Origin of the sequence: Streptomyces sp. NPDC003720, assembly GCF_042875075.1 — a bacterium.
Lineage (GTDB): Bacteria > Actinomycetota > Actinomycetes > Streptomycetales > Streptomycetaceae > Streptomyces.
This window is the reverse complement of record NZ_JBIANZ010000013.1, coordinates 1-217,420: the sequence shown is the minus strand read 5'-3', so window position 1 is coordinate 217,420 and position 217,420 is coordinate 1. Positions and strand designations below refer to the sequence as shown.

The 217,420-nt window shown below is 71.6% G+C and carries 148 protein-coding genes and 4 pseudogenes; 70 read left to right on the top strand and 82 right to left on the bottom strand.

Annotated elements, in window-relative coordinates:
- Positions 1 to 446: 446 nt before the first annotated feature.
- Positions 447 to 638, bottom strand: coding sequence for a hypothetical protein (locus ACFYU0_RS31775; RefSeq protein WP_389305651.1), 192 nt, complete (start codon positions 636 to 638; stop codon positions 447 to 449).
- Positions 639 to 966: 328 nt separating this feature from the next.
- Between ACFYU0_RS31775 and ACFYU0_RS31770 the strand changes: the two genes are divergently transcribed.
- The 4 genes from ACFYU0_RS31770 (at position 967) to ACFYU0_RS31755 (ending at position 4,628) form a co-directional block, all read left to right on the top strand.
- A complete protein-coding gene (locus ACFYU0_RS31770; protein ID WP_389305649.1) occupies positions 967 to 3,504 on the top strand; it encodes a Helicase associated domain protein in 2,538 nt (845 codons plus the stop codon).
- Between the two features lie 275 nt (positions 3,505 to 3,779).
- Complete coding sequence (locus ACFYU0_RS31765) at positions 3,780 to 4,100, top strand: helix-turn-helix domain-containing protein (protein WP_389305647.1); 321 nt, start codon at positions 3,780 to 3,782, stop codon at positions 4,098 to 4,100.
- Positions 4,097 to 4,393, top strand: coding sequence for a hypothetical protein (locus tag ACFYU0_RS31760; protein ID WP_389305661.1), 297 nt, complete (start codon positions 4,097 to 4,099; stop codon positions 4,391 to 4,393). The genes ACFYU0_RS31765 and ACFYU0_RS31760 overlap by 4 nt, the downstream gene beginning before the upstream one ends.
- On the top strand, positions 4,362 to 4,628 hold the full coding sequence (locus ACFYU0_RS31755) for a GNAT family N-acetyltransferase (RefSeq protein WP_389305659.1): 267 nt from the start codon (positions 4,362 to 4,364) through the stop codon (positions 4,626 to 4,628). Before ACFYU0_RS31760 ends, ACFYU0_RS31755 begins: the two co-directional genes overlap by 32 nt.
- A gap of 1,235 nt (positions 4,629 to 5,863) precedes the next feature.
- Here ACFYU0_RS31755 and atzF read toward each other — a convergent pair.
- From atzF to ACFYU0_RS31735, 4 genes are read right to left on the bottom strand one after another with little or no spacing between them, the layout of a single operon-like run.
- Entirely contained in the window at positions 5,864 to 7,537 is a 1,674-nt protein-coding gene (gene atzF, locus ACFYU0_RS31750) for an allophanate hydrolase (RefSeq protein WP_389305645.1), read from the bottom strand.
- A complete protein-coding gene (gene uca, locus ACFYU0_RS31745; RefSeq protein WP_389305643.1) occupies positions 7,534 to 11,121 on the bottom strand; it encodes an urea carboxylase in 3,588 nt (1,195 codons plus the stop codon). Before uca ends, atzF begins: the two co-directional genes overlap by 4 nt.
- A gap of 5 nt (positions 11,122 to 11,126) precedes the next feature.
- On the bottom strand, positions 11,127 to 11,765 hold the full coding sequence (locus ACFYU0_RS31740) for an urea amidolyase associated protein UAAP2 (RefSeq protein WP_389305641.1): 639 nt from the start codon (positions 11,763 to 11,765) through the stop codon (positions 11,127 to 11,129).
- On the bottom strand, positions 11,762 to 12,523 hold the full coding sequence (locus ACFYU0_RS31735) for an urea amidolyase associated protein UAAP1 (protein WP_389305639.1): 762 nt from the start codon (positions 12,521 to 12,523) through the stop codon (positions 11,762 to 11,764). The genes ACFYU0_RS31740 and ACFYU0_RS31735 overlap by 4 nt, the downstream gene beginning before the upstream one ends.
- Before the next feature lie 238 nt (positions 12,524 to 12,761).
- Here ACFYU0_RS31735 and ACFYU0_RS31730 point away from each other — a divergent pair, with 238 nt between their 5' ends.
- Positions 12,762 to 13,448, top strand: coding sequence for a TetR/AcrR family transcriptional regulator (locus tag ACFYU0_RS31730; RefSeq protein ID WP_389305637.1), 687 nt, complete (start codon positions 12,762 to 12,764; stop codon positions 13,446 to 13,448).
- 25 nt (positions 13,449 to 13,473) lie between these two features.
- Here the strand turns inward: ACFYU0_RS31730 and ACFYU0_RS31725 are convergent, their stop codons facing one another.
- On the bottom strand, positions 13,474 to 15,042 hold the full coding sequence (locus ACFYU0_RS31725) for an amino acid permease (RefSeq protein ID WP_389305635.1): 1,569 nt from the start codon (positions 15,040 to 15,042) through the stop codon (positions 13,474 to 13,476).
- Between the two features lie 1,191 nt (positions 15,043 to 16,233).
- Between ACFYU0_RS31725 and ACFYU0_RS31720 the strand changes: the two genes are divergently transcribed.
- The 4 genes from ACFYU0_RS31720 (at position 16,234) to ACFYU0_RS31705 (ending at position 19,159) form a co-directional block, all read left to right on the top strand.
- Complete coding sequence (locus ACFYU0_RS31720) at positions 16,234 to 16,803, top strand: DUF4232 domain-containing protein (RefSeq protein WP_389305633.1); 570 nt, start codon at positions 16,234 to 16,236, stop codon at positions 16,801 to 16,803.
- A gap of 228 nt (positions 16,804 to 17,031) precedes the next feature.
- Positions 17,032 to 18,072: a permease gene (locus ACFYU0_RS31715; protein WP_389305631.1), complete on the top strand. Its 1,041-nt coding sequence runs from the start codon at positions 17,032 to 17,034 to the stop codon at positions 18,070 to 18,072.
- Complete coding sequence (locus ACFYU0_RS31710; RefSeq protein WP_389305629.1) at positions 18,069 to 18,809, top strand: TIGR03943 family putative permease subunit; 741 nt, start codon at positions 18,069 to 18,071, stop codon at positions 18,807 to 18,809. Before ACFYU0_RS31715 ends, ACFYU0_RS31710 begins: the two co-directional genes overlap by 4 nt.
- 254 nt (positions 18,810 to 19,063) lie before the next feature.
- Positions 19,064 to 19,159: a helicase associated domain-containing protein gene (locus ACFYU0_RS31705; RefSeq protein ID WP_389305657.1), complete on the top strand. Its 96-nt coding sequence runs from the start codon at positions 19,064 to 19,066 to the stop codon at positions 19,157 to 19,159.
- Between the two features lie 226 nt (positions 19,160 to 19,385).
- On the opposite strand, the gene ACFYU0_RS31700 is transcribed toward ACFYU0_RS31705, so the two are convergent.
- Positions 19,386 to 19,850, bottom strand: a complete 465-nt coding sequence (locus tag ACFYU0_RS31700) for a hypothetical protein (protein WP_351672235.1) — start codon at positions 19,848 to 19,850, stop codon at positions 19,386 to 19,388.
- 343 nt (positions 19,851 to 20,193) lie between these two features.
- Positions 20,194 to 22,161: an acyl-CoA dehydrogenase gene (locus ACFYU0_RS31695; protein WP_389305627.1), complete on the bottom strand. Its 1,968-nt coding sequence runs from the start codon at positions 22,159 to 22,161 to the stop codon at positions 20,194 to 20,196.
- A gap of 409 nt (positions 22,162 to 22,570) precedes the next feature.
- Between ACFYU0_RS31695 and ACFYU0_RS31690 the strand changes: the two genes are divergently transcribed.
- The 3 genes from ACFYU0_RS31690 (at position 22,571) to ACFYU0_RS31680 (ending at position 25,854) form a co-directional block, all read left to right on the top strand.
- Positions 22,571 to 23,434 (top strand): hypothetical protein, encoded by an 864-nt coding sequence (locus tag ACFYU0_RS31690; protein WP_351672231.1) that lies wholly within the window; start codon positions 22,571 to 22,573, stop codon positions 23,432 to 23,434.
- Between the two features lie 228 nt (positions 23,435 to 23,662).
- Positions 23,663 to 24,166 carry a contact-dependent growth inhibition system immunity protein gene (locus ACFYU0_RS31685; RefSeq protein WP_389305624.1) on the top strand — a complete coding sequence of 168 codons (504 nt, stop codon included), beginning with the start codon at positions 23,663 to 23,665 and terminating at the stop codon, positions 24,164 to 24,166.
- 410 nt (positions 24,167 to 24,576) lie between these two features.
- Positions 24,577 to 25,854 (top strand): hypothetical protein, encoded by a 1,278-nt coding sequence (locus ACFYU0_RS31680; protein WP_389305622.1) that lies wholly within the window; start codon positions 24,577 to 24,579, stop codon positions 25,852 to 25,854.
- Between the two features lie 581 nt (positions 25,855 to 26,435).
- Here the strand turns inward: ACFYU0_RS31680 and ACFYU0_RS31675 are convergent.
- Positions 26,436 to 27,293 (bottom strand): calcium-binding protein, encoded by an 858-nt coding sequence (locus ACFYU0_RS31675; RefSeq protein ID WP_389305620.1) that lies wholly within the window; start codon positions 27,291 to 27,293, stop codon positions 26,436 to 26,438.
- A 274-nt stretch (positions 27,294 to 27,567) separates the two neighbouring features.
- Here ACFYU0_RS31675 and ACFYU0_RS31670 point away from each other — a divergent pair, with 274 nt between their 5' ends.
- Positions 27,568 to 28,338: an aminoglycoside adenylyltransferase family protein gene (locus tag ACFYU0_RS31670; protein WP_389305618.1), complete on the top strand. Its 771-nt coding sequence runs from the start codon at positions 27,568 to 27,570 to the stop codon at positions 28,336 to 28,338.
- 185 nt (positions 28,339 to 28,523) lie between these two features.
- Complete coding sequence (locus ACFYU0_RS31665) at positions 28,524 to 28,835, top strand: hypothetical protein (RefSeq protein ID WP_351672222.1); 312 nt, start codon at positions 28,524 to 28,526, stop codon at positions 28,833 to 28,835.
- A gap of 198 nt (positions 28,836 to 29,033) precedes the next feature.
- Here the strand turns inward: ACFYU0_RS31665 and ACFYU0_RS31660 are convergent, their stop codons facing one another.
- Together ACFYU0_RS31660 and ACFYU0_RS31655 are read right to left on the bottom strand one after the other, a co-directional pair.
- Positions 29,034 to 29,519, bottom strand: coding sequence for a DUF427 domain-containing protein (locus ACFYU0_RS31660; protein ID WP_389305616.1), 486 nt, complete (start codon positions 29,517 to 29,519; stop codon positions 29,034 to 29,036).
- Between the two features lie 303 nt (positions 29,520 to 29,822).
- Complete coding sequence (locus ACFYU0_RS31655; protein ID WP_389305614.1) at positions 29,823 to 31,784, bottom strand: lamin tail domain-containing protein; 1,962 nt, start codon at positions 31,782 to 31,784, stop codon at positions 29,823 to 29,825.
- A gap of 190 nt (positions 31,785 to 31,974) precedes the next feature.
- On the opposite strand from ACFYU0_RS31655, the gene ACFYU0_RS31650 reads away from it, so the two are divergent.
- The gene (locus ACFYU0_RS31650; RefSeq protein WP_389305612.1) at positions 31,975 to 32,574 is read left to right on the top strand and encodes a cation transporter; all 600 of its coding nucleotides are present in this window, start codon (positions 31,975 to 31,977) and stop codon (positions 32,572 to 32,574) included.
- A gap of 204 nt (positions 32,575 to 32,778) precedes the next feature.
- Here the strand turns inward: ACFYU0_RS31650 and ACFYU0_RS31645 are convergent, their stop codons facing one another.
- Positions 32,779 to 33,276: a GNAT family N-acetyltransferase gene (locus tag ACFYU0_RS31645; protein ID WP_351672214.1), complete on the bottom strand. Its 498-nt coding sequence runs from the start codon at positions 33,274 to 33,276 to the stop codon at positions 32,779 to 32,781.
- 189 nt (positions 33,277 to 33,465) lie between these two features.
- Here ACFYU0_RS31645 and ACFYU0_RS31640 point away from each other — a divergent pair, with 189 nt between their 5' ends.
- On the top strand, positions 33,466 to 33,627 hold the full coding sequence (locus ACFYU0_RS31640) for a hypothetical protein (protein ID WP_351672212.1): 162 nt from the start codon (positions 33,466 to 33,468) through the stop codon (positions 33,625 to 33,627).
- A gap of 107 nt (positions 33,628 to 33,734) precedes the next feature.
- On the opposite strand, the gene ACFYU0_RS31635 is transcribed toward ACFYU0_RS31640, so the two are convergent.
- Complete coding sequence (locus ACFYU0_RS31635; protein WP_351672210.1) at positions 33,735 to 34,136, bottom strand: TraR/DksA C4-type zinc finger protein; 402 nt, start codon at positions 34,134 to 34,136, stop codon at positions 33,735 to 33,737.
- Between the two features lie 190 nt (positions 34,137 to 34,326).
- Here ACFYU0_RS31635 and ACFYU0_RS31630 point away from each other — a divergent pair, with 190 nt between their 5' ends.
- On the top strand, positions 34,327 to 34,620 hold the full coding sequence (locus ACFYU0_RS31630; protein ID WP_389305609.1) for a hypothetical protein: 294 nt from the start codon (positions 34,327 to 34,329) through the stop codon (positions 34,618 to 34,620).
- 322 nt (positions 34,621 to 34,942) lie between these two features.
- Entirely contained in the window at positions 34,943 to 35,629 is a 687-nt protein-coding gene (locus ACFYU0_RS31625) for an alpha/beta fold hydrolase (protein ID WP_389305607.1), read from the top strand.
- Between the two features lie 300 nt (positions 35,630 to 35,929).
- On the opposite strand, the gene ACFYU0_RS31620 is transcribed toward ACFYU0_RS31625, so the two are convergent.
- From ACFYU0_RS31620 to ACFYU0_RS31605, 4 genes are all read right to left on the bottom strand, one after another.
- Positions 35,930 to 36,841 (bottom strand): DJ-1/PfpI family protein, encoded by a 912-nt coding sequence (locus ACFYU0_RS31620; RefSeq protein WP_351672205.1) that lies wholly within the window; start codon positions 36,839 to 36,841, stop codon positions 35,930 to 35,932.
- Entirely contained in the window at positions 36,838 to 37,377 is a 540-nt protein-coding gene (locus ACFYU0_RS31615; protein ID WP_351672203.1) for an isochorismatase family protein, read from the bottom strand. The genes ACFYU0_RS31620 and ACFYU0_RS31615 overlap by 4 nt, the downstream gene beginning before the upstream one ends.
- 207 nt (positions 37,378 to 37,584) lie before the next feature.
- Complete coding sequence (locus ACFYU0_RS31610; RefSeq protein ID WP_389305604.1) at positions 37,585 to 38,595, bottom strand: hypothetical protein; 1,011 nt, start codon at positions 38,593 to 38,595, stop codon at positions 37,585 to 37,587.
- Between the two features lie 86 nt (positions 38,596 to 38,681).
- Positions 38,682 to 39,269 (bottom strand): SMI1/KNR4 family protein, encoded by a 588-nt coding sequence (locus tag ACFYU0_RS31605; protein WP_389305602.1) that lies wholly within the window; start codon positions 39,267 to 39,269, stop codon positions 38,682 to 38,684.
- A 495-nt stretch (positions 39,270 to 39,764) separates the two neighbouring features.
- Between ACFYU0_RS31605 and ACFYU0_RS31600 the strand changes: the two genes are divergently transcribed.
- Positions 39,765 to 40,337 carry a GNAT family N-acetyltransferase gene (locus ACFYU0_RS31600; RefSeq protein WP_389305600.1) on the top strand — a complete coding sequence of 191 codons (573 nt, stop codon included), beginning with the start codon at positions 39,765 to 39,767 and terminating at the stop codon, positions 40,335 to 40,337.
- A 196-nt stretch (positions 40,338 to 40,533) separates the two neighbouring features.
- On the opposite strand, the gene ACFYU0_RS31595 is transcribed toward ACFYU0_RS31600, so the two are convergent.
- The gene (locus ACFYU0_RS31595) at positions 40,534 to 40,929 is read right to left on the bottom strand and encodes a VOC family protein (RefSeq protein ID WP_389305598.1); all 396 of its coding nucleotides are present in this window, start codon (positions 40,927 to 40,929) and stop codon (positions 40,534 to 40,536) included.
- Between the two features lie 253 nt (positions 40,930 to 41,182).
- Positions 41,183 to 41,515 carry a hypothetical protein gene (locus tag ACFYU0_RS31590; RefSeq protein WP_389305596.1) on the bottom strand — a complete coding sequence of 111 codons (333 nt, stop codon included), beginning with the start codon at positions 41,513 to 41,515 and terminating at the stop codon, positions 41,183 to 41,185.
- A 1,082-nt stretch (positions 41,516 to 42,597) separates the two neighbouring features.
- On the opposite strand from ACFYU0_RS31590, the gene ACFYU0_RS31585 reads away from it, so the two are divergent.
- From ACFYU0_RS31585 to ACFYU0_RS31570, 4 genes are all read left to right on the top strand, one after another.
- On the top strand, positions 42,598 to 42,810 hold the full coding sequence (locus tag ACFYU0_RS31585; protein WP_351672193.1) for a hypothetical protein: 213 nt from the start codon (positions 42,598 to 42,600) through the stop codon (positions 42,808 to 42,810).
- A gap of 346 nt (positions 42,811 to 43,156) precedes the next feature.
- A complete protein-coding gene (locus ACFYU0_RS31580; RefSeq protein WP_351672191.1) occupies positions 43,157 to 43,414 on the top strand; it encodes a helix-turn-helix domain-containing protein in 258 nt (85 codons plus the stop codon).
- 8 nt (positions 43,415 to 43,422) lie between these two features.
- Positions 43,423 to 44,190 (top strand): IS3 family transposase, encoded by a 768-nt coding sequence (locus ACFYU0_RS31575; protein ID WP_389305593.1) that lies wholly within the window; start codon positions 43,423 to 43,425, stop codon positions 44,188 to 44,190.
- A gap of 10 nt (positions 44,191 to 44,200) precedes the next feature.
- Positions 44,201 to 44,488 carry a hypothetical protein gene (locus tag ACFYU0_RS31570; RefSeq protein ID WP_389305591.1) on the top strand — a complete coding sequence of 96 codons (288 nt, stop codon included), beginning with the start codon at positions 44,201 to 44,203 and terminating at the stop codon, positions 44,486 to 44,488.
- 133 nt (positions 44,489 to 44,621) lie between these two features.
- On the opposite strand, the gene ACFYU0_RS31565 is transcribed toward ACFYU0_RS31570, so the two are convergent.
- The 5 genes from ACFYU0_RS31565 to ACFYU0_RS31545 all read right to left on the bottom strand — a co-directional run bounded on the left by ACFYU0_RS31565 (position 44,622) and on the right by ACFYU0_RS31545 (position 49,893).
- Positions 44,622 to 44,972, bottom strand: coding sequence for a helix-turn-helix transcriptional regulator (locus tag ACFYU0_RS31565; protein ID WP_351672186.1), 351 nt, complete (start codon positions 44,970 to 44,972; stop codon positions 44,622 to 44,624).
- A 630-nt stretch (positions 44,973 to 45,602) separates the two neighbouring features.
- Positions 45,603 to 46,175 (bottom strand): dihydrofolate reductase family protein, encoded by a 573-nt coding sequence (locus ACFYU0_RS31560; protein WP_389305588.1) that lies wholly within the window; start codon positions 46,173 to 46,175, stop codon positions 45,603 to 45,605.
- A gap of 854 nt (positions 46,176 to 47,029) precedes the next feature.
- Complete coding sequence (locus ACFYU0_RS31555; protein WP_389305586.1) at positions 47,030 to 48,577, bottom strand: BN159_2729 family protein; 1,548 nt, start codon at positions 48,575 to 48,577, stop codon at positions 47,030 to 47,032.
- Positions 48,574 to 49,173: a sigma-70 family RNA polymerase sigma factor gene (locus tag ACFYU0_RS31550; protein WP_351672178.1), complete on the bottom strand. Its 600-nt coding sequence runs from the start codon at positions 49,171 to 49,173 to the stop codon at positions 48,574 to 48,576. The genes ACFYU0_RS31555 and ACFYU0_RS31550 overlap by 4 nt, the downstream gene beginning before the upstream one ends.
- A gap of 414 nt (positions 49,174 to 49,587) precedes the next feature.
- Positions 49,588 to 49,893 carry a helix-turn-helix transcriptional regulator gene (locus ACFYU0_RS31545; RefSeq protein ID WP_351672176.1) on the bottom strand — a complete coding sequence of 102 codons (306 nt, stop codon included), beginning with the start codon at positions 49,891 to 49,893 and terminating at the stop codon, positions 49,588 to 49,590.
- Between the two features lie 220 nt (positions 49,894 to 50,113).
- Between ACFYU0_RS31545 and ACFYU0_RS31540 the strand changes: the two genes are divergently transcribed.
- From ACFYU0_RS31540 to ACFYU0_RS31530, 3 genes are all read left to right on the top strand, one after another.
- Positions 50,114 to 50,617: a transcriptional regulator gene (locus ACFYU0_RS31540; RefSeq protein WP_389305583.1), complete on the top strand. Its 504-nt coding sequence runs from the start codon at positions 50,114 to 50,116 to the stop codon at positions 50,615 to 50,617.
- A 1,396-nt stretch (positions 50,618 to 52,013) separates the two neighbouring features.
- Positions 52,014 to 52,253, top strand: a complete 240-nt coding sequence (locus ACFYU0_RS31535; protein ID WP_389305581.1) for a hypothetical protein — start codon at positions 52,014 to 52,016, stop codon at positions 52,251 to 52,253.
- A gap of 1,230 nt (positions 52,254 to 53,483) precedes the next feature.
- The gene (locus ACFYU0_RS31530; RefSeq protein ID WP_389305579.1) at positions 53,484 to 54,047 is read left to right on the top strand and encodes a dihydrofolate reductase family protein; all 564 of its coding nucleotides are present in this window, start codon (positions 53,484 to 53,486) and stop codon (positions 54,045 to 54,047) included.
- A 650-nt stretch (positions 54,048 to 54,697) separates the two neighbouring features.
- Here ACFYU0_RS31530 and ACFYU0_RS31525 read toward each other — a convergent pair.
- Positions 54,698 to 54,883, bottom strand: a complete 186-nt coding sequence (locus ACFYU0_RS31525; protein ID WP_389305655.1) for a DUF4839 domain-containing protein — start codon at positions 54,881 to 54,883, stop codon at positions 54,698 to 54,700.
- A gap of 354 nt (positions 54,884 to 55,237) precedes the next feature.
- On the opposite strand from ACFYU0_RS31525, the gene ACFYU0_RS31520 reads away from it, so the two are divergent.
- Complete coding sequence (locus tag ACFYU0_RS31520) at positions 55,238 to 55,450, top strand: hypothetical protein (RefSeq protein WP_351668424.1); 213 nt, start codon at positions 55,238 to 55,240, stop codon at positions 55,448 to 55,450.
- A 398-nt stretch (positions 55,451 to 55,848) separates the two neighbouring features.
- On the opposite strand, the gene ACFYU0_RS31515 is transcribed toward ACFYU0_RS31520, so the two are convergent.
- Together ACFYU0_RS31515 and ACFYU0_RS31510 are read right to left on the bottom strand one after the other, a co-directional pair.
- Positions 55,849 to 56,379, bottom strand: coding sequence for a GNAT family N-acetyltransferase (locus ACFYU0_RS31515; RefSeq protein WP_389305576.1), 531 nt, complete (start codon positions 56,377 to 56,379; stop codon positions 55,849 to 55,851).
- Between the two features lie 191 nt (positions 56,380 to 56,570).
- Positions 56,571 to 57,299: a TetR/AcrR family transcriptional regulator gene (locus ACFYU0_RS31510; protein ID WP_351668428.1), complete on the bottom strand. Its 729-nt coding sequence runs from the start codon at positions 57,297 to 57,299 to the stop codon at positions 56,571 to 56,573.
- A gap of 87 nt (positions 57,300 to 57,386) precedes the next feature.
- Between ACFYU0_RS31510 and ACFYU0_RS31505 the strand changes: the two genes are divergently transcribed.
- Positions 57,387 to 58,247, top strand: a complete 861-nt coding sequence (locus tag ACFYU0_RS31505) for an SDR family oxidoreductase (RefSeq protein WP_351668430.1) — start codon at positions 57,387 to 57,389, stop codon at positions 58,245 to 58,247.
- Positions 58,248 to 58,468: 221 nt separating this feature from the next.
- On the opposite strand, the gene ACFYU0_RS31500 is transcribed toward ACFYU0_RS31505, so the two are convergent.
- Positions 58,469 to 59,407 carry a hypothetical protein gene (locus ACFYU0_RS31500; RefSeq protein WP_389305573.1) on the bottom strand — a complete coding sequence of 313 codons (939 nt, stop codon included), beginning with the start codon at positions 59,405 to 59,407 and terminating at the stop codon, positions 58,469 to 58,471.
- A gap of 217 nt (positions 59,408 to 59,624) precedes the next feature.
- On the opposite strand from ACFYU0_RS31500, the gene ACFYU0_RS31495 reads away from it, so the two are divergent.
- The 5 genes from ACFYU0_RS31495 (at position 59,625) to ACFYU0_RS31475 (ending at position 64,040) form a co-directional block, all read left to right on the top strand.
- Complete coding sequence (locus ACFYU0_RS31495; protein ID WP_351668434.1) at positions 59,625 to 60,623, top strand: winged helix-turn-helix domain-containing protein; 999 nt, start codon at positions 59,625 to 59,627, stop codon at positions 60,621 to 60,623.
- A 253-nt stretch (positions 60,624 to 60,876) separates the two neighbouring features.
- The gene (locus ACFYU0_RS31490) at positions 60,877 to 61,512 is read left to right on the top strand and encodes a hypothetical protein (RefSeq protein WP_351668436.1); all 636 of its coding nucleotides are present in this window, start codon (positions 60,877 to 60,879) and stop codon (positions 61,510 to 61,512) included.
- 73 nt (positions 61,513 to 61,585) lie between these two features.
- On the top strand, positions 61,586 to 62,026 hold the full coding sequence (locus ACFYU0_RS31485; protein WP_389305571.1) for a hypothetical protein: 441 nt from the start codon (positions 61,586 to 61,588) through the stop codon (positions 62,024 to 62,026).
- 695 nt (positions 62,027 to 62,721) lie between these two features.
- Positions 62,722 to 63,165, top strand: coding sequence for a hypothetical protein (locus ACFYU0_RS31480; protein WP_389305569.1), 444 nt, complete (start codon positions 62,722 to 62,724; stop codon positions 63,163 to 63,165).
- Between the two features lie 215 nt (positions 63,166 to 63,380).
- Positions 63,381 to 64,040: an MSMEG_1061 family FMN-dependent PPOX-type flavoprotein gene (locus tag ACFYU0_RS31475; protein WP_389305567.1), complete on the top strand. Its 660-nt coding sequence runs from the start codon at positions 63,381 to 63,383 to the stop codon at positions 64,038 to 64,040.
- Between the two features lie 271 nt (positions 64,041 to 64,311).
- Here the strand turns inward: ACFYU0_RS31475 and ACFYU0_RS31470 are convergent.
- Positions 64,312 to 64,514, bottom strand: a pseudogene (locus tag ACFYU0_RS31470) (alcohol dehydrogenase catalytic domain-containing protein); the annotation flags it as partial.
- 69 nt (positions 64,515 to 64,583) lie between these two features.
- Between ACFYU0_RS31470 and istA the strand changes: the two are divergent.
- Both istA and istB read left to right on the top strand, forming a co-directional pair.
- A pseudogene (gene istA, locus ACFYU0_RS31465) lies at positions 64,584 to 65,829 on the top strand (IS21 family transposase).
- 113 nt (positions 65,830 to 65,942) lie between these two features.
- A complete protein-coding gene (gene istB / locus ACFYU0_RS31460; protein WP_389305653.1) occupies positions 65,943 to 66,644 on the top strand; it encodes an IS21-like element helper ATPase IstB in 702 nt (233 codons plus the stop codon).
- Positions 66,645 to 66,648: 4 nt separating this feature from the next.
- On the opposite strand, the gene ACFYU0_RS31455 is transcribed toward istB, so the two are convergent.
- From ACFYU0_RS31455 to ACFYU0_RS31445, 3 genes are all read right to left on the bottom strand, one after another.
- On the bottom strand, positions 66,649 to 67,086 hold the full coding sequence (locus tag ACFYU0_RS31455) for a hypothetical protein (protein WP_389305565.1): 438 nt from the start codon (positions 67,084 to 67,086) through the stop codon (positions 66,649 to 66,651).
- A gap of 663 nt (positions 67,087 to 67,749) precedes the next feature.
- Positions 67,750 to 68,409 carry a formylglycine-generating enzyme family protein gene (locus tag ACFYU0_RS31450; RefSeq protein WP_389305564.1) on the bottom strand — a complete coding sequence of 220 codons (660 nt, stop codon included), beginning with the start codon at positions 68,407 to 68,409 and terminating at the stop codon, positions 67,750 to 67,752.
- Positions 68,410 to 69,168: 759 nt separating this feature from the next.
- The gene (locus ACFYU0_RS31445; protein WP_389305562.1) at positions 69,169 to 69,855 is read right to left on the bottom strand and encodes an SDR family oxidoreductase; all 687 of its coding nucleotides are present in this window, start codon (positions 69,853 to 69,855) and stop codon (positions 69,169 to 69,171) included.
- 121 nt (positions 69,856 to 69,976) lie between these two features.
- Here ACFYU0_RS31445 and ACFYU0_RS31440 point away from each other — a divergent pair, with 121 nt between their 5' ends.
- Positions 69,977 to 70,537, top strand: a complete 561-nt coding sequence (locus ACFYU0_RS31440; RefSeq protein ID WP_389305560.1) for a TetR/AcrR family transcriptional regulator — start codon at positions 69,977 to 69,979, stop codon at positions 70,535 to 70,537.
- 545 nt (positions 70,538 to 71,082) lie between these two features.
- Here ACFYU0_RS31440 and ACFYU0_RS31435 read toward each other — a convergent pair.
- Both ACFYU0_RS31435 and ACFYU0_RS31430 read right to left on the bottom strand, forming a co-directional pair.
- A complete protein-coding gene (locus ACFYU0_RS31435; protein ID WP_351668447.1) occupies positions 71,083 to 71,808 on the bottom strand; it encodes a peptidylprolyl isomerase in 726 nt (241 codons plus the stop codon).
- Between the two features lie 291 nt (positions 71,809 to 72,099).
- Positions 72,100 to 73,269 carry a hypothetical protein gene (locus ACFYU0_RS31430; RefSeq protein ID WP_389305558.1) on the bottom strand — a complete coding sequence of 390 codons (1,170 nt, stop codon included), beginning with the start codon at positions 73,267 to 73,269 and terminating at the stop codon, positions 72,100 to 72,102.
- A gap of 194 nt (positions 73,270 to 73,463) precedes the next feature.
- Between ACFYU0_RS31430 and ACFYU0_RS31425 the strand changes: the two genes are divergently transcribed.
- On the top strand, positions 73,464 to 74,183 hold the full coding sequence (locus ACFYU0_RS31425) for a YoaK family protein (RefSeq protein WP_389305556.1): 720 nt from the start codon (positions 73,464 to 73,466) through the stop codon (positions 74,181 to 74,183).
- A 166-nt stretch (positions 74,184 to 74,349) separates the two neighbouring features.
- Positions 74,350 to 74,589, top strand: a complete 240-nt coding sequence (locus ACFYU0_RS31420) for a hypothetical protein (protein WP_389305554.1) — start codon at positions 74,350 to 74,352, stop codon at positions 74,587 to 74,589.
- A 282-nt stretch (positions 74,590 to 74,871) separates the two neighbouring features.
- Here the strand turns inward: ACFYU0_RS31420 and ACFYU0_RS31415 are convergent, their stop codons facing one another.
- Complete coding sequence (locus ACFYU0_RS31415; protein ID WP_389305552.1) at positions 74,872 to 76,584, bottom strand: MFS transporter; 1,713 nt, start codon at positions 76,582 to 76,584, stop codon at positions 74,872 to 74,874.
- Between the two features lie 246 nt (positions 76,585 to 76,830).
- Here ACFYU0_RS31415 and ACFYU0_RS31410 point away from each other — a divergent pair, with 246 nt between their 5' ends.
- From ACFYU0_RS31410 to ACFYU0_RS31395, 4 genes and pseudogenes are all read left to right on the top strand, one after another.
- Positions 76,831 to 77,622, top strand: coding sequence for a TetR/AcrR family transcriptional regulator (locus ACFYU0_RS31410; protein WP_389305550.1), 792 nt, complete (start codon positions 76,831 to 76,833; stop codon positions 77,620 to 77,622).
- A gap of 139 nt (positions 77,623 to 77,761) precedes the next feature.
- Positions 77,762 to 77,893: pseudogene (locus ACFYU0_RS31405) on the top strand (DUF397 domain-containing protein); the annotation flags it as partial.
- Between the two features lie 65 nt (positions 77,894 to 77,958).
- Entirely contained in the window at positions 77,959 to 79,449 is a 1,491-nt protein-coding gene (locus ACFYU0_RS31400; RefSeq protein ID WP_389305548.1) for an alpha/beta hydrolase, read from the top strand.
- Positions 79,450 to 79,728: 279 nt separating this feature from the next.
- Positions 79,729 to 80,238, top strand: coding sequence for a hypothetical protein (locus ACFYU0_RS31395; protein ID WP_351668576.1), 510 nt, complete (start codon positions 79,729 to 79,731; stop codon positions 80,236 to 80,238).
- A gap of 125 nt (positions 80,239 to 80,363) precedes the next feature.
- Here ACFYU0_RS31395 and ACFYU0_RS31390 read toward each other — a convergent pair whose 3' ends face one another.
- Together ACFYU0_RS31390 and ACFYU0_RS31385 are read right to left on the bottom strand one after the other, a co-directional pair.
- Entirely contained in the window at positions 80,364 to 81,917 is a 1,554-nt protein-coding gene (locus ACFYU0_RS31390; protein ID WP_389305546.1) for an alpha/beta hydrolase, read from the bottom strand.
- A 741-nt stretch (positions 81,918 to 82,658) separates the two neighbouring features.
- Positions 82,659 to 83,792, bottom strand: a complete 1,134-nt coding sequence (locus tag ACFYU0_RS31385; RefSeq protein WP_389305544.1) for an FAD-dependent oxidoreductase — start codon at positions 83,790 to 83,792, stop codon at positions 82,659 to 82,661.
- Between the two features lie 54 nt (positions 83,793 to 83,846).
- Here ACFYU0_RS31385 and ACFYU0_RS31380 point away from each other — a divergent pair, with 54 nt between their 5' ends.
- A complete protein-coding gene (locus tag ACFYU0_RS31380; protein WP_389305542.1) occupies positions 83,847 to 84,539 on the top strand; it encodes a TetR/AcrR family transcriptional regulator in 693 nt (230 codons plus the stop codon).
- 578 nt (positions 84,540 to 85,117) lie between these two features.
- On the opposite strand, the gene ACFYU0_RS31375 is transcribed toward ACFYU0_RS31380, so the two are convergent.
- The 3 genes from ACFYU0_RS31375 to ACFYU0_RS31365 form a co-directional block, all read right to left on the bottom strand.
- Positions 85,118 to 85,444, bottom strand: a complete 327-nt coding sequence (locus tag ACFYU0_RS31375) for a hypothetical protein (RefSeq protein WP_389305539.1) — start codon at positions 85,442 to 85,444, stop codon at positions 85,118 to 85,120.
- Positions 85,445 to 85,972: 528 nt separating this feature from the next.
- Complete coding sequence (locus tag ACFYU0_RS31370) at positions 85,973 to 86,686, bottom strand: SDR family NAD(P)-dependent oxidoreductase (RefSeq protein ID WP_389305537.1); 714 nt, start codon at positions 86,684 to 86,686, stop codon at positions 85,973 to 85,975.
- 802 nt (positions 86,687 to 87,488) lie between these two features.
- A complete protein-coding gene (locus ACFYU0_RS31365) occupies positions 87,489 to 88,145 on the bottom strand; it encodes a hypothetical protein (RefSeq protein WP_389305535.1) in 657 nt (218 codons plus the stop codon).
- 167 nt (positions 88,146 to 88,312) lie between these two features.
- Between ACFYU0_RS31365 and ACFYU0_RS31360 the strand changes: the two genes are divergently transcribed.
- Together ACFYU0_RS31360 and ACFYU0_RS31355 are read left to right on the top strand one after the other, a co-directional pair.
- Positions 88,313 to 89,680, top strand: a complete 1,368-nt coding sequence (locus ACFYU0_RS31360) for a cell filamentation protein Fic (RefSeq protein ID WP_389305533.1) — start codon at positions 88,313 to 88,315, stop codon at positions 89,678 to 89,680.
- A gap of 304 nt (positions 89,681 to 89,984) precedes the next feature.
- The gene (locus tag ACFYU0_RS31355) at positions 89,985 to 90,674 is read left to right on the top strand and encodes an SDR family oxidoreductase (RefSeq protein ID WP_389305531.1); all 690 of its coding nucleotides are present in this window, start codon (positions 89,985 to 89,987) and stop codon (positions 90,672 to 90,674) included.
- Positions 90,675 to 91,181: 507 nt separating this feature from the next.
- On the opposite strand, the gene ACFYU0_RS31350 is transcribed toward ACFYU0_RS31355, so the two are convergent.
- Together ACFYU0_RS31350 and ACFYU0_RS31345 are read right to left on the bottom strand one after the other, a co-directional pair.
- Positions 91,182 to 91,484, bottom strand: coding sequence for a hypothetical protein (locus ACFYU0_RS31350; RefSeq protein WP_389305529.1), 303 nt, complete (start codon positions 91,482 to 91,484; stop codon positions 91,182 to 91,184).
- A gap of 417 nt (positions 91,485 to 91,901) precedes the next feature.
- Positions 91,902 to 92,624 carry an SMI1/KNR4 family protein gene (locus tag ACFYU0_RS31345; RefSeq protein WP_389305527.1) on the bottom strand — a complete coding sequence of 241 codons (723 nt, stop codon included), beginning with the start codon at positions 92,622 to 92,624 and terminating at the stop codon, positions 91,902 to 91,904.
- Between the two features lie 343 nt (positions 92,625 to 92,967).
- On the opposite strand from ACFYU0_RS31345, the gene ACFYU0_RS31340 reads away from it, so the two are divergent.
- The gene (locus ACFYU0_RS31340) at positions 92,968 to 94,245 is read left to right on the top strand and encodes a hypothetical protein (protein WP_389305525.1); all 1,278 of its coding nucleotides are present in this window, start codon (positions 92,968 to 92,970) and stop codon (positions 94,243 to 94,245) included.
- Positions 94,246 to 95,098: 853 nt separating this feature from the next.
- On the top strand, positions 95,099 to 95,812 hold the full coding sequence (locus tag ACFYU0_RS31335) for a VOC family protein (RefSeq protein WP_389305523.1): 714 nt from the start codon (positions 95,099 to 95,101) through the stop codon (positions 95,810 to 95,812).
- A gap of 85 nt (positions 95,813 to 95,897) precedes the next feature.
- Here ACFYU0_RS31335 and ACFYU0_RS31330 read toward each other — a convergent pair whose 3' ends face one another.
- Both ACFYU0_RS31330 and ACFYU0_RS31325 read right to left on the bottom strand, forming a co-directional pair.
- The gene (locus ACFYU0_RS31330) at positions 95,898 to 96,605 is read right to left on the bottom strand and encodes a hypothetical protein (protein WP_389305521.1); all 708 of its coding nucleotides are present in this window, start codon (positions 96,603 to 96,605) and stop codon (positions 95,898 to 95,900) included.
- The gene (locus tag ACFYU0_RS31325; RefSeq protein WP_389305519.1) at positions 96,602 to 97,147 is read right to left on the bottom strand and encodes a SigE family RNA polymerase sigma factor; all 546 of its coding nucleotides are present in this window, start codon (positions 97,145 to 97,147) and stop codon (positions 96,602 to 96,604) included. Before ACFYU0_RS31325 ends, ACFYU0_RS31330 begins: the two co-directional genes overlap by 4 nt.
- 571 nt (positions 97,148 to 97,718) lie before the next feature.
- Between ACFYU0_RS31325 and ACFYU0_RS31320 the strand changes: the two genes are divergently transcribed.
- A complete protein-coding gene (locus tag ACFYU0_RS31320) occupies positions 97,719 to 98,780 on the top strand; it encodes a hypothetical protein (protein WP_389305517.1) in 1,062 nt (353 codons plus the stop codon).
- Positions 98,781 to 98,892: 112 nt separating this feature from the next.
- Positions 98,893 to 99,375 (top strand): hypothetical protein, encoded by a 483-nt coding sequence (locus tag ACFYU0_RS31315; protein ID WP_389305515.1) that lies wholly within the window; start codon positions 98,893 to 98,895, stop codon positions 99,373 to 99,375.
- Positions 99,376 to 99,429: 54 nt separating this feature from the next.
- Here the strand turns inward: ACFYU0_RS31315 and ACFYU0_RS31310 are convergent, their stop codons facing one another.
- On the bottom strand, positions 99,430 to 100,893 hold the full coding sequence (locus ACFYU0_RS31310) for an amidase (RefSeq protein ID WP_389305513.1): 1,464 nt from the start codon (positions 100,891 to 100,893) through the stop codon (positions 99,430 to 99,432).
- Between the two features lie 89 nt (positions 100,894 to 100,982).
- On the opposite strand from ACFYU0_RS31310, the gene ACFYU0_RS31305 reads away from it, so the two are divergent.
- Positions 100,983 to 101,618 (top strand): TetR/AcrR family transcriptional regulator, encoded by a 636-nt coding sequence (locus ACFYU0_RS31305; RefSeq protein WP_389305511.1) that lies wholly within the window; start codon positions 100,983 to 100,985, stop codon positions 101,616 to 101,618.
- Positions 101,619 to 101,700: 82 nt separating this feature from the next.
- On the opposite strand, the gene ACFYU0_RS31300 is transcribed toward ACFYU0_RS31305, so the two are convergent.
- Complete coding sequence (locus ACFYU0_RS31300) at positions 101,701 to 102,303, bottom strand: hypothetical protein (protein ID WP_389305509.1); 603 nt, start codon at positions 102,301 to 102,303, stop codon at positions 101,701 to 101,703.
- A gap of 146 nt (positions 102,304 to 102,449) precedes the next feature.
- Between ACFYU0_RS31300 and ACFYU0_RS31295 the strand changes: the two genes are divergently transcribed.
- Complete coding sequence (locus ACFYU0_RS31295; RefSeq protein ID WP_389305507.1) at positions 102,450 to 102,788, top strand: DUF4190 domain-containing protein; 339 nt, start codon at positions 102,450 to 102,452, stop codon at positions 102,786 to 102,788.
- Between the two features lie 294 nt (positions 102,789 to 103,082).
- On the opposite strand, the gene ACFYU0_RS31290 is transcribed toward ACFYU0_RS31295, so the two are convergent.
- Complete coding sequence (locus ACFYU0_RS31290; protein WP_389305505.1) at positions 103,083 to 104,165, bottom strand: hypothetical protein; 1,083 nt, start codon at positions 104,163 to 104,165, stop codon at positions 103,083 to 103,085.
- A 249-nt stretch (positions 104,166 to 104,414) separates the two neighbouring features.
- On the opposite strand from ACFYU0_RS31290, the gene ACFYU0_RS31285 reads away from it, so the two are divergent.
- Positions 104,415 to 104,657, top strand: coding sequence for a hypothetical protein (locus tag ACFYU0_RS31285; RefSeq protein WP_389305503.1), 243 nt, complete (start codon positions 104,415 to 104,417; stop codon positions 104,655 to 104,657).
- 332 nt (positions 104,658 to 104,989) lie between these two features.
- Here the strand turns inward: ACFYU0_RS31285 and ACFYU0_RS31280 are convergent, their stop codons facing one another.
- Positions 104,990 to 105,601 (bottom strand): VOC family protein, encoded by a 612-nt coding sequence (locus ACFYU0_RS31280; RefSeq protein WP_389305501.1) that lies wholly within the window; start codon positions 105,599 to 105,601, stop codon positions 104,990 to 104,992.
- Between the two features lie 78 nt (positions 105,602 to 105,679).
- Positions 105,680 to 106,372: an SDR family oxidoreductase gene (locus tag ACFYU0_RS31275; protein ID WP_389305499.1), complete on the bottom strand. Its 693-nt coding sequence runs from the start codon at positions 106,370 to 106,372 to the stop codon at positions 105,680 to 105,682.
- A 525-nt stretch (positions 106,373 to 106,897) separates the two neighbouring features.
- On the opposite strand from ACFYU0_RS31275, the gene ACFYU0_RS31270 reads away from it, so the two are divergent.
- Complete coding sequence (locus tag ACFYU0_RS31270; RefSeq protein WP_389305497.1) at positions 106,898 to 108,115, top strand: PP2C family protein-serine/threonine phosphatase; 1,218 nt, start codon at positions 106,898 to 106,900, stop codon at positions 108,113 to 108,115.
- Positions 108,116 to 108,262: 147 nt separating this feature from the next.
- Here ACFYU0_RS31270 and ACFYU0_RS31265 read toward each other — a convergent pair whose 3' ends face one another.
- The gene (locus tag ACFYU0_RS31265) at positions 108,263 to 109,480 is read right to left on the bottom strand and encodes an ANTAR domain-containing protein (RefSeq protein ID WP_389305495.1); all 1,218 of its coding nucleotides are present in this window, start codon (positions 109,478 to 109,480) and stop codon (positions 108,263 to 108,265) included.
- A gap of 204 nt (positions 109,481 to 109,684) precedes the next feature.
- Positions 109,685 to 110,542 (bottom strand): alpha/beta fold hydrolase, encoded by an 858-nt coding sequence (locus tag ACFYU0_RS31260; protein ID WP_389305493.1) that lies wholly within the window; start codon positions 110,540 to 110,542, stop codon positions 109,685 to 109,687.
- 108 nt (positions 110,543 to 110,650) lie between these two features.
- On the opposite strand from ACFYU0_RS31260, the gene ACFYU0_RS31255 reads away from it, so the two are divergent.
- Complete coding sequence (locus ACFYU0_RS31255; protein WP_351668486.1) at positions 110,651 to 111,196, top strand: TetR/AcrR family transcriptional regulator; 546 nt, start codon at positions 110,651 to 110,653, stop codon at positions 111,194 to 111,196.
- 730 nt (positions 111,197 to 111,926) lie between these two features.
- Positions 111,927 to 112,283, top strand: coding sequence for a PRC-barrel domain containing protein (locus tag ACFYU0_RS31250; protein ID WP_351668490.1), 357 nt, complete (start codon positions 111,927 to 111,929; stop codon positions 112,281 to 112,283).
- Between the two features lie 392 nt (positions 112,284 to 112,675).
- On the opposite strand, the gene ACFYU0_RS31245 is transcribed toward ACFYU0_RS31250, so the two are convergent.
- Complete coding sequence (locus ACFYU0_RS31245) at positions 112,676 to 115,144, bottom strand: hypothetical protein (RefSeq protein ID WP_389305491.1); 2,469 nt, start codon at positions 115,142 to 115,144, stop codon at positions 112,676 to 112,678.
- Positions 115,145 to 115,312: 168 nt separating this feature from the next.
- On the bottom strand, positions 115,313 to 116,038 hold the full coding sequence (locus ACFYU0_RS31240) for a DUF6333 family protein (protein ID WP_389305489.1): 726 nt from the start codon (positions 116,036 to 116,038) through the stop codon (positions 115,313 to 115,315).
- A gap of 468 nt (positions 116,039 to 116,506) precedes the next feature.
- Between ACFYU0_RS31240 and ACFYU0_RS31235 the strand changes: the two genes are divergently transcribed.
- Positions 116,507 to 118,363: a YncE family protein gene (locus ACFYU0_RS31235; protein ID WP_389305487.1), complete on the top strand. Its 1,857-nt coding sequence runs from the start codon at positions 116,507 to 116,509 to the stop codon at positions 118,361 to 118,363.
- 192 nt (positions 118,364 to 118,555) lie between these two features.
- On the top strand, positions 118,556 to 118,729 hold the full coding sequence (locus ACFYU0_RS31230) for a hypothetical protein (RefSeq protein WP_389305485.1): 174 nt from the start codon (positions 118,556 to 118,558) through the stop codon (positions 118,727 to 118,729).
- A gap of 9 nt (positions 118,730 to 118,738) precedes the next feature.
- On the opposite strand, the gene ACFYU0_RS31225 is transcribed toward ACFYU0_RS31230, so the two are convergent.
- Both ACFYU0_RS31225 and ACFYU0_RS31220 read right to left on the bottom strand, forming a co-directional pair.
- Positions 118,739 to 119,092 carry a carboxymuconolactone decarboxylase gene (locus tag ACFYU0_RS31225; RefSeq protein ID WP_389305483.1) on the bottom strand — a complete coding sequence of 118 codons (354 nt, stop codon included), beginning with the start codon at positions 119,090 to 119,092 and terminating at the stop codon, positions 118,739 to 118,741.
- A 624-nt stretch (positions 119,093 to 119,716) separates the two neighbouring features.
- Positions 119,717 to 121,792: a glycosyltransferase family 4 protein gene (locus tag ACFYU0_RS31220; protein ID WP_389305481.1), complete on the bottom strand. Its 2,076-nt coding sequence runs from the start codon at positions 121,790 to 121,792 to the stop codon at positions 119,717 to 119,719.
- Positions 121,793 to 122,000: 208 nt separating this feature from the next.
- On the opposite strand from ACFYU0_RS31220, the gene ACFYU0_RS31215 reads away from it, so the two are divergent.
- Positions 122,001 to 123,338 carry a nucleotide disphospho-sugar-binding domain-containing protein gene (locus ACFYU0_RS31215; RefSeq protein ID WP_389305479.1) on the top strand — a complete coding sequence of 446 codons (1,338 nt, stop codon included), beginning with the start codon at positions 122,001 to 122,003 and terminating at the stop codon, positions 123,336 to 123,338.
- A 104-nt stretch (positions 123,339 to 123,442) separates the two neighbouring features.
- Here ACFYU0_RS31215 and ACFYU0_RS31210 read toward each other — a convergent pair whose 3' ends face one another.
- Entirely contained in the window at positions 123,443 to 123,979 is a 537-nt protein-coding gene (locus tag ACFYU0_RS31210) for a hypothetical protein (protein WP_389305477.1), read from the bottom strand.
- Positions 123,980 to 124,130: 151 nt separating this feature from the next.
- On the opposite strand from ACFYU0_RS31210, the gene ACFYU0_RS31205 reads away from it, so the two are divergent.
- Positions 124,131 to 125,303, top strand: a complete 1,173-nt coding sequence (locus ACFYU0_RS31205; protein WP_389305475.1) for a sensor histidine kinase — start codon at positions 124,131 to 124,133, stop codon at positions 125,301 to 125,303.
- Positions 125,300 to 125,941 carry a response regulator gene (locus ACFYU0_RS31200; RefSeq protein ID WP_389305473.1) on the top strand — a complete coding sequence of 214 codons (642 nt, stop codon included), beginning with the start codon at positions 125,300 to 125,302 and terminating at the stop codon, positions 125,939 to 125,941. The genes ACFYU0_RS31205 and ACFYU0_RS31200 overlap by 4 nt, the downstream gene beginning before the upstream one ends.
- A 148-nt stretch (positions 125,942 to 126,089) precedes the next feature.
- Here ACFYU0_RS31200 and ACFYU0_RS31195 read toward each other — a convergent pair whose 3' ends face one another.
- From ACFYU0_RS31195 to ACFYU0_RS31185, 3 genes are all read right to left on the bottom strand, one after another.
- Entirely contained in the window at positions 126,090 to 127,544 is a 1,455-nt protein-coding gene (locus tag ACFYU0_RS31195; protein ID WP_389305472.1) for an RNB domain-containing ribonuclease, read from the bottom strand.
- A 547-nt stretch (positions 127,545 to 128,091) separates the two neighbouring features.
- On the bottom strand, positions 128,092 to 130,404 hold the full coding sequence (locus ACFYU0_RS31190) for an FdhF/YdeP family oxidoreductase (RefSeq protein ID WP_389305471.1): 2,313 nt from the start codon (positions 130,402 to 130,404) through the stop codon (positions 128,092 to 128,094).
- A 36-nt stretch (positions 130,405 to 130,440) separates the two neighbouring features.
- Positions 130,441 to 131,061: an SRPBCC family protein gene (locus tag ACFYU0_RS31185; RefSeq protein WP_351668582.1), complete on the bottom strand. Its 621-nt coding sequence runs from the start codon at positions 131,059 to 131,061 to the stop codon at positions 130,441 to 130,443.
- A 355-nt stretch (positions 131,062 to 131,416) separates the two neighbouring features.
- Here ACFYU0_RS31185 and ACFYU0_RS31180 point away from each other — a divergent pair, with 355 nt between their 5' ends.
- Positions 131,417 to 131,602 carry a hypothetical protein gene (locus ACFYU0_RS31180; protein ID WP_389305469.1) on the top strand — a complete coding sequence of 62 codons (186 nt, stop codon included), beginning with the start codon at positions 131,417 to 131,419 and terminating at the stop codon, positions 131,600 to 131,602.
- Between the two features lie 205 nt (positions 131,603 to 131,807).
- Here the strand turns inward: ACFYU0_RS31180 and ACFYU0_RS31175 are convergent, their stop codons facing one another.
- From ACFYU0_RS31175 to ACFYU0_RS31160, 4 genes are all read right to left on the bottom strand, one after another.
- Positions 131,808 to 132,401, bottom strand: coding sequence for a GNAT family N-acetyltransferase (locus ACFYU0_RS31175; protein WP_389305467.1), 594 nt, complete (start codon positions 132,399 to 132,401; stop codon positions 131,808 to 131,810).
- 125 nt (positions 132,402 to 132,526) lie between these two features.
- The gene (locus ACFYU0_RS31170) at positions 132,527 to 133,003 is read right to left on the bottom strand and encodes a hypothetical protein (RefSeq protein ID WP_389305465.1); all 477 of its coding nucleotides are present in this window, start codon (positions 133,001 to 133,003) and stop codon (positions 132,527 to 132,529) included.
- 286 nt (positions 133,004 to 133,289) lie between these two features.
- The gene (gene mscL / locus ACFYU0_RS31165; RefSeq protein WP_351668522.1) at positions 133,290 to 133,733 is read right to left on the bottom strand and encodes a large conductance mechanosensitive channel protein MscL; all 444 of its coding nucleotides are present in this window, start codon (positions 133,731 to 133,733) and stop codon (positions 133,290 to 133,292) included.
- A gap of 147 nt (positions 133,734 to 133,880) precedes the next feature.
- The gene (locus ACFYU0_RS31160) at positions 133,881 to 134,396 is read right to left on the bottom strand and encodes a GNAT family N-acetyltransferase (RefSeq protein WP_389305463.1); all 516 of its coding nucleotides are present in this window, start codon (positions 134,394 to 134,396) and stop codon (positions 133,881 to 133,883) included.
- A gap of 449 nt (positions 134,397 to 134,845) precedes the next feature.
- Between ACFYU0_RS31160 and ACFYU0_RS31155 the strand changes: the two genes are divergently transcribed.
- Together ACFYU0_RS31155 and ACFYU0_RS31150 are read left to right on the top strand one after the other, a co-directional pair.
- A complete protein-coding gene (locus ACFYU0_RS31155; RefSeq protein ID WP_389305461.1) occupies positions 134,846 to 135,073 on the top strand; it encodes a hypothetical protein in 228 nt (75 codons plus the stop codon).
- Between the two features lie 324 nt (positions 135,074 to 135,397).
- Positions 135,398 to 136,039 carry a carbonic anhydrase gene (locus tag ACFYU0_RS31150; protein ID WP_351668526.1) on the top strand — a complete coding sequence of 214 codons (642 nt, stop codon included), beginning with the start codon at positions 135,398 to 135,400 and terminating at the stop codon, positions 136,037 to 136,039.
- Between the two features lie 318 nt (positions 136,040 to 136,357).
- Here the strand turns inward: ACFYU0_RS31150 and ACFYU0_RS31145 are convergent, their stop codons facing one another.
- From ACFYU0_RS31145 to ACFYU0_RS31120, 6 genes are all read right to left on the bottom strand, one after another.
- Positions 136,358 to 137,038 (bottom strand): class I SAM-dependent methyltransferase, encoded by a 681-nt coding sequence (locus tag ACFYU0_RS31145; protein ID WP_351668528.1) that lies wholly within the window; start codon positions 137,036 to 137,038, stop codon positions 136,358 to 136,360.
- A 509-nt stretch (positions 137,039 to 137,547) separates the two neighbouring features.
- Positions 137,548 to 139,983: an aminopeptidase N gene (pepN, locus tag ACFYU0_RS31140; RefSeq protein WP_389305459.1), complete on the bottom strand. Its 2,436-nt coding sequence runs from the start codon at positions 139,981 to 139,983 to the stop codon at positions 137,548 to 137,550.
- A 237-nt stretch (positions 139,984 to 140,220) separates the two neighbouring features.
- A complete protein-coding gene (locus ACFYU0_RS31135; protein WP_389305457.1) occupies positions 140,221 to 140,877 on the bottom strand; it encodes a GNAT family N-acetyltransferase in 657 nt (218 codons plus the stop codon).
- Between the two features lie 98 nt (positions 140,878 to 140,975).
- A complete protein-coding gene (locus tag ACFYU0_RS31130) occupies positions 140,976 to 142,472 on the bottom strand; it encodes a dihydrolipoyl dehydrogenase family protein (RefSeq protein WP_389305455.1) in 1,497 nt (498 codons plus the stop codon).
- A 47-nt stretch (positions 142,473 to 142,519) separates the two neighbouring features.
- Positions 142,520 to 144,292, bottom strand: a complete 1,773-nt coding sequence (locus ACFYU0_RS31125; protein WP_389305453.1) for an MOSC domain-containing protein — start codon at positions 144,290 to 144,292, stop codon at positions 142,520 to 142,522.
- A gap of 21 nt (positions 144,293 to 144,313) precedes the next feature.
- On the bottom strand, positions 144,314 to 145,180 hold the full coding sequence (locus ACFYU0_RS31120) for an alpha/beta fold hydrolase (protein ID WP_389305451.1): 867 nt from the start codon (positions 145,178 to 145,180) through the stop codon (positions 144,314 to 144,316).
- A 673-nt stretch (positions 145,181 to 145,853) separates the two neighbouring features.
- Here ACFYU0_RS31120 and ACFYU0_RS31115 point away from each other — a divergent pair.
- The 3 genes from ACFYU0_RS31115 (at position 145,854) to ACFYU0_RS31105 (ending at position 149,593) form a co-directional block, all read left to right on the top strand.
- Positions 145,854 to 148,565, top strand: a complete 2,712-nt coding sequence (locus ACFYU0_RS31115; RefSeq protein ID WP_389305449.1) for a CHAT domain-containing protein — start codon at positions 145,854 to 145,856, stop codon at positions 148,563 to 148,565.
- 2 nt (positions 148,566 to 148,567) lie between these two features.
- Positions 148,568 to 149,074, top strand: a complete 507-nt coding sequence (locus ACFYU0_RS31110; protein ID WP_351668542.1) for a trypco2 family protein — start codon at positions 148,568 to 148,570, stop codon at positions 149,072 to 149,074.
- Positions 149,075 to 149,302: 228 nt separating this feature from the next.
- Positions 149,303 to 149,593 (top strand): hypothetical protein, encoded by a 291-nt coding sequence (locus ACFYU0_RS31105; protein WP_389305446.1) that lies wholly within the window; start codon positions 149,303 to 149,305, stop codon positions 149,591 to 149,593.
- A 123-nt stretch (positions 149,594 to 149,716) separates the two neighbouring features.
- Here the strand turns inward: ACFYU0_RS31105 and fabD are convergent, their stop codons facing one another.
- From fabD to ACFYU0_RS31050, 11 genes are all read right to left on the bottom strand, one after another.
- A complete protein-coding gene (fabD, locus tag ACFYU0_RS31100; protein ID WP_389305444.1) occupies positions 149,717 to 153,034 on the bottom strand; it encodes an ACP S-malonyltransferase in 3,318 nt (1,105 codons plus the stop codon).
- On the bottom strand, positions 153,031 to 171,162 hold the full coding sequence (locus tag ACFYU0_RS31095) for an amino acid adenylation domain-containing protein (protein ID WP_389305442.1): 18,132 nt from the start codon (positions 171,160 to 171,162) through the stop codon (positions 153,031 to 153,033). Before ACFYU0_RS31095 ends, fabD begins: the two co-directional genes overlap by 4 nt.
- Positions 171,163 to 171,225: 63 nt before the next feature.
- Complete coding sequence (locus ACFYU0_RS31090; protein ID WP_389305440.1) at positions 171,226 to 173,871, bottom strand: type I polyketide synthase; 2,646 nt, start codon at positions 173,869 to 173,871, stop codon at positions 171,226 to 171,228.
- A 24-nt stretch (positions 173,872 to 173,895) separates the two neighbouring features.
- A complete protein-coding gene (locus ACFYU0_RS31085; protein ID WP_389305438.1) occupies positions 173,896 to 175,029 on the bottom strand; it encodes an OzmP in 1,134 nt (377 codons plus the stop codon).
- Between the two features lie 65 nt (positions 175,030 to 175,094).
- On the bottom strand, positions 175,095 to 178,559 hold the full coding sequence (locus tag ACFYU0_RS31080) for an amino acid adenylation domain-containing protein (protein WP_389305436.1): 3,465 nt from the start codon (positions 178,557 to 178,559) through the stop codon (positions 175,095 to 175,097).
- Positions 178,556 to 193,267 carry an SDR family NAD(P)-dependent oxidoreductase gene (locus tag ACFYU0_RS31075; RefSeq protein ID WP_389305434.1) on the bottom strand — a complete coding sequence of 4,904 codons (14,712 nt, stop codon included), beginning with the start codon at positions 193,265 to 193,267 and terminating at the stop codon, positions 178,556 to 178,558. The genes ACFYU0_RS31080 and ACFYU0_RS31075 overlap by 4 nt, the downstream gene beginning before the upstream one ends.
- 130 nt (positions 193,268 to 193,397) lie before the next feature.
- A complete protein-coding gene (locus ACFYU0_RS31070) occupies positions 193,398 to 201,554 on the bottom strand; it encodes an amino acid adenylation domain-containing protein (protein ID WP_389305431.1) in 8,157 nt (2,718 codons plus the stop codon).
- Positions 201,555 to 201,568: 14 nt separating this feature from the next.
- Positions 201,569 to 209,965, bottom strand: coding sequence for an SDR family NAD(P)-dependent oxidoreductase (locus ACFYU0_RS31065; protein WP_389305429.1), 8,397 nt, complete (start codon positions 209,963 to 209,965; stop codon positions 201,569 to 201,571).
- Positions 209,966 to 210,032: 67 nt separating this feature from the next.
- The gene (locus ACFYU0_RS31060) at positions 210,033 to 210,689 is read right to left on the bottom strand and encodes a 4'-phosphopantetheinyl transferase superfamily protein (protein ID WP_351668560.1); all 657 of its coding nucleotides are present in this window, start codon (positions 210,687 to 210,689) and stop codon (positions 210,033 to 210,035) included.
- Between the two features lie 28 nt (positions 210,690 to 210,717).
- Positions 210,718 to 211,590: an aspartyl/asparaginyl beta-hydroxylase domain-containing protein gene (locus ACFYU0_RS31055; RefSeq protein ID WP_351668562.1), complete on the bottom strand. Its 873-nt coding sequence runs from the start codon at positions 211,588 to 211,590 to the stop codon at positions 210,718 to 210,720.
- A gap of 23 nt (positions 211,591 to 211,613) precedes the next feature.
- Entirely contained in the window at positions 211,614 to 211,853 is a 240-nt protein-coding gene (locus tag ACFYU0_RS31050; protein ID WP_389305426.1) for an MbtH family protein, read from the bottom strand.
- A 1,374-nt stretch (positions 211,854 to 213,227) separates the two neighbouring features.
- Between ACFYU0_RS31050 and ACFYU0_RS31045 the strand changes: the two genes are divergently transcribed.
- The 3 genes from ACFYU0_RS31045 to ACFYU0_RS31035 all read left to right on the top strand — a co-directional run bounded on the left by ACFYU0_RS31045 (position 213,228) and on the right by ACFYU0_RS31035 (position 216,444).
- Positions 213,228 to 213,569, top strand: coding sequence for a hypothetical protein (locus ACFYU0_RS31045; RefSeq protein ID WP_351668566.1), 342 nt, complete (start codon positions 213,228 to 213,230; stop codon positions 213,567 to 213,569).
- Between the two features lie 48 nt (positions 213,570 to 213,617).
- Positions 213,618 to 214,670, top strand: a complete 1,053-nt coding sequence (locus tag ACFYU0_RS31040) for a M12 family metallopeptidase (protein WP_389305424.1) — start codon at positions 213,618 to 213,620, stop codon at positions 214,668 to 214,670.
- A 418-nt stretch (positions 214,671 to 215,088) separates the two neighbouring features.
- Complete coding sequence (locus ACFYU0_RS31035) at positions 215,089 to 216,444, top strand: FG-GAP and VCBS repeat-containing protein (protein ID WP_389305422.1); 1,356 nt, start codon at positions 215,089 to 215,091, stop codon at positions 216,442 to 216,444.
- Positions 216,445 to 216,682: 238 nt separating this feature from the next.
- Here ACFYU0_RS31035 and ACFYU0_RS31030 read toward each other — a convergent pair whose 3' ends face one another.
- Positions 216,683 to 216,853, bottom strand: a complete 171-nt coding sequence (locus tag ACFYU0_RS31030; protein WP_133932947.1) for a hydrophobic protein — start codon at positions 216,851 to 216,853, stop codon at positions 216,683 to 216,685.
- Positions 216,854 to 216,990: 137 nt separating this feature from the next.
- Here ACFYU0_RS31030 and ACFYU0_RS31025 point away from each other — a divergent pair, with 137 nt between their 5' ends.
- On the top strand, positions 216,991 to 217,164 hold the full coding sequence (locus ACFYU0_RS31025) for a CsbD family protein (RefSeq protein ID WP_351668572.1): 174 nt from the start codon (positions 216,991 to 216,993) through the stop codon (positions 217,162 to 217,164).
- Between the two features lie 110 nt (positions 217,165 to 217,274).
- On the opposite strand, the pseudogene ACFYU0_RS31020 reads toward ACFYU0_RS31025, so the two are convergent.
- Positions 217,275 to 217,420 (bottom strand): annotated as a pseudogene (locus ACFYU0_RS31020) (DNA-directed RNA polymerase subunit alpha); the annotation flags it as partial.

Below are 217,420 nucleotides of genomic sequence, written 5' to 3'. Positions count from 1 at the left end.
CCCGCGGAGCGGGTCGCATCGCGCTGCGCGCGATGCAAGCGAACACCCGCGCGGCGCGCGGGTGTTGCGCTTCCGCTCCGCGGAAGCGAGAGCGGCTCGCTTTGCTCCCCGCACAACTCCCACGCTTCGCGTGGGAGTTGGCGCTCCTTGCGCTGCGCTTCAGGAGCGGGCCGCTACGCGGCCAGCCCCGAGCGGAGCTCGGGGGCTTGGGGCGGTTCTCCGCTGCGCTGCGAACCGTGTGCCTCGCACTGCGTGCGAGGCATCGGGCCGCGCTCCGCGCGGCCCGGGCTGGCAGCAGTAAGGGTGGGCTCCTGCCGTGGAGCCGGGTGCCGCGCTGGCAGCTTTCCCTCCTTGGTCGCACATCAGGTGGGAGTGCGGTGTGCGGGCCGGCCGAGCTGCCGCGCGGCCTGCTGGGATTGCTATGCCGGCCCAGGGTCGATTCGGGGTCACTTGTGCTGCTGTTCGGTGCGGCCTTCGAAGTCGCGCCTGACCGCAGCTCCCTGATCCTCGATCAGTCCGGCCTGGTCGGGGAGGTCGAGGACCGCACCGCAGTGGTTGCACAGCTTCCCGTCTTCGGCGGGCGTGCCGCAGGCCTTGCAGAACCGGTTGCCTCGAGTGTTGTCAGTGTTGTGGGTCATGGCTCTCCTCGTCGGGTGGGTGGCGATGGATGCGGAGTACCCGTAGCTTGTGTGCTGATTCTTCCGCTTGTCTGCTTCATTTTGTGGCTACGATAGACTCTGGAAATGAGTGGCCGTGCCTCTGTGAGTGTGTGGTCGGCTGGAGGGAAGTCATTTTTGGCTCCAGGTCGAGGACGTGGACCTGTGTTGTACGGATGGGCTACTGACCAAGTCCCCTGGCAATCAAGGCTAGTTACTCGTACTGCGGGGTGAGGACTGTCGTCCGGCTTGCAGGAGGGATTGGAGCGTAGTGGCTGCGAAGGAACTCCGTCCGCATCAGCGGGAAGCCGTGGATGCAGTACTCCGGGCGCTCGAATTACCTGCAAGATCATCTGTGCCCGAGCGGGGCCTGCGGACCCAGGTGATCATGGCCACCGGATCGGGCAAGACCCTGGTGGCCACCCGGAGCGCTGAGGAGCTCCGTGCGGGCCGTGTCCTGGTCCTCGTGCCCTCCCTGGACCTCCTCACCCAGACCGAAGCAGCCTGGCGCGAGGGAGGCCGCACCGGGCCGATGATCGGTGTCTCCTCCCTGCGCGGGGAGGAGGCGTCCTTCCCGAACACCACGGACGTGGGTGAGCTGGTCTCCTGGGTGCGGCCGTTCGACAAGGTCACCGTGTTCGCCACGTACGCCTCCCTCGGGCTCGGCACGCTGGAACGCGCCCACCAGGCCGGCCTTCCGGGCTGGGACCTGATCGTCGTCGACGAGGCGCACCGGACCTCGGGCCGGATCGGCAGACCGTGGGCGGTCGTCCACGACAACACCCGCATCCCTGCACTGCGCCGGCTCTACATGACCGCCACCCCGAGGCTGTGGCAACTCGACGAGGACACCGAGACCGCACCGGGCGCACCGGGTGAGCTGGTCGCGAGCATGGAGGACTCCCCCGACTCTCCCTTCGGCAGCCGCTGCTACACACTGACGCTGTCCGAGGCGATCGACCGCGGGATCTGCGCCCCGTACCAGGTGGTGTGCCTGGACATCACGGACAGCCAGCTCCAGGCGGCGCAGCTGCTGGGTGTGGAGGGCCGCTCGGATCAGGTGCGGGGGGCGCGGCTTGCTGCTCTGCAGACGGCACTGGTGAAGGCCTCGGCCGAGGAGGGCTTCCGCAGGACGCTGGTCTTTCACCACCAGGTGAAGGAAGCCGAGGCGTTCGCGGCCGGTCTCTCGCGCGTCGCCGGCCGGCTGCACGCCGTGGATCCTGGGCTGTATCCACGCAACGTGTGGGCCAACTGGCTGTGCGGCGAGCACAAGCCCCACCACCGGCGCCGGGTCCTGAACGAGTTCTCCCAAGGGATCGCCGCTGACGGCACCGTCGTGGAGAAGACGTTCCTTGGGTCCGTCCGGGTGCTCGGCGAGGGGGTCGACACCCGGGAATGCGACTCCGTGTACTTCGCCGACGTCCGCGGCTCCATGCCCGACCTCGTCCAAGCCGTCGGCCGCGCACTCCGCCTACACCCCGGCGAAGGCAAGGTCGCCTCTCTCGTGGTCCCGGTCCTGCTCGGGCCCGGCGAGACGGTGGACAGCATGCTCACCTCCCGGGCGTACGGCGGGCTCGCCAAGCTCCTCGAGGCACTCCGGGCCCACGACGCCCGCATCCTCGAGTACCTCGCCGAACCCCAAGCACGAAGCCGCGTACGGGGCGTACAGACCCGCTCCGCAGAGGGGAACGACGAGACCGGGGAGGGTCCGGACGCCGACGGGGAGGGCCGGCTGTCGATTCCGGCCCGGGAGCTGCTGAAGTTCTCCACTCCCCGCGATCCCGCACAGCTGGCCGCGTTCATCAACCTCCGCGTCCTCCACCCCGAACACGCCCACTGGCGACGCGGGGTGGAGGCCGCCGGCATCTACCACCGGCACCACGGCGACCTGCGCGTGCCGTTCACCTACCGCGTCCCCACCGCAGGCGACAACCAGGAACAGGAGGCGGAAGGCAGCCAGAGGTGGCCGGCCTCACTCGCCGGCTTCCCGCTCGGACAGTGGATCGCCGACAACCGGCGCTTCCACGCTCGCGGCGACATGGACCCCGACCGCGTCGCGCAGCTCGAGAAACTCGGCATGGTCTGGTCCCACTACGACATCGCCTGGGACGAAGGACTCACCGCCGCCCGCGGCTGGGCCGCCGAGAACGGGCACCTCGCAGCACCGACCGACGCCACCTACCAGGGCTACAAGGTCGGCATCTGGCTGAAAAACCAACGAGCAGCCGCCCGGCGAGCAGCGGAGAACGAACAGCGGCGCTCCCACGGGCTACCCGAGCAGTCGGCCGCCGGCGCGCTGTCGGACGAGCGGCGCGAGCAGCTCGACGACATCGACCCCGCCTGGTGCCCCACCTGGCCCATCGACTGGCAACGCGCCTTCCACCTCACCCGACAACACCTCGAAACCGGCCGGCCGCTGCCAACCGAGCCGGGAACCGTCGTGCACCAAGGCGAAGATCTGGGGCGGTGGGTACGCGCGCGACGACTCGGCTTCGACAAACTCACCAGCGCCCAGCAATGGCTGTGCGAACACATCCTCGGCATCACACCCGCAGCCGAGGAGGAGAAGCCCAAGCCGCGGCGCAGCCAAGCCGACAAGTGGGCTCTCAACCTCGCCGCCGCCACGCAGTACTACCAGCGCGAAGGACACCTGCGAGTCCCGAGGAGCCACATCGAGACCATCGTCACCACCGGCGGCGAGGATGGCGGCCGTGACGGCGAGAAGACGGAGGCGGAAGAACACCACCTGCGACTAGGAGCATGGGTCGGGAACCAGCGCTCCAGAGCTGCGGCCCTGGCGCCGGACCGGGTCGAGCAACTCGCCGCCATCGGCATGCGCTGGACCTGACCACCACCACGCCCGGCCGCCCAGGCACAGCTGCTGCGTCGTGAAGCGTACATTTAGCGTACGGGGTGCGTACGAATGCGTACGAGGCCAGGCTCTGGCAGGCCTGCAGCAGACTTCCGGGCGCTGACGTTCGCCCACGCCCGGGGGCTCTCGTAGCCGATATCGACCGGTGCTGTCCCAAAGACGCCGGATCCAGCAGAGCAGGGGCGAGCGGCATGGGACAACTGACGCCACGGATTGCGGGGTGCCCGCGCTGTCAGCTTGGAGAGGCGGAGATGGAGGAGATCGAGCAGGGGCTGAAGCGCGCGTTGCGCACCCGCCCCGTCCCCTCAAGCACCGAGGGCCGCCTGCGGTTTCTGCTGAAGGCGCACCGGGGCTCCACCCGGAGGGCCGCCGCCGTGCTGGGAGTGTCGCAGCGCACCGTGCAGCGGTGGGTGACGAAGAAGCCCGGAGCGCGTCGCCCGCCGGGTCCCCTGCAGGTGGAGGTGATCGAGGAGGCAGTCCTGGCGCGGTGGCAGCCCCGGGTACGAGCCCGCCTGCGTGCCGCGGGTGTGCTCGTCAGGTCGGGGCAGTGGTTGCAGTATGGTCGAGCATGACCTACGTGATCACGTCCGCCCAGCCGGACGACGCCGCGTCGATAGGGCCCTTGCACCTGCGGAACTGGCTGCAGAACTACACCGACGTGGACGCGGGGATCGAGGAGTCCTGGATCCGTGAGCACCGTGGATCGTCCGCTACCGCCGAAGGCATCATCCAGTGGCGGGAGTTCATCGAGGTGGCGAACCAGAACCCTGCCCCTCATTTCTGCCGTGTCGTCCGGGTGCGAGGCGGAGATCGTCGGCTATCTCACCCTGGGCATGGTCCAGCAGATACATCGGGCCGAGAGTGATCGATTCCGAGTCCTCCCAGTGGCCACAGGACTCGGTGGCCGCATGATGACCGAGTTCCTCGCCTGGGCGGGCCCCGCCTGCATACGCTTGGGGGTCGTCGATTGCAACGAACGCGCGATCCGCTTCTACCGGCGCCACGGCTTCGAGATCACCGGTGAGCCTTACCTATGGCGAGGGAAGCTGCCCACAGTACTCATGACCCGCGAGGCCACGTCGGCACTTGGCTGCCGCTGACCCGAGCACAGACATCAGGCCGTGCCCGGGTCGGGGCCAACACCTGGCGGCGAGCGTCGTCAGGCCGGGTCACAAATGTTGAACCCGTGGTGCAGCCCTGCGTCGGGCGATCGGTGGCAGGAGGGTCAGGCGTACGGCCGGGTCTGTCTCGGCGTGCCACCGTTCCAGCAGCGCGTCGTCGTCCGCGAGGGAGGAGAGCGGTGCGCCGGACGCTCGACGCGGGGCCCGCGAGGAGCGCCGTGACCTGTCGCCCTGCCGCCGCCACTCCTCCCGCCACGCGTCGTGCGTGCCGCGTTCACCGCCTCGCGCGCCGCACCGTTGAGAGCGTCGAGCAGTTCGACGAGAGTGACTCGTGCGCCGTTGTCGGGGTCGCAGGCGAGCGCCGTAAGAAACGGCAGGGCCGCCGCCGCAGCCGACGGCAGCCCCCCTCCCGGGACGAACAGGCAGGAATACAGCGGATAGTCCGTCGCCGCCAAGCCTCACTCGACCAGGCGGCGCAGCGCCTCCGGGACCTCCTCGACCGGATGCTGCTCCTGCATCAGGCGAGCCGACCAAGAGCAGGCCGGTACCGGCGAGCCGCCCGGGCTGCACCGAGCGAGCGGGCCGGTGCGCGCCGACTGCCGCCCACGCCGGACACGGCGATCCGACGCCGCGCCCAGTCGGTCCCGCCACCGCCCCACCCGGCCAGCAGGCACGCGGGCCGGGCTGTGAAGCGTACATATGGCGTACGGAAAGCGTACGGAACCCTGCACGGGCCCGTAGGACCCCGGCGCTGCTGTCTGTCTCGTCCGCCCGGGCATCCCAGTCTTCGTGGCCTCTGAACCATCAACCGAACATCCTGCGTACCAGCGGCGTGCAGGGTGCGATCCCGAACGCCGCCGGTAGCGCCCCGCACCTCCCACTCCCCCAACCGGCAGCCCGTTGCGCCCCTGCAGGCGTCACGCGCTGACGGCTGCTGAACGCGAACGCTGCCGCCATCGCCAGGCCCCAGGTTGGGCCAGTAGCGGCCGTGTGCGAACCCGGAGGCTGCCCTCCGGGCGGCGCCCACCTTCACCGCGCTCAGGCCCGCGGCCGGAGCCGCAGCAAGCAGGATCTGGTGGGTCCTGGGTGCGGTCAGCGGGGGCCAGGCCGTGATGCTCCGTCATCGGCCCCGTTACAGGCGCCATCGCGAGCGTCGACCAGGGGGGTCCGGATTTTCCCAACCGCCCCCAGGCGACCTGCGGGCCCAGGACAGCTCAGCGCGGGTCCTCGTGACGGGGGTCCGACCGCAGGTACGCACGCCAGCCGCCGAACGAGGTGATGTCACGGGCACCCTCGACGGCCAGGGGCTCGCAGAGGAAGCCGGTCACCGAGCTGCCGTCCGCGAGTTCCACGCTGCCGAGCGCCATCGGGCGGGGCAGCGCCGCGGCCAGCGCGCCCAGCCCCTCGGCGGGCAGCCGCCACACCTCGGCCTCGACGGCGCCGCCGCCCGCACCGACCCGGACCAGACCGGGCTTCGCGGGCACCGTGTCCAGCGCGTACAGCCGGTAGGCGGGGGCGGTCGTGGTGGTGCGCAGCAGCCGGCCCCCTGCGGCGAGCAGTTGCCCGTTCAGGGGCTGACCGGACAGATGCGCGCCGACCACGGCCAGCGGCAGCGGCGGGGCGGTGAGCGTTGCGGCGATGCGGGCGAGCCGCTCGTCGGTGAAGGCGGGGCCGATCAGCATGACGCCGAACGGCAGCCCGTCCACCACGCCGGCGGGGACGGCCACCGCCGCCAGGTCGAAGAGGTTGGTCGAGTTGGTGAAGCGGCCGAGCCGGGCGTTCGCGCCCAGCGGGTCGGCCGCGACCTCGGCGATGGTCGGGTGGCCCGGTGCGGTCGGCAGCAGCAGGGCGTCCGCGTCGCCGAGCGAGGCCATCGCGCGCAGTCGGAGGGACTCCAGCCGCCGCCGGTCCGCGTAGAGCCGGTGGGCCCGGACGTCCCCGGCCCGGGAGATGATGCCGGCCACGGTCGGGTCGAGGCCGGGGGAGCCGGCGTGTGCGTCGACGAAGGCGCCGACGGCGGTGTAGCGCTCGGCGACGAACGCGCCCTCGTACAGCATCGCGGCCGCCTCGGTGAAGGGTGCGAGGTCGACGGTCAGCAGTTCGGCGCCCGAGTCGGCGAGCCGCTGCGCTGCGGCATCGAAGGCCTCGGCCCAGCCCGGGTCCAACGGGCCGAGCTGCCCGGCCCGCGGTACGGCGATCCGCCACGGCCCCGGCCGGCGTTCGGCCGGGGCGGTCAGCGCGCGTCCGGACGGTGCCGCCATGAGGGACAGGGCCTGCTCGGCCTCCGGGAGGGTACGGGCGAAGACCGTGACGCAGTCGAGTGAGGCGCAGGCGGGGACGACGCCCTCGGTCGGCACGAGTCCGATGGTCGGCTTGAGGCCGACGATCCCGTTGAAGGCCGCCGGGATGCGGCCCGAGCCTGCGGTGTCCGTGCCGAGCGCGATGTCGGCGACGCCGAGCGCGACGGCGACCGCCGAGCCGGAGGAGGAGCCGCCGGACACGCGCTCCGGTGCGACGGCGTTGCGGACCGCGCCGTAGGGGCTGCGGGTGCCGACCAGGCCGGTGGCGAACTGGTCGAGGTTCGTGGTGCCGAGGACCACCGCGCCCGCCGCCCGCAGCCGGGCCACCGCCGGGGCGTCCGCGTCCGGCGGATACGCGTACGCGGGGCAGCCGGCGGTGGTCGGCAGCCCGGCCACGTCGATGTTGCCCTTGACCGCGAGCACCGTCCCGGCCAGCGGCAGCCGGTCACCGGCGGCCACCTTCGCGTCGACCGCGGCGGCGTCCGCCTCCGCCTGCGCCCGCGGGCGCAGGCCGATCCACACCTCGGGCCGGTCCACCCGCGCGATGCGCGCGTAGGCGGCCCGCACCCGCTCCACCGCCGTGATCACGCGGCCGCCTCCAGGTTCTGCGCGGGAGCGAGGACGACGAGGGCGGTACCCGCCTCGACCTGGCTGCCCGGCCTCGTCAGGACCCGCACCACGACGCCGTCGGCGGGGGCCGGGACCCGGGACTCCATCTTCATCGCCTCCAGCACGAGGAGCGGTTGCCCGGCCGACACGCGGTCGCCGACCTCGACGCCGACCTGCCAGACGGAGGCGGCGAACTCGGCCTCGACCAGATGGCCGCCCTCGGGCACGTCGATGTCGGCGGCCGGCGGGGGCACCTCCGCGGCCGACTCGGCGCGAGCGAACTCGCCCGCCGCCTCCCAGGCCGCCCGTTCCGCGTCGAACGCCGCACCCTGCCGGGCCCGGAAGGCGGCGATGGAGCCGGCGTTCTCGGCGAGGAAGCGCCGGTGGTCGGCGAGTGAGAAGGACCCCTCCTCGATCCGAGGGACGAACCGGCCGGAGACGATGTCCGCGCGCAGCTGATGCAGTTCCTCCGCCTCGACCGGGTACCACCTGATCCGGTCGAAGAAGCGCAGCAGCCAGGGCCTGCCCGGCTCGAAGGCGCCGCGCTGCCGCCAGCCCGACCACACCTGGGTGGTGCGGCCGACGAACTGGTAGCCGCCGGGGCCCTCCATCCCGTAGACGCACAGATAGGCGCCGCCGATGCCGACCGAGTTCTCCGCGGTCCAGGTACGGGCGGGGTTGTACTTCGTCGTCACCAGCCGGTGCCGCGGGTCCAGCGGCGTGGCCACCGGCGCGCCCAGGTACACGTCGCCCAGGCCCAGGACCAGGTACTCGGCGTCGAAGACGGTGCGGTACACCTCGTCCACCGTCTCCAGGCCGTTGACGCGGCGGATGAACTCGATGTTCCAGGGGCACCACGGGGCGTCGTCGCGTACGCCCGCCATGTACCGGGCGATGGCCTCGCGGGTCGCCGGATCGTCCCAGGACAGCGGCAGGTGGACGGTGCGGCTGGGCACCACCAGCTCGTCGGTGGCGGGCAGTTCCTCCTCCACACGCCGGGCGATGCCGAGCAGCTCGTCCAGCGGCAGGACACCGGGGTCCGTCCGCACCTGCAGGGAGCGGATGCCGGGGGTCAGGTCCGCCATCCCGTCCGGGCGCCGCGCCGCCAGCGCCTGCGCGAGCGCGTGGATCCGCATGCGTAGCGCCAGGTCGAGCTGCATCGGGCCGTACTCGATGAGGAGGTTGTCGTCGCCGCTGCGCCGGTACGTCACCGACGGGCGGGTCCCGGTCTCCGGCAGGCGGGCGAGGACGCCGCCGTCGACGACGGGCGCGCGGTCGGCCCGCGGGGCCGCCGCCGGGTTCCGCCGCAGCCCGGCGGCCGCCTCGGTGGTCACGGGGACGAAGCGGACGGTGTCGCCGGGGCGGAGCTGCCCGAGTTTCCAGCGCTGCCCGGTCACGACCGTGGCCGGGCAGACGAAGCCGCCGAGCGAGGGCCCGTCGGGTCCGAGCAGGACGGGCATGTCGCCGGTGTAGTCGACGGCGCCGACGGAGTACGGGGTGTCGTGGATGTTGGACGGGTGCAGGCCGGCCTCGCCGCCGTCGGTGCGCGCCCACCGCGGCTTGGGGCCGACGAGGCGTACGCCGGTGCGCGCCGAGTTGAAGTGCACCTTCCAGTCCGCGCCGTAGAAGTCGCGGATGTCGTCCTCGGTGAAGAACTCGGGCGCGGCGTGCGGGCCTTCGACCGCGCCGATGGACCATGCGCCGACGAAGGCCGGGCGCCGGTCCGGGGGAACGGCGCAGGCCCCCGCACGTCGTTCGCCGCCGTGCAGGACGTCGCCCGCGCGCAGGGCGCGGCCGCCGTGCCCGCCGAACCGGCCCAGGACGAAGGTGGCCGCGCTGCCCAGGAACTCCGGTACGTCCAGGCCGCCCGCGAACAGCACGTAGGTGCGCAGGCCGTGCTCGTGGGGCGCCCCGACCGCCAGGGTCTGCCCGGCTCCGACGGTGACCGGCTCCCACTGCGGTACGGCGGTGCCGTCGACGGTCACCGGCGCGGGCGCGCCCGTGACGCAGACGGTCGTCGGGTGGGTGAACCGCAGGGACGGCCCGTGGAGGGTGCACTCGAGGCCGGGCGCGCCCTCGGCGTTGCCGAGTGCGGTGTTGCCGAGCCGGAACGAGAGGTCGTCCATCGGCCCGCACGGCGGGACGCCGACCTGCCAGTGGCCGGTGCGTCCCGGCCAGTCCTGGACGGTGGTCAGGGTGCCCGGCGCGACGACCTCGACGCGGGGCGTGGGGTCGCCGATCCCGGCGAGGGAGGCGGTGCTGTGGGTCGCCGCGCGCACGCCGACGTCGTCCAGCGCGGCGCGCACCAGGCCGAGGTTGGTCTCGATGCCGTCGAGGCGGGTGGCGGCGAGTGCCGCGTCCAGCCGGTCGAGCGCCTCGGCGCGGTCGGCGCCGTACGCGACGACCTTGGCGAGCAGCGGGTCGTAGGAGGTGGTGACCTCGGTGCCGGTCTCCACCCAGGTGTCCACGCGGATCCCTTCGGGGAAGGCGACCCGGGTGAGCAGACCCGCGCTCGGGCGGTGGTCGCGGGAGGGGTCCTCGGCGTAGAGGCGGGCCTCCACGGCGTGGCCCTTCGGTGCCGGCGGCGCGCTGACGACGGCGGTGTCGCCCTGTGCGAGGCGCAGCATCCACTCCACGAGGTCGACGCCGTAGATCTCCTCGGTGACCGGGTGCTCCACCTGCAGGCGGGTGTTGACCTCCAGGAAGTAGGCCTCCTCGCGTGCGGCGTCGTACACGAACTCCACCGTGCCGGCGGAGCGGTAGCGCACGGAGGCGCACAGATCGCGGGCGGCGGCGGTCAGCCGCTCGCGGACCCGGTCCGGGAGGTTCGGCGCCGGGGCCTCCTCCAGGACCTTCTGGTTGCGGCGCTGCAGCGAGCAGTCGCGGTCCCCGAAGGTGACGACACGGCCCTCGCCGTCGCCGAAGACCTGCACCTCGACGTGGCGGGCGGACTCCACGAGCCGTTCCAGGAAGACGCCGGCGGAGGAGAACGAGGCGGCGGCCACGCGCTGCACCTGCTCCCAGGCGTCGGCGAGGTCCCCGGCGTCGCGGCACGCCCGCATGCCGATGCCGCCGCCACCGCCGGTCGCCTTCAGCATCACCGGGTAGCCGATCTCCTCGGCCGCGGCGAGGGCCGCGTCCACGTCGGGCAGCAGCCCGGTGCCCGGGGCCAGCGGCACACCGGCTGCCTGAGCGGCCGCCCGCGCGGTGTGCTTGGCGCCGAACAGTTCGAGCTGTTCGGGCGTGGGGCCGACGAAGACCAGGCCCGCCTCGGCGCAGCGGCGCGCGAAGCCGGCGTCCTCGGACAGGAAGCCGTAGCCGGGGTGGACGGCGCCCGCCCCGGTGTCCTTGGCCGCCCGCAGCACCAGGTCGGCGTCCAGGTAGGACTGCTTGGCGGGGGCCGGGCCGAGCCGTACGGCCTCGTCGGCCAGCCGGACGTGCTCCGCCCCGCGGTCCGGGTCGGAGTAGACCGCGACGGTGCGCAGGCCGAGCCGGCGGGCGGTGCGGATGACGCGGGAGGCGATCTCGCCGCGGTTGGCCACCAGCAGGGTGTCGAACGTCATGGCACTCAGCTCCCGTCCGGCTCGGAGACGGTCGCCCGCAGGGCGGTCGGGTCGAATCCGTTGCAGGGGTTGTTGATCTGCGGGCAGTTGGACAGCAGCACCAGGACGTCCGTCTCGGCCCGCAGCACGACCTTCAGGCCCGGGGCCGAGAGGCCGTCGACGATGGCGAGGGTGCCGTCCGGCTCGATCGGCACGTTCATGTACCAGTTGACGTTGGACACCAGGTCGCGCTGGTCCAGGCCGTGCCTGGCGCCCTCCGCGAGGAAGTTCTCCACGCAGGCGTGCTGCGACCAGGTGTGGTGCCCGTAGCGGAGGGTGTTGGACTCCTTGGAGCAGGCGCCGCCGATGGTGTCGTGCCGCCCGCAGGTGTCCTCGAGGACCGTCATCAGCGGCGTGTGCTCTCCCGACAGCAGCACCGAGCCGGTGGTCAGGAAGATGCCGCCCTGGGCCTGGACGGTGTCGGGGGCGCTGTAGCGCACGGACGTGTCGTGCGCGTCGTAGACGAGGAAGTCCGCGGCCTGGTTGCCGTGCAGGTCGGTGATGGTCAGCAGCGAGCCCGCGCGGACGACGGCGGACCAGGCGGCGCGGGCGGGGACGGTCCCGTCGGTGACGACGCGTCCCGCGCGGGTGGTCGTGGTGGTCAAGCGATCCCCCTGGCGGCGAGGTGCTCGGCGGTGTTGAGGAAGGCGCGGCGGCCCTCGGGCGTGGCGTTCCACAGCGCGTCGTGCGGGCCGGTCGGCCGGGCCCGGTACGCGAGGACCTCCAGGGGGCCGCAGACGTAGTCCGGGCGCGGGTCCAGCGGGTGCGGGACGTTGGCGATCAGCACGGTCAGCGGCTGCTCGGCGCGCAGCGTGACGGTCCCGCCGGGGCCCGCGGAGCCGGTGAACGCGGTGGTGCCGTCCCCGTTGATCCGGACGCCCTGGAAGAAGGAGACGGACGGCGGGACGTCCCGTGGGCCGAGCCCGTTCTTGAGGGCGGCGAGCTTGAACAGCTCACGTCCGGCGGGGGAGGCCGACTGAGGGGACCCGTCGCCGTAACGGGCGGTGTTGCGGGCCAGGACGGAGGTGCCGGTGAGGGCGTCGTGCCGGCCGGAGGTGTCCGCGGTGACGGACGCGAGGACTCGGCCCTGGCCGGACAGGAGCAGGTGTCCCACGCCGAGGTAGGCGTTCCAGAGCACCTTGACCGTGTCGGCCGTGTTCAGCCGCTCCCACGGGCGGTCCGCGCTGTACAGCAGGACGTGGGCGCACGCGTCGCCGGTGGGGTCGGTCAGCCGCAGTTCGGTGCCCCGCGCGAGGATCTTGTGGGTGTAGTTGCCGCCCGCCACGGTCTCGGCCCACACGAGGTCCTCACCGGCGATCCCCTCCGGCGGCGCCGGCCAGTCGCTCGCGGGGAGTACGGGCATGGTGGCGGACCTGCTGCCCTCCTGGGCGCGGGCATGGTCCCGGGCACCACGGGCCGACGCTGTCGCTGACGGTGTCGTCACGGCTGAACCTCCGGCTCGGCGCTATTTCTGTCGTGTGACAGAAATTAGGGGCGGGTCGGGTCCTGGCCGTTGCCCGTGCGTTTCCGGGCGGTAACCGCCGCCTCACCGCCGCCGGTCGGCGCCCGGGCGGCCTGCGGCCCTGTGCGAGGATCACGGAGTGAGCCCGCCCACCAGCAGAAGAGTCGGCCGCCCCCGTGCCCAGGAGCGTCCCGCCAGTGGACTCCCGCCCCGCGAGGAGGTGCTGGCCGCCGCCGCCGAACTGTTCACCGCGCACGGCTACACCGCGACCTCCACCCGCGCGGTCGCCGAGCGGGCCGGGCTGCGCCAGGCGTCGCTGTACCACTACTTCGACGGCAAGGAGGCGATCCTCGCCGCGCTGCTCGAAGGGACCGTCCGCCCCTCGCTGGAGATCGCACGCGAGCTGGTGAGGCGTACCGGGACGGCCGCCGAGGCGCGGCTGTGGGCGCTGTGCCACTCCGACGTGCTGCTGCTGTGCGGCGGCCCGCACAATCCGGGGGCTCTCTACCTGCTTCCCGAGGCGCAGACGGAGCGCTTCGCCGTCTTCCAGCAGGTCCGGGACGAACTGAAAGCCGCGTACGGAAAGTTGCTGACGGACACGGAGCCGGGCGCGGCCCTCGCCGCGGAGGAGCTCGCCCTGCGCACGGACCTCGTCTTCGGCCTCATCGAGAGCGTGATCCTCATCCGGCGCGCCGACCCCGCCCGCGATCCGCGGGCCCTCGCCGCGGCGACGGCCGACGCGGCACTGCGGGTCGCGGGCGTGCCGCAGCGCTCCCTGGCACGGCAGCGTCGCGAGGGGCAGCGGCTCCTCGCGACGTGGCGGTGACGGCGCGCCCGGGGCGCGGGTCCGCTCAGACCGGTGCGGCCTCCGCCGCGTCCGTGCGGCCCGGCTCCCCGGCCGCCGCGGCGGCCGGCGCGCGGCGGCGGCACAGCACGCCGGCGGCGACCGTGGCGCCGACGAACAGGACGGTGAACCACTGGAAGTACCAGTGGCCGCCCGCCGGGTCGTACACCCCGGCGCGGGGCCAGGAGAGATTGACCGTCATGAGCAGCCCGTACCCGACCGCCAGGGCGTTGACCGGCAGACCCCAGCGGCCCAGGGAGAACAGCGGCCGGCCCAGCTCGTCGCGGCCGCCGGCCTCCGGCGCCGGCCACTGGCCCCTCAGCCGCCGGACCAGCATCGGCGCCGTGACCCCGGCGTAGGCGAGGTAGAGCATCGCGATGCACGTGGTGCCGATGGCCAGGAACGCCTCCGGGGAGGCGAGGTTGAGCAGGGCGAGCACCGCGGCCAGGACACCTACCACCAGGGCGGGGGCGAACGGCATGCCCGTGCGCGGCGAGACCTTGGCGAGCCGTGCGGACAGCGGCAGCATCCCGTCGCGCGCCATGGAGAACAGCATCCGCGTGCCCGCGGTCTGGATGGCCAGCGTGGCCACGCAGATGGCGACCGCGACGTCCGCGAGCAGCGCCCTTCCCACACCGCTGCCCAGACTGCTGGTGAGGACGTAGCCCAGTCCCTCGGTGGCCAGCCGGCCGTCCTCCAGGCTGGGCGCGGCCAGCACGCCGCCGAGCAGCAGCAGGCCGCCCAGTACGCCTGCCGCGGCGAGGGCGCCGAGGATGGTGCGCGGAGCGGTCCGGCGGGGGTTGCGGGTCTCCTCGCTCATCTCGCCCGCGCTGTCGAAGCCGATGAGGACGTAGGCCGCGGTGAACGAACCCACCAGCAGCGCCGCCACCGGCCCGCCCTGGCCACCGGTTCTCAGGGTCACGCCGGCACCGCGCTCGGCGTGGGTGAACAGCAGGACGACGATGAGGACCGCGCCGATGATCTCGGCCGTGACGCCGACGCGGTTGACGGCGGACATGACGCGGTTGTCGACGACGTTCACGACCGTGGTCAGCACCAGCAGGACGAGGGCCAGCAGGGCGGCGTTGGCGGCCCCGGTCGCCGTGGTGGGCGCCGGGTCGCCGCCGGCCAGCTGGAAACCGGACCAGATCGCGGGCAGTACGACCTGCAGCGCGAGCGCCGCCGCGGCGACTACGACCACCTGGCCGATCACCATGATCCAGCCCGTGAACCAGCCGAAGGCGGGGCCGCTCAGCCGGGTCGACCACTGGTAGACCGCCCCGGAGATGGGATAGCGGGCGGCGAGTTCGGCGAAGCAGGCGGCCACGAGCAGCTGGCCGGCGAGCACGGCGGGCCAGGTCCACAGGAACAGCGGCCCGCCGAAGGAGTAGCCGAAGGCGAAGAACTGGAAGACCGTGGTCAGGACCGAGATGAAGGAGAAGCCGGCGGCGAAGGACGCGTACCGTCCCATCTGCCGCCGCAGTTCCTGACGGTAGCCGAATGCGGCGAGCGTGCCGTCGCCGGCGGCGCCGGCGGACGGTGGCGGTGGCGGTGCGGGATCGGTGGTCACGGTCATGGCGGTCCCCTGTCGCGGAGGCGTGATCCTGCAAGTTCCTGTCGTACGACAGAAATTAGGGACGCCCCGTTTCCCCGGGGTGTCACGACCGTGTCCGCGCCGTTAGTGACCCCTCTCCACAGCACCGTCGCCGGGGACGCGGCGGCACTCGACCATCGTGCTGCTGCGGCGCGGCCCACCCCTGGTCGTCAGGTCCGCCCCGCCCACCGGGATCAAGACCTGGACACCCAACGCGGTCCGCCTCGTCCGTGAGCCCCCGCCCCCGCTCCCAAGGGGCGATGCCAGGCCGACCGTGTCATGACTGCCGCCTGTGCCTGGCTTGGCTGGCTTGCGCGGCAGGTCATCCTGCCCGGCCCCGACTCTCACCTCCGGGTCTTCGCCATCACCGTCTGACCTCCGCCACCTGCGGCCGGAGTGCAGCTGGGCACGCCGCCCGTGGGGTGCGGGCATGACCGCCCCCGCCCCGCTCCCCGCCCGCCTGGCCGACCGGCTCATCACCGCCCTCGGCACGGCCAGGCCCTCGGCGAAGCGGCCACCGAGCGGGGCTTCGACCTGCGCGCCGTCTGGGTCCCGGCCCGCACCCCCACCCGCCGTCGCGCTCGCCGGCCCGCGACCCGGACGCACACACCGAACGCGGCCCCGCCCCGCGCGCCGGCTACCTCCGCCCCCTGACCCTCGGCCTGCCCCCGTCCCGCGCCGAGCTGATCCCGAGCACCGGGGACCCGGGAGCGTGGCGCGGTGACGACCCGCGTTCGCGGCCGCCTGCGACGCCGTCAGCGCCGCCTCAGCGCCGCCTCAGCGCCGCCTCAGCCCCGTACGGCTCCCTCAAGCCCGTGCGGCTTGACCCCGGAGCGCATCGCCCAGTTCCTTCGCGACCGCGAGTCCGCGCGTCAGCGCTCTGGACGCCCGGCCGCTGGAGTTGCGGTGGCATGTGCCGGACGGGTGGGGGTGCATACCGGCACCCGCGGCATCACGGTGGCCGGTTGCCGGCGGCCGCGCTGCAGGAGGCGTTCGCCGAGCCCGCGCCGCTGTGGGAGGGCGTACGCGTCACCGTTCCGTCACAAGTAGTCGCCGCACGGGAACCTGCCGCTGGCCCGCCCTGTCTGCACTCACGTACCACGACCACACGTACCGCGGGGCAACAACCGACGACCGAAACCCGCGGACGAGACGACTCAGGGGGACGACAGCATGCGGCACAGCAACGGCATTCGCAGGGCGGCTCTGGCAACGACGGCGGTCACGGCCGTCGCGGCGGCGGTGACCGGCATCCTGCCCGGCACCGCCATGGCGGCGAGCACCACCACCTCCACCCCGCCGCCCGCCTGCCCGGCCTCCGCCCTCCAGGTCAGCGCCTGGCAGGCCGTCCACCGGCCCGTCGGGACCGGGACCGGGGCGGCGGTCGTGCAGTTCACCAACCTCTCCGGGAGGACGTGCGTCCTGAAGGGCCATCCGACGGTCGCGGGCGCCGGCAACGGCTCCCCCGCCCACAACACCCCGCTCAAGGTCACCCCCACCGGCAGGGCGGCCACCGTGACGGTCCGGCCGCACGGCAAGGCGTGGGTGAAGCTGACCTTCGTCCAGGTCCAGGGGGAGGCCGACGGCTACTGCGTGTCGGGCAAGGACCCGGTGACGTATCCGACGATGGTCATCGGGCTGCCGCACTCCGGGAAGCACCAGGTCGCCCTGAACGACGGGGTGTGGGCCGAGTGCGACAACAAGGTGACCGTCACCCCGGTCTCGGCGGTCAAGCCTTCCTGACCCCACCGTAGGCGGCTTCGCTTCGGCCCTCGGATCGTTACGACCCTCGCCCGACACGCCATGGCCGTGAGCCGGCCATGGCGCAGGCCGACCTGCCAGCGATGGCCGCGCCCCCACTGTAGTCGTGGAAGTGGTTGCGCATCGTCACGGTGAGACATCGAGGCACAGCGGCCGTATGGAAGGAGAAGGCACTTACCTTCGCACGACCTTGCCGGAGGTAGCTCACCCGTGGCCATCAGCAAAGCCGCCCCGCCCGGGCCGATGTCCCGGACTCGGCAACCGCAGGCCGGCGGGGAGCCCGGCCGACGAGGCCAGGAGGGGTGGCACTTCAACTCCTCCCTCGCCCTGACCGTGCTCCTGCTCGTCGTTGTCGGCATGCAGGGCCCGATCCGCCGGGCGCTGGCCACCCCGGTGATGCAGAGCTGGATGACGGTGTTCGTCGCGATGGTGGTCCAAGCGCTGCCGTTTCTCGTGTTCGGCGCTCTGCTGTCGGCGGCGATAGCCGTTTTCGTACCGCCCTCGTTCTTCGCCCGCGCCCTCCCAGGCCGTACCGCCCTCGCCGTTCCGGTCGCAGGTGTGGCGGGTGCGGTCCTGCCTGGCTGTGAGTGCGCGTCCGTGCCGGTGGCCGGCGCACTGGTGAGGCGTGGTGTCACACCGGCCGCGGCGCTCGCCTTCCTGCTGTCCGCCCCGGCGATCAACCCGATCGTCCTGACAGCCACGGCCGTCGCCTTCCCACGCGACCCGCGGATGGTACTGGCCCGCTTCCTGGCGAGTCTGCTGGTGGCCTGTGTGATGGGCTGGTTGTGGCAGCGCCTCGGCCGCACCGACTGGCTGCGCCTGCCCTCACACACGGAACACACCGGCCAGAGCAAGGGAGAGAGGTTCTGGGGGTCGGTCCGGCACGACACGATGCACGCGGGCGGCTTCCTGGTCCTCGGCGCAACGGCCGCGGCCACTCTGAAGACAGCGGCTCCGGCGAGCTGGCTGCGCACGGCGGCCGGCAATCCGGTACTTGCGGTCCTGGCTCTGGCGGTCCTCGCCGTAGTGCTGTCGATCTGCTCGGAGGCCGACGCGTTCGTGGTGGCGTCGCTGACCCAGTTCTCACTGACGGCCAGACTGACGTTCCTGGTGGTCGGCCCGATGATCGACCTGAAGCTGTTCGCGATGCAGGCGGGCACCTTCGGCCGCGGCTTCGCGCTGCGCTTCGCCCCCACCACTTTCGCCCTCGCCGTCGCGGGAGCGGTGCTGACCGGGACGGTGCTGCTGTGAACCGGCAGGCACAGGCGGCGGTCCTGCTCCTGATCGGCGTCGCCCTGCTGCACGCGGGCCTCACCGACCTGTACCTGCGCTACGTCAAAGCGGGCCTGCGCCCGTTGCTGCTTGGGGCCGGGACGCTCCTGGCCGTGACTGCTCTGATGACAGCCTGGTACGAGTGGAAGCGCGCGCGTCGCAATGAGCAAGAGGTCTGCACCGATGACGAGGCCCGGGAGCACGCCCACCGCGAGCCTCTCATCTCCTGGCTCCTCGTCCTCCCTCTCTTCGCCCTCATGCTGGTGGCCCCGCCGGCCCTGGGCTCCTACAGCGCGATGCGCACCGGTACAGCCCTGCAGCCACCGTACGGCTATGCGAAACTGCCCACCGGCGCCCCCGTACCGATCAGCCTGGTCGACTACGCGGGCCGCGCGTACTACGACCACGGCCATTCCTTGAAAGGCCGCAGCGTGCGGATCACCGGATTCGTCGCCGTGGCCCGCTCGGGGGCCCCCTACCTCGTCCGCATGGCTCTCAACTGCTGTGCCGCGGACGCCCAGCCAGTGAAGATCGGCCTTACCGGCAACATCCCGCCCGTCCTACAGCCGAACGCATGGCTGGAGGTGACAGGCAGGTACACCGCAAAACGGACTCGGGACCCTGTGAACAACGGCCCGATCCCCTTCCTCCAGGTCACCGAAGCCAAGCCCGCGCCAACGCCCCACGACCCCTACGACGAAACCTGGAACAACTGAGCAACCAGACAACCGGGCTTCTCGCCCCTGCCGGCAAGGAGCGCCTCGCAGCTCACCAAGCCTTGACCATGACCCACCGACACGTTGGACGCCGACGGGCCGGTGTCATCCGCCGCCGCCGGCAGGGGGCAAGCGGCGGTGTCCGCGATGGTGGCCCCAGTTGGTGTGAACCCTCAACCTCACCGCCGCCTCGAGGCCTGCGGCCGCGAGGCCGGAGGTGAGGGGGCGGGGGTGAGGGGGCGGAAGAACACCACCTGCGACGAGGAGCATGGGTCAACAACCAACGCTCCAGAGCCGCGGCGCTCACACCGGAGCGTGTCGAACAGCTCGCCGCCATCGGCATGCGCTGAACCTGAGGAGCTGAATCAGCGCGCGAAGATCATGAAGAGGACAGCGGTCACTACCGCGCTGATGAGCAGGGAACCGAGACAACCGATCCGGTTGCTGAAGAAGATCATGGTGCCCGTGTACCCGCCATGGCCGCATTGACAGGTTCGATGGTGAAAGGCTGCCCGGCACATGCCGGCCGAGGTGCAGCGTGCGTGCCGGCTCCTGCGCGGGAGGGGTCAGTGTGGGTCAGTCAGTGCCGATGTCGAAGGTTTGCTTGCTGCCGTAGTTGTAGGTGTTGAACACGCCGCTGGTAGCACCGACGATCAGGTCGACACTGTCACCGGCGGACCGGCTTCCCTCAATGTTGATCTTCACGGGCGCGTCGGTGCACCAGTAACTCTTGTACTGCCAGCCGTTCTTCGAGGGCCCATAGCCGAACGTGATGGACTGACCGGTGATCGTGCTGTTGTGACAGTAGGCGTCCAGCACCCCCTGAATCACATACCGGGTCGGACCGTCGGACCGGACCGTGCCGTTGAAGCGCACGTCGTACTTGATGTTCCCCCAGCCATCCCGCTCGATGTACGAGACATGCGCCTCCTGAGTCGTGGCGCCGGCGGGAGCAGCCGACACCACGGGCAGGACAGCAGCCGCGACGGCGACCCCGACACAAGCCAGAGGCCGCACGCGACGAACCGAAAGAACAGCCATCGGGCATTTCCCTTCGAAGAGGCAGCACCAGATTCATCCAGACCGAGTGCTACCAGGCCACGCCCGCCCACCAGCAGGTACGGCCTCCCGGAACACCAATTCGAGTGACCACGGCATATGCCGAATGCATCTACTGGGCAGGACAGTCCTCCAGCCGACCACCGATAGCCCAACGCCAGAGACGGCCAGGCGGACCAGGGCGTCACCGCACGCGGGCGGCAAACCGGGCACGCGATGCACCCGGCAGGGGCGGTGAGGACCGAGAACGTCGTGCAGCTGAGGCCGTAGACCCGGCCGTCCAGGTGATCCGCAGCCGTCGTCGTCGCGCTGCTCGTTCCTGCCGTCAGTCGGCGGGGCCGACCAGGTCCGGTGCTCGCAGGACAGGAGCCGGGATGCCCCAGGCGTCGACGAGGTCGACGGCGAGGGGGCGCACCTTGCGGCAGAGGTCGTTCACCTCGCGGCTGATCGCCTTGGACCGCTGGACGGTCAGCCGGCCGTGTTCCATGAACCAGGCGCGGTCGGCTTCGATGGTCGAGAGCGCGAACAGGTCGCACAGCAGGCCCAGGGCATCCTTCTCGGTGCCTTCGGGAAGAGCCCGCACCTTGTCGACGAAGGCTTCCGTGACCAGTCGTTCGACGTGGGCCCGGGCGAGGGCGATGACGTGGTCCTGGATCAGCGAGAAGACCTTGCCGGGCTCGTCCTGCTGGATGCCGCGCTTCATGCGGCGGGCGAGGCCGGCGAGCATGTGCTCCTCGCGGAAGCGGACCATGGCGAGGTGGTACTCCGAGTCGAGGAGTCCAGCTTCCCGGTCCCATGCGTCACCCCCGGGCAGCAGGTCGCGGACACGTTCGAGGAGTTTGTGCGCCGAGGTCCGCTCGATGACGGTCTCGACGGCGAGGCCGGTGACGTAGCGGACCATACCGAGCTGGTCGAGGTCCTCGAACTCGGTCGCGTGGTCGGTGAGCAGGCCCTTGGCCACGAGCTGGAGGAGCACGTGGTTGTCGCCCTCGAAGGTGGTGAAGACGTCGCTGTCCCGTTTGAGGGCGGCGAAGCGGTTCCGGGCAAGGTAGCCCGCGCCGCCGCACGCCTCGCGGCACTCCTGGACGACGCGGGTGGCGTGCCAGGTGGCGAGTGCCTTGATGCCGGCGGCTCGCGACTCAAGGCGGCGCCGTGCCTGCGGGTCGTTTTCGATGCTGGAGAAGACCTCGTGCAACTGGGCTCGTACGACGTCCTGGGCGAAGTGCAGCGCGTAGGTGCGGGCGAGGAGGGGGAGCAGCCGGCGCTGGTGGAGGCCGTAGTCGAGGAGTACCTGTTCCTCGGTGTCCCGGGACGATGTGAACTGGCGCCGCCGGTCGGCATACCTGGTGGCGACCGCCAGTGCGACCTTGGCGACGCTGACTCCGGCTCCGGCAACGCTGACTCGGCCCTGCACGAGGGTGCCGAGCATGGTGAAGAAGCGTCGGTCGGGGTTCTCGATGGCGCTCTCATAGCGACCTTCGGGGGTGACCTGGGCGAAGCGGTCGAGGAGCGCCTCGCGGGGGACGCGTACCCCGTCGAAGCGGATGCGTCCGTTGTCGACGCCGTTGAGGCCCATCTTCCGGCCGTCGTCCTCTATGGCGACACCGGGCAGGACCCGGCCGTCCGACCGCAGGGGAACGACGAAGGCGTGGACTCCCTCGGTCCGGCCGTCCACCTCCAGCTGGGCGAAGACGACGGCGAGTTCGGCGTGGCGGGCGGCGTTGCCTATGTAGTCCTTGCGGGCTTGGTCGTCGGGAGTGGTGAGGACGAACTCCCGGTTCTCGGGGTCGTAGCGGGCGATGGTGCCGAGCGCCTGGACGTTGGAACCGTGGCCCACCTCGGTCATGGCGAAGCAGCCCATCAGCTCTCCGGTGACCAGGCGGGGCAGGTAGGTCTTGTGGTGGTGGTCGGTGCCCAGATGCAGGATGGCTCCGCCGAAGAGCCCGAACTGGACGCCGACCTTCACGAGGACGGAGAGGTCGCCGAATGCCAGGGTCTCGAAGGCGGCGATCGACGCGCCGACGTCGTCGCCGCCGCCGTACGCGCCGGGGAAGCCCATGCCGGTCTGACCGGTCGCGGCCAACTGGACGACGACATCGCGGACCCGCTCGCGGAACGCGTCGATGCCGAGCGCGTCGGCCTCGTCGAGGACGGCGGCATGGGTGACCAGGTTGGTCCGGACGAGGTCCCGGATCCCGGCGTACTCGCCGTCGAGGACGGCGGTGAGGGCCGGGACGTCGATCCCGGGCTGAAGCCGGCCGCCGGCAGAGGCGGAGCTGTTCTGGGTTGCCATGCCGCTTCGCTACCCCGAGCCGCGACGATCAACCGACGCGACCGTGGCCCCAGCGCGGTCGGCGCGGGGCGCGGGACCACGGCAGGAAGGTGTTCGTCCTCAAACGGCTCGACGACCCCTACCGGCCGTGGGCAACCCGCCACGGTCCTGCGATCTTTGCCGTCCTCGTGGCGAAGGTGCGCCTTCTGCGCGGACGCAGAGCCTCCAGTTCCACGTTTCGCGCTCCGTGTCTGACGCAACCTCAAATATACCTCTGGGACCTGGGGTTATGACTTGTCAATCTTTCGGAAGTTGACCAACATCAACTTCGCGCCGAACGGCAGGACCAGCAGGACGGCGCCGCGGGCCGGCCACTGACCATGGACCATTTCCGCGTCTTGCTCTTCGACCTTCAGGGGGGACACTCTCAATGCACCGCACTTTCTCCGTCAGATCGGCTGTCACTGGTCTGGTCACCACCACGTTCGCTGCCGCTGCTCTGGTGGCGGCGGCACCAGCGAGCCAGGCGTCGATCATCGCCAGTCCGACGGCGTCTCCCGCCGCGTACGAGGCCTGGCTGAAGGCCCAGATCGACGCCGGCGACGCCAACGCCATCCCGACGCTGAACGGCTTCAGCAAGCTCTCCGCCGACAAGCAGACCAAGTTCCTGAACTACATCAAGGACCCGTCGACCACTCAGAAGTTCGTGGCCTTCCTGAACGGAACGACGGACAGCACGAGCGTCGACCCCAACTACGATGCGGTCTCGGGGACCATCGGCCTCGACAACCCTCCCTCGCCGTTCGTGGGCAATGACGGCATCGGTACTGGCGTGGTATCAGGAGCGGCGCCCACCGAGCTCGCCTCCGCTGTGGACCAGGGAGGGGACGAGACGCGGACCGCCTCCACCATGCTGACCACGCCGAGCGGCATCAGTGTGCCGGTGTCCCAGGTCAGGGGACAGGCGGCGGACTGGAAGGCCTCGTACTGGGTCAACGACAAGCTCTTCGGCATCAAGATCTCCGAGGTGAAGATCTGGGTGAACTACCACTCCAACACCTCGCGGGTCACGAAGGTGTACAGCGCGGGCGCCTCGCACTACGACTACGTGCCGCGCTCCAGCTTCTCCCACTCGGTGGTCAGCAAGTGGATCTCGGCCGCCGGCAACGCGCACGCGGAGACGGTCTGGACCGCAAAGGTCGACCTCCCGCTCGCCGGGTCATCCGAGTGGTCCTCGACCGAGCACATCTGGGCCGACGAGACCGGCTTCCGCGGCGGCTCGCTGAAGAACTAATCTTCACCTGACCATGACAACTGGGAGGACGCCATGTTCGGAACAATGCCTGGTGTCGACGTCACCGCACTGGTGATCGGCGTGGTCCTCGCGGCCCTCGTGATCTGGGGTGTGCTGCACTTCCTCCGCCGCAGCAACTGAACCGCCCACGAGCTGTGACTGGCGCCGAGGAACCGGCACCTGAAGCGGTTCTTGAGCGGTCACAGCCCAGGTGACCCTGGCTGCGGCTTGGAGCACGGCGAAGCGCTCGGCTGGAATTCCCGGCCGAGCGCTTCGCCTTGTCGAAGGCTGCGAGTCGCCAAGCCGAGGTCGGAAGTCCTCGGGCAGGCGGTTTGTGCGACAGCTGCATTGGATCGTGATCGATCCCTCGCAGAGCTCGAACGCGACTGCTGGCCGGAGCCGTCAGCCGACGCCACCCGTCTTGTCGCCGCTGCACACGCGTTGCGGCGTCGGCCGATCGGCGAGCTGACCGTCGAGGACATGCGCTTGTTGATCGGGCAGGACATCGGCCTGCCCTACCTCCTGCCCCTGGCAGTGGAGGTACTGCGGGAGAACCCGATGGCAGAGGGGCACATGTACGAGGGGGATCTACTGTCCGCGGTCCTCACCAGGGATCTTTCGGTGTGGGCCGAGTTCCCCGCACTCGTTCGAGAACTTCGCGGGATTGTCTCGAAGTTGACTGGGCTGCCCCCTGATCTGGAGCGGAAGGTTGATCGCTTCCTGGTTCCTTAGGGCACCGGCTCCCGCGGCGGATGCCGGGGTGTGCCCGCGACACCAGTGATGGCGTTGGTGGCGCGGTTGGTGAACCACGTGCTGCAGGCTTGCGGGTACGGCCGTCGGCCTCGACCGGCACCGGGGCCTGCATGTGGTCGGTCTCCCACATGTGATCGCGTCAGGGGCGCGGCGGGGCCAGGAACACATCCTGGCTTGCGCGGCGCCCGCTCCCCCACTCGCAAGCCCGGCCCGCTCCCCCGGCGCCGCAGCCTCAGCCCCACCGGAAGACGGCGCGCCGTCACACCGTCGGCAGCGGTCGCCCTGCGCCGGGTGGGCAACCGTTCGGGGTCGGCGGGAGTCTAGCGAGCGGCGACTGTTCCCTCGGAGGCATCGTTCGTTCGCTCGCGTCCCCAGCAAAGGATTTCTCCGTGCCGACACTCTCACCGGCCCGTCGCACCTTCCGGTCTTGTGTTGCCGCCCTCGGCGCGGCAGGTTTTGCGGCACTGGCCATGGCGCCTGCGGCCTTCGGTGAAGAGAACACTCCCGATCTGGTCGTCGGGGGTCTTGCGCCGGTCAGCGGGCTGAGGCCGGGAGACGGCGTCGACGTTTCGGCCACCGTGGCGAACAAGGGGACGGCGGCGGCCGAGAAGGTGTGGGTCGCCTACTCCGTCACCCGGGGACTGGACTTCGCCCAGGTGCCCTCCAACTGCCAGGTGCAGCACGTGCGGCCGTACGACGAGATGCCCGAGCGGTGGACGGCGGTGTGCGCGTTCGACCAGGCGGTGGAACCCGGCGCCGTCTACACGACCGACAGGCCCCTGCGCGTCACGGCTCTGGACCGCGCGCTCAACGACGAACTGCGCCTGCGTGTCGAGAGCGCTGATCCGGGGGCCGATGACAACGGCAGCGACCCGGTGCCGGGGACCGCATCGCCCGTGAAGCTCGTTGCGACGCAGGGCGGGGGCGTGGGGTCGGCGCGCATCGTGGACGTGCCCGTCACCACGGTGAACACGGCCGACTATCGGGTGACGGGTGCCGCGCTCAGGGGGAGCGTCGGGGACACGGTCACGATGAAGGTGAAGTTCACCAATGCCGGGCCCGCCTGGGTGTGGCCCAGGGAAGGGGACGAGGCCGTCCGCGTGGTGGTCACTCCTCCCGCCGGGACGTCGGTCGTCAGGCGCGGCACCTTCTGCCGGGCCGAGGACGGGGCGTACGTGTGCGGCATGCGGTCGCTCTACGAAGGCAGTGGGGAGACCTACACCTTCGTCTTGCGCATCGACAAGCGGGTGCATGGCGCCAAGGGGTCCATAGCCCTGAGTACCGAAGCCCGGCCGTTCGATCCCGACAAGGCCGACGACCAGGCCGACATCACCCTGGACGTCGCGGGCGGTGGCTCGGACGGGCCGGGGGGCTCCTCCGGGTCGGCAGGGGGCTCCGAGGGGGCGGTGGGCGGCTCGGATGGATCGGCTGGCGGCTCGAGCGGTTCGGCAGGCGGTTCGACGGGTGCCTCGGGCGATGCCTCGGACGGCGGATCGTCCTCCACGGTCACCGGCGGGACGGCGAACAGCGGGACGACGACTGGCGGCAACCTCGCGGAGACCGGCTCCTCGGCGCTGCCCGCCGCCGGCGTGGCTGCTGCGGCGGTGGCGACGGGAGCCGGTGTGCTGCTCGTCCAACGCCGTCGCCGCGCCCAGCGGCCCGACTGAACTTCCGGACAGGCTGGGCCGGGAGGTGTGTCACGGCAGGCGCGGCCCCATTCACCAGGCGTACCGGGGCGGGTCGGGGGGCCACTCGGCTCGCTCGGCCTGGTCCTGACCGCCGTCGTGCTGTGGGGCCGCCAAGAGCTGCGCCCTCCCCGACCAGACGTCGCCGGAGAAGTGCGCCTCAGCGAGAAAGGCGTAGCCGGGCATCGAGCGGCTGTGGCGGGCCCAGCCGTGCTGATCGGCGACGGCGGTCGCGTCGCGGCCGGCCTGCCGGGCGGGCGGTACCGGCCAGGCGGCCGGAGTGCAGGGGGGTGCCTGGTCCCCCGGATGCCGGAGCCCGCGATCCGGGTCATGGCCTGGGTCACGGCGTCCGGGCTCTTCGGCCCGCCGATATTGCTTCGGCGGTCGATGGCGTGGGATGCCGGCCGGGACGGGGAGGACGAGACGCCGGAGCCGCGCGCAGCCGAGCCGGCAGATGAGCCCTCCCCCCACTGCACCGCCGCCCGCCACCGCTACGGACGCGAAGGCCGCCTTCGGGGGCGCCGTTGCCGGCGAGAGCGGGTGGGGGTGCTGGTGGCGGGATGTCAGGGGCGTACGTCGACGTAGTCGCCGGCGGCTTTGGCGGGGCCGGTGGTGTGGGTGCCGGGGAAGTTCCAGCGCCAGTAGCCGTCTTTCACCGCCTTGGCCGTGGTGCGGAGGGTTCCGGTGCCGCTGGTGTGCACCGTGGCCACCGTGGTGTAGGTGCTGCTGTTCTTCGGGCGGAATTGCAGGGTGACGGCTTGGCCCGCGTATCCCGCGTACCGGTAGGTGTCCCAGTTGGCCCTGACGAGCTTGCCGGTGATGGTGATACGAGCGCCCTTGGCCACCGGTTCCGGTGAGGCGTCGACGGTGAGCCGCGCGGCCCGTTTGAGGCTGAACGAGCCCACGCCGGGGGCGAATACGGAATCGCCGTCGCCGGTGTCGACCAGGGCGTCGACCGTCCATGTTCCCGCGTTGGCGTTGGCCAGGTCCACCGGGTCGTCGCCGCCCGGAGCCGGGTGGGCGTTGACGGTGAACACCGTCGTGCATGCCGTCGGGGTCTCGCAGAAGGCGTCGGTGGTGTAGAAGCCGCCGTGCGGCGCTTTCAGGTCCACGTCGGCGAAGGACAGGCCGGGATCGTCCGCCCCGGTGACCGTGACCGGGAACCGCACGTCGTGCGTCGTGCCCACGATGACGTCGTGTCCGGAGTTGACGGTGACGCCGCTGACCACCGGATCGCCGGGCGCGGCACCGGCCGAGGCTGCCGCCGCCGTCAGCGCGAGGGCGACGGCCCCCACCAGGACGCCGCGGCTTGCGAGGCGGCCGACGGGCCTGCGCCGTCCGGCGTGTGCGGCGGCGATGGGCGGGGCGAGGTTCCGCCCGCCGTTCTGTCTGCGGCTGGGCGGTGCGGCGAAACGGCTCATGAGTCCTCCCGGGAGGTGACAGGCTGTACTGCCGGCCACCGGGCAGACGGGCAGTCGGGCAGTCGGTGGCGGGCGCAGGAGACCGATGTGTGTCCGCTTGCTACGACTGTCGAGCCGGTCCGATCGTTGCCCTGCCCGCGGCGGGGGAACAAACCACCGCGGGCCGCGGCCGCGGCCGCGTCTCGGCTGCCGGAAGATGCGGTGCGGCCGGCGGCCGGTGGTCTGTGGTCTGTGGTCTGTGGGAGAAGGTGGTGCGGTGGGCGAGGGTGGTGCGGTGGGTCAGGTTCGGGAGATCGTGGGGCTGGTCGACGGTGTGCTGGGCCGGGACGTCATCGGCACCTATCTGCACGGCTCCTCGGTGCTCGGAGGGCTCAGGCCGGCCAGCGACGTGGACGTGCTGGTCGTCGCCCGGCGGGGCATGGACGAGCAGGACCGGCGGGCACTCCTCGGCGGACTCCTGGAGATCTCCGGCTCCCGGAACCGGGCCCGCCCGGTCGAGCTCACCGTCGTCGTGCAGTGCGAGGTGCGGCCCTGGCGGTATCCGCCGGTCTGCGACTTCCTCTACGGCGAGTGGCTGCGCGCCGAGTACGAGGCCGGACAGGTGCCCCAGCCGGAGCCGATGCCCGATCTGGCCCTGCTGATCGGCGTGGCGCTGTCCGGCGACCGTCCCCTCACCGGGCCGCCCCTCGCGGAGGTCCTCGACCCGGTGCCGCGGGCCGACCTGGTCCGGGCGAGCGTGGCGGGCCTTCCCGGCCTGCTCGACGCCCTGGACAGCGACACCCGCAACGTCCTGCTGACCCTTGCCCGCGTCTGGACCACGCTCGCCACCGGCCGGATCAGGCCGAAGGACGCCGCCGCCGACTGGGCCCTCGCCCGGCTCCCGCCCGAGCTCCGCCCCGCCCTCGAGCACGCCAGGCGGCTCTACCTCCACTGCTCCTACTCCGAGGAGAGCTGGAGCGAGGCACTGCTGGCGCGAGTGCGTCCGCTGGTGGATCGCGTGCTCGTCGAGATCGACCGGCTGCGCACCCGGACCCCGCCGATGTGAGAGCCGCCGTCCGGCGTCGCGGGGTGCGGGGCCGGGACGGGTGCTGCGCCTCGGCCGCCGCGGGTGCGCGGTGGCCCTGCCCGGCCCCGCGGCGGCCGGACCGTCCGGGCGGACAGGCGCGCTTTCCGGCCAGTACTCGCAGGTAGGGGTACGGGAGGGTGCTGCGGGGAGGGAGGATCGCGGTCGTGTACCGCGATGAGATGCCCGGCTGCGTGCGGTGGGAGATCCTGATGCACGAGCGGTTCAGCGACGTGTGGATCTGCAAGGACTTCGGCCGTGCCACGATCGGCGCGGACCCCGCCGAGCTGGGCCGGGCCGTTCTCGCCGCGTATCTCGCCGGCCGGGACAGCCGGGGTGAAACGTTCCGCGTCGTCGTCCGCACCGGTGACGGCAGCCCGTGCGTCATCACTCCCGGCCACCTCGCCGACCGCGGGTGGAAGGCGGATCCGGCCGTCCGCCAGGCGCTGCCCGCCTATCTGCGCGACGCCCTCGCCTGACCCCTGGCCGGCACCACCCGGCGGACCCGGCGGGCCCGGCCGGCCGTCCCTCCCGGCGGCCGGCTCCCCTTGCGTGCGCGGCGGGGGCGGGGCGGCGGCCGTGCCTGCTCGCGAAGGCGAAGGGGGTGCGGCGGGTATGAGGTCGCTGTCCGTCTGTGGTCGGTGCGCCGGGGGCTGTGCGGTGGGGGCGAGGGGTGCTCACCACCCGCGGGTCCCGGGGGCGCCCTTGAAGGGCCCCCGGATCTCTTTCGTGATCCAGCCGCCGTAGAAGTCGCCCTCCTGGGCCTGTACCTCTTCGCCTCCGACGAGGCAGCGGTCGACCCGGCTCACGTAGAAGGCGAAGTAGTCCTTCAGGAGCGTGTACGCGGGCTCGGGGCTTGCGTAGCTCCAGGCGGCCCGGCTTCGCACCTGGTCACCGACGACCACGTCCCAGTAGCGAGCGCTGCCTTTCCACTCGCACCAGGTGCGGCCTTCGGTGAGGAACAGCAGATCCGACCGGACGTCCTCCGGCGGAATGTAGAACGTCGGAGGATGGCTGGTCTCCAGTACCCGGACCGCGTGCCGTGTCTCGGCCAGCACCTGGCCACCGCACTCGACACGGACGAGGCGGTCGTCCGGCAGCACAGCGGGCGGCCGCGGGTAGTCCCATACGGACTCGGCTTCGCGATCGGTGGAATCGGCCATACCGTCTCCTCGTGGTGCGTGAAACGCGCTGTCCGGCGTGTTCGTCTCCTCTTCCGCGCAACACGGCTTTCCGGATGAGGCGCACCTGGAATCGGCCGGATCGCTGGGCGGCGCCGCCCGTCCGGTCGGCAGTCGATCGTCCGGCAGGACGGGTACGGCGGGCTCCCGGCAGGCCGGGGGCAGGCCGTGACGCCGGCTGCCGGGAGCTTCGTCGTCGCCTGCCGTCCCTGGGAGCCTTGCCGTCCCTGGCAGCCTTGCCGGTCCAGGCTCCGGCTCGCCAGGGTCAGCAGGGATCAGCAGGGGTCAGCAGGGGAAGGTGCCGCTGTAGAGGGCGTGGCCGTAGGAGGAGCTCGCGGAGCCGAAGCCGTGGATGCCGTCGTCGCTCCAGACCGCTTCGCGGGCTCCGGCGACGCAGGGGGACGGGGGCGCGATCGCGAAGCCCTCCAGGTTGTCGGTCGGCATGACGGCCGGGTTCGTGTAGGTGACGTCCGGGACGATCCTGCCGGCGGCGTCGACCTTCATGAAGGTGTGCGTCTCCCCGCAGGTGTTGTCGCAGGTCGCGACGATGCGCTGGGTTCCGGCGTCGAACGTCACGTCCATCACGGACGCCTTGCCGGTCGTGACGGCGCCGAAGGTGGTGAACGTGCCGTCGGAGTTCAGGCCGTAGACGTGCAGCGTGCCGTCCCACTCCAGGCCGGCGGCGTACAGGCCCGACCCGTGCAGCGGGTAGTCCGCCGGGTTGTAGGGGGCGCCGGTGAGCGGGTCGACCCAGCCGTTCGCGGTCAGCCAGCTGTCGGGCACGTAACCGACGCCCTCGAAGCCGAGGTTGGCGTCGTCCTTGCTGCCGGTGTCGAGCTGGGGGAACTGTGCGGTCATGTCCCACTGGTGGAGGGGGGTGAGCGTCGATCCGGTCGCGGCCGGGTCGAACTCCATGATCGTGTCCTTGGGGACCGTGTTGTCGGCGTTGTCGCGTTCGGACGTCACGTAGATGTGGCCGTTGCCGCCGACCGTCACCCCCTCGGAGTCCGGCTGGCCCGAGCCGCCCGCGAAGCGGATCTGCTTGCCCGTCGCGCTCCACGACGGGTCCGGAACCCATGTGCCGTTGCTCTTGACCAGCCTGTACAGCCAGTTCTTGTTCTTGGCGGCCCACAGCACCGACGGGTTCGCCGGGTCGAACGCCAGCCCGCTCACGTCGCGGCCCTCCGGGCCGGTGGACGTGGTGAACGCGCAGACGTTGTCGGTGATCGTGACGTCCAGGCCGCCCGGCCACGCCGACGTGCCCGCCGGGGCCGGGCCGGTGCCGGAGGGCGCCTCAGGGGTGCAGCCGCTGGTGAGGGCGCCGCCGCCGCCCAGCAGACGGCCGGTCTGACCCCCGCCGCCGGTGCAGGAGTTGGCGCTGCCGGGCGTCGCGGTCGCGGAGGTACGGAACCAGCCGGTGCCGTTCGCGCAGCGTTCGTCGGACGGCTTGGCGCCGCCGGTGGGCCAGGCCACCGAGTCGACGGAGGTGCCGTTTCCGTCGGTGAGGAAGAGCGAGTCGGTGTCGCCCAGACCGAGCGTGGAGTCGAACGTGACGTAGCCGCCGGCCGGGATACTCGTCGCGCTCGGCGCGGAGGACGAGATCGTCACCGGGGAGTGGGCGGTGTCGCTGTCGACGTACTTCCACGATCCGATGCCGACCGCGCTTGTTCCGCCGTTGTACAGCTCCACGGTGTCCGAGCCGTCGGAGGTGACCTCGTTGATCCGGACCTGGCTCGCCGGCGGGACGGACGACGGGCAGCCCGGGGCGTTCGCGGCGCCGAACGTGGTCGCGGTGGCCGTGGTCGTCCACGCGCCGGTGCCGTCGCCGCCGCAGCGCGCCATCGCCGGTTTCGCCTTGCCGGTGGCCCACTCGGCACGGTCGACGACCGCGCCGCCGGCGGTGTAGATCACCAGCTTGTCCGCGTCACCCAGTCCCTTGGGCGAGTTGAAGGTGACGAACCTGCCGGCGGCGAGCGTGGTGGCGGACGGGGTGAACGACTGCGGCGAGAAGCCGTCGTCGGACATCTTCCAGCCGCTGAGGCTCACCGCGGTGGAACCGGCGTTGTACAGCTCCACGGTGTCGTTGCCCAAGGAGGTGACCTCGTTGATGCGGACGTTTTGGTAGCCGGCCGGGTCGGCGGCGGCCGCGGGCTGAGCGGCGAGCAGCCCGGTGGCCGCCAGTCCGGAGAACGCGACGGCCGCGGCGCACACCGAGGCGGCGCCGACGCGTGAGTGTGAAGTAGGCACGAGGCGGAACTGTGGTGAAACGACGTTGAAACAGCGTGTACTCCGGCTGAATGCCGCCTGCTGACCGCCGGAACGCCAGGCGCGCGCACGCCGCCGCGCGGTCGCGGCGGCATCCTGGACGGTCTGGACGGTCTGGACGGTCTGGACGGTCTGGAGGGTCTGGGCGGTGGGGAGTGGGGAGGATCGCGCGGTGATCGGAGCTGATGACGCCGCCCGCCGGAGGCTTCTGCGCCGCGGTTTCGCTCTCGAGTACGCCACCCTGGGCTGGAACGTGATCGGCATCGTGGTGCTCGCCGTCGCGGCGGTCTCGGCGAGATCCGTGGCGCTGGCCGGGTTCGGCCTGGACTCCCTGATCGAGATCGGCGCCTCCACCGTGGTGGTCTGGGAGCTGTCCGGCAGCGGGGAGGAGCGCCGGCGGCGTGCGGTGCGGCTGATCGGCTTCGGCTTCGGGCTGCTGGCGGTGTACCTGCTGGTGCAGTCCACCTGGGTACTGGCCACCGGCTTCCGGGCCCGCCCCTCGGCCCTGGGCATCGGCTGGACGGCGGTGACGGCCGCGGTCATGTTCGCGCTCGCCGCGGGCAAGGCGCGCACCGGTGCCGCGCTGGACAACCCGGTGCTGACGGCGGAGGGCCGGGTCACCCTGGTCGACGGCCTGCTGGCCGCCGCCGTGCTGCTGGGCCTCGTGCTGAACTCGTCGGCGGGCCTGTGGTGGGCCGACCCGGTAGCCGGGTACGCGCTGGTCTGCTACGCGCTGCGCGAGGCCGGGCGCGTCTTCTTCGGTGCGGACTGACGGCCGCCCGGACCGCCCGCTGCCGTCGGACCGCGCAGCCGTCGGGCCGCCCGCGCCGCATGCGGCGGCCTCACCGTCCGGGATCGTGTGGCGGGTGCGGCGGCCGCCCTGCGGGACGGCCGGGGGGACGATGACCGACGGCTCGGGCGGGGAACGATGACCGACGGCTCGGGGGGCCGGTGGCTTGCGGACCGGGAGACCGGGTCATTCCGGGAGGATGCGGAACTCGAATTCGGGGCGGTCCCACGGCACGGCGGGCGGGTTCGCGCGTGCGGTGCCGATGCGTACGGCACCGACGCGGTGGTAGAAGTCCTCGGCGGGACGGTGCGACACGACCCGGACGCGGTCGAGTCCGGCGGCGCGGGCCTGTGCCTGCATGTGTGTGACGAGCATTCGTCCCAGGCCTCGTCCTTGCGCGTCGTCGGCGACGAACAGCAGGTCGAGCTCCGGCGGTGCGAGGACGAGGGAGTAGAAGCCGAGGATCCGGCCCCCCTGGCCCTCGTGCTCGGCGGCGTCGACGGCTACGAAGGCGTGGTGGGCCTCGATGTAGTCGGGGCCGACCCGGTAGCCCGCGACGGCGGATGCGTACTCGCCCTCGTAGGCGCGTGAGCCGCGCACGAGCCGCGTGAGTCGTTTGGCGTCCCGCGCGACGGCCCTGCGTATCGTGATCGGCCGGCGGACCGGGGAAGTGCGTGAACCCATCGGGAGAGTATTCCCCACCGGGAGATGCCTTCGTGCGGCGGGCCGGGCCGGCTGCTCGGGCAGACGTTCCCGCACGGGCCCGAACAGCGGCGGCGGTGCGGCCTCGTCGCTGCGGACGCGCTCGCAGCTCCTCGGGCCCGCCGCCCGGGATAGCCTTCCCGTCCGTTCACACGTCCTGGGAGGCTCTCTGTGCACACCGCCGTTTTCCTGCTGAGGAGCGGGCTGGGCCTGGGGGGCGCCCTGGTGTTCGTGTGGGAGCTGAGCCGGCAGGCTTCGGGACCGGGGTGGAGGAAGATGCGGGTGTTCTGCGCGGTGGGGGCCGCGGTGCTCGCCGGGCTGCTCGCCGTTTAGAGGGCGCGGATCGACGCCCCCTCTCTCTGCCGTGCGGGGCCCGCCGTTCGAAGAGCCGGTGCCGCACTGGCTCGCCGTTCGAAGGGCCGGTGCCGCACTGGCCGGCGTCACGCGCGGCGTGGGCGGGGCCGGGCGCAGCGGACGCAGGTGGTCGCCGCCGGGCGGATCTCCAGGCGTTCGGGGGGAATCGTCCCGCCGCAGCCTTCGCACTGCCCGTACCGTCCCTGTTCGAGTCGTTCCAGTGCCCGGTCCAGTTCTTCGAGGTGCTCGCGCGTCTGTGCCATGAGGGCGGCGACGTGGGCCCGCTCGAAGGCGGTGGTGCCCCCTTCGGGGTCGTGTTCGTCGTCGACCGCGACCAGGGCGTTCGCCGCGACGATGCCGTCGAAGTCGCGGCTCAGCGCGGCCGCCCGGGTCAGGGTGTCGGCGCGGTCGGCCGCGAGGCGGGCGCGGGCCGTGGGGAAGGCCGACGGACCGGGCCCGTCATGACCGTATCGGGATATATCGCCCATGCTGCGGCAACGCCGCACGCACGGTCCCCTATTCCCGTTCCCCCTTTCCAGCGCCTTGGCGTGTCCAGGGGCTTCGGGGCGGTGGTGTGCGCGGCTTGGATCGCTCTGGGGGTGGGGGCCCGCCGGCGCGGGCCCGTCGGGCGGCGGGGCCGGCGGGGCCGCTCCGGGCACGGCGTGCGCGTTGCCGGGCGTGGACGTACTGGACGCCCGCCGGCGCGGGGCGGGCCGTACCGCACCGCGGTGGTGGCGCGGGCGCCGGCCGGCAGGCTGTCAGAAGTCGGACGGCCGGTCGTCGCGGCCGGCCTGGCAGGGCGGCACGTTCGTCGCCGATCTCTACGTCGTCACCACCCCGCACCGCGTCCGTCTGGTCGTCGACGCCGAGGCGGGGACCGCGCGGGCGACATGGAGCACCGTGCCCCTGACCGGGCCCAGCCTGGAGGTGCACGTGCGGTCGCCGCTGATGACCCGGCCCGACGTCGCGTAGGTGAGGAGTCGTTCGGAATCGTCCTCCGCGGCGACCGGCTGCACGGTGGGGGGTGGCTGTCGCGTACCGGGCGTCGAGGCGCGGCCCGGGGGGGGTGGTTCTTCGGCTGGGCGAGGGTCATGCGCGACGGCAGCTCGCCCGGGAGGCGATCAACTCGTTGCTTGCGTGTTCGCCCGGTGGTGCCGGGGCGGCCGACTGCGCCTTCGTCGGGTGCACCGCGCCGGTCTCCCCCAAGGCCTGCTCGGGCCGGCCCGCAGCGTCATCTGCCGCCACCGCCAAGGAAGTTGCTTCTGAAGCGGTCTGCCCGCCCTACGATGGCGCGGTGAGGTTCGTGATGGTGCCAGGTGGCTGGCAGGGCGGGTGGGTGTTCGACCCGGTGGCTGCCGAGCTGCGCCGGGACGGTCACCACGTCGAGGCGGTGACCCTGTCGGGGCTGGAGGCGGACGGCCCGGTCGACGTGGACCGCCCGCCGAACCTCGACGCCCATATCGCCCAGGTCGCCGAGATCATCGACCGTGGTGACCGTAGCGGCCGAGAGCCCGTCGCGCTGTGCGGGCACAGCTACGGCGGGATGGTGATCGCCGGTGTCGCGGATCGGCTCGGCGACCGCCTCGACCAGCTCGTCTTCATCGACGCCTACGTCCCGGACGACGGGGACTCGTGCTGGTCCCTGACCAGCGACCGCTTCCGGGAGCTGTTCCTGGCCGGCGCCCGCGCCGACGGCCGATGGGTGGCGGTCCCCGAGGGCCTCGATCCGCGCGCGCGGCCGCACCCCCTGGCGAGCTTCGTGCAGTCGATCAGGCTGGGCGGCGACCCCGGCCGCGCGCCCGGCAAGACGTTCATCAGCGGTGGGGCGTGGCCGGGCAGCCCGTTCGTGGCCCTGAGGGAACGGTTGCGCAGCGACTCGGGCTGGCGGGTTCACGAGATCCCCGTCGGGCACAACATCGCCCGCCGCGACCCGCATCGCCTCGCTGCCGTTCTGGGCGCCTTGCCGCCCGGCTCCGCCTGACGCGCAGCCGCTCACTCCCCCTGGGCGTGTGGTCGTCTCCGTGGAGGTGGACGGTCGCCGGGTCGCGCAAGGGACCGCGGGTCCTCGCGCGGCGGGCGGGCACGGGCGGTCAAGCACCGTGGCGGGTGGGGCGGTTGAGGCCGGCGTGCTCGTTGAGCGAGGGGGCGCGGGCGACGGGTGGTGTCCTCGTCGTGCGGTGTCCTCGTCGTGCCGTGTCCTCGTCGTGCGGTGTCCTCGTCCGGGACGTCGTGTTCGTGCTCCTGTTCCCGTGCCGTCGGCCGTTTGCGTCGGGTGTGGGGGTCAGGAGGGCCGGGAGCGCAGGCGGCGCAGCATGCGGGCGTCCTCGAAGCCCACCTGCCGGGCCGCGGATTCGGTGGTGGCGCCTTGGCCGATCAGGTGTTCGGCGCGTTCCAGGCGCAGTGTCTGCTGGTAGCGCAGCGGGGTGAGGCCGCCGGTGGCGCGGGAGAACTGGCGGGTGAGGGTGCGGGCGCTGACACCGGCGTGGGCGGCCAGGCGGGTCAGGGGCAGCGGCTCGGCGTAGTGGGTGTCGATCAGGTCCTGGGTGCGGTGCACGGTGTCGTCGACGTGGCCGCGGTGCCGGAGCATGGCGCTGGCCTGGGGTTCGTTGCCGTTGCGGCGTGCGTAGATCACCATTTCGCGTGCCACCCGGGCGGCCAGGGCGGGGCCGTGGCGTGCGGCCAGCAGGTGCAGGGCGAGGTCGATGCCGCTGGCGATGCCGGCGGAGGTGACGATCCGGTCGTCGGCGGAGAACAGGACGTCGCGGACCACCGTCGCCCGGGGGTGGCGGGCGGCGAGTTCGTCCTGGAGCTGGTGGTGTGTGGTGCAGCGGCGGCCGTCGAGGAGGCCGGCCTGTCCCAGGGCGTCGGCTCCGGCGCAGACGCTGGCGACGGTGCCGCCGGCGGTATGGTGCGCGCGCAGCCGTCCGGCGGTCTCGGGGCCGATGCGGGGGCCGCCCCTGAGGGTGGGCGCGCTCCATCCGGGGACCACGACGAGGTCGCCCGGGTCGAGGTCGGGCCAGGTGGTGCGGGCGGTCAGCGGCAGGCCCTGGGCGCTGCGGATCTGGGGTTCTTCGGCGACGTAGTCGAGGACGTACGGCTGCCCGAAGCCCGCTGCCGTGGAGAAGGCCTGGGCCGGGCCGGCCAGGTCGAGCAGGTGGACGCCGGGCAGCAGGACGAAGACGACACGGGTCATACCGGTGATGCTGCCAGCTCGTCCACCGTGGCGATCCGTGCGAAGCGGTCCCGCAGGACGGCCAGGGTGCGTTCGGTGATCGCCTCGGCGCTGAGGTCGCCGATCGGGTTGGTGGTGGTCGCGTCCGCCACGAACACGACCTCGTACCCCAGGTCGCTGCCGATCCGGGCGGTGGTCTCGACGCACTGCTCGGTGCGGATCCCGCAGACCCACAGCTCGCCGACCCCGGCCTCGGTGAGCCGCTGCTGCAGGTTGGTGGTGGTGAACGCGTTGTGCGAGGTCTTGTACAGCACCGGCTCCCCCGGCAGCGGCTGCTCCAGTTCCTTCAGCAGCCGGACGTGCCCGGTCTGCGGGTCGAACACGTCGCCGCTGCCGGGCTCGGTGTGCAGCACCCAGACCAGCAGGTCGCCGTTGTCCCGCGCGAGGCGCACCAGCCGGTTCACCGGCTCGGCGATGTCGGGGTTGGCGATCTGCTCCCACAGGGGGCGGGCGCGGAAGGATTCCTGGACATCGATCACGATCAGGGCTCGTCTCATGTCCACCAGTGTGACCTGCGCGTACTCGGGTTTGACAGGCATGATCGGGGCTGGGGCCGGAACGATCCGGTCGCCCGGCGGGGAGCACCCCCGGGGGGCCGGTACCCCGGGGGGCCGGTACCCCGGGGGGCCGGTGGGGGCTCGGGCCGGTCTCCGGGGGTTCCAGGGACCGGAGGTGGTGGGGCCTCAGGCCGAGGTGGTGGGGCCTCAGGCCGACGGTGGGCTCGCGGGCGTGTGGGGGCGCAGGCCGACGGTGGGCTCACGGGGTGGGTCCGTCATCGTCCGGTGCTGCCAGGTGGAGCGTCGGGCGCCGTAGTAGCCGTGGCGCATCCGGAATCTCATGGGGTCGGTGCCGTCCGCTTGGATGTGCTCGATCAGCGTCGTTCTCAGTGGCTCGGGCACGTCCTTGCCGTGCGCGGTGGTCCACTCCAGGGAGCCGAAGAGCTGGGCGGCGCCGTCGAGTCGGGCGGGGCCGGGTGCGCCGGTGGTGAGTGCGGTGAGGACGGATTCGGGGGGTTCGGCGAGCAGCTGCCGGTGCACGGCCAGGTCGTGCCACTTCAGGCCGCCGGTGGGCTCCCTGGCGGATGTCCCGGCCCAGGCCAGCAGGACGCGCGCCCGTTCGATCCCGTCGGGGTAGCGGCGCCGGGTGAGGGCGGTGAGCCGGGCTTCGGCGTCCCGCACGTGCCGTGACCAGGCTCCGTGGTCGCGGCCCGGCGGCCGGGCGAGGGCTGCGGCCGCGTCGGACAGCCCCGCCGGCGCGGCATGGATCCAGCGCATCCGGCGCCGCTCGTCCTCGGCCCGCCGGGCGGCCAGTTCCGCTTGGACCTCCCGTGACCGGGTCAGGCCTCGCTCGGCCAGCCATGCGGTGAGCGCCGGCCCGTCGCGCAGGTCGGCGTCGCAACACCCCAGCCCCCGGAGACCGGACTGGTGGTGCAGCGTCCAGCAGGCGATCGCGTCGCCGGCGCGGTCGTACACCGTGATCGTCGGCCAGCCCCGGCAGCGGCACCGGTCGCCGGTGCCGCCGTCCACGAGGGACAGCACCCGGGCCAGGCCGGCGATGTCGGCACCGGTCACCACGGTCCGCGCCAGGTCGGCGGAGCCGGTCTCCTCCGGTGGTCCCTCGACGATCACGACGTGCCCGGCGCGGTCCAGGACGTCCCGTAGCCGGGCTGTCGTCGGCGCGTCCTCAGCCGTATGCGCGTGCCCCTCGTCGACCACGCCGGTGAGGATATCGGGCAGCTCGGCCCCTCGGCCGATCTGCCCTCACGGCCCTGGGGTCACGATCTTCCCTCATGGCCCTGGGGTCATGGCTCGGCCCGGCTCCCCTCCCCCGCCGGGCCGGGCCGTGCCTCGTCCTGCAACCGGCGGGCCGGGCGGAACTCGTGACGCGGCAGCGGGAACCCGTCCCCGAGGATCTCCGAGCGGATCTCCCCGGCGAGAACGGCTGCCAGGAAGCGGGTCACGGTCATGTCGTGGCGCTCCCAGTCCTCCCCCGACTCGCTGTTGATCATGATGGTGCGGGTGTCGGGGTCGTCGTCCGGCCGCACGAGCCAGTACAGGTACTCACCGTTGTCCGTGGTGGCCCAGCAGACCAGGCGGCTGCCCGGGGTCCGCATCTCGTCGGGCTTGTCCTCGAACCGCCACAACGAGTCGTGGGCTTCCTCGCGCTCCGCGGAGGTCTTCAGGAGGTCGTAGACGCCGTTGGGGCAGTTCGGCTCGAGCAGCAGGAGGTAGCCGTCGACGAGGCCGCCTCCGTACGTCTCGACGAACTCCTTGTGGTCCGCGGGCAGGTCGGTGCGAAGAGCGGTCCGCGCGGCGGCCCAGTCCGGAGCAGGGGCGGTGCCCTCGGAGCGGGCGAGCAGTCCTGTGAGCCGGGTCAGGCCGGAAGTCACGTGAGGGGGCCTTTCGGGGGCGCTCGGTACGCCAGGACCGCGATACGCGTGGAGGCGGGTCCCCGTGTCGTGCACGGGGACCCGCCTCCACTTCCCGAGCGCTGGGCAGGCCTTGCACCTGCATCTCCCCGCAGGAAGCGGGGCGTCTTTCCTTGGACCACCAACGCAACACCAGTCGGCCGGAGTTCCGGCGACCAGCTCAAGATCCATTGTAGTGCATGCCGCCGCAGCTGTGCGGCGGCCGGCCGGCCGAGGCCGGCTGCCGGGGCGGCCTCGGGCGAGAGGGCCGCCGGTCACCGGGAGTCCCGGTGCCTGCAGCTGCCTGCCGGCACATCGGCGCGATCGGCGTCGAAGCGCGGCGGCCGGCCGTGACAACCGGGCACGAAGCTCCTGCCGTGTCGGGCGGGGGCTCCTGCCGTGCCCGTGCCGTGTGCGTGACCGCCGTGCGGGGCGGGGGCTGACGCGTGGGCCGCAGTACCCGGCAGGATCGGTGCCATGGACTATCGACATGCCGTTGCGGCCGATGCCCCGGCCGCGGCCGAACTCTTCGCGGCCCATCACCATGACGCGCTCACCGAGCAGGAGCGTGCGCGGCAGGGCTTCGTGCAGGGCAGCTTCGATGCCGGCACACTGCGCGCGATGGCCGAGGACGGGAGCCTGCTCGTCGCGGACGACGACGGCCGCCTGGCCGGGCTGCTCGGTCTGACCTCGCCGCAGCACACACACGGTGCGCCCCCGCCGGTCCAGGCACTGCTGGACCGGCAGGACTCGCTGAAGTGGCAGGGGCGCCCGCTGCGTTCGACGCCCTTCCTGCTCTACGGGCCTGTCGTGGTCGCCGCCGCCTACCGCGGGAAGGGAGTGGCGAGGGGACTGTTCACGGCGGCCCTCCGGGCGGCCTCACCACGAGCCGAGGTGATGGTCGCCTTCATCGAACGGGCCAACCAGGCGTCGTGGCGCGTCCACGTGGACGGCTTCGGCATGGTCCCGCTGGGAGAGTTCACCCTGGGCGACCGGGTCTACGGCGTCGTCGGCGTCTCCACCCGGCCCGCGGCCGCGCCCGGCGCCTGAGCAACCCGGCGGCTGCTCCCGCCGCGACCCGCCACGGCGGTGTGTCCGCGGCCTGGAGCTGCCGGACGATGCGAGGTGGACGGGCGGTCGACGCGGCAGGGGCCCCCTGCCGATACCCACCCGGGGGCTGGTCTGCTCGCCGGGCGGCGGGAGGGACTTCCACCGCTGGTGCCGGGTGGACGATGTCAGTGGCCGCTCAGGCTCGGCTGCGTTCCTGCACCAGCTTCACGCGGTGCCCTTCAGGATCGCGCAGCCAGGCGTATCGAAGGCGGCCGTCCGGCGAGTCGGTGGGAGTCGTCAGGGGCTCGCCTCCCGCGTCGAGTGCCGCCCGGTGCAGGCTGTCGACGTCGTCGCACCACAGCACGACCTCGGTGTTCTCGCCGGGTGTCGTGGCGATGCCGAACAGTTCGTCGCCCACGCGGGCCGAGGTCAACCCGATCCGCACCCCGGCGGCCTCGACTTCGACCTGGTGCGGCTCCCCGTCCGGCGGGAACCGGAAACGCTCGGGCATCCCCAGGCGGCGGAAGAACGCCGCGCAGCGTTCGACGTCGGCGCACCACAGGTTCACCTGGACAGCGTCGAACTTCGCCATGCCCACACGCTACTGCAGCGCCCGCCCGCCTCCCCCTGACTCCACTTCCTCCCCTCCTCTCCCCCGCCGCCGCTCCCCAGCGGCCGCTGCTCTCCGGTGCGCGGGCCGGCCGCACACCGCGGGGCGGGGCGTGCGAGCACGCCGCTTCGTGCACGACCCCGCACAGTCGGGGGCGACGCCGACCGACGGGCCGCCGCCCGCGGTCAGGGGCGCTGACCGCGGGCGGCTCGGATGTGGTGTGGACTAGAGGACGTCAGTCGCAGTCCCAGTAGGAGCCGCGGTAGTGGTTGCCCCACCGGTACTGGCCCCAGTTGTCCCAGCGGTCGTAGCGGCAGTGGTTGCGGTGACGCCAGCGGTCGGAGCGGTCGAAGCGGCCGTAGCGGTCGTAGCGGTCGTCGTCGCAGCCCCGCCGCCACTCGTCGAAGTGGCGGGAGCCGTAGCCGTGGTGGTTGCCCGGGTGGAACGAGGGCGCCACTGCCGTCGCGTGGACCGCCGCCGGAGCCGCGGATGCCTCCATCGAGAGAGGCGCCATGACAGCGCCGGCCGCAAGAAGCGTGCCCGCTACTGCCTTAGCAATGGTCTTCACCTGATCTCCTTTCAAACACCAGGGCTGGTTTAGCCCTGCCGCTGATCTAGACGCTACACAAACACCCCTCGATTTGTTGCGGACTGAGTTCCCATCACTTTTGTGGAGCATGCGGGCCTGATTTCGAAAATGGCAGCTCAGCGGCGCCTTCGTGCTCCTTTCCGGGAATCCGCGCCCTGCCCGGAGAAGGCGTCCGACCAGGTGAACTCCCGCGTATCGCAGGGTGGTTCGGGAGGGTGCGAAACTGTGCGCCTGATGGCGTTAATGCGGTGCCGGAAATGCTCCGGGTTTTTCGGAGTCGCGTGATGAGAAATGGTGTGGCGGCCTGCGGTGGAGGCGACGGAGGCGGGTTTGTGTGCTGCCCCGCTTTTCGTGGAGCGCGTTTCTCGCCGCAGGTGCCTGCCGGCTGCCCCCGGGGGGTGAAGGACACGCGGGGCTTGGCGTGTCGCCGTCCGCGCACCGCACGGCGGTCACGCAGGAGCGCGGGCAGCCCCGGGGGGCTCCCGGGCGGTGCGGCGCGCGGCCGGCGCCGGGGGGATGACGGTCCGGGCCCGTCCGGTCGGCCGGGGTCCCGGGGGAGGCGGTTTCGGCGGTGATGGGCCTCGGTGCGCTTCCGAGTGGAGAGGGCTCGGGGGGGGCGCCGCCTCCCGGCGCCGTCCTCGTGCCCGTGCGCGCTGTCGGCCTGCTGGGGAGCGGTGGCCGCAACGCGCCTGAGGGGGTGCGGGGTTGGGCCCCAGAGGCATGGAATGGAACAGGTACACGCTTTTGAACGGATGTCGGATATAGGCGGTTTGCGCTGCCCCTTCGTCTTCCGCTACCGTCCACGCTCTCCGGACGAATCGTCCAGAGACTCCGGACGGCGGGGTTGCGCATGGTCCCGCCGCCCGGAGTGACCGTTCCCGTACGGGATCCGTGCGACGCCGTCGCGCCCGGTCCGAGGCTCCTGCAGTGGCCGGCGGATCTGGTGGTCGGTGGCGTCGCACGGGGGTGGAGCGCGGCCGGCGGCGGCAGTTGGTCTGTTCGCCGCCGGCCGCGGGCTCCTGATTTCGCGTACATCCTTCCTTCCTTGAAAGGCTGTTCCCATGAACAACGACCTGCTTGAGGCCGAGACCGCCGAGCTGCTTCCCGGCCGCGAGGCGCTGGGCAAGTTCTCGTTCAGCTTCACGAAGATGACGACCGTCTCGAAGAAGATCGCGCACGTGGACGCGCACAACGAGTCGATGGCGCTGAACCAGAACTCGCCGTTCGCGGTCGCCCAGTCCCAGGCCTCCCAGGCCATCAGCGTCCACCAGTAGTACGGCCGCTGACGCAGGGGCAGGCCCTTCGGGGCGTGCCCCTGCGGTGCCGCGAGGGCCCCGGGGCTTTTTCGCCCGGCCTGCCGGGCGGTGGACACGGGCCGGCAACTCGTGCCCGTGTCCGCGTCCCCGCCGGTGCCGGACGCGCACTGCCAGCCGCCGGCGCCAGGGCCCTTGCGGCGCCCCCGGTTCAGAAAAGGCACCGGCGCGGGGGCGGAGCCGGCCCCTCGAACTCCCGCGGGCAGCGGACCCGGTGGCATCCGCCGGCGGACGCGAGGCGGTGAACCGGCCCTCGCGCAGGCTCTGTTGTCCGTCCTTCGGCGCCGGCATCGACGAGTGGGATCCAGTGAGCGCTTCTCACCCCGCGGCGCTGCGCGCCCGCGCGGAGCAACTGGCCCTGGAAGGCCACCCGGTGAAAGACGTGGCACGGCAACTGGGCGTCTCCCCGGCAACCGTCTACCGCTGGCGGCGCTCGGGGATGTCCGGGCCGGACCTGGCACAGGCGCGCGCCCGCATCGGCGAGTTGGAGAGGGAAGTCCTCCTGTGCCGCGAAGTCATCGCCACCCTGCGGCAGATGATGCCCCCAAAAGACGGTACGAGGTGATGCACCGCATGGCGTCGCACGGTTTCCCGGCCCGCCGGACGGCCGCGCTCCTCGATGTCTCGGAGTCCGGCTACTACGCCTGGCGCACCCGCACGCCCTCCCCGCGCGCCCTGCGCCGGGCCTGGCTGACCCGTCTGGTGCGCGGCATCCACCAGGAGTCCGGCGCCGCCTACGGATACCGCAGGGTCGGACGGGAACTCCGCGACCGCTACGGCATCCACCTCAGCGACACCACCGTGGAAGCCCTGATGAGAGCGGCCCGGCTCCGCGGGCGGGCGGGGCGGCTGCCCGCAACCGCCCCGGCGGGAGGCGCCCGCACGCCCCGCCGGCGCTGGATCGTCGACGTCCGTGCCTTCACCACACCTCCAGGCCCCCTGTATGCGGCCGTGGTCCTCGACGCCGCGTCGCGCCGCCTGATCGGCTGGAGCACCGCCGCGACCCCGGACCGCGCCCTTGTCCACCGCGCCGTCATGGCCGCCGTCACCCGCGCCGCCCGTCACGGCGAACCGGGCGCCGCGGCCGCCCGCGAGCCCTTGCCGGCCTGCTCCTTCACGGCGCGGGCCGGCTCCCTCGGCTGCGCGCCCGTCCGCGCGGGCGTCGGCGACCGCGAGGACCACGCGGTCGCCGACGCCTTCTGGGACACCGTCCACCGCACCCTGCCCGCCCCGCCCTCCTGGCCGGACACGCACGTCGCCGAGAGCCGACTCAGCACCACCTTCGACCGCTTCGCCCGGCAGGCCTTCGCCGCCGGGCCAGTGAGCCCACCCGCACCGTAAGGCGGATCCCTTGGACACGACCCCCGCTGCGCCCGCCACCAGCCCCCGGCCCGACCGGTCCGGCATCCACTCCGGTCAGGACACCTCCACCGCCCACGCCCACCGGCTGCGCCTGTACGGCGCCCTGGACCGGGTGTGCGTCCCCCTCGCCGCCGCCGACGTCCAGGCCGTGTTCAAACTGGCCGAACTCGACTGCGTCACCGTGCACGCCGTCATCGACTGGATCACCACGGCCCGCACACTCGAACCCTCCCCGCACCCGCACCCATATCCGCAGACGCATCCGCTCCCGGGGTGAGGGGCCCCGGCGCGCCGGCGGGCCGGAACGCATCCCCCTTCTCCACGGGCCCCTTCTCCACGGGCCCCTTCTGCACGAGGGCTCCGCGGGACAGCTGCTGGGCCCTGCTCCGGCTCTGGGGGGTTCTGGGGGGCTACGGGGTGCCGTTGGCGTGCAGCAGCGACTCGACGAGGACGGCCACGTGCCGGCGGTCCGCCGGGCTCAGCTTGTGCACGCTCGCGATGAGGATCGCCACCTCCGGATCGGCGGCCTCGGGTGCGTCCTCGAGGTACAGGTGGACGCCCGCGGCCTCGGCGGCGGCCCGCTGCACCGGCGCCACCGGGATGCCCAGTCCCTTGGCCAAGCCCTCCAGAGTGGTCTGCTGCGGCATCTGCGCCAGCCGCTCCGACGTCGCCAGATGGTGGACCGTCGAACGGGAGATGCCACCGCGGCGCGCTACATCGCTGTAGGACCAGCCGTACTGGTCCAACTTGTGCTTGATCATTTCCTGCAGTGTGTTGGGCACGCCGGTTCTTCCTGTGGAGAGGGAGTGACCGCCTGTCGATGAGTCTAACGGCCCTACCGCCGGGGCGTTCCGCACCTTCTTCTCCCCCGGCGCCCTGCGCTACCCTGCCCGCCGACTTCACGTCATGATCGACCACCCCGGAAGGCGGCCCGTCCGGCGCCGCGCCGGGACCGGGGTGCACCACTGTTACGGCGAGCAGCGGCCCCCGGCCCTCCCCCGGCCCTTGCCACGGCGGGACCCCAGGGGCCGTACCGTGCGCTGCGGATCCGCGAGATCACCCCGGTGACCGACGGCGTGGGACGATGGGAGGCCTGCCGGACGGCGAGAGCGTGCGGGACTACCTGGAGGACAACCGGCTCGCGTTCCTGGACGCAGCCCGCACCGTCATGGGATAGCGCACCGCCCCACCCGGTAGACCCCTTTTCACGGGCCAGCCCGGCTTTCGGCCGGGCCCCGCGGGCGGGCCCCGGCCCCGTGATGGCGTCGGCGCCCTGGACGAGGACGCCGGACGGGATCGGCTCGGTGGCCCGGCCGCGCGGGGGGGGCGGGCGAGGATGCGCCGGTGGAGCGGCGGCCCGGAGGGGGCTTGGGGGCTTGGAGGGGGCTTGGTCAGCGGACGACGTCGAAGACGTTCTTCTGCAGCCCGTTGGCGTAGACGTCGTGCTCGACCAGCTTCAGCTTCTGGGTGTCCTTGTCCGTGGTGCTGAAGAGCCGCTTGCCCGCTCCGAGCAGGAGCGGGAAGACGAGCAGGTGGTAGCGGTCGATGAGGCCGGCGTCCGCGAGGGCCTGGTTCAGGCGGGCGCTGCCGTGGACGATGATCGGGCCGCCGTCGGTCTCCTTCAGCGCGGCGACCTCCTCCAGTGAACGCAGGATCGTCGTCTCCCCCCAGTTCGTCACGAGATCGGCCTCGGTCAGGGTGGTCGACACGACGTACTTCGGCATCAGTTTGTAGTCGGCGAATTCCTCCATGGCGGGCCACACCGGGCTGAACGACTGATAGCTGGTCCGGCCCAGCAGCATCGCGGTGGCTTCCTTCTGCTCACGGCCCTTGATGTCGAACGCCTCGGGGAGGAACTCGATGTCCTTGAACGTCCAGCCGGAGTTCCGGTAGCCGGGTTCACCGCCCGGGGCCTCCACTACACCGTCGAGCGAGATGAAAGCGGTACTGATCAGGGTGCGCATCGTGGTTCCTCGGTATCTCGTGATCTCGTGGGTTTGCAAGCCGACTCGGCCGGCGCCCGCGGCGACCGCCCTCGCCGCCGCCGCGCACCAACCATGGACTCTGACTGCCGATCATGAAGGAACTCATCGGCCGGCGCCGCCCCCCTTTTTTTTCGGGGCCGACCCGGCGCACCGGACACCTCGAGGAGCCGGCCGCCCACCCCTCGACCGCGGCGCCGTGCCGGCGTGGCAGCGGCGAGCGGCGCCCGGCCTGCCGCGGACAGCGGCGCCGGGTGTCCGCTGCGGTCGCGCCCCGCCGTCCCGGACGAAGCGGCCCGTCCCGACCCGGCCCGGCATGGGGGCGGGTTGGCCGGTGTCCTCTTCGCGATGCTCCGCGACCGATGCCTGCCCCACGCCCCGACCGGCGCAACCGGGTGTGGGTGCGGGCCATCGCGGGGTTTCGGTCCGCCGGCCGAAGCCGACCGCGGGCGGCCGGAAGCCGCCGGCCGGAGTCGGGCGCGAACCGCCCGGGAAGCGTCTCGTCCGGCGTCGCGGCGTTCCGGTGGATCGGTGCCCGGAGCGCCGGGTCTGCGGCACGACCCGGCCGGGGTCCGTCGTCCGCGGCTTCTTCAGCCGGTGCGACAGCACCAGCGCCACGGTCACGCGTGAGCGTGAGCTTGATCGTGCCCTGACCGTCGTCCACGCACGCGCACCCCTACAGCCCACCCCGCTCTTCCTCGACCACACGCACCTGCCTCGGCCTCGGCGCCCACCGTGCAGGGCAACCCCCTCCCCCCGGCAGCCGGGCTGCGGCATGGGCGGACGGCCGCTCCTGCCGTGCGGTGGGGCGATGTTGAGGGCCCGGGACCGCACGGTCAGCCTGTTTCGTGGTGGTCGGAGGGCGCGGCGACGGGAGTGAGGGGCCCGTTGGCCACCGCGATGGAGGTGAGCGGGTAGGACGGGTCGTCGGCGCCGCCCAGGGTGACAAGAGGGATGTCGTCCTCCTGGCGCCGGCCGTGGTGGTGCCAGGTCTGGCCGTGGCGGTCGGTGTGGGCGCGGGCGAGGTCGTAGACGCGGCCCCCCAGAAGGAAGGGGTCGGTGGCCTGCTGCGCCGCCTCCTGCAGGAGACGGGGCACGGCCTCCGCGGTGAGACGGACCTCCACACCGTCGAGGCGCCCGGTGGCGGTCTGCACCCATCCGCTGCGGCGGGTCGGCGCGTCCAGCGGCGCCCCGATCGCGGTCAGCCAGTACTCCCAGTCGCCCAGCGACACAGCGTGGATGTGGACGTCGACGCGTTCATCGTCCGAGGCGATCTGCGTGACCTCGAGCCGGGCCGCGTTCTCCGCCCGCAGCCTGGCCGCCGTGACCGCGGCCGAGGACGGCGCCTGACCCCCGCCGTCGGCCGTGCGCGGCCCCTGGACGCCGGCGCTCCGGGCGGGGGCCGGTTCGAGTGCGTCCGACTGCCGGGCGGGAGCCGGGGCCGGTACGGCGGCCTGCTGAGCCGCGGCCGGTACGGCGGCCTGCTGAGCCGGGGCCGGGGGCTGGGCGTGGCCGCCGTCGGCAGTGCGCGGCTCCCGGGCGCCGGCGCTCGGGGCGGGGGCCGGGACGCGGGCGGCGGCCTGCTGGGCGGGGACCGGTTCGAGCGCGGCCGGCTGACGGGCGGCGGCCAGGGCGGGCGCGGCTGCCGGCTCGGCCACGGCCAACTCCCGGACCACGGCGGACTCCTGGGCCACGACGGACTCCTGGGCCACGGCGGACTGCCGGGCGGTGGTGAGTTGCTGGGCCGGAGCTGACTGCTGGGCGGTGGTGAGTTGCCGGTCCGGAGCTGACTGCTGGGCAGTGGTGGGTTGCTGGGTCGGGGGCTGCCCCTGGCCGCTGGCGGCGAGGCGCGGCTCCCGGGCGTCGTCGGCGGCGTGCGGCTCCCGGGCACCGGCGCTCGGGGCGGGGGCCGGGACGCGCGTGGCGGCCTGCTGGGCGGGGACCGGTTCGAGCGCGGCCGGCTGCGGGCCGGGAGCCGGGGCGGCGGTGCGGGGCGGGGCGTCGCCGGACTCGAGTGGGTCCGCGCCCGCGGGGTGAGGCTCGCACGCGCCGAGGATGCGCAGCGGGCGGGGTGTTGCGGGCGGGTTGGGGGTGGCGTCCTCGCCGGCGGGGGGTGCGGTGACGGCCTCCCAGCGGGCCGCTGCGCCCGGTACGGGATGCGGCTCGGTGCCGGTGGCCTCGTATCCGGTGTCGCCGGGTTCCGTCCCGCCCGCGGGGGGCGGGGTCCGGTGCTGTTGTCTGAGGCGTCTGAGGGTGTTGGCGCCGCCGGTTTCCACCAGGCGGCCGCGAGCGTTGAGATCGGCGATGAAGGCGTGGGCGAGTTCACTGAGCCGCGCGGTGAGTTCCCGCTCCAGGTCCGTGTCCTTGCCGTAGTCGATGGTCATGCCACAGCTCCCGGGTAGGCCTTGCGGAGGGAGTCCAGCGCGCGCCACTGCAGTGTTTTCACGGCGCCGTCGGTGGTGCCCATGGTGCGGGCGGTCTCGCGGACGGACATCTCGCCCAGGAACCGCAGCCGGATCACGACCTGCTGACGGGGCGTGATCTCCGACAGGGCGTGATGCAGGTCGTCGAGCGCGAGCGAGGACAGAACGGTTTCTTCAGGATCGCTCACCACCGGCGCCCAGGCGTCTCCCACCTGGGTGATGTGGTCGACGAAGGTGAGGTTGCGGGTCGTCGCGGTCTTGAAGTGGTCGGCGACCGCATGGCGTGCGATGGTGCACAGCCAGGCACGGATCGACGTACCCGTCCACGTGAACGTGTTGATCTTGATCCAGGCCTTCATGAAGACGTCCGCGGTGAGGTCCTCGGCCAGCGCCGTGTTCGATCTGACGCGCCGTCCGATGAGGGTGGCGATGACACCGTGGTGCATCCGGTACAGCTCGGCGAAAGCCTCGCGATCGCCTTGCTGGGCGCGGACGACGAGGGCCGATTCCCCCGGGGCGCCGCCGTCGGGGGCGGCGTCGTGAGCTGGAGTGGTCAAAGCAGTGCTCCCGGTCGTAGGGAAAGAAGTGAGGTGAGGTGAGGGCTGCCGGCACGACGTGCGGCGGACGAAGCGGGGACACCGCCCGCGCGCCGCGAGCCCCTTGGGGGGACGGAACCGGGCCGGCTCCCGGCGGGCCGTGCGCCGGCCGAGACCCCCGCAGCACCGGGTGAAAGGGGCCGGGCGGGGTGAGGACCGGCCGGGTGAGGACCGGGCCGGACGACGGGCCGGGCCCGCTCCCGGTCCGCCGGCCTGCCGGCCGAGGCCCCCAACGCCGGGTGAGGGCCGGGCCGTTCCTCGGAGCACCGCCTGCCGGCCGGGCCCCCGGGTGCCGGATGAGAAGCGGGGTGGTTCCCCGGACGGCCGCATACCGGCCGGGGTCCCTGGGCCCGGTGCGGGCCTGGGGGTCGGTGCTCAGTCGGCCGCGTGCCCGCCGAGGTCCCCCGGCCGCAGCCGGTGCCGCTCCCGGGCAGGCACACGCCGGCGCTGCGGAAGGCTGCGCTGCAGCGTCCGCGGGTCGTCGTAGACGAGCGCGTCGAGCCGGACGCTGTAGGCGTCGCGCAGCGTCCACAACGTGGCCAGGCTCGGCTGTTTCGTACCGCTCGCGAGCCGGTGGAGCGTCGACCTGCTGATACCGGTGCGCTGCGCCATGTCGGCGACGCTTTCGTCACCCAGCTCCCTGGCCTTGAGCAGGAGCGTGGCCATATGGAGGCGAAGCATGGTCAAAAGACCCCCTCAGCAACGTGCAGCCGTGCGGCTGACCCACACGCGCGCAACATATGCAAGTTGCCGGAAATGAGTGACGCAAGGGTATTTTGATTCGCACACGAATACGAGATTCGGGATGTGGCCTGCACAAATGCCGATCTAGGTTGTGACCTGCAAAGGTGCACGCGTGCAACCAGCATGTGACAACATGCCCGCGCGCTACCCTCCGACCATGCGGAGTGCGAAGGATTCCCCCCACGAGAGCCGGACCAGACGACAGGCCCAGGCCCAGCGGATCGGCGCCTATCTCACCCAGGCCGCGACAGCAGCCGGATACGACGTCCGCCGGCGCCACGGCGGCCGGGCACAACTGGCAGCCGCGACCGGTCTGAGCCTGACCACCATCAGCCGGACCCTGGACGGCAAAACATTGCCGCTGTCCTCGCAATTGACCACGTGGGCCACCGTCCTCAACCTCGATCACCGCAAAGTCCTGGTCGAGAGCGGGCTCATTCCCGAGCAGCGGGGACCCGAATCACCACGCCGCGGACCGGCCCCGACGGCACTCTCACCCGACGAAGCCATGACCGCATGGAAAATCACCGACCCCATCATCCGCAGGACACTGAACGGAAGCATCGTCCACGCGATCGAACTCCAGGCGGAAATCGACGCCGCCACCCGATACGAAGCCCCGCACGACAATCCCCACAGCACATGGCGCACCCGCAGATGACACCCCTCCCGCCCAGCCCCAGCTCCCGCCCCCGCTCCCGCTCCCGCTCCCGGGGAGCGCCGCCCACCGGCCGCCGCCGCACGCACCGGCCACCCTGGCCGGCGGGGTGTGCGAGGGCAGGACAGGACATCACCGGCCCGGCCCGGCACCACGAGACACGCACCGGCCGGTAACACCAAGCCGACGGGCGGGCAGCAGCGTGCGAACCGGCCGGGCTGCATCAGGCGAGCCGACCAAGAGAACACCAGACGCGCGGGCCGGGGTGCGCCGACTGCCGCCACGCCGGTCCCGCCACCACCCAGCCAGCAGGCACGCGGACCGGGCTGCGTCAACGACGACGTTCTCGTCGTGCTTGTCGAAGGGTCGCCCGTCGAGCCGCTCGGAGAGGTACAGGTCGCCGTAGATCTCGCCGCGGGGCGAGCCGACCACAGAGCACCAGATGAGCGGGCTGGTAGCGGCAGGCGAGCCGGCCAGTCTGCGCCGAGCGAGCGGGCCGGGGTGCGGGTGCGCCGACTTCCGCCGCACCGGACACGGCGCTCCGACACTGCGCCCAGCTGGTCCCGCCACCACCCAGCCAGCAGGCGCGGAGGCCGGGCTGCGTCAGGCGAGCCGACCAGGTAGCACCAGGCCAGCAGGCCGGTACCGGCAGGCGAGCCGACCGGGCTGCACCGGGCCAGCGGGCCGGGGTGCGCCGACTTCCGCCACGCCGGACACGGCGATCCGACGCCGCGCCCGGCCGGTCCCGCCACCGCCCCACCCAGCCAGCAGGCACGCGGGCCGGGCTGTGAAGCGTGCGTATGGCGTCCGGAAAGCGTACGGAACCCTGCGCGGGCCCGTATGACCCCGGCGCTGCTGTCTGTGCTGGCGAGTCAGTTCCACGTAGTCCCCGCATCAGGCGAGCCGGCCGGGTAGCGCCAGGTGAGCCGGCCGGGCTGCGCCGACGTCCGCCGCGCGGTCCGACGCCGCGCCCGGCGCCACCGCCCAGCCCCGGCGGGCCGGTGACAGCAGGCGAGCCGGGCCGGGGGTGCGTCGGGCGAGCGGGCCGGGGTCGTCAACTGCCGCAGCCTGGGGCCGGTGGCCCGGCGCCCCGTCTCGGGCCGGCAGCCCGGCGTGACCCGGGCGGGGTCGGCCCGGGGCCCCGGGCCGCAGTGGCACCGCGATCGTCACCGTCGTGTCCGCGGCCGCGCCGAAATCGAGCACATGCGCGCCCGCCGGGTCCGCCCCCCTCGGCAATGCCTCTCCCGCTAAGCTCGGCGGAATCTTCCCGGAATCCCGTGCCACCACGGCTCACGGACACCGGAAGAACGGGGAATATCCTCCTGCCGCGCCACATCCAGCGGGCCGAAAACGGCCACGCCGAGAGGGGTATCAGGTGCTTGTCGTACACGGAGCCCCCGTGACCGCTGTCGTGCGCAGCCACACCGGCGAGGCGGTGGTACTGCTTTCCGGCGACACGCTGCGGCAGGAACCGGAGAAAACGTTCATCGACATGATCGAAGCCGCTACCGCCGTACTCAACGCCGCAGAACTCAAGACCGTCCGCACCACCGTCCCCACACTCGGCACAGGCCCCCCGGATTACCATGTCCACGTCCACGGAAACGAACTGACGGTCTACCGGCTGACCGACAACTGAACTCCTCACCCGGCGAAGAACACGATTCGCCTCCCCCCTTTCCGTGGCCGCGCCGTGGGTCGTGCGGCAGCCTGCCCTTCCCGGCGAAACACCGCACCGGGCGGCCGGGTTTCCGATCTCGGCAGTCCTTTTCCCACCGGGGCTTCGCGCCACAGGGCAGGGCGGACGGCGGGCCGTCCCGCGGGCGCACGGTGGACGGACGGCGTCAGACCGCCCCGCATGCTGCACCCGGTGAGACCGCGGAAAGGGCCCGGGACAGCGCAGGCGGCGAGGACCCGGCGCAACCACCTCTGCCGTGACATGCGTCAGCGGCGGAACGAGCAACCTCGTGATCCCGGCCTCCACGGCCGCACCGTCATGGCCGGAACGAGCACCGACCATCAGCGCCTCACCGGACCACGCGCCGGGCCGCCCCAGGGCCACACGGCAGATCACCGGGCCCGGACTGCGCGCACCGCACTCGAAGGACAGAACACAGTCGTCGACGTACGCGTCGCGTCCAGGCCCGCCCTCGCGAAGCCGGGACGGAAGTCGACGTGGATGTCACCGACGATCCCCCCCCCCCGGCCGCCCCGGAGCCCCCAGGAGACCGGGTTCGACGTCGACGGCGAACAGGCTGTCAGCGGCCCTCGCGCACAACCCTGTCCATCGCCCTCGGCCACCCTGCAGTCCGCTCCCGCGGCACCGCTCCAGCGGTCACAGCCGCCCCGATGGGCTACAGCGGACAAGCCAGCCCCGCCCAGCCCTGCGCGGCCCCGCCCAGCCCTGCGCGGCCCCGCCCAGCCCTGCGCGGCCCGGGGACGCTCCCCCCGCCACGCTCGAGACCGTACTGATCCGCTCCGCCCCACACCGCGAACGCCTCCCGCCCCACCCCGTGTGCCAGCGAACGCTCCATCCGCCACACACCGGTCGCCGCCCGCCCGCGCACCGGACCCCGCATCGGGGCGACGAGCGCTTCGACCCGGTCGAGGAAAACGGAGCCTCGCACAAAGGCACGGATTTCCCGGGTCCCGCAGGCGGGTGAGCAGAGCACACACCGGGTGCCATCCGCCCACCAGCACGTCCCCTCTCCGCCAAGCCACCAGCCCGCCACCCCATACCCCCCGACGGGGCCGCCCCGCACCGAACAGCCCCACCCCGCACGCCGCCCACGGGAGTGTCGCGAGCCGTGATGAGTTCCGCGACGCGCGGCAGTCCTACTGTCGAACCCCGCACCCAGGAGGACACCCGATGCGCAGCGTGACCTACTCGATGAGCGTCTCCCTCGACGGCTACATCGTCGGACCGGACGGCAACTTCGCCTGGACCGCACCCGACAAGGACGTCTTCCGCTTCTGGATCGACGAGATCCGCCAGGTCGACGTCCACCTGCTCGGACGCCGGCTCTACGAGACGATGCTGTACTGGGAGACCGCCGACGAGGACCCCACCCTCGACGCCCCCGAACGCGAGTGGACCGCCCTGTGGAAACCACTGCCCAAAGTGGTCTTCACCACCACCCTGCACACCCTGCAGGGCCACGCTCGCCTCGCCACCGGCACCCTCACCGAAGAGATCGAACGCCTACGAGCCGAACCCGGCGACGGCGACATCGCCATCGGCGGCGCCACCCTCGCCGCCCACGCCGCCGCATCCGACCTCATCGACGAATACCGCACCGTCATCTACCCCGTCCTCGTCGGCGGCGGCACCCCCTACTTCCCCCACCACGAACGCCGAGTCAACCTCCAACTCACCGAAACCCGCACCTTCAACTCCAACATCGTCTACCTCCGCCACCGCGTCATCCGATAAAACCCACCCGCCCCGACCCCCCGCCCCACCCAGCCGCTGACCCCCGCAACACCCCTCCACGACAACAACCCCCACACCCCAGCCCGACCAGCCCCGCACCACCCGCGAACGAACCGCACCCCATTTCCCCGTAAGGCCGCAACACCACACCCAGAAGCGGCGCACACCCCGTAAGGCCGCACCACCACACCCAGGAACGGCGCACACCCCGTAAGGCCGCACCACCACACCCAGGAGCAGCGCACACCCCGGCCAGGCGGGCGCGCCCGAAGCCGGGCGGGCGCGCCCGACGGCGGCGCATCATCATCGCGGCCCGGCGTCCCGCGGCGCCCGCCTCGCCAGGGCCAGGGACACTCCGAGGAAAGCGGCATACCGCCCCGCCTGGTGAAACGGCGCCCGAAAGCCAGAGCGGGTCTTACGCGGGGACGCGAACAACAAACGCCCTGACCGGAAGCGTCCGTGCGCTCGGTGAACGAGCCGCCGTCCGAGACTATGGCAACGCCGGCACCCCCCCGGCAGGCCGCCCTCAGCCCCAACCGGATCCGCTCAACCGCCGGTGCCGCCCTCGCCCACGCGCAATCCGGGAGGCGATCACCGCAGAGTGAACGGCGAAGCGTGCCGGCCCGTGCCGACGCAGCTGCCCATGCTCACTACCGGACGTGCGTCGATACCGGGGCGAGGAAGAAAACGCACCGGACCGCGTCGAACTCGCCCACCTCGACGATGAAGCGGAACGTGCCGCCCGCACCGACGGCGGCGGGGATCTTCTCGCCGGTCAGTTCCAACTCACCGATGCTGACGTCCTCGTAAGAACAGCCATGCGACTTTGAACGAATGTCGCAATTGGATCGTTTGCGCTTTTCCTTCGGCTTCGGCTACTGTCCAGGCCCTCCGGACGAACTGTCCGGAGACACCGGACGGTTGGGCGGCACTCCCCCGGACCCGCCACGCCCCCACCCCCGCAGCCGGGTATCCGCATGACCCGACCGCGACCAAGGGCAAACGGGCACCCCACCGTCCACCCCACCTGCCGGCGCGCACCGCGCGGACAACCCGCTGCTCGCTCACCGCCCGCCGGCACCCGCCGGCAGGTCCCCACCCGGGAACCGGACAACACCGCCCCACACCACACCCGGGCACACCCCACCGGAACCCACACCCCACACCCCACGACGAAAGGAACCCCACCCATGAACACCAACCAGCTCCACACCCAAACCGCCGAACTCCTCCCCGCCCGCGAAGCACTCGGCAAGTTCTCCTTCAACCTCACCAAACTGACCACCATCACCAAGAAAACCGCCCACATCAACGCCCACAACGAATCCACCGCACTCAACCAGTGCTCCCCCTACGCCACCGCACAATCCGAAACCACCCAAACCATCAACATCCACCAGTAACACCCCCACCCCCGACACCCACTCCCGACAACCAAAACCCAAGACACAAACCAGAATTGACCGAGACCGATGCCGGGGCCGGGTGAGGCTGAAGCCACGCCGGGGCAGCCCGGACCGGGATTCAGGGCCGACGTAAGGCCCGGACCGGGGCCGGGGCCGACCCGCAACGACCCCGTACCAGGACCAACCCTGAAACCACAACCAAAGCCAGGACCGAGGCCAAGACCAAGGCCGAGACAGGGACCAACGCCGAGCCCGGGCCGCACCCGAACCAGGACCGGCACACAAACCAAGACAGGGGCCGAGGCAGGGGCCCGGACCGGCATAGGCGCCGGGGCCGAAACCAACAAACGCACCCAACCCCGGCCCCACCCCCCGCATCCGCGATCTCCAGGGCATCAGGGCCTCAGCAGTCCGCCCACCCACCAGTCGTGCGGCTTGCCGTCGTTGGCGATGCCCCGATTGCGCAGTGTGCCTTCGAGGGTGAAGCCGAGCTTCTCGGCGACGGCACGAGAGCCGGTGTTCCCGGCCATGGCCCACCACTCGATGCGGTGGACGTCGAGCGTGGCCCAGCCCCAGTCGCATAGGGCCCGAGCGGCCTCCACGGAGTACCCGTGGCCGCGCTGTTCCTTGACGGCCCAGTAACCGAGCTCCCAGACGCCGCGGCTGACGAGGGTCAGGCAGTACGAGCCGACCAGGGCGCCGGTGTCCTTGCGGAACGCGCCGAGGGTGTAGTCCCTGTCCTCGGCCCACTGAGCGGGCAGCTTCTCGCCGACGAGTTTCTCCGCGTCCGTACGCCGGTAAGGCACCGGCACGGGTGTGTAGTACTGGATGTCCTCGTCCTGGCAGGCTTCGTACACCGCATCCACGTCGGCAGGCGTGAAGGCCCGCAGCACCAGCCGGTCGGTCTCAAGAGTCACCGCATCCATTGCGGCAGTATGAGCACCGCCGGCAAGCAGCGACCAGCGAATATCTCGATCATGCACCGCTCCTACAGCACCGCGAGCCGGTCAACGGCCGTACCGACAGCCCAGATCGACTCTCACCGAGACGGGCCTACGCCCTCAGACGCCATTCGCCGGACCGAGGCATAGCCTGCACGTGTACTCCTGACGCCCGATCAGACACGCGGAGCGCCACGGTCCGCCGCAAGGCGAGTGAGCCACTCGCGCAGCAGGTGTTGCTCGGCGTCGCTCAGGACGTCGGCGCCGTCGTGGAGAGCGGCGCGCAGCGCGCGGGCCGCTGCGGCTGGGCCGGTCTCCGCGGCGGGAACCACCGGTTCGGCGCGGGTGATGGCGGCGACCATGGCCTCGCGGAGGGCGGTCAGCAGCGCCGGATCGCGGCGGTCCGCCGGCGTGGAGTGCCAGGTGGTGACCGCGCCTCGGCCGGTTGCCTGGATTATCTGCGCGGCTAGGTCCTCGTCGACCCGCAGCCATCCCCCGGCTGCCAGTCGGCGCACCCGGCCGTGGAGGATTTCCAGGCCCGCGCGGTGCGCCATGTCCGCACCTCTGCCGGTGGCCCTGTCCATCACTGCGAACAGCTCGGGGCGGGAGATCCCGAACTCCACCACCGTGTCCCAGCCCCGGCGCAGATCCTCCACCGCGTCCTGTGGTTCGGGATCGAGCTGCGCGCGCTTGCTCTCGAGGAACTGCGCGTAGCCGTGCTCCGCCACGGCCTCAAGGAGCCCTTCTTTGTCGCCGAAGAGGCGGTAGATCGCCGGCGGTTGCATCCCGGCCGCGGCGGCGACCGCCCGGGTACTCACCGCGTCCGGGCCGCCCTTCTCCAGGAGCCCGACGGCCGCCTCGACGATGCGGCGACGAGGGCTTTCGGTGGCGTCACGCGTAGTCACGGATCGATGATACCGCGCAGTTGATTCCAGCGATATTCCAGTGTTAACGTTGAAATGATTCCACTGGAAACAGCGTCGGGAGAACTCATGATCATCGTGACCGGAGCCACCGGAAAGCTCGGCCGCCGCACCGTCGAACGCCTCCTGGAGCGCGTCCCGGCCAACCGCATCGGCGTCAGCGTCCGCGACCCCCGCAAGGCTCGGGACCTCGCCCACCGCGGCGTCCGTGTCCGGCAGGGCAGCTTCGACGACGCTGCCTCGCTCGTCCATGCTTTCGAGGGAGCGGAGCAGCTGCTCCTCATCTCGCTCGACCGCACCGGTGAGGAGTGCGTCACCGGCCACCGCACCGCCATCGACGCTGCCGTGAAGGCCGGCGTCGGCCGCATCCTCTACACCAGCCAGATGGGCGCCGCCCACGACTCCCGCTTCCAGGCATGCCGCGACCACGCTCGAACCGAGGATCTGCTGCGCGCCACCGGCTTGCCATGGACCGCGCTACGCAACGGCTTCTACGCGGCCAGCGCCCTGCAGTTCCTGGAGTCCGCCCGCCACACTGGTGACATCGCCCTGCCCGCCGACGGCCCTGTCGCCTGGACCGGCCACGCCGACCTCGCCGATGCCACCGCGGCGATCCTCACCGAGGAGGGCCGCTTCGAAGGGCCCACTCCGCCGCTCACCGGCCCGGCGGCTCTCGACTTCGGCACCGTCGCCGAGATCGCGTCGCAGGCCACCGGACGGCCCTTCACCCGCACCGTCGTCCCCGACGACGCCTTCCGCGAGCAGGCTTTGACCCACGGCGCCCCGGCGGCGATCGCGGACCTGATGCTGAGCATCTTCACAGCGGCGCGCAACGGCGAGTTCACCGCCGTCGACCCGACGCTCGCCGAGCTGATCGGGCGAGAGCCTGCCGCCTTCGGCACCCTGCTCGAACGAGCCTGGGCCGAATAGGCGCAGAGCGACGCGCAGAAGCCGTTGCCCCACTAGGACGCATCCGGTCAACGCACCGTAGGCGGCCCACCGCCTTGCACAGCGCTGACGCCCTCCATGCCGACAGCGCGTGCCCGAGCCTCATGTAGTCGTACGTACCCCTGAAAGGACGATGCTGCGCGATCCGTGCGTCCGGTTTCATGCCGGCCGCGGCGCCGCTCCTCCTTCCCGGACGGCGTCGGCTACCGGCAGGTGGGGTCGGAGAGGGCCGAGACGGTGTAGGGCGGATGCCCCGGCGGCTGATCAAGCTGACTGTTGACCACGTAGAGGCGGCAGCCGTGACGAGCCAGGGTGGTCGGCAGGTCGAACCGGTCACCGGTGACCTGATACTCCACCCTCCCGGTGCGGAGATCCTCACTCAGCTGGGCGATGTACACCCCAGCCGGCGCACCGTAGTTGAGCACCGCATACAGATGGCGGCCGTGCAGCAGCATGCCGTCCGCCCCGAACGACGACCCGCCGAGCTGCACCTCCTCGACGTCCTTCGTATCGGCATCCACACGCCACACCGCCTCCGTGCCATTGGAGGCCACGAGCAGAGTCCTGCCGGTGCGGTCAGCCGTTATGCCGTTGAGCAGCCAGTACTGTGCCGGAAACCCCGGAGCAGCGCTGCGGATGTCGACCCAGGGGCGCAGCGGGCCCAGGTGACCGGCGCGCAGTACAGCTCGGTGGATCACGGGATTGGCCCAGTCGGTGACATACACGGCGTCTTTGGTGATGACGAGATCGTTGAGGTTCGCGGCTCCTAGGGGACCGTCCTCGGCCTTGCGGCGGGCTACCAGTCGGCCCGCTCGGTCGTGCACCGTGAGGCTCGAGCCGCCCACGGAGAAGACGCGGTGGCGGGCATCGGTGTGCACCCCGAGCGCGCTCGGACGATCGGTGATGCCCTCAGCGGCGAAAGGCCGCAGCTCGGCGTCACCGATGCGTCCCGTGAACAGCCGGCCGGTGCCTTTGGAGGTCACATACATGGTCCCGTCCCGCTCCACCGCGATCCCCTCCGGCAGGATGCCGGGATCTCGCGAGACGACGTAGACATCGGGCAGTTCCCGAGCGCCTGCGGGAACTGCCTGGCCGGCCACTGCGAGCAGCACCGAAGCCCCCAGACAGAGCAGCCGTGTCATGACGCGCATCCATCCACCTCCCCAACAATGTCCAGCATGATCTGCTGGAGCAATCGCCCCCGGCGCGGCCAGACCCACGGTTGCCTCGGTCGATCAGGCCGCGGGCCACCAGGCTGCGCCAATCCGGCATGCCGCCGCGACGTTCCATGCCATGATTCGAACAGGTTCGAAGGGACGGGGCGCAAATGCCAACGGGATGGGACGGCCGGGAGGTTCGTTGATCGAGCTCACCGTGGACGCCGCAGGGCTCGCCCGTTCCCGCTTCGCCATCTCACCGTTGCACGAGGTCGTCGCGACACTGCTGCCCTGGGGCACTCGCCCGGCCCCCGATGCCGACCCGTGGGTCGCCCGCGCCAGACGCGTGCTGCGCCGGGCCCGGCTGCCCTTGCTCTCCGAACTCGCCCTGGACACAGGCGGGTACATCCCCGACTTCCTCAGCCCGCATCCCGTCCAGCCCTCCCCCAGCGTCGAGGAGGAACTGCAGCGGGTCCGCCGTACCCCGCCCGAGCGTGTCCTGGGCGAACTGCAAGCACTGCGGGATGGGCGGCCGTGCAACGGCCTCGCCGGCTCCGAGCTGCCCCCCGGAGTGCGGCGGGCCATGGCACGGGGCGGTGCACACGTCGCCCGGCAGGCCGCGGACGAGCTACGGCGCTACTGGGAGCTGGCCTTCGCCCCGCACTGGGACGCCGCCAAGAACGCCCTCGACGCAGAAGTCGACCGTTGCGCCGGCGTGCTGGCTCGGCACGGCGCGGCCACACTCTTCAACTCCTTGCACCCTCAGATCCGATGGGCCGACGGCACGCTGCACGTCGAAAGCCGGTACCAGATCTCACTGCCCGTGCCACAGGTCATCGTCGTACCTTCCCTCGTCGCGCCTCAACCAGCCGTGGCCGTGGACCCCACACGTGACGGCAGCAGACCCCCGATGGTCATCCACCCCGTCCGCGACAAGGCCATCACCGACGCCATCACCCCAACAGCGCCCACCACCCAAACAGCCCAACTACTCGGCCCCACCCGCGCAGCGCTCCTCACCGCGCTCACACAACCAGCCACCACAGCCCAACTCGCAGCACGCCACTACCTCAGCCCCGCCACCGTCTCCTACCACCTCGGCGTGCTCCACCGAGCGGGCCTCGTCACCCGTACCCGAACCGGCCGAACAGTCCTCTACCGCCAAACACCCAACGCGATACGGCTCGCAGGAAGCCAATGAGCGCGACCAAGTCATTCTGAGATGGCCGTTGTCCAGCGTCACGACCGTCGCCCAGCAGCGTTCGAGTCGGCGAACCCGCCCGACTCCTACTGGGTGCGCCGGGGCGGCTGCTCCGAGAATCCGCCGTTTTGGCTCAGGCCCGCAGGGGCGCGGGGCAGTCGGTCTGATATCACAGCACAGCAACAAGATTCACTGGACAACCACATGTGGTTTAGCGTGTTCCGCCTGTACTAGCACCACCATGGGGGGATCCATGCGTTTCCACATCATCAGTGCTGTCCTGCTCTGCGCAGTGAGCGCGGGCGCCGTTGCCTGTCAGCCGACGGACACAGCCAAGCCGAGCGGCAGCGCCCCGCCGGCCAAAAGCACAAGCGCCGAGCCGACGAAGGATGACAAGCCGGCCAGAGAGTCCAAGTCCGTGCCGAACTTTGTCGGCATGGGCCTTCAGTCGGCCCAGGACACCGCCCAGGAGCAGGGGTTCTACCTCCTCAAGAGCCACGACTCGCTGGGCCGGGCTCGTATGCAGGTCTTCGACCGGGACTGGAAGGTCTGTTCGCAGAGCGTCAGGGCCGGGAAAGTCGCGGCCACAACGACGGTGCTCGACTTCGGCGCGGTCAAACTCGCTGAAACCTGCCCGGCCCACGATGAGGCCGCGCCCTCTACGGTCGGCGGGACGATGCCGAACTTCCACGGCAAAAGCGTGAAGGCCGCTCGGCAGGCTCTCGACAGCGGCACGTCGATCACTGTGACTGACGCGACGGGCGCAAGCCGGTGGGTGCTGATGGAGTCGAACTGGCAGGTGTGCACGCAGAAGCCGGCCGCGGGGGTGAAGCTGAACGGGCAGCCGGTCAGCCTGGACGCGGTCAAGTTCGGGGAGGACTGCCCGTAGGGACAGCGAAACGCCCCTTCCCAGGGAGGGGGCGTTGTCCTTGCGCAAGGTTCGACCTGAAGGGGCTCGGAACATGGGTTACGACCTGCAGGCAGTGATCGCTGACCGGGAGGCGCTACGCAGCATGGTGCGGCACCTGCCTACGGCTCGGCTGGCGTCGATCGGACAGGGCCTTGCCCTGATGCCTATGACAGACGTCCTGTTCGATTCCGTCGCGGACGGCAGCGGCAGGGATGCGTTGGGGTTCTGGCGGTTGCCCGGAGGCTTCGAGAACACCCTCGCTGACTGGTCGGTCGGCGGACCGGTGGCCTACGTGGAAGTCGATTACTTCGGCGGTGCGGGCGAGCAGCGGGCTGCCGTGTGGGACGGCGGCACTGTCGTGCTGGGACCGCTTCACGTGCCAGCGGGCCAGCTCCGCGTAGGTGCACTGCGCGGTCGTGCGGGAACGGCGGCGAGCAGGCTCATGGTGTGGGGTCGCAGTCGTGGAGCACACGCGTCTGCGGGGGGCCGATGACGTGCAGGCCTCGACCGGCAGTCCAACGAGCCGGTAGTTCTGCGAGTGCGGTCAGGTCCATGCAAGTCCATGCACTCGCAGCATCCGACCAGCTGCGGTGACGCGCCAAAAAGGTTTGTCACGAGATCGGGCGTCGACGATCATCGCCTCATGACGACCAGAAAGGGCCATGCCGTCTAGGCGCCCCGCTCCCCTCTCCAGTGCTCGCGCCTCGCCGTCCGCTGCTCACCGCAGAGCCCGATGGCCGTGACCACCCACCCAGGAGAGCCGCCCGTGCAGAAGGCCACCCTCGTTCCCTACGCCCACCTCCCCCGAGCGCACCACGACCGCCACGTCCTGACCAGTACCGTCGACATCTTCGGCGCCGCCCACTGGCTGCTTGCCGAACGTGCTCCGCAGCCCGGCGGCGATGTCCTGCCCTTCGACGCCCAAGTCGTCTCCGTCCATCCGGGCGGCGACATCGAAGTCACCGAGTTGAGCGCCGTAGGGGCCCGCTGGCCGCGCTTGGACCGCCTGCCGGACGGCGGGTTCGTCGTCGCCGCGGCTCGCGCCCGCCGGTTGAAGGACGCGAACCGGTCCAGGTCTTCGACGCGCTCGGCCGTGAGACCTCATCCTTCTCCATCGGTGATGCCATCGAGCACCTGCTGGTCGATGAGGCCGGCCATGTATGGGTCGGGCACTTCGACGAGAACCCGGTGGGGATCCGCCGCTGGGACGCCACCGGTCGACTTGCCTGGACGTCGGACGGCGCCCGTATTCCCGGTCTCTTCGACTGCTACGCCCTGAACGTGTCGGGCACCGCCGCCTGGGCGTGCCCATACACGGACTTCCCGCTCGTCGAGATACGCCCCGACCGCCCCGATAAGCCCGTGACGGTGTGGGCGAACCGCGTGCGGGGCGCCGATGCGGTGGCCGTTCACGGAAATCGGGTCGCCTTCTACGGCGGCTACGGCAAGGAGCGGAATCGGCTCGCCCACGGAGAGCTAACCGACACCTGCGTCGAGCCGACGGATGTCGGGCTGCTCGCCCTGCCCGATGGCCCTGCCTCCGGCCGCCGACGGGTCGTCAGCCGAGGAAGCAGGATCTACATACAGGCCGAGCCGTTCACCGCCTGGAGCGTGTTCGACCTCAGCACCTGATGGCGGTCTGACGGCCCCCGGCGCCGATCGGGGGCCATCGCGCGAACGCCGCGCACAAGCCGTCAGCCTCCCGCCCCCGGGCTCGGCTCTACGCCCTGACCCTCTTCCTGGGGCCTGTGCTGCGCTTCCTCGGTGCGGATGTTTCTGTGGCCGGGCCCTACTCACCGACTCACCGTACGAGCCCAACAGCAGGCCGCCCCATTAGGGTCAGACGCATGACGACACCCCTTGCCAGCAGTGCCTTCGACTCGCTCCGTCTCGACGCCGTGCCCGACCAGGAGGCGCTGCGGCGGGTCTACGCACTGCCCAGCGACGCGGCCGTGCGCAAGCAGATGACCGAACTCACCGAACAGACACGGCAGCTGATTGGATGCTCATCGCTGCTCTTCATAGCCAGCGCTGACGCCGAGGGCAACTGCGACGTCTCCCCGCGCGGCGGACCCGCGGGATTCGTCAGTGTCCTGGACGAACGGACCGTGGCGATACCGGACGCGACCGGCAACAAGCGTCTGGACACCCTGCAGAACGTCATCGCCACCGGACGGGCCGGGCTGCTGTTCGTCATCCCGGGACGCACCACGACGCTCCGGGTGAATGGCCGGGCCTGCGTCTCCACCCGCCCGGAGCTGTTGTCGCAGCTGACCGCCGTGGGCAAGCCGCCGGCCAGCGCGCTGGTGGTCGGGATCGAGGAGGTCTATCCGCACTGCCCCAAGTCGCTGCTGCGCAGCGGGGCCTGGAAGCCGGAGCAGTGGCTGCCGGCGGACACCCAGCCGACCTCGGCCGAGGTGACGCTCGCCCAGCTGCGGATGCCGGAGCTGACGATCGCCGACATCGAACAGGCGGAGGCCGATTCACTGAAGTACCGGTACGAGTAACGGGCCGAACGGCAATTGCTGAATCACCGGGCTGCCTGCCCCCGGACCCCCCCCGGACGCATCGCGGAGCATGCGGTCAGTGGGCGCGTGCGGCGATGGAGTAGCGAAAGCCGTCGCCTTCAGGTCGCCAAGTCGCTGTTCTGCCCTAGCAGCCACTCGGCCGTCATGCGCGGCTCCCTATCTGTTCCAGGGCGCGCCACATGTCGGCGATCGGCTCCTCCCGGGAACCGTCCACGACCGCCGGGTAATGGTGGTCAGCCTCACCGATGCCGGCGTACCGAGCGTAGGAGCCGGTGTCGGACCAGCCCAGTACCTCGTCCCCCACCTTCAGGTGGTTGACGTCATCGCCGGCGGCGTCGACCACTCCGGCGAACTCCCCGCCGGGTACGGGAGCAGCGTGGTGGGGAAGATGGCCTCCATGACGCCGGAGCGGATGTTGCCGTCCACGGGGTTGACGCCGACAGCGTGTACACGTGTTGACGCTTCCTGAAAACTGACCCCTGAGCAGTCCGGGAAGCTTGACCCCCTCCGGACTCTTGGAGGGTGCTGAAAGTGGAGGACTGGGCAGAGATACGCCGTCTGCATCGCGCGGAGGGTGTGCCCATCAAGGAGATCGCTCGGCGGCTTGGGGTGGCTCGGAACACGGTGCGGGCCGCCTTGAACTCGGACCGGCCGCCGAAGTACGAACGTGAGCCCCGCGGCCAGGTCGCGGACGCTTACGAGCCGCAGATGCGGGCCCTGCTGCAGGAAGGGCCGAGGATGCCGGCGCCGGTGATAGCCGAGCGGATCGGCTGGCCGTACTCGCTGCCGCCGCTGCGCAAGCGCCTCGCGGTGATCCGCCCGGAGTACGTGGGCATCGACCCGGTCGACCGGGTCGTCTACGAGCCCGGCCAGGTCGCCCAGTGCGATCTGTGGTTCCCGGAGACGAAGGTCCGGGTCGGGGCGTCAGCAACGGATCCTGCCGGTGCTATGACGCTGGGGTTCCCGCTTCATGTCCGCGGTGATGATCCCGTCCCGGCAGGCGGGCGACATCCTGTCGGGCATGTGGTCCCTGATCCACGGCATCGGCCGCGTCACGAAGACGCTGGTCTGGGACCGGGAGGCCGCGATCGGCGGGACCGGGAAGGTCACCGCCCCAGCGTCGGCCTTCGCCGGGACACTGGCCACTCGGATCCAGCTGGCCCCACCACGGGATCCTGAGTTCAAGGGACTGGTCGAGCGCAACAACCAGTACCTGGAGACCTCGTTCCTGCCCGGACGGCAATTCGCCTCGCCCGCTGACTTCAACGAGCAGCTGTCCGACTGGCTCGTCCGCGCGAACGAACGGACGGTCCGGTCGATCCAGGGCCGCCCGGTTGACCTGCTGGAGACCGACTACCTGGCGATGGTGCCGTTGCCGCCCGTCGTCCCGCCGATCGGGCTGAGCCACCGGATCCGGCTCGGTCGGGACTACTACCTCCGCGTCGACATCGTCGACTACTCGGTCGACCCGCAGGTCATCGGCCGGTTCGTCGACGTCAGCGTCTCCCTGGAGACCGTGACCGTGTTCTGCGACGGCAAGGTTGTCGCCCGACACGAGCGGTCATGGGCGAAACAGCACGTCATCACCGACCCGGTCCACGCGACCACCGCCGCGAGGATGCGCGAGGCCCTCGCGCTGGACCGCCAACGACGCCAGACCGCGATCCGTCACCACAGCGACGGGCACGCCGTCGCGCTTCGGGCCTTGCCCGACTACGACGCCCTCTTCGGCGTCGACTTCAACCCACCCACCACGAATGCGGAGTGATACATGGCCACGACCACCAAACCGCCTAATGCGGCGAGCAACCCGAAGGATGGCATGCCGTCCATGCTGGCCTTCCTCACGAGGGTGCTGAAGATGCCCACCATCGGCGCCTTCTGGGAGGAGCTCGCAGACCAGGCCCGCGACCAGAACTGGTCCACGAGGAGTATCTGGCCGCCCTGCTGCAGCGGCAGGTCGCCGACCGGGAGAGCAAAGGCACTACGATGCGGATCCGCACTGCCCACTTCCCGCAGGTCAAGACGCTAGAGGACTTCAACCTCGACCACCTGCCGTCACTCCGCCGCGACGTCCTCGCCCACCGGGCCACAGGGACGTTCGTCGCGGAGGCGGAGAACGTGATCCTGCTCGGGCCGCCCGGGATCGGGAAGACGCACCTGGCCATCGGGCTCAGCGTCAAGGCAGCCCATGCCGGCTACTCGGTTCTGTTCGACACCGCCAGCAACTGGATCTCCCGCCTCGCCGAGGCCCATCACTCCGGCCGCCTGGAGGCCGAACTGAAGAAGATCCGCCGCTACAAGTTGATCATTATCGACGACGTGGGCTACATCCCGTTCGACCAGGACGCCGCGAACCTGTTCTTCCAGCTCATCGCGTCGCGTTACGAACAGGGCTCGGTGATGGTGACCTCGAACCTGCCCTTCGGACGCTGGGGAGAGACCTTCTCCGACGATGTCGTCGCGGCCGCGATGATCGACCGCCTGGTGCACCACGCCGAGGTCCTCACCCTCACCGGCGACTCCTACCGCACCCGGGCCCGACGCGAGCTGCTGGCCAAAGACCGGGCCGGACGGGAGTGAGCCTTCACAACGTCCACCAGCAATAAAGCCGCAGGTCAGCGGCGCGAGCACGCTTGGCCAGGCCGACCAGTGCCTCCACGACCACTGTCGCCGTCGCGGCATCGAGTCCGCGCAGGCCGCCGGTCGCAGACCAGGCCTCGGCCACGGTCATCAGGTGGTCCCCGGAGACGGAGACCAAGACGTCGAAGAGCGTGTCCGACACGGTCAGCACGAACGGACTGTCAACGTTCTCGGACGACAGCAACTGTCCCACCCTCGGGCGCTTGCTTGCCTCTTCATAGCTGCAGCCCGTCATGACAGCTTCGAGCTGGGCGACGGCATCAACCGGATCGATGTCCTTGAGGAAGATCACGTCCAGCCCAGCGCGGGCCGGGCCGCCGGCCTCGATCACGGCAACAGCGGACTCATCATCGGCGGCAGAGAAGTAGTCGGCGTCTGGCACACCACGGATTCTGGCACCTGCCACCGACGGTCAACGCCTGCGAGGACCGGACCGGGTCGTCACGCAACGGGGGGGTCAATTTCCGGAGACTGCCCGAGGGTCACTTTTCGCGAAGCGTTGACAACACGCACTCTCCGGCACGGGTACGCGGATCAACTGGTGCGGGGACGCGGCCGCACGGTGGATGGACCTGCGCATACACAGGTCGGTCCATCACCTTGTCGGCGTGCCGAGGACCACCGTGGCGGCCTGCAACGTCCCGAAGCCGAGGACGTTTCCAGAGCCTCCGGGCACGCTCAGGTGCGCGGGGCAGCAGCCAGGCACGGCCTCCGAGAAGGGCGCATCGGCCGGCCTCGGATGAAGGCGCACCGCTCAGAGGCCGTCATGGTTGCTGCAGCGGCGGTGGCAGACGAGGCGGCGGGCGATGCGGCAGACGAACGAGCCCTCCGCCGCTGGGTTCGTCGCGGCGGCGGTCGCGTCGCTCGCCCGGCGCGCGGGAATCGACGTGGAGATGCCCGAACCGAGGCTCGGCCAGGTGTGTGGTGGCGTCCAGCGCGACGTGCGGATTCCCGGCACTCCCCTAACCGCTCGAGCCACCGCCGTCGCCTCTTGCGCACCGCCTCCTGAGACGACCTCTTAACTGATCGAGTCGAAATGAGGCGGTTACGGCTGAGGCAATGGTGTGCAGCGCACGATGCGAAATCCCACGTCGTCGATCCGGAAGGTCGGGTGGCTCCGCCGCCGCACCGACGCGCGGCAGCTCCAGTGCTCGTCGGCCCATCCGCCACCGCGGAGCACCCGGTAGGCCCCGTACACCTCGGCGTCGTAGACGTCCCAGCACCAGTCCCACACGTTGCCCAGCATGTCGTACAGGCCCCACGCATTGGGCTGCTTGCCGCCGACAGGGTGGATCCGCCCATCAGAATTGCCCTGGTACCAGGCGACCTCGTCGAGCTGTCCATACCGCGGGCCAGTAGTGCCCGCACGACAGGCGTGCTCCCATTCGGCCTCGGTCGGCAACCGATACCCGTCTGCCGAGGTGTCCCATTCGGCCGTCTCGGCGTCGACGCACAGACGATACGCGGGCGTCAGCCCTTCACGCCGGGACAAGGCGTTACAGAACTCGACCGCGTCCCACCACGAAACACCCTCTACCGGCAGTCGCTCGCCCGGGGCGCTGCTCGGCCGCCGGCCGGTGATTCGTGCGTACCAGGCCTGCGTAACCGGGAACGCCGACATCCGGAACGGCGAGACCTCGACCGGCCAACTACTCTGCGTCCGCCGGTCCGACAGCGTCACCTGCCCCGACGGGACCGCTACCATTTCGTTTCCAGCCCTCGCGTGCACAACGGGCCACCCTACCGGCGTCCGCCCAAAGCACTGTCGATCTCTCCGAACGGCGGTGGAGCGCAGTCGGCTTCCGGCACAGTGGAGGCACTTCCGGTCCGCGCAGTGGTGCCCGAAGAAGTGCTTGGAAACACCCCAGTGGCGCTCGCGACCGTCAGTCGTGACCGGCGACTGGCCGCGCTGAAGTGGTTCACCGAGATGGACCGGAAGGTCGGGTCCGTCGCGGACCGGACGGTGTGACCAGTCGTTCGACGGTCCCGGGTCCTCCTGGGAACGAGGCGTGCGCGGCCGACGGGCGTTGGCCTCGGTAGCCACAGTGCGTCACCGAGGCCCGCGGTGGTGCCTACGGCGAAGGGCCGAGGGCTCGGCGGGACGGGAGGCGGGGCTGCCCGTCCGGCCGGACCGGGGCCTCCGGCGTGCGGCCGGGTTCGCGCGGTTCCCGCCCGTACCGGGCCGCGGCCGCACGGCCGTCATGCGTGGTCTCACCGTTAGACACCGGGCGGTGGTCGTGCAGAGCAGAGATTCCTCCCCCTCTCCCGGCCGCCCCGTGTCTCGGCCGCAGACGCGCACACAGCTCCGGTGACGAGCCTTCCGGAACGCGCGCCCGCACAGGGGGCTCTGCCCGCCCCGGGCCAAGACCTCCCCCACCGCGGCCACCTGTCCGTGCATCGCTGCTCCGCCGTGACTTTCCTGACCTGGGTGGACAGCTCCCCGCCTTGTTCGGCGTCGTGCGCCTCAGGCCGCGTTCGGCGATGTGGCAAGGCTCCGCTTCACGTACCGGGTGGTCTCATCGGCGAGGATTTCGGGCAGGCCCGCCTCGATGCCGGACAGGGCCTGGGCGGCAACCTCGGCGGGGTCGACCTTCTGGCCGGTGGGGATGCCTGCGGCCATGTCGGTGTCCATGTACCCGACATACAGCCCCGAGACGGCGATGCCTCGGGGCGCCAGTTCCTCCCGGGCCGCGTCGGTCAGCGCCCAGGCGGCGGCTTTCGCCGCGGCGTAGGAGCCGAGGCCGGCGGGGTGCAGCCAGGACAGCACCGACAGCACGTTGAGCACGGCACCACCGCCGTTGCTCTCGACGACCGGGGCGAAGGCCCGGGTCACGGCGAGCGGCCCGAAGAAGTTCGTGTCCATCTCCAGACGCACCTCGCTCGGGCTGCCCGCGATCAGCGGAGCTCCGGTGGAGATTCCGGCGTTGTTCACCAGCAGCGTCGCGTCGGACGCGGTGCGGGCCGCGGCGCGGATCGACTCCTCGTCCGTCACGTCGAGCCGCAGCGGAGTGACTCCAGGCAGGTCCACCGTCTCGGGACGTCGAGCCGCCGCGTACACAGTCGCTCCGCGTTCCATGAGCTGGGCGGCCAGGTGTCGCCCAAGCCCCCGGTTGGCGCCGGTGACCACCGCGACCGCGTTCTTCAGTTCCATACCCGCTCCCGGCGTTGCGGCCGTCGGCGAGCAGCCGACGGCGTTTGCATTAGATTACTGCCATCATCTAAACACGGGTCTAGAATAGATGCCAGTCGACATCCGATCAGGGAGGTGGCCGATGGGCCGCGTATCGCGGGCGCAGGCCGAGGAGAACCGTCGGCGGGTCGTGGAAACCGCCTCCCGCCTGTTCCGGGAACAGGGGACGCACGCCAGCCTCACCGACATCATGAAGGCGGCCGGACTGACCCACGGCGGCTTCTACAAGCAGTTCGCCTCCAAAGAGGCGCTCGTCAACGAAGCCACCGCTCACGCCTTCGGCGAACTCGCCCGGCACCACGAAAACGGACTGGAGCAGCACGGCGGGCAGCGCGCGGCCGCTCAGCAGGCACTGATCGACACCTACCTCTCCCCCGAACACCGCGACAACCCGGCGGACGGGTGTGCGGTCGCCGCGCTCGTCACCGACATGGCGCGCGAAGTCGAAGACCAAGAGGCCCGCCGGATCTATACCGAAGGCGTGGGCGATTTCGCCGAGTGGCTCGCCACCGAGGATGAGGACGGCATCACCCGGCTGTGCACCATGCTCGGCGCACTTGTCCTGGCCCGAGCCACCAACGGGTCGCCGCTCTCCGAAAGGATCCTCACCACAGCGCGCGCGGCACTGTCAGCATCCGGTTGATCCGTGCCGCGCTGCCGGGCAGCTCGCCGAGGGACACTCTTCGCCGCGTCGCCGACAGCGCGGGCGGCCCCTCCCCCGGTCCCCCACGCACGACCGGATGGCGTGGCAAAGTGCACCCCGCCTGATTCAGGCCTGCGGGGCGTCGGTCTCACGATTGCTCACCCAGCGGAGCCGCCTGGAGTCCCCGCATGGTCGCCGCTGCGGTGACGAGAGTGAGGTGGGAGCACATGTCAGCTCCAACCGACTGTGGACCGTAGCGGCCACTCGTGCGGCACCCGGCCCGGAGAGGGGCCGGAGGAGGTATGGCGGAGGGGACCAGGATTTGAAGCTGCGTGGAGCGCGACAGGGCCCGACCGTGAGGCGAGCTCGCTCGTCCCCGACCAAAGACGCAGGGGCGCGATCCGGGCCCGGAAGTGGTTTTGTGATCGCCGCATCCTCGGCGACCCGTTGCCTACTTCGACGACGCCACGGTCATCGCCGGGGCTGGCGTCACCGTGGCGCGGCCGAGACGTATAGCTGGACCGCCCTGGCCGCGCCACAATTCGTCAGGGCCGGCAGTACGGCCGGACGCTGAGCAGCTCGGTCCGCAGCACGGGCGTGCCGTCGACGGGGTTCGGATCCTCCGCACTAGGTTCAATACCACCGGCAGCGATCTTGTCGAGCGTTTTCAGGCCGGTGGCACCGACGGTGCCGAACACCGTGTAGTTCGGCCGCAGCGCGGAATCGCCGTAGACGACGAAGAACTGCGAACCGTTCGTGTTCGGCCCGGCGTTGGCCATCGCCAGCAGGCCGCGCCCGTACAGGCGACGGACGCCGGTCGGATCGCTCGGTGCCGGCGGCAGGTCCACCGGCAGCTCGTCCTTGTACTTGTACCCGGGCCCACCTTCGCCGGTGCCGGTCGGATCGCCGCACTGCAGAACCTTCAGCGTCGGATACGCCGTCAGCCGATGGCACACCGTACGGTCGTAGAACCGGTGCTGCGCCAGATGCACGAAGCTCTGGGCCGTGCACGGCGCCTTCGCCCGGTCCAGGCGCAGCGGGAGGGGGCCTTGGCTGGTCCGGACAGCCACATCGACCGTGCCGTGACTGGGAGTGCGTCGCGGATCGCGCGGCAGGGGAACCGGCCGCGCCGCCGGCTCGTCCGGGGTCTGGGTGTACTGGCAAGGACCGTGCGTGGTTCGCGGAGGGGCATCGGAGGCGGAGGCGGTGGTGCTGCCCCCGGCCGCGACTAAGGCTGCCGCCGCCAATACGGTCATGAGAGCTCGGTTCATCCTGCACACCCTCCAGAAGATCGCCAGATTTCGGAGCGGTCGCAGTCTAGGCTGCGGGCTTGCGGGCGAGAACCCGCCCGCAAGCCACATCCGCCTCCCGGACCTCGGCCCCGCGGCAGCCGGCCACGTCGCTCCGGATGCGGCACAGCGCGAGTCGGTCGATCAGCGCGTCCACCCGGTGCACGACGGGCGAGCGGCTCCTGGTGCACGCAGAAACTCCCGGCGGATGCTGCCACGCGCAGGGTGCTGCCGCAGCGGCGCGAGGACATCATCGGCGCCCGCGAAACAGCCTCAGTCAGCGGACGGTTCGAGCATTGGCTCGAAGGCCGACTCGTCGTCCTCGGAAACGCTCGGGAGGAATCCGTCGGGGACGGTGCGGGCGGCGGTGATGAGCAGGCGGTCCAGGACTTCGCGATCGGTGGCCGGGGGAAGTCGCAGTGCGGCGAGGAGTCGGTCGCGGACGGCGGGATGGCCCGGGTGGTCGTCGAGGTAGTCGGCGTTGAGGGTCGGGGGCCGGAAACCGGCCAGGGCGTCGTGCCAGGCCGGTAGGACGATGACGAGGGTCAGGGCCTCGGCGAGAGACTCAGCAATGAGGGACGCCCGGCCCTCGGAGTCGGTGTAGAGGACGGGACGGGGACCGTCGGGGACGGCCGGGCCGCAGAGGTAGTGGGTGCCGCCCGCGTTGCAGCCTGCGATGGGCTCCACCGGGAGAGCGTTCGGCAGGGTTATCGATGCGATCGGGTCGGTGCGGGCGAGGTCGAACTCGCCGTCACAGGAGAGGAAGGAGGCTACTTCGGGGTGCGCGGAGATCCGTTGGAGTAGTGCGCTGTCCGAAAAGGCGGCCGGATTGAGGGCCCTGGCGACCGCGGGGGTGAGGGGGTGCCCGGCGAGGACGTGGCGGACGGCGTCGAGGGGCACGGGGCGTTCGTAGTAGTCCTCGAACCATGCCTGAACGGTCTCCGGCGAGCGGTTGGTGAGGAGGTGGAAGAGGAAGCCGGAGCCGTCCGGGTCTTCGTTGCCTGCGGGGAAGGCGATGGCCGAGCCGGTGCGCCAGACGGTGTCGTCGGTCGTCTGCCACAGGCAGGCGGTGACCCGAGGGGCATCGATGCCCTCGTCGTGGAAGGCGGGCTCGTCCAGGAGCGGGCGCAGCTCCGCGGGCACCTCGTCTATGACACCGGGCCAGACCTGTTCGTCGTCCGTGCCGTAGGGACTCATCTCCGACTCGTGGTCGAAGCCGCGTATCAGTACGCCGGCCGGGGTGAATAGGACGGCGAAGTCGTCTCCGGAGCCGTTATCCATCAGGGCCGCCTCCACGCCAGGGCCCCAGGTGGCGTCGAAGGTGTACTGGCAGAACTGCGGATCCTCACCGATCGCCATGTCCAGGGCGGCCAGGGCACGCAGATGGGCACGCAGTCGGACGGGATCAGGGAGGAGGGCGGCGCTCTCGTGCACAGTACTCATGCCGCCATGAAAGCAGCCGCCTCTGACAATCCGACACGGACGCCCGGACCGCGTCGCCGCAGCAGGGGCAGGGACAGGGACATCGAGACGAGACGAGCATCGCCGTCGGTCAGATCGACCTCTGCGTGCGGCTTTGTACGCGGGGCAGGTGTCGACCGCGGGCCGTGCAGGTCGCGTCGTGCATGCTGTGCTGCATGGCTACGATCCATCGCCGTCCCGACACGCTGATCGTCGGGACGCTTCTGGCGGTAGTCGGCGGGTTCTTGGACGCGTACACGTTCGTCCGGCACCACGTGTTCGCGAATCTGCAGTCGGGCAATGTGCTGCTGTTCTGCGTCGAGGTCACCGGCCGGCACTGGCACAGGGCGGTCTTGCTGCTCATCCCGGTCGTGGCTTTCAGCACCGGCGTGCTGCTGGTGGAGGTCCTCGGCCTGTCACGAGTGCAGCGGTATGTCGGCCGACCGCTGCGGCTTGTCGTCACACTGCAGATCGTCCTGCTGGCGCTGATCGCGGCACTGCCCGACAGCGTGCCCGAACAAGTCACGACGGTGACGGTGTCGTTCGTGGCGGCGTTGCAGTTCTCGACCTTCACCACACTCCGCGACGCCCCGTACACGACGCTGGCGGAGAGCGGCAATCTACAGAAGGGCATCGCCGCCACGCACCGGTGGCTGGCGGCTGGAGAACCGGCGGCTGCCCGGCGTGCAGGCCGGTACGCCGTGATCATCGGGTCGTTCGCGGCCGGCGCGATGACGGGCGCGGTGATGACCCGTCTGGTCGGCGCACCTGCGGTCGGCATGGCCGCCGGTCTGCTTACGGGCGTTCTCGCGCTGCTGATCCGGCAGACGCGGCAATTGCAGCGCGGGGAGGCGAGCACGGGGTCACCGCCACCGAGCCCACCGACCGCTCACTGATCCTCCATCGCGCGAACCACGACCTGGGCCGACGTACCGTTCAGCGGCGTAGGGCTGCCGTTCGTGCTCGTGTGTCGGTCCCAAGCCCGTGAACGGGGCACATCGCCGGCCAAGGCCCGGCGACCTTCGAAGTTCTCGATGACACCGGAAACTCGACGCGCTCCTGATGCCCGTCGGCGGCAGCGACACCGCGGCCAAGGCGCTGCGCCCCTGCACCCGCGTGATCGACCTGAAGCCCGGGGAGGGCGACGAGACCGAGCTCCCGCCGGCCAGTGGTGCGCGCGTCACGTATCGCGTGCCAGGCCGCCACGGCCAGCAGGTCGAAGCCGAGGGGCGACCGGCGTCGCTCACCGATTTCCCAGTGGGGCAGTGGATCGCCGACGCCAAGCGCTCCACCATCCGCTGAAACTGGAGCTGGCCCCTGCCGCCCGGGCGGCGGGGTTCACAGCAGAGTCGAAGGTGAGCAACGAGGGGCGAGCACCTGTGGCCGCCTCCCCCGTCGAGGGCTGCACCAGCCACACGTGCGATGCGCCGACGCGTTCCGCCCGCTCCCGGCCACGTGTGCGTCCCCACCCGCGCGCACAGTACGCGCGCTTCATCGGGATCGGGACGCCCAGGCACACCCCTGAGGAGGAGATGCCCGGTCGTCCCGTCCACGGTGCGACCGGCGGTCGGTGGCCAGCCGGTGTCAGTGTCCGCTGGACTCCTCGGGGCGCGCCTGGCGCGGCAGGAGGAAGGAGAGGAGGAAGGTCAGCGCGAGCATGCCGTCGACGATCCACAGCACCGTTTTCATGACCGACCCGAAACCGCCCTTGAAGGCCGAGGTCGCGGTGGCCTGCAGGGCCGCGGGTATCCGGGCACCGGCCTCGGGCGAGGTCACTGCGGACCGCGTGTCCTTCTCCAGACGCGCGCAGGAGGCCGGGGTGGCTGCGGGGTCCTTGGCCACGGCGCGGTCCGAGGCGCACTGGCGCAGGTCCGCCACGACACGATCCTGTGCGGCAGGCGCGACGTGGGCGGCGGCCAACTGCTCGCGCAGACCGTCCGAGCGGTGGTCGACGGCGGTGGCTATCCCGCCGCCCAAAAGGCCAAAGAACACGGTGCCGAGGATGGCCACGCCGAAGGCGCCTCCGAGCTGCTGCATCGCGGTCATCGTGCCGGACGCCGACCCCGTCTCGTGCTGTTCGACGCTGGCCAGCACGATGTCGAAGAACGGAGCCATGAGCAGGCCCATGCCGATGCCGGTGACGAGCAGGGACGGCAGCAGCTGCCAGGGCCCTACGCCGCTGCCCACCATGTCGAGGGTCAGCCACACACCGAAAACGCCGGCCGCCATGACGACGGTGCCCGCTTGAAGGACGGCACGTCCGAACCGTGCGACACCCTGGGCGATCCCGAACCCGACAATCATGCCGCCGGACCAGGGCACCATGACCAGACCTGCCTTGAGCGGCGAATAGCCGAGGCCTATCTGGGTGTAGAGGTTGAAGACCAGCATGAAGCCCTGCATGGTCGAGAAGAACACCAGTCCGAGGACCATCCCGCCACTGAACCCGCGCTTGCGGAAGAGGCTCGGGACGACCAGCGGGTCAAGGCCGGCGCTGCTGCGGCGCGACTCGTACCTGGCGAAGACCGCGAAGACGACGACGGAGGCGCCCATCATCGCGAAGGCCCACAGAGGCCAGTCGTACTCGCGGCCCTGGACCAGCGGAAAGATGATGAGCAGCGCGGCAAGCGATACGAGGAGCATGCCGGGGATGTCGAGGCGGGGCTTGCTCTCGGAGCGGCCTCGGGGCAGGTAGCGCACCGCGCCGAGGAAGGCCGCGGCGCCCAGCGGGAGGTTGATCAGGAAGATCATCCGCCAGCCGGTGCCGAAGTAGTCGGCGTCCACGAGCCAGCCCGCCAGGATCGGCCCGCACACCGCGGACAGTCCCATGACCGGACCGAACATGCCGAAGGCCTTCTGCGACTCCTTGGGCGGGAACATCTCCTTGATCATGCCGAGGCCCTGGGGCAGCATCACCGCGCCGAACAGGCCCTGCACGACGCGGGCGCCTATCAGCATCTCGGGCGACATGGACACCGCGCACAGCAGCGAGCCCACGGTGAAACCGGCGGCGCCCACAAGGAACATCGTGCGGCGTCCGTGGATGTCCCCGAGCCGGCCTCCGGTGACGAGCCCGACGGCCATCGACAGCGTGTACGCGGCGGCGAGCCACTGCAGGGTGGAGGCACCGCCGCCGAGATCGGCGCGCATGGAGGGACCCGCGATGTTCGTGACGACGGCGTCGAGGAGGTCCATCACCTCCGCCGCGAGGATCACGAAGAGAGCAGCCCAGCGCCACCGGTAGGGCGCGGGCGAGTCGGTGAGCGTCTCCGTGGACGCGACACCGGTGGTGGACATCGAGACTCCTCGCGAGGCGGTGCGCACTGCGGAGACGGTCCGCGAGGCGCGCAGGAACGGATGGACGGACCTAATGAACAGTGTTCACCGTAGCAGAACAGTGCTCGACGGGAGAACGCTGTTCATTAAGATATAGCGCAATCCGACGGCCCCGCACAAGATATATCGCGTCTTGGTGTGGAGGGGTTCAGACGTCGTCACTCACCGGCAGAGAACACTGTTCTCTCGTGTGCCTAGACTGGTCGCATGACAGACGCGGCAGCCGACAGCTCGACCACCCCACCGCCGTCTCCTTGGGAGCGCGAGCGCCCCGCCCGTGCTCACGCCGCTCCCACGCGCACACCGCTGTCCCGCGACCGCGTTGTCGAGGCGGCCTTCACCGTGCTGGATCGCCAGGGACTTGACGGACTGTCGATGCGTCAGGTGGCCGCCGAACTGGGTGTGACCGTCTCCGCCCTCTACGCTCACGTCAACTCCAAGGACGACCTCCTGGAGCTGATGTACGCACGTCTCTTCGACGGCTTCGAGATGCCCGCAGCAGATCCGGACCGGTGGCAGGAGCAGTTGCTGGACTACGCGCGGGCCGGCAGGCAGCGCCTGCTGTCCCATCGGGACATGGCCCGGATCTCCATGGCCCACGTCCCCTTCACCGCCGAACTGCTCCCGCATGTGGAGGGGTTGCTGGCCATATTCCGCACGGCGGGCCTGCCCGACCGCATCGCGGCGGAGGCGGGCGACCTCATCTCCACGTACATCGACGGATTCGTCCTGGAGGAGGGCATGTGGCAGGACCGCGCCGCCCAGCAGAGCGGTGACGCCTCTTCCCTGGCCCGTCCCGACTGGCGTGAGATGGCCGACGAGATGCAGAACTACTTTGCGGCCCTGCCCGAGGCCGACTTCCCGCACCTGCGCGCCCTGTCCGGACTCATGGTGACGGACTCTTCCGACGAGCGGTTCGACATCGGCCTGCAGATCATCCTGCGAGGCCTGGCGAGCTATCTACCGGACCGGACGAACCACGCGCACCCAGAGGACTAACCGTCTCCGCAGCCTCAGTCGGACGTCAGCGGAAGGCGTTGACGTCCGACAGCTGTACGGCTGAGGACTTCAGACGGTACGTGACTACGACCTGAGCGGTGCCCGCCGGCGCAGGGGCGCCTAAGTCAACGGTGACGGTGGCAACTGCGTCGAGGTAGCCGACGGAGTTCCCGGCGTTGTCCCCGTCCCGGACAGCCAGGTGGCCGACGGGTCCGTGGTCCTGGTCGGGCGCGCCACCTGGGTGGGGATCGTCAGGGGGATGGTGGGGTAAACCCCAAGGCGTTTCAGGTTGTTGCCCGGATGGGGCGCGCCCCTGAGATCCGCGAGGCTCGTCGTATGACACAGCGCACTCGCACCATCCGCAACGTCGCCATCGTCGGCGTCTCCACTGCCCTTCTCGCGGTCACCGCGCCCGTGACCGCCTCCGTGGCCGCGAGCCCTTCCGAGGGCCTCGCCTGGAGCACCTGCGGGGGCTCCGGCATCGACAGCCGTCAGCAGTGTGCCACCCTCCGCGTCCCCATGGACTACGCCGACCCCGACAGTCCGCTCATCGACATCGCCGTCTCACGCATCCCGAGCGAGAATCCCGAGACCCGGCGCGGCACCCTGTTGCTGATCCCCGGCGGGCCGGGCGGCTCCAGCCTGAACGACCCTTCGGGAAAGGGACAGAAGCTCCCCCAGGACGTCCTGGACACCTACGATCTGGTCGGCTTCGCCCCACGCGGGCTCGCCCCGTCCACGCCCGTCGACTGCGGGTTGGACCACGGCGACCTCGCCACCTCCAAGCTCCGCCCCTGGCCCGCCGCCGACGGCTCGGTGGACGGGAACATGGCCACCGCCCGCCGCATGGCCGACGCCTGTGCCGCGAACGGCGGCGAACTGATCCAGCACCTCAGCACCGCCAACGAGGCCCGCGACATCGACCGCCTCCGAGCCGCGCTCGGCGAGCGCAAGCTGTCAGCATGGGGCGTGTCGTACGGGACGTACGTCGGAGCGGTGTACGCGCAGCTGTTCCCGCACCGCACCGACCGCATCGTGTTGGACAGCAATGACAACCCCGACCCCGTCCGCGTCGCCCGCGCCTGGCTGGCCGGGCACGAGCAGGGCGTGGAGGACACCTTCCCCGACTTTGCCGCGTGGGCGTCGAAGCCCGGCAACCCGGACCGTGTCGCGAGCACGGCGGCTGACGTCCGGCCGTTGTTCCTGCGGCTGGCCGCCCGGCTCGACCGGGAGCCCCTCCCCTGGCCCGGCGCCAACCCGGAGGAGCTGCACGGCAACGTCCTGCGCCAGACCATGCTGGACAGCCTCTACTCCCCCAGCCGCTATCCCGCGCTGGCCAAGCTGATGCGGGCCGCGCAGCAGGGCACCGTGCCGCCGGCGCCCGCGGCGCCGCCCGAGACCGTCCTGCAGAACGTCGCCGCCGTTGGCGCCGGCACGCTGTGCAACGACGTCGCGTGGCCCACGTCGAAGGCCATATACGAAAAGGACGTCGCCGAGAGCCGCGCCAAGTACCCTCTCACCGCCGGCATGCCGCGCAACGCGATGCCGTGCGCCGCCTGGCCGTATGCGCCGCGTGAGGCGCCGGTGCGGATCACCGGCCGGGGGCCGTCCAACATCCTGCTCGTCCAGAACGAGCGGGACGTCGCCACCCCGCTCAGCGGCGCCCTGAAGCTCCGGGAGGCGCTCGGCCGGCGGGCGGTCATGGTGACGGTGAACTCCGTCGGGCACGACGCCTACCTCGCCAACGGCAACGCTTGCGGCGACCGCACGGTCTCCCGCTTCCTGGCGACGGGGCAGCGGCCGGGCATGGACACCTACTGCGCCTGACGGTCGGGAAGTCGGCTTCAAGGGCGGCTGGAAACGGAGGGTCGCCAACACATCGGCAGCTGGCCAGACCCACAGGTCCGGGCACTCTGCGTCCGTCGGGCGGCGGCTGCGTCAGGGCCTCAGGCTCGGGTGGGTTGACCCAAGTTCGCGACCGGTCAGGCCGACCGCTCTCCTGCTGACGCTGCGGACGATGCGATAGGCCAACTCCATCACTTCCAACGCCGCCGGACCCGAGTGGCTGGCTGCGTCCCTGTCAGTGGAGAATCCGGAGTTGTGAGTATGGGCATCTCGGGTTTCGAGCCAACCTTCCTCGTCGGGCTCGAAGCCGTCCGTGAGCGTCACGGACCACGGTTGGCGGAGCTGGGCGGGCGACGCCTGACCGGGTACATGCTCGTGCGCTTCGTTGAGGACGGGGATTGGTTCGCTGATTGCCCGGTGGTGTTGGACTTTGAGGGCGTGCGAGTCGAGATCTGCCACTGGAAGTTCGATGAGCTGTCGATCAGCTGGAACACTATCGACACCACCGCAGCGATCACCGGCTGGCGCTCGTCCGAGTTCACGCCGGTGTGGTCCAGAGCCGACGAACGGCTTGAGCCATTCGTCGGCCAGGAACTCCGCGAGACTTCCCTGCTTGAGTGGCTTCCGTCAGGCCAGGACCTGGCCGATGGCACCACCGCCGTGGAGTTCGCCTTCGATGCGGGCCGCTTCCGTATCGCCAACGGTCTCGACGAGAACAGCATCGAAGTCGGCGATCTTCATCCAGATTTCGTGCGGCATCAGCTGGGCTGATGAGGGTCGGCTGGGCACGTCGGCTTGATGTCGGCGAGCCTGTAGGTCACGGTCAGGACGAGGCAGGACAGGGCTCGCGCGACAGCGCCCATGTGCTGGCGGCCGCCGGCGGATCCGCACGGACCTCAGGACATGGTGCCCCGGCACACCGTCCCAGGGGCCGGGGTGCGGCCCGTGCGGAGGTAGTGGTCGATCCTCTCCGTGACGCAGCGGTTCTGCGGGTATGTGCCGTGGCCCTCTTCCTCGGCCGTCAGGAGCACGCCGACACCGTCACCCAGGGCGCGTGCCATGTGGCGGGCGCCGGAGTACGGCGTAATCGGGTCGCCGGTGCCGCCGACCACTAGGACGGGGGCCGCACCATCGGCGCTCACCTGGAGCGTTGCGCGCTCGCCGTCGAACGGCCAGTCGTAACAGAGGTAGACGCCCGTGGACCAGGCCGCGCCGAAAACAGGTGAGGCAGCTTTGATGCGAGCCTCGTCCCGGTCGAGGCGTTCGAAGCCAGGGCGGAGACTGGAGTCCGCGCAGGTGATCGCGGTCCGGGCGGCGCTGTTGCTGTCGTGCGGGGTCGCCGCGCGGTCGACCGAGCCGATGTCGTCCGCGCCCTTGCCCATCGGACGGCCGTCGTTGTGGTCGATCAGCGCGGTGAGGGCCTTGGCGAGCGGCGACCAGCCGTCCGTGCCGAGGACGAGATGGTCGCTGACGGCGTACGCGAGATCGTCGGCGTCGAGGTTCCGTCCGCCGCCGGCGGGGGCGGGCTTCTTCTGCAGGCGGTCGGCCAGGCGCGCCATGCGCCGCGCGGCCTCCTCGGGCCCGTCGCCGGTCGGGCAGTGGCGGATACGCGCCGCGCAGTACTCGGCGAACCGGTCGAACGCCGCCTGAACCGCCCGTACCTGCGACACCTGCTCCTCGTCGAGGTCCTCGGTCGGATCGACCGAGGCTTCGAGGACGAGGCGTCCGACGTGCGACGGGTACAGGTGGGCGTAGACGGCGCCGAGCGCCGTTCCGTACGAGACGCCGAAGTAGTGCAGCCGCTCGTCGCCGAGGAGGTAGCGCAACAGGTCGAGGTCGCGCGCGGTGTGCGAGGTGCCGATGTACGGGAGGATCGCCCCGGAGTGCTTGGCGCAGGCGTCGACCCCGTCGTAGCCGGTGTCGTCGGCGGTCTTACCGCAGCGCACCGGGATGGTCGCACCAACGCCGCGCGGGTCGAAGGAGACCAGGTCATAGCGGTCGAGGAGCGGCTGGTACTGGTTGAGTCGTTCGGGCAGCCCGCTCACGCCGGACACGCCAGGGCCACCGAAGTTGAGGACGAGCGAGCCGATGCGCCGGGCGTTCGGGCCGGTGGCCTTGCGGCGGATCAGGGCGACGTCGATCGTCCTGCCATCCGGCTTCCGGTAGTCGAGGGGGGCCTTCATGGTGGCGCAGTCGTAGCCCGTGCGTGCGGTGGGCGGCGAGGCGCAGCGGGACCAGTGGAGGTGCTGGCCGGTGGTGAGCGCGGTGGATAAACCGGGGGGCGGGTTGTGCGCGGTGAACTCCGTACGCGGCTCTGCACTCCGGCCGGGAGCGTCGTGCTGCAGCCAGGCGCCGACGGCCCCGATCGCGGCGAGGACGACCCCGGCGATGATCCACACACCGACCGAGAGGCCCGGTCTGCGGCTTCGTATCGGATGTGCGTCACTCATGGAAATCTCCGCGTCCCGCCCCTGGATGCCCGCCCCGCGCCCGCAGGCCCGTACCCGTGATCGTCTGATCGTCGAATGATTGGAGGGTACAAGGTGCCTGCGACAGTTCGGCTCTTGAGAGTGCCCAGAAGATGGACCGTCCCGTGCTCACGCGGCTCCTCGTGCGGGCCGGCCGGCCCGGCGTCTGCTGGACGCTCCTGCTGGACGTGCTGCGGGCGAGGCCGTCACCGAGGGCGTGCTGTGGCCGGGGCCGACGGCTCGCTCCCGCATGCGCCGCCCGGGAGCCTGGCTGCCGGATCTCAAGGACGCGGTCGAGCACTTCGGAGCGATGCAGGCTCCGGTTCACCGCTAGTTCGTGGTTGAAGGTGTTGGCGTCCTGGGCGCTGACCTGAGCGAACGTTCTGCTCGGCGCCGTTCACCGCGGTTCCCCGCTCGATCTGGTGCGCGTGTAGTGCGGCCCAGGATCGAGGAGACAGGATCCCCAGTGAGGGTGCCGATTCCGTAGGGTGTGCCGCTGTCAGGTGCTCTTCTGGGAGCGGAGCGCGAGCGAACTGGGCGCTGCGCTCGTCGCACGCGCCGAACACGTCGACTGCGATCATCGGCGATGATGTGATCATCGGCCCTGGAGTGCGCGTGTGGGAGCGGTCAACGGTCAACGCCGGTCCACGCTGTGCGCGCGTCTCGGTCGGCTTCGACTACGCATTTCGCCCTCGCGTTCCTCGGTGAGTGGGCCGTCCATGGTCACCCCATCGGCGATGGCTGGACCTGGTCGAAGAGAGCGACGGCTTCGGCGGGATCCGGGCTCACGAGGCGTTCCAGACCGGCCGTCGTGATCTTCGCCCACCTGCCGGCCCGCGCCCACATCTGTTCCTCGAAGCCGCGGACGGCCTCGTCAAGAGCTTCGGGGCCGGTGGCGGTGGCGATGGACTCTGCGAGTTCGGCGCCTTCCAGCATCGCGAGGTTGGCGCCCGCTCCCAGAGGGGGCATCAGATGTGCGGCGTCGCCCAGGAGCGTCACCCCGTTGACGTGGGTCCAGGTGTGGGACACGGGCAGGGCGTAGAGGGGGCGGTGGACGAAAGCGGTGGCGTGGCGAAGGAGCGCGAGGACGGAGGCGGCCCAGCCGTCGAACAGCTCCAGCAGGCACGATCGCACGGCTTCGGCGTCGGCAAGCTCCAAGCCCGTGTGCCAGTCCAGCGGCGCGCGGAACTGGGCGTACACCTTGACGTGGCCGCCGCTGTTGCGCTGGGCCACGAGAGCTCGATTCACGCCGTACACGGCCACGGAACCATCGCCGATCAGTCGGGCAAGGTCGGGATGGCGGGTGTCGACGTCGTCGAGGGAGGATTCGACATAGGTGACGCCGGTGTAGTGCGGCATCACCGAGGAGACCGCCGCGCGGGTCCGGGACCAGGCGCCGTCCGCGCCGACCACGAGATCGTAGGTGTCCTGTCTACCGTCCGCGAAGTGGACCAGCACTCCGCCCCGGGTCCCCGGCACCACCTGCGTCACGCTGCGGCCCCACTGGACGTCGAGAGGGCCGAGTAGCAGGTCCCGAAGTTGGCCGCGGTCGATCTCGGGATTGGCCTGGTCATCCGGACCTGCCCGCCAGTCGCGCAGGACGGTGCCGTCCGCCTCCAGAATGCGCATGGCCTGTCCCTCAGGACGGGACAGCGCCTGGAACTCCGCCAGCAACCCCGCCTTGTTCAGCGCGAGCTGGCCCAACCCTTCGTGCAGGTCCAGTGTGCCGCCGAGGGGGCGGGCATCGGGGGCGGGATCGCGTTCGAGGACGGCGACGGGATGGCCGTGGCGATGCATGACACGGGCGAAGGCAAGGCCTCCGGGGCCGCTCCCGACCACGGCGATACGATGTCTCATAGCGATACACTGTATATTTTCGATACTGTGTATCGCAGCAGAACGGTGTGAACCATGAGTGTGTGGGACCGGCCGGAGCCGCCAACTCGTCCCGTGCCGCTCGACCAGCAGCGGATCGTGGCCGCCGCCATTGCGCTGGCCGACGAGGGCGGGCTGGACGGGGTGTCGTTGCGCAAGGTCGCGGCCCGACTGAACGCGGGGCCGATGCGGCTGTACGGATACATCTCCACGAAACAAGAACTGTTCGACCTCATGATGGACGAGGTCTACGCCGAAATCCTCCCCCAGGAGCAACCCGGTGACTGGCGTGAGGCGCTCAGCAGCCTCGCCCACCGCACCAGAAACGCCGCTCTCAGGCACGAGTGGCTGGCCGACCTGCTCGGCGGCCGCCCGGCCCTGGGCCCGAACGCTCTCGCCGTGGGCGAAGCCACACTGGCCGCCCTGGAGAGCGTCGCCGACGTCGACACCGCGATGCGTGCGACGGAGATCGTCGGCGCCTACTTCACCGGCGCGATCAGGCGCGAGATCGCGAACCTTCGGGCCGAGCGTGCCACGGGCCTCTCGAAGCACGACTGGCAGCGCGCCTCCGGCCCGTATCTGACAAGGATGTTGGCCACCGGTCGCTTCCCGGCGCTGGCCAAGGCCGTGTACGACGGCACCGACATCGACGCCGAGGAATCCTTCGAAACCGGACTGGAATGGGTCCTCGATGCCGTGGCCGCCAAACTCACCCGGCCGTCGGCATGACGCCTGGCCGTGCCGGGCGCGATCTCGGAGTCCAGAGCCCGTGAGCGCGATGAGTTGGCTTGGCGCCGGCCCGTGAGTTTCGCGAACGCTGTCGCTGCGCCGGTTTGTTGGTCGGTTCCTTGACTACCGGCAGCTTGGCTACGCCCCACAGTTCTACGACCAATTCGTCGCTGCCTATTGGCACCCACTGGATCGCGCCGGCAGCGCACAACAGCGGCGTGTGGGCAATTGAAGCCACGCTGCGCGCCCTATGAGGTAGTCAGCACGCGACGACCCGTCGGTGGGCAGCGTTTCACTCAACTGGTCGCGGTGCCTCGGAGTTGCGCGGTCGACGCCATCCGCGCGCGAGACATCGAGCCGCGCGATGCCGAGGCGAGGCGAGGCGGCGAAGGCACGGCAGGAGCTTCCTGGCGGGCGCAAGAGACCGCGCACCCGCGAACGGCTCGGGTGCCGGCGAGTCAGTCACTCCCTGGCACCCGAGCCGTTGTGTCAGGCGCCTACCAGGTCCACGCAATCCTGGAAACGCCGGGCGACGTTCTCATCCCCACGGGCCCGCTTCACTGTGCGGCCGATCAGGACTAGTAGCTCCGGACGTTCCAACTGCCGGAAGCGGCTTCCTCGCTGCTGAGGCAGGTCGCGGTCGAGATGTTGTGGATCTTGACCCAGGCGCCGTACCGCAAGGTGTAGGACGTACTGCCGATCTTGTAACACCTGACGACTGCCTGGTAGGACCCGGAGCCGGTGTTGCACAGCACGTTGAAGGAGTTGCCGGTGTAGCTGCTTGAGCAGTTGTAGGGCGATGCATAGGCCGGCGTGCCCACCAGGACTCCACCCATCACTAGCGCGCCGCTGACCGCAGCCGCGCCCAGCAGTCTCGCGCCGGTCTTGGGATGTACGAATCTCACGCTCTCTCCTTCGGTTGGTGGCCGTTCAGCTAAGTGGCCACGAGCTGGGGGGACGCGGGAGGTGACATGGACCGACCACCAGCCGCTGGTCACCAGCCTGAGACAGGGCCCGTGTCGCCGCGGCGTTTCGTGGCACGATTCGAGCAGGTTCGAAGGGACAGCGGCGGGACCAGCAACAGCGGTCCGTGGAAGGTCCGTTGGTGGAGTCCACTCTTGGCGCGCCCGGACTCGACTGTTTCCGCAGCGCCATTCGCCGCTGCACGGCGTTGGCGCGATGCCGGGAAGCGGAGCCACATCCTCTCCTCTGATCCCCTGCCCTCAGCACGGCGCGGCCCGTGCGGCCTCACGAGCAAGCAGTTCGATCCCCGCGGGCGGGCCGAAGCCGAAGCCGAAGCCGAAGCCGAAGCCGAAGCCGCCCGAGGATGCCGCGCCGTATCAGGTCATGCGCCGCGCCAACCTGGTCATCACTTCGGCCGAGGCGGGAAAGGGACGCTGCCCTCCACACGCCGGCCGGGCCGAAGCTGCCGGTCAGTCGAGCCGGACTCCCGTGTGCTCCTCCAGAGCTAGCAGGAGCCGGTCCTGGAACTTGGGGTCGTGTGTGGCGCTGTGCGGGTCCTGGGCGCGCTGGTGGTACCAGTAGCCGCCGGTGGACGGCGTGATGTCGTCGTGGGTGGCCAGCCAGACCTGGGTCTGGTGGCCGGCCGCCAGGTCGTCGGTTGCGCCCGGGCCACCCATCCGCGTGGGCACCCAACCCGGATCGACGGCGTGGACGGCGGTCCCCTCCCACCGGGAGGCAACGGCCATGGCCAGGGCGGTCACCCACAGTTTGCTGTCGCTGTAGGAGGCCGTGCCGTCGGCCAACCGAGTGAGGTCGGTGGAACCGCCTCGATGCATGGAACTGCTCAGGTAGATGAGTTTGGACGGCTTGTCCAGTAGAGCTGTCAGCAGGTAGGGCGCGATCGTGTTGACGGTGGCCGCTTCGGGGGTGTGCATGGTGCCGGCGTTGTGGATGACCACGTCGAAGCGGCCGAAGGCGGCGGCCTGACGGGCGACACCTGGGATCTCGCTCATCTCGGCAAGATCCCCGGTCACCACACCCGCCCAGCGGCCTCCTCCTGTCGGCACGGCGACGCGTGCCGGGGTGCGGGCGTGGACGACCACGTCGTGCCCCTCCCAGGCCAGCGCGTTCGCTGTCGCGTAGCCGAGCCCGCTGGAGGCTCCGGTCACCAAGATCAAGGCCATGTGGTCGGGATCTCCGTCCGTGCGAGGTGGAGGGCGCGAGGGGCTGTCGGCCCGGTGTTCAGAGGGTAAGCAGGACCTTGGTCGCGCGCCGCTCGTCCATCGCCTAGTAGCTCTCCGTGGCCTGCTCCGAGGGAAGGGGGGCCAAGATCTTGCCGGTATCCAGGTGCACTGGGACTGGCGCCCACGTAGGCCAGTTGGCCGACCACCGCAGGTGGCGCCGACGGCCTGGACGACCTCCTGCGTGCCGACCGCCTCGACAACCGAGTCGGCACCAAGGCCGCCGATGAGTTCCTCGATCTTGATGATGCCTTCCTCGCCGCGTTCCTCGACCAGGTCGGTCGCCCCGTAGCAGCAACGGGCCAGCTTCTGCCGCTCGGCGTGGCGGGACATGCCAGTGATCAGCTCCGCGCCGAGCGGCTTGGCGGCCAGGACCGCCGCCAACGCGGGCAGAAAGCGTGCCACGAGCAGCATCGCAACGTCGCGTTTGGGGGGACTAGCTCAACCTCCCTCCGCAGCGACCCACGCCTACGTGGAAGACCTGGACTCCGGCCCCGACATCCGCTCCGGCCCCCGGGACATCTTGGCCGGTCGGCGCGCCCAGATCACTCCGAAGGAGGCCGGTCTGCACGCCTACGGCCGGCGTCGGGTCCCGGGACTGCAGTGCCAGGAGGTCGCCGCGCCCACTCGCAACATCCGTCCGAGGCCGAAGTCCATCTCGCCGGGTTCCGACGGGGGCGGTGGCGCGGTGCGCTCTCGCCGCGGTGCAGGCACCAGCCTGGCTGCGGCCGAAGCCGATCCGCCCCTAAGACCGCGGTGTGCTGTCCGAGCGCCACGTGGTGAGACGAGGGTGGCCCGGCAGTTCTGCGCGGCCGGTGGCCCACAACAAGGTGAGCCACGGATCCGCACCGTCCGGAGCTTTCGGAAACAGACGGGCGAGGACCCGCGAGCAGAGAGCGGAGGGCGGGGTCCAGGCAAGCCCGAGGCCTTCCGCCACATCGTGCATGTGCACGAGCGTTTCCTGGACCCCCAACGCCGCGAAGCCTTCGGGGTCCGACACACCGGCGGCGTGGTGGGCGCGGACCCGGGGCGGCGTCGTACGCACCATGGCGACCAGCAGCGCGCCGCACGCCTCCAGCACTTGCAGCAGGCCGGCCGGACCTGCATCACGCTCCGCGTAGGCGAAGACCATGGGTCCGTCTGGCTTCTTCTGACTCAACGCGAAAGGCACGTGGGTGTCCAGCGGCGGGCTCTGCGGCCCCAGCTGCACGGCGTAGTAGAGCAGGTCGTTGGCGAGGTGCTCGACGGTCTCCCAGCAGTCCCACTCCAGCGAACCGGCTGCATCACTCCACCCCTGCGCGGGTGCGTCCCGAAGGGTGCCCACGGCGAGCCGCACGGCAAGGTCGACGTCGTCCGCGGTGACGGGAGACGGGACTGATCCGGTTTCGACTGAACGAGACATGACAGCACCGTATCTCGCGGGGAAGACGGCATCCCCTTCCAGTCAATGGGTCGTCCGTGAGAGTGCGCGGGTTGGGGTGCGTGGGGCGGCGCCCCGCATCTGTTCCGGCGCGGCTGGGTAATCGAGTTGAACCGGCGTCCGTGAGGCAACAGACTTGCGCGGTGTTCATGGAGTTGTCGCCCCGCATGCTGACCTGGGACGAGGTGGACCCCGCCCGTCATCCGTTCGACAGCGAAGCGGCGGCGCGGGTGGTCAGATCGCTTGCGCCGTCCGCGCGGGTGCCCCGACGCCCCGACCTGCCGCCGGGTGACCGAGCCCTGCACGACTGGGGCTGGGAAAAGGCCAGGCCCTGGTCCGACGCCATGACCCACGCGCTGGCCGAGCACTACGGCCGTTGGGTCGTCGGCTGGCGGTGGGCGCACGACGAAGGGGATTTCGACGGAGGGCCGGTCGGCAGCTGGTGCTGCGCCCAGCACTCGGTCACCACCTCGGACGAAACCCTCGACCGAGTGACCGCGGCTCTGTGCGAATGGCGGGACTGGCTGGAGAGCCTGGCCGCACGGTTCGAGGCATACCCGCTGGATCTGGCCGGTGTCGACGAGCAGCGGATCCTGTGGGACCGCACCGCCCGCAACCTGATCCTGCACGTCACCGACCGCACCGGCTGCGGCAGCGGCTGGTACGGCCACTGCCATCAGGTACTGACCTGGTTCCTCAGCCGCTGGGGTGTCCCAGCCGACGACGCCGGGGACCTGGTGGAGCAGGTGATCGGCGGCCGGTTCGAAAGCTGGACCGGCCCCGACACGGTGCTGGTCGAGGACATCGCCGAACAGCTCGCGGCCGCCGTACGGCCCGACGCAGAACCCCGGGCCTGCGAGGCGCCCCTGCCCGACCATCTCGAGCGCTGGCTCGCCGTGCGGGAAGCCGTGCCGTGGCATGAGGCAGCCGACAGCACCGGGGACGCACCGGTGACGGCGGCGCGCGACGGAATCACGGAGGAGATCCGCACTTTCGACGCGATTCTGGATCCCGCCCGCGGGCAAGGCCTGCTCGACGCCCTCAAGCTGATGCGCGCCGACGCCGCGCGCGGCGCCCGGCTGGACTTCGACCTCATCCAGCGCTGGCAGCAGCACGTCCTTGCCACACCCGGGCTGCCGCCGTTGCGCAGCCTGCCCGCCTTCGCCAAGGGCGGCCGAGAACGCTACGGCGTCCACCCGGACACCCACGCCCGTCTCGACGCCTGTCTCGCCGAGAGCGCCAAGGACGCCGCCCCGCGCCTCCCGCTGACCGCCCGGGCGGCACGCGCCTTCCTTGACGTCTGTTTCTTGCATCCCTTCGACGACGGCAATGCCCGCTCCGCCCTCCTCACCCTCCTCTTCGTCCTGGCCCGCGAGGGTGTCGCACTCGACAGCGTGCGGTTGCTGCGCCGGGTGTCCTTCCACTCGGACGACCCGCAGGACGCTCTCACGCTTGCCAGCTGTATCGACCTCCACCTCCGCGAAACCCGGCGACGAACCACCAGCCCGACCGCCTAGAACGGTAGGGCCCGGCGACCCGCTGGACGGCCCGAGTAAGTGATGCGGGAGCCCGTAGCCGAGCGCCCGTCTCACATGCGTCACCGCGGCGTTCGATGCACGCTGGGTGGAGTGGACTCTTCCATGAGGCCTTGCGTGTGCGGCGTCCTGGCCGTCCCGGTCCCAGCCCGACGCTTCTCCTCTTACGCGCGAGTCCCGCGAAGGCCTGGTGTGCCAAGACACGGTCCGCTGAAGGCCCTTTTCTCACTGAGTCGTCCCTCGCCCCAGTGCCTGCTGTGCTCAGCAGGAGCAATGGGAAGGAAGCATGATGGAGATCAAAGGATCGACCGCCCTGGTGACAGGGGCCAATCGTGGCATCGGTTACGCGTTCGCACGCGCACTGATCGAGCGGGGGGCCGCCAAGGTCTACGCCGGTGTCCGCGATCCGGCGAGCGTGAGCGACGAGGACCTGACTGTTCTCCGCCTGGACGTCACCGCGCCGGAAGACGTCGCCGCGGCTGCCGCGGCCGCCGGTGACGTCACCATCGTGATCAACAACGCGGGTGTCGGAGGCTTTGACACCAAACTGCTGACGGGCTCCTTCGACGGCGCGCGGGAGGCGATGGAGATCAACTACTTCGGAACCTGGGCCGTCTCCCGTGCCTTCGCGCCGGTCCTGGCCCGCAACGGGGGCGGCGCACTGATCAACATGCTGTCGACGGCCTCCTGGGCCTCCCGGCCGGACTACCCCGGGTATGCGGCGTCCAAGGCAGCCCAGTGGTCCTTGACGGGTGCGCTGCGCGAAGGCCTGCGCGAGCAGGGAACTCTCGTGATCGGTGTCCACGCCGGTTTCGTGGAGACGGATCTCAGCTCCTTCACGGACGCACCGAAGATCAGCGTGGAGGACCTTGCGGAGCAGACCATGGACGCTCTGGCGAACGACCGGGTCGAAGTCCTTGCCGACGAGCGGACAAGGCAGGTCAAGCGGGCTCTGTCGCAACCAGTGGAACGGTGAGAAGACGCCGGCGGACCGGAGAGCCACCGGCACCGTTCGGCCGGCTGGCTCGCTCCTGTTTCTGGGCGGCACCGGAGCCCGCCGGATCCGTGCCGCACTCGATGTCGGTCCCGCGGTCACCGTCGCGCTGCACGCTTTCACGACCGGCCTCGCACTGGGACTGGCACCGGTCCGGGCGAAGCTGATCGCCGCCGGTTTCGCGGACACACCCTTGTCCGCTCGGCTGCTCTGCAGGAGTCGGTGTCGGTCTGGCCGGAGACGGCCGGGGTAGAGGCAAGACCAAGAAAGGCCACGCCTCCGGCGGCTACAAGGGCTGCGACGGACGGGTAGCTGAATTCCGGCCTGCTCGGCGACGGAGGCTAGTCCGCCCCACACAGCCGCACCCTACCCGGTGGGGCTTCTGACCTCGGGATACCGTGGGATGCGGCACGGAGACGAACGACGGCGGCTGCGGCGACCGCGCCGGGGGCCGGGAGCACCGGCGTCTCCCGTCGGCGCGGAAAGGCATCACAGTGTGCCGCCGCCCTTCCGATTACCACCAGCGAGTTGACCTACCATCATGACGATGAGGCCGGCAAGGAGAATCGCGGCGCCGATCAGCGTTCCCGACGGCCGAGCGAGTATCAGCCCGAGAACCAACTGCCAGCACAGTGCGAAGGCCACCACCAGCTGCCCCCAGCCGTAGATCCGCGGGGCACGAACATGGCGCCGGTTCATGGGAAGCACCCAGCCACGGGTCACCGCCGCAACGCCGGAGGCGGCAATGAGTAGCGCCAACAGGATCAGAGGCACGGCGAAGTACAGCTTCACGGTTTCTCCCCCTGCTACCGGGCCCACGCCGGCCACACCGTGATCATGACACCAGCCGCATCACACGTCCACACTCACGCAGTCCCGGTGCTCGGCCGTACAAGTCTCAGCCGAACATGCACCGCATGGACGCCGGCCTCCGCGGGGCGAGTCGGCCCGAGAGGGGCAGGGTGTGTCGCCGGCCCTGTCGGCTCCGCCCAGCGGGGGGCCCGGGGTTAGGCGCAGGGCGGCGTCACAGTTCAGGAGATCCTTCACCGGCCCACGCCGCTACAGCGGAGCGGGTTCTGACGATCCCCCCGGGGGTCTGCTTCTCGGCGCGAGGAGCAGGCCCGCCGCATCATGCGAGAGGTGTCCAGAGGGCCGTCCCCGCAGTCACGGGAGGCCCCGACAGTCCGGTCAGCAGCCTCCGGGACGTGGTCAGCGACAGTCGTTGAGCCATTCACCCGGTATCAGGTCTCGAACACGCTCGAGGTCTTCTGCCGTCCGGCCGCGGGCCAGGATGGCCGCGCCGTCGTCATCGCGCAGAAGGACGTCCTGGCCCAGGAACCACCGTGTCCCCTCACCGGCGGGGTACGCCGGGAAGGGCAGTCGGACGGCATTCGCCTCCAGCAGTTCAACACTGTCGTCATCCGGGTCGAGGAAGTCGCAGAGGTCTTCGTCGGCCTGCAGGGACTCCGACAGGATGATCTCCACGAAGCAAAGAGACAGACGTTCCAACCAGTCCTGCCACCGCTCGGCATTCTTGTCGGCAAGGTCAAGCCGGACGAGCACCGCAGGGTCGTCATCTTGGAGGCTGCTGAGAAGGACGCCCCAGGAGGCGGCTCCCTGGTTCTCATGCCGGAAGACCAAGGCCTCCTTGGCGTCGTCGACATACAACTCTGCAGGGCCGAGCAACACATCGTGGTTGCTGGTGAGATCCGGCCGGCGTCCGAACAGCACATACGCCTCGCGCAACGCCGTCGGGAGCCGGAGCCCCAACCTCTCCTCAGCAGCGTCGAGTTCGGCTTCCGGCCATCCGTCATCACGTCCCAGGGCGGCACCTACCCAGTGGGCAGCGAAGCCCTGAACAAAGGCCCATGCACCACTGCGGTCTCCGACACCTCTGGCGAGCGACGCGGCAAGATCGAACTCTTGTGTCATGCGAGGACGATATCCGTCCACTCTGAAGCCGCTTCATCCGCCTCCAGATGAGTTCTAGGCGCACGCCAGTTCCAAACGTCATAAGCAGCCCTGGAACTTGGATGGAAGCGGCATGGACAGTCGTAGACCTGATGGTGGGGCCAGTGTCTCGGAGCCAGAACTTGCGCATCTGGACCCGGTGACGATGGCGGTCGTACGTGGCGTCGAGGTGTCGGCCGCGCAACTCCTCCACCCTGAACAGGCGTAGGTCGTTCGCCTGGTTACCCCTTGCAGGGAGGCGACCGCTGGGGCCGATCTAATCCCCCATCACTCTTAGTTAGTCCTGAGCTATAGTCCTCCGACCGTGACCATGACACGTAGAGGGATTCTCAAAGGGCTGGCCGCCGCGCCGTTCACCGCGGCCGCCGGCACCCTGCTGTTCCCCGCCACGGCGGAAGCAGCAAGCATCAACGCACAGCAGTTCAGCCTCACCAGCCGATCAGCCAACAGTTACGGCGAGTTCGCCGATCTGACCACCGGTCTGGCGGCCAAGCTGCCCAAGGTCGACGCGACGACCGTCATCGCCGACACCAACCGCAGCGCGACTCACCTCACCAGCGCTCCCAGCACTGTCGAGGCCTTCTCGACCGGATTCGCCTGGGACCCTGCCGACCAGGCGGTCGACTACTGGATTCCGCAGGGCGTCACGACCAGCGCCGACGCCTACGGCAACGGGCTCTACCCCGAAGGCGGATCCAGCAGGGTCGTTCTCGTCTCCTGGTACTTCGAGACGGACCCGGACGGCGATGGAAGAAACCAGTACGACCTCGACAAGGGTCTGCGGCTGACCTTCGTCGACTACACCACGTCCACCAAACCGACGTACCGACACGTGCTTCTGGTCGAGCCGGTCAAGACCGGCACCGGAGAGTACTCCTTCAACCCCATCCGCAAGCACGCCGGCGGCATCATGTGGTACGGCAACCTGCTCTACGTCGTGGACACATACAAGGGCCTGAGAGTGTTCGACCTGAACACCCTGTTCAAGGTCGCCACCGCCGAGGTAGACATCTGCGGTCTGCACACCGACGGCTCGTACTACGGCTACGGGTACCAGTACGTTCTGCCTCAGATCCGCGCCTACGACAACGCCGGGACGTACCTTCGCTACACCGCGATCGGGCTGGACCGCACCAGCTCCCCGGACAGCCTGGTCGTCAGCGAGTACTCGAAGTCGGGAAACGTCGACTACACCGATGGCACCTTCAACGGTACCGGCCCAGGCACCACCACACCCAAGGTAGTCCGCTGGAACCTCGACTACACCGACAGACGAATCGCCTCACTGACCGCGTCCGAAGCCGTCACCGTCGCTCAGGAGAAGATCCAGGGAGTGGTGTCCTGCAACAGCAAGCACTACCTTGCCGCAAGCGCCGGCCCATCCGCCAAGGGCTCGCTGCGCACCTTCAACTCTGGCGCGTCGACCGCAACCACCATTTGCGATCTGGCCATCGGCTGTGAGGACCTCAGCTTCCACAGCAGCAGCGCGTCCGGATGGGCGTACAGCGAATCCGTGATCTGGAACGTCAGCGAGTACACCGGCAAGCGGTACGTCTACGCGGTACACGCAGACGGTTCATAAGCACCTTCCCCTTCCACAGCAGTTGGGTCCGGCAGGTCGCTGCGCCGCAACACAGACAGCGATGAGGCGTATAGGCGAGGCCGGATACCTGCCGTGGTCCGGTCCCGCCGCGTAGCGGCCCCGCCCGGTGGGCGGGAGCTAGGCGGCGGGCCGTCACTGCGGGGCGAGCCGAATGAGCTGTGGCGCCGTCTGCGTCTTGCCAGAGGTGAGTGACTCTGCACGCGAGAACGGTCTCTGGCTCACTCCCTGTTGTCGTGTCACGCGGCTGAGCTGCACTCGACGAAAGAAGCAGGTCAGATGGACCCTCGCATCCCCCGCCTCCGGCGCAGGCTAGCCGCTGCGCCGTTCCAGCCACGGTGTAGTCACTCATTCGGAGAAGAACACCACCGATTTCGCCCGGGCCCACGACTGACCCGTGCGCAGATCGCAGCGTTCGAATCCAAGCACGCAATCGCTCTCCCCGGTCCCTGTCAGAGCACCACGCGGCGACGTGTCGCGGGCGACCGCCCGGCGGTGCGGCTAGGGCCTGTTGCGAAAGCCGTAGGCCGCCTGCGCTCGACCACCCAGGCTGTCCGCCACCCTGGCGCGGGCACTGGGGCGCCCGGCGCCATGCGCGAGGCCCGCACGGCGTGGGTTCTCGCAACGGCGCTCACCGCTGCGGGCCCGTCGCCCTAGTCGTCATCGGCGAACAGGAGAGCGCCTGGGCACCCAGAAAGCGTGACTGCGGTGCTGAGGCCGCGGGAAACTCGGCTGCAACTGAGGCCGCCCGCCCATAGGATCCTCGCTCGAGGCGCGGCGCCGGCATGGCGCCCTGCCGACAGTGGGCACTCGACGGACCGGGACGCGTGACGCAATGAGCAGCCGACTCTTCGCAATCTCCTTCGACGCGCACCAGCCCGAACGCCTGGCGCATTTCTGGTCGGGCGTCCTGGGCTTGGAGACAACCGACGACTCGTACGGCGGCGTCGTCCTGCCGTCCGGGAATGACGCCGACTACCGTCTCGGCTTCCGTCCCTCCCCGACGCAGAAGACCGGCCAGAACCGGCTGCACTTCGACCTCACCAGCTCCTCCCTGGAGGACCAGCGGGAGATCGTGGCCAGGGCACTCGACCTCGGCGCGCGGCACGTGGACGTCGGCCAGGGGCCGGACGCGTCCCACGTAGTGCTCGCCGACCCCGAGGGCAACGAGTTCTGTGTCATCGAGCCGGGCAACGACTTCCTCGCCGGGTGCGGCCTCATCGGAGCGCTCGCCTGCGATGGTTCGCAGGCCGTGGGTTACTTCTGGAGCAAGGCGCTGGGCTGGCCGCTGGTCTGGGACCAGGACGAGGAGACCGCCATCCAGTCACCGGACGGCGGTACGAAGATCACGTGGGGCGGTCCGCCGCTCATGCCGGATCCCGGCAAGGACCTGCATTTCGACCTCGCGCCTGACGACGATCAGCAAGCAGAGGTCGACCGCCTGCTCTCCCTCGGGGCGAAGCGTCTCGACTCCCCCGACAGCGGGGACGGCACGGTGGTGCTCACCGACCCCGACGGCAACAAATTCCGTGTGCTGACGCGCCGGTAAGACGGCAGCCGCGGCGGGCGGTCGCCGTCACGAGGAGGGCAACCGCGGCCGGGAGGTAACGGTCGAGGGCGAGGGAGGCGGCCACTCACCTGCCGGGATCCAGCCGGCGGGCGAGGTCGTGGGCGGTGGCGCCGGTGAGGTCGCCGACGTGGGCCCCGACGATTTCGAACCGGCCGCCGGTGATCGGGGAGGCCACGTAGGGGGTGCCCCAGAGTTCGCCGTCGACGATGATGGCGAACTCGTTCCGCGGGAGTGGGGCCTCCGCGAGGGAGCCGGTGAGGGCGGCGAAGCGGGTCCGGTCGGCGGGGCCGAGGGTCACCTCGACCTGCCAGGTGCCGTCGGCGGTGCTCTTTTCGGCCTTCGCTGAGGCGACACGGACGTCGGTCATGCCTCTGGCCCGGTCGGCGTGGACGCAGGACGCCGGTTGCGTCGCGGTCGCGGGCTCGGTGTAGCCGCCGCTGCCCTCGGGGCAGGCATGCTCCACGGACGAGGTGACCGGCAGGAGAGAGATCGGGGCCGCCTTGCCGGTGCCGTCTCCTGTGGCGGGCTGAACCACGTGCGCGCGCGGGGGCGCGCTGTCCGCGGCGGCCACCCAGGCGGTGGTGACCAAGGCGGCCGCGACGAGGCCCACCCCGGCACGGGCCAGCCGCTGCCGGCGTCGGGCGACCCGCAACGCCTCGTCGGCAAGGCCGGCCAGACCGGCACCGGCGGCACCGCCGCTCTCCCGGACGTGGGCGTGCAGGGCATCGTGCAGCGACGTTTCGGGCAGGGGGTGTTCGGTCGAGTGGTTCATGCGGTGACGCCCCTTCCGGAGGTGATGGAGGAGGCCGACGGTCCTGCCTCGGCCAGGGTGGTGCGGAGCGAGGTGAGGGCCTTGTGGGTCTGGCTGCGGACCGTTCCCTGGGCGACGCCCAGGATCGCGGCGATCTCGCTGTCCGGCCGGTCCTCGAAGTAGCGCAGCACGATCACCGCACGCTGGCGCCTGGGCAGTCGCCGCAGTGCGGCCATGATGTCCTGCCGCTGGACCACGGTGTCGGCCCAGTCGGCGGCCTGCCCGGACGGCTGGTCCGGCAGGGTGTCCGTGACCGTCTCACGTCCCCAGCTGAGGAGCCGGAAGCGATCCACCTGGGCGTGGTAGAGAGCCCGGCGCACGTAGATCTCCGGCTGCTCCCGGTCACGCAGCTTCGACCAACGCCGCGCGGTGGAGGCGAGCGCGGTCTGGAGCAGGTCCCGGCCCTGCTCCCAGTCCCCGGTCAGCAAGTAGGCCGTGTGCAGCAGCGATCTGGACCGCGCCGCCACGAATTCGCGGAACTGGCGTTCCTCTTCGGCGTTCAATGCGCCCTCCCTCGTTCACATGTACAGACGGGTGGGGAACAGGCTTTGACTGCCCTGTCGGTCGGACTTTCTCGGTGTCGCACATCGAGCGCCGACCACCTCTACGTGAAGGGCGCGCAGCAGACGTCCTGGGCGAAGCACGGGCGAGCGGCCCGATTCCTTCCTGCGTCCTGGTGACGAGCCTGCTGCGGGAGTGACCCGCGACGGGGCAGGTCCGCAGCGCACCGTGCGGGGTTCCTCGGGAGGGCGGGCGGTCGCGACCTGTCCAGCCGCGCCTGGATCCTGGGCTCCGGCCTGAACTCAAGGACCCAGACGCGGGTGACGCGCGAGGTCTGCGAACGAGGGACCGGCATGGAGGCCGAACGGTTGTACGTCGGCACAGCTCAAGTATTGCTCAGACCGCTTGCCTGGGCCTTCTCACGGTGATCGGATCACCACATCTTTGAACGGCACCAGCCGTTCACCGCAAGGGGGACTCGTGGAACGTGACCGCCGAAGTCTGCCAGTAAGCGCTACTCGCGTGAGAGCGAGGACGGCCGCCGCGTACGCCGTCGCCGGCGCGGTCCATCTCGTGACGGCCGCGCTGTTCATCGGCAGCGTGTTGCTGATCGTCGTCGGATTACGCACGGTTGTTCAGCCCATGGTGGGCCTGGCGCTTCTGGGTCTGGCTCTTGCCATGCGCCCGCGGATCGGGCAGCTGAACGCCGACCTGCCCACGCTGCGCGCGGCAGACGCGCCGGCGTTGTTCGACCTGTTGGGCGGCATAGCCGACACCTGCGGAGTGCGGCCCCCCGAATCGGTCCAGCTCGCACCGGAGTTCTCGGTCACCGTCACCCACTACGGGTTCACCCGGAAGCGCTGCCTTGTTGTCGGCCTTCCGCTGTGGGCGGCTTACCCGCCCCAGCAACGCGTTGCCGCCATCGCCCATGCGATGGCCTACGCGGCTCCTCGCAACGTCCGGTCCCACGCGTTCGTCGCCATGGCCCTCGAGTCGCTGACCGCCGGGGCGAGGACCGTACGAGCCAACGACACCGCGTACATCACCCAGACCACCAATGCTCTCGCCTACGGTGCGGACGAAGTGGCGGCCGGAGCACGAAGCTTCAACATCCGGGTCAAGACCAGCGAGTGGGTGCTGTGGATCCCGAGGACGGCCTTGGCCGCGACAGCGCGCCTGCTGCTCTGGCTCACGCTGCCGGCCACACAGGGTGCGCTGTTGGAGGCGGACGACGCGGCAGCACGGACGGCGTCCTCCGAGGCCGCTGCCGCCGCGCTGAACGACCAGGACCTCGCGCGCGCGGTCTGCATGGAAGCGCATCGCCTGGTGATCGAGACGAAGACGCTCGCCACCAGACGATCCACCGCGGCTTCCCAGCACGACTTCTGGGAGAAACTCGCCCGCCAGGCGGCACGTCTGCGCGGACAACGAGCCGGTGACGCCACCCGTTGTTCTCTCGATGCCTCGCGCGTGGCCCGGTTGAGCGCGCCGCCGAGGCACCTGGCGGCGATCACTCTGGATGAGCCCGGCCTGACCCGGATCGCCGACGAGCTTCGCCTGCCCGAGAAGGCGGTGCTGGACAAGATGATGCGCGACGGCGTCGCTGAGGCACAGCCGTCCATGGCGCTGCGTTGAGGCCCCGGGCCCGTTGCCGGACCGCCCCCGCAGAGAGCCGGCAATGCAACTGCGCCCCAGAGCTTGGCGCCTCGGCTGGTCAGGACGTCTCGTCACCCTCCACGATGGCCGCATGGACAGATTGCAGGACAGCGCTTGGCCGTACGTGGCGGAGGTACTCCCTCCTGAAGAACTCCCGATGCTCGCTGCGCGAGCGCTCGTTGATGGACGTGACTCCCCTGCGCTGCGCGAACTGGCCGGCCTGACGCGCGGGAGCGACGAGAGCGAAATCCGTGAACTGTACGTCCAGGCCATGGACGAACTCCTCATACCCCTCCCGGACGAGGAGACAGCCGGCCGATATTTACTCATGAGCCTCGCGTTTGGTCTCGTGAGAGGCGAGCTGAGCCCCAAGGACGTGGCCGACCGGCTGTCGATGACGGTCGCAGCCCGCACCCGGGAGGAGACACGGTTCCTGTCCGTCGCGGCGGAGTACAGCAAATGGATCAGCGCCGACGAGCTCCCGGCCTGGGAGAACGATCTGAGCATCGCGGCCCGCTCGTTGGCCACTTCCATCGACCGCGGCCCCGGCGCGCCGAATCCCCGGCACCAATGACTCACCCCGGATAGCCCCCGTGCCAGATGGTGCGGGAATCACGAGAAACACCTCTCAGTGCCCAATGTCGTACATCTCCCTTGCGACAGCCGGGGCTTCGGGGCGAGGGTCGATCGGCGTGAGCACGCCGAGGCGGTCCTCGATCGCCTGGGCAGCGGCCAGGCACAGATCTTCCCGGAAGGCCCGCCCGACGACCTGTACGCCGGACGGCAGTCCGTCGTCGACTCCGGTTGGTACGGCGACCGCGGGGACGCCCACGAAGCTGGTCACCGTGCACAGGCGCATGCCCTTGGCGACTCGCTCCCGTCCCGCCTCGTCGTGTGACTCAAGGCCCGGCTCGACGGGCGGCTCGGTGAACACGGGTCCGAGTAGCAGCGGGTACTCGTCGAGGAACTCTGCCCAGGAGCGGCGGATGCCGAGCCAGGTCCCCATCAGCCTCGTGAGCTCTGCGGCGTTCGCCGGCGGAGTCTTGTCCATGGCCATCTGGATGTAGCGGTCCCCGCCTTCGCCGAGCAGTCTCCGCACCACCGGCCAGGTCGGGGCGAATTCGGTCACGGTGATCCGGCGGTATGCCTCGAGTGCCTCGTTTAGCCGCGGGACGTCCGCCATCTCCCGTACGTCGTAACCCGCGTCGCGCAGCGCGTCCGCTGCCGCCGTGACGGCGCGGTGGACCGTGGGGTGGACACCGTGACCGCCGGGGTTGGCGACGAGCGCTACCCTGACCGGACTCGGCAGCGGTTCGCCGTAGAGGGGCACGGGTACGGCCCGGGGGTCCCGCGGATCGGTCCCGGCCAGCGCCTCGAATGCCAGCCGCAGGTCGGCGACCGTACGGGCCAGGGGGCCGTCGGTGACCAGCATCTGTGAGGCTGGTCCAGGGTCGTCCGGACCGAGGACACGGTGGTCGGCGGGGAACCGTCCGGTGGTCGGCTTCAGTCCCGTCACGCCGCAGAAGGAGGCCGGGATCCGCACGGATCCGCCGGAATCGTTACCGAGTCCGAGTGGTGCCATGCCGGTGGCGACGGCCACTCCGTCGCCGCCGCTGCTTCCGCCCGGGGTTCGGTTCCGGTTCCACGGGTTGGCGGTGTCGCCGAACAACTCGCTGCGGGTGTGCATCCCCGCCAGGACCAAGGTGGGCATGTTGCTGTGGCCGATCGGTATGGCTCCCGCCGCGCGTAGCCGGGCCACCGGGGGCGCGTCGGCCGGGGCCACCAGGTCGCGGAAGCGTGCCGTTCCCAGTGTGGTCGGTACGCCTTCGACAGCTGTGGTCTCCTTCACCGTGAACGGCACGCCGGCCAGCGGCCCGAGCTCTTCGCCCGCTGCCCGCCGCTGGTCCGTGTGCGCCGCGGCCTCGCGGGCTTGCTCGACCATCAGCTGTGTGACCGCATTGACCTGCGGGTTGACCTCGGCGATGCGGTGCAGATGGCTGTCGATGAGTTCAGCCGCCGATATTCGTCCGCCTCGGACCGCCTCCGCCTGGGCGGCGCTCGTCATCGCCCATAGGGCGTCCTGCCTGATCATCGCGCTTCCCATCCGGATGCCGAAGTGCTTGTGCCCGAACCTTAGCCCGGAAGCGATACGGTCGTATTGGAATAAGGAGGGTGCCCAGCATGCCCAAGCAGGTTGACTACGAGAGCCGACGCCGCCGGATCGCCGAGGCCGTCTGCCTCCTCGCCGACGAGAACGGTCTGGAGAAAGTGAGCATCCGCGACGTCGCCGCTCGCGCGCAGGTCTCCGTGGGAGCCGTTCAGCGCTGCTTCCGCAGCAGGGACGAGATGCTTCTCTTCGCCGTCGACCACGTAGGTGAGCGCATCACCGAACGTGTAAGGAACCGCCTGGCCGCAAGCCCGGATCAGTCGGCCGCAGCGGCCTTGGAGCACGCGGCCGCCGAGATTGCCCTGCTCCGCGAAGAACACCGCGCCGAAGCGCGGATCTGGCTCGCCTTCGTAGCTCAGGCCGCTCTCAGCGAGTCGCTCGCCGGCCCGCTGAGAACCAGCTACGCGGCCCTGCAGAACCTCGTGGTCCGCCTTATAACGGAGGCCACAGAGAGCGGCTCGGTGGGCGAAGGCGTTGCGTCGCCCAGCCCGCAGTACGAGGCCTGCACCCTGCTCGCACTCGCCGACGGTCTCACCAGCCACGTGCTCATAGGTCACTTGACCGCAGAGGAAGCCGAGGCAGTCCTGCACGCGCATCTGTCCGGCATATGGGAACGCCTTGGCATCGCCCGCCCCCGAAAGGCCGTCTGACGCTCGGGGTTCTTAGGCCGCTCAGGGCCTCTCATGTCCCGTGCGGCTGCATGCCGTGCCACTTCATCGCCCGATGGGGTAATCACTGCGTCGTGTCAGTGCCTCTGACGTGAAAGACGCGGTCTGGTTGCCCCAGGCCGAAGGTGTCGACCCAGCCGTCACCACGGTTGAATCCCGCGGTGGTCCGGCGCTTGATCCGCCCGGGCGGGGCTGCGGAAGGTTCATAGCCTTGGCTGAGGCCCGTGCCGGTGTCAGCGTATGCGTACCTCGTCGCGTACACGACCCCATCATGCAGCCATTCGTTGCGCACGATGGGACGCCTGAGGATCGCCTCGAACCAGTCTGCTGTTCGGTTCGCGGTCGTCAGGGGGCTCCCGGTCACGTCGAGAGCGAGGGGGGTGGGGTCGCTCGGGAGAGTGAAGTCCTGATTGTGGAGCTTGTCGCCGCGGGCACGGGCCCCGTCGAAGTGGACACCGACCGTCAGCACGATGCAGTTGTGCCGGGGGGCATCGATGTCGAGGTAGGCCAGCAGCACTCCGTATGGAGTGTGGTCCGCAGGCAGCAGGACGGTTTCGATGGGCTGGACGGGCCAGAACCGTGCACGGTCCTGGAGGACATGGGCGAACTCTCGCTGGGCCGGCTCCAGGTCGTTGTCGTTGCACTCGAACCAGGGGATCTCTTCCACACAGGCACCCTATGGTCAGCTGACCCGAACGGCTCCGGCGCCGACTGGGATGATCTTGGCGCTGCCTACAAGCAAACCACGGCGCCAAGCCCCAACTGTGCGTCACAGGCCAGGATTTGCTCGCGCCCCGAAAGCATGACCCGTCGATGTCGGGCAACCAGAAGGAAACCAAAAGCAGAGAAAAGAACCTCATCACAACAGGTTGGGAGATGTCGATGTCGTCCTACAGCACAGGCACGCACAAGACGAGCCGGACGAGCGGACTGGCGATCGCGGGACTGGTCTGCGGCATCCTCGGCCTGTTCATCCTGCCCATCATCCTGGGGCCGCTGGCCATAGTCTTCGGAGCCGTGGCGCTGCGCCGGACCGGTTCCGTGATGGCGAAGTGGGACATCGGCCTCGGAGTGCTCGACATCCTTCTCATGATCGTGATGTTCGTCGTCGCCGCCAACAACGGCGGCAGCTTCACCTGGCACATCGGCTGACCTGCACGCCCTGGCGGCGCACGGACTCCATGCGCCGCCGCGAGGGCATGAACGCATACCTGCGCCGCCTCTCGGCCCCGCCGTCGAGAGGCGGCGCCGGCATGAGGTGGACGGGTCCTGCGCGTCGTGGATGCTGTCGCGGGGGGTGCTGGTGACGGAGCACGCCTCCCGCCGGCCCGTCGTCTGCTCGCGGCGACCCTCGTTCCGGTGGACCTTTCCTCGGTAAGGCGTACCAGCGGTGCCGCAGGGGCCGCGGCCAGCCCCTGCGGTCGAGTGGCCCTGTGCGGGAGTGAGTTAGTTGACGCAGCCGGGGACGGGCGACGGGCTGCAGTTCGTCGGGGTGTTCTCCCTGATGACGGACTGCTTGTTCACCACGGTGCTTCCAGCGCCGTTGAACACCCCTCCGGGAGCGCCGCCCGCCTTGTTCCTGGTGACGCGGCTGACGTTGAGGACGAGGATGGAGCCGGAGTTGACGTTGTAGATGCCGCCTGCCTGCACGCCGGCCGAGTTGTTCCGGACGGTGCTGCCATTGAAGGTGAGGCGCCCGCCGTCCGCGTTCGTGGCGCCCCCTCCGTGGTCACGGGCGACGTTGTCGGCGATGGTGCTGTCGTTGACGGTCATCTGGGAGTCGTTCCACAGGCCGGCGCCGTCACCGGCGTTGACGTGGTTGCCGGTGACCGAGCTGTTGGAGACGGTGACGGTGCCGCCGTCGTTGAACAGGCCTCCCCCGGCGAAGCTGTTGGCCGTGTTGCCGTAGAGCGTGGAGCCTTCGACGGTGGCGGTGCCGCCTGCGGTGGTGGTTTCGCGGGGCTGGATCGCAAGGCCTCCGCCGAACCCTCCGGCCGTGTTGTCGTGGATCCGGGAGTCGGTGAGTCTCAGGGTTCCCTGGTCGTCGATTCCGCCGCCGTCGCCGCTTGCGGTGTTGTTCCTGACCGTCACGGACTTCGCGTTCAGGGTCCCCCCGGACTGCACGAGGATGCCGCCGCCGTCGCCGGTCACGTTGCCGTTCTCGACTGTGACTCGGCTCAGCGTGGCCGTGCCGCCGACCCCGACGTCGAGCAGCCGGAAGCGGGCCGTGCTGGACGGGTCCCGGCGAAGGACGGCGCCGTTGCCCACGAAGTTCAGCCGGACGGTGATGGCCGGTGTCGCGTCCTCGCCGCTGAACGGCGTCGTGAAGTTGTACACGCAGCGGCTGGCGAGGGTGATCGTGCCGCCTCCGGCGGCGTTGGCCGCGGCGATCGCCTCTTTGAGGGACGCCGTGTCGCACCTTACGTGTGTCTCGGCGTGGGCGCCGACGGAGGTGGCGGCCGAGGTGAGTCCGGCGACAAGACAGATGGCGAGAACCCGGGCTGTTGTGCGTGTGCGACGTGGAGACACCGAACGAGGACGACGCATAAGGACTCCTTGATGCAGTGATGGGACCACCCGGGCCGACGGGGGCCGTGCGCGTGCAGGTCACACGCGCGGCCCACCGACCTGACCGGGCGCATCGTCCATGCCCGCTGCATGGGGTCTAGGGCCGCCCATGGCGCGAAGTCCACCCGCACGAGGACGCAAAAGGCGTCTTTGGACGTCGCCTCTCGCAGCTGACGCTTGTGCTGTTCAGCGGCCCGGTCGGTGGTCAGTGTGGTGTGGGAGCCTCAAGGGGCGGCCTACGCGGCCGCGCTGCTTGAGCGGCGGCGTGACATCACCGAGGACGACGAGGACACCTCACCCTGGTCGACCGGCCCGTTGATCGATGAGGCCAGCGGACCTCTGATCTACTTCGCCATGCGATGGAGTATGGCCGAGGAAGCGTCCGCCTACGCGGCGGCCGTCGCGGAGTCGATGGTCCGCTTCGACGTGCAGCAGGACCGGCTCTGGCCGTGAGCAGGTCCGCCGATTGGCGGCGGCCGATGGAGCACGCGGTAGAGCCGCGCCCAGACAGGCGGGTTCGTGCGCGTGCAGGCGCACATGCGTCTGCACCGCCGCTGCCTCCGCGCGATGCCTCGCCTGTTCCGTCACCGCGCTACCGCCGCACCGCGATGGCGGCATACCGGCTGCCAGTTCCGGTCGGCCGCGCTACCGCCTCCCGGACCGGTGTCGTCAGACCCCGCCCTCGGCTCATGGGTCTCGCGGTCCGCTTCCTCCGGTGGTACGGCGGCGCATGCGTCCAGGGGTGACCGCCGTGCCTCACGGGCGCGCGATCTGAGCCGTACGCCTTACGACGGTGGTTCCGCTCCGGACTGTTCGCTCACCATGTAGCGCGCGTACCAGTCCGGCCAGTCGGGGTCCTCCGCGCCGATGCGTGCCTCGTGTTCGCCGTGGGCCGCGGCGGCGCGGCGAAGGGCACTCGCCAGGCCCTCCGCCGAGGCGAATTCGGTGGTAGCGGGGTCCAGCCGTCCGGGCAGCCGGTTGGTGATCTCCTGCAGGAACCAGCCGTTGCCGTCCGGGTCGGTGAAGGAGAGGAAGGAGCCGTAGCTGCCGCGTCCCGCGTCGGGACCCGGTACCCGGGCGTCGGTGTCGGCGTGGTGGAAAACGCCGCCGGCATCGTGGAACACCTCACTCGGGTCGGCACCGCGCCGCGTCAACTCCTCGTGAGCGGCCTCGATGTCGTCGACCACCAGGTGCAGACCCTGGGCCGAGCCTGGCGCCTGCGCCGTGACGGAGGTGCCGAAGATGACCGATGCCGGTGAACCCGGAGGCGTCACCTGAACCACCCGGAACTCGGCGTCGGGGGCGATGTCCGCGTCGAGTCTCCACCCCAGCGCCGTGTAGAACTCTTTGGCCCGGTCGACGTCGGACACTGGCACTACGACGACCTCGAGTTTCATGTCCATGATTGTGTCTCCGGATCGGAGGCGGACCGACGCCGCCGGTCCGCGATGCGGGCCGACGTGCTGGTCGGATGGTCAGTGCGCTACGAACTGCTGGCCGCCGTCGATGTCGTACGTGGCGCCGGTGAGGGCGCCGTTGGCCATGATGTGCAGAGCCAGGGCCGCGACATCGGCCGGGCCGACGACCCGCCCGATGGGTAGCGTCTTCCGCAACTGTTCCCGACGCGCTTCGAGTTGGTCACCCAGCAGAGAGGCCGAGAGCGGTGTGTCCACGAACCCGGCCGCGATGAGGTTGACCCGGACCGGGGCCAGCTCCAGTGCCAGGTTCGCGGTCAGCGCCGGGAGCGCCGCCGTGAGCGCGCCCGTCACGGCCATCCCGACCGCGGGCCGACGGCCGCCCGTGCCGCCGATGAACAGCAGCGTTCCTCCTGGCCGGACCTTCTCCCGGCTCGCCCGGCCGGCCGCCAGCATCATCGCGAGACGCCCACCGAAGTCACGTCCGGCGTCGGTGAGGTCGAGTTGGTCGAGGGGCGTGTACGACGGGCTGCCCGCCGTGACCAGCACATGGTCGACGGGATCCGGCAGTCCGTGCAGGAAGCGTTCCAGACGGTCGGTGTCCAGGGCGTCGAACGCGGCCGTGCTCAGGGGGCGCACGTCGTCCGCCGCCCGCTCGAGCCGGTCGGCGTCGCGTGCCGCGAGCACCACTGCACCGCCTGCCGCACGCACCTGTCGCGCGGTCTCCAGACCGATCCCTGAACTTCCTCCCACGACCACGACCGTTCGCCCGGCCAGCCATCCGTCTGCTGAACGGGCCCCTCCGTCCTTCGCACTCACAGCAACTCCCCGTAGTACGAACGCGATTGGCGGGTGTCCCTCCGCACGCCACACCTATGCGTCTCCGTGTCTCCCGAGGCCCAGTACGAGACGACCTGCGGAGCCGAGAGGAGGGGAAGGCGGGCGGTCAGGGTCGACCGCCACAGCCGGCCGAGCTCGTGGCTCTCAGTCTGGCACTCGTCTGGCCTGGGCGCATCCGGGGTCTGGCGCCCAGAGGGACGGGCCCGGGGCGGCGTGGCGCGGCTCAGGAATGGGTGGTGAAGCAGGCGGGGTCTTCGCCGAGCCGGACGCGTTCTACTGCGTAGAGACGAGCGAAGGCGCCTGGCCGAGTAGGAGGTCCCGGACCCGGCAGGGCCCAGAAAAGGAGGAGCGCTGCCGGCCGGCCCGGTACCCGGGCCGAGTAAAATCATGACGCCGACAAAACCCCTTTCGCACCCTTCCTGTCCTTATCCTGCCTCAATGGCTATCGACTACGCGGCAGTCTTCCAAGCACTGCCCGGCGCCGTTGCTCTGCTGACTCCGGACCTGGTGTTCGCCGACGCCAACCTGGCGTTCCTGCGGCAGGCCGGACGCAGCCGCGACCAGGTGGTGGGCCGCTACCTCTTCGACGTCTTCCCCGACAACCCGCAGGACCCGTCGGCCTCCGGCGCCCGCAACCTGGAAGCATCCCTGCGCGCGGTCCTGGCCAACCATGAGATCGACACCATGGACCTGCAGCGCTACGACGTGGAATCCGCGCAGCGCCCGGGTCAGTGGGAGGAACGCTACTGGAGTCCCGTCAACGCGCCGGTCTTCACCCCCGACGGCCACATCGCCCTGGTGATCCACCGAGTCGAGGAGGTCACCGAACTCCTGCGGGCCGCCAGCCGTCCGGACGGCTCACGCCAGCTCGAGGCCGAGCTCTTCAGCCGCATGCGGCAGCTGCACGAAGTCAACGAGCGCCTGCGTCGCGCCCATGCCCGGGAGCGTGAGGTCGCCCTCGCGCTGCAGCGCGCCATGCTCCCCGTGCCGGCCCCGATCGCCCATCACCGGATCGCTGTCCGCTACCGGCCCGCGGTCGGCTCCCTCAACGTCTGCGGCGACTGGTACGACCTGGTCCAGCTCTACGACGGCGACAAGATCGCCGTCGCTGTCGGGGACGTCGTCGGCCACGGCCTCGAGGCCGCGGGCATCATGGGCCAACTCCGCAGCGCCCTGTCCGCCACCTCCCGGGTCGCCGCCGGCCCCGCGCAGGCCCTGGAAGTCCTCGGCCGGTACGCGCACTCCCTCACCGGCGCCGAGTCCACCACCGTGGTGACCGCCTTCATCGACTTCAGCCGCCACCTCATCACCTACTCCAGCGCCGGCCACCCTCCCCCGGTCCTCCTGCGCGGCGACGGCACGGTGGAGTTCTTGGACCAGGCGACCGATCCGCCGCTGGATGCCGCCTTCGACCCAAGCCCCCGACCGGAAGCCGTCAGCGCCTTCACCGACGGCGACACCCTCCTGCTCTACACCGACGGCCTGATCGAACGCCGGCACCAGGACATCGACGTCGGACTCGGCCAACTCGCCGATGCTCTGACCTGCCACGGGGAGCTCACCAACCCTGAAGCACTGGCCGACGCCGTGATGCACGACCTCATCCCCGCCGAAGGGGTCACCGACGACACCGCCCTGGTCGTCGTCAGCCTCTGATCCGAACCGACGCTCGCGTCGCCCACTTCCAACGCGGCGACCACATCCGTACGCGCTGCGAGGTGGCCTCGAGAGGCACGGGGGGGCGCCGCGCTCGTCGAGTGCGGCACGCAGTCAGTGATACTCACGGGCCTTGCCTATGTGTGATCAACGGGTGGCGGGGCGGTGTGTGCGGTGCTGATGCAGGTGCTCGAGGGCATCGACAATGATCGTGCGGCGGTACCAGGAACTCCATGACGCGACTTCGACCGCGAGGACGCCCAGTGTCTGCTGCTGGGAGCCGGACAGCCATGTGCCCGGTTGGGAGCGGTGGACGGTCAGTGTCCCGGTGCAGTGGCCGTCGGGCGTGATCAGGGGAAGGCCGTGAACGGCCCGGGTGCCCGCCTCGAGCAGAGCCCGGCCGACGGGGTGCGTTGACAGTGCGGCATCGGTCGCGACGTCGGGCACCGTCACCGGCTCCAACCGCTGCTGCACCCGCGCGCATACTGCGGGCGGGCCGGCGACGAGGGCGGCTTGATCACGATAGGCGGCATCCAGCCCCTGGTGCTGTTCCAGCACGAGTACGTCGTCCTGCGCCGCATCCTTGAGGTGCAGTTCGGCTGCGTCCGCGTCGGTCACGGTCACCGCCTTGGAGATGGTCGCGATCAGCACCTGGCGCCGCTGGGAAGGCTTCACGCGGTGGGCGCGCAGGAACCCTGCCACCGGTGGCGCGGTTCGAGTGGTGCGCCCGAAGAACCATTGATCGGCGTGTCGTGGCGGTGGAGCCGTGATGACGGCGGAGGCGAGGACGCGCAGCGGCACGTTGAAGTGCTGAGAGGTCTCCTTGAGGAGGTCGAGTGCGGCGGAGGGCTTCGACAGGCCGTAGCGGGTCAGAAGGATGCCTTGGGCGACGCCGATCATGCCGCTGGTGCGGGCCTTGGCCTGCAGGTCGAGCATCTGCTCGTGCAGCACCTCGGGCTCCTCCGGCTCAGGGGCGGGCGGGATCCTGTCCGTCGTCAACATGTCGCCCGGTGCGGACAGCGCGGTAAGGGCTTCGGCAAGGGTGCGGTACTGGCGCATGCCGGTGATCTCGTGGTGGTCGAGGGCTCTGCGGACTCGTGGTGGCGCGGCGATCACCAGGAGCGGCGCATGGTCACGTTCGATGGCCCTTTGAAGGGTGCGGCAGGCAGAGGCGGAGATCAGCGGCACACCGGCCATGTCGAGGATCAGTGGCTGTCCCTGCCGTTCCGTGCGGTTGCTGCGCCCCTTCCGCAGACTTCGCATGAGTGGGACGCAGTGGTCGGCATCCAGCGGCCCGGACAGGCTGATCACCGACACCTGGTGGACACCTGATGTCACCGGCAGCCTCTTGTCGCTCACCTTCATCGTGTTCGCCTCGCTCCCACGTCGGCCACGGCTTGACCGCGCTGTCACCGTGTATTCGGCTCTTCATGTATGCAAGGACGCGGAAGCGAGGGGACAAAAATGATGATCTGGGGCAGCGAGCGATACCAGACGCGACCCCTTGCATGCGTGGTCACAAGCTCCGCGAACGAGACGTCCATCCCTTGACCTCGTCCGCCCCCGCACTCAGGACACGTGCCTGAACGGTTCCGCTCCGGTGTGGATCAGGAAGTCGGTGAGTACTTGGGCGAGTCGTTCGGGCTGGTCCTCGGGGACGAGGGTGGACGAGCCGGTGATCTCGATCAGCCGGCCCTGCGGGTAGAGCTCGGCCAGCCGGGGGCCGTGCTCACGCGGCATCAACCGGTCCTCGGTCGCCCAGACGACCAGTACCGGGCGGTCGAAGTCACGCAGTCGCTCGCTCCAGGCGAGCAAGGTCCTGCGCCCGGGGGCCCCGGTGGCGAATTTGGCGAAGTCCCTGCGGATGGCCCTGCTACGGGTGGCAGGAGCGAACCAGTCGTCCATGATCTCGTCGGGAATCCCACGCAGGCTCATCCCTCCGTATCCGCCCCGGCTGTGGCGGAAGGCAGGAACGCGCATGAGGCGCGTCAGGAGCCAGACGCCGCCGGGAACCCTGCACACCTGGGCCATGGCCTTGGCCGGCCCGGGGGGAAAGTTGTCGAAGGCCTCGCAGGCCACCAGCACCAGGCGCGCGATCTTCTGGTCCTGCCCCTCCGAGATCAGGAACTGGCCCCCGCCCCAGTCATTGAGCACGAGGGTCACCTGGCCCAGGCCCAGCTTCTCGATGAACTCGCCCAGGAGCCGGGCGACACCGCGCTGGGAGAGGTCGGCATCCGGGTTCATCGGCCGGCGGTGGCCACCCAGGGGCAGCGTGGGCAGGACGCAGCGGTATCCGTCCAGCAGCGGGACCACCTTGCGCCACTGGGTCTCGTTCATCGGCAGGCCGTGGCCGAACACCAGCACAGGCCCCTCACCGCCGGTGTCCTGGTAGTCGATCGGTCCGTAAGACAACTCGATACTCGGCATCGTCGACCCCCTTCTTGATAGATCGTTCTACTGTAATCTTGGAGGAGGAGGGAGTGGAAGACAATGGGACAAACGGACACACGAGCCAGAATCCAGGGTGCCGCTGCAGTGCTGTTCCGCCGTCACGGCTACTCGGCCACCGGCCTCAAGCGGATCGCAGCAGAGGCGGACGCACCGTTCGGCTCGATCTACCACTTCTTCCCCGGCGGTAAGCAGCAACTGGCCGAGGACATGATCCGCACGTCCGGCACCGAGTACGGCCGAATGGTCCTGGCTCTGCTGGACAGCGTGCCGGACCCGGTGGAGTCCCTCGAGCGTGCATTCGAAGCGGCTGCCGACGACCTCGCGGCGGCGGACTATGCCGACGCGTGCCCGATCGGAACAGTGGCCCTCGAAGTGGCGAGCAGCAATGAGGTGTTGCGGGTCGCGACGGCGGAGGTCTTCGAGCAGTGGGTGGGCACGGCTACGCAGTGGTTCGGCCGCTGGGTGGCCGAACCGAAGACGGCGCAGTCCCTCGCGTACTCGATGGTCATGATGCTGGAAGGGGCTTTCATGCTCAGCCGCGCCGCACGTGATCCGGAACCCCTGCGGGTGGCCGGCCGATCGATGGCCAACTTGCTGCGCACCGCGATCCTTCAGGCCGGCGGGACCTGATCTGCCGGCCGCCCGTGCACTTCGACCGAACCGGTGCCTCGCCGAATGACTCGCAGCAGACGCCGGTCCTCATCGTCATCGATCTCACGAACGCGTACTCGTTCAGCCACTGGCACAGCTTGACGGCCACACACTCCCAGGGCGGAACCGGTGCGCGTCAATGACTCCTCAGACCTGCGGCGGCCTCTCTCTCATTGCTCTGGTCAGTTCCGCGTCGTACTGATCGGCGTGGAAGCAGAACCCTGGGAGTTGCGCCCTGCCGGTCGGCACCTGCCAGTCGGACCACTCCACGATCCCGCCGTGACGCTGCACGAACACGGAGAGGTAGCCGCAGCATCCGCCTGTGCACTCGGGCTCTCCCAGCACTACGCGTCGGCCCTCGCCGGTCGCCCAGAGCGGAGCGCGACCGTCGGCGGGCAGCGCCTCGTCCGTGAAGGGGCCACGGCCTCCCCCTCCGACCGCCTCGGCCACCACGTCCTCGCCGTCGATCCGGGGCTCCAGCTGGGCAGCCCATCGGGGACCCGCCGACAACATGCTGACCTCAAGCCGATTGAACACTGGAGCACCCTACGCGGGTACTGGTCGCCAGGGGCCCCTTCCCAGCCCTCGCACGGCCTGCCCGAGATGTCGGCCTCACGTGTTTGCCACTGCGCTTCACGGACAGATGGAGTTCCCGAGACGCAGTCCGGGGATGCGCGCATTCCTCGACAAGCACCAACGGAGGACGAGCATGACTGAGAACATGTGGAACTACGCGCCCACGGCAGGCCACACTCCTGACGCCGATCTCACCGGCTACGCGGTGGAGGCAACGGACGGCGGCATCGGCAAGGTCGACAAGCACTCAAGCGACGTCGGGTCGCAGTACATCGTCGTCGACACCGGCGTTTGGATCTTCGGCAAGAAGGTCCTGCTCCCGGCCGCGACGATCACCAACATCGACCATGACGCGAGGACCGTCAGCGTCGCCCGCTCCAAGGAACAGATCAAGAGCGCGCCGGAGTTCGATGAGGACAAGCACTTGGGCGACCCCGCCTACCGGGACCAGATCAGCGGCCACTACCAGACCGGCGGCTCCGGACACTGACCCGACAGTTGAGGGTGTATGAGCCCCGGGCCGTCGGCCTGGGGCATCGGCCCCCTCGATATCGAGTGATGTGTCGTCAGACCTGAGCTCGCCAGTGGGCGCGGGGGCTCGTCCGGGCAGTGTGCGGGGGCTCGTCCGGGCAGTGTGCGGGGGCGGGTGGCAGGGTGTCGCGTCCGTGCTTCCAGCCGACCGAGGCGACCGGTCACGCAGCGCGGACGGTCCCGTGGACGCGGGCGGTTCGGAGCGCGCCGCCGGCACCCGCCTCCCCCACCCCACCACGCGGATCCGCCCCGCTGGATGATTCAGCGGGGCGGATTCATGGGCAGCGTCCCGTGCAGCCGGAGGGAGCCCCTTCGCGTGGTCGGCGCGCTCTGGGACGCTGGTGGGGGATTTCAGCCGGTGGTGCGGCGGCGGCGCATCCACCACCACAGGGTGCCTCCGGCTGCGACCAGGGCGGCGGAAATGCCGGTGATCAGGCCGATGGGGACGGTGTTGCCGGTGTGGGCGAGGTCGCCGTCCGGATCGGGGGTGTTCGGCGCGGAGGTGGCCGGTGCCTGGCCGCCGCCGCTCCGGGTCGGCTGCGGGGTGACGGGGTCGGTCGGCTTGCCGGTGGGCTTGCCGCCGCCGGTGTGGGTCGGCTTCGGCGTCGGGGCGGGGTCGCCGCCCGGGTCACTCCCGTTGGCCTTGGCCGGGCCGCCGCCGAGGTAGAGGGTGTCGGTGTCCCGGTAGGACGCGTCATCCGACTTGGTCGAGTTGCGGGTGGTGTTGTCCAGGTCGCGGTTCTCGACGTTGAAGCGAGTGCGGGTGATGTTCTGCTTGGGCTGCTTGGAGAAGTCGACGCCGCCGACACCCTGCTGGTAGACCTTGCCGCCGTACTTCAGCTCGAACCACTCGATGCCCTTCTTGATCGAGTCCATGTACCGGTTCCAGACCTGGTCGCGGGTCCAGTTCTGGTTCGGGGCTCGCAGCGGCCACGCGGACACGTCGTTCGAGTTGATCATCTTGTGGAAGTCGTTGGGCGACTTCGCGTCCTGCTGGCGGATGTACTCGGCGGCGACGCGGGCGTTGTAGACGGCGCGCAGGTCGGCGTACTTGGGGTCCTTGTTCACGCGGTCCTGGATGAGCGGGATCACGTTGAGGCGGACGCTGTCCTCGATCGCGGTCTTCTCGGCCTTGGTCAGGTCGGTGCACTCGGTCGAGCCGGGCACGTGGTAGTCGACGTCGAGCCACTGGTCGGAGACCTTCATCGGCGAGTCGAGGATGTAGATGCCGCCGTCCTGCTCGCGTACCTTGGCGGGCTCGGGCTCGATCCAGAAGCGGGTGCCCGGGAAGCAGGGGATGCCGTTGCGCCGGGGTGCGGTGTCCCAGTACCGCTTGCCCTCCACGTGCTTGTCCGGATTGAGGGCCTCGGCGAAGTCGTGCTTCATCATGAGGTCGGCTTCGAGGAGGACGCGGCCTGCGTCGGTCTTGCCGAACGTGGCGTCCATGACCTTGTCCGGCTGGTCCGGGTTCAGGTTCACCCAGAACTTGTCCGGGGTGAGCGCCAGCCATGTGAACAGGGCGTCGGAGGACAGGTTCATGCGGGTCTGACCGCCGTAGCCGGGGTCGTTGTCCGGGTCGGGCATCTGGTCGGCGCGCATGGAGTACTGCATGCCCTTGCCCTTGCCGAGGCCACCGACGTACCGGAGCTCCATGGTGGTGAAGTCGACGCCGCCCGGGCCGCCGCGCGGGAGAGTGCCGCGCGGGTCGAAGCGGCGCGCTCCGGCCTGGATCTGTTTGGCTTCGTTCAGGGTGCGGCCGGAGTTGTTGATGCGCTCGTTGAGCGGGCCGCGGGTTCCGCAGGTGGACGCGGAGCCGAGGGAGGCGAGGGTGGTGGTGCCGGCGCCCTGGCATCCGGGGGCGAACCACCGGTCGTAGCGCGAGTAGCCGCGGATCGGGGTGGTCTGCGGGATCGAGTTGTACAGGCGCTGATTGCCGCGGACCGGGTTGACGGCGCCGGGGCGCAGCCGGGAGACGTACCGGTTGAAGTCGTTGATCTTCTTCTTCTGGCCGTCGGTGAAGGGCTTGGCGCCGGTGAAGCGGAACTTGTGGTCCGGCATCAGGCGTGCGATCTTGCGATCCTTGCCGAGCTGCTTGTTCGTCAGCTCGCTGTTGGACTTGAACTCGTTGAATTCCTTGGACTTCTTGTTGTAGGCGTCGTAGCGACGCGAGTCGACCACGTTGCCCTGCGCGTCGATGAGGTCGACGGTGACCTCGCACAGCCAGTCCGGACCGATGAGACGGAAGTCCTTGACCAACTGGCGCTCGAACGCGGAGCCCTTGGAGTTGTTGGTCTGATTCCGGATGTACCGGTTCTCGAACCAGTGGTCGAAGGTCAGGCCCTCGTTGTTGTTGAAGAACCGGGCATAGATCTCCATGGCCCGGTCAGCGGGGTCACCGGACGCGTCGGCGACCTTCTGCCACGCCTTGTAGTTCTTCTCCGTGTTGTTCGGGAATTTGGACATGGCCTTGGCCTTGTCCGCCGCCGTCGGGGGCCCGAGCCCGTCGTACGCTCGTCCGGGGAGCTTGTAGTTGAAGTTCTTCGGCAGGCTGGACGAGGCGTTGAAGTTCCCACCCAGTGGGTCGTTGGGGAACCCGGAGTCGCGCGGCGTGGTGCCGTAGGTCTTGCCCAGGTTGCGTTCGTCGCAGCGCTTCGCGCCGGGACGGATCTTGGTGGTGACGGCGGGACCGGCGGCGACTGCGGTGCCGGAGGTGTCGACGCCGGGCAGGCCGGTCACGGTGACCGCCGAGGCGATCCCGAACGCGGCCAGGACGCGACCCGCCAGGCGCCACCGCTCGGGTATGCGCAGTGCTGTATTCAAGAGTGTGGTCTTCCCTCTGGTGGGGCCAGGGGTGTGGGGCGACGCCATGGGGCCCCCGTGGCATGTACGCGCCGCGCTGCCACCCTAGCCTCAACTGCCGTCAGGTAAGGAGTAGTTAAGACGGCGTCGGCGCGTCACCTCGATACCCCAGAGAGAGTTGACGATCTATCAGCGGGTGAAGAACAGGGACTCCATACGGCTGGTCGCCACGTCCGTGTGCCTCACCCGCAGCGACGACGAGAAGAGACCCGACCGTCCCCACGGGTCCGCATCGCCCAGGCACGCCGTCGCCAGCGCCCCCCAGTCGTTCTGGTTCGGGTCGTCGTCGAGGTCGAAGATGACGTCCAGGTCTTCCAGCAGCTCGGTGGTGACACCGCAGGCCGCCATGACGGCGGCCGAATCACCCGATACGACGAACGGTTCACCGCCCGGCCATCCGCACGCGTGGAACATGGGGCCGCCCGGCAGCATCACGAGGTCTTCGGTGTGCTCGGCCCCGCAGTGCACCTCCACCCGACCCACGAGGAGCGCATCGGGGAAGCGTTCACGCAGCAGCCCGGCCTGATACAGCATCGGGGTGTCATTGCCGTCATCCGCATAGCCGGGGTCCGATACCGACATGACGTTCCCCCACACCCCCACCTGCACGATGTCCAGGTCGGCACGTGTGCGCACGGTGAGCATGTCGCTGCCCTGACGCGGCCCGAGGTCTTCCAGCACCTCATCGATCATGTCGAGAGAGCGGGCGAACTCCAGGGCCGCAACGGCATCGTTGGGCGGCAGGTCCCCGGCATCGACGGTGACAGGAGGCCGCACGACGGTGAGTTCATAGCGGGTACCACTACCGGTCGTCATGTGGTCTGCGGGGACAGTCCAGAATCCGTTGCCAGTCATGGGCGTTACCGTAGTGGCATCTGCTCCGCCCACGCGGAGACGACTGGGACCTACGGTGGTCATCGCGTTCGGATGACGCAGCGCGGCGAGGCCGGGATTCCTGATCGTGGCATGTCGTTCGTGCGTACGGCACGTCACCGGAGGGATCCCCACGGACGGGAGTCGCGGTCGCTGCGCAGCCTCCCCGCCAGCCCCTCATACGGTCGTGCTTGTACGGGCCGCGATTGTCGCTGGCATGCCATACGCTTCGTCTGCGGCAGCGTCCTGGCACCCGTCGGAGGGGGCAGGTAAGACGCGCCGCGGTTTCTTACCGCCCGGACACCACCGGGCTTCTTCTGTGGGGGGCACAGCACTGTGCGCAGGCGCAGCATCTCGATCGCGACGGCACTTTCGGTCGTCCTTGGTTCCGCGTCCCTGATAGGGGGCATGGCGGGGCCGGCGTCGGCCGACTCGGCAAAGGTCCTTCCGGTGAAGGCGGTCGGCGACATCATCGTGGACGGAGCCCACCAGCGGGTCTACGTCTCCGATCCGTCCGGCGGCAAGATCGTCGTCACCGACTACAGCGGCACGGTGAAGGCGACGCTCACCGGCCTTTCCGGCGTGACCGGTCTGGCGCTCTCCGCCGATTCCGGCCAGGTGTACGCGGCCGTCAGGAACGGCAACCGGATCATCTCGGTGGAGACGAAGACGTACACGCAGACGGCGAGTTATCCGCTGGGCGTCGCTCCCGGCGACCTGGAGGTGGTGGACGGCCGTATCTGGTTCGCCCACGGCACGAACTTCGGCTCGCTGGACATCTCGGGCCCCGAACCCGTCCTGCACCTCGATCAGCGTGGCGACGTCGACTTCTTCGGCGCCTTCGGCATGTTCCTGGCGTCCGACCCGGCCGTGCCCGGCGTCCTGGTGGCCGGCAACGGTGGCCGTCTCGCCGTGTACCACGTCTCGGCCGACGGGGCCACGTTGCGGGCCAAGGGCGACATGGACACCGCCGTGAAGCAGCTGGACCTGACGCCCGACGGCGAGCAGGTACTCACCTCGTGGGGCGACCCGGAGTACGGCTACGGCATCGGCGCCTACTCGGCCACCGATCTCACCGAGCGGCCGGGCTACCCCATCGACCCCTACCCGAACGCGGTGCGGGTCGCGCCCGACGGCAGCGTCGCGGGCGGCAGCTCCTCCTGGTACGAGCCCGACGTACACATCCACCGTTCCGGCGAGCCGGTACCGGTGCGGGAGTACGACTTCCCCAACACCGGCAACAGCAGCGGCGCCGACACCCTCGTGGACGGAGCGCTCGCCTGGGCGCCGGACTCGAGCCGCGTCTTCGCAGTCTCCGAGAACACCTACGGCACGTACACACTGCGCACCCTGACCGACCCGACCAAGGAGCTGCCCACCCTCAAGGTTTCGGCCCCCGGCAAATCGGAACGGGACAAGAAACTCACCGTCACCGGCAAGCTGACCTCGAGGACGCCGCTCGCCGCCGGCACCGCCCTCAAGGTGACCCGTACCGACGTCGACTCTCCGAACGGCAAGGCACTGGCCAACGTCACGACGAAGGCGGACGGCGGCTTCTCCTTCACGGACACCCCGCCCGCCGGTGGAAAGGTCACCTACAAGGTCTCCTACGCGGGCGACGCCACGCACGCACCGGTCTCCGGCTCGGACGCGGTGGACGTCTCGCGCAAGGCGACGTCGCTCACCCTGAACAACAACGGCAAGCTGTACGCGTACGGCAAGGACGTCACCTTCACCGCGCACCTCGGCAGCACGTACAAGAACCGCACCGTCTCCATCTACGCGGATCCCTTCGGCTCCGACAAGCCGAAGAAGCTGCTGAAGACGGCCAAGGTCAACTCCGGCGGCAACCTGTCGGCGACCGTCGACATGACCCGCGACACCGCCGTCACCGCGGTCTTCGCCGGTGACGCCCGCTATGCGTCGAAGACCGTCAAGTCCACGGCGTACGCCCAGGTCAAGGTCTCCACCAGCGTCTCCAAGCACTACAAGACGGGCCGGATCGGCTCCACGACCTACTACTACTTCCACAAGAACACCGACCCGGTGTTCACCACCACCATGACCTACTACGCCGGCCGCAAGCAGCGCTTCCAGCTCCAGGTCTACTACCAGGGCTCCTGGCACGACTCCGGCTCGGAGTACTTCGCCCGTGGATCAGGCGGCAAGTCGGCCGTGCGCCTGGAGGCAGCGGGCACAGCCGGCGTCCGCGCCCGCATGCGCTCGTCGTACGTCAACGGCTCATCCGGCGACAGCGTCAATTCCACCACGCACGGTGCCTGGAAGTACTTCACCTTCACCAAGTGACCGCCCGGGTGGAGAAGGCCTCCGCGAGGCCTTCTCCACCCGGCCGCCGCCCGCCCTCCTGGCCCGCGCAGGAGCGGCCAGGCGGGCCCCGATGTCCCATGGGGTGGTCCGGTGGCCGACCCGCGGCGGGTTGAACACGCCGTGCCCCGTACACTCGCTAACCGTTTGTACACACGGGGAAGGGACACGGCAGTGAGCCAGCATGACCACATCCGGTACACCTGGGACGATGCGCCGATCTACGACAGGCTCGTCCGGGAACGCGGCGACGTCCCCACCGAGGTGAACACCGAAGCCGCTCGCATCATGAGGGAGGCGGATCGGAGCGTCGACTTCGGTCCGCGGCTGCCATACACGGCACTCTGAGTCGGGCCCTCAGGACCTCCGGCTTTCGCTCTCCGCCATGGCCATCGCCTCCGCGTCGGACTCCGCCACGGCAACGGCGAAGCCCAGCGCCTCGGTGATGTGCGCGGCCGCCGCCATCACTCGCGCCGTACCGATCACCGGAGCGATCGCCACCAGCACATCCTGCACCTGCTCCACCGTCAGATTCGCCTTGATCGCTGGATCGACATGCGCAAGGTAGGAGATCGCCGGAGCGTCCATCGCCGCGAGCGCGGCAATGCGCGTGAGGATCAGCGGTGCTGCGTCCATCCCACAGTGCTCGATCGAATCCATCGTCATCGCCGCGAGCTTTTCGAGGACCGGAGCGTCGGACGAGGTAGCCATCACAGGTACCCACCTTCCGTGCTGGGCAAGGCACACGGCAACCGGCAGCGACACAGGGAACCGCGCACCAGCCTTCCCCCTGAATTGCCCTTTCACCGTAGAGGCCGACCCGGCCGCCCGCACGCTGACCAGATACCGCCCCGGCGGGTCGGGCCGTGAGGCTCAGGCATCGGACCGCAGCGTGGGCATGGGGTCAGAGGCTGTTGTCACCGCTCACCGCTCACCGCTCACCGCTCACCGCTCATCGTGCGGAGGCGGTTGGATCCGTGTCCACGGTGGCGTCGCTGCCACAACGGGTTTCATGACCGTCCGCCGGACGCGGCCTGCCGGCGCAGGCCCCACGCCCTGAACCGGCCGCTCACCAAGATGCCGACGCCTGCGGACAGCGCGAGCAGCAAAATGGAAGCCCCGCCGTCCAAGGTCACGTGGCGCCCTGGGGCTGCCGATGACCCCAGAGCGGCGACGGCGCCCGTGAAAGTCACGGCCGCCGCGGCGAGGCAGATCGCCATTTCAGCCCACCACATCGCCTGCGTCGGTCGAGTCGTCATGGCGTAGTTGTACCTCACGCCTCCCTGCCGTGTGCGGCGAGGTACAGCAACATGGTGGAGGCGGGCTTCGCCGGTATCAATGGGCGGTTTCGTGGGCCGTCCGCTCTGTCCGGGCGTACTCGCCGACCAGGGCGTCCGCCATGTCGGTCACCGAGAAGCGCGCCGTCGCCGTCCGGCGCGCGGCCCGTGCCAGACGGCGGCGTCGGCTTTCGGGCAGTGCGGTGAGTCGGCGCAGGCCGTGGGCCAGTCCGGCCGAGGAAGCGGTGTCCATGAGCATTCCGTTGACGCCGTCGGAGAGGTAGTGGCCCACTCCCCCGCGGCGCGGGGCTGCTGCGGGAAGTCCGGCTTCCATGGCCTCGAGGATGGCGATGCCGAACTCCTCCTTGCGGCTGGGGCACACGTACCAGGCGCGGACTCCTCCGGTCGGATCGGCGAGAGCTCGCTCCAGGCGGCGCACCTGGTCGTTGGGCATGGCGGGCAGGAGAGCCAGACGGCGTGCCGCCGCGGGGTGGTTTTGTACGAGTTCGCGCAAGGTGGTGCGTATCCGGTGCTCGGTCGGGGTGGGCTGGTCGGTGCTGCCGCCCACCATTACCAGCGTGGTCCGGCGCCAGAGCCCGGTGGCCAGCCAGGTCCGCAGCAGCAAGTCCTGTTGCTTCATGGGGTGCAGGCGGCCCACACAGAGCAGGAGGGGCAGCTCGCGGTCCCGCACGGCCAGGGCGTCGTCCCGTCCACCGTCGCTGAACAGGTCGCCCAGCATCGCCGTCCGCAGAGTCGACTCGTTCACGGCCGGGACGTAGGGGGCGATTCCCTCGGGCGGCGCGGCCGGGCCCGCGACGCCGTAGCGGGCGCCGAGAACGGGAAAGTACCTGACCAGCTCACGGGTGCCCTCGCGGCCGGGGATGCCGATCACGGTGTCGGCGTGCTCGACGAGGCGGTCGGCGAGGAAGACCCGGTGCAGATCGTGGCGGAGGCGTTCGCCCGCCTCCGGATCGGAGCGGCCGGCCCCGGAGTATCTGGCCGCGATCTCCCGGTGGGGATCCGGCGTCGCGGTGAAGACGAGGCGTGTGCCGGTACGCCGGGCCGCCTGGGCGAGAGCCAGGCTGCCGTCGTCCGCGTACCGCAGGTGCAGCACGTCCACCGGTCGCGGCAGGGCCCGCAGCAGTCGCGTGGCCCACCACGCGAGCGCCGCGCGGTGCTCGTGCATCCGGTGCTGCTGGGGCGCGGCCGGTGCGTCGACCGGCAGGTGCAGTACGTGGTGTCCTGGTCGGCGTTCGCGCAGGAGGCGGGGGTCGGACACGAGTTCCTTGTGCCCGGCAGGCACTACGGTGATGACGGTCGCCACGTCCTGGTGTGCCGCGATGTGGTCGCCGAGGCCGCCCAGCAGGACGGACAGCCCGCCGCTCTGGCCCTGGCCCGGGGTGTCGAGTCCACCGACGAGCATGGCCTGAGCGATCACGAGGCCCGCCCGGGCCGGTTCTTCCCCGCTCGCGGGGAGGTGGGGGCTGAGGAGGAGGTGCTCGTAGGGGTCGGCTGCCGCCCCGTGATCGGGAAGGTGTGCCGCCCCCTCGGGGTGCCGGTGAAGGTAGCGCCATGCGGCGTGCCGCACGGCGCGGTCCCCCGCCGCGGCCAGGGCCGCCGCGTCGGCCGCGGTGACCGGGCGCAGTCCGGTCGACTCGGCAAGATCGAGCAGCAGGGCCGTGCGTGTGGCGTCCGACGAGTACGCCCGCAGCTCGCGGTGCAGGGCCTCCTCGGCCCATGCCGTTCCGTAGCGCTGCACGGTCTGCGGCCACATCTCCGTGAGGACTGCGGTCGTCCGGGGGCCGCCGTGGGCCTGGGTCAGCACCGCGTCGGGGGTGAGGGGGACGGCGAGCCGGCATGCCTGCCGCAGGGCCGCGGTGGTGACGTCCTCGCGGCTGAGTCGCGGCTGCTGGTCCGAAGGCACGCTGCGGGGCCCGCACGAGTACTCGGCCTCCAGCAGACGGCCGAGGTCACCGGGTGCCGCTTCCTCACCGCTCTGCGGGAGCGCGGACGAGTGCGTGGCGCCGGCGCGGGGAGCTGCGTAGAACGCGTGGCGCGCGGCGATCAGCGGGTCCGCGTCCGCACAGCGCGAGGCGTCGTGCTGTGCGGGTGTTGCGGATACGGCTACGGCCACCGTCTCTCCTTGGCTGCTCGGGGGGGGTTCGCGGATGGTTCGCCCGCGGTGCGTCGGGCGGATGCACCGGCCGGTCCGGCCGGTGTGCCGGACCGGTGCCTGGCGGGCGGGACCGGTGCCTGGCGGGCGGGACCGGTGCCGAGCTCATGCGCTGCGGGCGGAACGCCGAAGGCGCATCCGTACGGGGGCGGGCCGGGGAAGCCGTGGTATGCCACGTATCGTCGTCGTCAGCCCGCCCTTCGCCTCTCATGCCGCCCCCCTGTCCGTCCTGGCGGCGGCACTCGGTGCGCGGGGTGCCGAGGTGTACTTCGCCTGCGCCCCCGCTTTCGAGGAGCTCGCGGTGCGTGCCGGCGTCGGCTTCGTGCCGCTGACCGTGACGCGCAACGCCAACACCGGTGTGGCGGAGGCGACCGAGCAGGCAGCGGACGAGGCCGCGCGGTTGGCCGAGTTCGTGCAGGCCACCGGGAAAGGCGCGGTCGAGGCGCTGGTCACCCAGGCGCGGCACCGGCAGGCGGACATGCTCGCCGACCCCGACGGGGTCCATGCGGCGCTGCGTGCTGTGGACGAGCGGCTGCGGCCCGACTGGTTCGTGGTCGACCAGCTGAGTTATCCGGTGACTCTTGCCTTGCACTGTCTGAGGCTGGCGTACGCGACGTTCTGCCCCGGCCACCCGACCTACGTGCTGTCGGGACCGGGCGCCTTGTTCGGCGTGCCCTACGACTGGCCGGACGTCCTGCGTCCGGAGCCGTCGCAGCTGGCCGGGCTTCGGTCGGTCGCTGAGACGAACGACCGGCTGTTCACGGAACTGTTCACCGCCTTCGTCAACGGCAGAGCGCCACAAGCGCCGGTCCCGCGCCGCGCGTTCGCTCTGACGTCACCCTCGGCGGTCGTGTACGCCTACCCGGAAGTGCCGTGGTTGCCGGCCCCGCCTCACGGCCCTGCGCATCTCTTCGCGGGACACATGACAGGCCCGGCTGAACCCCTGTCCGCGGAGTGGGCGCGGCGGATGGAGCTGCTGCGCGCCCGCTCCGAGAGGGTCGTGCTCGTCGCGCTGGGCACGTTCCTGTCGGCCCGCGACGACGTGCTGCGCGCCGTGGTGTCGGATGTGCTGGAGGGATGCGCTGACACGGCTGTCGTCGTCGCCGCCGGCGACCGTACCGGGGCGCTCGCCGACCTGGCCGGAGAGCGTGTCGTCGTGCGGCCCACGGTTCCGCAGCAGCGGTTGCTCGGGCATGTGGACGCGATGGTGCATCACGGTGGCGGCAACTCCTTCACCGAGTGCCTGCGCGCCGGGGTGCCCGCGCTGATCCTGCCCCTGTCCAGCGACCAGTTCGCCATCGCGCGGGATGCGGAGCGGGCGGGCGTGGGGCTCGTACTGGACCCCAACGCGCTGGCGCGCGGTGACGTGGCGAAAGCGCTCGGGGCACTGGACGTGAACGTGCGGCCGCGTATGGCACGTTGGGCTCGTGAACTCGGCCGACGCGGACCCGGCTGGGCGGCCCGGCACCTACTGGCGACCATGCCGGGACGGGCGCCCGCTCCGTAGGACCGGGCGGATGCCAGTTGATCCGCCCTTGCCCACGCCAAGTTCCAGGTATCCGGTCTCAGATGTTGTGGCAGCTCACTGCGTGTGGCCTCTGGCCTTGAGTGTCACGAGCGCTCGCGCTTGGGGAACAGCGTGTAGCTCGCGGCGATCACCACGTTGATGCCGATCAGCCACAGCATCCGCGATTGCCAGGCGCGCAGCGGGCCGGTCCCGCCGTCGCCGCCGACGTACCAGACCGCCCCCTGCAACAGGGCCAGGGCGACCGCCGAGGCGAGGATCCAGCGGCCCGCGACCTTCCACTCGTGGACGGCGCGGGCGGTGCCGTACTTGGGGGGCCGCTCGGGCGGCGGGCCGTCGGCGAAGCGGTGGGCCACGCGGGCGTCCGCCCATTTGATCGTCGAGTGTCCGAGGCCGACGGTGAAGCCGATGTAGACGGCGGCGAGTCCGTGCCGCCAGTCGGGCTCGGCCCCGTTCTTCAGGTCGATCGCGGTGACCACGAACAGCACGACCTCCAGCAGCGGTTCACAGAGCAGCAGTGCAAGCCCGGTGCGGCGCATCCGCAGCGGGTAGCGGAAGGCCAGCCCCGCAGCCAGCAATACCCAGAAGGCCACCTCGCAGGCGGCGATGAGTCCGACGATCACGAACTGCTCCCTTCACTCCGCTTCCAGCCTCGCGTGGCCCCGCCCGCGGGCCGTCGTCGGTGACGATGAGTTCCGGGTAAGCGAAAGATGCAGTTCGGGACCCTTCCCGCGGCGCAGGCGCGGCGTTTGCGGGTCGTGTTGGATGGAGCCCATGGCCTTCACACTCCCCCGCCCCCACCGCGACGACTGGCGCATCGCCGTGGGCGGCCTTCTCGGCGGGGTGCTGCTGTGGATGCTCGGCATTCATCCGCGCACGCCCTCGGACGGCCTCGTGCTCTGGGACGCCTCGTGGGCGCCGCTGGTGCCGCTCGCGGTGACCGCAGCCTGCGAGCCGCTGCGCCGCGCCGTGCCCCGCGCCGGTCTGCTGATCGGCACCGCCGCGCTGATCCTGGACACGGCGACCTGCGGCAGCATCGTCACCATCGTGCTGTACACCGATCTGGTGTACGCGGCCGTCCTGTACGGCACCCCGGCCTCAGCGCGCCGCATCCCGTGGATCACCGGCATGCTGACGGTCGTCGGCGGAGTCGTGCCGGCTGCGCTGTGGCGTGATCCGCAGGGCCTGCTGATCGGCGTGGGCATCGGTGTGGTGGCGTTCGCACCCGCCGCCACCGGCTGGGTGGTCCGCAACCATCGCGACGCCGCCGAGGCCGCGCGGCTGCGGGCCGAACAGACCGCGCTGCTGGCGGAGATGGACCGCGCCCAGGCGGTCACCGCCGAGCGGGCGCGGATGGCCCGGGAGCTGCACGACGTGATCGCCAACCACCTGTCCGCGATCGCCATCCACTCCACCGCCGCGCTCTCCCTCGACGACCCGGAGACCTCGAAGGACGCGCTGAACGTGGTCCGGGAGAACAGCGTGGACGGACTGGCGGAGATGCGGCGGCTCATCGGGATCCTGCGGGACAGGGACGGCGACCTCGAACCCGCCGCCACCCCCACCCTCGACAGTCTCGCCGGACTCGTCGGCGGGGCCCGCGCCAACGGCCTGGACGTGACCCTGGACGCCGGACACGGCGCGGTGCCCGCGCCCGTGGAACTGGCCGCGTACCGGATCGTCCAGGAGTCCCTCACCAACGCCCTCAAGCACGCGGCGAAGGGGCGCGTCCACGTCGGCCTCCGGCAGCGAAGCGACACCTTGGACGTGCGCGTGACCAGCCCCTACCGGGCGGGCGACTCGCCCCGCGCACCCGGATCGGGCGCCGGTCTGACCGGGATGCGGGAGCGGGCGACGCTGCTCGGCGGCACGTTTGTGGCCGGCCCCGACGGCGGCGTGTGGACCGTGCACGCCGTCTTTCCACTGACTGAGGGAGAGCCCGCATGATCCGAGTTCTCGTCGCCGAGGACCAGGCCGCCGTCCGCGCTGGGCTCGTCCTGATCCTGCGCAGCGCACCCGACATCGAGGTGGCCGGCGAGGCCGCGGACGGCGAGCGGGCGGTGGAACTCGCGCGTGAACTGCGCCCCGACCTGGTCCTGATGGACGTGTCGATGCCGCGCCTGGACGGGGTGGCGGCGACCCGGCGTATCACCGTCGAGGGACTCGCGGACGTACTGGTGCTGACCACGTTCGATCTCGACGAGTACGTCTTCGGGGCGTTGCAGGCGGGGGCGGCCGGGTTCCTGCTGAAGAACACCGAGGCCGCGGACCTGTTGGCGGCGGTGCGGACGGTGGCGCGCGGGGAGGGGATCGTCGCCCCGGCCGTCACCCGGCGGCTGATCGCCGAGTTCGCCGCGAGGCCGGTGCGGGGGGCGAGCGGCGATCCCGCCGTGTTGGACGGGCTCACCCGGCGCGAGCGGGAGGTGCTGTCCTGTGTGGGTGAGGGCTTGTCCAACGCCGAGATCGCCCGCCGCCTGTCGATGGCGGAGGGCACAGTGAAGACGCACGTCAGTCGTATGCTGGCGAAGCTCGGACTGCGCAGCCGGGTACAAGCTGCTGTGCTGGCACAGGAGTTGCGGATCTAGCCGCGCGTGCAACCACCTTGGCAGGAGCGTGGCACGGTGCCGCGCCCCTGTAGGGTGGCGGCTCAGTCCGCGGCCGCCGCGGACGACGTCGACGGCACCCTCCTCCCCCCATGCCCGAGGCGGCTCCGGGATCTTTACGGGGCACCCCTTAGGGCACGGTGAAGAGGACCTTGTCCTCGTCCGCGGCGGGGTCCGCCTGCTTGAGTCTGGCCCTGATGCTGGATCCGAGCTGGAGGTCCAGGCCGTTGGTCGAGACGACCTTGGCCAGCACGGCGGGGTCGGCCAGGAACACTTTGCCCTCGCGCGGCCTGCCCCGCTCCGCGTCGGTGTCGATGACCGCGGCGTCGAACACCTCGCCCACGCGGTCCTTGAGCACCGCGGCCTCGGCCAGGTCCAGGGTCTGCCGCTCCGCCAGACCACTCTTCCCCCGTGCCATGTCGCACGGGATGCAGGACAGGGCGTCGAGCACCCAGTTCGGCGGGGCCTTGTCCGCGCACGCCGTCACGCACAGCTCACCGGTGTACCGGTCGACCAGGCGTCGCAGCGGAGCCGTGCAATGGGCGTACGGGGCCGCGATCGCCGCGTGCATCGTGTACGCCGGCTTCTGGTTGTCGCGGAAGACGGTGTACTCCGCCTTGAGCATCGTGCTCGTGGCCTCGGTGAGGAAGGCCATGTGCTGCTGGTTCCGGGGATCGAGCTTGCGGACCAGCGTGGCGTACGAGATGCCGGGCCGCCAGACGATGCCCAGCGCCTTCGCGATGTCGTGCAGGCGCTTGATCACGTTCTGATCGGCCTGCTCCTTCTGGGTCCGCAGGATGCCGGTACCCGTGTCGAGCATGATCTGGGCCGCGGACATCCCGGTCATGAGGGAGATCTGCTCGTTCCAGCCCTCGACCGGCAGCGTCGCCACGTAGCGCAGCTGGAACGATCCGTCCTCGAGGGTGACCTCCTGGTCCGGCAGATTCACCGAGATGCCGCCGCGCGCGATTTCGACGGCCTCCCGCAGCTCGCCGATCTCGCGCAGCAGGGCGAGGGACTCCTCCGCCGTGCCGTTCTCGATGGCCTGCTGGGCGCCGTCGTAGTCGAGCTGGGCCCGGCTTCGGATCACGGCCCGGCTCACGGACGAGTCGGTCAGATTGCCGTCGGCGTCGAGGTTGTGCTGCCACAACAGGGCGGGGCGGTCCTTGTTCGGCAGCAGGCTGGCCGCGCCCTCGGAGAGGACGGGCGGGTGCAAGGGCACCTTGAGGTCGGGGAAGTACAGCGTTTCGATCCTGTCGTGCGCCTCGACGTCCAGAGGGCTGCCCGCCCTGACGAAGGTCGCCACGTCCGCGATGGCGTAGTACACGCGGTAGCCGCCACCGGGCCGCCGTTCCAGGTGCATGGCCTGGTCGAGGTCCTTCGAGGTCGGCGGATCGATCGTGAAGAACGGCAGGTGGGTGGCGTCCTTCTCGGGCAAGCGCGCCTCACCCGCGGCCTTGTCGGCCGCTTTGAGTACGCGCTTGGGGAAGCTCAGGGGGACCTTCAGCTCCGCGCGGAGTTCCTCCAGCGCGGTGCGCAGAGCGTCCTGGGCTTCGGCAGACATGTGCATCGGGCGGCGGTGCATGCCCCGAGCGTAGGGCGGCGTTCACGAACCGGCACGGCGAGCTGGGCCGGGCGGTGGAGGGGACCGGAGCCGAAGGTGAGCCGGCACGAGTGGTCACCGACCGGTGGATGACTGTCCTACCGCGGTCTGCGCGTCGGCAGCCGCGAGCACGGTGTCGGCCAGTTCCACGGCAGACCGTCCGCGGCCCGCGTCGATGCGCTCCAGGCCCAACCTGTCGATTGCGGCGTTCTCCAGGGGCGCCCGGGGTGCCGGGCCAGCCGGTCGGTGCTCAGGCACTCGAACCCGAGCCGCTCCGCCACCACTTGGGCGACGGTCGACTTTCCGACGTTCGACGTCCCGCCGATCAGTACCACCCGTACGTCGCGCACGCCGAAGACTCTACTGATCCTTCGATGCCTGGGGAGGGTGTGGGGGGTGCGGCGGCCGGAGCCACCGTGAGACCGTCCGCAGCTTCCTCTGCTCCGGCCGGTGATACGGACGAAACCGCCTGGACGGACGGCGGGGCCCCGCTGTTGTCAGCGGGGCCCCTTGGCGGCGCCGGTTGCGGTCAGACGGGTACCGACCGGGATCGGTCGCCCGTGGGTTCGAGGCGGACGACGATGCCCTTCGACGTGGGCTGGTTGCTCACGTCGGCGACGCTGTCGAGCGGCACCAGGACGTTCGTCTCCGGGTAGTAGGCGGCGGCCGAACCCTTGGCCGCCGGGTAGGGCACGACCTCGAAGTTCTCGGCGCGGCGCTCGATGCCGTCCTCCCAGACGCTCACCAGGTCCACGCGATCGCCCTGGGCGAGGCCGAGTTCGGACAGGTCGGCCGGGTTGACCAGGATCACGTGGCGGCTGCCGTGGATGCCGCGGTAGCGGTCGTTGTTGGTGTACGGGACGGTGTTCCACTGGTCGTGCGAGCGCAAGGTCTGCAGCAGCAGGTGACCCTCGGGGGCTCGGAGGACCACCCGCTCGTTGGCGGTGAACCGGGCCTTGCCGGTCTCGGTCCTGAACACGCCCTCGTTGACCGGGTTGGGTAGCTGGAAGCCTCCTGGACGGGTCACCCGGGCGTTGAAGTCGTGGAAGCCCGGCACGATCCGGGAGATGCTGTCGCGGATGGTGTTGTAGTCGCCCTCGAACTTCGCCCAGGGGATGTCCTTCTCGCCGTCGACGCTCAGCCGGGCGAGCCGGCACAGGATGGCGACCTCGCTCAGCAGCACGCGCGAGGCCGGCTCGAGCCGTCCCCGGGAGGTGTGCACCTCGCTCATGGAGTTCTCGACGGTGACGAACTGCTCGCCGTCGGCCTGGACGTCACGCTCGGTGCGCCCAAGCGTCGGCAGGATCAGGGCGGTGTCGCCGCAGACGGTGTGCGAGCGGTTGAGCTTGGTGGAGATGTGGGCGGTCAGCCGGCACGAGCGCATCGCCTTCTCGGTGACCTCACTGTCGGGCGCCGCGCGCACGAAGTTCCCGGCCAGGGCGAGGAAGACCTTGACGCGGCCCTCAAGCATCGCCTTGATCGAGTTCACCGAGTCCAAACCGTGCGGGCGTGGCGGATCGAAGCCGAACTCCTCCTGAAGGGCGTCCAGGAAGCTGTCCGGCATCTGCTCCCAGATGCCCATGGTGCGGTCACCTTGGACGTTGCTGTGGCCGCGCACCGGGCAGGCACCCGTGCCGGCGCGCCCCAGATTGCCGCGCAGCATCAGGAAGTTGACGATCTCCCGGATGGTGGGCACGCCGTGCTTGTGCTGGGTGATGCCCATCGCCCAGCACACGATGACGCGGTCGCTGCGCAGGACCTCGTCGCGGACCTTCTCGATCTCCTCGCGGGTCAGTCCGGTCGCCGCGCGCACGTCGTCCCAGTCGACGGTGCGGGCGTGCCGGGCGAACTCCTCGAAACCGGAGGTGTGGGCGTCGATGAAGTCGTGGTCCAGGACGGTGCCGGGACGCGCGTCCTCCGCCTCCAGCAACAGCCGGTTCAGTGCCTGGAACAGGGCGAGGTCCCCGCCCGGCTTGATGTGCAGGAAGCGGTCGGCGATCTGGGTGCCACGCCCCACGACCCCGCGTGGCTTCTGCGGGTTCTTGAAGCGCCGCAGCCCCGCCTCCGGCAACGGGTTCACCGCCACGATGCGGCCGCCGTTGCGCTTGGCCTCCTCCAGGGCGGAGAGCTGCCGCGGATGGTTGCTGCCCGGGTTCTGCCCGACCAGGAAGATCAGGTCCGCGTGGTGGAGGTCGTCGAGGCTCACGGTGCCCTTGCCGACGCCGAGCGTCTCGTTCAGGGCGAAGCCGCTGGACTCGTGGCACATGTTGCTGCAGTCGGGCAGGTTGTTGGTGCCCAGGGCGCGGGCGAAGAGCTGGAAGACGAAGGCGGCCTCGTTGCTGGCCCGGCCGGAGGTGTAGAAGACCGCCTCGTCGGGCGAGTCAAGACCCTTGAGTTCCTGCGCGAGGACGCCCAGCGCGTCGTTCCAGCCGATGGGCTCGTAGTGGTCCGACCCGGGCCGTTTGATCATCGGCTCGGTGAGCCGGCCCTGCTGGTTGAGCCACATGTCTGAGCGGGCGGCCAGATCGGACACGCTGTGCTCGCGGAAGAAGTCGGCGGTGATCCGGCGCGTCGTGGCGTCGTCGTTGATGTGCTTGGCGCCGTTCTCGCAGTACTCATTGCGATGGCGCCGGCCCGGAGCGGGGTCCGCCCACGCGCAGCCGGGGCAGTCGACCCCGCCCACCTGGTTCATGGTGAGCAGGTCTACCCCGGTCTTGCGCGGCGAGGTCTGCTCCAGGGAGTACTCCAGCGCGTGCACGACGGCGGGAACCCCGGCCGCCCACTTCTTCGGCGGTGTCACGGAGAGGGAGGTCTCCGGCTCCTCACCGGGCGGGTTCTGCATCGTTTGGCCTTTCTCTTGCCGTGTGCGGTACGCGGGTCAGCCGACGGGCCACTGGGCGACACGGCTCCTGGGCGGCTCCGCGGTGTCGTGCTGAACCCGGCCGTTGCGGATGGTGCCGCGCCAGGCACCGCCCTCCTCACCGAGCCCTTCGATGAAGTGCTTGAAACTCACCAGTTCCCCGCGCACCAGTCGCGCGGTCAGCCCCACGACCCTGGACGAGCGCGTGAGGACCTTCGCGGCCCCCTGCGGTTCGAGGAGCATCCGGACCGTGATCGAGGTGCCACCGGACTCCGTCGGCCTGAACTCGATCTCGCCCTGGTGGGTGGGGTGCTGCTCCAGGCCACGCCAGGCCAGGTAGGCGTCAGGGTCCTGTTCCACGATCTCGACCGCGAAACGGTGACGCAGGGGGCCGTAGCCGATGGTCCACGCGGTGACGGTAGGCCTGATCTGCTCGACGTCGCGAACCACGGTCGAGAAGCGCGGGAACGTCTTGAACTGCGTCCACTGGTTGTAGGCCGTGCGGACCGGCACCGCGACCTCGACCGTCTCCTCGACGTGCCGTTCGCGCAGCGGACGGCGGCGTGCGACCCCGTCGCCGTCGGAGCGCATGTCCGGGGTGCTCGGCACGGCCTGCCCACCGTCGTCTTCGTGCGCCATCATGATCCTTCTTCCGGTGAGGGAGCCGGGCGTCGGAGACCCGGCCCTCCCCTTGTGGGGCAGGGCATGTCCTCCGGTTCCCCGATCCCGGGTTTCGAGTCACCCGATCGCGTAGGCGTCCCGGGGCGGCCCCGAGCGCGAGAAGGGGCCGGGCCCGGCTCGCAGGAGGGGCCCGCCCCGGTTCGCGGGAGGGGCGCCGAGCCGGGGCGTGGCAGGGGCGTTGGTCACGGGCTTCTCCAGGTGGCCGACGGTCACCTCCAGCTTCACCCCTGGCACGGCCGCCCGCCGCCCAGCGTGACCCGGCGGGTGGCCGGCGACCGCGCGGAAGCGGCTCGTCGAACTACTTCCGCCCGCCGTGCTCGAGGAGATCGTCGCCGGGCAGCCGCGGCACGGTGAGAATCTGCGAGGCACCCCAGGTGTTGAGCAGGGGCAGAGCCGTATCGACGGTGAAGAGCAGGCCGTCGACGATCCCGCCGGTGACGCCGGCGGTCCTGGTTTCGAGGGGTTCTACGATCGCCCACTGAAGGGGCCGAAAGGATGACGCGAGCGCAAAACCTCCGCCGCCGACTCTCCCCGCTCCGGGCCTCGCGGGGCGCGGACTGCCGTGCGGCCTCCCACGCACTGGCGAGCTCGGCCAACAACTCGCCGAAATGCGCGCGTGAGACACCGGACAGGGCAGGATGGGAACAGACCGCACGGGCCCAGGTCAGCGTGACAATCACCCAACCCTTGGGTCCGTTTTCGTGTCACGGGCCGACCGGGTCACCCGCCATGTCCGCCGAGGTCGTACGCCGCTGGGCCTGGATCGCGTCTGCTGGGACCTCGAAGACGATCGCGAGCCCGTCGCGCTCGTTCCCCTGCTCGCCGACGCGCGTGAAACCGAAGCCCGCGATGGTGGCCAGGGAGGCGGTGTTGTCGGAGCCGATCCTGGCCCGCACGGTCCTGACACCGGGTTCGGCGGCGGCCCTGACGAGCAGCGCCCTCAGCATGGCGCGGGCATAGCCCTGGCGGCGATGTCCGGGCACGACGGTGTAGCCGACCTCGACCATGCCGGCCTCGTCCGGTGGCCCGTGGAACCCCGCGTCGCCGACAACGGCCCCGTCCGGCTCGGACACCGCAGCCCGCGTGATCCAGGGCGCGGCAGACGGATCCTTGGCGAGCTGGTCAGCGCGATAGCCGAAGATCCAGCGGGCCCGGTCGCAGACGAAGTATTCGTCAAGGGCGACCCCGGCCTCGGCGCTGCCACCGGCGAGGTCACCGTCGGCAAGCGCCCGCAGAGCCTTCGCGCTGAGCTCGACGAAACGGACGCGTTTGGAGATGGAGAGAGGTTGGTGATTCATCGCGGAGATGTTCGTCCGGGCACCGCAGGGCTGTCCATCGCTTTACGGCCTCGGCCGACTTAATGATCACCCGGTCGGTCCGTGACGTGAGTAGGGCCGCACGAATGCCGTGCCCGAACTCGTCCTCATCCGCGACACCGCTGGACGTCGTTGCGCCGGTTGATCCCCGGGAGGCGGACGTCGTAGGAGTTCAGCATCTGCACGGTGCGCGCCCGTGTCCGGTCTTTCATGTAGGGCCAGGCCGCCTCGGCGAGCCCTTCGGCGTTCAGGAGCTGTTCGAGCACCTCGAAGTATGCGGCGCCGCTGACATGCTCACTGGGGTGGGCGACGATGGTTTCCACGAAGTCCCAACAGCGGCCGAGCAGCTCAGTGTCAGGGCTGGCTCTCTTCAACTCGGGCATCAGCACGGGCGTGGTGAAGCACTCAGCCAGCAACCGGTACAGCCGCACCCACAGTCTCTCGGTCAGCACGGCCGTTTCCGCGGGATGACCGTACGTCTCCGCAATGGAGTCGGCGGACTCCGGGATCATGCGCAGCAGCAACGAGGGGATATCCGCGACGGAGATCTCGGCCCGGCTCAAGTCGGCGGGTACGTCGTTCATGTCTTCCTGTCAGCCAAGGGTGGTCATGGGCGCGTGGCCCACCGTGCGAGGTGCGCACAGGGCGCCACCTAGGCTGTACTCGATCAGCCACTCCGGATCAAGTGGGTGCCTCTGGGGCGTCCACGGGAACTCGATCATGATCCTCTCCCTGTCCGGCCCGGCCTCGCTGGTGTTGGGAGCGGCGTGCGCAGGCCGGGCTGTGTCCGCGTGCGGGCCGGTGCCGGGCACAGCCCGTGGCCTGGCTTGGCCGATACCCCGTAGCCCGGGCCAGGCCATGGAAGTCGGATCACCCGGCGCGCTGGGTTGTCTCTCCGGCCTGAGCGGGTACGGCGGGCAGGGAGACGGTGCAGGAGGCGCAGCGTCGGGCCTGGGCGGGTACGGGGCTGAGGCACTCGGGGCAGTCCCGTTTGGGGGCCTGGACGTCCTGGTGCGGGGCGAGGCGTTCGTGGAGCTTGTTGATCGGGAGCACGACCAGGAAGTACAGGGCGCTGGCGAGGAGGAGGAAGCTGATCGCCGCGTTGACGAAGGCGCCGTAGGGGAACTTGATGGCACCGACGGTGAAGGTCTTGCGGCTCATGTCGCCCGTGGCGCCGGTGGCCAGTCCGACGAGTGGTGTCAGGAAGGCGCTGACGAAGCCGTTCACCACGGCGGTGAACGCTGCTCCGATGACGATGCCGACGGCCAGGTCGACCACGTTGCCGCGCAGGATGAAGCTGCGGAAGCCCTTCACCTTCTCACTCCCAAGAGGAATTTGACGTCGATGAGCGGCACCGGAAGCGCGGTCAGGTCGCTCCCTTCACCACCACCTCGGATGCCCTGCCACCCCTCACCCATGCCGGCTGCGCCGCAGGTGCGCCATGACAACTGAACGTTGAGGTCAGCCGCGGGCGAATATCGGGCCGGCCGGCGCAGAGAGTGTCTGGTGAGCGTGGAGGCAGGGCGTGGCGGAAGTGGTTGCGGGAATGCGCATCCGGCGCAGGAGATCACGGGTGGTGCGCTTGTGCAGCGTGCTGCGCCAGGTCAGTCCCGGGTGGCGGGAGCGTAGGTGTGACAGCGCGCGGGTGCCCAGGCCGGTGCTCTGGAAGCGCTCGTCGATGACGACGGCGGTGATGACACCCTGGGCGCAGTCCGTGCAGATCCGGTACCGGACCTGGCCGACGACCTGGCGGGTGTGCACGAGGAGCAGGCATTCGTCATCCGGGCCGGGGTCGTCCGGGATGTGTGTGGACAGGAATTCGATCGCCCGGTAGGCGAGTACGCGGCGGCGTAGGCGGCCAGCGCGCCGGCCTCGGTGTGAGTGTTTGACGCCGACGTGACCCGGTGGCGCTGTCTCGGCTGTGGAAGCCTGGCCGATGAGGCTGGTGCTGGTGCGACGCGCGTGTAGTCCGTGCATGACGTCTCGTGTGCCCGAACAGTCGACGGCTACCCGTTCCAGCGGGCGGGGCACCCCTCACGGGTGCACCTCGGCTTCCAGAGTGCGGCCGGGCCCCTGGAGGCAGCGTCCCGGCTGCACGATGGTCGGGGCGCCTGTCGGGGACTTTCGCGAACGGCTCGTGAAGCAGCGCTCAGTACCGGTCTTCCGCAGAGCGAGCCCCTCCACCCCGGCCAGACGCCAACGGTGAAAAGCGCATTGGGTCGCGCTGCACGCGAAACACCGGGTGGTGGGATGTCCCCGGGGAGGGAAAGCGATGGTGGGTGAAGATGATGTTCCGTGTCCGTGGTACCGCCGCCAGGGCCAGTCGGCTCGCAATAGGACGCAAACGCCGCACGGCACTGCCCCGGACACCCACGTGACGCCGGACGCCGCCCGTGTCCGGCCCGAGCGCAGACAGGAGACCACACGTGACCGCCATACCCCAGGACCGCGACTGGACCCGTATGAACCGCGCCGACTTCGACGACTGCGCCCCGCTCGACCTGGTCGACGCGGACGTGTGCCGACCGGTGCCCGCCGTGCCCGACGAGTGCGGGACTCAACCACTGTTCGGGAAAGACCCGGAGCCTGCGCGTCCCCGCCACCCCCACACGCCGCCCCCGGTACCGACCGACAACACCGACACCTTGTTCTGAAGCCAGCGCGTTTACGCCCGAAGGGTGCAGGCCGTAACCGACCCCGTCCCGCTCACCGACCGCCGGCACCGCGCAATTTCGAGTACGGCGGCTGATGGCATCACGCCTTCGCTCCGGCTGCCGGCCGGCCGGGCCAGCAGCCCCGCCCGGCACGCGGGAAGTGGCGGGAGAGCATCACAGAAGACGTTTCCTGCGGGGCAAGGTCCGCGGGTTCCTGCCCGAGAACCGCGGGTAGGCGCCGGGTGCGGTCGGAGTGGCCACAAACGCGGGCCAAGCGACACGCCCGGCGGTGCGAGGGCTGGTGCTGACTCTTAAGCTGCGGACATGACAGAGATCCGCAACCTGACTCCCCGTGACGCCTTCGAACTGCTGCAGGCTGGTAACCAGCGCTTCGTCGCCGGGACCCCTGAGCACCCGAACCAGGACGCCACCCGCCGCACCGAGACCGCACCGTCCCAGAAGCCCTTCGCCGTGCTGTTCGGATGCTCCGACTCCCGGCTGGCCGCCGAGATCATTTTCGACCGCGGCTTGGGCGACCTGTTCGTCGTCCGAACCGCCGGGCATGTCGCCGGTGCGGAGGTACTCGGATCCATCGAGTTCGGCGTGGATGTACTCAACGCGCCGCTGGTCGTCGTCCTCGGCCACGACTCGTGCGGCGCCGTCGCCGCAGCCTGCTCGGCCCTGGAGAGCGGACAGACGCCGGGCGGCTTCGTCCGGGACGTAGTCGAACGGGTGACCCCAAGCGTGCTGGCCGCCCGCGCCGCCGGACGCGAGACGGCCGATGAAATCCTGGCCGAGCACATCGAGCAGACCGTGGACCTCCTGCTGGAGCGCTCCCGCGTCCTGGCGGAGGCGGTGGCGGACGGCCGGACCGCCATCGTGGGGCTTTCCTACCGCCTGGCCGACGGCAGCGCCCACCCCGTCGCCACCCGCGGCCTCGATACGGCGGTGCCCACCGCACCCTGACCGTCCGGGCCGTGGCCGCTCGTGCGGCCCAGTGCAGGACCCGCAGCACGGGAAACCGCTTGGCGAACGTCAGCCCACATGGGCCGAGTACGCCGAGCGGGCCGGGCTCTCCCGCGCCGAGCCCGGCATCGCATCGCCCTCGACGGCAGGGCCCAACGGCACCGCGTCGCGCGGCATGCTGATCAGCGACGACTGTACAACTGCGCCCCATCCGGCTCGCGATACGTCAGACGGGTTCCCGGGCAGTGCGGAGTGCTCTCTCGAATCGCTGCTGATCTCAAGGAGACCGGCGTCCCTGGCGGGTTGATCGCGAGGGGCTCAGCGCAGCCGTCGCGCACGCAGCACCAGGTCATCGGTATGGTGCGCGCCGGCGCCGCCGTCGGGTGCCAGGCGTGGTCGCTGCTCGTTCACCTCGACCATCCAGTCGTCGGTGAGCAGGGCGGCGACCATCGAGGGCCAGACGTAGTCAGACGGGTCGAAGCCACTGTCGTGCGCCTGCTGGGTTTCCATGCCCGCGTGGTGGACGAGCAGCAGCACGCCGCCGGGCGCGACGGACGCGAGCAGCGCTCGCTCGGCCGCGGCGTCGGGGGTGCGCAGCAGGGCCGGATACTGCGCGGAGACCAGGTCGAAGGAGGCCGGCGGGAGCCCCGCTTCCGTCAGCGCGGCGTGTACCCAGTGAACGGCGACGCCTGCGTCCCGCGCATGCCCCGCCGCCCGCTCCAGCGCCACGCCCGAGACCTCGAGCGCGGTCACGTCCCAGCCCCCGCGCGCGAGCCAGACGGCGTCCGCGCCCTCACCGCAGCCGACGTCGAGCACCCGCCCGGGCGTGAGCCCGGCGACCTCGGCCACGAGCGCACCGTTGGGCCGGCCGCTCCACAGCTGTTGTCGGTCGGCGTATCGGCTGTCCCACTCCGCCCGCACCGCGGGGTCTCCGACGTATCCGTCGCCAGGCAAGAAAGTGTCAGACGCGGGCGATCCCGCTGCGATGTTGTCGGTCACGGGCCCAACGTCGCCCATCGTGGCCCGGTCACGCCACTCCTGTTGCCGCTCCGGCAAAACGGCGTCCAAGGCGGCAAACCGGCCTGGGCCTGATGGCGTGCGGTGTGCAGGGCCGGCCCGGCCGTTCTACCGGATACCCGACCCGTACGCCGGGGAAGGTTCACCGCCTGTCGACCGTCGGCCATGATCGTCATGGCGGACACATCCTGCACCGCACCGCCGCCGGTGACTCTGCTCCTACATGGGAAAGGTTCGCCGGACCACGAGGAGATCCGGCCCGCAATGAGCCGGCCCCGCCCCGACACCGGTGCTCCGCACCGCCTCCCAGCTCGCCGACACCGAGATCCACACCGTCGCCGACGCCGTCACCCGCTGAACCCACGCCCACCTCCCGCTCCTGCGGACGGACGAGCGCCTCAGGCGGCGTGAAGGCATCGAGGATCACATGGGCGGCGCGTGCAGAGCCGACAGCCGCGGCCGGCTGGTGGCGATGACGCGCAGCCCGCGTCTCAGCTACGGGAGTGCAGTATGCGGCGCATGCGGTCGGCCCGCTCCAGAAGGTTCGTGCGGACGACCGGGACAGCCTGTGCCGCCAGGTCTTCGGCTCGTTCCACGAAGGTCAGGTCGATGCCGAACAGCGGGAAGAGGCTTCTGGTGAAGACCGTCGCCGGCATGCTTCCTCCGCGGTGGACGGTGGGCACGAGATCGAGGAAGGCTTCCGCGTGGGGCCTGAGCAAGTCGTCCTGACCGGCACTCCAGAACACCGTCGCCACCGAGTGGACTGAAGCGAGAGGCACCGCGCGGTCCGTCACCAGCGTCTGCCACACCGCCTTCTTCTCGGCCGCGTCCGGGATCGCAGCGCTGACCTGGAGCCTGCTGACCCATGCTTCGGGATCCGGGTCGCGGTCGAGCAGAGCGTGTGCCTCGGCTGCGGTTGCGTGCCCGAGCTGGGCCTTGCGGACCAGCGCTCGCCACTGCAGATCGATGTCCTCTCCGGCCTCGTTCTGGAGCCACGCGACCCCTTCCGGATCGGCCGTGGTGCGGGCGAAGCCACGCAACGCCGCCTTGCGGTGGGCACTCACGCCGGAGAGGCCGAGGCACGTCTCAGCCACTGCTCGCAGCAACTCGTCCCGCTCCGACCTCGGGCTCCACAGATCTGCGGCCTCGACAGCCAGGTTGAGATACGGCTCGATCACCGATGCGGACGTCTCGACGGCGAGCACTGCGGTCAGACACTGCACGGCTTCGGCGGCTGTCGCTTCGCCGTTCATCAGCATGTCCCAGACCGTGGTGACGGCGACACCGCGCGCAACCGCGGTGGGCAGCCGGGCGGCGTTGCGGAAGAACGCGTCCCTGGCCGTGGCTTCAGGTCTCGTCGAGGCGAAGGTCAGGTCTTCGTCATTGACCAGATACAGATCGGCTCCTGCCGGCAGGTCGATCCGGGTCCGCTCACCCGCTACCTCGACGTGGACGAGCGCCCCGCGCTCCAGGTGGTCCCCTGAACGCCCGTAGGCTCCGACGGCAAGGACATGCGGGCGCGGCCGGCCACCACCGGGCCCCTGAGCGAGCAGGGCGAACCCGTCCGGGGCGTGGCTGAGAGTCAGCCGGTCGGTGCCCGCCGTTTCCAGCCATCCCGCGCGCCACTGGTCCAGGTCGCGGCCGCTGGCGTCGGCGACCGCGTCGATCAGGTCCTGCAGCGTGGTGTTGCCCCAGGCGTGCGTGGCGAAGTAGTTGGTCAGGCCTTCGGAGAACTGAGCCTCGCCGACGTACGCCATCAACTGCTTCAGGACGGACGCGCCCTTGGGGTAGGTGATGGCGTCGAACGTCGCTTCGGCCTCGGAGACGTCGCGGACCTGCTGGCGGATCGGGTGCGTCGTCGGTCCCTGGTCGACGAGATAGGCCTTGAGTTGCTCGCCGGCCAGGTGTGCCGTCCAGGCATCGGTGTACGACGTCACGCTCACGGCGGCCCAGTTGCTCGCGAACTCGGCGAAGGCCTCGTTCAGCCACAGGTCGTCCCACCAGCGCATCGTGACGATGTTGCCGAACCACATGTGCGCGAGTTCGTGCAGCAGGTACCTCGAGAAGATGTCCCACTCCGCTCTGGTGGGCGTGGTCCTGCGCAGGAACCAGTCCATCCAGGTGACGCAGCCGAAGTTCTCCATCGCGCCGGGGAACTCGGGCGTGAAGACCTGGTCGTACTTGTGCTGCGGAAACGGCATGCCGAATCTGCCGGCGAAGAACTCGAGCCCCTGGGTGGTCAGGGTGAACAGTTCGTCGGCATCCCGGTCCAGCACCGAGGCCAGCGACTGCCGGGCGAAGAGCCCGAGATCATGACCGGCTCCGGGACGACGCAGTTCGTAGTACGGACCCGCGTTGATCACCGTGTTGTACGTTGCCAGCGGCGGTGTCGGCGGGAAGGTCCAGCGTCGCACGGAACCGAGGTCCTCGACCTGCGGGTCACCGCTGTTGCTCAGCACCCGCCAGCGGGCTGGAGCGGTCACGGTGAACGCCCACGGCGCCTTGAGATCCGGCTGGTCGAAGCAGGCCCAGACGTAGCGGGCGTAGTCGGGAGTGAAGTCGGTGTAGACGTACGTCTCGCCGTCCGCGGGATCGACCGCCTTGTGCACGCCCTGTGCATCGGCCGAGCACTCCACCACGGAGACGACCTTGAGGACGTTGCGCTCCGCGAGACCGGGCAGCATGATCCGGCCCTCGACAGCCGACCGCAGCGGGGCCCCGTTGAGTGTGGCGCCTTCCACCGCCGCCGCACAGTCGACAAAGGTCTCGGCCCCGGAACTGCGACACGTAAAGGTGATCGTCGATTCGCACCGGACCCGCGAGCCTGTCAGCAGACCCGAAAGGTCGACGGCGACGTCATATCGCTCGACCGCCAGCAGACTCGCTCGCCGCTCGGCCTCAGCCTGAGTCAGGCTCCTGCCGCTCATCACTACCCCTCTCGAAGATTCGTTCATTCGTTGCTGACCACCCGCTGAGCAGCAAGAAGCCCCCGTGGGCCGGGAGTGTCCGTCACGTCGTTCCCGGCGCTGCGCCGCGCCCGCTCCGAGTTTGCCTTGCCCCGCCCCCGCCGTCATGGGTCCGTCCGATCACTGGGTTCCGCGGGAGTGCGCCATGGCGTAAGGGCGGTTCGGCCGGCGTGAGCCAGTCCCAGCGGTTCGAGAGACTTACCGGCCCCGGGCGATCAGGACGTCGGCTTGGCGGCGCCAGTCGAGGGAGGAGTAGAGGCGCTGGCCTTCCTCGCTGGCGATGAGAAGACCGGTACGGGCACCCTGAGCCACGGCGGCCTCTGCCAGAGCGCTCATCACGGCGCGGCCGAGGCCACGTCGCCGGTGCGCCGCGTCCGTCTCGATACGATCGGCGATCGCGTCGGTGCCGACCACGGCGACGGTGCCGCGCGCCGCCACCTCTCCGGAGGAGTCGTGGAGGGAGACGACCGTGACTGGTCCCTTCGTGCGGACCTCGCGCGCGTACGGCGCGGCGGGCGCATGCTGCGGGTGCTCGGTCAGATCGGTCGTCATGAACCACTCGGACCGGTGGAGCAACTCCAGTCCGGCGGCGCCCACGACTGCTTCGACGGCGCCTGGGCGCAGCGTAGGCACCGTGAGCCAGCTGGTCTGCCTCGCGGCGGCGACGGCTGCCGCCAACCGTGCCAACGATTCGGGCTCCTCGTCCGCACGCAGCGCGAACACCTCGACCTCGCGGCCCGGTTGGTCGCACTGGGACCGCAGGCCGTCCCCGACGGGCTCGGCCGCGGGCAGGGAGCGAGCCACGGTCCAGCCGTTCACCCAGCGTCGTATCAGCTCTGCATCGATCTTCTTCATCCGGCGAGTACAGCATGACCGCAACCGGCGGATGAGCGAATAACCGTTCGCCACCGTTCGCTCCCCAGGGCACGGCCGGTGCTGCCCGGGGCCCTGCCCTACCGGCTGTGACGCCGGTCCACGCCGGACACGTGGCGCCGCTCGCGCAGCGTCTCCAGAAGGCGGAGCCAGATCTCACTCGCGGTGGGGTAGCTCGGCACGACGTGCCAGAGCGTGGGCACGGGGACGCGGCCCACGATGGCGGTGGTCGCCGAGTGCACGAGCTCGGCGATGCCGGATCCGACGAACGTCGCCCCCACCACCACGTCCTCACCTCGGTCGACGACGAGCTTGGCCCGCCCGCGGTAACCCTCGCGCATGACGTACGTGCCGGCCAGCGCCGCGAGGTCGTACTCGACGGTCTCCACGTCCAGACCTGCCTCGCGCGCCTGTTGCTCGGTGGCACCGGCGCTGCCGACCTCCGGGGTGGTGAAGACGACCTGCGGTGCCCCGACGTGACCAGCCGCGGCGGACGGCAGGTCGGCGCGGCCGGCGGCGCGGGCCGCGATGGAGTCCCCGGCGATCCGCGCCTGATACTTGCCCATGTGCGTGAGGAGGGCGCGCCCGCACACATCCCCGATGGCGTAGAGCCAGGTGCCGTCCGCCGCCCGTACGCACTGCTGGTCGTCGACGTCGAGGAAGCCGCCCGGGGGCAGCCCGACGGTTTCCAGACCGATGTCGTCGGTGTTCGGGGTGCGCCCGGCGGCGACGACGACCTCGTCCGCCGCGATGATCGTCCCGTCGTCCAGCGCCACGCTCACCTCACCTCCGTGCACCCGCCCCTCGCCCGTGTCACGGGTGTCCGACCGCTTCACCCGCGTCATGTTCTGCCCCGGGAGCAGACGGACGCCCGCGCCCCGCAGCTCCTCGGCCACGAGCGTCCCCGCGAACGGCTCGTTGCGGGCCAGCAGCCGCCCGCCGCGATGGACGACCGTGACCTGGGCCCCCAGGGCGTGCAGCCAGGTGGCCGCCTCGCAAGCCACCACGCCCCCACCGAGGATCACCACCCGGTGCGGCACCTCGCTCATCGTGGTCACATCCCGAGAGGTCCAGGGAAGCGCTGCGCGCAGCCCCGGCACGTCCGGTACGGCCGGACAGGAACCGGTGTCGACGACCACCGCTTGCCGGGCGGTCAGCGTTTTGGTCGAACCGTCGGGGCGGCTCACCACGACCAGGCGCTCACCGGCCAGGCGTCCATAGCCGCGCACCACGTCGATTCCGGTGTTCACGGCCCACTCCACCTGGGACGTGTCGTCCAGTCCGTTGATCACGCCGTCTCGTCGGGCGAACACTCCGGCGGGATCCAGCCGTGCCGAGACGCCGGGCAGGTGGGCGGCGGCGTCGACCACCTCGGCCGGCCGGAGCAGGGCCTTGCTGGGCATGCACGCCCAGTACGAGCATTCACCGCCGAGCAGGCGGTCCTCCACGAGCACCGAGGACAGGTCGGAGAACTGGCTTGCGTACTGTGCGGCGTTCTCACCCGCCGCGGCGCCGCCGAGGACGATCACGTCCCACTCCGACCGATCCGGATCCACCGCTGCCGTCCTGGAGAACATTCGATCGTCCTTCCGCCGAGAAGGCCTGCCTGCGGCGCGGGCAGGTGTCAGAGATCCAGGACGACGTCCTGCGCGGGTCTGCTGCAGCAGATGAGGATGTTGCCCTCGCCCGGTGGCTCGACCGGGTCCGGGGAGTAGTCGACGGCCCCGGACATCATGGCGAGCTCACAGGTGTGGCAGACGCCGGTGCGGCACGACCACTGGACCGGAACGTCGCATGCCTCTGCGAGTTCCAGCAGGGAGGCCTGGTCGTCGTTCCACGCGACGGTCAGTCCGCTGCGGGCGAAGGAGACGGAGGGACCGGTGCCAGGGTCGCCTTCCGGCTGGTGCGGCGCCCTCACCGCGGGCGTGCCCTTGATCCCCGGGGTGAGGGAGGGGCCGCCGCTGAAGTTCTCGGTGTGCACGCGGAACGGCCGCAGGCCGGCCTTGACCAGCGCGTCGGTCATGTCGTCCATGAAGGCCGCCGGTCCGCAGACGTAGGCGTCGGCATCGGTGGGCAGGCCCAGACCGAGGATCCGCTCGCCGGAGAGGCGGCCCGCTTCCGAGTAGTCCCTGCCGCGTTCGTCGGCGGGGTCGGGCCTGCTGTAGTAGACGACGGACCGTGCGTCGGCCAGGAGTGCCACCAGGTCACGCACCTCCTGGGCGAAGGGATGCTCGCGGCCGTTGCGGGCGGCGTGCAGCCACCACACCTGTCTGCCGGAGGAGGCGCTTGCCAGTGAGTGCAGCATGGCCAGCACGGGAGTCGCCCCGATGCCGGCGGACACCAGCACGACCGGCGTGTCACCACTGGGCAGGTAGAAGGTGCCGCGCGGTGCGGCGAACTCCAGGCTGTCCCCGGCCCGGACGTGCGCGCGCACGTAGGTGCTCGCCAGGCCGTGTGGTTCCGCCTTCACGCTGATCCGGTACGTACCCGTGCCGGGCCGGCCCGACAGCGAATAGCTGCGGATCAGGGATGTCCCGTCCCCGGTCGTGTGCATCCTCACGGTCAGGAACTGTCCCGGCAGCGCGGCGGGCAGGGCGGAGCCGTCGGCCGCGGCCAGACTCAGGGAGATCACGTTCTCGCTCTCGGGGTGGACGTCCGTGACCGTCAGAGGACGGAAGCCGCGCCATGCCGGGGGCGGGACGCCGGCCGCGACGGTGAGGCCGGCGCTGCCGGACGACGCGGGCGCGCCCTTGTCGGCCTGTTCGAGCAGGTCGCGCATCGAGGCCTGCCAGCCCGGACTGAGAGCGGGTATGCGCAGGGCACGGCGCACCTGGTCGATCGTGTGACCGGAGAGGTAGAGGACGGCATCGATCTCCTCAACGGTCATGGCTTCCGGGCCGGTGGAGACCTTGACGATCTCCTGCCCCGCCTCCACCTCGCCCTCCTCGATGACACGCAGGTAGAAGCCGGGCCGATGGTGGGCCACCAGCAGCGCCGCCATGCGCGGTTCCTTCAAGCGCATGCCGACCCGGTAGCAGGTCACCCGCGGCTGCGAGACCTCCAGAAGGGCTCCGCCGACCCGGTACCGGTCGCCGATGCACACTTCGCCGTCGGGGAGCCCGTCGACCGTGAAGTTCTCCCCGAAGCTGCCCGGCGTCAGGTCGTCCCGGCCCAGTTCCTCGGACCAGAAGCGGTACGAGTCGAGCTGGTAGACCAGCACGGCCCGCATCTCCCCGCCGTGTCCGCCCAGGTCACCCTGACCGTCTCCGTCGATGTTCAGCCGCCTGACCATCCGCGGCCCGGACACGGGCTGCTTGTGCACCCCGGTGTACACGGTCCTGCCGTGCCAGGAGACGTCCTTCGGCATCCCCACGTTGACTGAGATCAAGGTGGCCACGGCTCACCTCCTCGTCCACCCTCAGCCGGTCACGCGGCCGAGGAATTCATGAATGTGACCACTTATGGCGTCAAGGTGCGTTTCAAGGGCGAAATGACCGGCTGGGAGCAGATGGACTTCGGCCTCGGGCAGATGCTGTGAGAAGGCGCGAGCCCCGTCCGGCCCGAAGATTTCGTCGCGCTCGCCCCAGACGGCCAGGAGTGGCACCTGGCTGGTGCGGAAGTACTCATGGAGCTGCGGATACCCATCGATGTTCGTCGGGTAGTCCCGGAAAAGCGCCAGCTGTACCTGGTCGTTCCCTGGTCTGTCCAGCAGGGTCTGGTCGTGCAGCCAGTTGTCCGGGCTGACCAGGCTCGTGTCCTCGGCCCCGTTCTCGTACTGCCAGCGCGTGGTCTCGGGGCTGAACTTCGCCCGCGCGCCCGGCTCGGTGTCGGGGCCGGGTGATGTCGCGTATGCGAACAGATCGTCCCAGAAGGGTTTGGCGAATCCCTCCATATAGGCGTTGCCGCTCTGGGAGATGATGGCGGTTACCTCGAACGCGGGATTCAGGGCAAGGCGCCAGCCGATGGGCGCCCCGTAGTCGTGTACGTAGACCGAGAAACGGTTGATCCCCAGTTTCTCCAGCAATTTCGCGGTGATGGCCGCCAGATGATCGAAGGTATAGGCGAAATCCTCGACCTGAGGCATGGACGACTGCCCGTATCCGACATGATCAGTGGCGATCACGTGATAGCGGTCCGACAGACCGGGAATGAGGTGCCGGAACATGTGGGAACTGCTGGGGAATCCGTGCAGAAGCACAACCGTCGGTGCTTCCTCGGGACCCGCCTCGCGATAGAAGACCTGCTGGGCGTCGACGGTCGCGGTCCGGTGGTGGGTAGCGGACACGGTGGCCTCCAGTGGTCGCCCCGAGCGGTGATGAACTACTTGGTGCTCGATCTGGATGTGGCGCCGGGGAGACGTCCCTGCATGTCAAAAGATCGCTCGAGGACGGTGCGCGTGCGCGCCATGGTCGACCACTCCCGTTCGGGCTACGGGCATCCCTGGGCAGGCGGGCGTCGGCGGCGTCCAGCCGGTGAACCGTGCTCTTCCATAGTCACGAGCACAGCCATCCGCCACAAATCGCACCGATAACGCATCGAATGCGCAGGCCGAGTGCCGCGCGTCCGTTCCGCAGGCGGCCGGGACCTGGCCAGCCAGGGACGCTTTCACCCTGCCGTACGGCGCCACCGCGCTCGCCGTCGTGGACGTGGTCGGACACAACGGCGAGGCCGCCGCCGGCATGGCCCGGTCCCGTGTCATGCAGGAGGCTGCGGCGGACCTGCGCTGCGGTCGCTTGCGCGGGGCGGAGGTCATGGCCGTGCCGTCCTCACGGCAGGTCCCATGATCCGGCGCCCGCCGGATGGCGTGGCCGCATTGCCGGTGTCGCGTGCCGCCGCACCTTTACCGGCCCGCCCTCTCGAATGCCGGACAGTGCCGGAATCGGCGGTGCTTCTCCCCCGGTCGCCGTACTGTGATGTCCCGTCAACCGTTGGGACGATGCGGCGCGGGGTGAGGGTGGGTGTCGGGCGGCAAGGCCGGTCGAGAGGGACAGGACTGGCGCTGGAGGCTTGCCGCGGCGGGCGACGCCTTCGCCATGCGGGTGCTGGCCACCGCGCTGGCCGAGGACGGGCGTCACGACGAGGCCGTCGCGTGGTGGGAGAAGGCGATCGCGGCCGGAGACGAGACCGCGCTGCACCAACTCGCGGATCACATGGGCGCCAGGACCCTGGAAGGACAGCTGCGCCGGCAGGCCGAGAGCGGTGACCTGACCGCCATGGGCAACCTGGCGAAACTCCTCGTGCGCGACAGCGGCGGCCAACGGCTCGCCGAGGCCGTCCACTGGCTGACGCTCGCCGTGCGCGCGGGCGTCACGCCGGAGCGGGAACTCGTCGCGGCCCTCGACAGCGCCGGACGGTCGGCCGAGGCAGAGGACCGACTGCGGCACATGGCCGCCGCCGGTGATCTTCGTGCCCTGCGCGATCTCGTCCGGCGGCTGCGCGAGGGGGGCGACGGCGAGCGGCTCCACGAAGCGGTCGTCTGGCTGACCCGGGGCGTCGCGGCCGGTGAGCCATGGGAGTGGGACCTGGTCGCCGTCCTCGACCGCGCCGGACGCGCGGACGAGGCCGAGGCCCCGCTGCGGCGGCTGGCCGACCGCCATGACGTCAAGGCGGTGACGACGCTGGTGCGGCGCGCCCCCGAGAACATGCGTGCGCAGGTGTCCCGACGGGAGCTGGACGGGCCCGTGCGGGCGCGCGCCGTGGACCACGTCCGCCGGGTGGCGGCCGCGCTCGCCCGTCTCGATCTGCTGGAGGAGGCCGTCCGCTGGTGGACGGCGGCGGACGCGCTCGACGACCGTGTCCTCTCCTCCCCCGCCGCGTGCCTGGCCGCCCGGCCGGCTCCCGTGTCCGGGGCCCCGGACTCCGGTGTGGAGTGGCAGTTGCAGGAGATGGCCGCCACCGACGACGTGACGGCGACGCGGGTGCTGGCCGGATATCTCGCGCGGACCGGCCAGACGGCCGAGGCCGTGCGCATGTGGACGCGCGCTGACGCCGCGGACGGCCGGAGCCTCTGGGGAGATGTTCTCGAACAGCGCGCCCTTGGCGGCACCTCGGACACGGTGACGACTCATGGCGTTCAGGGCGGCGCCCCGGGGGACGGCGTGGTGGCGGACGCCGAGTCCGAGGAGACCCCGGCCGGGACCGTGGGGGAACCCGACACCGCTCCCGCGACGGCCACGCACCGCTTGTCGGCCCAGATGCCCTCCCACGCCGGGCTGTACGAACCGGTCAGCCTGGTCGTGCGGGTGCCGTTCGGGGCGGATCACGACGACGACGGGGTGTCGGCCCCGCTGGCCGGGTTCCGGCCCGCGCCCGACGGCTCCCCGCTGACACTCATCGTGCGGGCGCCCGCCGGACTCGACCCCCAGGGCCCGCTGGAGCACACCCTGCTGGTGCCGCCCTCCGATGCCCCCGCGCCGGTGCGGTTCGCGTTCCTGACCCGGGAACCGGGCCTGCACCGCGTCCGGGTCAGCGCCTGGGCCGGGGGGACGTTCCTCACCGAGATCGGCCTCGAGGTGACGGTCGAGCGCGACGGCCCCTACGCGGTGGAGCCGCCCACCACCGCCGACATGGGCGAGATACGCGCCCACCCCGGCGAGGTCACGCTGCTCGTGGACCGGGTCGGCGACCAGTACACATTCCGTCTCATCTCCGACCGGTGCATCTACGGCGCCGTACTCGCGCAGGCCCTCACCGCCGCCCCGGAAGCGGCCGCGGAGCGCGCGTACGCCATGCTGCAGAGACTGGCGGCGGGCCGCGGGGAGTACTCCGGCGCCCACGCCCGACGCTGGATGAAGGAGACGGGGGTGGGGCTGTGGACGGAGATGGTGCCGGACGCGGTCAAGGAGCAATTCTGGCAACTGCGCGACCACATCACGGCGTTCAGCGTCGCCTCCGAGCACGACGTCCTCCCGTGGGAACTCCTCTATCCCGTCGCGCCGGGCCGCGACGAGGGGTTCCTGGTCCAGCAGTTCCCGGTCCTGCGCAACAGCCTGGGCCAGACCCGCTCATCCGTGCTGCCGATCGGTGAGCCGCACTACGTCGTCTCCGCGCGGGCCCCGGTCAACGGCGACAGCGAGATCGAGTCGATCCGCCGCATTCTCGGCACCGGAACCGTCGTGGACACGCTGGACGGCGTCCTGACCGTCATCGACGCGGGCACGACGGGACCCCTCCACTTCACCTGCCACAACACCTTCGACCCCGGCGGCGGTTCGTCGATCCTCCTCGCGGACGGCCCGTTCGTCCCCGCTCTTCTGAACAGCGCCGTCGCCCGCCGCGCCCTGCAGGACGGCCGACCGCTCGTCTTCGTCAACGCCTGCCGGGCGGCCGGAGCCGTCCCGCAGTACACCCGGATGCTCGGCTGGGCGCAGCAGTTCATGGGCGCGGGCGCCGGCGCCTTCGTGGGCACGCTGTGGGCGGTGCGCAGCGACAGCGCCCAGCGGTTCGCGGAAGCCTTCTACGCCTCCCTCTCGGCGGGGGAGCCGCTGGGCACGGCCGTGCACCGGGCCCGCTCCCACGCCGGACACGACGAGACCGACCCCACCTGGCTGGCGTACACGGTCTACGGCGATCCCGGCGCGATCGTCTCCACCTCGGTCCCCGCCCCCGCCGCTGCCGTCTTCAGTCCCGCCCGAGCCGTCCCCACCCCCGTGCGATGCGAGGACACGTGAACGTGACCGACGACGGCGTGCCCGTCGAGGACCTGGTGACCGCCGTCAAGCGAGCGGTCACGCAGTCGAACATGTCGGCCACCGCGGCCGGGCGGGATCTGCGTGTCACCTCGGTGCGGCTCACCCTGCACGCCCTTGCCACTGCGACGGCCGGCGGTTCCCTGAACTTCCGGCTGCCGTTCATCGGCATGAAACTCAGGATCGGGCGCACGGTGTCCCGCCGCGACACCCATGTCATCGAGATGACCCTGGTACCTCCTGACCTGGCGCACCAGCACGAGCTGCGGCACGGCACGGTGGACGCCGTCCTGGTCGACGCGATCGCGATGATCCGTCGCGTGACGGCGTCGGCGCAGACCGGCGACGAACCCTTCCACCTCCAGGAAGGCTCGGTGCGGCTTGAGTTCGCGATCACAGCGGACGGGTCCGTGTCCCTCGGCCTGGACGGCGCCCTGCGCGAGGAGGTGACCCACACCCTGCTCGTCACGGTAGCTCCCCCGGCGGACTGAACCCCCGCCGCCGGACCTGCTGATCGGCTGCTGAGCACCGGGCGGGCCGCCAACGCATGTGACGGGAAGCCCCGTCCGCCACCGCGTCGTCGGGCGGCCGCAGCGAGAGAGCTTCTCCGCTCGGTGTCCGGTTCGGACCGTTGTACACGGCCTTCGGCCGGGTAGCCGCTGCTGTGATCGACGCAGGGCGCTGACGGCGTCCGCTTCGCGAGAAGGAGATGAGGACGCATGGCTACCGGCGCTGACTCGGCGAGAATCACGGCGAAGGTCCAAGGCAGGGACATCACACTCCACGGCCCCCTGACGAAGGACGAGATCCGGAGCGCGATCTGGTGGTGGCAGAGTGCCGACCCCGAGACTTCCGAGGAACGGGAAGAATCTCAGCACGATCGCGACGCCTCCCACAAGGACGTGATCACGACCCTGGGCGGGTACTACGAGGTCTCCCCCGACCCCCGTACGCCCGAGGCCGAAAGGCTCGTGGACCTGGTGCACGACGAGCTCAACGCGAACGAGTGACACAGCGCGGCACGGACGTAGCCGGAGTCCGAGTTCGCCACGTGACGGGGTGTGGGGAAGCGGAGTCGCCGACCGGCGCGGTCCGCCGCGGACCCGGTCGGTGCCGGGGCCGCGGCGGGGCTCTCAGCCGAACTCGCGCAGTCGTGCGGTGAGATGGGCGGCGGCGCCGTCCATCAGGGTGTCGGCGATCGCTTCGACGGTGCGGGCCCGCCAGGAGTGCAGGACGGTGCCCGCCACCACCTGGTTGAAGGCGCCCATCGACGGTCCGCAGTGCACCAGGTAGTCCACCCGGGCGCGCTGGTCACCGCGCGCCGCGAGGCGCAGGCCGCGCGTGAAGTAGCCGCGGAACACGGCGGCCAGGTACTGCTTGGGGTCGGTGCCGGGGGCTGCGGGCGCGGGGGACTCGCCGCCCAGGTAGCGGTCGAGGACCTGGCTCCTGGTTTCCTCGTCCAGGTCGGCGAGCGAGTCGTGCCGGCGCCACAGTTCGTGCAGCCGGGACGCCCGGGCCGGGAAGAACAGGCCCCGCTTGAGGTAGCGGGCCTGGACGCCGAGGTCGAACAGCTCGCCCCAGGGCGCGGTGTCCACGTCGTACTCGCGGGCCTCCTGGAGGATGTCCTTCACCTCCGCGCTGGTGGCGGCCTCCACGGAGCACTGGTTGACCGAGCCGGTCAGGACGAAGTCGGCGCCGAGCAGGAACGCGGCCCCGGCGGCCTCGGGGGTGCCGATGCCGCCCGCGCATCCCACGTGCACCCGGTGGCCGCCGGTCGCGGTCGTGTCGCGCAACCGCAGTACGGCGGGCAGCAGGGTGAGCAGGTCGGCGGTACCGCTCAGCCAGCCGCCGTCTGCCTCCACGCACAGATCGTCCGCCATCGGCCGGCCGGCCGCCGCGCGGGCCTCCTCCTCGGTGACCTCGCCCGTTTCCAGCAGCCGGGTGACCAACCGCTCCGGCGGCGGGGCCAGGAACTCGGCGGCCACGTCCGTGCGGGACACCTTGGCGATGATCCGGCCGCCCTTGAGGCGGAACCGGACCAGCGCCGGGGTGATCAGCGGGAAGCCGGAGGCCTCGACCAGGTCGACCCCGTGCCGCAGGAGCAGGTCCACCAGGGCGGACTCCTCCTCGGGGGCGCCGTGCCGGTACAGCAGGTTGACGCCGAAGGACCCGCCCAGGCCCAGTTCCCCGGCCAGGTCGCGCAGCAGGCCGTCCACCTCGTCGAGGGGCAGGCCGCCGGTCCCGAGGAAGCCGAGCAGCCCGGCCTTGGCCGCCGCGCCCAGCATCTCGCGGCCCGAGATGCCCCCGTACAGGGCGCCCAGCAGGTACGCGCGCCGCAGACCGTACCGCTCGCGGAAGGTGGCGGCTCCGAGGGTGTCGGCCGTCGGGGCGGTGAAGGCCGCGGGGCGAGCGGGGGGTGTCGAGCGGTCGGAGGGCAGCGGCGCGTCGGGGCGTTGCCCCGCTGCCGGCGCGGGCCGGGGGGCGTCGGGGCGTTGCTCCGCTGCCGGCGCGGGCAGCGGGTCGGCGTTCTTCCTGATCTTGGCGACGAGGTTGGTCAGGACCCTGCCCGGGCCCAGCTCCACGAACTCGAAGTCGCCGTGGCCCATCAGTCGGCGCACCGTGTCGGTCCAGCGGACCGGAGAGTCGATCTGCGCGGTCAGGGTCGCCTTGACCGTGCCGGGGGCGTACGGCTGCGCGTCCACGTTGGCCAGCACCGGGACGGCCGGGTCGCGCAGGGTGAAGCCGTCCAGGAAGCGGGTGAACTCGGCGGCGGTGTCGCGCATGTAGCGGGAGTGGAAGGGCGCGCTGACGTTGAGCCGGACGGCGCGGACACCCGCCGACTCGAAGGCCGCGCGGGCGGCGTCGACCCGCTCGGACGGGCCGGACAGCACGAACTGGTCGGGGGCGTTGTGGTTGGCCAGGTCGAGCTCGTCGATGCCGGAGTCGGCGAGCACCCGCAGCACGGTGGCCTCGTCGCAGCCGACCACCGCGGCCATGCCGCCACCGCCGGCCTGCGCCATCAGGGCGCCGCGCCGCTGCACCAGGCGCAGTCCGGTCTCGAAGTCGAAGACGCCGGCGGCGAACAGGGCCGTGTACTCACCGAGGCTGTGGCCGATCAGGTAGTCGGCCGGCTCGGCGTCCTCGGCGAGCCGGTCGAGGTAGGCCAGGGCGCTGACGACGTAGAGCGCAGGCTGGGTGTGCTCCGTACGGCCCAGGCGGCGTTGCGGGTCGTGGACGCACAGTTCCTCGATCGAGTGGCCGAGCACGCGGTCGGCGATCGCGGTCTCCTCAGGGAACCTGGCGAACAGGTCCTTGCCCATCCCCCGCTGCTGAGACCCCTGCCCTGGGAAACCGTAGACCTTCATGCGGTGTGCCTTCCTTGCCGTCCTGGCTGTCGCCGGAGTCGGATGCGGATGCGGATGTGGATGGGTGATCGGAGGGGTGGAGGGGGTGGCGGCCGGTGCCGCGAGCGTCCGGGCCTGTTCCAGCACCCGTGAATCATGGCCGAACGGGCTGAGCAACGGCAGCGAACGGGAGCGGTCCCCCGTGGTGAGGTTGCCGCGTACGAAGTTGTGCAGGGTGCCCGAGGGGCCGAGGTCGAGGTAGAGGAAGTCGCCGCGGGCGCGCATCGCGGCCATGGCCCGTTCGAACTCGATGGGCCTGCGGGCGACCTGCCAGAAGTGGTCGGCGCCGGGCCGCTCGACGAGCCGTCCGTCCACGCACGACACCCAGGGGATGCCCGGTGGAGCGAAGGTCACCCCGTCGAAGGCGGCCCGACAGTCGGCGAGGACGCCGTCCATCAGGCTGGAGTGGTAGGCGTACTCGACCGGCACCCGCTGGTGCAGCACGCCGGCCGCGCGCAGGGTCGCCTCGGCCCGGTCCAGGTCCGCGTCGGCGCCCGCGACCACGATGTGGCCCGGGTAGTTGCGGGCGGCGACCTCACAGCCGGGCAGTTCCGGGAGGCGGTCCCGGCCGTCCGGGCGGGTGATGACCGCGAGCAGCCCGCCGTGCGGGGCCGCCGACAGGCCGTCCGCCTGGCGGACGAGCAGCCTCAGGCACGTCTCGACGTCGATGCTGCCGGAGACGACCGCGGCCGCGTACTCGCCGAGGCTGGAGCCGAGCAGGTGGTCCGGCTCGATGCCGGCCGCGCGCAGGGTCTCGGCGAGGGCGAGTTCGATCATGACGATCGCGGGGTGGGTGAGCCGTGTGTCGACGAAGGGGTCGTTCTTGGTCCGGGCCGGATCGAAGACGCGGGCCAGGACCGACTCGCCCAGCAGCCCGGCGGCGACGGCGTCGTACCTCAGCAGGGCGGTGCGGAACACCTCGTCGGTCTCGAAGAGTTCCTCGCCCATGCGGTGGTACTGCGAGCCCTGCCCGGAGAACATGAAGACCACGGGCAGGCGTCCGGCGGGCGTTCCGGTCGCCGGGGGCGTCCCGTTGGCCGCGGTCATCGGTACACGTCCCAGAACAGGCCGGACTGCGCCGGCTGGGCGGGGGCGCCGGACGTCTCGGGGGCGGCGCCGCGGATGACGACCGTGCGCTCCAGCGGGGGCTGGGGCAACGGCACCCGCGTGGCGCGGTGGTCCGTCGGCGCCGGGGCGAGCAGCAGGTGCGCGTTGGTGCCGCCGTCGGCGAAGCAGTTGAGCGCGGCCCGGTCCGCGGCCGCCGGCCAGGGCCGGGGCTCCCTCGGGAAGTACATCGCGGAGCCTTCCAGGTCGAAGTGCGGCAGGGGCTGCCGGCCGGAGAGGAACGGCACCTGCTGCCGGTGGTGCAGCATCAGGACGACCTTGATGAACGCGGCGATGCCCTCCGCGGCCAGCGGATGACCGATGTTCGGCTTCACCGAACCGAGCGCGAGCCGCTCCGGACGGGCCGGGGCGGCGCCGTAGACACCCTCGATCGCCTTCAGTTCGAGCAGGTCGGTGACGGTCGAGCCGGAGGCGTTGGTCTCCACCCAGCCGACGTCCTGCGGCGCACGGCCGCTGAGCTTCAGCGCCTCGGCCATCACGTCCTTCTGCGCCCGCAGGTTGGGGGTGGCGGGTCCTGCGGTGCGGCCGTCGTTGTTGATCGCGATGCCCTCCAGCACGGCGAGCACCCGGTCGCCGTCCGCCTGGGCCCGCGCCAGCGGCTTGAGGAGGACGACGCCGACGCCCTCGCCGAGCACCAGGCCGGCCGCCCGGTCGTCGAAAGCGTGGAACTCCGGGCCGGGGTTGAGCAGCCCGCGCTGCCCGAACACCCGGTGCGCCCGGTCGTCCGCGAGCAGGCTCACACCGGCGACGACGGCCGACTCGACGGAACCCGCGCGCAGTGCCTGTACGGCCGTGTCCATCGCCACCAGGGCGGAGGAGCAGGCGGTGTCCACCACCAGGCTCGGGCCCTGGAAGTCGAAGAACTGGGAGATGTTGGCCGCGAGGTAGTTCTGCCCGGTGACCACGACCGGGTTCTTGGCCCGCTCCAGGTCCGCCGGGTCGGGGGTGTGGGTGGCCCGACCGCCGACGTACACGCCGACCCTGCGGCCCTTGAGGTCCGCCGGGCGGTAGCCGGCGTGGTGCACGGCCCGGTCGACCTCCTCGAGCAGCAGCAGCGCCTGCGGGTCCATCGCCTTGACGTCCGCCTCGTTCAGCAGGAACCGCTCGGGGGCGAACCGCAGCACCTCCGGCAGCAGTCCGGCGTAGTACCCGAGGGAGCGGCCGAAGCGGGAGTCCGGGACGGGACGCAGGGTCGTACGGCCGTCCCGCAGCAGCTCCCAGTACGCGTCGGCGGATTCGGCGTCGGGGAAGCGGCAGGAGAGGCCGACCACGGCCACGGCGTCGGCTCGCGGGTCGGGGATGCGGGAGGGTGTGGCGCCTCGCTGCCGGACGGTCGCGGGCGGGGAGGCGGGCGGGTCGAAGGCCCAGACCGATGCCGGGGCGGCGGAATCCGACGGTGCCGGGGTCGCGGGCTCCGGTCGTGCCTCCGCGTCGGGTGCCGTGCCGCCGGTCTCCGTGCCATGGGCGTTCGTGCCGCCGAACTGCGCGAGCAGTGCCATGCGGTGCTCCTCCCCCAGGTACGCCGCGAATCCGTCCACTGTCGGGTGTTCCAGCAGGGCCGACGGGTCGACCGAGACGTCCAGGCGCTTGGCGACGGTCTGGACGAGCTGGGAGACCATGATCGAGTCCATGCCGTAGTCATGCACCGGGACGTCGCCGGCCAGTTTGGCGCGGTCGAAACGCAGGTCCTCCGCCAGCCGGTCGAGCAGCCAGGAGGTCACCGCTTCGACGGCGGCGCGCACGTCCGCGTCCGCGCCGGCCACGGGTGGTGTCGCGGCGGGCGGCACCGGGGCCGGTGCGGCGGGCGGCGTCTCCAGGCGCCGCGCCGTCAGCCGCTCCGCGCTGAACTCGGCGCCGGGCCGCGGCAGTACGGGCATCACGACCCGGGCGCCGCTCTCCAGCGCGCGGTCGAGCAGAGCCAGCCCCTGCGCGTCGGTGAGAGAGGCGAGGCCGGAGGCCTGGTAGGCGGCGCTGCGGGCCTCCCCCATGCCGGTGTCCTTCCAGCTCGGCCACTGCACGCTGACCAGGGGCAGGCCGTACGGGCGGGCCTCCGCCACCGCGTCCAGATAGGCGTTGGCCATGGCGTAGTCGCTCTGGCCGACGGCGAGGGCGGGAACGGCGGCGGCGACCGACGAGTACAGCACGAACAGGCCGAGCGGCTCGTCCCGGAAGCACTCCAGCAGGGCGTCCAGACCGAACACCTTGGGTGCGAGGACACGGGCGACGCCGGTCTGCGGCTTGCGGACGAACGCCGGGTTCTCGAAGTCGGTGAAGCCCGCGCTGTGGATCACGCCGCCGACCGGGCCGAGCCGCGGTCGCACGTCGGCGAGCACCTTGGCGAGGGCCTCCCGCTCGTCCAACGGCACGGCGACGACCTCGAGTTCGACGCCCTGGGCGGCCAGTTCGGCGAGCGGCCGCAGCTTGCGGCCCAGCGGGCCGGCCTCGGCGATGTGCGCGGCCCACTCCGCGCGCGGCGGCAGTTCCTCACGACCGGTGAGGACCAGCTTGCGCACGCCGTGACGGGCGACGAAGTGGCGGGCGGTGAGCAGCCCGAGGCCGCGCGTGCCGCCGGTCACCCACAGCACGTGGCCCGCCGGGAAGCCGAGTCGGGCGCCCTGTGCCCGCGGGGCCTCGGCGAGCGTCGCCAGGTGGCGCGCTCCCCCGCGGTAGGCGACCTCGGCGGGCTCGCCGTCGGCGGACAGTTCCTCGACGACCCAGCGGCACAGCTGCTCGTCGGTGGCGGCGCGGTCGATCTCCACGTGGCGGGAGCGGACGTGGCGGTACTCGCTCTGGAGCATCCGGTACAGGCCCGCCCGGGCCGCTCCGCCGAGGGCGGGCGCCCCGCGCGAGACGAGCAGGGCACGCAGGTCGCGGCGGCCGAGGTCGACCAGGTGCTGGAGCCAACGCAGCCAGGAGGGCAGCGCGGCGTGCGTGGGCGGCAGCACGGGCGCGGTGCAGCCGGCCAGGTCGACGACGGCGTCGAAGCGGTCCCAGCGGGTGCCGGCGTCGGTGAGTTCGGCGTTGATCCGGTCGGCGGTGAGCACCTCGGCGCCCGGCAGTACCGCCGCGAGCCGGGCGGCCAGTGCCTCGGTTCCGGGCGCGGCGAGTACGGCGGTCAGGGCGGGCGGCGCCGAACGGGGCACAGGCGGGGCGGGGCGCCACTGCTTGGTCAGCAGCAGCCCCTCGGAGGCGTGTCGGGCGCCGGGGGCGCTGTGGCCGGCGTCGGACGCGTGGTGGTCGGCGCCCGGTGCGCTGCGGCCGTCACCCGGCGTGTCACGCCCGGCGCCGAGGGCGGCCAGTTCGGCGTCGGCCGCGGCCAGCCAGACCCGGTCGCCGTCGAAGGGGTAGCCGGGCAGCGCGACCCGGGCGGGCCTGCCGGCGGGGTGCAGGGCGGGCCAGTCCACCCGCTGTCCGCCGGTCCAGGCGGTGGCGTACGCGGCGGGGTCGGCGGGGAGCCGCTCGGCCGCGGCGGGCCGGCGCGGGTCGACGGCGCCGGTCCAGCTGCCGGCCGGGGCGCCGCCTGCGGCGAACTCGTCGAGCCGGTCGCACAGTTCGGGCAGGTCGTGGAAGAGCACGGCCAGCCGGTGGGCCATCGCCTCCCGGCCGGTCTGCAGGGTCCAGGCGACCTGCGCCGGGGTGACCTCGGTGTCCTCGGCGCGCAGGTGGCCGGCGAGCCGCCGGGCCTGCGCGGCCAGCCGGCCGGCGTCCCGCGCGGAGAGGACCGCCAGCTGGGGGCCGGCTGCCGGGACGTCCCCGGCGCCGTCGCCGACGTACTCCTCGAGGATGATGTGGGCGTTCGTGCCGCCCGCGCCGAAGGAGCTCACGCCCGCCGTCCGCGGCCGTACCCTGCCGTCCGCCAGGACGCGGCGGGGCCAGGGCTTCCGTTCGCGCTGGACCTCGAACGGCGTCGTGGTGAAGTCGATGTTCGGATTGAGCCGCTCCGCGTGCAGGGACGGCACCAGCTCGCCGTGCCGCATCTGGAGCAGCACCTTGGTGATCGCGGCGATGCCGGCGGCCGACTCGGCGTGCCCGATATTGGACTTGACCGAGCCGATGGGCAGCCGCTCGGGCGGTTCCTCGCCGAAGGCCCGCAGCATGCCGGTGATCTCCACGGGGTCGCCGAGGGCCGTGCCGGTGCCGTGCGCCTCCAGGTAGTCGAGATCGGCGGGCGCGAGCCCGGCCCGTTCCAGCGCCGTACGCACCAGGTCGCCCTGGGCCTTGGGGTTGGGGACGCTGTAACCGGCGCCCGCGCCGCCGTGGTTGACGGCGGACGCCTTGACCACGGCGAGGATCCGGTCGCCGTCGGCGAGGGCCGCGTCCAGGCGCTTGAGCAGGACGGCGCCCGAGCCCTCGGCGGGCACGTATCCGGTGCCGCCCTCGCCGAAGCTGCGGCAGCGCCCGTCCTCGGCGAGGAAGCCGCGCTGGGCGAGCTGGAGGAACTTCACCGGGTGGCTGGAGATGTTGACGCCGCCGGCCACGGCGACGTCGCAGTCGCCGTTGCGGATGGCGAGGCAGGCCTGGTGGATGGTGACCAGCGACGAGGAGCACATGGTGTCCAGGCCGACGCTGGGGCCGGTGAAGTCGAAGAAGTACGACACCCGGTTGGCCACCGAGGCGTACGACGAGGAGGTCGCGAAGCCCTCGCCGCGCAGCGCCTCCTGGACGCCGTACAGCTGGTAGTGGCCGTACATCATGCCGACGAACACGCCGGTGCGGGCGCCGCGCAGTTGCTCGCGGGTGTATCCGGCGTCCTCCAGCAGATGCCAGACGGTCTCCAGGAACACCCGCTCCTGCGGGTCGGTGTGTTCGGCCTCGATCTGCGACATCCGGAAGAACAGCGGGTCGAAGCGGTCGGCGCCGGGGACGAAGCCGCCCCACTTGCCGTAGGTCCTGCCGGTGGCGGACCTGTCCGGGTCGTAGAACGGGCCGTGGTCCCAGCGGTCGGCGGGGATCTCCTCGACGCTGTCCCGGCCGGCGCGCAGGTTGCGCCAGAACGCGGTGACGTCCTCGGCCTGGGGGTAGCGGCCCGCGACACCGATGATGGCGACGGCGGTGTCCTGCGGGGCGGGCGCGACCGGCTTCACCGGCTCGACCGGCTCGACCGCAAGCACGGTCGCCGCGGGGGCGCCGGCGTCCGTCGTGGCGGGGGCCGGGGTGCCGGGTTCCACGGCGCTGGTGGCCGGGGTGCCGGTGGCCGGGAAGGCGCCGGGGTGGGCCCCGGCCAGGTGGCCGGCGAGGTCGCGTACGGTCACGTACTCGAACAGCAGGGTCTTCGACAGCGGGCCGACGTGTTCCTCCAGGCGGCGGATGAGGCTCATGGTGATGAGCGAGTCCACGCCGTACCGGTCGAAGGGTTCGGTGACGGCGATCTCGGCCTCGGGCAGCTTCAGTTCCTCGGCGAGGAGGCGCAGGACGAGTTCCTCGGCGCGTTCGTGCGCTCCGGGCTCGGCGGTGGTGGCGGGCTCGTCCTGGCGCGGCTCGGCGCCCTCGAGTGCCCCGAGGATGCGGTCGGGGTCGCCGGCGGCCAGGAGCAGGCGGGGCGCGGTGTGGGCGAGGGCGCGGTCGAGAGCCTGGAGGGCGGGGGCGGTGCGCAACGGGCGCATGCCGAGCACCCGCTCCATGTAGGTTTCGGCGTCGGCGTCGAGGCGCATCCCGCCCTCGGCCCAGACGGGCCAGGCGGCCGCGAGGGTACGGCCGTGCCGGGTGCCTTCCCGGCGGCGTCGCTCCCGCTCCTCGGCGAAGTGGTCGAGGAAGGCGTTGGCGAAGGCGTAGTCGCTCTGGCCGGCGTTGCCGAAGGCCGCGGCCGCCGAGGAGAACGCGACGAAGTAGTCCAGCGGTTCGTCCGCCGTCGCCTCGTCGAGCAGCACGGTGCCGTGCACCTTCGCGGCGAGGACGGCATCCGCGTCCGCACGCTGCTTGGTGCGTACGAGCCCGTCCCTGAGGACACCGGCCGCGTGCACGACGCCGCTGACCGAGCCGTGCGCCCGGCGGGCCTCGGCGACCAGGCCGCGTACGGCCGCCGGGTCGGCGACGTCGGCGAGCACCACCCGGGCGCCGAGGGCGTCGGCGCGGGCGCGGGCCTCGGGACCGGGAGCGGTGCGCGCGGCCAGCACGATGCCGCCGCCGGTGACGCCGACGGCCCGCCGCGCGGCGGCGATGTGCTCGGCGATCAGCAGGCCCAGGGCGCCGGTGCCGCCGGTGACGATGTGGGCGCCGGCCCCGGTGAACGCGGCGCCCGGCGCGACCGGGAGGCTCACGCGCCGCCAGGCGCGGCGGGCCCGGCCCTCGGCGTCCGCGCGCACCTCGGGGCCGCCGTCCGCGGCGAGTTCGGCGACGACGGCCTCCGCGAGGGGACGGCCGGGGGCGAGGGCCAGGACGCCGAGGGTGACCGACGGGTTCTCCAGGCGCACGGTGCGGGCGAAGGCGGCCATCGCCGGCTGGGCGGGTGACGGGGCCGGCTCGGGGTGGACGTACAGGTAGCGCAGCGCGTCGCGGCGCTCGTGCTGCCAGGCCCGCAGGAAGGCCAGGGCGGTGTGGAAGCCGTGCTCGACGCAGTCCCGGGTGGTTCGGTCGCGTCCGGCCAGGTGGACGACGTGGACGGGTCCGGCTCCGGCGGCGCGCACGGCGGCCTCGGCGTCGAATCCGGGGCCGACCGGGACACGGTGGACGTCGGCGCCCGTCGCCGTGAGGGCGCCGGCCACGTCGGTGGCGTGTGCGGAGGCGGGTTCGAGCAGCAGGATCCGTGCGTGCGAAGGGAGTTGGCCGTGCGCGGCGGGCGCGGCCCGCCAGCAGGGCTCGAAGGCGTGGACGACGTCGGCGGCGGGCACGGCCCGCGTCGCGGGCGCGGTGTCCGTCGCGGGCGTGACGCCGGCCGGACGCAGCGCCCTCAGGGTGAAGGACTCCAGGGTGGCGGTGACCTGCCCGTCCTGGTCGAGCAGGGCGACGTCGAAGGCCAGGGAGCCCGCCGGGGCGGGGCGCCGGGCCGGGGTGGTGTACGCGTAGCCGCGTTCGGGCAGCGGGGCGTGCAGCCGGACCGAGCCCAGGGAGAACGGCAGGTACGGCGCCGGTCCCGCAGGGTCCCCGGCGCCCGGGACGAGCCGGCCCGCGGTCTGCAGTGCGGCGTCCAGCAGCGAGGGGTGGAAGGTGTGGTCGCCGGCGTCCGCGCGCCGCGGTTCCGGCAGGCTCAGCGTCGCCAGCGCCTCCCCGGGCCCCTCGGCGATCTCCTCGATCACCCGGAAGGAAGGGCCGTAGGAGAAGCCCAGCCGGGTGAAGCCGTCGTAGCAGTCCGCGCCCGCCCGGACGCGGGTGCAGCGGGCGCGTACGTCCGCAAGGGCGACGGGGGCGGGCCGGGATCCGGGAGCGTCGTACCGCAGGGTGCCGCCGGCGTGCACCGGCGCGTCGTCGCCGGTGCCGCGCACCTCGAAGGCGGCGCGGGAGCGGTCGCCGGTGACGCGGACCAGCAGCGGGTGTCCGGTGCTGCCGGGGGCGAGCCGGACCGGCGCCGCCCACACCAGGTCGTCCACGCCGCTCACCGGGGCTCCCCCGGCGGCGAGTTCGCCCGCGAGGCGGCCCATCTCCAGATAGGCCACGCCGGGCAGTACCAGGTCGCCGCCGACCACGTGGTCGCGCAGGAAGAACTCCTCGCCGGTCAGCGTCTTGGTGAACCGCTGCTCGCCGAAGGTGGAGACGTTGGCGTCCAGGAGGGTGGGGTGCAGACCGGAGCCGGGCCCCGCGGGACGCTCGCCGGGCGCGACCCAGTGCCGGGGGCCGGCGAACGGGTAGGCGGGCAGGTGGACGCGGCGCCGGGCGGCGCCCTCGTGCAGGGCCCGCCAGTCGACGTCGGCTCCGTCCAGCCAGGCGGCGGCCAGGGCGTGCACATCGTGCCGGTCCGGTGAGAGGGGGTCGCCCGGGGCCGTCACGTGGGCGGTGCGTACGGCGGAGGGGCGGCCGGCCAGGTGCGCGGCCAGCTCGTCGCGCAGGGCCGCGGTGCCGTCGGCGACGACGGCGAGTCGGTGCGGCATCGGTTCCCGGCCCACCTGGAGGGTGTGGGCGAGGTCCCCGGCCGGGACGTCGTGGCGCCCGAGGTGGTCGGCGAGCCGGGCGGCCGAGCGCCGCAGCGCGTCGCCGTCGCGGGCCGAGAGCACGAAGACCTGCTGGGCGGCGGGCTCGTCGCGGGTGTCCGGCATGCGGGGTTCCTCCAACACGATGTGCGCGCCCGCCCCGCCGAAGCCGAAGGAGCTGACGGCGCCGCGGCGGGGCAGATCGGCTCCGCGCGCGTCCCGGCGACGCGGCCAGGGCCGGGCGGTGGCGGCGACCTCGAAGGGGCCGCCGGCGAGTTCCAGGTAGGGGTTCTGCTCGCGGAAGTGCAGGCTGGCAGGGATCGTTCCGTACCGCATCGACAGGACCACCTTGAACAGTCCGGCGATGCCGGCGGCGGCCTCGAGGTGGCCGATGTTCGTCTTGACCGAGCCGATGGCGCACGCGGCGGAACCGCGGGGCGCGTCCCGGCCGTCACGCAGTCGCCGGAAGGCGGTGCTCAGGCCGGTGGTCTCGATCGGGTCGCCCAGGGCGGTGCCGGTGCCGTGCGCCTCGATGTAGCCGACGGTGTCCGGGTGGACGCCGGCGGCCCGATAGGCCTCGACCAGCAGGTCCGCCTGGGCGTCGGGGTTGGGGGCGGTGAGCGAGGTGGTCCGGCCGCCGTGGTTGAGCGCGGCGGCCTTGATCACGGCGTGTACGGCGTCGCCGTCGCGCTCGGCCCGCTGCTGCGGCTTGAGCAGGACGACGCCGACGCCCTCGCCGCGCACATAGCCGTCGGCGCGGCTGTCGAACGCCTTGCAGCGGCCGTCGGGGCTGAGCATCTCTCCCTGGCTGAGCGCCTCGTAGACGCCCGGGGCCAGGATGAGGCTGACGCCACCCGCGATGGCCATGTCGCAGGTGCCGTCGCGCAGGGCGGCGCACGCCTGGTGGACGGCGGTGAGGGAGCCGGAGCAGGCGGTGTCGACGGCGATGCTGGGGCCGCGCAGGTCGAGCAGGTACGACACCCGGTTCGGGACGATCGACAGGGCGGCGCCGGTGAGGGTGTGGCCCTCGGTGTCGCGTCCGGCGGCCCGCTGCACCTCGTGGTAGTCGGAGTTGGTGACGGCGATGAACACGCCGATCCGCTTGCCGGCCAGCTCGGAGGGGCGGTAACCCGCGTCCTCGACGGCCTGCCAGACGGTTTCGAGCAGCAACCGCTGCTGCGGGTCCATCAGTTCGGCCTCTCGGGGGGAGATGCCGAAGAACGCGGCGTCGAACCGGTCCACGTCCGGCGCGAACCCGCCCCAGCGGGAGCGGGAGCGCGGGTGGTCGCGCCAGTCCCAGCGGTCGGCGGGGATCTCGCCGACCAGGTCGTCGCCGGCGGCGAGGTGGTCCCAGAACTCGGTGAGGTCCATCGAGCCGGGCAGCCGCCCGGCCATGCCGATGACGGCGACCTCGCGGCTGGCGGGGGCCGGCAGGACCTCGTTTCCGGCGGGGGCCGCTGAGGTCACAGCCCCGGCGGGGACCGCCGAGTCCCGGGCCACGGCCGGACCGGCCTGTTCGGCGGCGGGTTCCTGCGGGGCCGTCCCGAAGTGGGCCGTCAGCGCGGTCGGGTGGTGCTCCCACAGGTGCTCGGCAAGCGCGTGCAGGGTGCCGTGGCGGTAGAAGAGGGTCGGGTACTCGGTGATGCCGTACGCCCTGCGCAGCGCGGCGCTGAGCGCGGTGAAGCTCACGGAGTTCATGCCGGTCTCGCCGAGCGGTGTGTGCGCGCCGATGTCCTCGGGGCGCAGGTCCACCAGGTCGGCGACCATGCGGGCCAGTTCGGCGACGAGGGCCTGCGTGCGGCCGCCGGTGGCGGGCGCCGGGGCGCCGGGACGGGCGGCGGGCGGGGACCCGGCGCCGAAGCGGGCGCGCAGGTCGGCCAGGGGCAGGGCGGCCAGCGTGGTGCGGTCGGTCTTCCCGTTCAGGGTGCGCGGGAAGCCGGTCACCCGGACCAGGGCGTCGGGCACCATGTGGTCCGGCAGCCAGGCCGCCAGTTCCTCGCGGTCCGGCTCGCGCGCGCCGTCCTCCAGTACGTAGCAGGCGAGCAGGGTGTGTGAGCCCGCTGTCCGGCCGCGGGCCACGACGACGGCCTCGCGGACGCCGTCGAGCCGGCGCAGGGTCGCCTCGATCTCCTCCGGCTCGACCCGGTGGCCGCGCACCTTGACCTGGGAGTCGAGCCGTCCGAGGTACTCGATCGTGCCGTCGGCCAGCCGTCGTACGAGGTCGCCCGTGCGGTACATGCGGGCGTCGGCGCGCGCCGCGAACGGGTCGGGCAGGAAGCGCTCGGCGGTCAGTTCGGGGCGGCCGAGGTAGCCGTCGGCCACGCCGTCCCCGCCGATGTACAACTCCCCCGCGACGGCGGTGGGGACGGGCCTGCGGGCGCTGTCGAGGACGTGGAGCGCGGTGTTGGCGATCGGGGCGCCCAGGGTGACTCGGCCGCCCGGGGCGAGGCGGCTCACTGCCGACCAGATGGTGGTCTCGGTGGGGCCGTAGAGGTTCCACACCTGCCCGTTGCCCGCGAGCAGCGCCTCTGCCAGGTCGGCGGGGAGCGCCTCGCCGCCGCACAGCACCTTCAGCGCGGGATCGCCCTGCCAGCCGGCGGCCAGCAGCATGCTCCAGGTGGCCGGGGTGGCCTGCACGACCGTGGGGCGGGCCCGTTCGAGGGCCTCGCGCAGCCGCAGCCCGTCGCGGGCGTCCTCGGCGGCGAGCACCTCCACCGTGCCGCCGGTGACCAGCGGAAGGTACAGCTCCAGACCGGAGATGTCGAAGCAGACGGTGGTGAGGGCCAGCAGCGTGTCGCCGGGTCCGAAGCCGGGTTCGCGGGCCATCGACCACAGGAAGTTGGTCAGCGCCCGGTGCGGCACGCGGACGCCCTTGGGGCGGCCGGTGGAGCCGGAGGTGTAGATGACGTAGGCGGCGTCGGAGGGGCCGGCCGGGCCGGGCGAGGGCAGGGCCGGGAGCTGCTCGGAGGTGTCGACGGTCAGCCGGGGCACCGTCGCGAAGCCGGCGTCGCAGGTCGAGTGGGTGAGCAGCAGGTGCAGCCCGGCGTCCTCGGCCATGTAGGCGAGCCGGTCCTGCGGGTAGGTGGGGTCGAGCGGTACGTAGGCGGCGCCGGAGGCCTGGACGGCGAGGAGCGCCACCGGCAGGTCCTGGTCGCGCGGGAGCAGCACCCCGACGGTGCGGCCACGGCCCGCTCCGGCGGCGGTGAGCCGGGCGGCGAGGGCGTCCACGCGCTCGACGAGTGCGCGGTACGTCAGCTCGGTGCCGGCGTGGCGGACCGCGACCGCGTCGGGCCGGGCGTCGGCGTGCCGCCGTACCAGTTCCCAGACCAGGGCGTCGGCGGGGTAGTCGGCGGCGGCGGGCGGGGTGAGCCGGGCGCGCTCGTCGTCGGTGAGCAGCTCCAGGTCGCCCACCGGGGTGCCGGGTCCCTCGACGGCGGCGGCGAGGAGGGTGGAGAAGTGGGCGCCGAGGCGGGCCACGGTCTCCTCGTCGAAGAGGTCGGGGTCGTACTTGAGCGTGTAGCGGCAGCCCTGCTCCTGCTCGACGACCTCCAGGGTCAGGTCGAACTCGCCCTCCTGGTGCACTCCTTCGACCGGGCCGAGCACCACGGCGTCGCCGGTCGCTTCGCGGCGGGCGGTGCGGGTCCAGTTCTGGAAGTAGAAGGCGACGTTGAACGGGGCGCCGGCCTCGGGGTCCGCGCGGCGCAGGTCGTCGGCCAGGGTGATGAGCGGGTAGGCGCTGTGTTCCAGGGCGTCCAGGACGGTGCGGTGGACGCGGCGGACCAGGGCGCGGAACTCTTCGGCGCCGTCGACGCGTTCGGCCAGCACCACCATGTTCATGAAGTAGCCGAGCGTGTCGTCGAAGCCGCTCGCCGGGCGTCCGGCCGTCGGTGTGCCCACGGCGATGTCGGCCTGGTCGCTATAGCGGTGCAGCAGCGCGAACCAGGCGGCGAGGACGACCCCGAACAGGGACGTCTGCTCGGTGCCCGCGAGCGTCCGGGCCCGGTCGGCGACCGCGGCGGGAATGTGCCCGTCCAGGCTCGCCCCGTGGAAATTGGGCACGGGCGGGCGGGGCCGGTCCAGTGGCAGTGGCACGGTGGTCCGGCGTCCGCGCAGTCTTTCGGTCCAGTAGGCGCGCAACCGTCGGCCCTCGGCACCGGCGAGCAGCTCGCGCTGCCAGACGGTGAAGTCGGCGTAGCTGCGGGCTGGGCGCTCGGCGGGGAGGGGGCGGCCCGCGAGGAGTGCCTGGTATCCGCGTTCCAGCTCGCGCAGGAGCAGGGCCATGGAGACGCCGTCGAAGACCAGGTGGTGGAAGGTCAGCAGCAGCGCGTTGCGGCCGTCGCCCAGGGTGTAGAGGGTGGCGCGGACGAGGGGGCCGGTGGCCAGCTCGAAGGGGCGGCGCAGGTCGGCGCGCATCCGGTCACGCAGCTCGGCGTCGCTCCTGGCGGTCAGGAAGACCTGCTGGAAGGGGAGTTCGGGCCCGGTCGCGATCCCGGCGTACGGCCCCTCGTCGCCGAGGTGGACGGTGGCCCGCAGTTCGGCGTGCCGGTCGACCAGGTCCTGGAGGACGGTCCGCAGGGCGAGCACGTCGAGGTCGCGGTCGAGCCAGAGGCCGAGGGGCAGGTTGTAGGCGTAGGTGCCGGGCGCGATCTGTTCGATCACCCAGAGGGCGCGCTGGCCCTCGGACAGGGGGTGGCGGCTCTCCTCGGCGATGTCGCGCGGGCGCAGGACGCGGGCCGCGGCCTCGGTGGCCGGGGAGACGGCGGCGGAGGCGGCCGGGGCGGGTGCGGTGGACGCCGACGCGGGCACGGTGGGCGCGGGTGCGGCGGGCGCGGGTGCGGCGACGGCTTCGGGCAGGGCCGGTCCGGCCGGCACACCGGTGAGCCAGTTGGCGGCCAGGTGGTCGGCCAGCTCGCGCAGGGTCGGCTGCTCGAAGAAGTCGCCGAGCGGTACGGCGACACCGAACTCCTCGTCCACGGCTGCGACGATCTTCATGCCGCTGAGCGAGTCGAAGCCGTAGTCGGCCAGCGGGCGGGTGGGGTCGATGCGCTCGTCCAGCTTGAGCACCCGCTCGACGAGGCCGCGCAGGCGCTCGGTGAGGGCGTCGGTGGAGGTGGTCGCGACCGGTGAGACGGGGGCGGTGGCCGGGCCCGCCGTGGGCACGGGCGCGCTCAGCAAGGCCCCGTCGCTCTCCGCCACCAGGACGGTCTGGCCCAGCGCCGGGTCGCCGGCGCCCAGCGCGTGGACCGGGGCGTAACCCTCCTCGTGCAGGAGCCGGGTCCAGCCCTCCGGGGAGGCGAGCGGGGAGTCGGGCATGCGCAGGTGGCCGTCCTCGAAGGCCCACCAGCCCTCCAGGACACCGCCGCCGATGGTCAGCAGCGGCCGTACGGAGGTCAGTTCGTTGAGGACGAGCCAGCCGCCGGGCCGCAGCAGCGCCTTGGCCTTGCGCAGGGTCGCCCGCAGGTCGCTGGTGGCGTGCACGACGTTGGTGGCGACGACGAGGTCGGCGCACGCCTGCTCGAACCCCTGCTCGGCCAAGCCGCGTTCCAGGTTGAGCACCTGGAAGCGGGCGAAGTCGTGGCGTTCGGCGAAGCGTTCACGGCCGTGTTCCAGGAAGCGCGGCGAGATGTCGGTGAAGGTGTATCCGACGCGTCCCGGGTGGGCGGCCAGCGCGGGCAGCACCCGTTCGCTGGTGGCGCCGGTGCCGGCGCCCAGTTCGACGACCTCGATCGTGCGGTCCTGCGGCAGGTGCGGCAGGCGCAGGTCCAGGAAGTGCCGGACCGTGTCGCGGACCAGGAGGTTGAACGAGTCGGTGAGCGGATTGCCCTTGTAGAAGTTCTGCACCAGCTTCATCGAGGAGCCGGGGAACATGATCTCGGTGGCACCCACCTCGCCGCGCAGGATCCGCGGATACGCCTGGAGGAACAGGCGGTTGAGTGTGACGGTCGGCTCGATGTCCGGGTAGGCCGCCGCGATCCGGTCGAACTCCGCCTCCCAGCGGTCGGCGTGCCGGTCCGCGTCGACGCCGTCGACCGCCGGGGTGGTGGTGACCACGTCACCGTCGCGGGTCAGGAACCCGGCGCCGGCGAGGATGTTGAGCAGTGCCTCGTGCAGCCGACGGAAGCGGTCGACGATGCCGAGGCGGCCGCGCAGCTCCTCGGCGCCGTGCCGTTCGCCGGGGCGCTGGAGGGCTCCCATGCGCTGGTAGACGCCGAGCAGCATGGGGGCGGAGACGGCTTCGAGCTCCTCGTACCCGGTGAGGACGCGGCGGGCGGCCGGGGCGGCGGCGGTACCGGTGCCGAGGTGTCCGGCCGCGGCGGCCAGCGCGGCCGGGTGGCCGCCGCCGAGGACCTCGCCGTCCAGGGCGGGGTCGTGGCCCATGGCCTCCAGCGCCCGGCGCCCGGCGCGGATCGGCATGACCTGCGGCAGCCCGCTGCCGAGGATGCGGTGGACGGCGGCGATGCCCGCGGCAGGGCTGAAGCCCTGGATGCCGAGCCCGGCGAAGATGTCGGCCAGTCCGGGCCGGGCGCCGGAGCCGACCAGGCCCCAGTAGCCCTGGTTCACGACGGTCACCGGATACGGCACCCGGTCGCGCAGGAACAGGGCGTAGGCGTCCTCGGTGGCGGAGGCGCAGATGTAGGCGCCGTTGCCGGCGAAGCTGCCGAAGGACCCGGCGGAGGAGAAGTAGACCAGGAAGTCGAGGTCCTGGCCGGCGACGGCGGCGGCGAGCGCGGCGGCGCCCTCGGTCTTGACGCGGGTCGCGGCGGTGAAGGTCTCCTCGTCGAGGTCGGCGAGCGCATGGTCGTCGAACACCATGGCGGCGTGCACGACCCCGTGCAGGGCGCCGAAGCGGCGATGCGCCTCGGCGACGGCGGCGGCGAGGTCGGCGGTGGCACAGGCGTCGCCGCGGACGTGGGCGACGTCGCCGCCGAGGGCGCGGATCTCCTCGGCGGTGGCGTCGTGTTCGGTGCCCAGGTCGCCGCGGCTGAACCACACCAGCCGGGCGCGGTGGCGCTCGGCGAGGTGGCGGCTGAGTTCCTGGGCGATGCCTCCGGTGCCGCCGACGAGCAGGTAGACGCCGCCGTCGCGGAAGACGGGGCCGGGCTCGGGCAGGGTGACGCGGCCGAGGCGGCGGACGTAGCGGACCCCGCCGCGCAGGGCGACGGTGCGGCCGGTGACGTCGGCGGGCGCGGCCAGGATCGCGTCGGCCAGGGCGGCGGTCGCGTCCTCGCCCGTGAGGTCGGCCGTGGCGAAGTCCAGGGCGTTGAGCTGGAGTTCGGGGCGTTCCTTGGCCACCACCTGGAGCAGGCCGTGCATGCCGGCGGCGAAGGGGTTGGCGGCGGTGCTTCCCGCGACCGGGTGGACGTCGCTGGTGACCACGACGACGCGCGCGGCGGTGGTCGAGCGGACCAGGCGGAACAGGGAGAGGGAGCCGGTGCGCAATTGCTCGGCGGCCCGGTCGGCGCCCAGTCCCTGGGTGATGCCGATGCCGACGCCGCCCAGGTGGAGCACCAGGTCGGCGCCGTCGGTCCTCTCCAGCCATGCGGTCGGGGGAAGTTCGTCGATGCGGACCGGTTCCAGGCGGCTCTCGGGGATGCGGGCCGCGATCGCCTCGGCGAGCCGGGCGGACGCCTCGGTCACCAGGGCGACGACGCGGCCGGGTCGAGGTGCGGGTCCGGGAGCGGAGGTTTCCTCGCGTACCCACAAGGGTCGGTAAAAGTCCGGCAGTTGCTCCGCGGGGGCGTCACCGGGTCCGGTCGGCCGTGCGGGGGCGGTACGGGCCGGGGGCTCGGGGATCCAGTAGCGCTTGCGGGCGAAGGGGTACGTCGGCAGCTCGGTCCGGCGGGCGGCGGCGGGGGTGACACGCGACCAGTCGACGTCGGCGCCGGCCAGCCAGTGCTCGGCCACCGCGGTCAGGTCCCGCCGGGCCAGGGCCGCCTCCAGGGCTTCGGCCTCGGTGCCGGTGAGGACGACCCGTGCCCGGGTGACCCGGCCGGTCGCGATCCGGGTGTCGGCGGTGCCGTCGGCGTACGCCTCGAGCAGCGCGGCCGCCTCGGCCGCCGAGCCGGCGACCAGGGCCAGCCGGAACTCGTAGGGGGTGCGGCCGGACTGGAGGGTGTGGGCGACGTCGGCGAGACGCAGGGGGCCTTCGGCTCCACGGGCGGTGGCCCGGGCACCGGAGCCGGCCCGGGTGCCGGGCGCGTCCGACGGCGCGTCCGGGGTTCCCGGAGCGCGCGGGCCGTCGGCGCCCGCGGTCGCGGCGATCGCCCGCGCCATCGCGCCCAGTGTCCGTGCCGAGGTCACCGCCGCGGGAAGGGGGCCGTCCAGCTCGGCCGTCAGTGACGCCTCGAGGCGGGCGCGCTCGGGGACGCCGAAGCCGCAGTCGGCGAGGTCGGTGCCGAGGTCGAGGTACTCGGGGGCCACGCCGGCGGTGTCGGCGGCCAGGCGCAGGCACAGCCGCTGGGCGTCGCCCAGGGTGTCCCGGCCGGCGTCCGCCGGTTCCGACTCCGCGCTGCCGTGCAGGAACGCCGCGAGCTCGGCGGCGTACGCGCGCAGCCGGTCCTCGCTCCTGGCGGACAGGACGAGGAGCTGGTCGGTGTCCGGGGCGACGGGCTCGGCCGGTGGGGTGCGGTACTCCTCCACGATCAGGCAGGCGTTGGCGCCGCCCCCGCCGAAGGAGCTGACGACCGCGCGCAGCGGCTGGTCGCCGTCGTGCTCCGGGGGCCGCCAGGGCTGGAGGGTCTGCTGCACCTCGAAGGGTGTGGTGGTGAAGTCGATGCCGGGGTTGCGCCGGGCGGAGTTCAGCGAGGGCACCAGCGTGCGGTGGCGCAGCTGGAGCAGCACCTTGGTCAGGCCCGCGACGCCGGCCGCCGACTCCAGGTGGCCGATGTTGGACTTCACCGAGCCGACGGCGACCGTCGGCCGCTCGGGCCGCTGCGTCGCGTCGATGCGGCCGCCGAAGGCCTCCACGAGCCCGGCGATCTCGATGGGGTCGCCGAGCGGGGTGCCGGTGCCGTGGGCCTCGACGTAGCCGACGGTTGCCGGGTCGGTTCGGGCGCGGTGCAGGGCGGTGCGGATCACCTCGGCCTGCGCGGTCGCGCTGGGCACGGTGTAACCGCCGGTCTTGCCGCCCGCGTTGATGGCGGAGCCGCGGATCACGCCGAGGACGCGGTCACCGTCGGCGATCGCGTCCTTCAGGGGCCGCAGCAGTACGGCGCCCACGCCCTCGCCGTCGACGAACCCGTCGGCGTCGGCGCCGAAGCTCCTGAGCCTGTCGCCGCGCGAGATCATCCCGCGGTCGGCCAGCATGCGCAGGTGCATGGGGTGCAGGATCAGGTTGACGCCGCCGGCGATCGCGGAGTGGCACTCCCCCGATCTGATGCTCTCGCAGGCCAGGTGGATCGCGGTGAGGGAGGCCGAGCAGGCGGTGTCGACGGCGAGACTCGGGCCGGTGAAGTCGAAGGTGTACGAGACCCGGTTGGCGATCGACCAGTGGTTGGAGTGCGCGTCGGTGCGGACGCCGAGGGCGGAGGCCTCGCCGCCCATCCACTCGTAGTTGTTGTTCATGACGCCCGCGAAGACGCCGACCGGGCCCCGGGCGGCCAGCTCTGCGGCCGGGTGGCCGGCGTCGTCCAGGACGGCCGCGGCGGTCTGGAGGAACAGCCGCTCCTGCGGGTCCATCGCCTCGGCGTCGGCCGGCGATATCTGGAAGAAGAGCGGGTCGAACTTGTCGACGTCGTCGATGAATCCGGCCCACTTGCTGTAGCTGCCACGCACCCCGGCCGGGTCGTGGTGGGCGCCGGCGTCCCAGCGGTCGGCGGGCGCCTCACGGATGCAGTGCCGGCCGGCGGCCAGGTTGTCCCACAGCTCGGCGGGTGTCTCGGCCAGCGGGTAGCGGCCGGCGACGCCCACGATCGCCACGCCGTCGCTCGCCGGGGCCGGGGCGGAGGCCCCGGCCAGCAGGCTCAGCAGCAGCTTTCGCTTGTCGTCCACAGTTGCTCTCTCTCAGGTCTTCGGTCGGCCGGCGTGGGCCGTGGTGTCGCCGCCGGGAGGGGGTCAGGCCTGGCCGGTGCGGCGGGCGGCCGCGCGCTGGGCACGCCGGGAGGTGCGCGGCGCCGGGGCGGTGCCGTCGCTGCCCGGGGCCGTGCCGGGGGTGAGGCCCATCAGCTCGGCGAGGTTGTCCCCGAAGGACCGGATGGTGGGGAACTCGACGAAGGAGGCGGCCGGGACCTCGAAGTCCAGTTCCTGGCCGAGCTCGGCGACGACCTCGATGAGCACCAGGGAGTCCAGGCCGAGGTCGAAGAGGTTGGTGTCGGGGGCGGCGAGGTGCCTGCCGCCGAGGACCTTGCCGATGGCCTCGGTGAGGTGCTCCCGGATCAGTTCGACGTTGTGCTGCGGGTCGGCCGGGTCGAAGCGGGCGATCAGCCGCTCCCCGGCCGGTGCCGTCCCGGTCCGGGCGCCGTGGTCGCCGGGCTCCACCCAGTGCCGCCGCCGCTCGAAGCGGTGGGTGGGCAGGGGCACCCGGCGGATGTCCCTGCCGCTGTGCACGGCCGCGAAGTCGAGGTCGGCGCCGAGCACCCACTGCTCGGCGGCGAGGGTGAGCAGGTGGGCGAGTCCGCCGGGTTCGCCGTCCGGCGGGGTGAGGCGGACCGGGTGCCGGCCGGTGCCGTCGAGCAGCGCGTCCACGGAAGCCGTCGCGTCGGCGGGGCCGGTCCAGACGGCCGGGTCGCGGCCCTCGTCCTCGGTCATCCAGCGGCCGGTGCTGGGCGACACCACGGGCATCCTGGGCGGGGCGACGCGGTGGGGAGCGGCGCCGCGGGCCAGGGCGAGGGCGTCGGTGAGCGGGAGGGCCTCGGCGAGGGCGGCGGCCGCGGCGAGGCCGGCGCCGGTGGCGGCGAGGCCGGCCGGTGCGACGCCCCAGGCGGTGAGGGCGCCGGCGAGGGAGTACTCGTGGCAGCAGGCGGCGACCGCGCCGTCCTCGGCGAGGAGGGCCTCGGCCCCGCCGGGGCGCCCGAGGGCGGCGGCGCAGGCGTCGGCGGCGTCCCGGTAGGCGGCCACCGACGCGTACAGCTCGGCCGTGTCGGCGGGGTCGGCGCCGGTGCCGGTCAGGACGAGGACGGGGGCGCTCGGGTCGCGTCCGGTCACGCCGCGGCGGGTGCGCTCCTCGTCGCCCAGGGCGAGCGCCATGGCCGCGGAACGGGTGCTGTCGGCGACCAGGGCCAGCCGGTGGGTGTGGGCGCGGCGGCCGAGGCCGAGGGTCTGGGCGACGGCTGCCGGGTCGAGGCCGGGGTGGGCCCGCAGATGGCGCGCCAGGGCGGCGGCGGCCTGCTGGAGGGCGTCCGCGGAACGGGCGGAGAGAACCAGCAGCTCCGGCCGGCTCTCGTGCGGGGACTCGCCACGGGCCGGGCTCTCCTGGAGGATCACATGGGCGTTCGTACCGCCGATGCCGAAGGAGCTGACGCCGGCGCGCAGCGGGCCCGTCTCGCTCTTCCACTCGGTCTTCTCGGTGTTGACGAAGAACGGGCCGGTGGCGAAGTCGATGTCCGGGTTGGGCTCGGTGAAGTGCAGGCTGGGCACCAGCGTGCGGTGCTCCAGCATCAGCGCGGTCTTGATCAGGCCGGCCAGGCCGGCGGCCGTGTCAAGGTGTCCGATGTTGGTCTTCACCGAGCCGAGCGCGCAGTACCCCGTACGGTCGGTGCCCTCGCGGAAGGCCTGGGTGAGGGCGGCGACCTCGATCGGGTCGCCGAGCGGCGTGCCGGTGCCGTGCGCCTCCACGTAGCCGATGGTCTCCGGGTCGACGTCGGCGACGTCCTGGGCGTCGGCGATGACCGCGGCCTGCCCGGAGATGCTGGGCGCGGTGTAACCGGTCTTCGCCGAGCCGTCGTTGTTGACGGCGGAGCCCTTGATGACGGCGTGGATCCAGTCGCCGTCGGCGAGGGCCTCCTTCAGCCGCTTGAGGACGACCGCTCCGGCACCGCTGCCGATCACGGTGCCGCGGGCGTCGGCGTCGAAGGCGCGGCAGTGGCCGTCGGGCGAGAAGATCATGCCTTCCTGGTACTGGTAGCCCTGGCCCGGCGGGTTGAGGTGGACCGCGCCGACCAGGGCCATGTCGCACTCGCCGCCGAGCAGGGCGAGGCAGGCGGTGTGCACGGCGACCAGCGAGGTGGAGCAGGCGGTGTTGACGCTGACGCTGGGGCCGGTCAGGTTGAGCTTGTAGGAGACCCGGGTGGCGAGGAAGTCCTTGTCGTTGGCGAGCATCAGCCGGTAGTGGTCCACGGAGGACGCGGTCCGGTAGCGCTCGCCCAGGTTGTGCAGCAGGTAGGTGTTCATGCCGGCGCCGGCGTAGACGCCGATCTGGGCGTCGGTGCGCTCGGGGTCGTAACCGGCCCGCTCCAGGGCCTCCAGGGCCAGCTCCAGGAAGATCCGGTGCTGCGGGTCGAGGATCTCGGCCTCGTCCTGGGTGAACCGGAACAGCTCGGAGTCGAACAGGTCGGTGCCGGGGATGGTCTGGGCGGCCTTCACATAGCGCGGGTCGGCCAGCCGGGCGGCGGGCACGCCGGCGGCGAGGAGTTCCTCGTCGGTGTACCGGGTCAGCGTCTCGCGGCCCTCGCCGAGGACGTCCCAGAAGCGGTCGACGGAGTCGGCGCCCGGGAAGCGGCAGGCCATGCCGATGATGGCGACGTCGGAGTCGGAAAGCGTCATGGTGCTGGTTCTCCTGCTCGGGTGTCAGCTCAGCCGTATGCCGAGGTCGGCGGCGACGGATCGCATCTCGAGGAAGCCGCGGGCGACGAAGCGGGCGGCGTCCTCGGTGGCGTCCATGCGCTGGAAGAGGTCCACGAGGGTGCGCTCGTGCTCGCCGGGGTCGCCCTTCCCCGCCGCGATCTCCTTGACGACCTTGCCGAGCCGGTCCTCCACGTCGGCGAGGTCGAGCGAGCGCGGGAACTTGATGCTGAAGGTGTTGCGGTCGTAGGAGGCGTTGCGCTTGACGGACCGCACATGGCTGGCCGCGTTGAGCTTGTAGAACATGCAGTCGTAGTTCGTGAACGAGTAGTAGTTCAGCAGCGGGAAGAGCGTGCAGTGGGTCTCCAGCGGCGAGGACTGGTACAGGCCCTTGGCGCGCAGTTCCTCGACGATGCGGTCGGGGTCGTACTCGTGCCGCGTGGCGATGAACGGAAAGACGATCTTCGGCAGGTTCTCGTCGTCGTCGAAGAGGAGCTCCTCCAGCTGCCCGCCGAAGAGCGTGTCGGTGAGCCGCTCACCGAACGTCTTGTAGAAGTCGCGCACGATCTCCCGGACGTTGGACTCCATGGTGAGGATCTGCTGCGGGTCGGCGCACAGCGCGATGTAGGGGATCTTCTGCCGGTAGGCCATGAGGATCGCGCGCAGCACGAAGAAGGTGCGGCAGGAGACGCAGGGCAGTTTCTCGTCGAGGTACTTGCCGGGCTTCTTCGGCGCGGGGCGGTTGAACACCTCGCGCATCATCAACTTGATGTTGTCGTCGTCGGCGTCGAGGACGAACGTCGCCGGGATCTTCTCCCGCGCCAGCGCGATGTTCTGGGCGGCGTGCACGCTCTCGAAGGGCACGTCGAAGGTGAAGGCCAGCACCCGCTTGCCGTACTCGTTGACGAACTTGTCCAGCATGTACGTGCTGTCCTTGCCGCCGCTGTACATGAACAGGCAGTCGTACTCGCCGGCGGCGGGCGGCGCCTGCTGGAACTCGGTGAACACCCCGCTGGTGTAGCGGTAGTTGACGAGCAGCTCCTCGGCGAAGTCCAGGTTGCACAGGTTGCACACCCCCTGGTCGTCGAGCACCACTCCCGGATGGCCGGCCTTGAGCGAGCAGACCTGACAACTGGACACGGAACCCCCTGGAGAGACGGACGGATCGGGCTGTGCGGTGGGTGTGGCGGCGTCGTGCCGGCCGGTCATGAGCGCCGCCCCCTGCGGTCGCGGCGGCGGGCGAGCGCCGAGGTGTCCCGGGAGCGCCGGGGCCGTGACGCGGCATGCTCGGCGGGGCGGCCGGCCTCGGCGACATGGGCGGCCATGGCCCGTACGGTCGGACGGCCGAACATGTCGAGGCGGGTGACCTTCAGGCCCAGCCGCTCCCGCAGGGTCGCCACCACGGACGTCAGACGCAGCGAATCACCGCCGACGTCGAAGAAGTTGTCCTCGGCGCCGACCCACTCCACGCCGAGCGCCTCGCACCAGACCTCTGCGATGCGCCGCTCCAGATCGGTGCGGACGGCCGCCGCGCCGCCGGCGACGCGGACGACGTCCGGCTTGGGCAGGGCCGCGCGGTCGACCTTGCCGTTCGGGGTGAGCGGCAGCCGGGGCAGTACGACGAGGGCGGAGGGGACCATGTAGGCGGGCAGCCGCTCGCCCAGGGCGGCGCGCATCCCGGCGACGTCGGGCGGACCGGCCGGGCCGACCAGGTAGCCGGCCAGGCGGCGTTCGCCGGGCCGGTCCTCGCGGACGACGGCGACGGCTTCGGTGACGCCGGGCAGCCGGCGCAGGGCGGACTCCACCTCGCCGAGTTCGATGCGGTAGCCGTTGAGCTTGATCTGGCCGTCGATCCGCTCCAGGTACTCCAGGCGGCCGTCGGGCAGGTGGCGCACCAGGTCGCCGGTGCGGTAGGCGCGGCCGGTGCCGCCGCCGGGGACGGTGACGAAGCGTTCGGCGGTCAGCTCGGGCCGGTTGAGGTAGCCGTCGGCGGCTCCGTCGCCTGACAGGTACAGCTCGCCGGGGATGCCGGGCGGGACCGGGACGCCGCGCTCGTCGAGGACGTGGCAGCGGGTGTTGCCGATGGGCCGGCCGATGGTGGCCGCCTCGCCGGGTAGCACCCGGTCCACGGTGGACCAGATGGTGGTCTCGGTGGGGCCGTACATGTTGTACAGCGCACCGACGCGGGGCGCGAGTCGCTCGGCCAGCTCGGGGGGCAGCGGTTCGCCGCCGCACAGGGCCCGCAGCCCCGGGTCGCCGTCCCAGCCGGCGGCGAGCAGCATCCGCCAGGTGGTCGGGGTGGCCTGGAGGACGGTGGGCGCGGAGTGCTCCACGCGCTCGCGCAGGGCGACGCCGTCGGCGGCCTCGGCCGCGGGAAGGATCTCCACGGTGCCGCCGCGCACCAGCGGCAGGTACAGCTCCAGGCCCGCGATGTCGAAGCACACGGTGGTCAGCGCGAGCAGCGAGTCCCGGGAGCCGAAGCCGGGCCGGCGGGCCATCGTCCACAGGAAGTTGACCAGCGCCCGGTGGCCCACCTGAACGCCCTTGGGCAGACCGGTGGAGCCGGAGGTGTAGATCACGTAGGCGGGGGCGTCCGGGTCGGAGCGGTCGAGGGGGGCCGCCGGCGGCCCGGTGGTGAGCGCGGCGGAAACCGGTACCGGGGTCACCGGGAACGGGGTCAGGGTGCCGCCCAGCGTCTCGTCGGTCACGACCAGCCGGGCGCCGGAGTCCTGGAGCATGTGCCCGATCCGGGCGGGCGGGTAGATCGGGTCGATCGGCACGTAGGCGGCGCCGGTGCGCAGCACGGCGAGCAGGCTGATCAGCAGTTCGGGCGAGCGCTCCAGATAGACGCCGACGAGCGTCCCGGGGCCGGCGCCGAGGCCGGCCAGGTGCCGGGCCATCCGGTCGGCGGCCTCGTCGAGTTCGCCGTAGCCGAGGGCGCGGTCCTGGAAGCGCACGGCGGTGGCGTCCGGTGCGGCGCAGGCCATGTCGGTGACCAGCCGGGTCACGGTCTCCCCGCGCGGATACTCCTCGTCGGTGTCGTTCCACCGGCCGAGCAGCAGTTCCCGCTCCTCGGGCGCGAGCAGGTCGGCGGTGCCGAGCGGTGCCCGGGGGTCGGCGGCGAGTGCGCCGAGGAAGACCGCGAAGTGCCCGGCGAGCCAGCGCTCGTGGTCCGCGGTCAGGCCGGCGCCCGCGTGGAATCCGACGGCTCCGTCGGCGTCGATGCGGACGGTCAGCGGCCGCTCGGCCGGTTCGGCCGCCCCGGGCAGAACCACGGCGACGGGCAGCCCGCCGCGGGCGGCGCCGGTCAGCTCCGGGTGGCGCAGCGGCACGTCACGCCCGTACGGGGTGCGGTCCCGGAGCCCGTCGAGTGCGGCGCCGAGCAGCTCGGTGAGGCCGGACAGGGTCAGGTCGAGCAGCCCGTCCGGGGCGTGCAGGGGCACTTCGGGCGCCAGGATGCGGGAGGCGGCCGGGGAGACCGACCGCCGGACGGACACGGCGACGTGCCGCTCGTCGCCCCGGGTGAGCCGGGCGAGGAAGGCCAGGGCGGCGGCGAGGGCCGGCCGCTCGGGTTCGGTGCTTGGCTCGCGCAGGGCCTCGGGCAGCGGGACCGGGCCCGCCGGGCGGGCCACCGGGTGCAGCGGGCCGAACCTCGGCGGGAGCACCGGGCGCAGCGACCGCAGGTCGCGCAGCCAGCGGCGCTCCTGGCGGTGGGCGGTGCGGGCGGCCTCCGCGAGGTCGGCGACGGCCTCGTCGGACAGGTGCGGGAAGCGGCCGCCGAGTTCCGGGGCCAGGGCGACGGGGTCGAGCCGTTCCCCGGACAGGGCGGCGAGGTCGGTGAGGCGGACGTCCCGGTCGCCGGTGGCCACGGTGAGGGCGTCGGGGCCGGCGTCGACGACGGTGCCGGGCTCGGCGGTGGAGAGCCGGTCGGTGACCTCCACGGCGCGGACGGCCAGCAGGCCGTCGCCGCGCGCGAGCAGCGCCGTGCCGAGGTCGTTGCGGCGGCGCCCGAAAGCGGTGGCCCGCACCAGGGCGTCCAGTTCGGCGGCGGGCTGGCGCCAGTCGAACACACCGCCCCGGGGCAGGCCGTCGTACCGGCCGTGGTAGGTGCGCAGGCCCAGGTCCTGCGGTGTGCGGGTGGCCGTGCCGGCGGCCAGTTCGTCCACGAGTTCGGCGAAGGACTCCACGCCCGCCTCGAAGCAGGCGACGTCGAGGTCGTGGACCGTGGCCGCCGGGTCGACGGGCACGGTGCGCTGCTTGAGCACGTCGCCGGTGTCGGCCTCCAGGTTCATCACGTGCCAGGTGACGCCGTGCTGCTTGTCGCCGTCGAGGATGGCCCAGCTCGTGGCGAACAGGCCCGCGTGCCTGGGCAGCGGACCGTCGTGGAAGTTGACGGGCAGCCGGGTGGGCAGGGCGAGCACCTCCTCTGGGAGCATCCGGAGGTTGGCGATGCTGAACAGGTAGTCGAAGCGCAGCGGGGCCAGTCGCTCGGCGAGGTCCGCGCCGAACGGTACGGCGGGCAGCCCCTCCCCCTCGGCCCAGTCGAGCAGCTCGGCCGAGGGGGACACCACGGCGGCCACCGTGTGTCCGCGGGCCACGAGCAGCCTGGTGCACTCCACGAGGAGGGTCTCCTCGCCGATCACGACACAGCTGAACGGCTCGGCGGTCATCGGACGCCTCCTTCGGACTCCCCGCGCTGGGAGAGCAGTTCGGCCAGCAGCTCGTCCACGGCCGCGTCGGACAGGCCCGCGACAAGGCGCTCGGCGTCGCCGGCGGGGGCTGGTGCGGGCGCTGCGGGGGTGGTGGGGTCGGGGGCTTCCCGGGTTTCGGGGCTTCCCGGGCTGTGCGCCCGGGCGGCGAGGTACCCGGCCAGCTGACGGATGGTGATCCGTTCGAACAGCAGGGTCGCCGGCTGGGGCCCGTAGACCGCTTCCAGGGCTCGGGTCAGCTCCAGGACGACCAGCGAGTCCACGCCGTAGTTCTCGAAGGTGAGGTCGGGGTCGAGCCGGTCGGGGGTCATCTCCAGGACGCGGGCGAACACGTCCGTCACCTGGCGCAGGGCCTCGTCCGGGGAGACCTGGGACGCCGGGGAGAGGGGGGCGGCCGGGGCCCCGGCGGGAGCCGGCGCAAGGGCCGGAGCCGGGTTCCGCCGCGGCTCGCGCCCGGCCGTCGGAGCCGGTCCGTCGCCGGGCACCACGCCGTCGCTGACGGCGGCGATGACGCTCTGGAAGGCCGGTCCGGCCTCCGTCGTCGGGGCGGCCGCGCTGATGTCCGTGAAGCCGCACGCGGCCAGCGCGTCCCGCCACTGGCGCTCGCTCGCCAGGGGCGAGCGGGGCATGCGCTGCTCGGGGTCCGAGAACAGCCACCAGCCGGCCGTCAGGCCGAAGACGAGCGCCAGCTGGTGCCGCGCCCGGGTGCCCTCCACCAGCAGCAGCGCGCCGCCCCGCCGCAACAGCCGCTTGGCCCGGCCCAGCGTGTCGGACAACCGTCGGGTGGCGTGCAGGACGTTGGTGGCGAGCACCACGTCGTGGGCGCCGGAGGTCAGTCCCTGCCCGGCCGGGTCGGCCTCGATGTCCAGCGCCTCGAAGCGGGTGAAGGGGTACTGCGCGCCGAAGCGGTTCCTGGCCTTGCGGACGAAGGCCGGGGAGACGTCGGTGAACACGTACTCGACGCTGTCGCCGTAGGGGGCGAGGGCGGCGAGCACGGCCGCGGTGGTGCCGCCCGTGCCGGCGCCGATCTCCAGGATCCGCACCGGTGCGGCGGGGTCGGCGGCCCGGCGGGCCCCGACCTGCTCGAGCACGAGCCGCGCCACCTCCGCGTTGCAGCGGTCGGTGACCGGGTCGCCCCGGTAGACGGCTGCCACCCGCTCGGCGGTGCCGTCGGGGAAGAGGACCTCCATGGCGGGACGGCGGCCGGCGAGCACGTCGGGCAGCGCGGTCAGGCAGTCACCGAGGAGGGTGGCGACCGGCGCGAGGGACGGGTGACGCCCCGTCAACTCTTCAAACTCGTCGAGGAGCTGCCCCTCGGGCGCGGTCACGCGGTCCGTCGGGCGCAGGCGGCCGTCGTCCGTGGCGGTCAGCCAGTCCGCCTCGGCCAGCATGTCCAGCTGCGCCTGGAACAGCGCGGCGTGCTCGGGCACCACGCCCAGGTGGGCGGCGAGCTCCTCCCGGGAGGCCTCGCCCGCGTCGAACAGGCCCGCCCGGTCGAGCACCGACGCCAGCAGGCGCAGCGCCAGCTCCTCCGCCTCGGCGACCGCCCGCTGGTGGGCGGCCAGTTCACCGTCGGCGCCGGGCACGCCCGGGAAGCGGACCTCGGGCAGCGGGTCCGGCGCGTCGCCCGGCAGCACGCTCAAGGTGTGGTCGGGGTCGATGCCGAGGTTGTCCAGGATGGGCCGGTCGGCGTCCAGGGCGAACACCTGGGGCAGCCCGGCGGCGAGGGTCCGCTCGACGACAATCATGCCCTGCTCGGCGCTCAGCGGCCGGATGCCCGCAGCGCCGAAACGGCGCAGCACCCGCTCCCGTTCCGGATCGCCGCCCGCGTGCCAGTAGCCGAGGTTGAGGACCCGCACCGGGAAGGGCAGGGTGCGGGCGGCGTGCAGGGCGCAGGCGTCGGCGAAGGTGCAGCCGGCGGCGTAGCCGGCCTGGCCGTGGTTGCCCTCGAAGGCCACGCCGGACGAGTAGAGCAGCGCGAAGTCCAGCGGCATCTCCCGCACCGCGTGCAGCAGGCTCCAGGTGGCGTCGGTCTTGGCCTCCAGGGCGGCCCGCAGCCCGTCCTCCGGCAGTTCCTTGAGCACCTGGTCGACCAGCACCATCGCGGCGTTGATCACCCCGTGCAGGGCGCCGAACTCCTGTACGGCGAGCTCGACGGCCCGCGCCAGCGCGTCCGGGTCGGTGGCGTCCAGGGCGAGGTAACGGACCTCGGCGCCCGCCTTCTCCAGCTCCGTGACGGTCCGCCGCCGGGCCTCGTCGAGCGGGGAGCGGCCGACCACGACCAGTTTCGCCCCGTACACGCGGGCGAGGTGCCGGCAGGTGTCCCGGCCGACGGCGCCGAACCCGCCGACGACCAGGTAGACGCCGCCCGGGCGGAACCGGGGTGCGGCGGCGGGCAGTTCGACCCGCTCCAGGGTGCGCACCCGGCGGACGCCCGCCCGCAGCGACACCGGCACCGGCCGGGCCGGGAACGGCTCGGCCACGATCGCGTCGGCCGCCCGGGCGGCCTCGGCCGCGCGCGTGTCGACGAGCGCCACGCGCAGCGCCGGGAACTCCTTGGCCGCGACGGCGGCCAGGCCGAAGGTCCCGGCGGCCCACGGGGCGGAGTCGTCGCCCGCCTCGAGCGGGTGGACGTCCGTGGTGACCACCTTCAGACGGGTCTCGCGCTCCAGCAGGCCGTGCCGCGCCAGCGCCCGCACCAGGCGGTACAGGGCGACCGGGCCGCGGTCGGTCAGGGCGCGCAGCTCGGCGCGGCCGGCGGGCTCCCCACCGGGAGCGGTGGCGAGGAAGTAGACCAGGTCCGGCGCCTCGGATCCGGCCAGAACGCGGTCGAGTTCGGCGTCCGCGAGGCCGCCGGGGCCGACCGGGAGCCGTCGTACGTCGGCGCCGTGATGGGCGCGGGCGATGCCCGCGGCGGGCTCGGCGTCCAGCCGCTCCCCCACCAGCAGCACGCTTCGGGCGGCCGCGGCGCGCTCCTCGGCGGGCCGGGCGGTCCACACCGGCCGGTGCACCACCACCGCGGCCGGCTTGGCCTCGCGGTAGGTGAGGCCTTCGAACCGGACCCGCACCGCGCCGGTGTCGTCGCAGAGCAGCACCTCGCAGCGGTCCGTTCCGGTCTCCCGGACATAGGACCAGCCGGTCGTGGGGACGGCGCCGAACACCTCGACGCGGTCGGCCGCGAACGGCAGCATCGGCGGGGCGTGTTCACCCCGGCGGCGGACCAGCAGAGCGGCGACGGTGTGCAGGGCGGCGTCCAGGACGCCCGGGTGCAGGGCGTGCGCCGGGTCGTCGCCGGTGGCCTCGCCGATCCGGCCGAGCACCTCGTCCCGGCCGGTCCACACCTGCCGGACGCGGCGGAAGTACGGCCCGTACGGCAGTCCCTGACCGGCCAGCGCCCGGTAGAAGGAGGCTTCGCCCGGGCCCTCGTCCAGGCGGGCGCGCAGCGCGGTGACGTCGAGGGGGGCGGGCGCGGGCGCGGCGGCGGCGAGGCGGCCGCAGGAGCGCACGGCGTCGTCGCCCCCGCGGATCTCGTAACGGTCGCCGTCGAAGGCCACCGCCACCGTCTCCTCGGGGCCGCTCAGGGCCAGCGGGACGATCCAGCGGACGTCCAGGCAGGCCCGCCCGGCCAGGCCCCCGCCGGCTTCGGCGACCAGGTCCAGGTGGCCGACTCCGGGCAGGAGGGGCCGCCCGTCGACCACGTGGTCGCGCAGCACCGGTTCGTCGGCGGCGAGCCGGCGCTCCCACCGGCGCGAGCCCTGCGCGGGTGCGGCGGCGGGCGTGGTGTCGAGCCAGTGCCGTACCCGCTCGAAGGGGTACGTCGGCAGCGGCACCCGGCGGCGCTCGGCGGGGCGCAGGCGGTGCAGCAGGTCCCAGTCGACGGCGACGCCCGAGACCCACAGCCGGCCGAGGAGGTCGTCGGCGCCGGCCGCGATTTGGGCGGCGAGGAAGTCCTCGCCGCCGGCGCCGTCGGTCAGCAGGCCGGCCAGCGGCGGGTGCTGCTCCACCCGCCCCCGGTGCAGCCACTGGCCGCCCTCGCCGCGGCCGACGGCGGCGAGCCTGCCCGCCGCTTCCGCGAGGTCGGCGGCGACGAACGCCAGCCGTGCGGGGAGGGGTTCGCGGCCCACACGCAGCGTGTGGGCGACGTCGGCCAGGCGCGGGGCGTCCGGGCCGGCCAGGGCACGGCTCAGGTCGGCCGCCCGGACGCGCAGCCGGTCCTCGTCGCGGGCGGACAGCACGATCAGCTCCGGCTGCTCGGGCCCGGCCGGGGCGGGTTCGGGCGTCAGGTACTCCTCCACGACCACGTGCGCGTTGGTGCCGCCCGCCCCGAACGAGCTGACGGCGGCGCGGCGCGGCAGCGGACGGCCGTCGCCGTCGTACGCGCGCGGCCACGGCGCCGTCTCCCGCTGCACGGTGAACGGCGAGTTCTCGAAGTCGATGACCGGGTTGAGCTCCTCGGCGTGCAGGGTGGGGAGCAGGGTGCCGTGGCGCAGTTGCAGGACGGCCTTGGTGAGTCCGGCGATCCCGGCGGCGCCCTCGAGGTGGCCGATCGCGGACTTCACCGAGCCGAGCGCGCAGAACCCCGTGTCGCCGGTGTGCCGGGCGAAGGCCTGGGCCAGCGCGGTGTGCTCGATCGGGTCGCCCAGGGCGGTGCCGGTGCCGTGCGCCTCGACGCAGCCGATGGTGCGCGCGTCGATGCCCGCGGCGGCCAGCGCCTGTTCCACCAGCGCCTGCTGGGCCTGCGGGTTGGGCACGGTGTAACCGCTGGTCCGGCCTCCGTGGTTGACGGCGCCGGCGCGGATCACGGCGTGCACGGTGTCGCGGTCGCGGACCGCGTCCGACAGCCGCTTGAGCACCACGGCGCCGACGCCCTCGCCGGGCACGTATCCGGTGCCGCCCGCGCCGAAGGCCCGGCAGCGGCCGTCGGTGGACAGCATGGTCTTGTGGCTCAGGTGCACGTACTTGTCGGGGTGCACGGCGACGTTGACGCCGCCGGCGATGGCGTACGAACACTCGCCGCGGCGGATGCTCTCGCAGGCCTGGTGCACGGCGACGAGGGACGCGGAGCAGGCCGTGTCGACGACCACGCTCGGGCCGCGGAAGTCGCCGAAGTAGGAGACCTGGTTGGCGATGGCGGATCGGTTGGCCAGCACGACCTGGTGGTTGCCGCGGGCCGACTCGGCGGCGGCGAGGATCGCGTAGTCGTCCCACATGACGCCGACGAACACGCCGACGTCGTGCCCCTGGCCGCCGTGGCGGGGCGCCGGGATCCGGGACGGCGGGTAGCCGGCGTCCTCCAGCGCCGACCAGGCCGTCTCGAGGAAGAGCCGCTCCTGCGGGTCCATCGTGCGGGCCTGCTTGGGCGCGATCTGGAAGAACAGCGAGTCGAACGAGGCCACGTCCGACAGGAAGCCGCCCCAGCGGCCGTAGCTGCGGCCCGGTGCGGCCGGGTCCGCGTCGAACAGGGCGTCGGCGTCCCAGCGGTCCTCGGGGATCTCGGTGACACAGTCGCGGCCCTCGGCGAGGTTGCGCCAGAACTCCTCGAGGGTGTCCGCCTGGGGATAGCGGCCGCTGATGCCGATGATGGCGATCGGCTCGTCGGCGTCCCGGCGGGCGGACGGGGTGTGCGGGTCCGGCGCGGGAGCGGGAGATGAGGCGGGCGCGGGGGCGGTGTCCCGTGGCGACGGCTGTGTCGCCTGCCGCGACGGCCCGGTCTCCTCGGGGAACAGGCGGGTGACGGCTTCGGCCTGCTCGGCCAGGATGTGGTCGGCCAGCTCGTCGACCGTCCGGAACTCGAAGAACACGGTGCCGCGCAGGCCCGGGAAGTCCTTGCCCAGCAGCGAGTTGGACTCCATGACCAGCACCGAGTCCAGTCCGTAGTCGTCCAGCGGGACACGGCTGTCCAAGCGGCCCACGGGCAACTTGAGCACACCCGCGAGGACCGCGCGCAGGTGCTCCACCAGCCGCTCCCGCAGCCGGTCGGCGCGCGCGGCGGCGGGCGCCGGCGCGGCGGACCGGGGCGGGGCGGGCGTACCCGTCAGGGCGGCGTCGACGGCCGCCGGGTCGCCCCAGGCGGGCACGAGCCACGGAGTGCCGGGGGCGAAGGACCGGGCCAGCAGGTCGAGGCCCGCTTCGGCGGTCAGTGCCCGCATCCCGCTGCGGCGGGTGTACGCGGCCAGTTCCTCCTCGCGGACCAGCCCGTCGACTCCGCCGACGGCCCAGAGCGGCCAGGCGAGGGACAGACTGCGCCCGTGCCCCTCGCCCCGCCGCACCCGGCGGTCGCGGAGCACCGTGTAGAGGTCGGCGAACCGGTTGGCGGTGGCGTAGCCGGCCGCTCCGAAGTCACCGATGAGGGAGGAGACGGAGGAGAAGACCACGAAGAGGTCGAGCGGGTCCTCACGGGTCAGCCGGTCCAGGTGGACCAGGCCGTGCGTCTTGGCGCCGAGCAGCCGGGCGAAGCGGCCCCGGTCGCCGTCGGCGCGGCCTTCGTCGGCGACCCCCGCGAGGTGGAACACGCCGTGCGGGGCGCCGAACCGGTCGCGGGCGGCAGCCAGCGCGGCGACGAGTTCGTCGGCCCGGGCCACGTCGGCGCGCAGCGCGAGCACCTCGGCGCCGAGCCCGGTGAGCGTGCGGTGCCAGGCGCGGGTCCGCTCGTCGGGCTCGGAGCGGCCGATCAGCACCAGTTTGGCCGCGTGGGCACGGGCCAGGTGCTCGGTGAGCACACGGCCGATGGCACCGGCGCCGCCTGTCACCACGTACACACCGCCGTCCCGCAGGGGCGCGTCGGCCGGGGCCGTCGTGGCGGTGAGCGGGCGCAGCGCCCGTACCTGCCGCTCGCCGGAGGCCGTGCGGCGGACCTCCAGGCCCGCGGCGCGGGGTGCGGCGCGCAGTTCGACCGCCACGGCCCGGGCGACCTCGGCGGCCGGGGCCGCGGTGTCGACGCCGAGGGTGAGCAGTTCCAGACGCGGCGCGACCGGAGCCGTGGAGCGGGCGAACCCGGCCAGGGCGGCCCACTCGGGCCGGTCCTCGCCGGCGTCCTGCGTGTGCAGCACCAGGCACCGCACCCGGCCGGGCAGTCCGCCGGTGCGGGCCGCGTCGAGCACGTCAAGGACGGGGGCGCAGGCGCGGTCGAGCAGGTCGGCGGGCGAGCCGCCGTCCGTGCCGCCGAGGACGACCGCGAGGTCCAGCCCGTCCTCGGCGGCGAGGGAGGCGAGCCGGCCGGTGTCCTCGCCCACGGCGACGACGCGCCGCCACACGCCGGTCGCGGTCAGCGCGGACTCCAGTTCCGGGTGGCGGCCGAGCAGGGCGAGGGTCCCGGCGGCGTCCGCCGGTTCCGGGTCGGCGGCGGGACGCCAGTACGGCTCGTAGAGGCGGGGTTCGCCGGCGGCGGGAACGGCCTGGGCGGCGGGCGCGGCGGTCCCGGCCTGCGCGGCGGTCCCGGAGACCCCGCCGGGAGCGGAGAGCGCACCGGGTGTGCCGGACGCGGCGGGCAGGCCGGACGCGCTGCCGGCCAGCGCGGCTCGGACGCCGACCGCGGGGCCCGCCGGGGGCGCCTGTGTGCCGGGCAGGCGGCCCGCGAAGTCCCGTACGGAGGCGAGCACGCGGCCCTGGTCGTCGTACACGGTCAGGTCGAAGCGGCGCACGCCCGCCGACTCGCCGGCCGTCCGGGCGTGTGCGTGGCACACCTCGGGCAGCGGGGCGAAGGGGTCCAGCGCGCCGAGGCTGAAGGGGACGGCGAGTTCGCCGGGGCGCGGCGCGCTGGACCGGCCGGTCCAGTGGCAGGCCCGCAGAGCGCCGTCGAGGAGCGCCCAGGGCAGCTCGGTGCCCGGGGCGGTACCGGGCCGGGTCAGCCGCAGAAGGGCCTCGCCGGGGCCGACCCGGATCTCGTCGACGACCTGGAAGGAGGGACCGTACGCGAACCCGGCGGCCGCGTACTCGGTGTAGGCGGTGGGCCCGTCGCGTACGACGGACAGCCGGGCGCGCAGCGTGGCGAGGTCCTCGGCGGACTCGGGGGCGGCGGGGGCCGGGACGGCGCTGCCGCGGGCGTGGGTGGTGCGGGCGGCACCGGTTTCGCTGTACACCTCGAAGGCCAGCCCGGTGCCGTCCGGACGGAAGGCGACGTACAACTCCAGTTCGCCGTCGGCGAGTTCGACGGCCCGGCCCCACACCACCTCGCGCAGGGCGTGCCGGGTGCCGGGCTCGGCGAGCGCGGCGGCGGCGCGGACGAACTCCAGCGTCGCCGCACCCGCGAGCAGCGGCCGGCCCTCGATCACGTGGTCGCGCAGCAGCGGGTCGTGGGCAAGCAGCGTCTTGCGGAAGCGGACCTCGGCGACGGTGGACTCGTTGGCGTCGACCAGCGGGTGCGGAGCGGCCGTGCCCAGGTCGGCGTCGAGCGGGATCCAGTAGCGCTCCGGGGCGAACGGGTACCGCGGGGCGCGCACCCGGCGCGGGGCGGGCCCCGGCCGGCCGGCGTGCCAGGCCGCCCAGTCCACGTCGGCGCCGCCGAGCCAGCTCCGGGCCGGCTCGGCCAGCGGGCCCGCGTCGGTGAGGTCGGGGGCGGGACCGCCCTCGGCGAACCGGCTCAGTGCGGCGACGAGTTCGCCGCCGTCGGTGACCGCCACCGCGAGCCGGGCGTCGAGGGGCTCGCGACCCACCTGGGTGGTGAAGCACAGGTCGGCGAGCGGCACGTGCTCGGTCCGGACGAAGCGGGCGGCCGACTCGGCGTAGGCGCGCAGCCGTTCCTCGTCGCGGGCGGAGAGCAGGAACAGCACGGGTTCGGCGGTGCGCTGCTCGGCCGCCGGTACGTCGGTGACCGGGTCGGGGCGGGGGGACTCCTCGAGGACGAGGTGTGCGTTGGCGCCGCCCGCGCCGAAGGAGCTGAGGCCGGCCCGGCGCGGCCGGTCCCCGTCGGGCCAGGCGGACAGCTCGCGCTGGACGCGGAACGGGGAGCGCTCGAAGTCGATGTTGGGGTTCGGCTCGGCCGAGTGCAGCGACGGCACCAGCGTGCGGTGCCGGAACTGGAGCAGCGCCTTGGTGAGTCCGGCGATGCCGGCCGCGGACTCCAGGTGCCCGATGTTGGACTTGACCGAGCCGATCGGCCAGGTGCCGGGCGCGGCGTCGGCGGAGCGGTAGGCGTGGGTGAGGCCGGTCAGCTCGATCGGGTCGCCCAGGGCGGTGCCGGTGCCGTGCGCCTCTACGTAGCCGATGTCCCGCGGAGTGACGCCGGCCCGTTCCAGCGCGGTGGTGATCGCGCGCTGCTGGGCGCGCGGGCTGGGCACGCTGTATCCGTTGGTCCGGGCGCCGTGGTTGACGGCGCTGCCCAGGATCAGGCCGTGGATGCGGTCCCCGTCGGCCAGCGCCTTGCGGTAGGGCTTGAGCAGGACGGCGCCGACGCCCTCGCCGGGCACATAGCCGTCGCCGCCCGCGCCGAAGGCCCGGCAGCGGCCGTCGGAGGACAGGAAGCGGCCCTGGCTGAGGAAGGCGTACTTGTAGGGGTGGACGGAGACGTTGACGCCTCCGGCGATGGCCAGTTCGCTCTCGCCCCGGCGCAGGCTGTCGCAGGCCAGGTGGATCGCGGTGAGCGAGGAGGAGCACATGGTGTCCAGCGCCATGCTCGGACCGGACAGGTCCAGGGCGTGACTGACCCGGTTGGCGATGGTGGCGAAGGACGAGCCGGTGAGCGGCCGTCCGCCGCGCAGGGCGTCCAGAGCGCCGTGGAACTGGTACTCGCCGTACATCACGCCGACGTACACGCCGACGGGCCGGCCGGCGACGTCGGAGCGGCGGTAGCCGGCGTCCTCCAGGACGTGCCAGGCGTTCTGCAGGAACAGGCGCTCCTGGGGGTCCATCAGCTCGGCCTGGCGCGGGGAGATGGCGAAGAAGAGCGGGTCGAAGCGGTCGACGTCGCGCAGGAATCCGCCCCACCGGGTGTGGGCGAGACCGGCTGCCGCCGGATCCGGGTCGTACCAGCGGCGGCTGTCCCAGCGGTCCGAGGGGATCTCGGTGATGGCGTCGTGGCCCTCGGCCAGGACGGTCCAGAGTTCGTCGATGTCGTCGGCGGCCGGGTAGCGGCCGGCCAGGCCGATGACGGCGATGGCGTCGGCGCCTTCCTCGGCGGGTGCGTGCTCGGCGGGTTCGACGACGGTTCGAGCGGTGCGGCGCGGGGTGCGCGGCGGGCGCGGGGCGGTGCCTTCGTTCGCGGGCGTGGCCGGTACGGTCGCCGGTGCGCCGCCGGTCAGCTGGGCCGCGTGCTGCTCGGCGAAGTAGCCGGCGAGCTCCCCCAGGGTGGCGTACTCGAAGAACAGGGTCTTGGACAGGGCGTCGAAGTGCCGGTCCAGTTCGCGGTTGAGCTTGGTGATCACCAGCGAGTCGATGCCGAGCCGGTCGAACGGGGCGTCCTCGGCCAGTTCGGCCGGATCCAGGCCGGTCTCGGCGGCGATCAGCTCGCGCAGCAGCCGCAGGGCCTCGTCGCGCGGGCCGCCGCCCTCGGCGGGAACGGTGGGCGGGGCGGTCCTGGGCGCCCGGGCGACGGGCGCGGTGAGCGCGGCGGTGATGGTGCGCAGGTCTCCGTGGGCGGCGACGAGCGCGCCGGGGATGCCGAGGGCCTGCCCGAACAGGGCGAGGCCGGTCCGGGTGGGCAGGACGCCGAAGCCGGTGCGGGCGGCGATGTCCGCGGCGGCCTCGCTGCTCTGGCGCATTCCGCCGTCGGCCCACATCGGCCAGGCGATCGCGGTGATCCGGCCGTGCCGTTCGGCGTAGGCCTCCAGGTAGGCGTTGGCGTACGCGTAGTCGCTCTGGCCGGGGTTGCCGATGTGGGCGGCGATGGAGGAGAAGGCGACGAAGAAGTCCAGCGGGTCGTCGGCGGTGGCCGCGTCCAGGGCGCGCAGCCCTGCGGCCTTGGGGGCGAGGACGGCGGCGAGGTCCTCCGCGGACTTGGTCAGGGCGAAGCCGTCGCGCAGCACGCCGGCGGCGTGGACGACACCGGTGAGCGGGCCGAACTCCTCGCGCACGGAGACGAGTCGGGCGGCCAGGGCGTCCGGGTCTGACACGTCGACGCTGTGGTAGACCAGGCGCTCGTCCAGGTCGGCGGGCCGTTCGCCGCGGCCGAGCAGGACCACACGGGCGTCGGCCCGGGAGAGCAGCAGACCGGCGATGGCACGGCCCAGTCCGCCGGCGCCGCCCGTCACGACGTACACGCCGCCGTCACGGATCGCGACCGGCTCGGCGGCCGGGGCCGGCTCGGCCCGCGGGATCCGCCGGCCCCCCGCGGTGTGCGCGACCTCCGGGTCGCGGCCGTCGCCGGCCAGTTCGCCGGCGAGCGCGTCGGCCTCGGCCACGTCCTCGGCGAGGCCGACGGCCTGCACTTCGAGCAGGGGGTTCTCCGCGCGGACGGTCCGGGCGAAGGCGCCGAGCGCGGCGCGTTCGGGGCGCGGGCCGTCGGTGTCGTGACGGTGCAGCAGCAGGACGCGCACGGGTGCGGTGGGGCGGGCGGCGAGGAGCGTGCGGACGACGTGCAGCGCCTTCTCGGGGGACGGTTCGTCGACGAGGACGACGTCGGGCGCGGTGGCCGGGTCGAGGTCGCGGGTGACCGTGCCGACGCCCAGGGCGGTGAGGTGGCCGGCGAGCCGTGTGCCGCGTCCGGGATCGGCGCTGAGAACGACGGCCGTGTCACCGGGGGGCGCGCCGGTGGGCTCCGCGGGCACGGCGGCCCAGCGGCGGACGAGCAGGGCCGACTCGTGGCGCTCGCCGAGGACGCGCACGGCGAGGTCGTGCAGGCGGGCCAGTACCTGGCCGTGGGTGTCGACGACGGTGAGGTCGGCGTGCGCGGTCCGCTCCCCCAGCCGGCCGGCCGTGACGTGAACGTGGCAGGGACCGACGACGGGGGCGTGCACGGCGAGTTCGCCCAGGGCCAGGGGCAGGAAGCCGTCGGCCCGCTCGCCGTAGGCGCGGGCCAGCAGCACGACAAGAGCGTGCAGGGCGCCGTCCAGGAGAGCGGGGTTGAGCAGGACGCCGTCCAGCGAGGCGCCGTCGGGCAATTCGAGGGTGCCGAGGGCCTCTCCGTCCCCGAGCCGGACCTCGGTGAGGGCCCGCATCCGGGGCCCGTAGTCCAGGCCGCGGGCGCGCAGGACGTCGTAGCAGTCGGTGCGGTCGACCACCTCGGCGCAGCGGGCGGCGACGGCGGCCACGTCGGCCGGTGCGGGGCGCTCGTCCGCCCCGGGGTGGATCTCGCCGGCCGCCACCACCCGGTCGCCGTCGGTCAGTTCGAACCCGACCGTGTCCTGCTCGCGCCACAGCTGGACCAGCGCGGTGCGCGGCCCGGTGGCGTAGGAGAGCAGTTGCTCGAAGGAGACTCCGCGCAGCCGGACCGGTCCCCCGAGGGAGAGTTCGCCGGCCGCGCGGACCAGTTCCAGCTGTCCGGCGGCGGGCAGGACGGGCTCGTCGCCGACACGGTGGTCGGCGAGGTAGAACTCGGTTCCGGTGCGGAAGCTGCGGTAGGCGAGGGTGTCCAGGGTGGAGACGTTCTCGTCCAGCATGGGGTGCGGTCCCGGGCCGGTGGCCCGGTCGTCGGGTGCGCCGGTGTCCGGGCCGGTCAGCCAGCAGCGGCGGCCCTCGAAGGGGTAGGTCGGCAGCGGTACGCGGCCGCGCTCCTCACCCTCGAAGCAGGCAGCCCAGTCGACGGTGGCGCCGGCCTGCCAGGCGCGGGCCACGCCGTCCCAGGGGCCGTCGGACACGCCGAGGGCGACACCGCGGACCTCGTCGTGGGCGCCGCGCACGGAAATCCGCCCTCGGGCGGCGGGCGGTACCGGGCCGCTGCCGGTCAGCGCGTCCTGGAGCGGCAGTGCCCCGCTCACGCAGGCGGCGGCCCGGGCCGCGAGCCCGTCGCCGTGCACCGCCACCGGGGTGATGCCCCAGTGGAGCCACAGCCGACCGAGCGCGTACTGCACGGCGAACGCCCGACCCCGCTCGCCGAGCCGGTCGGCGCCCGCGGCGAGGGCGGCCTGGTGGTGCTCGGCGAACGCGGGCTCGGCCGCGGACCACCGCTCCGCCAGGCCCGCCGCGTCCGGGACGTCCTCGGAGAAGACGAAGGAGACCTCGCCGGTCCCGGGTCGCTCGGGCACCGGGGTCTGCCGCAGCGCCCGGGCGAGGGCGGCGCGGTCGGAGCCGGTGACGGCGAGCCGGTACTCGTGGGCGCGGCGGCCCACGGCGAGCGTGTAGGCGATGTCGGCGAGCGAGGCGGAGTCGTCGCCCTCCAGGTGGGCGGCCAGGTTCCGGGCGGCCGTGGCCAGCGCGGTCGGGGTACGGGCGGACACCACCAGCGGTTGCCGCTCACGGTGTGCGTCGCCGGTGACGGGGGCGGGCGGCGCCTCCTGGAGGACCGCGTGCGCGTTGGTGCCGCCGATGCCGAAGGAGCTGACGCCCGCGCGCAGCGGGCCCTCCCCCTCCCAGGGGGCGGCGTCGGTGCTCACCTTGAAGGGGCCGGCCGCGAAGTCGATCGCCGGGTTGGGGGTGGTGTGGTTGACGGTCGGCACCAGCGTCCGGTGCTTCATCATCAGCACCGTCTTGATCACGCCCGCGACCCCGGCCGCCGCGTCCAGGTGGCCCACGTTGGACTTCACCGAGCCGATGGCGCAGAACCCGGTGTCGGCGGTGGACTCCCTGAACGCCCGGGTGAGCGCCGAGACCTCGACCGGGTCGCCGAGGCGGGTGGCGGTGCCGTGTGCCTCGACGTAACCGATGGAGCGGGGGTCGACGCCGGAGACGGTGTGCGCCTCGCGGATGACTGCGGTCTGTCCGGCGGCGCCGGGCGCGGCGAAGCTGACCTTGCCGGAGCCGTCGTTGTTCGTGGCCGTGCCCTTGATGACGGCGTGGATGGTGTCCCGGTCCGCGATGGCGTCCCGCAGGAGCTTGAGCACCAGGACGCCGACGCCGTTTCCGAGAACGGTGCCGCTGGCGTCCGCGTCGAAGGTGCGCACGTGCCCGTCCTTGGACAGGATCGCGCCTTCCTCGTACAAGTAGCCCTTGACCTGCGGCAGTTTGACGGTGACACCACCGGCCAGCGCCATGTCGCACTCGCCGTTGACCAGGCCCTGGCAGGCCAGGTGGAGGGCGACGAGCGAGGTGGAGCAGGCGGTCTGGACCGCGTAGCTGGGGCCCTTGAGGTCGAGCTTGTACGACAGCCGGGTGGCCAGGAAGTCCTTGTCGTTGCCGACCATGACCGCGAAGTGCTCGGAGGTGGTGGTCTGGTCGACGTGCGGCAGGACCTGCTGCTGGAGGTAGGTGTTGATGGCCGCGCCGGCGTAGACGCTGATCAGTCCGTCGTAGCGGGCGGGGTCGTAACCGGCGTCCTCCAGGGCCGCGTGGCCGGCCGTCAGCAGGATGCGGTGCTGCGGGTCGGTCATCGCGGCCTCGGCCGGGGTGAACTCGAAGTACCCGGTGTCGAACAGGTCGACGTCCGGGATGATTCCGTGGGCGGGGACGTACTCCGGGTCGTCCAGCAGCCGGGCGGGCACCCCGGCCGCCGCCAGTTCCTCGCGGCTGAACCGGGTGATGCCCTCGCGGCCCTCACGCAGCAGGCGCCAGAAGGAGTCCAGGTCGTCCGCGCCGGGGAAACGCCCGGCCATGCCGATGATCGCGACATCCGTCTCGGCTGCCTGGACCTCGTGGCTGCTCACTGGCCCTTCTCCCCTTTTCGTGTGCTCGTCCCGGTCCGGGACGGGCAGGTGGTGGCTCTGGTTCGGTACGGGCCTTCGGCCCTTGGTGCTGCGGCGGCGGATGACCGGGGTCAGCCCGGTCCGGGGCTTCTCACCGGGCCGTCCTGCGTCGCGCGGGACGGCGGCCGCCGGTGCGCGGCGCGCTCTTCGCGGTCGTCCCGGACGCCCTCGCCTCGGCGCGGGCCCGCAGGTCGGCGAGGGAGGCTCCGGGCTCCCCGGCGATCTCGGCGAGCAGCCGTTCGTAGGTACGGGCCAGGTGCTCGGCGGTGTCCCGGGCGAACAGGTCGGTGCTGTACTCCAGGTAGCCGCCGAGGGCGTCACCGGTCTCCTGGACGACGAGGCTGAGGTCGTACCGGGCGGGTCCGGCGTCGGTGCGCACCTGGGTGACCGTCAGCTCGTCCGCGGCGCCGGAGCCGGCCGCCGTGTCCCAGGTCGGCAGCAGGTTGAACGCCGTCCGGAACAGCGGGGAGCCGCCCGGGTCCGGCTCGGGTTCCAGGGTGCGCACGAGGTCGGTGAAGGGCAGGTCCTTGTGCCCGTGGGCCTCGGTGGTCACCTGCTTGGCCTCGGCCAGCAGCTCGAGGAAGGTCCGCCGCCCGGTCACGTCCAGGCGCATCGGCAGCATGTTGACGAAGTAGCCGACGACGTCCTGCAGTTCGGCCCAGGGCCGGTTGGCGACCGGGGAGCCGATGACCAGTTCGCCGTCGTCGGTGCGGCCGCCGAGCAGCACGGCGAAGGCGGCCAGCAGCGTCATGTACGGGGTGGCACCGGCGTCCTGGCCGAGCCGCCTCAGCCTGCCGGCCACCTGCCGGGAGACCGTCAGGTCCACCGAGGAACCCTGGTACGTCTTCACCGGGCACCGCTCGTAGTCGGTGCGCAGCGCGGGGCGGGCGGGCAGGCCGGCCAGCGCCCGCCGCCAGTGGTCGCGCTGCCGGTCGAGATCCGCCGGGTCCACGGCGGTTCGCTGGCGGCGCGCGAAGTCGGCGTAGTCGAGGGACAGATCGGGCAGGGTCGCGTCCTGTCCCGTGGCGATCGCCCGGTAGAGGGCGAGCTGCTCGGTCAGGACGATGTTGACCGACCATCCGTCGAAGACGCCCCAGGGCCGGGTGAGGACGGCGACGTGCCGGTCCTCGGACATGGTGAGCAGGTGCGAGCGGAGCGGGTACGGGTCCTCCGGCGCGAAGGGCCGGGCCCGTTCGGCGCGCAGCCACTCGGTGAGCCCGGTCTCGTCGCGGGGACCGGGGGCCACGGTCACGGTGAAACCGTGACCGTCGTTCACGCGCTGGGTGACCGTGCCGTCGGCGCCGCGGTGATAGCTGGTCCGCAGGATCGCGTGCCGTTCCACCAGCGCGTGCACGCTGCGCACGAACGCGTCCCGGTCGAGGGGCCCGTCCAGCCGGAAGGCCAGCTGGACGTTGTCGTGGGCGGCGGACAGGTGCGCGGGCCGGTTCAGGAACCACAGGTCGCGCTGCTGGAGGGAGAGGGGGGCGTCGCCGGTCTCCGGGGGGGTGACGGTGGCCGAGGCGGTGCCGGTGTCCGAGGCGGCGGTGCCGGCCGGCGCGGCCGGTGCCGGCGTCCCGGGTGCCTCGGCGCCGGCGCCCACCGTCCCGAGCCCCTCTGTCTCGGCGCTCCCCGTCTCGTCGTGGCCGTCGGCGACCGCACGCCGTTCCTCCGCCGTGCTCGGCGACCCCGGAGCCGCGTCGGGGCTCTCGGGCCCCTCCAGCAGCGCGTCCAGCGCCGCCGCTATGCCGGCCATGCCCGACGCGGTGAAGATGGTCTGCAGCGGGAGGTCGGCGCCCGTCTCCTTCTTGATGCGCAGGGAGAGACGGGTGGCGAGGAGGGAGTGGCCACCGAGGTCGAAGAAGCTGTCGTGCAAGCCCACTTGGCTGACGCCGAGGACCTCGCCGACGATGCGGCACAGGGTCCGCTCGGTGGCCGTGCGCGGCGCCACGTAAGCGTCGCGGGCCAGGTCGTGCTCGCTCGGGGCGGGCAGGGCCCCCCGGTCGACCTTGCCGTTGCGGTTGACCGGCAGCTCGTCCAGGACGACGAACGCGGTGGGCACCATGTAGTCGGGCAGCCGGGCCGCCAGGTACTCCTTCAGTTCCCGGGCGGGCGACGCCTCCGGACCCGCCTCCTCGCGCCACTCCCGGGACGGGCTGAGGTAGGCGACCAGCACGCGGGCGGCGCCCGAGCCGTGCGGCAGGACCACGGCGCGGTGCACCGCGGGGTGGGTGTGCAGATGGTTCTCGATCTCGCCCGGCTCCACCCGGAAGCCGCGGATCTTGACCTGGTCGTCGACCCGGCCCAGGTGCTCGATCAGCCCGTCGGACCGCCACTTGACCAGGTCGCCGGTGCGGTACATGCGGGTGCCCGGCGTGAAGGGGTTGGCGACGAACCGCTCGGCGGTCAGCCCGGGACGGCCGAGGAAGCCGCGGGCCAGCTGGTCACCGGCGATGTAGAGCTCGCCGGGCACCCCCTGCGGCAGCAGCCGCAGCGCCGAGTCGAGGACGTAGGCCTGGGTGTTGCACACCGGCGCGCCGATCGGCACCCGGACGGCGCCCGGCTCGACGGTGTACGGCGTCTCCAGGCCGAGGGCGCCGCCGACCTCGGTGGGCCCGCACAGGTTGTACAGATCCGTGCCGGGCAGGGCACGCGCCACGCGCTCGGCCAGCTCGACGGGCAGCGGTTCACCGGTGGCCTCCAGACGGACCAGGCCGGTGCAGTCGGCGGCGGCCGGCTCGGAGAGGAACTCGGCGAGCATCGACGGCACGAAGTCGATGTCGGTGACGCGCCGGTCGCGGATGAGGTGAGCCAGGTACTCGGGGTCCTTCTGCCCGCCGGGCCGGGCGATGACGACGGTGCCGCCGACCTGGAGCGGCCAGAACAGCTCCTTGACGGAGACGTCGAAGCCGATCGAGGTCTTGAACACCATCCGGTCGTCCTCGCGCATGCGGTAGGCGCGCTGGTCCCAGTGCAGCCAGTTCATGCTCGCCCGGTGGGTGATCATCACGCCCTTGGGGCGGCCGGTCGTGCCGGAGGTGTAGAGCACGTACGCCGGGTTGTCGGCGTGCACGGGCACGTCCGGGTCGGTGTCGGGCAGGCCCGCGGTGTCCGGCAGCTCCTCCAGCAGCAGCAGCGGGCGTCCGTCGTTGAGTATCTGCTCGCGGCGTTCGAGCGGCAGGTCCGGGTCCAGGGGCAGGTAGGCGGCGCCGGACTTGAGGATGCCGTAGATCGCGACGAACAGGTCGAAGGAGCGCTGCATGCTGACGGCGACCAGCTGCTCGGGTCCGGCGCCCCGCCCGGCCAGCCAGTGCGCGAGCCGGTTGGCGCGGGCGTCGAGCTCCGCGTACGACAGTTCGGCGTCCTCGAGGACCAGCGCGGTCAGGTCGGGGGTGCGGGCGACCTGGGCTGCGAAGGCGGCGGTGAGCGTCGGGGACGGCATCGGGGTGTCCGTGTCGTTCCACTCGGCCAGCAGGCGCCGGCGTTCGGCGGCGGGCAGGACGTCGATGTCGAGGGCCCGGGTGCCGGTGCCGTCGCCGTCGGCGAGGGCGGCGGTGACGCCCCGGAGGGCGGCCTCGACGTAGTCGGCGACGGAGTCCGCCGAGACCGAGTCGTCGGTCTGGAGGTCGAGGGAGAATTCGCTGCCGAAGTCGTCGAGGGAGACCGACAGCGGGTAGTTGATGCCGTCGGCGGCGGCGAGGAACCGCACGCCCCGGTCCTCGATGCGGACGGCGGCGGCCTCGCCGTGCCCGGGCTCGAAGTGCCGGAAGTTGCCGACCGCGCTGAACAGCGGTGCGTCGCCGTCGGTGCCGGCGCAGCGCTGGGCCAGGCCGAGCGGGGTGTGCTCGCGGGCGACCAGCTCCCTGAGGCCGGTGTCGACGTCGTCGATCAGCTCGCGCACGGTGCGTCCGGCGAGCCGGACCCTGAGCGGCAGCGTGTTGATGAAGTTGCCGAGCATCCGCTCGACGCCTTCGACGCCCTGGAGGCGCCCGGACATCACGGTGCCGAAGACGACGTCCTCGCGGCCGCTGCACGCGGCGACGACGCGGGCCCACGCGGCATGGAAGAGACACGCCGGGCTGAGCCGCAGCCGCTTGGCGTGGGCGCGCAGCTCGCGGGTCAGGTCGTCGGGCAGCGAGCGGCGCAGCCGGGTGACCCCGCCGGTGTCGCCGTGCGTGTCGGACAGGCCGAACGGGAAGGTCGGTTCGGTGACGTCGCCGAGGACCCGGCGGAAGTAGTCCTCCGCGTCGCCGGCGGTCTGCTGGTGCAGGGCGTGGGCGACGAACTCGCGGTACGGCGCCGGTGACGGCAGCAGGTCGGCGCGGTCGGCCATGTGCAGGGCCAGCTCCTGAAGCGTCAGCCGCAGCGAAGTGGCGTCCTCGATGAGGTGATGGGCGGTCAGGAGCAGGTAGCGGCGCTCGGAGTGCGGGTCCTCGGCGACGAGCAGGCGCAGCAGCGGCGCGTGCTCCAGGCTCATCCGCTCGGGACGCGCCAGCAGCTCCCTCGCCTGTTCCTCGGCGTCGCGGTCTGCGGCGAGCCGGATCCGCCGCACGGGCAGTGTCGCGGTGCGGTGCACCACCTGGACCGGTTCGGGCAGGCCGGCGGTGAGGACGGCGGTACGCATCACGTCGTGGCGGTCGACGATGCGCTGGAGCGCGTCGGTGAACCGGGCGCACGCCTGCTCGTCCTCGGCCCGGTAGAGGGTGGCGACGAGGTACGGGTCGTGGTCCGGGTCCATCAGATGGTGGAAGAGGATGCCCTCCTGCGTGGACAGCAGCGGGTACACGTCCTGCACGCCGGCCGCGCCGCCGGGCACGGCGGCCACGACGGTGTCGATCTGCTCCTGCGTGAGGTCGATCAGCGGAAGCAGGTCGGGCGTGAGGCGCTCGCAGCCGACCGGGATCGGGTTGGCCGGGACGGTGTGCGCGGGCGCGGCGCCGGTCCGGTCGATGCGCGCGGCGAGCTCGGCCAGCGTGGGTGCGGTGAAGACGTCCTGGACGGTGACGTGCAGGCCGCTGTCCTTCAGCCGGGCCACCACCACCGTGATCATCAGTGAGTGGCCGCCGAGGGCGAAGAAGTTGTCGTCGGCGCTGATCCGGTCGGTGTCGAAGCCGAGCAGTCCGGCGAAGATCCCGGCCAGTGTGCGCTCGGTGCCGGTCGCGGGGGCGACGTGGGCGCGCCGGGTGAACGCCTCGATGCCGGGGGCGGGCAGGGCGCGTCGGTCGAGCTTGCCGTGCGCGGTCACGGGCAGGGCGTCGAGCGCGACGAAGGCACTCGGGACCATGTACTCGGGCAGGGTGCCCTCGAGGTGCCGGACCAGTTCGGTGCGGTGGCCGTCGAGGGCCTGTCCGGGTTCGAGGACGAGGTAGGCGACCAGACGCGGGCTGCCCGGCTGGTCCTCACGGACCAGGACCGCGGCGGAGCGGACGGCGGGGTGCTCGGTGAGCCGGTGCTCGATCTCGCCGGGCTCGATGCGGAAGCCGCGCAGTTTGACCTGGTCGTCGGCGCGTCCGAGGAACTCCAGGGCTCCGTCGTGCAGTCGGCGCACCAGGTCGCCGGTGCGGTACATGCGGGCGTCCGGGTCGTCGGCGAACGGGTTCGGCACGAACCGCTCGCGGGTCAGCTCGGGCTGGTGCAGATAGCCGCGGGCCAGTCCCACGCCCGCTATGTACAGCTCGCCGACACAGCCGACGCCCTGCGGTGCGAGGGCCTCGTCGAGCACGTGCAGCTGGATGTTCTGGATGGGCCGGCCGATGGGCACGACGCGGGGCGCCGGTCCGGCGGGGACGGTCCAGTGACTGACGTCGACGGCGGCCTCGGTCGGGCCGTAGAGGTTGTGCAGCGGCGCCGGGTGACGCTCGTGGTGGCGGGCGCACAGGTCCGGGGGCAGGGCCTCACCGCTGCAGAAGACCTGCCGCACGGTCGTGCACCGCGCCCAGCCGGGTTCCTCCACGATGCTGCGCAGCAGGGACGGCACGAAGTGCAGGGTGGTCACGCCGAAGTCCTGGACGGCGCGGATCAGGTAGGCGGGGTCGCGGTGGCCGCCGGGCGCGGCGACGGCGAGGCGGGCGCCGAAGAGCAGCGGCCAGAAGAACTCCCAGACGGACACGTCGAAGCTGTAGGGGGTCTTCTGCAGGACGACGTCGTCGCCGGTGAGCCGGTACTCGTTCTGCATCCACTCGATGCGGTTGACGGCGGCCCGGTGCTCGATCATCACGCCCTTGGGCCTGCCGGTGGAGCCGGAGGTGTGGATGACGTACGCCAGATTGCCCGCGCCCACGCCGAGTCCGGCGGCGGGAAGGTTGTCGTCCCGATCCCCGGAGACGTCCTTGCCGTCCTGGTCGCGCAGGGTGCCGTCGGGGTGCAGGGCGAGCAGGTGGGCGGCGCCGCGCAGCGGCTCGGTGTCCAGGTGCGGCTGGGTGAGGATCACGTCGGCGCCGGTGCGCTCGACGAGGTCGCTGCGGCGGGCCGCGGGGTAGGAGGGCTCGATCGGCATGTAGGCGCCGCCGGCCTTCAGGGCGCCCAGGATGCCGGCGACCATTTCGGCGGAGCGCTCGGCGTGCAGACCGACCAGCGTGTCCGGTCCGACGCCGTGCCGGCGCAGGCCGTGGGCGATGCGGTTGGCCCAGGCGTTGAGCTCGGCGTACGTCCAGGAGCGGTCGGCGGTGACCAGGGCGGTGTGCTCGGGATGCCGGGCCACTCGGTCCTCGAACAGCTCGTGCAGGCAGCGGTCGTCGGTGAAGGGCCGCTCGGTGTCGTTGAACCCCTCCACCACCCGGCGGCGCTCCTCGTCGCCGACCATGGGGAGCCGGGACACGGGCAGCGCCGGGTCGTCGGCGACGGCGGCGAGCAGCCGTGTGTAGTGGCCGATGAAGCGCCGGACGGTTTCGCGGTCGTACAGGTCGGTGTTGTACTCGATGGTGCCGACCAATCCGTCGGGGGTCTCCCGTACGTCGACGGTCAGGTCGAACTTGGTGAAGCTGAGATCGATGTCGACCGGGGAGACCGCCAGGTCGCCGAGGGTGACGTCCCGGCGGGTCTGCGCCTCCTGGAGGACGAACAGCGTCTGGAAGACGGGCGAGTGGGCGAGGCTGCGCTCGGCGCCGAGGGCGTCGACCACCACCTCGAAGGGCACGTCCTGGTGGTCGTACGCCTCCAGCGCGGTCTTCTTCACCCGGGCCAGCAGGTCGCCGAAGTCCGGGTCGCCCGCAAGGTCGGCGCGCATGACCAGGGTGTTGGCGAAGAAGCCGACCAGGTCCTCGAGTTCGCGCCGGCCGCGGTTGGCGACGACCGTGCCGACGGCGATGTCCGTCTGGCGGGTGTAGCGGCCGAGGACGGCCATGTAGGCCGCGAGCAGGGTCATGTAGAGCGTGGCCTCGTGGAACTTGGCCACCTCGCGCAGGGATCCCAGCAGGTCGGCCGGGCAGGTGAAGCTCTCACGGGCTCCCGCGTAGGTCTTCACGCGCGGGCGTTCCCGGTCGGTCGGCAGCGTCAGCCGCGGGTCGATCCCTGTCAGCTGCCGCTTCCAGTAGTCCGTCTGACGGTCGTGCAGGTCGCCGGCGAGCCGCTCGCGCTGCCAGTGCGCGTAATCCGCGTACTGCACGGGCAGCGGCTCCAGCGGGTCGGGGCGGCCCGCGGCGAACGCCTCGTACAGGGCGACGAGGTCGCGGAAGAAGACGCCGACCGACCAGCCGTCGGACACGCTGTGGTGGGTGGTGACGAGCAGGTGGTGCTCCGTCTCCGACCGGCGCAGCAGCCGTACCCGGATCAGCGGCCCGCGTTCCAGGTCGAACGGGGTGGCGGCTTCCTCGCGGCAGATCCCGGCGAGCCCGGCCGGGTCGGTCAGCTCCTCCTCGGCGACCGTGAAGTCGCCGCCGTCGCCGATGACCTGGTGCGGTACGCCGTCGCGGTCGGTGAACCGGGTGCGCAGCACCTCGTGCCGCTGGACGACCGCCTCAAGCGCGCGCAGCAGCGCGGGCCGGTCGAGGCGGCCGCTCAGCCGCATCGCCATCGGGATGTTGTAGGCGGCGCTGGTGCCGTCCAGTTGGGCGAGGAACCAGAGCCGCTGCTGGGCGAAGGACAGCGGCACGGGTGTGCCGGCGGTCCGGGGCCGCCGGGGAACGGTCTCGAGCGCGGAGAGGTCGACGCCCTGCTTGCGCAGCAGCGCGATCAGGGCGCGCTGCCGCCTCCCCGGCAGGGACCGGATCCTGCGGATGAGGTCAAGGCCGGTGTCCTCACTGGTGGTTGCCATCGTCGTCCCCTGCCTCAGCTCTCGATGTCCAGCGCGTCCAGCTCCTCGTCGCTCATGTGCTCGACGAGGGCGATGCTTTCGAGGATCAGTTCCAGCTCGCGGGTGCTCGCGTCCCCGGCCACCGGGAGGCGGGCGCCCAGTTCCCGGGCCATGTCGGAAAGGCGCGGTGCGTTGAAGACCGCTTCGGTCGGCAGCTCGACGCCCGCCCGCTCCTTGAGCAGGTTGATCAGCCGGGTGGCCAGCAGCGAGTTGCCGCCGAGCGAGAAGAAGTCGGTCCGTGCGGTCAGCGTGGCCGCGTCGACCTGGAGGACGTCGGCCCAGGCCTGCGCCATGGTCTGTTCGGCGTCGGTGACGGCGCCGGCGGCCGGCAGGGGGTCTGGTGCCGTCGTCGTCGGTGCGGCCGCCTGCGAGGCGTGTCCGACCCAGTAGCTGCCCGCCTCGAACGCGGTGGCCGGCAGGGGCACCATCCGGCGCCGCCCGGTGTGCAGCGCGCTCCAGGGCACCCGGGCCCCGCACACCCACAGGGCGGCCAGTTCCTCCAGGGCCCGGTCCTCGGCGAGCCCGGTGAGGAATGCCTCGCCGCGGGCGCCGGCCAGGACGGACGTCCAGGGTCCGGGGTCGTCGTCGGCGTTGCCCCGGTGTACGGGTACGGCCGTGGGGGTGCCCGCGAGGTGATCGGCGAGCGCCCGCGTCAGTGCGGCGCGGTCGGCGGCGACCACGGCGAGCCGCTCGGGCAGTGGCTCGCGGCCGAGCTGCGTGGTGTACGCGATGTCGGCGAGGCTCACGGTGCCGTCCTCGTCGGGCAGGGCCGCCAGGTGGTCGTGCAACCGCCGTACCGCAGCGGCCAGGCGTTCCTCGGTCCGGGCGGAGACCACGACGATCTGCGGCGCGGTGTCCGGGGTGGCGGCCGGGGCCTCCGCGGCGGCCGGCGGTGCTTCGACGACCATGCTGACGTGGCTGCCGCCCGCGGCGACGCAGTTGATGAGGGCGCGGCGGGGCTGGGACGGGCCGCCGATGTCCGTGCCGCCGCGCGGCTCCCAGTCGGTCAGCCGGTCGCACAGTTCGAGCGGCGAACCGTCCAGGTCCAGGCGGGGGTTGGCGGCGCCGGCGGCGACGAGCGGTGCGATCCGGCCGTGCTGGAGCTGGAGCACGACCTTGGTGAGCTGGGCGATGCCGGAGGCCGCCTCGGGGTGGCCGAGGTTGGACTTGACGGCGCCGACCGGCACCGGGCGGGAGATCCCGGCGAACACCTCGCGCAGGGCGCGCAGTTCGATCTCGTCGGAGAACGCGGTGCCGTTGGCGGCGGACTCGACGTAGCCGATGGAGTCCGGTTCGGCACCGGCCCGCTCCAGTGCCCGGCGCATGGCGGCGACCTGGGTGCGGTGGCTGGGCGTCATGAAGCCGTTGGAGCGGCCTCCGTGCAGGGAGGACGTGCTCTTGATGACCGCGAGGACGGTGTCGCCGTCGCGCAGCGCCGCGTCCAGCGGTTTCAGCAGTACGGCGCCGACCGCCTCGGCGGGCAGGTAGCCGTCGCCGTCGCGGAAGCTGCGGCTGCCCGGGTGGGTGCCGAGCAGCCGCATCTCGGAGAGCGCGACGTACTTGTCCTCGTGCACGGTCAGGTTGACACCGCCCGCGACGGCCAGCTCGCACTCGCCGCGCAGCAGGTCGGCGCAGGCGAGGTGGACGGCCATCGCCGAGGAGGTGCACATGCTGTCCACGGCGAGGCTCGGACCCTCGAGGCCGAAGAAGTGCGAGACGCGGTTGGCGATGAGGTTGTACGAGGCGGAGGAGGTGAGCGCCGCGAGCACCGGTTCGGACGCGTCGGCCCGGTACATCTGGTAGGCGGCGCCCACGTACACGCCCACGCGCCGGCCGTAGCGGCGCTCGATCACCTCCTGGGTGACGCCGCCCTGTTCCAGCAGGTGCCACACCGTCTCCAGGAACAGCCGCTGCTGGGGGTCCATGGCGGCGGCCTCGCGGGGCGAGATGCCGAAGTGCAGCGGGTCGAACCGGTCGATGCCGTCGAGGAAGGCGCCGTACTGGCCGCCGTCGGTCTTCCAGCGGTCGGCGGGGACCTCGGTGACGCAGTCCCGGCCCTCGCGCAGCGCGGTCCAGAAGGCGTCCAGGTCATCGGCGTGCGGGTAGCGTCCGCCGATGCCGACGACCGCGATGTCCTGGCCCGCCGCGGGCGGGACCGGGGTGCGGGCGGTGGCGTCGGCGGTGTTCGGCCGGGCCGTCTCGGCTGCGGTGTTCTGCGGCCGGGGGGCCTCGTGCGCCGGCTCGCCGACGAGTTCGCGCAGCGCCTGCGCGTGCTCCTCCGCGAGGAACCGCGCCAGCCCGCGCACCGTCCGCACCTCGAACAGCAGGGTGCGCGACAGGGGCCCGAAGGCGTCCTCCAGCGGCTGGACCATGGTCACGGCGAGCACGGAGTCCATGCCGTACCGCTCGAGCGGGGTGTCCGGGTCCAGGCGCTCGGGCCCGAGTTTGAGGGCGGAGGCCAGCACGCGCCTGAGGTGCGCCACGGCGCGATCCTCCACCGACCGTGCGGATCCACCGCCGGCCGCCGTCACGGGAGCGGGGGCCTGCGGTGCCGTGGCCGTGATGATCTGCGCGGGCGCGTTCTGCGTTGCGACGAACTGCGGTGCCGTCTCCCCGGCGCGCTCCGTCAGCCGGCTCAGCAGCGCCTCGCGGCTGCCCGCGACCACCAGCAGCCTGCCGTCCGTGACGCCGCCCTCCGCGCCGGCCAGGGCCTGGTGCAGGACGGCGAGGCCGCGCTGCGTGTCGAGCGGGGCGAGGCCCAGGGCGCGCAACTGCTCGCGGACGGGGCCCTCGGCGCCCATGCCGCCCTCGTCCCACAGCGGCCAGTTGACGGACACGGTACGGCCGCTGCGCCGCCCGGCGCTCACGAGCCGCTCGCGGTGCCCGACGTAGGCGTCCATGAAGGCGTTGGCGGCGGCGTAGTCGCACTGCCCGGGGTTGCCGAACGCGCCGGCGAGGGACGAGAAGCAGACGAACAGCTCCAGCGGCTGTTCCTGGGTCAGTTCGTCCAGGTGGACGAGTCCCGTGACCTTGGGGGCGAGGACCCGGTCGAGTTCCCCGGGGCTCTTGCGGACGACGAAGTTGTCCTCGATCACCCCGGCGGCGTGCAGGACGCCGGTCAGCGGGCCGTGGTCCGCGGTCACCCGGGCCAGCAGGGCGCCGAGCGCGTCCCGGTCGGCGACGTCGACGCTCTCGTACTCGACGGTCAGGCCGGTGGTGCGCAGCTCCCTCAGCACCGCGCGCCGCTCGTCGGTCAGCGGCGAGCGCCCGGTGAGGATCACCGTGGCCTGCGCGACCGAGGCGGCGATGTCCCGCGCGACGTGCAGCCCGAGCCCGCCCAGGCCGCCGGTGACGAGGTAGACGCCGTCCTCCCGCCAGGGCGCCGCGGCGGGCCGGGCGCCGGTGACCTCGGTGAGGCGGCGGACCTGGCGGCGGCCGTCGTGGTGGCGTACCTCCGGTTCCGGGTCGGCGGTGGCCTCGGCCGCGAGGCGGGCGGCGAGGGTGGCGGGCGACGCGCCGTCCAGGCACTCCAGGTACTGGGTGTGCAGCTTCGGGTTCTCCAGGTGGGCCGTGCGCAGCAGCGCGCCCAGACCACTGAAGCAGGCCAGTCGGTCGCTGTCGCCGACGGCCGCGACCTGGAGCAGCGTGGGCCGGCGCACGCCCTGCTCCAGCAGTCGCCGGGCCAGCGTGAAGACCTGCCGCACGGCGTCGGTGTACTGCCGGTCCAGCGGTGCGTCCGCCGGTTCGAGGAAGGTGCACCCGACCCCGGCGGGCAGCGCGGCCCGCAGGGTGTCGCGCGCGTCGGCGGCGAGGCCGAGCACCACGACGTGCCGTTCCGTGAAGGCGCCCGTCGCCCCGTTCGCGGCCTGCCGCTCGGCCCACTCGGGCCGCAGCAGCACCACGTCGGAGGCGGCCGGGGAGCCGGCGGCCGGCGCGGGCCGGTGCGGCGCGCCCGCGGTGTCGAGGTCGAACCAGCAGCGTTCGCGGGCGAACGGGTAACCGGGTAGGCCGATGCGCCGCACCGTGCCGCCGGCCGGCCAGGCGTCCTCCCAGCGCACGTCGGCGCCGCCGGCCCAGCGCGCGAGCAGGTCCTCGTACGCGCCCTGCCGCGTCCAGGCGTCCAGGGCGGTGCGCACCGCCGGGACGTCGGCGGGCCGGTCCGGGCGGACGGTGCCCCGGTACCAGGGGCCCGTCGCGCCCGGCTCGGCGGCGAAGGCGGCGAGCCGGGCGCGGGCTTCGGCCAGGCTGGTCGCGGCGAAGGCGAAGCGCTCCTCCAGCGCCAGGCGCCCGGTCTGGAGGGTCCAGGCGATCGCGGGCAGGTCCGCGTCGGCCGCCTCGCCGAGCCGGGCGTGCAGACGACGGGCCTGTTCGGCGAGTTGGCCCTCGCTCTTGGCGGAGAGCACCAGCAGCGCGGGGCGGCCATCGGCCGGGGCCTCGGCCGGGCGGGCCGGCGGCCGGTACTCGGCGATGACGACGTGGGCGTTGGAGCCGCCGCCGCCGAAGCTGGACACCCCGGCGATCCGGGGCAGGCTGCGGCCCTCCAGCACGGGGCGTCGCCACGGCTCCAGAGTCCGCTGGACGCGCAGCGGCGTGCGGTCGAAGTCGATGTGCGGGTTGAGCGCCGTGGAGTGGAGGCTGGGCACCAGTTCGCCGTGACGCATCTGGAGCAGCACCTTGGTGACGGCGGCGATGCCGGCGGCGGACTCCAGGTGCCCGATGTTGGACTTCACGGAGCCGATGGCGAGCCGTTCGGGCGCCCCGCCCGTGCGGCTGAACGCCCGCTCAAGGCCGCTGACTTCGATCGGGTCGCCCAGGGCGGTGCCGGTGCCGTGGGCCTCCAGGTAGCTCAGGGCGCGCGGGTCGACGCCGGATGCGGCGAGCGCGTCGGCGATGACCTCGCCCTGGGCGACGGGGGTCGGCACCGAGTAGCCGGAGGTGCGTCCCCCGTGGTTCACCGCGGTGCCCTTGATCACCCCGAGGATCCGGTCGCCGTCGGCGACGGCCCGCTCCAGCGGCTTGAGGAGCACGGCGCCGACGCCCTCGCCGGGCACGTAGCCGTCGCCGCCCTCGCCGAAACTGCGGCACCGGCCGTCGCTGGACAGGAACTTGCGCTGCCCCAGCACCAGGTGCTTGTTCGGGTGCGGGGTGAGGTTGACGCCGCCCGCGAGCGCGGTGTCGCACTGACCGCTGCGGATGGCCTCGCAGGCCAGGTGGATGGCGGTCAGGGAGGAGGAGCACATGGTGTCCACGGCCATGCTCGGCCCGTGGAAGTCGTAGAAGTACGACACCCGGTTGGCGACCGTGGAGGCGCTGCCCCACAGGGCCGCGGGCTCGCCGCGCTCCTGCGCCTGGGCGCCGAGAAGCTGGTACTCCTGGTACATCACGCCGACGAAGACGCCGACCTTCGCGCCGCGCGAGAGCCGGTCGGGCGTGTATCCGGCGTCCTCCAGGGTGTGGTGGGCGCACTGCAGGAACAGCCGCTCCTGCGGGTCGAGGTGGTCGGCCTCCAGCAGCGATATCTGGAAGAACAGCGGGTCGAACCGGTCGATGTCGTCCAGGAAGCCGCCCCAGCCGCCGGCACCGGCCTCGGCGTACCGACCCTGGTTCCAGCGGTCGGCGGGGACCTCCCGTACGCAGTCGCGGCCCGCGCGCAGGTTCTGCCAGAACTCGTCCAGGTCGGCGGCCTCGGGGTAGCGGCCGCCCACGCCGATGATCGCGGTGTCACCGGGGCGCACGGCTTCGGGCTCGGGACGTACGGCCTCGGGCTCGGCCGGCGTCTCGACGGCGGGCAGCGGACGGCTGGAGAGCCCGGTCAGCTCCGCACACACGCGGCCCTGTTCGTCCATGACGGTGACGTCCAGCCGGGCGGAGGCCCGGTCGGTGCCGCTGCCGGGCTGGTGGCGGATCCAGGCGTACGCCCGGGAGGGCGAGTCGGCCAGGGCCTCGGCGCGGGTGAGCGCGAACGGCAGGGCGAGCGTCGCCGAACCGCCGTCGCCCAGCCACAGGCCGATGGTGGCCTGGAGGGCGCCGTCGAGGATGCTCGGGTGCATGAGGCCGCCGTGCAGCGGTTCGGCCGCCTCCGGCAGGCGCAGCTCGGCGAGAACCTGGCGGCGGCCCTCCGCGTCCCTGCCGGTGCGCAGCTCCGTCAGGGACCGCTGGGAGGGGCCGTATTGCAGGCCGAGGCCGCCGTACAGGCCGTAGACGTGCTCGCCGGTGTACGTCGCCTCGGTGCACGCGGCCCGCAGCGCGGCGAGGGGCAGGGTGCGCCGGGTGGTGTCCCCGGCGAGGCTAGCCCGGCCCTGGCCGCACAGAGTGGTGGCACCGTCGGGTCTTACGGCCAGGATCTCGTACGCGCAGCCCTCCCCGCCGGTGCGCACGCGCACGCGCAGCGTCAGTCCGTCCGGGCCGTGCACGGCGGCCCGCAGCCACACCACGTCGGTCAGCCGGACGGCGGCGGTGTCCTCCCTGCCCAGCGCCCGGGCGACCGCCGCGCGCGCCATCTCCAGATGCGCGACCCCGGGCAGCACCCGGCCGCCGCGGACCTGATGGTCCCGCAGATACGGTTCCGAGCCGTCGAAGAGCGTCTCGTACGTCGCCTCGTCCGCCCCGCCGCCGGGCAGGGTCCGCTGGAGCAGGGGGTGGGCTCGCGGGGCGGTGGTGTTCCGGAAGGGGGCCTGCGGGACGGCGGTGCCCGGCGCGGCGCCCCGGGCACCGGGTGTGTCCGACACGCCGTGAACGCCGACGAGGTGGGTCGCCAGGGCGTGCAGCGTGCGGTGCTCGCCGAAGACGCCCGGAGTCAGCGCCAGCCCGTACCGCTCGTTCACCCGCTCGACGAGCCGCGCGCGTCCGCCCAGGTCCAGCCCGAACTCGCCGAGCTCCGCGTCGGGGTGCACATCGTCCTGGTGCACCCCGAGAAGGGCCGCCACGTCTCCGGCGAGGGCGGTGCGCACGACGGAAAGGGCCTCGGGGGTGCCGTGGGCGTGCGGGACGTGGGCCGTGTCGGCCGGAACCCCGGCGGCGGGAGCCGACACGGGGGCCGGCGGGACGGGGGTGGCTGGGGCGGCGGACGCGGGGGCGACCGGTGCGGGAGCAGCCGGTACGGCGGGCATGGGGGCGACCGGTGCGGGGGCGACCGGCGCGGCAGGCGTGGAGACGACCGGTGGGGCGGGCGCGGGGGCGACGGGTGCGGCGGGCGCTGCAGCGAGGGCACCCGCGGGCAGTTGTGGCTCCAGCCACGCCGCCAGTTCCTCGATCGTCCGGTGCTCGAACATCACCGTCGGCGACAACTCCACCGACAGGCGCTCGTCCAACTCCGCCACCAACGACAGAAGATCGGCCGATCCCAAGCCCAACTCGTAGTACCCCAGGCCCACGTCCACCGCGTCCACGGGCACACCCAGCCGAGCCCCCACCAGCTCCCGCAACACGGCCGAGACCGGCCGGGCATCCGCCACCGGGTCAGGCGCAGGCGCAGGCGTAGGAGTGGGTGTAGGAGCGACGGCTGCGGGCGGCGCGGCGGGAGCGTCGCCGCGGACGTCGAGCGCGTCGGCCGCGCGGATGCGCTTGGCGACGAACTCCCCCACCTCGGCGACCTTCTGGCCGGTGTGGTCGTAGAACTCCACGACCAGTCGTATGAGCTCGTCGTCGCGGCGCACGGAGTCGGCGGGCACCCGGACGTAACAGCGCCCACCGAGGGGTCCGGCCGCGCGGAAGCGGTCGAACATCAGCGGGAGATAGAGGCCGGGGCCGTCGTTGTCCCCGTGCAGCATGCCGAGGGCGACACCGCCGCCGAGGAGCCCGGCTTCGAAGAGGGCGGGGTGGAACAGGAACGCGCCGGTGGTGGCCTGGTGCTCGGGGGCGAGTTCCAGCTCGGCGATCCAGTCGCCGGGACGGTGGTGGACCGCACCGCCGAGCTTCATCAGACCCGAGTGGAACAGGTCGTACTCCCGGCACCAGGTGTAGATCTCGTCCATCGTGGTGCGCCGGGTCGCCCCCTGAACCGGCAGCGGGAGCCGCTCCGTGAAGGCGACGGGGCCGCGGTGGTGGGCGGTGACGACGGCGTGCAGCACGTCGGTGGTGTCCTGGGCGCGGCGGCTGCGCACCTCGACGCGCCATCCCCCGCCGGCCGCGGGGCGGCCCTCGACGGTGGTCAGGACGGCCTCACCCGGCCCGGCGACGAGCGGCGCGAGGATCGTGAGGTTGCGCAGCTCCACCTCGGGCATGGGGTGTCCGTGCCGGGCCAGCACCTGGAGCGCCAGGTCCACGTAGCCGACACCGGGCATGAGGCTGCGACCGTACACGACGTGCCCGCGCAACAGGGGGTTGTCGGCGGTGACGGTGAAGGTCTCGGTGAACGTGGGCGATTCGGTCATCGGTTTTCCGTCCCAGGAAAGGCGCGCGAGGGTGCCCGAATGCGCGTGGCGCATGACGGGGATTCGTTTACGGACAGGGGAGGGCGATGGCTGTCAGAATGAGCCCGTCGCGGTGCATCCAGCGCCCCGTGAGCCGGGGTACCGGATTCCCGGCCGCCCGGGGCGGGGGCACCAGGAACCGCGCGGAGAAGAACCCGCCGGACTCGATGTCGATCCGGGCCCCGTCGAACCCCAGCATTCGCTGGGCCAGCGGGAACCAGGCTTTGTAGACCGCCTCCTTGCAACTGAACAGCAATCGGTCCCACGGCACCGCGTCGCTCCGCGCGCCGAGCCCTTCCACGAGGTCCCGTTCGTCGGGCAGGGCCACCAGGTCGAGCACGTCCTGGGGAAGCGGGGCACTTTGCTCGGCGTCGATTCCCACGGAATGCAGCCGACTGGCCCGGGCCACCGCGGCCGCGCGGTATCCGGAGCAGTGCGTCATACTGCCGACCACTCCGGGCGGCCATTGCGGGGCCCTGCCCGTTCCGGGCGGCAGGGGAACCGGGGGAATTCCCAGTTCGCCGAGCGCTGTTCGAGCGCATCGGCGCACTGTCGAGAATTCCTGTCTGCGCCGCGGCACGGCGTCGGCGACGGCCGCTCTTTCCTCGGCGAAGAGATGAGTGTCCGCGTCGTCGTCGAAGGCCTCCGCGGACATCACGTCGACGGGAAGTATCTCCTCGATCACTGTTCCCCCGGGCCCGTTCTCCGGCCGCTTACCAGGTGGTCAGCGAGAAGCGCTCGCCGAGTTCCCGTGCGCCGATGGCGAAGTCTCTGATCTGCTCGGCCTTTTCCACCATCTTGTCGTCCCCGACGCCCTTCGAGACGGCCACGAGCCACTCGTAGGTCTCGCTCGGATGAACGTCGTAGATGTAGTGGACCTTGGACAGCAGAAACAGGATGTCCCGGAAGTTCTCACGTCCGATCACGCCGGACAGGGCGAGGATCCCGGCTTCCCGCTCCTTGGTGAACGGCGCGCGTTCGTGAACGGCGGGGCGGAGGTTCGGGGTGTAGACGGAGGCGTCCGCGAAGGCTTCCTTCTCGTCGAACGCGCCGTCGAAGGCCAGGTCGACACAGAGCGACTGCCTGCTGAACTCGGCGAAGTTGACCGCCGAATGGACGGCGGCCGCGTCGAGGAACCAGATCTCGCCGGCCCGCATGTGGATGACCGTGTCGTCGTCCGAGTGGAAGGCCAGCGGACTGTCCTCGAGCATGAGGTGGGTGCGGAAGTACTGCTCGAGATCGCGGTCCAGCTCCACGAAGTCCCGATGCGGGATGATGACGGCGTTCTTCAGGTTCCGGGTGCGGGCCATCTGGAGCCGGTCGGCGTTGTAGACCGTGGTGATGATCTCGCTGAGGTAGGGAACGTGCTCCACGTGGTCGGTGGGCCGCGCCGGTGAGCCGTTGAGGTCACGGTACAGCCTGTCGTCGATTCCGCCGCTCGCGTTGTACAGCGGAATGTTCTTCCAGAACCCGTTGCTGAACTCGTCGTACTCCTCCTCCACGGTGGGCACCGCGGCGAGGTGGGCAAGGTCCTTCGCTAAGCGTTCCTGGTCGAGTTCAATGCGGCCAAGTATGTGCGAGCGCACGCGTCGCCCTCCTGATTTCGAGTTCAACTTTCGACGGCGGAACAGGTACCTGTGGTGGACTTCATGGCCGAGCGAAGACTGCGTGGCCGCATGTCGGACCAGTTCTCCTCGATGAAGGCGAGACAGTCCTGGCGGTTCGCCTCGTTCAGTGCGATCCGCCATCCCGCGGGCACGCCCAATGAGGCCGGCCACAGGGAGTATTGCTCTTCGTCGTTGAGCAGCACGTGGTAGCTGCCATCGTTCTCTTCGAAAGGACTGGACACACAACACCTCACGTGGGCACGACTGAGCCAACGCTGCGCTCCCGGGCGCTTTCAGCATCATCACCGGAATCGCCGACGGCGAGAAACAGTGGTCACAGGGGCGACGGACAGCGAACAGCCGGACCGCGGAACGCCCCAGAGTGAACGGAGGGAAGGTGGCCTAGGCAACCAGGATGCGCACGATCCGGCCTACGGCACCTGAACAAGTCGTGAAAATTTCTTGGCCCCCTAACGCGCCGCGAAGCGACGCCTCCCCCGTTCGGCCTTCGTGCTCGAACCGGGAATGAGCCTAGGTTGACCTGATCGTGATCGTCAACCGCCACTTTTCAATCGCATGTTGGCCACTCTGGCCGAAATGTTGTCGGTGTCGGCAGCGGCGGGTCGGTGGGGTGCAGCCGTCCAGGTTCACCGCCGCCCGGCTCGGCCGGCACCGCGGGACCGCCGAGCGGAGTGAGCCGCCTCGGCGACATCCGCCGACTCCACCGCCGCTGCGAAGTGTGCGCAGGTATCGCAGCAACCCTCATCTGCTATCGCCCCTCATGATCGCAGTGGTCGTCACCATCGGGCTGGCGTTCGTCGGCTAAGTCGTCACCTACCTCAACGGGTTGCGGCTGTCGCAGCGTCAAGAATGTCTCGCTCGCGTGAACCGCCGTCTCAGCGACCTCTACGGGCTTCACCACCCTGAAGAAGGAACAGGCCTGTCTGCTGGGGCGACAGCAGATGAGCTGACCAATCGCAGCCATCGCCGCCACCTGATATGCCACCGCAGACTCACTGAAATGGCATCTAAGCCCGCGCCAGGACGCCTTCACTGCGGTCCACAAAGACTTCTGCTTGCAGGCATCTCGCCTGGTCCGTTCAGCCGTTAACCGGTAAACATCACTCCGGTAAAGGCGATTCCTGAGATGCACGACGGCCAAAACTGGCGCAGCATCGAATGCAGGGGCATCGGTTCGACCGGGATTCGCCGACTGTGGTCGGCAATCACCCGTCGAGCACTCCAAGATCATGAGTGAGACCGAGCACGGCCCTTCAACGGTCAATCGCTCTCCGCCCAGGCATGTCCTGGGAATCCCGCCATGAGTAGAAAGCGATGGGGCGATTCGGTATGTCCAACAATCAACCGACGGGTGTCCCAGCACCGCTCCAGAGTTTCGAGCCGGCTGTCGAACTGCTTCAGGAGGCACCTGAAGAGGACGTCAGGAGCGGGCTCGACTCGACGCTCCATGAGGCCGAGGTACAGGCGGCCGGTGACGCCAATGTCGCGGCGGCACAGCCACCTCCCGTCGTGTCGGCGGAAGAAGTGCCGCAGACCACTCTCGCGGAGCGGTGGCGCAAGCACATAGAGGCGTCTCAGCAGCGAGGAGCATGATCATGCCGTACTTCCGAAACAGTCATTCCTCGACGATCCAGGTGGTGGGAATGTACTGGGACCCGCAGAGATGCGGGCAGTACGGAAACTACCGGACCATGGGCTGGTGGCGCATCAAGCCCTACGAGCGAATCCTCCTCGCACCCAACAATCAGCAGTTCTTCTACTGGTACGCCGAGTCCGACGACGGCTACAAGTGGGAGGGCCGCTACGGGCCCGTCTACACCTATCTGTACCCGTTCGACTCCTGCCTTCAGATCGGCTCGACCGGAGCGTGGAAGACGGTGACGATGCGCCCGTACGACCAGTACGCCTATCCCGGCGGCGTGAACGTGGACATCTGAGCCCGCCACGAGCACGACGTCACGAGCACGAAAGTCAGGGGCATCACCATGACCGCTGAACAGGAGAAGGAAGCTCTGCGGTACTGCGCCCAGCCCCCGGAGCGAATCCCCACGCTGCCCTCGAGCCTCAGCCTTCCGCGGACCAGGGCGATACTGGCCAATCACTCGAAGTGGGTGAACGGCACCCAGCTGCGGTACAGCTTTCTCAACGGTGCCGACAACGGCGTGGCAAAAGCATGGTTGACCGAGGTCCACAACGGTTTCGAGGAGTGGGAGGGCCTTGGCATCGGACTGAAGTTCCGTCCCGAGGACAACCCTGCGGAATCGGAGATCCGGATCACCTTTGCCGATGACGGATCCTGGTCATACGTCGGTACGGACTGTCTCGGCATCGGCGTCGAACAGGCCACGATGAACTTCGGATGGGACCCTACCTCGCCCTACGGCAAGGCCACGGTCCGGCACGAGATAGGGCATGCCATCGGCTTCTGCCATGAGCACCAGAATCCGTTCGCCGGCATCGACTGGAACGCGGACAACGTCTACCGCTCCATGGCAGGCCCACCCAATTTCTGGCCCCATGAGACGACCTACAACAACATAATCCGCAAACTCTCCACGGACCAGGTGACCGGTTCGCACTGGGACGTGCAGTCCATCATGGAATACGGCTTCGGACCCGGTCTGATCAATCGGCCGGAGGAGTATCGGAACGGCATTCCTTCTCCGCTCAAAGTGTCTGAGCAGGACAAGGAGTACGTGCGATCATGGTATCCGCCGCTGGCCCCTCACATGGACGAGTTGAAGCCGTTCGAGTCGTCGGTCCTTACCCTCGCCTCAGGAGAACAGGCCGACTACGGGATCATCCCGGAGAAGAGCCAGAAGTACCAGTTCGGCACCTTCGGAGACGCCGACGTGAAGATGGTCCTCTTCGAGCAGGCCGATGACGAGAACCTGCGCTACGTCACCGGCGAGGACGACAGCGGCGAGGACCGCAATGGCCGCTTCGAGGTCAAACTCTTCAAGGGGCGCCGGTATGTCCTGCGCGTCCGGATGTACTCCACGTGGGGTTCTGCGAACGCGTCGGTCATGTATTGGTGACCGCAAGCAGGAGAGAGCGGGGCCCAGTGAGACTGGGCCCCGCTCTTTGCGGGCAGATCCGGTGGCGGAAGACGTTCCTGCGCCGACCGGCGGGCGCTTTCGGTGTGCTGGTCCGCGGGGAGGGCCGGGTGAGCAGTTCGTCGGTGACGTGGAAGTCGTCGGCGGCCAACTGTCCGACGGCGGCGTCGATATGGAGGCCACTCCAACAAGCACTTACGACGTTGCTCTGGGCGAACGTACAACCGTTCGGCCCCATGATCGGTCTCCTGTTCGCGGACCTCACGCCTCACCCTGGAGCAACTCTCGGCGAACGACGTGGCGCCCGCACCCACCAGTGGCCACGTATCTCCCCCGGGGCGCCCAGTTCGCCGCCGACTGAGCCCATCGCCTCCGCGACTCACAAGGAGCCCGAACACTTATGCTCGTCCGCACAAAGCCGACGCTCGCCACCTTCCTGGTAGCGGGCCTCATCCCCCTCACTCTGCCCGCCGCGTCAGCGAGCGCCGCGCCCGCGAAGTACGGCGACGACTTCAACGGCGACGGCTACCGGGACTACGCCTACTCGAGCTTCAGCGCCAGAGGGGGCGGCGGCGTCAGCGTGGTCTTCGGGACCGCCACCGGGCCCGGCCCCACGAAGCAGCGCATCACCCAGTCGAGCCCCGGCGTGCCCGGCTCCGACGAAGCCGACGACATGTTCGGCGAGGTCCGGGCCGCCGCGGACTTCGACGGCGACGGATACGGCGACCTCGCGGTGGCGGCGACCGGCGAGAACGGCTTCCAGGGCGCCGTGACGATTCTCTGGGGCTCTCCCTCCGGCCTGTCCACGGGCACGACCCTCCCGAACAAGAACCCGGGCCGCAACAACTACATGGGCAGGGACCTGGCGACCGGCGACTTCAACGGGGACGGCAAGCAGGACCTGGCCGTCATCAACGAGGCCATGACCTACGTCTACCGCGGCCCGCTCAAGCGCTCCGGCACCACCGGCGCCGTGACCAAGCTCGACAAGACGTCGTCCTTCTACGCCACCGCCCTGATCTCCGGCAAGGTCAACGGCGACAAGAAGACCGACCTCGCGATCATCGGTGACGTGGTCGGCCCCGAATCCGTCGCGTCCGATGTCTGGTTCATCAAGGGGGGCGCCACCTCGCTCACCCCGGGCAGCAGCCTCCGCCTGGAATCCGAGCCCGGCGACGGCGGCAGTGCCGAACGCGGCGGCGACGGTGTCATCGCCGACTTCGACAAGGACGGCTACGGTGACATCGCCGTCGGCACATCCCTCTACTCGAAGCACAAGGGCCGCGTCAGCGTCTGGTACGGCTCGTCCGCCGGCCCGTCCCGAAGCACCCGCATCACCCAGTCGACCAGTGGCGTCGCCGGAACCCCTGAGAACCGGGACGAGTTCGGCTCTTCTATTTCCGCGGGCGACGTCAACGGCGACGGTTACGCGGACCTCGCGGTCGGCGTGCGGGGCGAGGAGATAGACGGCCAGGAGTACGCGGGCGGCGTGCACGTCCTCAAGGGGCGGGCGGGCGGCCTGTCCGGCTCCGGTTCCCAGTGGTTCGCCCGCAACACCGCCGGTGTCCCTGGCCAGTTGACGGCCGACGAGCAGTTCGGTGGCGTGGTACGGCTGCGTGACACGGTCGGGGACGGAACGGCCGACCTGTACGTGAGCGGACTTGGCTCTCTGCGGCTGCCCGGCTCAGCCGGCGGCATCACCACGGCGGGCGCGACGGAATTCAAGGCGGCGCCCATCAACGGCTTTCTGGAATGACTTCCCTGGACGAGTAGGAGCCTGTATATCGGCCCCGCAGAGTTAGGAGGCGCAGGGTTCCGCTGCGACTTCTGCGGGGCCGATGCATGTCGCACATACCCCCCGATGCTCGCAACACGCCCCATCCCCGTCACTCGAGGGGATGGGGCCTACTGCACGACGTGGGGCCCGGCCGCACCGGCCGGGCCCCACGTCAACCTCCGCTGTCAACAGCGCCCCTCGCACCCGAGGGGCGCGGCTACCAGCGGTACCAGCGGCCCTTGCGGCCCGCGCCGTCCGCGGATCGGACGACGAAGCCGAGCACCCACACGATCAGAACGATCACTGCGATCCACCACAGTGCCTTCAGGGCGAAGCCCGCACCGAAGAGGATCAGGGCCAGCAGAAGAACGAGAAGCAGGGGAACCATTGTTATCAACCTCCTGGCCACCGAATGCCCTTCGTTGCGCCCATCATTCATGGACAACGCCTTGTTTGTTAAGGAGATGCCAGGGCAGCAGGTCTTCACCGCGACAGCGGCTACGACACTACGAGGAGGCGTATTCCATGAGTGCCGGCGAGAAGGCCAAGGCGAAGTCCGAGCAGGCTCAGGGCACGGCCGAGGAGGCTCTGGGAAGCGCCGTCGGGAACGACCGTATGGCCGCCGAGGGGCAGGCCAAGAAGAGCACGGGGGACGCCCGTGAAGCGAAGGAAAAGACCAAGGACGCCTTCAAGCACTGAGTCGCTATGACGCGTGGGTCAGGGGCTGTCCCAGGGTGAAACCTGGGACAGCCCCTGACCCACGATTGCGGAGCACCCTCCGGCGTGCCGACGCACAGGCCGCGCAGCGATCAGTACTGCTCGGTCTCCATGAAGCCCGTACTCCCGCCATCGTCCGCACTGAAGGCGTCCGCGGCGGCGGTCGGGTCGAATCCGGGCGGGCTGTCCTTCAGGGCCAGGCCCATGCCGGCCAGCTTCGCCTTGACCTCGTCGATGG

Coding starts and splice junctions, on each gene's coding strand:
- ACFYU0_RS31775 (WP_389305651.1), bottom strand. CDS start 638: ATGACCCACAACACTGACAACACTCGAGGCAACCGGTTCTGCAAGGCC.
- ACFYU0_RS31765 (WP_389305647.1), top strand. CDS start 3,780: ATGGAGGAGATCGAGCAGGGGCTGAAGCGCGCGTTGCGCACCCGCCCC.
- ACFYU0_RS31760 (WP_389305661.1), top strand. CDS start 4,097: ATGACCTACGTGATCACGTCCGCCCAGCCGGACGACGCCGCGTCGATA.
- ACFYU0_RS31755 (WP_389305659.1), top strand. CDS start 4,362: ATGGTCCAGCAGATACATCGGGCCGAGAGTGATCGATTCCGAGTCCTC.
- uca (WP_389305643.1), bottom strand. CDS start 11,121: ATGACGTTCGACACCCTGCTGGTGGCCAACCGCGGCGAGATCGCCTCC.
- ACFYU0_RS31735 (WP_389305639.1), bottom strand. CDS start 12,523: ATGCCCGTACTCCCCGCGAGCGACTGGCCGGCGCCGCCGGAGGGGATC.
- ACFYU0_RS31725 (WP_389305635.1), bottom strand. CDS start 15,042: ATGACCGTGACCACCGATCCCGCACCGCCACCGCCACCGTCCGCCGGC.
- ACFYU0_RS31720 (WP_389305633.1), top strand. CDS start 16,234: ATGCGGCACAGCAACGGCATTCGCAGGGCGGCTCTGGCAACGACGGCG.
- ACFYU0_RS31700 (WP_351672235.1), bottom strand. CDS start 19,850: ATGGCTGTTCTTTCGGTTCGTCGCGTGCGGCCTCTGGCTTGTGTCGGG.
- ACFYU0_RS31695 (WP_389305627.1), bottom strand. CDS start 22,161: ATGGCAACCCAGAACAGCTCCGCCTCTGCCGGCGGCCGGCTTCAGCCC.
- ACFYU0_RS31690 (WP_351672231.1), top strand. CDS start 22,571: ATGCACCGCACTTTCTCCGTCAGATCGGCTGTCACTGGTCTGGTCACC.
- ACFYU0_RS31675 (WP_389305620.1), bottom strand. CDS start 27,293: ATGAGCCGTTTCGCCGCACCGCCCAGCCGCAGACAGAACGGCGGGCGG.
- ACFYU0_RS31660 (WP_389305616.1), bottom strand. CDS start 29,519: ATGGCCGATTCCACCGATCGCGAAGCCGAGTCCGTATGGGACTACCCG.
- ACFYU0_RS31645 (WP_351672214.1), bottom strand. CDS start 33,276: ATGGGTTCACGCACTTCCCCGGTCCGCCGGCCGATCACGATACGCAGG.
- ACFYU0_RS31635 (WP_351672210.1), bottom strand. CDS start 34,136: ATGGGCGATATATCCCGATACGGTCATGACGGGCCCGGTCCGTCGGCC.
- ACFYU0_RS31620 (WP_351672205.1), bottom strand. CDS start 36,841: ATGACCCGTGTCGTCTTCGTCCTGCTGCCCGGCGTCCACCTGCTCGAC.
- ACFYU0_RS31615 (WP_351672203.1), bottom strand. CDS start 37,377: ATGAGACGAGCCCTGATCGTGATCGATGTCCAGGAATCCTTCCGCGCC.
- ACFYU0_RS31600 (WP_389305600.1), top strand. CDS start 39,765: ATGGACTATCGACATGCCGTTGCGGCCGATGCCCCGGCCGCGGCCGAA.
- ACFYU0_RS31595 (WP_389305598.1), bottom strand. CDS start 40,929: ATGGCGAAGTTCGACGCTGTCCAGGTGAACCTGTGGTGCGCCGACGTC.
- ACFYU0_RS31585 (WP_351672193.1), top strand. CDS start 42,598: ATGAACAACGACCTGCTTGAGGCCGAGACCGCCGAGCTGCTTCCCGGC.
- ACFYU0_RS31575 (WP_389305593.1), top strand. CDS start 43,423: ATGGCGTCGCACGGTTTCCCGGCCCGCCGGACGGCCGCGCTCCTCGAT.
- ACFYU0_RS31565 (WP_351672186.1), bottom strand. CDS start 44,972: ATGATCAAGCACAAGTTGGACCAGTACGGCTGGTCCTACAGCGATGTA.
- ACFYU0_RS31560 (WP_389305588.1), bottom strand. CDS start 46,175: ATGCGCACCCTGATCAGTACCGCTTTCATCTCGCTCGACGGTGTAGTG.
- ACFYU0_RS31555 (WP_389305586.1), bottom strand. CDS start 48,577: ATGACCATCGACTACGGCAAGGACACGGACCTGGAGCGGGAACTCACC.
- ACFYU0_RS31545 (WP_351672176.1), bottom strand. CDS start 49,893: ATGCTTCGCCTCCATATGGCCACGCTCCTGCTCAAGGCCAGGGAGCTG.
- ACFYU0_RS31540 (WP_389305583.1), top strand. CDS start 50,114: ATGCGGAGTGCGAAGGATTCCCCCCACGAGAGCCGGACCAGACGACAG.
- ACFYU0_RS31530 (WP_389305579.1), top strand. CDS start 53,484: ATGCGCAGCGTGACCTACTCGATGAGCGTCTCCCTCGACGGCTACATC.
- ACFYU0_RS31520 (WP_351668424.1), top strand. CDS start 55,238: ATGAACACCAACCAGCTCCACACCCAAACCGCCGAACTCCTCCCCGCC.
- ACFYU0_RS31515 (WP_389305576.1), bottom strand. CDS start 56,379: ATGGATGCGGTGACTCTTGAGACCGACCGGCTGGTGCTGCGGGCCTTC.
- ACFYU0_RS31505 (WP_351668430.1), top strand. CDS start 57,387: ATGATCATCGTGACCGGAGCCACCGGAAAGCTCGGCCGCCGCACCGTC.
- ACFYU0_RS31500 (WP_389305573.1), bottom strand. CDS start 59,407: ATGACACGGCTGCTCTGTCTGGGGGCTTCGGTGCTGCTCGCAGTGGCC.
- ACFYU0_RS31490 (WP_351668436.1), top strand. CDS start 60,877: ATGCGTTTCCACATCATCAGTGCTGTCCTGCTCTGCGCAGTGAGCGCG.
- ACFYU0_RS31485 (WP_389305571.1), top strand. CDS start 61,586: ATGGGTTACGACCTGCAGGCAGTGATCGCTGACCGGGAGGCGCTACGC.
- ACFYU0_RS31475 (WP_389305567.1), top strand. CDS start 63,381: ATGACGACACCCCTTGCCAGCAGTGCCTTCGACTCGCTCCGTCTCGAC.
- ACFYU0_RS31450 (WP_389305564.1), bottom strand. CDS start 68,409: ATGGTAGCGGTCCCGTCGGGGCAGGTGACGCTGTCGGACCGGCGGACG.
- ACFYU0_RS31445 (WP_389305562.1), bottom strand. CDS start 69,855: ATGGAACTGAAGAACGCGGTCGCGGTGGTCACCGGCGCCAACCGGGGG.
- ACFYU0_RS31440 (WP_389305560.1), top strand. CDS start 69,977: ATGGGCCGCGTATCGCGGGCGCAGGCCGAGGAGAACCGTCGGCGGGTC.
- ACFYU0_RS31435 (WP_351668447.1), bottom strand. CDS start 71,808: ATGAACCGAGCTCTCATGACCGTATTGGCGGCGGCAGCCTTAGTCGCG.
- ACFYU0_RS31430 (WP_389305558.1), bottom strand. CDS start 73,269: ATGAGTACTGTGCACGAGAGCGCCGCCCTCCTCCCTGATCCCGTCCGA.
- ACFYU0_RS31425 (WP_389305556.1), top strand. CDS start 73,464: ATGGCTACGATCCATCGCCGTCCCGACACGCTGATCGTCGGGACGCTT.
- ACFYU0_RS31420 (WP_389305554.1), top strand. CDS start 74,350: ATGCCCGTCGGCGGCAGCGACACCGCGGCCAAGGCGCTGCGCCCCTGC.
- ACFYU0_RS31415 (WP_389305552.1), bottom strand. CDS start 76,584: ATGTCCACCACCGGTGTCGCGTCCACGGAGACGCTCACCGACTCGCCC.
- ACFYU0_RS31410 (WP_389305550.1), top strand. CDS start 76,831: ATGACAGACGCGGCAGCCGACAGCTCGACCACCCCACCGCCGTCTCCT.
- ACFYU0_RS31400 (WP_389305548.1), top strand. CDS start 77,959: ATGACACAGCGCACTCGCACCATCCGCAACGTCGCCATCGTCGGCGTC.
- ACFYU0_RS31395 (WP_351668576.1), top strand. CDS start 79,729: ATGGGCATCTCGGGTTTCGAGCCAACCTTCCTCGTCGGGCTCGAAGCC.
- ACFYU0_RS31390 (WP_389305546.1), bottom strand. CDS start 81,917: ATGAGTGACGCACATCCGATACGAAGCCGCAGACCGGGCCTCTCGGTC.
- ACFYU0_RS31385 (WP_389305544.1), bottom strand. CDS start 83,792: ATGAGACATCGTATCGCCGTGGTCGGGAGCGGCCCCGGAGGCCTTGCC.
- ACFYU0_RS31380 (WP_389305542.1), top strand. CDS start 83,847: ATGAGTGTGTGGGACCGGCCGGAGCCGCCAACTCGTCCCGTGCCGCTC.
- ACFYU0_RS31370 (WP_389305537.1), bottom strand. CDS start 86,686: ATGGCCTTGATCTTGGTGACCGGAGCCTCCAGCGGGCTCGGCTACGCG.
- ACFYU0_RS31365 (WP_389305535.1), bottom strand. CDS start 88,145: ATGTCTCGTTCAGTCGAAACCGGATCAGTCCCGTCTCCCGTCACCGCG.
- ACFYU0_RS31360 (WP_389305533.1), top strand. CDS start 88,313: ATGGAGTTGTCGCCCCGCATGCTGACCTGGGACGAGGTGGACCCCGCC.
- ACFYU0_RS31355 (WP_389305531.1), top strand. CDS start 89,985: ATGATGGAGATCAAAGGATCGACCGCCCTGGTGACAGGGGCCAATCGT.
- ACFYU0_RS31345 (WP_389305527.1), bottom strand. CDS start 92,624: ATGACACAAGAGTTCGATCTTGCCGCGTCGCTCGCCAGAGGTGTCGGA.
- ACFYU0_RS31335 (WP_389305523.1), top strand. CDS start 95,099: ATGAGCAGCCGACTCTTCGCAATCTCCTTCGACGCGCACCAGCCCGAA.
- ACFYU0_RS31330 (WP_389305521.1), bottom strand. CDS start 96,605: ATGAACCACTCGACCGAACACCCCCTGCCCGAAACGTCGCTGCACGAT.
- ACFYU0_RS31315 (WP_389305515.1), top strand. CDS start 98,893: ATGGACAGATTGCAGGACAGCGCTTGGCCGTACGTGGCGGAGGTACTC.
- ACFYU0_RS31310 (WP_389305513.1), bottom strand. CDS start 100,893: ATGATCAGGCAGGACGCCCTATGGGCGATGACGAGCGCCGCCCAGGCG.
- ACFYU0_RS31305 (WP_389305511.1), top strand. CDS start 100,983: ATGCCCAAGCAGGTTGACTACGAGAGCCGACGCCGCCGGATCGCCGAG.
- ACFYU0_RS31295 (WP_389305507.1), top strand. CDS start 102,450: ATGTCGGGCAACCAGAAGGAAACCAAAAGCAGAGAAAAGAACCTCATC.
- ACFYU0_RS31280 (WP_389305501.1), bottom strand. CDS start 105,601: ATGAAACTCGAGGTCGTCGTAGTGCCAGTGTCCGACGTCGACCGGGCC.
- ACFYU0_RS31270 (WP_389305497.1), top strand. CDS start 106,898: ATGGCTATCGACTACGCGGCAGTCTTCCAAGCACTGCCCGGCGCCGTT.
- ACFYU0_RS31265 (WP_389305495.1), bottom strand. CDS start 109,480: ATGAAGGTGAGCGACAAGAGGCTGCCGGTGACATCAGGTGTCCACCAG.
- ACFYU0_RS31260 (WP_389305493.1), bottom strand. CDS start 110,542: ATGCCGAGTATCGAGTTGTCTTACGGACCGATCGACTACCAGGACACC.
- ACFYU0_RS31250 (WP_351668490.1), top strand. CDS start 111,927: ATGACTGAGAACATGTGGAACTACGCGCCCACGGCAGGCCACACTCCT.
- ACFYU0_RS31240 (WP_389305489.1), bottom strand. CDS start 116,038: ATGACTGGCAACGGATTCTGGACTGTCCCCGCAGACCACATGACGACC.
- ACFYU0_RS31225 (WP_389305483.1), bottom strand. CDS start 119,092: ATGGCTACCTCGTCCGACGCTCCGGTCCTCGAAAAGCTCGCGGCGATG.
- ACFYU0_RS31215 (WP_389305479.1), top strand. CDS start 122,001: ATGCCACGTATCGTCGTCGTCAGCCCGCCCTTCGCCTCTCATGCCGCC.
- ACFYU0_RS31205 (WP_389305475.1), top strand. CDS start 124,131: ATGGCCTTCACACTCCCCCGCCCCCACCGCGACGACTGGCGCATCGCC.
- ACFYU0_RS31200 (WP_389305473.1), top strand. CDS start 125,300: ATGATCCGAGTTCTCGTCGCCGAGGACCAGGCCGCCGTCCGCGCTGGG.
- ACFYU0_RS31195 (WP_389305472.1), bottom strand. CDS start 127,544: ATGCACCGCCGCCCGATGCACATGTCTGCCGAAGCCCAGGACGCTCTG.
- ACFYU0_RS31190 (WP_389305471.1), bottom strand. CDS start 130,404: ATGCAGAACCCGCCCGGTGAGGAGCCGGAGACCTCCCTCTCCGTGACA.
- ACFYU0_RS31185 (WP_351668582.1), bottom strand. CDS start 131,061: ATGGCGCACGAAGACGACGGTGGGCAGGCCGTGCCGAGCACCCCGGAC.
- ACFYU0_RS31175 (WP_389305467.1), bottom strand. CDS start 132,401: ATGAATCACCAACCTCTCTCCATCTCCAAACGCGTCCGTTTCGTCGAG.
- ACFYU0_RS31170 (WP_389305465.1), bottom strand. CDS start 133,003: ATGAACGACGTACCCGCCGACTTGAGCCGGGCCGAGATCTCCGTCGCG.
- ACFYU0_RS31160 (WP_389305463.1), bottom strand. CDS start 134,396: ATGCACGGACTACACGCGCGTCGCACCAGCACCAGCCTCATCGGCCAG.
- ACFYU0_RS31150 (WP_351668526.1), top strand. CDS start 135,398: ATGACAGAGATCCGCAACCTGACTCCCCGTGACGCCTTCGAACTGCTG.
- pepN (WP_389305459.1), bottom strand. CDS start 139,983: ATGAGCGGCAGGAGCCTGACTCAGGCTGAGGCCGAGCGGCGAGCGAGT.
- ACFYU0_RS31135 (WP_389305457.1), bottom strand. CDS start 140,877: ATGAAGAAGATCGATGCAGAGCTGATACGACGCTGGGTGAACGGCTGG.
- ACFYU0_RS31130 (WP_389305455.1), bottom strand. CDS start 142,472: ATGTTCTCCAGGACGGCAGCGGTGGATCCGGATCGGTCGGAGTGGGAC.
- ACFYU0_RS31105 (WP_389305446.1), top strand. CDS start 149,303: ATGGCTACCGGCGCTGACTCGGCGAGAATCACGGCGAAGGTCCAAGGC.
- fabD (WP_389305444.1), bottom strand. CDS start 153,034: ATGACCGCGGCCAACGGGACGCCCCCGGCGACCGGAACGCCCGCCGGA.
- ACFYU0_RS31090 (WP_389305440.1), bottom strand. CDS start 173,871: ATGACGCTTTCCGACTCCGACGTCGCCATCATCGGCATGGCCTGCCGC.
- ACFYU0_RS31080 (WP_389305436.1), bottom strand. CDS start 178,559: ATGACCGCCGAGCCGTTCAGCTGTGTCGTGATCGGCGAGGAGACCCTC.
- ACFYU0_RS31070 (WP_389305431.1), bottom strand. CDS start 201,554: ATGGCAACCACCAGTGAGGACACCGGCCTTGACCTCATCCGCAGGATC.
- ACFYU0_RS31065 (WP_389305429.1), bottom strand. CDS start 209,965: ATGACCGAATCGCCCACGTTCACCGAGACCTTCACCGTCACCGCCGAC.
- ACFYU0_RS31045 (WP_351668566.1), top strand. CDS start 213,228: ATGCCGTACTTCCGAAACAGTCATTCCTCGACGATCCAGGTGGTGGGA.
- ACFYU0_RS31040 (WP_389305424.1), top strand. CDS start 213,618: ATGACCGCTGAACAGGAGAAGGAAGCTCTGCGGTACTGCGCCCAGCCC.
- ACFYU0_RS31035 (WP_389305422.1), top strand. CDS start 215,089: ATGCTCGTCCGCACAAAGCCGACGCTCGCCACCTTCCTGGTAGCGGGC.
- ACFYU0_RS31030 (WP_133932947.1), bottom strand. CDS start 216,853: ATGGTTCCCCTGCTTCTCGTTCTTCTGCTGGCCCTGATCCTCTTCGGT.
- ACFYU0_RS31025 (WP_351668572.1), top strand. CDS start 216,991: ATGAGTGCCGGCGAGAAGGCCAAGGCGAAGTCCGAGCAGGCTCAGGGC.